199 protein-coding genes, 5 pseudogenes and 1 riboswitch (2 of these 205 cut by a window edge) are annotated in these 229415 nt (G+C 62.4%); of the genes and pseudogenes, 96 read left to right on the top strand and 108 right to left on the bottom strand.

All coding sequences use genetic code 11. The annotated features are described in order from the left end of the window. Nucleotides 1–351, top strand: the final stretch of a protein-coding gene (locus ACOKS3_RS15470) for a metallophosphoesterase (RefSeq protein WP_422763695.1). The gene continues 375 nt to the left of window position 1, outside the view; only the last 351 of its 726 coding nucleotides appear in the window; its start codon lies beyond the left edge, outside the window; its stop codon occupies nucleotides 349–351. On the opposite strand, the pseudogene ACOKS3_RS15465 reads toward ACOKS3_RS15470, so the two are convergent. After that, nucleotides 299–912, bottom strand: a pseudogene (locus ACOKS3_RS15465) (LysE family translocator). The gene ACOKS3_RS15470 and the pseudogene ACOKS3_RS15465 overlap by 53 nt on opposite strands. Nucleotides 913–973: 61 nt before the next feature. Continuing rightward, nucleotides 974–1792 carry a helix-turn-helix domain-containing protein gene (locus tag ACOKS3_RS15460; protein ID WP_422763696.1) on the bottom strand — a complete coding sequence of 273 codons (819 nt, stop codon included), beginning with the start codon at nucleotides 1790–1792 and terminating at the stop codon, nucleotides 974–976. A gap of 131 nt (nucleotides 1793–1923) precedes the next feature. On the opposite strand from ACOKS3_RS15460, the gene ACOKS3_RS15455 reads away from it, so the two are divergent. Next, nucleotides 1924–2547 (top strand): LysE family translocator, encoded by a 624-nt coding sequence (locus ACOKS3_RS15455; RefSeq protein WP_103447468.1) that lies wholly within the window; start codon nucleotides 1924–1926, stop codon nucleotides 2545–2547. Here ACOKS3_RS15455 and ACOKS3_RS15450 read toward each other — a convergent pair. The 12 genes from ACOKS3_RS15450 to ACOKS3_RS15395 form a co-directional block, all read right to left on the bottom strand. After that, nucleotides 2544–4832: an autotransporter family protein gene (locus ACOKS3_RS15450; RefSeq protein ID WP_422763697.1), complete on the bottom strand. Its 2289-nt coding sequence runs from the start codon at nucleotides 4830–4832 to the stop codon at nucleotides 2544–2546. The genes ACOKS3_RS15455 and ACOKS3_RS15450 overlap by 4 nt on opposite strands. Before the next feature lie 133 nt (nucleotides 4833–4965). Beyond that, complete coding sequence (locus tag ACOKS3_RS15445; RefSeq protein ID WP_008095636.1) at nucleotides 4966–5241, bottom strand: peptidylprolyl isomerase; 276 nt, start codon at nucleotides 5239–5241, stop codon at nucleotides 4966–4968. Between the two features lie 36 nt (nucleotides 5242–5277). Next, complete coding sequence (locus tag ACOKS3_RS15440) at nucleotides 5278–7239, bottom strand: acetoacetate--CoA ligase (RefSeq protein ID WP_103447466.1); 1962 nt, start codon at nucleotides 7237–7239, stop codon at nucleotides 5278–5280. Nucleotides 7240–7296: 57 nt separating this feature from the next. After that, complete coding sequence (eco, locus tag ACOKS3_RS15435; protein WP_054884559.1) at nucleotides 7297–7776, bottom strand: serine protease inhibitor ecotin; 480 nt, start codon at nucleotides 7774–7776, stop codon at nucleotides 7297–7299. Nucleotides 7777–7831: 55 nt separating this feature from the next. After that, the gene (hbdH, locus tag ACOKS3_RS15430) at nucleotides 7832–8602 is read right to left on the bottom strand and encodes a 3-hydroxybutyrate dehydrogenase (protein ID WP_103447464.1); all 771 of its coding nucleotides are present in this window, start codon (nucleotides 8600–8602) and stop codon (nucleotides 7832–7834) included. A gap of 11 nt (nucleotides 8603–8613) precedes the next feature. Then, the gene (locus ACOKS3_RS15425; RefSeq protein ID WP_422763698.1) at nucleotides 8614–10005 is read right to left on the bottom strand and encodes a GntP family permease; all 1392 of its coding nucleotides are present in this window, start codon (nucleotides 10003–10005) and stop codon (nucleotides 8614–8616) included. 266 nt (nucleotides 10006–10271) lie between these two features. Further along, entirely contained in the window at nucleotides 10272–11654 is a 1383-nt protein-coding gene (locus tag ACOKS3_RS15420; RefSeq protein ID WP_422763699.1) for a sigma-54 interaction domain-containing protein, read from the bottom strand. Between the two features lie 17 nt (nucleotides 11655–11671). Beyond that, nucleotides 11672–12688 (bottom strand): ABC transporter permease, encoded by a 1017-nt coding sequence (locus ACOKS3_RS15415; protein WP_422763700.1) that lies wholly within the window; start codon nucleotides 12686–12688, stop codon nucleotides 11672–11674. After that, nucleotides 12688–13746, bottom strand: coding sequence for a microcin C ABC transporter permease YejB (locus tag ACOKS3_RS15410; RefSeq protein ID WP_103447460.1), 1059 nt, complete (start codon nucleotides 13744–13746; stop codon nucleotides 12688–12690). The genes ACOKS3_RS15415 and ACOKS3_RS15410 overlap by 1 nt, the downstream gene beginning before the upstream one ends. Beyond that, nucleotides 13743–15668, bottom strand: coding sequence for an extracellular solute-binding protein (locus ACOKS3_RS15405; protein WP_422763701.1), 1926 nt, complete (start codon nucleotides 15666–15668; stop codon nucleotides 13743–13745). Before ACOKS3_RS15405 ends, ACOKS3_RS15410 begins: the two co-directional genes overlap by 4 nt. A gap of 13 nt (nucleotides 15669–15681) precedes the next feature. After that, the gene (locus ACOKS3_RS15400; protein ID WP_054884552.1) at nucleotides 15682–15963 is read right to left on the bottom strand and encodes a peptidylprolyl isomerase; all 282 of its coding nucleotides are present in this window, start codon (nucleotides 15961–15963) and stop codon (nucleotides 15682–15684) included. Nucleotides 15964–16044: 81 nt separating this feature from the next. Then, entirely contained in the window at nucleotides 16045–17106 is a 1062-nt protein-coding gene (locus ACOKS3_RS15395) for a 3-deoxy-7-phosphoheptulonate synthase (protein WP_103447458.1), read from the bottom strand. 632 nt (nucleotides 17107–17738) lie between these two features. Between ACOKS3_RS15395 and benA the strand changes: the two genes are divergently transcribed. From benA to ACOKS3_RS15345, 10 genes are all read left to right on the top strand, one after another. Next, nucleotides 17739–19097: a benzoate 1,2-dioxygenase large subunit gene (gene benA / locus ACOKS3_RS15390; protein ID WP_103448261.1), complete on the top strand. Its 1359-nt coding sequence runs from the start codon at nucleotides 17739–17741 to the stop codon at nucleotides 19095–19097. Continuing rightward, nucleotides 19094–19579, top strand: coding sequence for a benzoate 1,2-dioxygenase small subunit (gene benB / locus ACOKS3_RS15385; protein WP_103447457.1), 486 nt, complete (start codon nucleotides 19094–19096; stop codon nucleotides 19577–19579). The genes benA and benB overlap by 4 nt, the downstream gene beginning before the upstream one ends. A gap of 70 nt (nucleotides 19580–19649) precedes the next feature. Beyond that, complete coding sequence (gene benC / locus ACOKS3_RS15380) at nucleotides 19650–20660, top strand: benzoate 1,2-dioxygenase electron transfer component BenC (protein ID WP_103447456.1); 1011 nt, start codon at nucleotides 19650–19652, stop codon at nucleotides 20658–20660. 77 nt (nucleotides 20661–20737) lie between these two features. After that, nucleotides 20738–21499, top strand: coding sequence for a 1,6-dihydroxycyclohexa-2,4-diene-1-carboxylate dehydrogenase (locus tag ACOKS3_RS15375; protein WP_103447455.1), 762 nt, complete (start codon nucleotides 20738–20740; stop codon nucleotides 21497–21499). A 66-nt stretch (nucleotides 21500–21565) separates the two neighbouring features. Further along, nucleotides 21566–22888, top strand: coding sequence for an MFS transporter (locus ACOKS3_RS15370; RefSeq protein ID WP_422763702.1), 1323 nt, complete (start codon nucleotides 21566–21568; stop codon nucleotides 22886–22888). A 29-nt stretch (nucleotides 22889–22917) separates the two neighbouring features. Then, nucleotides 22918–24039, top strand: a complete 1122-nt coding sequence (locus tag ACOKS3_RS15365; RefSeq protein WP_463581444.1) for a muconate cycloisomerase family protein — start codon at nucleotides 22918–22920, stop codon at nucleotides 24037–24039. Nucleotides 24040–24058: 19 nt separating this feature from the next. Then, a complete protein-coding gene (catC, locus tag ACOKS3_RS15360; protein WP_463581443.1) occupies nucleotides 24059–24349 on the top strand; it encodes a muconolactone Delta-isomerase in 291 nt (96 codons plus the stop codon). Between the two features lie 38 nt (nucleotides 24350–24387). Continuing rightward, nucleotides 24388–25302 carry a catechol 1,2-dioxygenase gene (catA, locus tag ACOKS3_RS15355; RefSeq protein WP_103447453.1) on the top strand — a complete coding sequence of 305 codons (915 nt, stop codon included), beginning with the start codon at nucleotides 24388–24390 and terminating at the stop codon, nucleotides 25300–25302. A 97-nt stretch (nucleotides 25303–25399) separates the two neighbouring features. Beyond that, nucleotides 25400–26599: a benzoate/H(+) symporter BenE family transporter gene (locus ACOKS3_RS15350; RefSeq protein ID WP_422764263.1), complete on the top strand. Its 1200-nt coding sequence runs from the start codon at nucleotides 25400–25402 to the stop codon at nucleotides 26597–26599. 53 nt (nucleotides 26600–26652) lie between these two features. Next, on the top strand, nucleotides 26653–27903 hold the full coding sequence (locus ACOKS3_RS15345; protein ID WP_103447451.1) for an OprD family porin: 1251 nt from the start codon (nucleotides 26653–26655) through the stop codon (nucleotides 27901–27903). A gap of 102 nt (nucleotides 27904–28005) precedes the next feature. On the opposite strand, the gene ACOKS3_RS15340 is transcribed toward ACOKS3_RS15345, so the two are convergent. The 4 genes from ACOKS3_RS15340 to ACOKS3_RS15325 all read right to left on the bottom strand — a co-directional run bounded on the left by ACOKS3_RS15340 (nucleotide 28006) and on the right by ACOKS3_RS15325 (nucleotide 35223). Then, nucleotides 28006–29016 (bottom strand): aldo/keto reductase, encoded by a 1011-nt coding sequence (locus tag ACOKS3_RS15340; RefSeq protein ID WP_103447450.1) that lies wholly within the window; start codon nucleotides 29014–29016, stop codon nucleotides 28006–28008. An 80-nt stretch (nucleotides 29017–29096) separates the two neighbouring features. After that, nucleotides 29097–30617: an FAD-dependent oxidoreductase gene (locus tag ACOKS3_RS15335; protein ID WP_103447449.1), complete on the bottom strand. Its 1521-nt coding sequence runs from the start codon at nucleotides 30615–30617 to the stop codon at nucleotides 29097–29099. A 113-nt stretch (nucleotides 30618–30730) separates the two neighbouring features. Then, nucleotides 30731–32059, bottom strand: a complete 1329-nt coding sequence (locus ACOKS3_RS15330) for an MFS transporter (RefSeq protein ID WP_422764264.1) — start codon at nucleotides 32057–32059, stop codon at nucleotides 30731–30733. A gap of 236 nt (nucleotides 32060–32295) precedes the next feature. Then, nucleotides 32296–35223 carry an RHS repeat-associated core domain-containing protein gene (locus ACOKS3_RS15325; protein ID WP_422764265.1) on the bottom strand — a complete coding sequence of 976 codons (2928 nt, stop codon included), beginning with the start codon at nucleotides 35221–35223 and terminating at the stop codon, nucleotides 32296–32298. A gap of 249 nt (nucleotides 35224–35472) precedes the next feature. Between ACOKS3_RS15325 and ACOKS3_RS15320 the strand changes: the two genes are divergently transcribed. From ACOKS3_RS15320 to ACOKS3_RS15310, 3 genes are all read left to right on the top strand, one after another. Then, on the top strand, nucleotides 35473–36570 hold the full coding sequence (locus tag ACOKS3_RS15320; RefSeq protein WP_103447446.1) for a sugar diacid recognition domain-containing protein: 1098 nt from the start codon (nucleotides 35473–35475) through the stop codon (nucleotides 36568–36570). A 112-nt stretch (nucleotides 36571–36682) separates the two neighbouring features. Then, nucleotides 36683–37819, top strand: a complete 1137-nt coding sequence (locus ACOKS3_RS15315) for a glycerate kinase (protein WP_422764266.1) — start codon at nucleotides 36683–36685, stop codon at nucleotides 37817–37819. Beyond that, complete coding sequence (locus tag ACOKS3_RS15310) at nucleotides 37804–37932, top strand: hypothetical protein (RefSeq protein ID WP_422764267.1); 129 nt, start codon at nucleotides 37804–37806, stop codon at nucleotides 37930–37932. The genes ACOKS3_RS15315 and ACOKS3_RS15310 overlap by 16 nt, the downstream gene beginning before the upstream one ends. Here the strand turns inward: ACOKS3_RS15310 and ACOKS3_RS15305 are convergent. From ACOKS3_RS15305 to ACOKS3_RS15285, 5 genes are all read right to left on the bottom strand, one after another. Continuing rightward, nucleotides 37922–38872, bottom strand: a complete 951-nt coding sequence (locus ACOKS3_RS15305) for a site-specific integrase (protein ID WP_422764268.1) — start codon at nucleotides 38870–38872, stop codon at nucleotides 37922–37924. The genes ACOKS3_RS15310 and ACOKS3_RS15305 overlap by 11 nt on opposite strands. A 154-nt stretch (nucleotides 38873–39026) precedes the next feature. Further along, nucleotides 39027–39899 carry a phosphate/phosphite/phosphonate ABC transporter substrate-binding protein gene (locus ACOKS3_RS15300; protein ID WP_422764269.1) on the bottom strand — a complete coding sequence of 291 codons (873 nt, stop codon included), beginning with the start codon at nucleotides 39897–39899 and terminating at the stop codon, nucleotides 39027–39029. After that, entirely contained in the window at nucleotides 39887–42214 is a 2328-nt protein-coding gene (locus tag ACOKS3_RS15295) for a putative bifunctional diguanylate cyclase/phosphodiesterase (RefSeq protein WP_422764270.1), read from the bottom strand. The genes ACOKS3_RS15300 and ACOKS3_RS15295 overlap by 13 nt, the downstream gene beginning before the upstream one ends. A gap of 80 nt (nucleotides 42215–42294) precedes the next feature. Then, a complete protein-coding gene (locus ACOKS3_RS15290) occupies nucleotides 42295–43281 on the bottom strand; it encodes an SCO family protein (RefSeq protein WP_103447441.1) in 987 nt (328 codons plus the stop codon). Nucleotides 43282–43347: 66 nt separating this feature from the next. Beyond that, nucleotides 43348–46743, bottom strand: coding sequence for an Ig-like domain-containing protein (locus ACOKS3_RS15285; RefSeq protein ID WP_103447440.1), 3396 nt, complete (start codon nucleotides 46741–46743; stop codon nucleotides 43348–43350). Nucleotides 46744–46995: 252 nt separating this feature from the next. Continuing rightward, nucleotides 46996–47110: riboswitch (TPP riboswitch) on the top strand. A gap of 31 nt (nucleotides 47111–47141) precedes the next feature. Between ACOKS3_RS15285 and ACOKS3_RS15280 the strand changes: the two genes are divergently transcribed. Then, the gene (locus ACOKS3_RS15280) at nucleotides 47142–47789 is read left to right on the top strand and encodes a TenA family protein (protein WP_103447439.1); all 648 of its coding nucleotides are present in this window, start codon (nucleotides 47142–47144) and stop codon (nucleotides 47787–47789) included. A 2-nt stretch (nucleotides 47790–47791) separates the two neighbouring features. Continuing rightward, a complete protein-coding gene (tenA, locus tag ACOKS3_RS15275) occupies nucleotides 47792–48451 on the top strand; it encodes a thiaminase II (RefSeq protein ID WP_422764271.1) in 660 nt (219 codons plus the stop codon). Between the two features lie 13 nt (nucleotides 48452–48464). Here the strand turns inward: tenA and ACOKS3_RS15270 are convergent, their stop codons facing one another. Both ACOKS3_RS15270 and ACOKS3_RS15265 read right to left on the bottom strand, forming a co-directional pair. Next, on the bottom strand, nucleotides 48465–48659 hold the full coding sequence (locus tag ACOKS3_RS15270; RefSeq protein ID WP_116583648.1) for a hypothetical protein: 195 nt from the start codon (nucleotides 48657–48659) through the stop codon (nucleotides 48465–48467). A gap of 419 nt (nucleotides 48660–49078) precedes the next feature. Further along, nucleotides 49079–49939: pseudogene (locus ACOKS3_RS15265) on the bottom strand (MFS transporter); the annotation flags it as partial. Between the two features lie 329 nt (nucleotides 49940–50268). On the opposite strand from ACOKS3_RS15265, the gene ACOKS3_RS15260 reads away from it, so the two are divergent. After that, entirely contained in the window at nucleotides 50269–51252 is a 984-nt protein-coding gene (locus tag ACOKS3_RS15260) for a DNA-binding protein (protein WP_103447435.1), read from the top strand. A 56-nt stretch (nucleotides 51253–51308) separates the two neighbouring features. Beyond that, nucleotides 51309–51479, top strand: coding sequence for a DUF6021 family protein (locus ACOKS3_RS15255; protein ID WP_181004496.1), 171 nt, complete (start codon nucleotides 51309–51311; stop codon nucleotides 51477–51479). 47 nt (nucleotides 51480–51526) lie between these two features. On the opposite strand, the gene ACOKS3_RS15250 is transcribed toward ACOKS3_RS15255, so the two are convergent. Both ACOKS3_RS15250 and ACOKS3_RS15245 read right to left on the bottom strand, forming a co-directional pair. Then, complete coding sequence (locus ACOKS3_RS15250) at nucleotides 51527–51778, bottom strand: hypothetical protein (protein WP_103447434.1); 252 nt, start codon at nucleotides 51776–51778, stop codon at nucleotides 51527–51529. 24 nt (nucleotides 51779–51802) lie between these two features. After that, the gene (locus ACOKS3_RS15245) at nucleotides 51803–52303 is read right to left on the bottom strand and encodes a DUF4142 domain-containing protein (RefSeq protein WP_103447433.1); all 501 of its coding nucleotides are present in this window, start codon (nucleotides 52301–52303) and stop codon (nucleotides 51803–51805) included. Between the two features lie 162 nt (nucleotides 52304–52465). On the opposite strand from ACOKS3_RS15245, the gene ACOKS3_RS15240 reads away from it, so the two are divergent. Then, a complete protein-coding gene (locus ACOKS3_RS15240) occupies nucleotides 52466–54031 on the top strand; it encodes a sensor domain-containing diguanylate cyclase (RefSeq protein WP_103447432.1) in 1566 nt (521 codons plus the stop codon). A gap of 4 nt (nucleotides 54032–54035) precedes the next feature. On the opposite strand, the gene ACOKS3_RS15235 is transcribed toward ACOKS3_RS15240, so the two are convergent. Continuing rightward, nucleotides 54036–54542 (bottom strand): GNAT family N-acetyltransferase, encoded by a 507-nt coding sequence (locus tag ACOKS3_RS15235; protein WP_422764272.1) that lies wholly within the window; start codon nucleotides 54540–54542, stop codon nucleotides 54036–54038. Nucleotides 54543–54652: 110 nt separating this feature from the next. Between ACOKS3_RS15235 and dksA the strand changes: the two genes are divergently transcribed. Continuing rightward, nucleotides 54653–55060 carry an RNA polymerase-binding protein DksA gene (gene dksA / locus ACOKS3_RS15230; protein ID WP_103447430.1) on the top strand — a complete coding sequence of 136 codons (408 nt, stop codon included), beginning with the start codon at nucleotides 54653–54655 and terminating at the stop codon, nucleotides 55058–55060. Here the strand turns inward: dksA and ACOKS3_RS15225 are convergent. Then, nucleotides 55057–55770 (bottom strand): MgtC/SapB family protein, encoded by a 714-nt coding sequence (locus tag ACOKS3_RS15225; protein WP_422764273.1) that lies wholly within the window; start codon nucleotides 55768–55770, stop codon nucleotides 55057–55059. The two genes, dksA and ACOKS3_RS15225, sit on opposite strands and share 4 nt — an antisense overlap. Before the next feature lie 382 nt (nucleotides 55771–56152). Between ACOKS3_RS15225 and ACOKS3_RS15220 the strand changes: the two genes are divergently transcribed. Continuing rightward, nucleotides 56153–56626, top strand: coding sequence for a sterol desaturase family protein (locus tag ACOKS3_RS15220; protein ID WP_103447428.1), 474 nt, complete (start codon nucleotides 56153–56155; stop codon nucleotides 56624–56626). Here the strand turns inward: ACOKS3_RS15220 and ACOKS3_RS15215 are convergent. Continuing rightward, on the bottom strand, nucleotides 56583–57470 hold the full coding sequence (locus tag ACOKS3_RS15215; RefSeq protein WP_103447427.1) for a bile acid:sodium symporter family protein: 888 nt from the start codon (nucleotides 57468–57470) through the stop codon (nucleotides 56583–56585). The two genes, ACOKS3_RS15220 and ACOKS3_RS15215, sit on opposite strands and share 44 nt — an antisense overlap. Nucleotides 57471–57662: 192 nt before the next feature. Between ACOKS3_RS15215 and ACOKS3_RS15210 the strand changes: the two genes are divergently transcribed. From ACOKS3_RS15210 to ku, 9 genes and pseudogenes are all read left to right on the top strand, one after another. After that, nucleotides 57663–58544 (top strand): Dyp-type peroxidase, encoded by an 882-nt coding sequence (locus ACOKS3_RS15210; RefSeq protein WP_422764274.1) that lies wholly within the window; start codon nucleotides 57663–57665, stop codon nucleotides 58542–58544. Between the two features lie 90 nt (nucleotides 58545–58634). Then, nucleotides 58635–59543: an aldo/keto reductase gene (locus ACOKS3_RS15205; protein WP_103447425.1), complete on the top strand. Its 909-nt coding sequence runs from the start codon at nucleotides 58635–58637 to the stop codon at nucleotides 59541–59543. Between the two features lie 4 nt (nucleotides 59544–59547). Next, nucleotides 59548–60837, top strand: coding sequence for an NTP/NDP exchange transporter (locus ACOKS3_RS15200; protein WP_103447424.1), 1290 nt, complete (start codon nucleotides 59548–59550; stop codon nucleotides 60835–60837). 158 nt (nucleotides 60838–60995) lie between these two features. Further along, nucleotides 60996–61118: pseudogene (locus ACOKS3_RS15195) on the top strand (con-10 family general stress protein); the annotation flags it as partial. 60 nt (nucleotides 61119–61178) lie between these two features. Then, complete coding sequence (locus ACOKS3_RS15190; RefSeq protein ID WP_422764275.1) at nucleotides 61179–62507, top strand: iron-containing redox enzyme family protein; 1329 nt, start codon at nucleotides 61179–61181, stop codon at nucleotides 62505–62507. Beyond that, nucleotides 62507–63460 (top strand): methyltransferase, encoded by a 954-nt coding sequence (locus ACOKS3_RS15185; protein WP_103447421.1) that lies wholly within the window; start codon nucleotides 62507–62509, stop codon nucleotides 63458–63460. Before ACOKS3_RS15190 ends, ACOKS3_RS15185 begins: the two co-directional genes overlap by 1 nt. Nucleotides 63461–63466: 6 nt before the next feature. Beyond that, on the top strand, nucleotides 63467–64624 hold the full coding sequence (locus ACOKS3_RS15180) for a carboxylate-amine ligase (RefSeq protein WP_422764276.1): 1158 nt from the start codon (nucleotides 63467–63469) through the stop codon (nucleotides 64622–64624). Nucleotides 64625–64671: 47 nt separating this feature from the next. Continuing rightward, nucleotides 64672–65262, top strand: a complete 591-nt coding sequence (locus tag ACOKS3_RS15175) for a 5'-methylthioadenosine/S-adenosylhomocysteine nucleosidase family protein (RefSeq protein ID WP_422764277.1) — start codon at nucleotides 64672–64674, stop codon at nucleotides 65260–65262. Nucleotides 65263–65353: 91 nt separating this feature from the next. Further along, a complete protein-coding gene (gene ku / locus ACOKS3_RS15170) occupies nucleotides 65354–66193 on the top strand; it encodes a non-homologous end joining protein Ku (RefSeq protein WP_422764278.1) in 840 nt (279 codons plus the stop codon). A gap of 97 nt (nucleotides 66194–66290) precedes the next feature. Here ku and ACOKS3_RS15165 read toward each other — a convergent pair whose 3' ends face one another. The 5 genes from ACOKS3_RS15165 to ligD are packed head-to-tail and all read right to left on the bottom strand — an operon-like array spanning nucleotide 66291 to nucleotide 71836. Beyond that, nucleotides 66291–66938 carry a glycosyltransferase family 2 protein gene (locus ACOKS3_RS15165; RefSeq protein WP_103447418.1) on the bottom strand — a complete coding sequence of 216 codons (648 nt, stop codon included), beginning with the start codon at nucleotides 66936–66938 and terminating at the stop codon, nucleotides 66291–66293. Next, entirely contained in the window at nucleotides 66935–67534 is a 600-nt protein-coding gene (locus ACOKS3_RS15160) for a class I SAM-dependent methyltransferase (protein WP_103447417.1), read from the bottom strand. Before ACOKS3_RS15160 ends, ACOKS3_RS15165 begins: the two co-directional genes overlap by 4 nt. Before the next feature lie 11 nt (nucleotides 67535–67545). Further along, the gene (locus ACOKS3_RS15155) at nucleotides 67546–68301 is read right to left on the bottom strand and encodes a PIG-L deacetylase family protein (protein WP_103447416.1); all 756 of its coding nucleotides are present in this window, start codon (nucleotides 68299–68301) and stop codon (nucleotides 67546–67548) included. Next, the gene (locus tag ACOKS3_RS15150) at nucleotides 68298–69341 is read right to left on the bottom strand and encodes an acyl-CoA dehydrogenase family protein (RefSeq protein ID WP_103447415.1); all 1044 of its coding nucleotides are present in this window, start codon (nucleotides 69339–69341) and stop codon (nucleotides 68298–68300) included. The genes ACOKS3_RS15155 and ACOKS3_RS15150 overlap by 4 nt, the downstream gene beginning before the upstream one ends. Further along, on the bottom strand, nucleotides 69338–71836 hold the full coding sequence (gene ligD, locus ACOKS3_RS15145; protein WP_422764279.1) for a DNA ligase D: 2499 nt from the start codon (nucleotides 71834–71836) through the stop codon (nucleotides 69338–69340). The genes ACOKS3_RS15150 and ligD overlap by 4 nt, the downstream gene beginning before the upstream one ends. A gap of 130 nt (nucleotides 71837–71966) precedes the next feature. Between ligD and ACOKS3_RS15140 the strand changes: the two genes are divergently transcribed. Continuing rightward, nucleotides 71967–72431, top strand: coding sequence for a phosphotransferase system, HPr-related protein (locus ACOKS3_RS15140; RefSeq protein WP_422764280.1), 465 nt, complete (start codon nucleotides 71967–71969; stop codon nucleotides 72429–72431). Beyond that, the gene (locus tag ACOKS3_RS15135; protein WP_103447412.1) at nucleotides 72428–72658 is read left to right on the top strand and encodes a metallothionein; all 231 of its coding nucleotides are present in this window, start codon (nucleotides 72428–72430) and stop codon (nucleotides 72656–72658) included. The genes ACOKS3_RS15140 and ACOKS3_RS15135 overlap by 4 nt, the downstream gene beginning before the upstream one ends. 15 nt (nucleotides 72659–72673) lie before the next feature. Here the strand turns inward: ACOKS3_RS15135 and ACOKS3_RS15130 are convergent, their stop codons facing one another. Genes ACOKS3_RS15130 through ACOKS3_RS15110 form a run of 5 tightly spaced genes read right to left on the bottom strand, consistent with a single transcriptional unit; the run spans nucleotide 72674 to nucleotide 76961 of the window. Next, nucleotides 72674–73099 carry a hypothetical protein gene (locus ACOKS3_RS15130; protein WP_103447411.1) on the bottom strand — a complete coding sequence of 142 codons (426 nt, stop codon included), beginning with the start codon at nucleotides 73097–73099 and terminating at the stop codon, nucleotides 72674–72676. Between the two features lie 16 nt (nucleotides 73100–73115). Then, nucleotides 73116–74063, bottom strand: a complete 948-nt coding sequence (locus ACOKS3_RS15125; protein WP_422764281.1) for a lysylphosphatidylglycerol synthase domain-containing protein — start codon at nucleotides 74061–74063, stop codon at nucleotides 73116–73118. Then, a complete protein-coding gene (gene clsB / locus ACOKS3_RS15120; RefSeq protein ID WP_422764282.1) occupies nucleotides 74063–75265 on the bottom strand; it encodes a cardiolipin synthase ClsB in 1203 nt (400 codons plus the stop codon). Before clsB ends, ACOKS3_RS15125 begins: the two co-directional genes overlap by 1 nt. Beyond that, a complete protein-coding gene (locus tag ACOKS3_RS15115; RefSeq protein ID WP_103447408.1) occupies nucleotides 75262–76047 on the bottom strand; it encodes an endonuclease/exonuclease/phosphatase family protein in 786 nt (261 codons plus the stop codon). Before ACOKS3_RS15115 ends, clsB begins: the two co-directional genes overlap by 4 nt. Next, complete coding sequence (locus tag ACOKS3_RS15110) at nucleotides 76044–76961, bottom strand: DUF72 domain-containing protein (RefSeq protein ID WP_103447407.1); 918 nt, start codon at nucleotides 76959–76961, stop codon at nucleotides 76044–76046. The genes ACOKS3_RS15115 and ACOKS3_RS15110 overlap by 4 nt, the downstream gene beginning before the upstream one ends. A 172-nt stretch (nucleotides 76962–77133) precedes the next feature. Here ACOKS3_RS15110 and ACOKS3_RS15105 point away from each other — a divergent pair, with 172 nt between their 5' ends. Both ACOKS3_RS15105 and ACOKS3_RS15100 read left to right on the top strand, forming a co-directional pair. Further along, a complete protein-coding gene (locus tag ACOKS3_RS15105) occupies nucleotides 77134–77508 on the top strand; it encodes a low affinity iron permease family protein (protein ID WP_103447406.1) in 375 nt (124 codons plus the stop codon). Between the two features lie 23 nt (nucleotides 77509–77531). Next, nucleotides 77532–78083 carry an ATP-dependent Clp protease proteolytic subunit gene (locus tag ACOKS3_RS15100; protein WP_422764283.1) on the top strand — a complete coding sequence of 184 codons (552 nt, stop codon included), beginning with the start codon at nucleotides 77532–77534 and terminating at the stop codon, nucleotides 78081–78083. A gap of 36 nt (nucleotides 78084–78119) precedes the next feature. Here the strand turns inward: ACOKS3_RS15100 and ACOKS3_RS15095 are convergent, their stop codons facing one another. Continuing rightward, nucleotides 78120–81893, bottom strand: a complete 3774-nt coding sequence (locus ACOKS3_RS15095) for a CheR family methyltransferase (protein ID WP_422764284.1) — start codon at nucleotides 81891–81893, stop codon at nucleotides 78120–78122. Nucleotides 81894–82204: 311 nt separating this feature from the next. Between ACOKS3_RS15095 and ACOKS3_RS15090 the strand changes: the two genes are divergently transcribed. After that, entirely contained in the window at nucleotides 82205–82420 is a 216-nt protein-coding gene (locus ACOKS3_RS15090; RefSeq protein ID WP_103447403.1) for a con-10 family general stress protein, read from the top strand. 196 nt (nucleotides 82421–82616) lie between these two features. Then, nucleotides 82617–82886: a DUF6555 family protein gene (locus ACOKS3_RS15085; RefSeq protein ID WP_103447402.1), complete on the top strand. Its 270-nt coding sequence runs from the start codon at nucleotides 82617–82619 to the stop codon at nucleotides 82884–82886. Between the two features lie 4 nt (nucleotides 82887–82890). On the opposite strand, the gene ACOKS3_RS15080 is transcribed toward ACOKS3_RS15085, so the two are convergent. Together ACOKS3_RS15080 and ACOKS3_RS15075 are read right to left on the bottom strand one after the other, a co-directional pair. Next, complete coding sequence (locus ACOKS3_RS15080; RefSeq protein WP_181004523.1) at nucleotides 82891–83061, bottom strand: hypothetical protein; 171 nt, start codon at nucleotides 83059–83061, stop codon at nucleotides 82891–82893. Nucleotides 83062–83210: 149 nt separating this feature from the next. Beyond that, nucleotides 83211–83825, bottom strand: coding sequence for a LuxR C-terminal-related transcriptional regulator (locus tag ACOKS3_RS15075; protein WP_422764285.1), 615 nt, complete (start codon nucleotides 83823–83825; stop codon nucleotides 83211–83213). A gap of 116 nt (nucleotides 83826–83941) precedes the next feature. Between ACOKS3_RS15075 and ACOKS3_RS15070 the strand changes: the two genes are divergently transcribed. Next, nucleotides 83942–85603 carry an ATP-binding response regulator gene (locus tag ACOKS3_RS15070; protein WP_422764286.1) on the top strand — a complete coding sequence of 554 codons (1662 nt, stop codon included), beginning with the start codon at nucleotides 83942–83944 and terminating at the stop codon, nucleotides 85601–85603. Here ACOKS3_RS15070 and ACOKS3_RS15065 read toward each other — a convergent pair. The 16 genes and pseudogenes from ACOKS3_RS15065 to paaF form a co-directional block, all read right to left on the bottom strand. Further along, entirely contained in the window at nucleotides 85590–85889 is a 300-nt protein-coding gene (locus ACOKS3_RS15065) for a hypothetical protein (RefSeq protein ID WP_103447399.1), read from the bottom strand. The two genes, ACOKS3_RS15070 and ACOKS3_RS15065, sit on opposite strands and share 14 nt — an antisense overlap. A 214-nt stretch (nucleotides 85890–86103) precedes the next feature. Then, complete coding sequence (paaZ, locus tag ACOKS3_RS15060) at nucleotides 86104–88155, bottom strand: phenylacetic acid degradation bifunctional protein PaaZ (protein WP_103447398.1); 2052 nt, start codon at nucleotides 88153–88155, stop codon at nucleotides 86104–86106. A gap of 24 nt (nucleotides 88156–88179) precedes the next feature. Then, a complete protein-coding gene (locus ACOKS3_RS15055) occupies nucleotides 88180–89412 on the bottom strand; it encodes an OprD family porin (protein WP_422764287.1) in 1233 nt (410 codons plus the stop codon). 27 nt (nucleotides 89413–89439) lie between these two features. Further along, nucleotides 89440–91008: pseudogene (locus ACOKS3_RS15050) on the bottom strand (cation acetate symporter); the annotation flags it as partial. Further along, entirely contained in the window at nucleotides 90999–91307 is a 309-nt protein-coding gene (locus tag ACOKS3_RS15045) for a DUF485 domain-containing protein (protein ID WP_422764288.1), read from the bottom strand. The gene ACOKS3_RS15045 and the pseudogene ACOKS3_RS15050, both read right to left, overlap by 10 nt. A gap of 144 nt (nucleotides 91308–91451) precedes the next feature. After that, nucleotides 91452–92528, bottom strand: coding sequence for a 1,2-phenylacetyl-CoA epoxidase subunit PaaE (gene paaE, locus ACOKS3_RS15040; protein WP_422764289.1), 1077 nt, complete (start codon nucleotides 92526–92528; stop codon nucleotides 91452–91454). Between the two features lie 15 nt (nucleotides 92529–92543). Next, nucleotides 92544–93077, bottom strand: coding sequence for a 1,2-phenylacetyl-CoA epoxidase subunit PaaD (gene paaD / locus ACOKS3_RS15035; protein ID WP_103447393.1), 534 nt, complete (start codon nucleotides 93075–93077; stop codon nucleotides 92544–92546). Then, nucleotides 93064–93822, bottom strand: a complete 759-nt coding sequence (paaC, locus tag ACOKS3_RS15030) for a 1,2-phenylacetyl-CoA epoxidase subunit PaaC (RefSeq protein ID WP_422764290.1) — start codon at nucleotides 93820–93822, stop codon at nucleotides 93064–93066. The genes paaD and paaC overlap by 14 nt, the downstream gene beginning before the upstream one ends. 8 nt (nucleotides 93823–93830) lie before the next feature. Continuing rightward, on the bottom strand, nucleotides 93831–94112 hold the full coding sequence (paaB, locus tag ACOKS3_RS15025) for a 1,2-phenylacetyl-CoA epoxidase subunit PaaB (protein ID WP_004374528.1): 282 nt from the start codon (nucleotides 94110–94112) through the stop codon (nucleotides 93831–93833). A gap of 25 nt (nucleotides 94113–94137) precedes the next feature. Then, on the bottom strand, nucleotides 94138–95127 hold the full coding sequence (gene paaA / locus ACOKS3_RS15020; RefSeq protein ID WP_103447391.1) for a 1,2-phenylacetyl-CoA epoxidase subunit PaaA: 990 nt from the start codon (nucleotides 95125–95127) through the stop codon (nucleotides 94138–94140). Between the two features lie 432 nt (nucleotides 95128–95559). After that, complete coding sequence (paaK, locus tag ACOKS3_RS15015) at nucleotides 95560–96879, bottom strand: phenylacetate--CoA ligase PaaK (protein WP_103447390.1); 1320 nt, start codon at nucleotides 96877–96879, stop codon at nucleotides 95560–95562. 114 nt (nucleotides 96880–96993) lie between these two features. Beyond that, nucleotides 96994–98214: a 3-oxoadipyl-CoA thiolase gene (gene pcaF, locus ACOKS3_RS15010; RefSeq protein WP_422764291.1), complete on the bottom strand. Its 1221-nt coding sequence runs from the start codon at nucleotides 98212–98214 to the stop codon at nucleotides 96994–96996. Then, entirely contained in the window at nucleotides 98207–98662 is a 456-nt protein-coding gene (paaI, locus tag ACOKS3_RS15005; protein ID WP_103447388.1) for a hydroxyphenylacetyl-CoA thioesterase PaaI, read from the bottom strand. The genes pcaF and paaI overlap by 8 nt, the downstream gene beginning before the upstream one ends. Beyond that, on the bottom strand, nucleotides 98655–100172 hold the full coding sequence (gene paaH / locus ACOKS3_RS15000; RefSeq protein WP_422764292.1) for a 3-hydroxyacyl-CoA dehydrogenase PaaH: 1518 nt from the start codon (nucleotides 100170–100172) through the stop codon (nucleotides 98655–98657). The genes paaI and paaH overlap by 8 nt, the downstream gene beginning before the upstream one ends. 2 nt (nucleotides 100173–100174) lie before the next feature. Beyond that, nucleotides 100175–100966 carry a 2-(1,2-epoxy-1,2-dihydrophenyl)acetyl-CoA isomerase PaaG gene (gene paaG / locus ACOKS3_RS14995; RefSeq protein WP_103447386.1) on the bottom strand — a complete coding sequence of 264 codons (792 nt, stop codon included), beginning with the start codon at nucleotides 100964–100966 and terminating at the stop codon, nucleotides 100175–100177. 38 nt (nucleotides 100967–101004) lie between these two features. Then, nucleotides 101005–101778, bottom strand: a complete 774-nt coding sequence (gene paaF / locus ACOKS3_RS14990) for a 2,3-dehydroadipyl-CoA hydratase PaaF (protein WP_103447385.1) — start codon at nucleotides 101776–101778, stop codon at nucleotides 101005–101007. Nucleotides 101779–102057: 279 nt separating this feature from the next. Here paaF and paaY point away from each other — a divergent pair, with 279 nt between their 5' ends. After that, nucleotides 102058–102657 (top strand): phenylacetic acid degradation protein PaaY, encoded by a 600-nt coding sequence (paaY, locus tag ACOKS3_RS14985; RefSeq protein WP_103447384.1) that lies wholly within the window; start codon nucleotides 102058–102060, stop codon nucleotides 102655–102657. Between the two features lie 77 nt (nucleotides 102658–102734). Beyond that, a complete protein-coding gene (paaX, locus tag ACOKS3_RS14980) occupies nucleotides 102735–103658 on the top strand; it encodes a phenylacetic acid degradation operon negative regulatory protein PaaX (RefSeq protein ID WP_181004495.1) in 924 nt (307 codons plus the stop codon). A 57-nt stretch (nucleotides 103659–103715) separates the two neighbouring features. On the opposite strand, the gene ACOKS3_RS14975 is transcribed toward paaX, so the two are convergent. Further along, nucleotides 103716–104849 carry an RHS repeat-associated core domain-containing protein gene (locus tag ACOKS3_RS14975; RefSeq protein WP_374755315.1) on the bottom strand — a complete coding sequence of 378 codons (1134 nt, stop codon included), beginning with the start codon at nucleotides 104847–104849 and terminating at the stop codon, nucleotides 103716–103718. Nucleotides 104850–106742: 1893 nt separating this feature from the next. On the opposite strand from ACOKS3_RS14975, the gene ACOKS3_RS14970 reads away from it, so the two are divergent. Then, a complete protein-coding gene (locus ACOKS3_RS14970) occupies nucleotides 106743–109628 on the top strand; it encodes an RHS repeat-associated core domain-containing protein (protein ID WP_422764293.1) in 2886 nt (961 codons plus the stop codon). Between the two features lie 82 nt (nucleotides 109629–109710). On the opposite strand, the gene ACOKS3_RS14965 is transcribed toward ACOKS3_RS14970, so the two are convergent. Together ACOKS3_RS14965 and ACOKS3_RS14960 are read right to left on the bottom strand one after the other, a co-directional pair. Beyond that, nucleotides 109711–110505 carry an ABC transporter permease gene (locus ACOKS3_RS14965; RefSeq protein ID WP_103447380.1) on the bottom strand — a complete coding sequence of 265 codons (795 nt, stop codon included), beginning with the start codon at nucleotides 110503–110505 and terminating at the stop codon, nucleotides 109711–109713. Further along, nucleotides 110502–111197, bottom strand: coding sequence for an ABC transporter ATP-binding protein (locus tag ACOKS3_RS14960; protein ID WP_103447379.1), 696 nt, complete (start codon nucleotides 111195–111197; stop codon nucleotides 110502–110504). Before ACOKS3_RS14960 ends, ACOKS3_RS14965 begins: the two co-directional genes overlap by 4 nt. A gap of 182 nt (nucleotides 111198–111379) precedes the next feature. Here ACOKS3_RS14960 and ACOKS3_RS14955 point away from each other — a divergent pair, with 182 nt between their 5' ends. Further along, the gene (locus ACOKS3_RS14955) at nucleotides 111380–111655 is read left to right on the top strand and encodes a hypothetical protein (protein ID WP_103447378.1); all 276 of its coding nucleotides are present in this window, start codon (nucleotides 111380–111382) and stop codon (nucleotides 111653–111655) included. Nucleotides 111656–111672: 17 nt separating this feature from the next. Here ACOKS3_RS14955 and ACOKS3_RS14950 read toward each other — a convergent pair whose 3' ends face one another. From ACOKS3_RS14950 to ACOKS3_RS14900, 11 genes are all read right to left on the bottom strand, one after another. Next, the gene (locus tag ACOKS3_RS14950; protein ID WP_103447377.1) at nucleotides 111673–113268 is read right to left on the bottom strand and encodes an ArnT family glycosyltransferase; all 1596 of its coding nucleotides are present in this window, start codon (nucleotides 113266–113268) and stop codon (nucleotides 111673–111675) included. Next, nucleotides 113265–114638, bottom strand: a complete 1374-nt coding sequence (locus ACOKS3_RS14945; protein WP_103447376.1) for a UDP-glucose dehydrogenase family protein — start codon at nucleotides 114636–114638, stop codon at nucleotides 113265–113267. Before ACOKS3_RS14945 ends, ACOKS3_RS14950 begins: the two co-directional genes overlap by 4 nt. Next, nucleotides 114635–115048 (bottom strand): 4-amino-4-deoxy-L-arabinose-phosphoundecaprenol flippase subunit ArnF, encoded by a 414-nt coding sequence (gene arnF, locus ACOKS3_RS14940; protein ID WP_103447375.1) that lies wholly within the window; start codon nucleotides 115046–115048, stop codon nucleotides 114635–114637. The genes ACOKS3_RS14945 and arnF overlap by 4 nt, the downstream gene beginning before the upstream one ends. Next, nucleotides 115045–115389 (bottom strand): 4-amino-4-deoxy-L-arabinose-phosphoundecaprenol flippase subunit ArnE, encoded by a 345-nt coding sequence (gene arnE / locus ACOKS3_RS14935; protein ID WP_422764294.1) that lies wholly within the window; start codon nucleotides 115387–115389, stop codon nucleotides 115045–115047. The genes arnF and arnE overlap by 4 nt, the downstream gene beginning before the upstream one ends. After that, the gene (gene arnT, locus ACOKS3_RS14930) at nucleotides 115386–117035 is read right to left on the bottom strand and encodes a lipid IV(A) 4-amino-4-deoxy-L-arabinosyltransferase (RefSeq protein ID WP_422764295.1); all 1650 of its coding nucleotides are present in this window, start codon (nucleotides 117033–117035) and stop codon (nucleotides 115386–115388) included. The genes arnE and arnT overlap by 4 nt, the downstream gene beginning before the upstream one ends. After that, complete coding sequence (gene arnD / locus ACOKS3_RS14925) at nucleotides 117032–117916, bottom strand: 4-deoxy-4-formamido-L-arabinose-phosphoundecaprenol deformylase (protein WP_422764296.1); 885 nt, start codon at nucleotides 117914–117916, stop codon at nucleotides 117032–117034. The genes arnT and arnD overlap by 4 nt, the downstream gene beginning before the upstream one ends. Then, nucleotides 117916–119922, bottom strand: a complete 2007-nt coding sequence (gene arnA / locus ACOKS3_RS14920; RefSeq protein ID WP_103447371.1) for a bifunctional UDP-4-amino-4-deoxy-L-arabinose formyltransferase/UDP-glucuronic acid oxidase ArnA — start codon at nucleotides 119920–119922, stop codon at nucleotides 117916–117918. Before arnA ends, arnD begins: the two co-directional genes overlap by 1 nt. After that, nucleotides 119919–120941 carry an undecaprenyl-phosphate 4-deoxy-4-formamido-L-arabinose transferase gene (arnC, locus tag ACOKS3_RS14915; protein ID WP_422764297.1) on the bottom strand — a complete coding sequence of 341 codons (1023 nt, stop codon included), beginning with the start codon at nucleotides 120939–120941 and terminating at the stop codon, nucleotides 119919–119921. The genes arnA and arnC overlap by 4 nt, the downstream gene beginning before the upstream one ends. Next, nucleotides 120938–122089 carry a UDP-4-amino-4-deoxy-L-arabinose aminotransferase gene (gene arnB, locus ACOKS3_RS14910; RefSeq protein ID WP_103447369.1) on the bottom strand — a complete coding sequence of 384 codons (1152 nt, stop codon included), beginning with the start codon at nucleotides 122087–122089 and terminating at the stop codon, nucleotides 120938–120940. The genes arnC and arnB overlap by 4 nt, the downstream gene beginning before the upstream one ends. Before the next feature lie 403 nt (nucleotides 122090–122492). After that, the gene (locus tag ACOKS3_RS14905) at nucleotides 122493–124007 is read right to left on the bottom strand and encodes an ArnT family glycosyltransferase (protein ID WP_103447368.1); all 1515 of its coding nucleotides are present in this window, start codon (nucleotides 124005–124007) and stop codon (nucleotides 122493–122495) included. A gap of 241 nt (nucleotides 124008–124248) precedes the next feature. Beyond that, entirely contained in the window at nucleotides 124249–124494 is a 246-nt protein-coding gene (locus ACOKS3_RS14900) for a hypothetical protein (RefSeq protein WP_103447367.1), read from the bottom strand. Nucleotides 124495–124667: 173 nt separating this feature from the next. Between ACOKS3_RS14900 and ACOKS3_RS14895 the strand changes: the two genes are divergently transcribed. Beyond that, on the top strand, nucleotides 124668–124856 hold the full coding sequence (locus tag ACOKS3_RS14895) for a hypothetical protein (RefSeq protein WP_181004492.1): 189 nt from the start codon (nucleotides 124668–124670) through the stop codon (nucleotides 124854–124856). 127 nt (nucleotides 124857–124983) lie between these two features. Here ACOKS3_RS14895 and ACOKS3_RS14890 read toward each other — a convergent pair whose 3' ends face one another. Beyond that, nucleotides 124984–125448, bottom strand: a complete 465-nt coding sequence (locus tag ACOKS3_RS14890; protein ID WP_103447366.1) for a hemerythrin domain-containing protein — start codon at nucleotides 125446–125448, stop codon at nucleotides 124984–124986. A 419-nt stretch (nucleotides 125449–125867) separates the two neighbouring features. On the opposite strand from ACOKS3_RS14890, the gene ACOKS3_RS14885 reads away from it, so the two are divergent. Both ACOKS3_RS14885 and ACOKS3_RS14880 read left to right on the top strand, forming a co-directional pair. Beyond that, a complete protein-coding gene (locus ACOKS3_RS14885; RefSeq protein WP_103447364.1) occupies nucleotides 125868–127007 on the top strand; it encodes a glutathione-independent formaldehyde dehydrogenase in 1140 nt (379 codons plus the stop codon). 293 nt (nucleotides 127008–127300) lie between these two features. After that, nucleotides 127301–127441 (top strand): hypothetical protein, encoded by a 141-nt coding sequence (locus tag ACOKS3_RS14880; RefSeq protein WP_181004491.1) that lies wholly within the window; start codon nucleotides 127301–127303, stop codon nucleotides 127439–127441. Here ACOKS3_RS14880 and ACOKS3_RS14875 read toward each other — a convergent pair. The 4 genes from ACOKS3_RS14875 to ACOKS3_RS14860 all read right to left on the bottom strand — a co-directional run bounded on the left by ACOKS3_RS14875 (nucleotide 127420) and on the right by ACOKS3_RS14860 (nucleotide 129996). Next, nucleotides 127420–127881, bottom strand: a complete 462-nt coding sequence (locus ACOKS3_RS14875; RefSeq protein WP_422764298.1) for a DUF421 domain-containing protein — start codon at nucleotides 127879–127881, stop codon at nucleotides 127420–127422. The genes ACOKS3_RS14880 and ACOKS3_RS14875 overlap by 22 nt on opposite strands. Nucleotides 127882–127890: 9 nt before the next feature. Beyond that, nucleotides 127891–128397 carry a hypothetical protein gene (locus ACOKS3_RS14870; RefSeq protein ID WP_422764299.1) on the bottom strand — a complete coding sequence of 169 codons (507 nt, stop codon included), beginning with the start codon at nucleotides 128395–128397 and terminating at the stop codon, nucleotides 127891–127893. A gap of 12 nt (nucleotides 128398–128409) precedes the next feature. Beyond that, on the bottom strand, nucleotides 128410–128913 hold the full coding sequence (locus ACOKS3_RS14865; protein WP_103447361.1) for a CinA family protein: 504 nt from the start codon (nucleotides 128911–128913) through the stop codon (nucleotides 128410–128412). A gap of 225 nt (nucleotides 128914–129138) precedes the next feature. Continuing rightward, the gene (locus tag ACOKS3_RS14860) at nucleotides 129139–129996 is read right to left on the bottom strand and encodes an SDR family oxidoreductase (RefSeq protein WP_103447360.1); all 858 of its coding nucleotides are present in this window, start codon (nucleotides 129994–129996) and stop codon (nucleotides 129139–129141) included. Between the two features lie 196 nt (nucleotides 129997–130192). Between ACOKS3_RS14860 and ACOKS3_RS14855 the strand changes: the two genes are divergently transcribed. The 3 genes from ACOKS3_RS14855 to ACOKS3_RS14845 all read left to right on the top strand — a co-directional run bounded on the left by ACOKS3_RS14855 (nucleotide 130193) and on the right by ACOKS3_RS14845 (nucleotide 131522). Beyond that, nucleotides 130193–130717, top strand: a complete 525-nt coding sequence (locus ACOKS3_RS14855; protein ID WP_103447359.1) for a hypothetical protein — start codon at nucleotides 130193–130195, stop codon at nucleotides 130715–130717. 315 nt (nucleotides 130718–131032) lie between these two features. Further along, on the top strand, nucleotides 131033–131326 hold the full coding sequence (locus ACOKS3_RS14850; protein ID WP_103447358.1) for a DUF6555 family protein: 294 nt from the start codon (nucleotides 131033–131035) through the stop codon (nucleotides 131324–131326). Nucleotides 131327–131363: 37 nt separating this feature from the next. Next, entirely contained in the window at nucleotides 131364–131522 is a 159-nt protein-coding gene (locus ACOKS3_RS14845) for a hypothetical protein (RefSeq protein ID WP_181004489.1), read from the top strand. Between the two features lie 244 nt (nucleotides 131523–131766). Here ACOKS3_RS14845 and ACOKS3_RS14840 read toward each other — a convergent pair whose 3' ends face one another. Beyond that, entirely contained in the window at nucleotides 131767–132183 is a 417-nt protein-coding gene (locus ACOKS3_RS14840; protein WP_103447357.1) for a low affinity iron permease family protein, read from the bottom strand. Nucleotides 132184–132350: 167 nt separating this feature from the next. Here ACOKS3_RS14840 and ACOKS3_RS14835 point away from each other — a divergent pair, with 167 nt between their 5' ends. Beyond that, on the top strand, nucleotides 132351–133694 hold the full coding sequence (locus ACOKS3_RS14835) for a cation:proton antiporter (protein WP_422764300.1): 1344 nt from the start codon (nucleotides 132351–132353) through the stop codon (nucleotides 133692–133694). Nucleotides 133695–133831: 137 nt separating this feature from the next. Here ACOKS3_RS14835 and ACOKS3_RS14830 read toward each other — a convergent pair whose 3' ends face one another. The 3 genes from ACOKS3_RS14830 to ACOKS3_RS14820 form a co-directional block, all read right to left on the bottom strand. Then, entirely contained in the window at nucleotides 133832–135619 is a 1788-nt protein-coding gene (locus ACOKS3_RS14830; protein WP_103447355.1) for a thiamine pyrophosphate-requiring protein, read from the bottom strand. A 120-nt stretch (nucleotides 135620–135739) separates the two neighbouring features. Continuing rightward, on the bottom strand, nucleotides 135740–136030 hold the full coding sequence (locus ACOKS3_RS14825; RefSeq protein ID WP_463581442.1) for a hypothetical protein: 291 nt from the start codon (nucleotides 136028–136030) through the stop codon (nucleotides 135740–135742). 169 nt (nucleotides 136031–136199) lie between these two features. Then, complete coding sequence (locus ACOKS3_RS14820; RefSeq protein WP_103447353.1) at nucleotides 136200–137324, bottom strand: mechanosensitive ion channel family protein; 1125 nt, start codon at nucleotides 137322–137324, stop codon at nucleotides 136200–136202. 195 nt (nucleotides 137325–137519) lie between these two features. On the opposite strand from ACOKS3_RS14820, the gene ACOKS3_RS14815 reads away from it, so the two are divergent. Further along, on the top strand, nucleotides 137520–138233 hold the full coding sequence (locus ACOKS3_RS14815) for a DUF72 domain-containing protein (RefSeq protein WP_422764304.1): 714 nt from the start codon (nucleotides 137520–137522) through the stop codon (nucleotides 138231–138233). Between the two features lie 236 nt (nucleotides 138234–138469). Beyond that, the gene (locus ACOKS3_RS14810) at nucleotides 138470–138640 is read left to right on the top strand and encodes a hypothetical protein (protein ID WP_463581441.1); all 171 of its coding nucleotides are present in this window, start codon (nucleotides 138470–138472) and stop codon (nucleotides 138638–138640) included. Nucleotides 138641–138724: 84 nt separating this feature from the next. Here ACOKS3_RS14810 and rfaD read toward each other — a convergent pair whose 3' ends face one another. Then, on the bottom strand, nucleotides 138725–139747 hold the full coding sequence (gene rfaD, locus ACOKS3_RS14805) for an ADP-glyceromanno-heptose 6-epimerase (RefSeq protein ID WP_422764305.1): 1023 nt from the start codon (nucleotides 139745–139747) through the stop codon (nucleotides 138725–138727). Nucleotides 139748–139830: 83 nt separating this feature from the next. Here rfaD and ACOKS3_RS14800 point away from each other — a divergent pair, with 83 nt between their 5' ends. The 5 genes from ACOKS3_RS14800 to ACOKS3_RS14780 all read left to right on the top strand — a co-directional run bounded on the left by ACOKS3_RS14800 (nucleotide 139831) and on the right by ACOKS3_RS14780 (nucleotide 146157). Further along, on the top strand, nucleotides 139831–140811 hold the full coding sequence (locus ACOKS3_RS14800; protein WP_014003920.1) for an IS5-like element ISPa41 family transposase: 981 nt from the start codon (nucleotides 139831–139833) through the stop codon (nucleotides 140809–140811). A 736-nt stretch (nucleotides 140812–141547) separates the two neighbouring features. Next, the gene (locus ACOKS3_RS14795) at nucleotides 141548–143317 is read left to right on the top strand and encodes a Mu transposase C-terminal domain-containing protein (protein WP_463581440.1); all 1770 of its coding nucleotides are present in this window, start codon (nucleotides 141548–141550) and stop codon (nucleotides 143315–143317) included. Beyond that, complete coding sequence (locus ACOKS3_RS14790; protein WP_014003920.1) at nucleotides 143289–144269, top strand: IS5-like element ISPa41 family transposase; 981 nt, start codon at nucleotides 143289–143291, stop codon at nucleotides 144267–144269. The genes ACOKS3_RS14795 and ACOKS3_RS14790 overlap by 29 nt, the downstream gene beginning before the upstream one ends. 272 nt (nucleotides 144270–144541) lie before the next feature. Next, nucleotides 144542–145420 (top strand): TniB family NTP-binding protein, encoded by an 879-nt coding sequence (locus ACOKS3_RS14785; RefSeq protein WP_181097959.1) that lies wholly within the window; start codon nucleotides 144542–144544, stop codon nucleotides 145418–145420. A gap of 113 nt (nucleotides 145421–145533) precedes the next feature. After that, on the top strand, nucleotides 145534–146157 hold the full coding sequence (locus tag ACOKS3_RS14780) for a hypothetical protein (protein WP_181097960.1): 624 nt from the start codon (nucleotides 145534–145536) through the stop codon (nucleotides 146155–146157). Between the two features lie 1060 nt (nucleotides 146158–147217). Here ACOKS3_RS14780 and ACOKS3_RS14775 read toward each other — a convergent pair. Beyond that, nucleotides 147218–147709 (bottom strand): helix-turn-helix domain-containing protein, encoded by a 492-nt coding sequence (locus ACOKS3_RS14775; protein WP_181097961.1) that lies wholly within the window; start codon nucleotides 147707–147709, stop codon nucleotides 147218–147220. 230 nt (nucleotides 147710–147939) lie between these two features. Between ACOKS3_RS14775 and ACOKS3_RS14770 the strand changes: the two genes are divergently transcribed. Continuing rightward, nucleotides 147940–148344 (top strand): hypothetical protein, encoded by a 405-nt coding sequence (locus ACOKS3_RS14770; RefSeq protein WP_232106902.1) that lies wholly within the window; start codon nucleotides 147940–147942, stop codon nucleotides 148342–148344. 166 nt (nucleotides 148345–148510) lie between these two features. On the opposite strand, the gene istB is transcribed toward ACOKS3_RS14770, so the two are convergent. From istB to ACOKS3_RS14750, 4 genes are all read right to left on the bottom strand, one after another. Then, a complete protein-coding gene (gene istB / locus ACOKS3_RS14765) occupies nucleotides 148511–149311 on the bottom strand; it encodes an IS21-like element helper ATPase IstB (RefSeq protein WP_013970780.1) in 801 nt (266 codons plus the stop codon). Beyond that, nucleotides 149304–150803 carry an IS21 family transposase gene (gene istA, locus ACOKS3_RS14760; RefSeq protein ID WP_169725187.1) on the bottom strand — a complete coding sequence of 500 codons (1500 nt, stop codon included), beginning with the start codon at nucleotides 150801–150803 and terminating at the stop codon, nucleotides 149304–149306. Before istA ends, istB begins: the two co-directional genes overlap by 8 nt. Nucleotides 150804–150992: 189 nt before the next feature. Beyond that, on the bottom strand, nucleotides 150993–152243 hold the full coding sequence (locus tag ACOKS3_RS14755) for a hypothetical protein (RefSeq protein WP_181098025.1): 1251 nt from the start codon (nucleotides 152241–152243) through the stop codon (nucleotides 150993–150995). After that, entirely contained in the window at nucleotides 152236–153483 is a 1248-nt protein-coding gene (locus tag ACOKS3_RS14750) for a tyrosine-type recombinase/integrase (RefSeq protein ID WP_181098026.1), read from the bottom strand. Before ACOKS3_RS14750 ends, ACOKS3_RS14755 begins: the two co-directional genes overlap by 8 nt. 551 nt (nucleotides 153484–154034) lie before the next feature. Between ACOKS3_RS14750 and ACOKS3_RS14745 the strand changes: the two genes are divergently transcribed. After that, a protein-coding gene (locus ACOKS3_RS14745) for an IS3 family transposase (protein ID WP_087535084.1) occupies nucleotides 154035–155185 on the top strand; the annotation gives its coding sequence in 2 pieces (ribosomal slippage) (nucleotides 154035–154269 and nucleotides 154269–155185; 1152 coding nt in all). Between the two features lie 1166 nt (nucleotides 155186–156351). Here the strand turns inward: ACOKS3_RS14745 and ACOKS3_RS14740 are convergent. Next, a complete protein-coding gene (locus ACOKS3_RS14740) occupies nucleotides 156352–157410 on the bottom strand; it encodes a sigma-54 interaction domain-containing protein (protein ID WP_422764060.1) in 1059 nt (352 codons plus the stop codon). Nucleotides 157411–157704: 294 nt separating this feature from the next. Between ACOKS3_RS14740 and ACOKS3_RS14735 the strand changes: the two genes are divergently transcribed. The 6 genes from ACOKS3_RS14735 (at nucleotide 157705) to ACOKS3_RS14710 (ending at nucleotide 166572) form a co-directional block, all read left to right on the top strand. Beyond that, nucleotides 157705–158778, top strand: a complete 1074-nt coding sequence (locus tag ACOKS3_RS14735; RefSeq protein ID WP_422764059.1) for an ABC transporter substrate-binding protein — start codon at nucleotides 157705–157707, stop codon at nucleotides 158776–158778. Between the two features lie 11 nt (nucleotides 158779–158789). Continuing rightward, complete coding sequence (locus ACOKS3_RS14730) at nucleotides 158790–160013, top strand: lipase family protein (RefSeq protein ID WP_422764058.1); 1224 nt, start codon at nucleotides 158790–158792, stop codon at nucleotides 160011–160013. Between the two features lie 12 nt (nucleotides 160014–160025). Then, nucleotides 160026–161225, top strand: coding sequence for an LLM class flavin-dependent oxidoreductase (locus ACOKS3_RS14725; protein WP_422764056.1), 1200 nt, complete (start codon nucleotides 160026–160028; stop codon nucleotides 161223–161225). A gap of 4 nt (nucleotides 161226–161229) precedes the next feature. After that, on the top strand, nucleotides 161230–162783 hold the full coding sequence (locus ACOKS3_RS14720; protein WP_422764055.1) for an ABC transporter substrate-binding protein: 1554 nt from the start codon (nucleotides 161230–161232) through the stop codon (nucleotides 162781–162783). 96 nt (nucleotides 162784–162879) lie between these two features. Further along, nucleotides 162880–165456, top strand: a complete 2577-nt coding sequence (locus ACOKS3_RS14715; protein ID WP_422764054.1) for a TonB-dependent receptor — start codon at nucleotides 162880–162882, stop codon at nucleotides 165454–165456. 27 nt (nucleotides 165457–165483) lie between these two features. Continuing rightward, nucleotides 165484–166572, top strand: coding sequence for an LLM class flavin-dependent oxidoreductase (locus ACOKS3_RS14710; RefSeq protein ID WP_422764053.1), 1089 nt, complete (start codon nucleotides 165484–165486; stop codon nucleotides 166570–166572). Between the two features lie 54 nt (nucleotides 166573–166626). On the opposite strand, the gene ACOKS3_RS14705 is transcribed toward ACOKS3_RS14710, so the two are convergent. The 7 genes from ACOKS3_RS14705 to ACOKS3_RS14675 all read right to left on the bottom strand — a co-directional run bounded on the left by ACOKS3_RS14705 (nucleotide 166627) and on the right by ACOKS3_RS14675 (nucleotide 174963). Then, a complete protein-coding gene (locus ACOKS3_RS14705; protein WP_422764052.1) occupies nucleotides 166627–168417 on the bottom strand; it encodes a dipeptide ABC transporter ATP-binding protein in 1791 nt (596 codons plus the stop codon). Next, complete coding sequence (locus tag ACOKS3_RS14700) at nucleotides 168414–169241, bottom strand: ABC transporter permease (protein WP_422764051.1); 828 nt, start codon at nucleotides 169239–169241, stop codon at nucleotides 168414–168416. Before ACOKS3_RS14700 ends, ACOKS3_RS14705 begins: the two co-directional genes overlap by 4 nt. Continuing rightward, nucleotides 169234–170310: an ABC transporter permease gene (locus ACOKS3_RS14695; RefSeq protein WP_422764050.1), complete on the bottom strand. Its 1077-nt coding sequence runs from the start codon at nucleotides 170308–170310 to the stop codon at nucleotides 169234–169236. Before ACOKS3_RS14695 ends, ACOKS3_RS14700 begins: the two co-directional genes overlap by 8 nt. Then, nucleotides 170303–171877, bottom strand: coding sequence for an ABC transporter substrate-binding protein (locus tag ACOKS3_RS14690; protein ID WP_422764049.1), 1575 nt, complete (start codon nucleotides 171875–171877; stop codon nucleotides 170303–170305). Before ACOKS3_RS14690 ends, ACOKS3_RS14695 begins: the two co-directional genes overlap by 8 nt. Before the next feature lie 10 nt (nucleotides 171878–171887). Then, a complete protein-coding gene (locus ACOKS3_RS14685; protein ID WP_422764048.1) occupies nucleotides 171888–173075 on the bottom strand; it encodes an LLM class flavin-dependent oxidoreductase in 1188 nt (395 codons plus the stop codon). A 76-nt stretch (nucleotides 173076–173151) separates the two neighbouring features. After that, entirely contained in the window at nucleotides 173152–173883 is a 732-nt protein-coding gene (locus ACOKS3_RS14680; protein ID WP_167274631.1) for a class II aldolase/adducin family protein, read from the bottom strand. A gap of 18 nt (nucleotides 173884–173901) precedes the next feature. Beyond that, the gene (locus ACOKS3_RS14675; RefSeq protein ID WP_422764047.1) at nucleotides 173902–174963 is read right to left on the bottom strand and encodes an ABC transporter substrate-binding protein; all 1062 of its coding nucleotides are present in this window, start codon (nucleotides 174961–174963) and stop codon (nucleotides 173902–173904) included. 377 nt (nucleotides 174964–175340) lie between these two features. On the opposite strand from ACOKS3_RS14675, the gene ACOKS3_RS14670 reads away from it, so the two are divergent. The 11 genes from ACOKS3_RS14670 (at nucleotide 175341) to ACOKS3_RS14620 (ending at nucleotide 191318) form a co-directional block, all read left to right on the top strand. Continuing rightward, the gene (locus ACOKS3_RS14670; RefSeq protein ID WP_422764046.1) at nucleotides 175341–176573 is read left to right on the top strand and encodes an acyl-CoA dehydrogenase family protein; all 1233 of its coding nucleotides are present in this window, start codon (nucleotides 175341–175343) and stop codon (nucleotides 176571–176573) included. A gap of 91 nt (nucleotides 176574–176664) precedes the next feature. Next, nucleotides 176665–178440, top strand: a complete 1776-nt coding sequence (locus ACOKS3_RS14665; protein ID WP_422764045.1) for an ABC transporter ATP-binding protein — start codon at nucleotides 176665–176667, stop codon at nucleotides 178438–178440. After that, nucleotides 178433–180283 (top strand): ABC transporter ATP-binding protein, encoded by a 1851-nt coding sequence (locus ACOKS3_RS14660; RefSeq protein WP_422764044.1) that lies wholly within the window; start codon nucleotides 178433–178435, stop codon nucleotides 180281–180283. The genes ACOKS3_RS14665 and ACOKS3_RS14660 overlap by 8 nt, the downstream gene beginning before the upstream one ends. Before the next feature lie 262 nt (nucleotides 180284–180545). Beyond that, nucleotides 180546–181697 carry an LLM class flavin-dependent oxidoreductase gene (locus tag ACOKS3_RS14655; protein WP_422764043.1) on the top strand — a complete coding sequence of 384 codons (1152 nt, stop codon included), beginning with the start codon at nucleotides 180546–180548 and terminating at the stop codon, nucleotides 181695–181697. Nucleotides 181698–181715: 18 nt separating this feature from the next. Next, nucleotides 181716–182780 carry an ABC transporter substrate-binding protein gene (locus ACOKS3_RS14650; RefSeq protein ID WP_422764042.1) on the top strand — a complete coding sequence of 355 codons (1065 nt, stop codon included), beginning with the start codon at nucleotides 181716–181718 and terminating at the stop codon, nucleotides 182778–182780. Continuing rightward, nucleotides 182777–183835 carry an ABC transporter substrate-binding protein gene (locus tag ACOKS3_RS14645; protein ID WP_422764041.1) on the top strand — a complete coding sequence of 353 codons (1059 nt, stop codon included), beginning with the start codon at nucleotides 182777–182779 and terminating at the stop codon, nucleotides 183833–183835. Before ACOKS3_RS14650 ends, ACOKS3_RS14645 begins: the two co-directional genes overlap by 4 nt. 205 nt (nucleotides 183836–184040) lie before the next feature. Beyond that, the gene (locus ACOKS3_RS14640) at nucleotides 184041–186284 is read left to right on the top strand and encodes a TonB-dependent receptor (RefSeq protein WP_422764040.1); all 2244 of its coding nucleotides are present in this window, start codon (nucleotides 184041–184043) and stop codon (nucleotides 186282–186284) included. A 60-nt stretch (nucleotides 186285–186344) separates the two neighbouring features. After that, entirely contained in the window at nucleotides 186345–188792 is a 2448-nt protein-coding gene (locus tag ACOKS3_RS14635; protein WP_422764039.1) for a TonB-dependent receptor plug domain-containing protein, read from the top strand. A gap of 207 nt (nucleotides 188793–188999) precedes the next feature. Further along, on the top strand, nucleotides 189000–189752 hold the full coding sequence (locus ACOKS3_RS14630; RefSeq protein WP_422764038.1) for an ABC transporter permease: 753 nt from the start codon (nucleotides 189000–189002) through the stop codon (nucleotides 189750–189752). A 10-nt stretch (nucleotides 189753–189762) separates the two neighbouring features. Beyond that, nucleotides 189763–190518, top strand: coding sequence for an ABC transporter permease (locus ACOKS3_RS14625; RefSeq protein ID WP_422764037.1), 756 nt, complete (start codon nucleotides 189763–189765; stop codon nucleotides 190516–190518). 11 nt (nucleotides 190519–190529) lie between these two features. Beyond that, entirely contained in the window at nucleotides 190530–191318 is a 789-nt protein-coding gene (locus tag ACOKS3_RS14620; protein ID WP_422764036.1) for an ABC transporter ATP-binding protein, read from the top strand. A gap of 87 nt (nucleotides 191319–191405) precedes the next feature. On the opposite strand, the gene metC is transcribed toward ACOKS3_RS14620, so the two are convergent. The 6 genes from metC to ACOKS3_RS14590 form a co-directional block, all read right to left on the bottom strand. Then, nucleotides 191406–194114 (bottom strand): cystathionine beta-lyase, encoded by a 2709-nt coding sequence (metC, locus tag ACOKS3_RS14615; RefSeq protein ID WP_422764035.1) that lies wholly within the window; start codon nucleotides 194112–194114, stop codon nucleotides 191406–191408. A gap of 89 nt (nucleotides 194115–194203) precedes the next feature. Beyond that, nucleotides 194204–194794 carry a cysteine dioxygenase family protein gene (locus ACOKS3_RS14610; protein WP_182366076.1) on the bottom strand — a complete coding sequence of 197 codons (591 nt, stop codon included), beginning with the start codon at nucleotides 194792–194794 and terminating at the stop codon, nucleotides 194204–194206. A 29-nt stretch (nucleotides 194795–194823) separates the two neighbouring features. Continuing rightward, nucleotides 194824–195642 (bottom strand): amino acid ABC transporter ATP-binding protein, encoded by an 819-nt coding sequence (locus ACOKS3_RS14605; RefSeq protein ID WP_422764034.1) that lies wholly within the window; start codon nucleotides 195640–195642, stop codon nucleotides 194824–194826. Next, nucleotides 195632–196312: an amino acid ABC transporter permease gene (locus ACOKS3_RS14600; RefSeq protein WP_422764033.1), complete on the bottom strand. Its 681-nt coding sequence runs from the start codon at nucleotides 196310–196312 to the stop codon at nucleotides 195632–195634. The genes ACOKS3_RS14605 and ACOKS3_RS14600 overlap by 11 nt, the downstream gene beginning before the upstream one ends. After that, entirely contained in the window at nucleotides 196302–197036 is a 735-nt protein-coding gene (locus ACOKS3_RS14595) for an amino acid ABC transporter permease (RefSeq protein WP_422764032.1), read from the bottom strand. The genes ACOKS3_RS14600 and ACOKS3_RS14595 overlap by 11 nt, the downstream gene beginning before the upstream one ends. Beyond that, on the bottom strand, nucleotides 197036–197875 hold the full coding sequence (locus tag ACOKS3_RS14590; RefSeq protein ID WP_422764031.1) for a transporter substrate-binding domain-containing protein: 840 nt from the start codon (nucleotides 197873–197875) through the stop codon (nucleotides 197036–197038). The genes ACOKS3_RS14595 and ACOKS3_RS14590 overlap by 1 nt, the downstream gene beginning before the upstream one ends. Before the next feature lie 247 nt (nucleotides 197876–198122). Between ACOKS3_RS14590 and ACOKS3_RS14585 the strand changes: the two genes are divergently transcribed. The 3 genes from ACOKS3_RS14585 to ACOKS3_RS14575 all read left to right on the top strand — a co-directional run bounded on the left by ACOKS3_RS14585 (nucleotide 198123) and on the right by ACOKS3_RS14575 (nucleotide 199906). Further along, nucleotides 198123–198980 carry a LysR substrate-binding domain-containing protein gene (locus tag ACOKS3_RS14585; protein WP_422764030.1) on the top strand — a complete coding sequence of 286 codons (858 nt, stop codon included), beginning with the start codon at nucleotides 198123–198125 and terminating at the stop codon, nucleotides 198978–198980. 123 nt (nucleotides 198981–199103) lie between these two features. Then, the gene (locus ACOKS3_RS14580; protein WP_422764029.1) at nucleotides 199104–199268 is read left to right on the top strand and encodes a hypothetical protein; all 165 of its coding nucleotides are present in this window, start codon (nucleotides 199104–199106) and stop codon (nucleotides 199266–199268) included. Nucleotides 199269–199273: 5 nt separating this feature from the next. After that, complete coding sequence (locus ACOKS3_RS14575; RefSeq protein ID WP_422764028.1) at nucleotides 199274–199906, top strand: helix-turn-helix domain-containing protein; 633 nt, start codon at nucleotides 199274–199276, stop codon at nucleotides 199904–199906. A gap of 10 nt (nucleotides 199907–199916) precedes the next feature. Here the strand turns inward: ACOKS3_RS14575 and ACOKS3_RS14570 are convergent, their stop codons facing one another. Further along, entirely contained in the window at nucleotides 199917–200408 is a 492-nt protein-coding gene (locus ACOKS3_RS14570) for a hypothetical protein (RefSeq protein ID WP_422764026.1), read from the bottom strand. A gap of 724 nt (nucleotides 200409–201132) precedes the next feature. On the opposite strand from ACOKS3_RS14570, the gene ACOKS3_RS14565 reads away from it, so the two are divergent. The 3 genes from ACOKS3_RS14565 to ACOKS3_RS14555 all read left to right on the top strand — a co-directional run bounded on the left by ACOKS3_RS14565 (nucleotide 201133) and on the right by ACOKS3_RS14555 (nucleotide 205366). Further along, nucleotides 201133–203610 carry a TonB-dependent receptor plug domain-containing protein gene (locus ACOKS3_RS14565; protein WP_422764025.1) on the top strand — a complete coding sequence of 826 codons (2478 nt, stop codon included), beginning with the start codon at nucleotides 201133–201135 and terminating at the stop codon, nucleotides 203608–203610. 83 nt (nucleotides 203611–203693) lie between these two features. Next, nucleotides 203694–204770, top strand: coding sequence for an alpha-hydroxy-acid oxidizing protein (locus ACOKS3_RS14560; RefSeq protein ID WP_422764024.1), 1077 nt, complete (start codon nucleotides 203694–203696; stop codon nucleotides 204768–204770). A 116-nt stretch (nucleotides 204771–204886) separates the two neighbouring features. Next, complete coding sequence (locus tag ACOKS3_RS14555) at nucleotides 204887–205366, top strand: flavin reductase family protein (protein WP_422764023.1); 480 nt, start codon at nucleotides 204887–204889, stop codon at nucleotides 205364–205366. Nucleotides 205367–205418: 52 nt separating this feature from the next. Here ACOKS3_RS14555 and ACOKS3_RS14550 read toward each other — a convergent pair whose 3' ends face one another. Together ACOKS3_RS14550 and ACOKS3_RS14545 are read right to left on the bottom strand one after the other, a co-directional pair. Continuing rightward, on the bottom strand, nucleotides 205419–206375 hold the full coding sequence (locus tag ACOKS3_RS14550; protein ID WP_422764022.1) for an aliphatic sulfonate ABC transporter substrate-binding protein: 957 nt from the start codon (nucleotides 206373–206375) through the stop codon (nucleotides 205419–205421). Between the two features lie 15 nt (nucleotides 206376–206390). Further along, nucleotides 206391–207356, bottom strand: a complete 966-nt coding sequence (locus ACOKS3_RS14545) for an ABC transporter substrate-binding protein (RefSeq protein ID WP_422764021.1) — start codon at nucleotides 207354–207356, stop codon at nucleotides 206391–206393. A 199-nt stretch (nucleotides 207357–207555) separates the two neighbouring features. Between ACOKS3_RS14545 and ACOKS3_RS14540 the strand changes: the two genes are divergently transcribed. The 13 genes and pseudogenes from ACOKS3_RS14540 (at nucleotide 207556) to ACOKS3_RS14480 (ending at nucleotide 224473) form a co-directional block, all read left to right on the top strand. Further along, complete coding sequence (locus ACOKS3_RS14540; RefSeq protein WP_422764020.1) at nucleotides 207556–208446, top strand: LysR family transcriptional regulator; 891 nt, start codon at nucleotides 207556–207558, stop codon at nucleotides 208444–208446. A 170-nt stretch (nucleotides 208447–208616) separates the two neighbouring features. Next, the gene (locus tag ACOKS3_RS14535; RefSeq protein WP_422764019.1) at nucleotides 208617–209750 is read left to right on the top strand and encodes an acyl-CoA dehydrogenase family protein; all 1134 of its coding nucleotides are present in this window, start codon (nucleotides 208617–208619) and stop codon (nucleotides 209748–209750) included. Continuing rightward, on the top strand, nucleotides 209747–210691 hold the full coding sequence (locus tag ACOKS3_RS14530; RefSeq protein WP_422764018.1) for a D-isomer specific 2-hydroxyacid dehydrogenase family protein: 945 nt from the start codon (nucleotides 209747–209749) through the stop codon (nucleotides 210689–210691). The genes ACOKS3_RS14535 and ACOKS3_RS14530 overlap by 4 nt, the downstream gene beginning before the upstream one ends. Before the next feature lie 17 nt (nucleotides 210692–210708). After that, nucleotides 210709–211503, top strand: a complete 795-nt coding sequence (locus tag ACOKS3_RS14525; protein WP_422764017.1) for a class II aldolase/adducin family protein — start codon at nucleotides 210709–210711, stop codon at nucleotides 211501–211503. A gap of 68 nt (nucleotides 211504–211571) precedes the next feature. Then, a complete protein-coding gene (locus ACOKS3_RS14520; protein ID WP_422764016.1) occupies nucleotides 211572–213191 on the top strand; it encodes an ABC transporter substrate-binding protein in 1620 nt (539 codons plus the stop codon). Then, the gene (locus tag ACOKS3_RS14515) at nucleotides 213188–214138 is read left to right on the top strand and encodes an ABC transporter permease (protein WP_422764015.1); all 951 of its coding nucleotides are present in this window, start codon (nucleotides 213188–213190) and stop codon (nucleotides 214136–214138) included. The genes ACOKS3_RS14520 and ACOKS3_RS14515 overlap by 4 nt, the downstream gene beginning before the upstream one ends. 1 nt (nucleotide 214139) lies before the next feature. Next, a complete protein-coding gene (locus tag ACOKS3_RS14510) occupies nucleotides 214140–215054 on the top strand; it encodes an ABC transporter permease (RefSeq protein WP_422764014.1) in 915 nt (304 codons plus the stop codon). Continuing rightward, nucleotides 215051–216670, top strand: coding sequence for a dipeptide ABC transporter ATP-binding protein (locus tag ACOKS3_RS14505; protein ID WP_422764013.1), 1620 nt, complete (start codon nucleotides 215051–215053; stop codon nucleotides 216668–216670). The genes ACOKS3_RS14510 and ACOKS3_RS14505 overlap by 4 nt, the downstream gene beginning before the upstream one ends. A gap of 72 nt (nucleotides 216671–216742) precedes the next feature. Further along, nucleotides 216743–218077 (top strand): LLM class flavin-dependent oxidoreductase, encoded by a 1335-nt coding sequence (locus ACOKS3_RS14500; RefSeq protein WP_422764012.1) that lies wholly within the window; start codon nucleotides 216743–216745, stop codon nucleotides 218075–218077. A gap of 31 nt (nucleotides 218078–218108) precedes the next feature. After that, nucleotides 218109–219209, top strand: a complete 1101-nt coding sequence (locus ACOKS3_RS14495; RefSeq protein WP_422764011.1) for an LLM class flavin-dependent oxidoreductase — start codon at nucleotides 218109–218111, stop codon at nucleotides 219207–219209. Nucleotides 219210–219947: 738 nt separating this feature from the next. Continuing rightward, nucleotides 219948–221510 (top strand): annotated as a pseudogene (locus tag ACOKS3_RS14490) (flavin monoamine oxidase family protein). 20 nt (nucleotides 221511–221530) lie between these two features. Further along, the gene (locus tag ACOKS3_RS14485; protein WP_422764010.1) at nucleotides 221531–222025 is read left to right on the top strand and encodes a RidA family protein; all 495 of its coding nucleotides are present in this window, start codon (nucleotides 221531–221533) and stop codon (nucleotides 222023–222025) included. A 72-nt stretch (nucleotides 222026–222097) separates the two neighbouring features. Further along, on the top strand, nucleotides 222098–224473 hold the full coding sequence (locus ACOKS3_RS14480; RefSeq protein ID WP_422764063.1) for a TonB-dependent receptor plug domain-containing protein: 2376 nt from the start codon (nucleotides 222098–222100) through the stop codon (nucleotides 224471–224473). A 34-nt stretch (nucleotides 224474–224507) separates the two neighbouring features. On the opposite strand, the gene ACOKS3_RS14475 is transcribed toward ACOKS3_RS14480, so the two are convergent. After that, the gene (locus tag ACOKS3_RS14475; protein ID WP_422764009.1) at nucleotides 224508–225827 is read right to left on the bottom strand and encodes an LLM class flavin-dependent oxidoreductase; all 1320 of its coding nucleotides are present in this window, start codon (nucleotides 225825–225827) and stop codon (nucleotides 224508–224510) included. 11 nt (nucleotides 225828–225838) lie between these two features. Beyond that, nucleotides 225839–226792, bottom strand: a complete 954-nt coding sequence (locus ACOKS3_RS14470) for an ABC transporter substrate-binding protein (RefSeq protein WP_422764008.1) — start codon at nucleotides 226790–226792, stop codon at nucleotides 225839–225841. A 295-nt stretch (nucleotides 226793–227087) separates the two neighbouring features. Between ACOKS3_RS14470 and ACOKS3_RS14465 the strand changes: the two genes are divergently transcribed. Both ACOKS3_RS14465 and ACOKS3_RS14460 read left to right on the top strand, forming a co-directional pair. After that, entirely contained in the window at nucleotides 227088–227696 is a 609-nt protein-coding gene (locus tag ACOKS3_RS14465) for a cysteine dioxygenase family protein (RefSeq protein ID WP_422764007.1), read from the top strand. Continuing rightward, nucleotides 227693–229276, top strand: coding sequence for a rhodanese-related sulfurtransferase (locus tag ACOKS3_RS14460; RefSeq protein ID WP_422764006.1), 1584 nt, complete (start codon nucleotides 227693–227695; stop codon nucleotides 229274–229276). Before ACOKS3_RS14465 ends, ACOKS3_RS14460 begins: the two co-directional genes overlap by 4 nt. A 95-nt stretch (nucleotides 229277–229371) precedes the next feature. Here ACOKS3_RS14460 and ACOKS3_RS14455 read toward each other — a convergent pair whose 3' ends face one another. Next, nucleotides 229372–229415: the end of an anti-sigma factor gene (locus ACOKS3_RS14455; RefSeq protein WP_422764005.1), read on the bottom strand. 655 nt of this gene lie beyond the right edge of the window; the window shows 44 of its 699 coding nt (coding positions 656–699); its start codon lies off the right edge, out of view — the gene reads right to left on this strand; it ends in the stop codon at nucleotides 229372–229374.

Below are 229415 nucleotides of genomic sequence, written 5' to 3'. Positions count from 1 at the left end.
GTGCAAACGGATGTCGGCCTGATAGGCTTGCTGCATGCAGACAGCCCGTTCAACGACTGGAATGCCTTGCGCGATAGCTTGCTGTTCGATGACGACTCAGGCGTTCGTGAGGTTTGCCAGTGGTCGCGTCAACGACTGAAGGACGGCAACACCGAGCATGTGGCAGGCCTGCGCGCCTTGTTGGTGGGGCATACGCCGGTGGTGCGGGCCAAGCAGCTGGGCAACGTCTGGCATCTGGATACCGGTGGCTGGGCCAGTGGCCATTTCAGCCTGATGGACCTCGCCAGCCTGCGCCTGGTCATCCCGCCAGCAGATGAATCAACAGCGCCACCGCCAGCACCATCAGCATGACCCCGGATGCCCGTTCCAGCCACGGCAGGGTACGGCGAAACGCCGCAGCAGGCGTTGATTGCCGATGGCCGCGGCCACCAGCAGGTCCCACAGCAGCACGATGCTGAACATCCAGGCGCTGTACAGCCACTTCCAGCCGGCGCTGCTGCTGGCCACCATGCCGGCAAGGCTGGCGTAGAACAGCGCGTTCTTCGGGTTCAGTGCCCCAGATACAAAACCCATGCCCAGGCCGCGCCACCAACCCTTGATCGCGGCTTGCCCGGCAACGGCTGTCAGCTCGCTTTTACCGGCATGACGCACGAACAGCAAGCCGATGTACAACAGGTAACCGGCACCGGCCAGTTGCAGGGTAAGGAACATCGCACTGCCTTCGCGCAGGATGGCCAGGCCGGCAAAGGCCATGGCAATGAACAGGCCATTGGCCAGGGCGATGCCCAGGCAGGCGCCGCTGGCCACACGCCAACCCGCCGATATAGACGTGCGGGCGACCAGGAAAAAGTCCGGCCCCGGTGACAGCAGGGCGAGGAAGTGGGCGAGGGCGACGATCAGGAACTGCTCCATGGTGGGCTTTCTCGGTAGCAAAGCCGCAGTCTGGAGGCTGCCCTGGAGCAGGTATTGAAGATTATTGCGCGTGCCGGTACTGCCCCGGCGTGACCCCGACATGGGCCTTGAACACCCGCTGGAAGTGGCTCTGGTCGGCAAACCCCAGCTGGTACGCAACCTCGGCCAACGCCAGCCCGTCACGCAGCAGTACCCGGCCACGGTTGACCCGCGCGTTAAGCAGATAGGCATGGGGTGTCAGCCCGGTGGCGGCGCGAAACGCCCGGATCAACTGATAGCGGCCAAGGCCCGCCTGCACGGCCAGGCGCTCAAGGCTCAGTTGCGCCAGGTCTTGCGCTTCGATGTGTTCGATCAACTCACGTAAGGTCGGCATCCCCAGCACAGGTGCGGGCGCTGCCAGCGAAACCGGTTGCGCGGAAAAATCGTGATCGCCGAGCAATGCCACGAGCGCCGCTTCCTTCTCACCGATGCTGGCTGTAGAGAAGAGCAGGTCGTTCAAGTTGCAGAATTCTTGGTACAGCGTCGGTTCCCGGCTGATCCGTGCAGGGGCACCGGGCCTTGCCGCTTCGAGCCCTGACTCCAGGCGCAATTGCGCTAGCCAGCTGGCATCCACATGCAGCATCTGATAGCTCCAAGCCTGGCCAGGCTCGGGGTTGCAGGCATGCACTCGCTGCGCCGGCACCAACACCAGGGTGCCCGGTGTCAGGCGCTCCTGCCCGTCGCCGGCTCCGCTGAAGCAGCTGCTACCAGCATCCACTGCGCCGATGGAGAAGGTCGGGTGACTGTGCGCCTTGTAGCAGGCGCGGCTATGGCAGGCGCGGCGGCTTTCCACCCAGGGCAGTGCCGGGTCGCGCCAGAGCTGGGAGCGGGCAGTGGGCATGACAGGGTCCTCGGTCAGCTGGGCAGCTTAGCAGCGCCGGGCGAGCGACCGTACAGTTTTTGCCGTTGGCTGTACCTTGACCCGGCCCCTGCACGGCATCGACAGTAGCGGCTGATTGCCTGGAGAACAAAATGGACCTGTCGAGCCTGTTGCTATTCATCCCCGCCTGCTTCGCCCTGAACATGGCACCGGGGCCGAACAACCTGTTGTCGCTGCACAATGCCAGCCGCTACGGCCTGCGCACTGCCTGCGTGGCCGGCGGCGGGCGAATTCTCGCCTTCAGCGGCATGATCGCCCTCGCCGCCATGGGCCTGGCGGTGGTGCTGCACACCAGCGAGTACCTGTTCCTGGCGATCAAGGTGGTGGGCGCGGCGTACCTGTTCTACATCGCCTGGCAGCTGTGGCGCGCCCCGGTCGGCGAAGCCGTGGTGGCCAGTGATCACCCGCGCGGCACGTGGCGCCTGGCACGCCAGGAATTCTGGGTGGCGGCGGGCAACCCGAAAGCCATCCTGATCTTCACCGCCTTCCTGCCGCAGTTTGTTTCGGTTGGCAGCGCCACGCCGGTGAGCGAGCAGTTCCTATGGCTTGGCGTGCTGTTCTTGCTGCTGGAGTGGGCGGCGATCGCCATCTATTCAGGCCTGGGTGCCTACATGCAACGCTGGTTCAGCCAGCCCGGGCCACGCCGGCTGTTCAACCGGGTCAGCGCCTCGCTGCTTGGTTGCGCCGGCCTCGGCCTGCTGGCGGCGCGGCGCTAGAACTGCCAGCGCACGCCCAGGTTCACGCTGCTGGCTTCCTGCTGGCGGCTGTCGAGGTTGCGTGAGTACTGCACGCCGCCGTGCAGGCTCAGCGCCTCGCTAACCTGGGCGACCAGGCCGGTTTCGAGCTGTAGCGAGGTGTAGCGGTAGTCGGTCTTGATCTTGTCCACGCCATCGAAGGTCAGGGTGTCCCGGCCGCCGTCGCCGTGCCACAGGTTCAGTTGCGCATAGGGTTGCAGCAGGCGCCCGCTGCTTGCTTTGTAGGCGCCTTCGAGGCGCACGCCGAGCCGACCGGTCAGCTCGACCTGGGCGTCATGGCTGACGTGCGAGACGCTGTCGTTGGCGCTGTCCAGCGAGACTTTCTGGGCGATCAGCTGGGCTTGTGGCTCCAGGATCCAGCGCTCGGAGAGGCTGATCGGGTAGCCGGACTCCAGCGACGCAGTCCAGGCGTGGCCGTCGATGTTCAGCTTGTCGCCCCGGTCGGAGCGGGCTCGGCCATCGAGTTTGGTGTACTGCAGCACGCTGTCGAGGTACCAGCCTTGTGGACCCACCAGCGTCCAGTAGCCGCCGACACTGTCGCCATCGAGCTTGAGGTCACCCACGCTGCGATCCTCCACGGCCAGGGCAAAGCCTTTGACGTCGGCGTCCAACCGGCTATGGCTGACGTACAGGCCCAGATGCTGGCGATAGCCGTCATCGCTGACCATGGCGTACAGGTCCTGACCCACCTTGAAACCAAACAGGTCGCCGTCCAGGCTCGGGCTGACGGTGCCGCTCCATTGCTGGCGCAGCGCGCCGCCATAGGCCTGGCCCCAGCTGGCGGGGAGGGCGCCCCCGCCCTGCAGCAATTGCTGGTCACCTTGGCGCTGATGGAACGTGCCCAAAGCCTGGCGGGCTATGATGGCGGCGCCTCTAGGGGCAGCAGCATAGACCGGCACTTCCGGGCGATACAGCGGCAGGCTTTCACCTTGCACGGGCGCTGGCAGGTCGGGCTGACCGGGTGCTGGCGCCGCGACAGGCGGGGTGACGGCCGGAGCGGGCAGCGCGACCAGCGTCGAGCGCAGGTACCAGCTGTTTTCGCTGCCCGCAGTCATCCCACCTTTAAACAGTCGGTAGTCGTAAGCGCCGACCGATAGCGTCTGAGTCTGGACAAAAGCTGTGGCGGTGCTGGTGGCGCCATTGCGCGCTTCGACGACCTGGATACCATTCTGGTTGGTGGCGGCACCCGCGCCACCTAAATTGTTCACCTCCAGGCGCGTGCTGCCGCTGATGCTGCCCTGGCTGACCACCAGCCGGTCGGATGCTGCGTCATCGCCCGCGAGTATGCTGTTTACGCGCAGCAGTCCGTTCTCCCCAACGTAGTTGCCGTTCACCGTCAATCTGCCCTGTGCATCATTGCCGCTGCTGAGGTCAATGGTGCCAGCATTGTTTAGCGTCGCATCTTGCCCTTGGCTGATGGGCATGATGATCCCGTGGCGGGAAACCAGTGTGCTGCTGTCGTCAATGAGCAGGGCGCCTGTGCCGCTACCAGGTTGCTCAACGGTGCCGTCGCCAAGGGTCAACGTGTCGTCGAGCGTGAGGCGGCTGTTTTCGAACAGGCCGATTGCTTCCCAGTTCACATACCGGGCCCCGCCATTGATCTGGCTGTTCTCGAATACCAGGCTGTCGTTGCCGCGGCCGCCGTCCAGTTCAGTGACCAGCGTGCTGGGGTCGAGGCCAACGATGCTTGCATGGTCATCACCTTGGCCCATATCGACCTTGCCGCCTATGCGGCCACCCGTCCAGGTGAAGAGGTCGTCACCTGCGCTGGCCAGTACATTGCCCTTCAACAGACCGCCGCTGATGGTGATGTCGTCGGTACCGCCGCTGGTGCTGATGTTACCGCCGATGGTGCCGCCACGAAGGATGATGGTGTCGTTGCCGAAACCGCTGACCAGGTTGCCATCGATCAAGGTTTCGACACCAAGGTCCTGGGACATGGCGAAGTAGTTGTCGGCCAGCTTGAGGTCGACACGGCCAATTCGTCCGCCAGCGAAGATTGCACGGTCGCCGTCCTCGAATGCGCCGACGATTCGCCCGCCGGACATGTAGAACGTGTCGTAGCCTTGCCCTTGGTTGAGTGACCGAATCGTTCCGCCGGTCATTCTGAAATCATCAATGGCCGGGGTCTGTACGACGGCGCCAAGGTTGTCGCCAGGCGAAACCAGCAAGGTTTGCGCGTTAACGATCAGCGGCAGGGTGAGGAGGGGAAAGGCAGCAGGCAGCAGCAGGCGAGGGCAAGGCATCGGCAGGTCTCCGTGTCCATTGAGGGACCACTACCTTGAGCGGCATTTCATATGCCGCTTCGGCCCTGCCGGAGTTGTATGTCAATGCATTGACACGGGCCAACTGGCAAAAATGCCAGGTGGCCCGTGGCTATCAATCGCGATAGAAGGTTTGCACCAGGTGGTAGCCGAACTTGCTCTTGATCGGCCCGTGCACCACGCGCAGGGGCTTCTTGAAGATCACTTGATCGATCGCGCCCACCAGCTGGCCCGGGCGTACTTCGCCCAGGTCACCGCCGCGCTTGCCCGACGGGCAGGTGGAGAACTTCTTCGCCAGCACGTCGAAGGCCTCGCCGTTGGCGATGCGCTGCTTGAGCTTTTCGGCTTCGTCAGCAGTCTTGACCAGGATATGGCGGGCTTGAGCTTTCATGGGTACACCTGTGCTTCGGGGCAAAAAAGGGCGCCATTATGCCTGATCGCGCAGCTCCGTGCGGTCACGAAACTGCTCCAGTGCCTGCGGGTTCGCCAGGGCGTCGGTATTTTTCACCGGTAGCCCATGCACCACGTTGCGGATGGCCAGTTCCACCAGTTTGCCGCTGATGGTGCGTGGGATGTCGGTTACCTGGGCAATGACCGCTGGCACATGGCGCGGCGTGGTGTACTGTCGGATCACCTGGCGAATGCGCTGGCGCAGGGCGTCGTCGAGTTGCAGGCCATCGCGCAGGCGCACGAACAGCACCACGCGCACATCGCCGTGCCAGTCCTGGCCGATCGCCACGCTTTCCAGCACCTCTTCGACCTTTTCCACCTGGCGATAGATCTCTGCCGTGCCGATGCGCACGCCGCCGGGGTTGAGTACGGCGTCGGAGCGGCCATGGATCAGCAGGCCGCCGCTGCTGCTGCGCTGTTCGGCGTAGTCGCCCTGCGCCCAGACCCCGGGGAACCGGCTGAAATACGCGTCATGGTAGCGGCTGCCGTCGCTGTCGCTCCAGAAGCCCATCGGCATCGACGGGAAGTTGCGGGTGCAGACCAACTCGCCTTTTTCGTCGAGCACTGGCTGGCCCTGTTCGTTCCACACTTCCACGGCCATGCCCAGGCCCTTACAGGCCATTTCGCCGCGGCGCACCGGTAGCGTCGGGTTGCCGAGCACGAAACACGAAACGATATCGGTACCGCCGGACATCGACGCCAGGCACAGGTCAGCCTTGATCTTGCCGTACACGTAGTCGTAGCTGTGCGGCGACAATGGTGAACCGGTGGAGAGGATCAACCGCAGGCTGTCGAGGCGATGGCTGCGGGCCGGTTCCAGACCTTCCTGCTCCAGCGCGGCCAGGTACTTGGCACTGGTGCCGAAGGCCTGGATGCGTTCGGCGTCGATCAGGTCAAGCAGGCGCTCGGGGCCAGGGTGGAAGGGGGAGCCGTCATACAACACCAGGGTGGCGCCGACGGCCAGGCCGCTGACCAGCCAGTTCCACATCATCCAGCCACAGGTGGTGTAGTAGAACAGCACATCGTCGGCCTTCAGGTCGTTGTGCAGGCCATGTTCCTTGAGGTGCTGCAGCAGCAGGCCGCCGGCACGGTGGACGATACACTTGGGCACACCCGTGGTGCCGCTGGAATAGAGAATGTACAGCGGGTGGTCGAACGGCAGCGAGGCAAACTCAGGTTCGCCGCCGGGCTGGTAGAAGTCATCCCACAGGCTGACCTTGGCGGCGGTGAATTCACACGCTTGGGTGTGGGGGCGGGTATAGGGCACCACGATCAACTGCTGCAGCCTCGGCAACTGGGCGCAGACCTGGTTGATCTTGTCGACCTGGTCGATCGACTTGCCGGCGTACTTATAACCGGCGCAGACTAGCAGCAGTTTCGGTTCGATCTGGCCGAACCGATCGATGATGCCGTGCAGCCCGAACTCCGGCGAAGACGTCGACCAGACCGCACCCAGACTGCTGCAGGCGAGCATTGCCACCAAGGTTTGCCAGGTATTGGGCATGACTGCCGCGATGCGGTCACCGGGCACGATGCCAGCTGCCTTGAACGCTTTCTGCAGGCCCGCAACTTCAGCGGCCAGTTGGGCATGGGTGAAGACCGTGCGCTGGCCATCTTCGCGCACGGAAACCATCGCAGGCCGGTCGTCACGACGGCGCAGCAGGTGTTCGGCGAAATTCAGGGTTGCCCCACTGAACCAGCGGGCGTCAGGCATCTGCGCGCCTTCGCTGAGGATCTGGTTGGCAGGGGTATGCCAGGCCACATGAAAATAGTCGGCAAGGGTTTGCCAGAAGACCGGACGCTGCTCGATGCTCCAGCGGTGCAAGGCCGCGTAGTCATTGAGCTGCAAGTTGTAGCGCAAGTTCACCCGGCGGCGGAAGGCATCCATCCGGCTGGCTTCGATCTGCGCCGTGGAGGGGCGCCAGAGCACATCGTTCATGCCGAACCTCCAGAGACTGCTTGGGGTTGAGGGCCCGTGAAGGGCCCTCGGGGTGACTTATTCCACTTTAGCCTTTTGCACCTCTTCCGATGCCGACCACACGCGATAACGCACTTCGACACCCTTGGGCACATACACCACGACAGGCAGTTTGCTGTTGTAGCGCAGCATGAAGCCTTCACCGACCACCGGCACGAAGGCCTGGGTCTTCTTGCCATCCGGGCAGGCCATCAGGGTGCTGGCTGGCCCACCGACCTTGTCCAGGCGGTAGTAGCTGTAGCCCCAGCCTTCGAGGGTGTGTTCTTCCAGGCTGCCGGCCAGGCGCTGGCGGTTGCAGTCCACTTCCAGCGTCTTGCCGGCCAGGATTTCCAGCTTGTGGGCCGATTCATCGGTTTGCGCCGGCAGGTGGATGACCTGCCGGGTGAAGCCTTTTTCCGCCTCGGGATAGGGCGCGACGTCCTTGAGGCTGGCGGCCATCGCCGGAGCGGCGGCGGCCAGAGTCAGGGCAAAGATCGCGGTCATTGGGGTTGGGCGCATAGGGCCTCCTTGCAGGTAAACGAGTGCAAAACCGTTGCCAGGCCCAGGCCGCCCGTCACTGGGCCAACCAGCCACCATCGACGTTCCAGGCGGCACCGCGAACCTGGCTACCGGCCTCGCTGCACAGGAATAGTACCAGCTCACCGAGGTGTTCGGGGGTGACGAAGGCCAGCGAAGGTTGCTTCTCGGCCAGCAGATCGTGCTGCGCTTGCTGCGGATCGACGCCGTTGGCAGCACGATCGTCGATTTGCTTCTGAACCAGCGGGGTCAGCACCCACCCTGGGCAGATGGCGTTGCAGGTGACGTTGCTGGTGGCGGTTTCCAGCCCCACCACCTTGGTCAACCCGACCACGCCATGCTTGGCCGCCACATAGGCCGCCTTGCCGGTGGAGCCGACCAGACCGTGCACCGAAGCGATATTGATGATCCGCCCCCAGTTGCGCGCGCGCATGCCGGGCAGGGCCAGGCGGGTCCCGTGGAACACGGCCGAGAGGTTGAGGGCGATGATCTTGTCCCAGCTTTCCAGCGGGAACTGCTCCACCGGCGCCACGTGCTGGATGCCGGCGTTGCTGACCAGGATGTCGACGCCGCCGAACTCGCGCTCAGCCATCGCGAACAGCGCTTCGATCTGCGCCACATCGGACAGGTCCGCCGGGTGGTGGGCAACCTTGACGCCTTGGCCGGCGACCGCTGCCAATGCCGGCGACGGGTCGCCGAAACCGTTGAGCACAATGTTCGCGCCAGCCCGGGCCAGTACCTGGGCGATGCCCAGACCGATGCCGCTAGTGGAGCCAGTGACGAGTGCCGTCTTGCCTTTCAAAGTCATGTAAATACTCCTTAGACGATGCCGGTGGCGTAGAACGTGGCAATGACCACGAATACCGCCAGGGTCTTGATCAGGGTAATACCGAAAATGTCCTTGTAGGCTTCGCGGTGGGTCAGCCCGGTCACGGCCAACAAGGTGATCACCGCGCCGTTGTGTGGCAGGGTGTCCATGCCGCCACTGGCCATCGCGGCCACCCGGTGCAGCACTTCGAGGGGAATGTTGGCGGCATGGGCCGCAGCAATGAAGCTGTCGCTCATGGCCGCCAGGGCGATGCTCATGCCACCCGAGGCGGAGCCGGTGATGCCGGCCAGCAAGGTCACGGTGATCGCTTCGTTGACCAGCGGGTTAGGAATCCCGCGCAGCGCATCGGCCAGCACCAGAAAGCCCGGCAGCGAAGCGATGACGGCACCAAAGCCATACTCGGAGGCGGTGTTCATGGCCGCCAGCAAGGCGCCACCGACTGCACTCTTGGTGCCCTCGGCCAGGCGCTCGCGAATCACCCCGAAGGCACATACCAGCACCATCAGGATGCCCACCAGCAGGGCAGCCTGCACCGCCCAGATTGCCGTGAGCTTGGCCACGTCGCTGTTGACCGGTGCGCTCATGCCCGGCAACTGCAGGGTGTGGCTGGGGCCGTACCACTGCGGGATCCAGTGGGTGAACAGCAGGTTCATCACCCCCACCAGTACCAGCGGCGACAGCGCCAGCCAGGGGTTGGGCAGGGCAAGGTCGGTGGCGGTTTCAGGTTCGTTGCGCAGGTTGCTGCCGTAGCCTTCACCCGCGCACTGGGCCTTGTTGCGCTGGCGCTGCAGGTAGAGCATGCCGCTGCAAAACACGAACAGCGTGCCGATCAGCCCCAGCCATGGCGCAGCCCAGGCGGTGGTGTTGAAGAAGGTGCTGGGGATGATGTTCTGGATCTGCGGGGTGCCGGGCAGGGCATCCATGGTGAACGAGAACGCGCCCAGGGCGATGGTCGCCGGGATCAGGCGCTTGGGGATGTCGCTCTGGCGGAACATTTCGGCGGCGAACGGATACACCGCGAACACCACCACGAACAGCGATACGCCGCCATAGGTGAGCAGGGCACAGACCAGCACGATCACCAGCATCGCCTGGCGAGTGCCAAGCAGGCGGATAGCGGCGGCGACGATCGAGCGCGAGAAGCCGGACAGCTCGATGAGCTTGCCGAACACGGCGCCGAGCAGGAACACCGGGAAGTACAGCTTGATGAAACCGACCATCTTCTCCATGAACACCCCGGTGAACGCGGGGGCTACGGCGGCCGGGTCGGTAAGCAGGACGGCGCCGAGGGCGGCGATGGGGGCGAAGAGAATCACGCTGTAACCGCGATAGGCGGCCAGCATCAGCAGGGCCAGAGCGGCGAGGGCGATGAGCACGGTCATCGGGATGGATCTCCTGGGTGAGTCTTGTTGTTATGGGTGGCCGGGAGATAGCGGGAATCGTGCCAATTTCTTAACTATATGAACTTAAAGGAATTTTTTGTTTTGTTTAATGGCTGTGTCTCCATTTTGAGATTGCAGGGGCCGCTGTGCGACCATCGCGGATGGATGCGCTCCTACCGGAGACCGCGTACCCCTGTAAGAGCGCGTTTATCCGCGTTCGAGAGCAGCCCTCGCGGCAATCTCAAAAATGAAACAAAAGTCTCCATTCAGAGACCGAGCGCTACCATCTTCTTGTACAAAGTCGAGCGCCCCAACCCCAGCGCCTTGGCAGCCTCGGGCACATTTCCCGCATGCTCGGCCAACGCCCCGGCAAGTAGCCTGCGCTCAAACTGTTCACACGCCTCACGATAGCTCATCCGTTGTTCCTGATCCGCGACCGGGCTCAGCGGCCCCAGTGCCGCCGTAAGGTCGGCGACACCAAGGCGCGGTTGGTCGGCCAGCAACGTCGCCCGCTCCAACACGTTGCGCAGCTCACGAATATTCCCCGGCCACCCATGCCGCGCCAGCAATGCCTGGGCGTCCTGCTCCAGCTCGTACTGGCTGCCCAGCTCGGCCAGGATTGCTTCGCACAGCGCCGGCAAGTCTTCGACGCGCTCGCGCAGCGGCGGCACTTCAATCGGCAGCACATTCAACCGGTAGTAAAGGTCGGCACGAAATGCCCCACGGGCCATGGCCGCCTGCAGATCGATGGAGGTGGCGGCAATGATGCGCACATCGCTGCGCAGCATCTGGTTCGAGCCAACCGGTTCGTACTCCTTTTCCTGCAGTACGCGTAGCAGCTTGCTCTGTAGAGCCAGCGGCATGTCACCAATCTCGTCGAGGAACAGCGTGCCACCCTCGGCCAGTTGCAGCTTGCCGCTGCGGCCCTTGCGGTCGGCGCCGGTAAAGGCACCGGGTGCGGTGCCGAAAAACTCGGCTTCCAGCAGGGTTTCGGGGATTGCCGCACTGTTGATGCTGACAAAGGCCTTGTGCGCCCGCGCCGAAGCCGCATGAATGGCATGGGCCAACAACTCTTTGCCAGTGCCGGTCTCTCCCAGCAGCAGCACCGGCGAATCGCTGCCCGCACCGCGCCTTGCGCGCCGCTTGGCTTCGAGGCTGGCCGGGCTGCTGCCGACGAACTGGGCGAAGCTGTACTTGGCCTGGCGTGCGCGCAATTGCGAGCGGGTGCTGGCCAGTTCCTGTTGCATGCTCGCATAGCGCTTGAGCAAGGGCGACAGGCTGCGCAGCTCTTCGAACAGGGCGAAGCCGATGGCCCCGATCAGGGCGCCCTGGGCATCGTGAATCGGCAGGCGCATCACCACCAGCGGCTCGTTGGGGGTATCGAGCATGTCCAGCAGGATCGGCCGGCCATCGCTCACTACCTGGCGCATCAGGCTGCCCGGAATGACCGCCTCGCACGGCTGGCCGATCGCGCTGGCTGCGTCGGCCAGGCCGAAGCGCCGGGCGTAGCGCTCGTTCATCCAGACGATGCGTGCATCACGGCCGACGATCACCGTGCCTTCGCTGGATTGCTCGATGATCTCGAACAGCGAGCGGATCGCCAGTTGCCGTACCTGGGGGTAGTCCTTGAGGCTGTCTCTGTCATGCATGGTTAAAATCCTGAAACCTATCGTCTGGGGTCGAACGCCTCACGCAAGGCATCGCCGATAAACACCAGCAGCGACAAGATCACCGCCAGGGCAAAGAACGCGGTAAAACCCAACCACGGCGCTTCCAGGTGCTGCTTGCCCTGAGTCACCAGCTCACCCAGTGAAGCGCTGCCGGCGGGCATGCCGAAGCCGAGGAAATCCAGCGCCGTCAGCGTGGTGATGGCCCCGGTGAGCATGAAGGGTACATAGGTAAAGGTCGCGTTCATCGCATTAGGCAGCACATGGCGCAGCATCACCAGGGTGTCTGACAACCCCAAGGCACGCGCCGCCTTCACGTATTCGAGGTTGCGCCCACGCAGAAATTCGGCGCGCACCACATCGACCAGGGCCAGCCACGAAAACAGCGCCATGATGCCCAGCAACCACCAGAAATCCGGCTCGACAAAGCCACTGAGGATGATCAGCAGGTACAGCACCGGCAGCCCCGACCATACCTCCAGCAAGCGCTGCCCGAACAGGTCCACCCAGCCGCCGTAATAGCCTTGCAGCGCGCCGGCGCCGACGCCGATGAGCACGCTGATCACCGTCAGGGCAAAGGCGAACAACAGCGAGGTGCGCGTGCCATAAAGCACCCGCGCCAGCACGTCGCGGCCTTGGTCGTCGGTTCCCAGCCAGTTGCTCGCGCTCGGCGGGCTGGGGGTGGGCACCAGCAGGTCGTAGTTGGGTGTGTCGGCGCTGAACGGGATGGGGGCGAACAGCATCCAGCCGCCCTGGCCCTCGATCAGCTGGCGCACATAGGCACTGCGGTAGTCCGGCTGGAACGGCAGCTGGCCGCCAAACTGCTGCTCGCTGTAGCGCTTGAGCGCCGGCATGTACAAATCGCCTTTGTAGCTCAGCAGCAGCGGCTTGTCGTTGGCCATTAGCTCGGCGCACAGGCTCAGCGCCAGCAGGCCGGCGAACAGCCACAGCGACACCCAGCCGAGGCGGTTGCGACGAAAACGCTGCAGGCGACGACGCGAAACCGGCGACAGCATCAGTGCGCCCTCGTGTCGAAGTCGATGCGCGGGTCGAGCACGGTGAAGGCCAGGTCGCCAATCAGGCGGAACAGCAGGCCGGCCAGGGTGAAGATGAACAGCGTGCCGAACACCACCGGATAGTCGCGTGACACCGCTGCTTCGTAGCTCATGCGACCAAGGCCGTCGAGAGAGAAGATCACCTCGATCAGCAACGAGCCGGCGAAGAACACTGTGATCAGCGCCTGGGGCAGGCCGGCCAGCACCAGCAGCATGGCGTTGCGCAACACATGCCCATAAAGCACGCGGCGTTCGCTCAGGCCTTTGGCGCGGGCAGTGACCACGTATTGGCGGGAGATTTCATCGAGAAAGGCGTTTTTGGTCAGCAGAGTAAGGGTGGCGAAGCCACCGATCACCAGTGCGCCGACTGGCAACACCAGATGCCAGAAGTAATCGGTGACCTTGCCCAGCAGGCTGAGCTGGTCGAAGTCATCCGATACCAGGCCACGAACCGGGAACCAGTTCAGCGAGGTGCCGCCCGCGAACAGCACGATCAGCAGCAGCGCGAACAGGAACGAGGGCAGGGCATAGCCGACCACGATCAGCGCGCTGCTCCAGGTATCGAAGCGGCTGCCATGGCGTACTGCCTTGCGGATACCCAGCGGGATCGACACCAGGTAGGTGATCAGCGTGGCCCAGAAGCCCAGTGACAGGGTCACCGGCAGCTTGTCGAGGATCAGGTCGGTGACCTTGGCGCCGCGGAAGAAGCTCTGGCCGAAGTCCAGCCGGGCGTACTGGCCGAGCATCAGCCACAGGCGTTCCGAGGCGGTCTTGTCGAAACCGTACTGGCGCTTGATCTCCTCGATCAGCTTTGGGTCCAGGCCGCGGGTGGCTCGGGACTCGCCGTGTACCACTTCGGCCCGGGAGCCGGGCGCACCGCCGCCCAGGCCCTGCAGCCGCGCTACCGCCTGCTCGACCGGGCCACCGGGGGCGGCCTGGACGATGGCGAAGTTGACCAGCAGGATCGCCAGCAAGGTCGGGATGATCAGCAGCAGGCGCCGCAAGATGTAGCTGGTCATGGCTGGGCCTTCTGCCGTTCGGCCATCTGCGCGTTGGTCAGTGCGGTCGGGCTGATTTCCCACCAGCTGTCCAGGCCTTCGTCATAGGCGGGCTGGATTTTCGGCAGGCCGAAGCGGTTCCACCACACTGTCGAGCTGCCGGGCGGGTAATAGTTGGGGATCCAGTAGTAGTTCCATTGCAGCACCCGGTCCAGGGCATGGGCGTGGTGCAGCATGTCGGCCTGGGTATCGGCGCGCACCAGGCCGTCGATCAGCTGGTCCACCACCGGGTCCTTGAGCACCATCAGGTTGTTCGAGCCCGGGTCGTTGGCGGCGGCCGAGCCGAAGTAGTTGTACAGCTCGGCGCCTGGCGAGAGGGTCACCGAATAGCCGGTGACGATCATGTCGTAGTCGCGGGCCATCAACCGGTTCACGTACTGCGCCGAATCGACGTTGCGAATGTTCAGGCTGATACCTATCTGTGCCAGGTTGCGCTTCCACGGCAGCAGCAGGCGTTCCATGCCGGACTGGCCGTTGAGGAAGGTGAATTCCAGCGGCTCGCCCTGGGCGTTGACCAGGCGATCACCGTCGGGGTGCCAGCCGGCCTGTTGTAACAAGGCCAGCGCCTGCAGTTGTTGCGGGCGAATGATCCCCGAGCCGTCGGTGACCGGCGCCGTGAACACCTGGTTGAAGACTTCGTCCGGCACCCGGCCGCGCAGCGGTTCGAGCAGTTTGAGCTCGCCCGCATCCGGCAGTTCGCGGGCCGCCAGCGGGGTATTGGAGAACACGCTCTGCTGGCGGATGTACATGTTGCGCATCATCTGCCGGTTGCTCCACTCGAAGTCCCAGAGCATGGCCAGTGCCTGGCGCACACGGCGGTCCTTGAATTGGGGCTTGTCGAGGTTGAACACGAAGCCCTGGGCCGCCTGAGGCTTGGCCGGCCCCAGATGGGCCCGTTGCAGGCGGCCATCGTCCAGCTGCGCGCCGTTGTAGCCCAGGGTGTAGGCGGTGGCGGAAAACTCGCGGTTGTAGTCGTAGCCACCGCCCTTGAGCACCTGGCGTGCCACTTCGGTATCGCCGAAATACTCGATGCGGATGTGTTCGAAATTGTAGCGCCCGCGATTGACCGGCAAGTCCTTGGCCCACCAGTTCGGGTCGCGTTCGAAGGTGATGCTGCGGCCGTTGTCGATGCGCCCGATTCTGTAAGGGCCGCTGCCGACCGGCTTGTCGAAACCGGCGCCGTTGGCAAAATCGCGGTTGGCCCAATCGTGCTCGGGCAGCACCGGCAGGCTGGCCAGGTCCAGGGCCAGGGTGCGGCCGTGGGGCTGCTTGAAGTCGAAGCGCACCTGCAGCGGGCCTTCGACCGTGACCCCGGCGACTTCGGCGAACTGGGTGCGGTACTTGAGGCTGCCTTCGGTCATGAGTTTATTGAAGCTGAAGCGCACATCTTCGGCGCGCACCGGCTTGCCATCGGCGAACGTCGCCTTGGGCTCAATCTCGAAGCGCAGCCAGGCGTCGTCCGGGCCACGTTCCATGCGCCGGGCGATCAGGCCGTAAACGGTATAGGGTTCGTCGAACGAGCGTTGCGCCAGGGGCGCATACAGCCAGCCATCGACCTCGCTGACGCCGATGCCTTTGTCGATGTAGGGCAGGATATGGTCGAACTGGCCGATCTCGATGGCTGAGCGGCGCATCAGGCCACGCTTGGGAGCGTCGGGGTTGGCGTATTCGAAGTGGCGGAAGGTTTCGCTGTAGCGGGGGGCTTCGCCGTAGACGGTCAAAGCGTGGGTGGGCGCAGCTTGGGCCATCCAGCCCATACACAAAAGCACGACCCCAAAAATGGCTTGTGGGAACGGCTTTACCCGCGAAGAGGCGCGAGCCGGCAATGTAGTTGCCTGGGCTGGCCTATTCGCGGGTAAACCCGCTCCCACAGGGATAGTCATCGGATTCGATGACTTAGTCCTGGCGGCTGGTCACTTCCAGCAGGTGATAGCCGAACTGGGTCTTGACCGGGCCCTGTACGGTGTTGACCGGGGCGCTGAACACCACGGTGTCGAATTCCTTGACCATCTGGCCTGGGCCGAACGAACCCAGGTCACCGCCCTGGCGGCTGGACGGACAGGTGGAATTGGCCTTGGCGATTTCAGCGAAGTCGGCACCGGCTTCGATCTGGGCTTTCAGTTCGTTGCACTTGTCTTCAGTGGCGACGAGGATGTGACGTGCGGTGGCGCGTGCCATGGGTACTGCTCCTTGGGGGTGAAAACGGCAAGCCTAGCGCACTTGATCGGGTGATGTCTCGCCAGGCTTGCTGTAGGCACTTCACAGACGGGCCGCGGCCTCGCGCAGCAGGGTTTCGGTCGCGCTCCAGCCCAGGCAGCCATCGGTGATCGACACGCCGTATTTCAGCGCGCCCTTGCCCAGGGCCTGGCAGCCATCGAACAGGTGGCCTTCGAGCATTACGCCGACCAGCGAGCGGTCACCGGCCAGGCGCTGGGCCAGCACGTCCTCGAACACGGCGGGCTGGCGGGCTGGGTCCTTGCCGCTGTTGGCATGGCTGCAGTCGACCACGATGCGTGCCTGCAAACCGGCTTTGGCCAGGCCTTGGCGGGCCAGGGCGATGCTGGCGGCATCGTAGTTCGGGCCCTTGTGGCCGCCGCGCAGTACCAGATGGGTATCCGGGTTGCCCAGGGTTTCGATGATCGCCGGGTAGCCCTGCGCATCCATGCCGAAGTGGCGGTGCGGGGCCGCCGCGCTGCGCATGGCGTCACTGGCGATGCCGACGCCGCCGTCGGTGCCGTTCTTGAAACCGACCGGCAGCTCCAGGCCGCTGACCATTTCCCGGTGAATCTGCGATTCGGTGGTGCGTGCGCCAATCGCCGCCCAGCCCAACAGGTCATCGAAGTAGCCGGCGGCCATCGGTTGCAGCAACTCGGTGGCGATCGGCAGGCCGCGTTCGATCATGCTCAGCATCAAGCCGCGGGACAGGGCGATGCCGGCATGCATGTCGTCGCTGCCATCGAGGTGCGGGTCGTAGGCCAGGCCTTTCCAGCCCACCGTGGTGCGGGGTTTTTCCACGTAGGCGCGCATCACCAGCAGCAGCTTGTCATCGACTTCGCGGCTCAGCGCCGCCAGGCGGTCGGCGTATTCCAGGGCCGAACGGGGGTCGTGGATCGAGCACGGACCGACGATCACCAGCAGGCGCTCATCGCGGCCTTCGAGAATGGCGCGGATGGCCTGGCGGTGGCTGTGAACTTGCTGGGCGAGTTCGCTGGACAGCGGCATCTGCTGCTTGAGCAGGTGCGGGCTGGGCAGGCGCTGGCTAACGGAGGTGTTGGCAGCGTGCGGTTGGGTCAGGGGTAGAGCGAGGTTCGAGGCTTGCATGGCGTATGTTCCCTGGGCGGACGGCGGGTTCTGGCCCGCGCGGTCGGCCCTATTGAGGTGTTCGACTATTCGTTGATTGATGATCTGCAGCATTGCCACCCGTGATGGACCGATCGGAGGCGGCAGGCTGGCCCGAACGGGATTGGCTAAATCGCCAGGCATAGGTGCTTGCGTAGTAATAAGTGGCGTAGTTCATGAATCTGTCCTCAGTTCGAATCGGTAAAAGTGCAATGGCCTGAAAAGCAAAACCCCCGGGCGGGGAGCCGACCGGGGGTTTGAGTATTCTCATGTTCGGCGGCCCCTCGAAGGTGGGCGCCGGGTGGGTATCGGCGCCTAGTGGCTAAACCAATACCCAAAGTAATAGCTGGCAGCAGCCTGGCAGCCGGCAACGGCCAGCACTGGGCGCAGGGTGCGACCGGTGTGGTTGGCGTGATTGCGGGTGTGTTTCGGCATGTTGCTCTCCAGTGAATGAGCCCGAGCTTACTTCAGGCGATGCGCACTGTTCAATGGATAAATGCTATCGCGCCAATAATTGCACAAAACGGATAGCACTCTGCACACGATGGATATTGCCACCCCAGGGCAAGCTCTAACCTGACCCGGTCTGAACAATAACAATGGAGACCCTGGCCATGTCCCTGGGATTCGACTACCTCAATGCCATGCTTGAGGACGACCGTGAAACCGGCGTCTATCGCTGCAAACGCGAGATGTTCACCGACCCGCGCCTGTTCGACCTGGAGATGAAGCACATCTTCGAGGGCAACTGGATCTACCTGGCCCATGAAAGCCAGATCCCCGAGAAAAACGACTTCCTCACCCTGACCATGGGGCGCCAGCCGGTCTTCATCGCGCGCAACAAGGACGGCGAACTCAACGCCTTCCTCAACGCCTGCAGCCACCGCGGCGCCATGCTCTGCCGACACAAGCGCGGAAACCGCGCAAGCTACACCTGCCCGTTCCACGGCTGGACCTTCAACAACAGCGGCAAGCTACTCAAGGTCAAAGACCCGAGCAATGCCGGCTACCCCGACAGCTTCAATTGCGACGGCTCTCATGACCTGACCAAGGTCGCCCGCTTCGAGTCGTACCGTGGCTTCCTGTTCGGCAGCCTGAATGCAGACGTCAAGCCGCTGGTCGAGCACCTCGGCGAGTCTGCCAAGATCATCGACATGATCGTCGACCAGTCCCCGGAAGGCCTGGAAGTGCTGCGCGGTGCCAGCTCGTACATCTACGAGGGCAACTGGAAGCTCACCGCCGAGAACGGCGCCGACGGTTACCACGTCAGCTCCGTGCACTGGAATTACGCCGCCACCCAGAACCAACGCAAGCAGCGCGAAGCGGGTGACGAGATCAAGACCATGAGTGCCGGCGCCTGGGCCAAGCAGGGCGGTGGTTTCTATTCCTTCGACCACGGCCACCTGCTGCTGTGGACCCGCTGGGCCAACCCCGAAGACCGCCCGGCCTTCGAGCGCCGCGATCAGCTGGCCGCCGATTTCGGCCAGGCCCGCGCCGACTGGATGATCGAGAACTCGCGCAACCTGTGCCTGTACCCGAACGTCTACCTGATGGACCAGTTCAGTTCGCAGATCCGCATCGCCCGGCCGATTTCGGTGAACAAGACCGAAATCACCATCTACTGCATCGCGCCGAAAGGCGAGAGCGCCGATGCCCGGGCCAAGCGCATCCGCCAGTACGAAGACTTCTTCAACGTCAGTGGCATGGCCACCCCGGACGACCTGGAAGAGTTCCGCTCCTGCCAGACCGGCTACGGCGGCGGCACCGGCTGGAACGATATGTCCCGTGGTGCACAGCACTGGGTCGAAGGTGCCGATGAGGCGGCGAAGGAAATCGAACTCAAGCCGCTGCTGTCGGGCGTGCGCACCGAGGACGAAGGCCTGTTCGTGCTGCAGCACAAGTACTGGCAGGACACCATGATCAAAGCCCTCGAACAGGAAACCCAGCTGATCCCCGTGGAGGCCGTGCAATGAGCCTGCATGACACCGTGCGCGACTTCCTCTACCGCGAGGCGCGCTACCTGGACGATGCCCAGTGGGACCAGTGGCTTGAGCTGTACGCCAGCGACGCAACCTTCTGGATGCCGTCCTGGGACGATGACGACACCCTCACCGAAGACCCTCAGAGCGAAATCTCGCTTATCTGGTACGGGAACCGTGGCGGCCTCGAAGACCGCGTGTTCCGCATCAAGACCGAGCGCTCCAGTGCGACCGTGCCGGACACCCGTACCTCGCACAACATCAGCAACATCGAGATCGTCGAGCAAAGCGAAGGCAGCTGCCAGGTCCGCTTCAACTGGCACACCCTGAGCTTTCGCTACAAGACCACCGACAGCTACTTCGGCACCAGTTTCTACACCCTTGACCTGCGCGGCGAGCAGCCGCTGATCAAGGCCAAGAAGGTGGTGCTGAAGAACGACTACGTGCGTCAGGTCATCGACATCTACCACATCTGATCCGAGGTAACGCGAGCCGCTCGGTGTGCCCTTGGGTGCGCCGCGGCCAGGCTCGCCCGTGAGGTGCAACATGAGCTTCCAGATCGCGCTTAATTTCGAAGACGGGGTCACCCGCTTCATCGAGGCCAGCGGCCATGAAACCGTGGCCGATGCCGCCTACCGCCAGGGCATCAACATCCCGCTGGACTGCCGCGACGGCGCCTGCGGTACGTGCAAGTGCAAGGCCGAATCCGGGCGTTACGACCTGGGCGACAACTTTATCGAAGACGCCCTGAGCGAGGATGAAATCGCCGAAGGCTACGTGCTGACCTGCCAGATGCGCGCCGAAAGCGACTGCGTGGTGCGCATTCCGGCCTCGTCACAACTGTGCAAGACCGAACAAGCCAGCTTCGAGGCGGCCATCAGCCAGGTGCGCCAGCTGTCGGCCAGCACCATCGCCTTGTCGATCAAGGGCGAGGCACTGAGCCGCCTGGCGTTCCTGCCGGGGCAGTACGTCAACCTCAAGGTGCCTGGCAGTGACCAGAGCCGCGCCTATTCCTTCAGCTCGCTGCAGAAGGACGGCGAGGTCAGCTTCCTGATCCGCAACGTGCCAGGCGGCCTGATGAGCAGCTTCCTCACCAGCCTGGCCAAGGCCGGCGACAGCATGAGCCTGGCTGGCCCATTGGGCAGCTTCTACCTGCGGCCGATCCAGCGCCCGCTGTTGCTGCTGGCCGGTGGTACGGGCCTGGCGCCGTTCACGGCGATGCTGGAGAAGATTGCCGAACAGGGCAGCGAGCACCCGCTGCACCTGATCTATGGGGTGACCAACGATTTCGACCTGGTCGAACTGGACCGCCTGCAGGACCTGGCGGCGTGCATCCCCAACTTCACCTTCAGCGCTTGCGTGGCCAACCCTGACAGCCAATACCCGCAGAAGGGTTACGTGACCCAACACATTGCGCCGCAGCACCTCAATGACGGCGACGTCGATGTGTATCTGTGCGGGCCTCCGCCGATGGTCGAGGCGGTGAGCCAGTACATCCGCGAGCAGGGCATCACCCCGGCGAACTTCTACTACGAGAAGTTTGCAGCGGCGGCCTGAGTTTACTTGGGGCCACCGGCATCGTGCGGGTGACGGTGGCCTCCTTTTATTGACTGCGGGATTGAAAGGAGATCGACGTGAACAACCGATTCCACAACAAGGTCGCTTTGGTCACCGGCGCCGCCCAGGGCATCGGCCGCGGCGTGTGCTGGCGGCTCAAGGCCGAAGGCGCGCAGGTGGTGGCGGTGGACCGTTCCGAGCTGGTCCACGAACTGGCCGGGGAGGGCATGTTGACCCTCACCGCCGACCTTGAACTGCATGCCGATTGCGCCCGGGTCATGGCCACGGCGGTGGAAACCTTCGGCCGCCTCGACATCCTGGTCAACAACGTCGGCGGCACCATCTGGGCCAAGCCTTTCGAGCATTACCAGGTCGACCAGATCGAGGCCGAAGTACGCCGCTCGCTGTTCCCGACCCTGTGGTGCTGCCACGCGGCGCTGCCGTACATGCTCGAACGCGGCAGTGGCGCCATCGTCAACGTCTCGTCGATCGCCACCCGTGGGGTCAACCGCGTGCCGTACGGCGCGGCCAAGGGCGGCGTCAACGCGCTCACCGCGTGCCTGGCCTTCGAAACCGCCGGCCGCGGCATTCGTGTCAACGCCACCGCGCCAGGCGGCACGGAAGCGCCCCCGCGCCGGGTGCCGCGCAACACCAGCGAGCAGAGCGAGCAGGAAAAGGCCTGGTACCAGCAGATCGTCGACCAGACCCTCGACAGCAGCCTGATGCACCGCTACGGCAGCATCGACGAACAGGTCGGCGCGATCCTCTTCCTGGCCTCCGACGAGGCCTCCTACATCACCGGCGTAACCTTGCCGGTGGGGGGCGGTGACCTCGGCTGAACCCTCCCCATGCAAAGCCCCCCGGCAAAGCGTTCCTCCAAAACAACAACAAGAGAGACAGATGCCATGCGAACCCTTGACGTACACCCGATCATCGATAACGCCCGCTTTACACCGTTCCACTGGCTGATCATGGCTCTGTGCGGCCTGCTGCTGATCTTTGACGGCTACGACCTGTTCATCTACGGCGTCGTGCTGCCGGTGATCATGAAGGAGTGGGGCCTGACCCCGTTGCAGGCCGGTGCGCTGGGCAGCTACGCGCTGTTCGGCATGATGTTCGGCGCCCTGTCATTCGGCAGCCTGGCTGACCGCATCGGGCGCAAGAAAGGGATCGCCATCTGTTTCGCCTTGTTCTCCGGGGCGACCATCCTCAACGGCTTTGCCAGCAGCCCCGGCGAGTTCGGCATCTACCGCTTCATCGCCGGCCTCGGCTGCGGCGGCCTGATGCCCAATGCCGTGGCGCTGATGAACGAATACGCGCCCAAGCGCGTGCGCAGCACGCTGGTGGCGATCATGTTCAGCGGTTACTCGCTGGGCGGCATGCTTTCGGCAGGTGTCGGCATCTTCATGCTGCCGCGTTTTGGCTGGGAGTCGATGTTCTTTGCCGCTGCGGTGCCGCTGCTGCTGTTGCCGGTGATTCTCTATTACCTGCCGGAGTCCATAGGCTTTCTGGTGCGGCAGGGGCGTACCGATGAAGCGCGCCAGCTGCTCAAACGCCTGGACCCGGATTGCGATGTGCAGGCGGATGACGCGCTGCAGGCGACGGACCGCAAAGGTGGCGGCAGCACGGTGCTGGAACTGTTCCGCAATGGCCTGGCCGTCCGCACTTTGGCCCTGTGGCTGGCCTTCTTCTGCTGCCTGCTGATGGTCTACGCGCTGAGCTCGTGGCTGCCCAAGCTGATGGCCAACGCCGGCTACAGCCTGGGGTCGAGCCTGTCGTTCCTGCTGGCCCTGAACTTCGGCGGCATGGCCGGGGCGATTCTCGGTGGCTGGCTGGGCGACCGCTACAACCTGGTCAAGGTCAAGGTGGCCTTCTTCATCGCGGCGGCGCTGTCGATCGGCCTGCTTGGCGTCAACAGCCCGATGCCGGTGCTGTACCTGCTGATCTTCATCGCCGGCGCCACCACCATTGGCACGCAGATCCTGCTGTATGCCGGTGCTGCCCAACTCTACGGCCTGTCGGTGCGTTCCACCGGCCTTGGCTGGGCGTCGGGCATCGGCCGCAACGGTGCCATCGTCGGCCCGTTGCTCGGCGGTGCGCTGATGGGCATCAACCTGCCGCTGCAACTCAATTTCATCGCCTTCGCCATCCCCGGTGCGATTGCCGCGCTGGCCATGGCCGTGCACCTGGCCAGCGGCCGGCGCCAGGCCCATCTGGCGACGGCCTGATTATTCACTGACTGAACTGGAGCTTTTGCATGACAAGCCCGACCATCGAGCGCATCGACGCGATCATCGTCGACCTGCCGACCATCCGCCCGCACAAGCTGGCGATGCACACGATGCAGCAGCAGACCCTGGTGGTGCTACGCCTGCGCTGTAGCGACGGCGTCGAAGGCATCGGCGAGGCCACCACCATCGGCGGCCTGGCCTACGGCTACGAGAGCCCCGAGGGCATCAAGGCCAACATCGACGCGCACCTTGCCCCCGCGCTGGTCGGCTTGCCTGCGGACAACATCAATGCCGCCATGCTCAAGCTCGACAAGCTGGCCAAGGGCAACACCTTTGCCAAGTCCGGCATCGAAAGCGCCTTGCTCGACGCCCAGGGCAAGCGCCTCGGCCTGGCGGTCAGCGAACTGCTCGGTGGCCGCGTGCGTGACAGCCTGGAAGTGGCCTGGACCCTGGCCAGCGGCGACACCGCCCGCGACATCGCCGAAGCCGAGCACATGCTGGAGATCCGCCGGCACCGCGTGTTCAAGCTGAAGATCGGCGCCAACCCGCTGGAGCAGGATTTGAAGCACGTGGTGGCGATCAAGCGCGAGCTGGGCGAACGTGCCAGCGTGCGCGTCGACGTCAACCAGTACTGGGACGAATCCCAAGCCATTCGCGCCTGCCAGGTGCTCGGCGACAACGGCATCGACCTGATCGAGCAGCCGATCTCGCGCATCAACCGCGGTGGCCAGGTGCGCCTGAACCAGCGCAGTCCGGCACCGATCATGGCCGACGAATCCATCGAGAGCGTCGAGGACGCCTTCAGCCTGGCCGCCAATGGCGCGGCCAGCATCTTCGCCCTGAAGATCGCCAAGAACGGCGGCCCACGCGCCGTGCTGCGCACCGCGCAGATCGCCGAAGCGGCTGGTATCGCCCTGTACGGCGGGACCATGCTCGAAGGCTCGATCGGCACCCTGGCCTCGGCCCATGCCTTCCTCACCCTGCGCCAGCTGACCTGGGGCACCGAGCTGTTCGGGCCGCTGCTGCTGACCGAAGAGATCGTCAACGAGCCGCCGCAGTACCACGACTTCCAGCTGCACGTGCCGCGCACCCCGGGCTTGGGCCTGACCCTCGACGAACAACGCCTGGCGCGCTTTGCCCGCCGCTGAATCAACAGGAGAACTGAACATGCTGTTCCACGTGAAGATGACCGTGAAACTGCCGGTCGACATGGACCCGGCCAAGGCCGCGCAACTGAAGGCCGACGAGAAGGAACTGGCCCAGCGCCTGCAGCGCGAGGGCAGTTGGCGCCACCTGTGGCGCATCGCCGGGCACTACGCCAACTACAGCGTGTTCGACGTGCCCAGCGTCGAGGCATTGCACGACACGCTGATGCAGCTGCCGCTGTTCCCGTACATGGAAATCGAGGTCGACGGCCTGTGCCGCCACCCGTCGTCGATCCACAGTGACGACCGCTGATTCAACCCTTTGCACAAGAACACGATGAGGTAACCATCATGACCGTGAAGATTTCCCACACTGCCGATATCCAGAAGTTCTTCGAAGAAGCCGCCGGCTTTGGCAACGACCAAGGCAGCCCGCGCCTGAAGCGCATCGTCCAGCGTGTGCTGCAGGACACCGCGCGGCTGATCGAAGACCTGGAAATCACCGAGGACGAGTTCTGGCACGCCGTCGACTATCTCAACCGCCTCGGCGGGCGCGGTGAGGCCGGGTTGCTGGTGGCAGGCCTAGGCATCGAGCACTTCCTCGACCTGCTGCAGGATGCCAAGGACGCCGAAGTCGGTTTGACCGGCGGCACCCCGCGCACCATCGAAGGCCCGCTGTATGTGGCCGGTGCGCCGCTCGCTGAAGGTGAAGTGCGCATGGACGACGGCAGCGAGGAGGGCGTGGCTACCGTCATGTTCCTCGAGGGCCAGGTGTTCGACCCTCAGGGCCAGCCGCTGGCCGGCGCCATTGTCGACTTGTGGCATGCCAATACCCGTGGCACCTACTCGTTCTTCGATCAGCGCCAGTCCGAATACAACCTGCGCCGACGCATCATCACCGATGCCGAAGGCCGTTATCGTGCGCGCTCCATCGTGCCGTCCGGTTATGGCTGCGACCCGCAGGGCCCGACCCAGGAATGCCTGGACCTGCTCGGTCGCCATGGCCAGCGCCCGGCCCACGTGCACTTCTTCATTTCGGCGCCGGGGCATCGCCACCTGACCACGCAGATCAACCTGGCCGGGGACAAGTACCTGTGGGACGACTTCGCCTACGCCACCCGTGACGGGCTGGTGGGTGAGGTGGTGTTCCATGAAGGGGCAGAGGGGCGCCATGCCGAGTTGAAGTTCGACTTCCAGCTGCAGAAGGCCCAGGCCAATGCGGATGAACAGCGCAGTGGTCGGCCACGGGCCTTGCAGGAGGCCTGATACATCGCCTTGGCTTCTTCGCAGGCCTGCCCGCGAAGAAGCCAACACAGAACAAGAGCCAGCCACCAAGGCCGGCCGATGCCTTGCGAGAAGTCTCATGAAAACCCTGCTCAAGGACTGCTCTCTGTCAGCCCTGGTCGCCGGCTGCATCGCGACCCTGATTTCCTACGCCGGCCCACTGGTGATCATCTTCCATGCCGCCGAAGCCGCCGGCCTGTCCCACGGCATGCTGTCGTCCTGGGTCTGGGCCGTGTCCATGGGCAGCGCCGTACTTGGTGCGCTGCTCAGCCTGCATTATCGGGTACCGGTGGTGATCGCCTGGTCGATCCCGGGTTCGGCGCTGCTGGTCACCGCCTTGCCCCAACTCGGCCTGGAACAGGCTGTAGGTGCCTACCTGGTGGCCAACCTGGTCCTGCTGCTGATCGGCATCAGCGGGGCCTTTGATCGAATCATCGCGCACCTGCCTGGCTCCATCGCGGCGGGCATGCAGGCCGGCATCCTGTTCAGCTTCGGCACCGAAGTGTTCCGGGCATTGCCGGTGCAGCCGCTGCTGGTGCTGGCGATGTTCGCGACCTACGTGCTGATGCGCAGGCTGCAATCGCGCTATGCCGTGGCAGCAGTACTGGGTGTCGGCGCCAAGGTGACGGTGGCCAGCGGTGCCTTTCGCAGCGAGGCGCTGGTGCTGGAGCTGGCCTCGCCACAGTGGATCACCCCGCAGTTCAGCCTGGCGGCGACCTTCAGCCTGGCACTGCCCATGGTGCTGGTCGCACTCACCGGGCAGTTCATGCCGGGCATGGCGGTGTTGCGCAACGCGGGCTATGCCACGCCGGCCAGCCCGCTGATCAGTGCCAGCGCACTGGCCGGCGCGCTGCTCGCACCGTTCGGTTGCCATGGCCTGAACCTCGCGGCCGTCACCGCCAGCCTGTGCACCGGTCATGAAGCCCATGAGAACCCGCGTCGGCGTTACATCGCGGCGGTCGCCGGCAGCGCGCTGTACCTGCTGCTGGGGATTGCCGGGGCGACGCTGATGTCGCTGTTCGCCGCGTTCCCTGCCGCGTTGATCGCCGCGCTGGCCGGGCTTGCCCTGTACGGCGCCATCAGCGAGGCACTGGCGCGCAGCCTGGCCGAGCCCAGCGAACGCGATGCCGGGTTGTTCACCTTCCTGGTCACCGCCTCGGGGGTGTCCTTCCTGGGCCTGTCGGCGGCGTTCTGGGGGCTGCTGTTCGGCCTGCTGGCCCATGGGCTGCTGCGCCTGCGCCGCCCGCAACCCCGCGAGGTGCTGCGCCGCAATTCCTGAAAACCCGTGTTCCCGCGCTTTATCCATAACAACAAGATCAAGAGAGCTTCGGAATGAACCACACCCCCTGCGTCGCCATCGGGCTGACTTTGCTCAGCCCCTCCTTGCTCGCGGCCGAAAGCGGCTTCTTCGAGGATGCCAAGGCCAGCCTCAGCGCCCGCAATTACTACTTCAGCCGTGATTTTTCCGACATCGTTGGGGCCAACCAGCAGTCCAAGGCCGAGGAGTGGGCCCAGGGCTTCATCCTCGATTTCAAGTCCGGCTACACGCCGGGCCCGGTTGGCTTTGGCGTCGACGCCCTGGGCCTGCTCGGCATCAAGCTCGACAGCAGCCCGGACCGGGTCAACACCGGTCTGCTGCCGGTGCACGGTGATGGCCGCGCGGCTGACGAGTACAGCCGCCTGGGCCTCGCTTTCAAGGCTCGGCTGTCGAAGACCGAGCTGCGCGTGGGCGAGTTGCAGCCCAACCTGCCGGTGCTGACCTTCAGTGATATCCGCCTGCTGCCGCCGACCTACCAGGGCACCAGCATCAGCTCGGCGGAAATCGACGGGCTGACCGTGCAGGCCGGGCACCTGACCAGCACCCACCTGCGCAACGAGGGCGGCGATGGCAAGATGAACGCCATGCTCGGCCATGTGCCCCAGCGCCAGGCCGAAAGCGATGCCTTCAACTATGTGGGCGGTGACTATGCGTTCAACGCCAACCAGAGCAGCGTCAGCCTGTGGTACGGGCAGCTTGAAGATATCTACCACCAGGGTTTCCTGGGCCTGAAGCACAGCAAGCCGGTGGGGGACTGGGTGCTGAGTGCCAATCTTGGCTATTTCACCGCCCAGGAGGATGGCGATGCGTTGCTGGGCAAGATCGACAACCAGGCGTTTTTCTCGATGTTCACTGCCCGGCTGGGTGGCCACAGTTTCCACGCCGGCTACCAGGGCATCTATGGCGACAGCCCGTTCCCACGGGTGTTCGCCAACATTTCGCCGTTGGGCAACGAAGTGCCGACCTATGAGTTTGCCTATACCGACGAGCGTTCGTATCAGCTGCGTTACGACTACAACTTCGCGGCCATGGGTGTTCCAGGTCTGACGGCGACGGTGCGCTATATCACCGGGAACAACGTCGACACAGGCAAGGGGTACGAAGGCAAGGATCGCGAACGCGATCTGGATATAGGCTATGCCGTGCAGAGTGGGGTGCTGAAAGGGCTGGGCATCAGGGTTCGCAATGCCATGGCGCGCTCCAACTACCGCAGTGATATCGACGAGAACCGGCTGACCCTGGTTTACACCTGGCAGCTGTTTTGAGGCATCGCCAGCCATTGTTGTCACACAAGGCTCAAGTCATGCGCCAGGGCTGGCAACCAAATCCGCGCCTACAGTTGCGAAGAGGCTGGGGCAGGAGAATGATCAGCGACGCGCCAACCGCCCACTGACAAAGTGCGCCACATCATTGAACCCCGGCGTCGACGCATGCCCCGGCGTCACCAGCGAATCGATGAATGCCTCGTCTTCGGCTGTGATCTTCACTTCCAGTGCGCCGCCATAGGTATCCCACTGCGCCTCGGTGCGTGGCCCGACGATGGCCGAGCTGACCAGCTGGCTGTTGAGCACCCAGGCAATCGCGAACTCGACCAGGCCCACGCCCTTGGCCTGAGCGTAGTCCTGCAGCTGCCGGGCAATGGCCAGCGACTCCTGGCGCCATTCCACCTCCATGATGCGCTTGTCCTGGCGTGCAGCGCGGCTGCCCGCTTCGGGCTCGGCCCCTGGCGCATACTTGCCGCTGAGCACACCACGGGCCAGCGGGCTGAACGGCACTACGCCCAGGCCGTGATACGTGGCAGCGGTCATCTGCTCAGGCTCCGCCTGGCGGTTGACGATGTTGTACAGCGGCTGGCTTACCACCGGCTTGGCCACACCCAGGCGCTCGGCGAGGTTGCAGAGCTCGGCGATGCGCCAGCCACGGTAATTGGACACCCCCCAGTAACGGATCTTGCCCTGCTGCAACAGGTCGCCGATGGCGCGCACGGTTTCTTCCAGCGGCACCTTGTGGTCTTCGCGATGCAGGTAATAGATGTCCAGGTAGTCCAGGTGCATGCGCGTCAGCGTGGCATCGATGCCATTGAAGATGTGCTTGCGCGACAACCCGCTGCGGTTGGGCAGGCCATCAGTAGGCCCCATGCCGACCTTGGAGGCAACGATCCAGTCCTGGCGGTGGCGCGCTACCGCTTCACCGACGATCTCCTCGGAGCGTCCGGCGTTGTACACGTCGGCGGTGTCGATGAAGTTGATGCCCTGGTCCCAGGCCTTGTCGATGATCCGCAACGCATCCTCGGTGCCGGTCTGCTCGCCGAACATCATGCTGCCCAGGGTCAGGGCGGAGACTTGCAGGCCGGATTGGCCCAGGGGACGGTAGATCATGCCGAGTATCCTTTGCGGGGAATGATCCGGTTGTTTTACACAGAACCGACGGGGTTTAAAAGGGCACAGGGGAGGTGAAATCAGCCAATCAGCGCGAGGGCTTCATTCAGGCTCAAGGGCCGCTTCATCCGTTGTGACAGCGTCGCCATGGCATCCGAATAGCCCTTGGCTACCACCGCCTGGACTTGGTCTCCGACACACTGCAGGGCAACGAAATCGCCTTTTTCCGGCTCACCGACGAACTCGATGCGGTCCCAATTCCGGGCATGTCCCAGCACCTCGTAGGTGCGCCCGTGCTGGTAGGTCCAGAAGAACGGCACATCGTTGTAGCGCCGTTGCTCACCCAGCATGTTGGCCGCCGCAATCACGCCGTGCTGCTGGGCCAGCCGCCAGTGCTCGATGCGCACCGGCTGCCCTGCGTGGGGGAAGGTGGCGATATCGCCAGCGGCCCAGAGCCCATCGGCAGCATGCAGTTCTGCATTGACCGACACTGACTGGTCTTTGGCCAATTGCACACCTTGCACGAACGCCGTGGCCGGCTTCACTCCCGTTCCGAGTAGCACCAGGGAGGTGCTCAGCCGCTCGCCATTGGTCAATTGCACGGCTTCGACCTTGTCTTCGCCCAAAAAGCGCTCGACTTCGGTCGGGCCGTGGAACACCACGCCCTTGCGCTCATGCAGCTCGCGAATGCAGCGCCCGATACGCTCGCCCAGCTGTTTGGCCAACGGTACTTCGTGACGTGTGACCACATGCACCTGCGCGCCATACTTTCGAAGTGCCGAGGCGGCTTCGAGGCCAATGAAGCCGTCACCGACGATCACCACCGGCTGCCCAGGTTCGGCGGCATCGAGCAGGCGCGCGGCATCCTCGCGCGAGCGCAAGGTCATGATGCCGGGTAGGTCGACACCCGGCAGCTGCGGGCGCAGCGGCTTGCCGCCGGTGGCCAGCAGGGCAGCGTCGTATTCGATGTGCTGGCTGTCGGCGAGGGTGATCTGGCGCTTTTTTGCATCCAGCGCACGGACCTTGCCGAAGCGCCGGTCAAGCTGGCCCTTGCGCAGCTGATCGGGCTCCAGCAAGGCAGACACCTCGTCGGGCGCCATCTCCCCAGCGATGACGAATTTGCTCAAGGCGGTGCGATCGTAAGCGGGCTGCCGTTCCTGGTCGAGCCAGATCAGGTGCCCGCCGAAGCCGTGGTCGAGCAGCGTGGCCACCGCCGCCGAGCCGGCGGCACCGGCACCGATCACCACGAAGGTGCGGGCATCGCTGTGGCGCGGTGACTCGCTCTGTGGCAAGGGTTGGTCATCGACCCATACCTCGCCATCCTTGACCCATGCCCGATACCTGCGCAGGCCCGTCAACGCCGGCGGTTCGCACACCGCGCCTTCATCGACGGCAAACGCGGCCTTGTGCCAGGGGCAGACCAGCAGGCCGCCGCAGATGACGCCTTCCTCCAGCGGCGCGCCTTCGTGCGGGCAGTTGCCCTGGTAGGCATGGACCTGATCGCCCTGACGGACGAGGATCATCTCTTCGTTGCCGGCCTGGACGCGCAAGGGGCGCCTGGGATCGAGCTGTTCGAGGCGGGCCACGGCGTGCTGGGTCATGGGGCTTCTCCAAAGGGGGCTTTGGAACCATTTGACGCCTGGGGTGGGAGTGGGATGCGTTGAGCTGACGATCGGTGTTCTTGTGTTCGCCGCGGGGTTTGCACCCCGGTGCCTCAACTCACCCGAGCAGTACTCAACGCCCCAGCCCGGGTAACCCGCAAGGCCACCAGGCTACCCAGCACGATCAGCGCGGCCAGCGAATACAGCGCAACATCGGTAGACCCAGTCTGGTCCTTGATGAAGCCGACCAGGTACGGGCTGAGGAAGCCAGCCATCTGGCCCACCGAGTTGATGATCGCCAGGCCCGCCACTGCGGCACTGGCGCTGAGCAGCGCGGTCGGCATCGGCCAGAACATCGGCAGGCCGGTGAGGGCGCCCATGGTGGCGATCGACAGGCCGAGGATGGCGATGGTCGGGTTGGCGGCGAAGTTGACTGCGATCAGCAGGCCGACGGCGCCCATCAACATCGGGACTACGAGGTGCCAGCGGCGTTCGTTGCGCAGGTCTGCCGAGCGGCCGCAGAGGATCATGAACACGCCAGCAAGCAGGTACGGAATGGCGCTCAGCCAGCCGATCAGCAGCGGGTTGTCAAAGCCCATGTTCTTGATGATCGACGGCAGCCAGAAGTTGATCGCGTACACGCCGCTCTGGATGCAGAAGTAGATGAAGCCGAAGGTCCAGATCAGCGGGTTGGCCAACACGGCCATCACGCTGTCGCCGGTGGCGTTCGGTTTGCTGGCGGCGTCGGCCTCGAGGTCGGCGGCGATCAGCTGGCGTTCGGCCGGGCTCAGCCAGGCGGCTTTCTGGTAACCATCGCTGAGCAGTTTGATGGCCAGTACACCGAGAGCGACGGTCGGCAGGCCCTGGATCAGAAACATCCACTGCCAGCCGGCCAGGCCATGCTGGCCAGCGGCGAAGTGCTGGAGGATCCAGCCGGAGAACGGCCCGCCGAGCAGGCCCGACACCGGGATCGCCGACATGAACAGGGCCATGATGCGGCCGCGACGGTCAGCCGGGAACCAGCGCGAGAGGTACAGCACCACCCCGGGGAAGAAGCCTGCCTCGGCCGCACCGGTCAGCAGGCGCAGGGTGTAGAACTCGGTGGGGGTGGTGACGAACAGCAGGCAAGTCGACAGGCTGCCCCAGGCGATCATCATCGCTGCAATCCAGCGCCGCGGGCCGAAGCGGTTGAGCGCCAGGTTGCTCGGCAGGCCGCAGAGCACGTAGCCGATGAAGAAGATGCCGGCGCCGAGGCCGTACACGGTTTCGCTGAACTTCAGTGCATCGAGCATCTGCAGCTTGGCGAAACCGACGTTGACACGGTCCAGGTAGTTGAACAGGTAGCAGATGAAAATGAACGGGATCAACCGCAGGGTAATGCGCCGGTACAGCGCGTTGCGGGTGATATCCGTGCCTTGGTCAGGGGCGGGGCTGTGTGCCATGATTGTGGTCTCTGTTGTTATGGTTGTCGCCGCGTCGCCTGTGCCGGCGCTCGCCCTGACGAGTCTCGGGGACGGCGGTGCGCCTGTCTTTGTGCTTTTGCACAGCGTATCGTGCATGGTGCTGTGCCTTCCAACAAAGGCAGAGGGTGTATGCGCTCCAGTAGTCATCAACCCAACCGTCGGATTACAGTCAGGTACGAGATCGGCCCGATAGCTATGGCTGCGATTTATTGAGGTTAATGTCGAACATGGCTAACTATTCGTTGGGCCGGATTGGAGCGGTTCTTAATGACCAGCGCAGGATTCACTAGGCTGTGCTCGAAGGCAGCCAGTGCAAAATTCAGAGCTTCCGCAGGCGACGGTGACGTTGGGTAATTCTTACGCTCAAGCGCGGAAGTTATAATGTCGCTCACTCTTTCCGCAATGCTGCTCTGCCCTCGTTTATTCTCTACGGGGGAAAACTCCCTATAATCAACCCCCTTGAACAGCCTCATCATCCCGACAGTCGGATGATCAGCCATGGTGTCCTCCACCTCTATGCCTGTGCCAGCCAGGTTCTTTTCGTACCTTGACCTCAGGTATGTCATTACTAGCTTGGCTGACTGTTGGTCTTGCGTGTGAAGGTACAGTACCGCACTTTCAGATACGTGGCCGATCTTGTCGTGAGCAGCGATTTTGCTTTGTCTTACGTATTGGGGTAGTGCTGTTGTGGTATCTGCCACTGCTGCGCTGAGCTCATTTATATATGCTTTCTTTACTGAGATATTGAGGCGGGATTTTGTGCTGTTTGGCCGGTCTTCTGCATTGTTAGGTATCATTCGAAAATATAATACGCGCTGCGTCGGTAGCTGCTGGAGCTGATGGCTTTGTGCGTTCAGCTGTCTAAGTTTTACATGGCGTTTCGCCTGAGGGTAAATGTCAAGGTATGACTCGAACTGTTTCGCCAGTTTCGCCATGTAATTGACTTGTATAATTGATTCTTCGCGGGTCATTTTCGGTGTTGTTTCTTGGCTGGAGCTTAACTCGTGATAGTGCGCTATAATTGCTCGTGCGTCCAGTGATGGCTGTTCCCAGGCCCATTGGGTGAGCGTCAGAAGCGATTCATAAGCCGAATCCTCCCCTTGTAATCCTTCGTTGTCAGTCAGCGTAGAAGGATTATTGCGACAGAATCTAAATAGATTGAGTCCATCAATGCTAGCGGCAGGATCAGCACTCAACCATCTTCCCGCCCAAGGCTGGTAATACCTAAAGCCGTAATAATAGAGCCCCGTGGCATCTCGCTCTTTGCCTGAGTATTTAAACACCTTGTAGTCTGCTTCAACCTGGCTTCGCGCCATGAACATGGCAGTGCCGCCATAGGGATAGTATTCTTCGAGGCTGATCACTTTACCTGCGCCATCGAGTTCCAGGTCACTGCTGCCATTGAGTAGAGGGTAGCTGTATCGCAGTTGATCATTATCAATGTTTTCCGGCCTACCGCTCATCCAGTGCAGTACCCGCACATGCGCAGCGCCGGCAGCGGTCATGCCTATGACTTGCAGCGCTTCCTCGAGGTTGCCATCGTTGAGCCTGTGCCGCAGTTCGAGTCCTTGTAAATAGATGACCTGCCGCGTCTGTCGGGTGTCTTTCAACTGCTGGCGAGTGATCTTCAGGCTGCGCTGGCCTTGCGCATCATACCGGTAATACTCACCGTCGTTGATTGCGTCAGCGCGTGTGAGAGGCTCGACGCTCGATAATTCACCACGTAGTGTCCAGTTCAGTTGCTGGCCAGGTTGCAAGGTTCTCTGTTGCCCGGCTGCGGTGAACAACAGGTCTACTTCAGCGGGGTCTTCCGTCAGTGTACTCAGCACACCCCGGTTGCTTCGGTCGCTCAAAGTGATATTAGTGGTGTACCGATTGCCCGTTGCGCCTGCACTGTGCCTCATGCGCAATAGGTTGCCAGCGCCGTCATAGTCGTAAGTGCGGGTATAGTTTGTATAGGTACTGCTGTCGAAGCCAGAGGCTGGAACGGGTGAATGACGTTCATGCCAACGTGCATTTGCCATTTCCCGTCCGGTAGCCTTGACCAGTTGGTAAAGACTGTCATAGCTGTATGTGTTCCCTGCGACCACTTTCTGGTTGCGCCAGAAATGGACCTTTTGCGCATCATTGCGCACCTTGGTTACGTTACCGACAGGGTCGTAGGTGTAAGACAAATCTTGCAGGACGCAGGCGCCAGCAGCATGCCCAACAGGGCGCTCCGTTCTGTTGCCAGCCAGGCGTTGCGTATGCGCTTGGTAATGAAAGGTAGTCACTACACCATTGCCGTGCACCTCGCGCAGCTTTGCACCGATGGCCGAATGGGTTACGGCCTGGACGATAACTTGCTCCGTAGTGCCATGGAGTGTCAGTGAGCTACCGCAGGGTAGGCCCGCCAAGTCATATGTCATGCGTTGGCGATTGCCTGCGGCATCGACACTAATCAGCGTAGCTCCGACAACATCTGTGGTGGTCAGCGAGGTATACGTAGCTGAACTCAGTGCGTTATTCCAAAAAACCATGCGATCAGGGTTCTGGGCATCTTCAAGCAAGCGGCGGGTCACTGAACTAGGGACACCCGTCAGGGAGATACTGTCCGTCTGTACAAATCCTGCTGGGTCAAAATGGCCAACTTTCTGCCCGCACAGGTTCAAGGCCTGTTCGATTGGAGTGCTCCCGCCATAGATCAAACGTTCTGTGTCTCTGGCAGTTTCACCGCTGGCCTGTTCGCAGATGCATAACAGGCGTCCGGGCAGACCTCTATCTTCGTAATACCAAGTGTGGGTCACGGCCTGCAGATCGCCTGCCAAACCCTCGTCAGAGATACCGATATTATTGACTGCTAAAAGCGGCTGTCCGCCGACATTGCTGAGTGACAGGAGGGTCCCGTTATCCACACCCTGTGCGCGAACGACATTGCCGAGCAGCTCAGTTTCGTAGTTGAAGTTCGTCAGCCCGGTAGCATGCAGACGCGGGTCCGCGCTCCAGGTCAAAAAACCGTGAGGGCTGTAGAAGTGGTGGCTGATTTGCTCAGACCTTGTAGCCGGTGCGTCCGGATGGCAGTGGTAGGCGACGTTGCGTACAGCAAAGCCACGGTTGTCGGTGACTGTAATGGTGGGCGTGCTGCTCAGTATCGGTTCAGCCATCGTTACGCTCCATGAGTATGGCGGGACGCCAATGAATCCACTTCATCCTTATCGAGTGTAGTTCTTCAGGAAGCTTCCAGTTGGCCCGTTTCAGATGAGCGAGTCGGCTTCACAGGGTGCACTTGCCCAATGCCTGTCTTTGTCCGCCTTGGTCTAGAGCAACGCCGTATGCCATCATCTGAGTCATAGTTATATGGCTAACGTTCCTCATGGGCGATGGCTCCAAAATCCTTCTGCAAGGACTCTTGAATGTTCGAACTGGACCATGACCTGGCGCAGGATATCGTCGATCGGGCGATGGCCATTCTGCCGTGCAACGTCAACGTCATGGACAGCCAGGGGCTGATTCTCGGCAGTGGCGAGTCGGAGCGCATCAACACCCGCCACGAGGGTGCGCAGCTGGTGTTGGCCAATGGCCGGGTAGTCGAACTGGACGTGGACGCGGCCAAGTGCCTGAAGGGCGTACAGCCTGGGGTCAACCTGCCGTTGATGCTCGACGGGCGCCTGATCGGCGTGCTCGGCCTGACCGGCGACCCCCAGCAACTGCGCACCTACGGCGAGCTGGTGCGCATGACCGCCGAGATGCTCCTGGCGCAGCGCCATCTGCAGGTCGAGCAGCAGTGGCGGCGCCAGCGTTGCGACGACCTGCTGGCGCTGCTGCTCGGCGGCAGCGGTGATTCGCCACGGTTGCTGGACGAGGCCCAGCAGTTGGGCCTGAAGCCCCAGTTGCCACGGGTGCCATGCCTGTTTGAACTGCAATCCGGGCCGCCTGCCGAGACGCTGTCGGCCTGGTTGATGAGCCGTTACCCAGAAAGCTGGTGCGTGAGCCCTTCGCGCGAGTCGCTGCTGTGGTGCCGGCCGGCGGGGCTGGTGCTGGATGAAGCACGCCTGATCGAGCGCCTGCGGCGCCACGGCTGGGAGGTGGAACGCCTGGCCCTGGGCAGCGCGGCGCAGAGCCTGGAACAGCTGCGCCGGGGCTACCGGCGGGTGCGTGACTTGCTGGCCTATGGCCGCGAGGTGTTGCCGAAGGAGCAGCTGCTGAGCCTAAGCCGCTACCGCTTGCCGGCCTTGCTCTGGCGCCATCGCAATGAAGACGCGCTGGATGAGTTGCTCGAGCCGTTGCTACGCCTTCGCGCCCGCGATGCCAGCGGCCAGTTGCTGACCACGCTGCGCGCCTGGTGCGCGCACGATGGCCAGAGCCAGGCCTGTGCCGATGCCTTGGGGATCCACCGCAACAGCCTGCGCTACCGCCTCGAGCGCATCGCCGAACTGGGCGAAGTGGACCCGTTGCGCCTGGAAGGCATGCTCAGCCTGTACCTGGGGCTGCAACTGCTACCGGCCGATTGAGCGCTGCCAAAGGCATTTGCCCAAACAACGTCGCCGGCCTTTTGTGCATCCGACTGAGGCCGCCGCGCCAGACAGCTGTCAGCATGCCTGTTATCAGGACAGGAGAATCCCCATGAAAATCGTCATCGCCCCCGACTCGTTCAAGGACAGCCTTGACGCTGCCGGTGTCGCCCGTGCCATTGCCCTGGGCCTGGGCGAGGCGTTGCCTGCTGCCGAGCTGGTCGAATGCCCGATGGCCGATGGTGGCGAAGGCACCATGGAGGCGATTGTCGCTGCCAGCCATGGCGAGTTGCGCAGGCTGACTGTGCGCGGGCCGCTGGGGGAGCGCGTGGAAGCCGGTTGGGGCTGGCTGGCAGAAAGCCGCACCGCAGTCATCGAGATGGCCCAGGCCAGCGGCATCCAGCTGGTACCCAGCGGGCAGCGCGATGCCTGCCGCAGCAGCACCTGGGGCACCGGCGAGCTGATCGCCGCCGCCCTGGCGGCCGGGGCGCAACGGATCGTCCTGGCCATTGGCGGCAGCGCCACCAACGATGGCGGCAGCGGCATGCTGCGGGCGCTGGGCCTGCGCCTGCTGGATGCCGGCGGGCAGGCGCTGGAGGAGGGTGGCCTTGCCCTGGCCCGGCTGGCCCATATCGACGCCAGTGACCTGGACCCACGGCTGGCCGAGGTGCAGGTCGACGTGGCGGCAGATGTCGACAACCCGCTATGTGGCGCCAATGGCGCTTCGGCGATCTTCGGCCCCCAGAAGGGCGCCAACCCCGAGCAGGTGCAGGCGCTGGACCAGGCTTTGGGCCACTTTGCCGACCACTGTGCGCAACTGCTGGGTAAGGACGTGCGCGACTTCCCGGGTTGCGGTGCGGCCGGGGGCATGGGCTTTGCCGCCAAAGCCTTCATGGGCGCGCGCTTCCGCCCCGGCGTGGAAGTGGTCGCGGAGCTGGCTGGCCTGGACGCGCTGGTGCAAGGCGCCGACCTGGTAATTACCGGTGAAGGGCGCTTCGACGCCCAGACCCTGCGCGGCAAGACCCCGATGGGTGTCGCCCGGGTCGCCAAACGTCATGGGGTGCCGGTGGTGGTGCTGGCGGGCACCTTGGGTGAAGGCTACCAACAGCTGTATGCCCACGGTATCGACGCTGCCTTTGCCTTGGCCAATGGGCCGATGACCCTGGAGCAGGCGTGCGCGAATGCCGCGCAGCTATTGCAGGACCGTGCCGGTGATATCGCCCGTGTCTGGCAATGCGCCATTGCGTAACCACACGGGTCGGCATGGTACCGGCGCAGCTGCGGCATTACCCCGATGCGGGCGACATTTACGCGATTCGCCCGGAGCTGGGTGGCATCGCCCGGTATGCCTTCAAGGAATGAGCGCCTGCCCCTGACTGGCCGGTAGCACGGCCAGCTCGCCGAAGCGTTGCGCGGCGTCGATATAGCGCAATGCCGACTTGGCGTCCTTCCAGCCAACGTAGCTCATCAGGGCCTTAAGCTCCCAGCCATTGGCCGTTGCCCAGGTGGCAAAGCCGCGGCGCAGGGAATGGCCGGTGTACAGCGCGGCGGGTACCTCGGCACGTGCCAGCATGCGCCGTAGCAGGCCGACCAGGCTGTTGCTGTTGAGTGGTGGGTCGCTGAGGTTGCCCCAGCGGTCGAGCTTGCGGAATACCGGCCCGTGGGCGATGCCCGCCACCTCGATCCATTGCAGGTAGGCATTGACCGGGCACAGCGTCTTCAGCGCCGGGGTGCGGTGCTGCACGCCCAGTGCTTCACGGTCGCCCTTGCTGCGCGGCAGGAACAGGGTGATGCCGACGCCAGCTTCGGCCTGGATGTGCTCCACGCGCAGGCGCGCCAGTTCATCGCCGCGAAAGCCGCGCCAGAAGCCCAGCAACAGCAAGGCGGTATCACGGCGAGCGCGGCGCAGGGCTGGGAGGTCGTGGCATGTGCGGGCCTGGGTGGCTTCTGCCTCGAAGCGCTCGACGGCTGCCTGCAGGTGTTGCAGCAACAGCGGGGCTGCTTGCCTGGGGGGTGTCGGGTGCAGGGTGCGGATGCCGCGCAGCACCTGGCGCACCAGCGGCGCCTTTGTCGGGTCGGGGAAGCCCTGGCTGATGTGCCACTGGCTGAGTGCTGCCAGGCGTTGGCGCAGGGTGCTGACTGCGTGCTGTTCGGCGTGGTCGGCCAGGTAGCGGGCGATGCTGTCGGCAGTGGCCGGCAGGAACCCGCCCCAATGGGCCTCGAAATGTTCGATGGCGGCTTGGTAGCTGCGCCGGGTGTTGTCGCGGGTGGCGGCGCGGACGTAGCGCTCGATGTCGGTCATGGCAGGTAGGTTGGTGGGAGACCTTGACACGATAGAGCTAATTGCTCCGCCTGTCCCGGCCTATTCGCGGGGCAAGCCCGCTCCTGCAAGGATTGCATAACTCCTGTAGGAGCGGGCTTGCCCCGCGAAGAGGCCGGTGAGGATGAAGAAAGTCTCAGCGAGGCAACGAAGCATCCATCAACTGCCGCAGCGGCGCATATTCGGCCTGGCTTACCGGCACCAGCCCGCTGGCATCCTGGGAGGCGACAAAGGCGGCCATGGCCTTGGGGTCGTCCAGCATCGCCGCGCGAATGCGTTGCTTCAGCGCCGGGCACAGGCTGGCACTGAACACATAAGGGTCGTAGTAGATCGGCTGTGAGCGCCATTGCACCTTGAGTGCAGCCGGGCTCAGCGCATGCCCGGCGAGGTAGGCATCGGCCCGCTCGCTGGCGACGAACGCGGCATCGACCCGGCCATCGAGCAACGCCTCCAGCGCCTTGTCGTGGGTCCCGGCATACACCAGCGCGCCGAAGAATTGCGGCAACGGCGAGCCGACTTCGATCGGGAACTCGACACTTGGCACCAGGCTGCCCGAGGTGCTGGCCGGGTCGCTCAGGGCCACGCGCTTGCCGCGCAGTTGCTCGATGTTTTCGACGCTGTTGGCACGGGTCAGCAGCAGCGCCTGATAATGGCTGCCGGCCGGGGTGTAAGGGCCAGCACTCAAGGTGAAGGTCGCGAACGGTTCGATGCCGGGGTCGCGACGGTTGGCCAATACATAAGATGCTGGGCCAAGCCGGGCGATATCCGCACCGCCGGAGACGATGGCGTCCACCACGCTTTCATAGGAGGCGGCAATCACCAGCTCCACCGGCACACCCGCTGCCTGGCTCAAGCGCTGCAGCAGCGGCTGGTGTTCGCGGACCATGTCCTCGCTGCTCTTGATCGGGATGACCGCCAGGCGCAGGCTGCGTGGCGTGCAATCGGCCACGGCGGCAGAGGCCAGCAGATTGGCCAGCAACAGCGCGGCCAGGGTCTTCACAACACGCATGGCTTTTCCTCGACACCGTTGAAGGGTGGGTACTCACGCAACTGCGCAGGCGACAACGGCCGGCTGAAGTGGTAGCCCTGGGCGATATCGCAGCCGGCGAGCTTCAGGCACACCACCTGCTCGCGGGTCTCGACGCCTTCGGCCACCACTTCCAGGCCCAGGCGCTTGGCCAGGATAATGGTCGAGGACACGATCGGGCTGTCGTCATAGCTGTTGGACAGCGGTGCGATCAGCGAGCGGTCGATCTTCAGCTTGCTCAGCGGCAGCGACTGCAGGTGCGCGAAGCCGGCGTAGCCGCGGCCGAAGTCGTCCAGGCTGATGCCCAGGCCAGCGGCCCGCAGGCGATGCAGGTGATCGACGGCGGTGCCTTCCGGGTCGAGGATGGTCGTTTCGGTGATCTCCAGCTCCAGGCGCTGCGGGTTGATGCCGTAAAGCTGCAACTTAGCCAGCAGGCGGGTGCTGAAGTCGGCCTGGCGCAACTGCATAGCCGAGACATTCACCGCCAGCCGTGCCTCACGGCCTTGCGCATCCCAATGGGCCAGTTCCACGCAGGCCAGGCGCAACACCTCCCAACCCAACTCGATGATGAAACCGCTGCGTTCGGCCAGGCTGATGAAGCGGTCTGGGTAAAGCAGCCCGAATTCGGGGTGATCCCAGCGCACCAAGGCTTCATAGCCCAGTACACGGTGGCTATCCAGGCGGATCTGCGGCTGGTAGTGCAGCACGAACTGGCGCTCGGTCAGGGCCGTGCCGAAGGCCTGCTCAAGGGTGAAGGCCTGGATATCGGAAAGGTTGAGTGAGGGGTCGAAGAAGCGGTACTGGGCGCGCCCGGCCTGCTTCGCCGAGTACATGGCGGCATCGGCGCTGCGGATCAGGCTGTCGATGTCCTGGCCATCACGCGGGCAGATGCTGACCCCGACACTGGGGCTGGTGTTGACCTCCTGGCCGTCGAGGGCGTAGGTGGCCGAGAGCTTCTGCACCAGCGTGCGCACCCAGCTGTTGATCTGCGCCTCACTGCGCTCGCCTGCCAGCAGCACGACGAACTCGTCACCGCCGAAGCGCGAAGCCTCGTCGCCGGGTTCGAGCAGGCGCTGGATACGCCCGGCCACCGCCTGCAGCAACAGGTCGCCAATCTTGTGCCCGAGCGAGTCGTTGATCGACTTGAAACGGTCCATGTCGATGAACAGGATGGCCATCAGGCGGCGCTTGCCGCGTTGTCGGGTCAGTGCTTGTCCTGCGACTTCGACGAACTGGCGGCGGTTGTGCAGGCCGCTGAGGTGGTCGGTGGCGGCGGCGTGGCTGCTGCGCCGGTGTTCGTCTTCCAGGCGGTCGATCAATTGCTGGTTGACCTGCTGCGCTTGCTCCAAAGCGCTGAACGCCTCCTGGCGCTTGCGCAGCAGGCGCAAGGTCCAGGCCAGGCTGGCGAGGATCATCAGGGTCATGCTCAGGTTCAGCCAGAACTGCCGTGAATAGGCCAGCGTGGAAGGGGCGAGAATCTCGTCATAACGCTGGCTGACCACCACGCTGAAGCCACGCTCTGGCACCCGCCGGTACAGGCTCTGGTACGGGACCCCGGACGCGTACTGGGTCAGTTGCCCGGCCGCCGCGTCGGCATCTGCCATATCCGGTTCGAAGCTGTCGCCTGCCACCACCACGCCGCTGGTATCGATGCGCAGACGCTCCTGGCCATCGTCCTGGATCAGGCGCATCAAGCCGCTGTCGCCAAGATCGATGTGCTGGAACAGCACCGCCAGGTAGCCAATGTCGAGCTGCACCACGAGGATGTTGTCGATCTCCCGGCCCGGCAGGTCGGTCAATGGCAACAGGAAGGGCAGGCGCCAGTTGGGCATGGTTGGGGGCGAGGTATCGAAGGCGGTACGTGGCAGGAAAGGTTTGAAACCGTAGTGGGCGACATGCACCTTCAATTGATCCAGCCATTGCGCTGGCAGCTGCGCGGCCTCGTCACTGTGGCTTGCGGAAAGCAGCCGGCCTTGGCGGTCGTACAGGCTCATGCGCTTGAACACCGGGTCCTCTGCCAGCAGCCTGGCCAGGCTGAGGCTGCCCTGGCGCAGGGTTTTCATGTCGTCCTGGGTTACCCGGCCCACGGCCTGGGCGCGGTCGACCAGCTGGCGCAGGCTTTCGGCAACGATACTGGCCAGGTTCAGATGCTCCGCCGCCTTGGCCGTCAGTGCATCCTGGCGCGAGGCGGCCTTCTGGGTGACGTGCAGCCCCCAGAGGAAGGTCAGGGTGGCTGCACAGAGCATCAGGATCAGCAAGCGCAGGAGGCTTGCGGAGGAGAGAGAGCGACGGATCACTGCTGTTGTTCCCGACCCTGGGTGATGGTCGAAAAATACGACAGGCAGATGACAGCCTCATGACTGGTGGCTAATTGCCTTTAAGGTTTTCCCCGATCCGCCAGGGGCGCCTGTATGCGCGTGGTCTCCTCCTGCAGGTAAGTGATCAACGCGCTGATCTCGGTATCGCCCAGGCGCATGTTGGGCATGGCCAGGCGGTTGTACTGCTCGAAGAGCAGGGTGGCCAGCGGCTCCTGCTCGGCGAGCATCTGGTCCGGCTCCTTCAGCCAGCGTACCAGCCAGCTGGGGTCGCGTTGCTGGGTCACACCAAGCAGGTCGGGGCCGATGCCGGGCTGGCCGGGCTCGGTGTTGCCCACGGTGTGGCAGGAGGAGCAGCGGGTGCGGAAGATCTGTTCGCCGCTGCTGGGCGGGCGGATTTCCGGTGCGCTGGCGTAGTCGTTGGCCATGGCACTGGCCTGTTTCCAGTTGTGCAGGCTGTTGCCTAGGCGATCGGCGAGAATGTAGGGGCTTTCGAAGGGCGAGGCCTTCATCCAGCGGCCGGTGGCCTGGTTGCCGATGATCAGGCTCAGGTTGTGGTCCTTGGAACGGCCGTTCTCCAGGCCTTCGATGTACAGGCCCAGGCGCCGGCGCAGCTGTTCGATGTCTTCAGGTTCGCCGGTGAGCAGGGTCCAGCCGGGGCCGATGCCGAACTTTTCGGCATAGCGCTTGAGTGTGGCGGGGGTGTCGTTGTAGGGGTCGATGCTGATGGAGTAGAGGAAGATGTCCTTGCCCACCCGGTCACCGAGGATCTTCTGCACCTGGCGCAGGCGGGCGGTTTCCACCGGGCAGGAGTCGGAGCAGCCGGTGAAGATGAAGTTGATCGCCACCACTTTGTCCTTGATCAGGTCGTCGAAGAACCGCACCGGCTTGCCGTCCTGGGTAACCAGCGGGGTGTTGGGGAAGTAGTCGGCGCCCCATGGGGTGGCGGCTTCGGCCGTTTGCATCGATTGTGCCGATTTGATCGGCCAGTAGTGGGTACCGGCGGCGAACAGGGTGAGTGCGAGCAGAACACGCCATGACAGGGCCATGATGTATGTCCTCTGATTTGCGGTGAGCCGCGAAAGGGCCGCAGAGCGGCCCCCGTGCAACGCGTATTACTTGACGCTGACTGGCACCGTGACGCTCTGCCCCAGGGCCGACTTCACGGTGATCGTCGCCGGTGTCGCCAGGCTGCCACCGGTGGTGGTCACCGACAACCGCCAGCGCGCCCCGCTGGATGCCGCCGTCAGCGTTGCCGTGCCCAGGTTCAGCGGGCCACTGGTGGTGGCTGCGGCCACGCTGATGCTGTTGCCGGTGGCAACCGAGGTGGTGCCGGAGATGTCCCAGGTGTAGCGGTTGTTGCTGCGCACCTGCACCACGGCGCTGCTGACCTGGACCTCGTCGGCATTCACCGCCGGGCTCACTGCCACGCTGACCGTGGCCGGTGTCAGCGACTCGGCGCCCTTGGCGTCACGCGCCGTGTAGTTGAAGCTGGCGGTGAACGGGGTGTCGACCGTAGCCGGCGGGGTGTAGGTTACGGTGGTGCCGTCGGTGCTGACCGAGCCCTTGCCGGAATCAGGCTGGCTGAGGTCCTTGACGGTCAATGGCAGGTTGCCTTCCGGGTCGGTGTCGTTGGCCAGCACGTTGATCACGATCGGCTTGCCTGCCTTGGTCGCAGCGCTGTCATTGACGGCCACGGGTGGCTTGTTGGCCGGATTTTCTCCGTTGTTGCTGCTGGCGGTACGGAAGGTCGGCAGGCCTACCGAGGCCATATACTGCACGCCATCCCAGCCTGGCAGCGGCGTCGGCATGACCTGGAACTGCCCAGGGTGCTCGATGTCCCAGCGCAGCAGCATCGACGAGTCTTCATGCTGGGTGTTGTGGCAGTGCTCCATGTAGGTGCCGGCGAATTCGCGGAAGCGAATGGCCATTTCCACTTCACCCGAGGAGTCGGCGTCCGGGCCGATGCGGTAGACGTCCTTGCGTGCCCATTTTTCCCACTCTGGCGGTGCCTTGCCGTCACGGCTGAGGATCACGCCTTCCTCGAAGTGCACATGCACTGGGTGGCTCCAGCCGTTGCCACCGTTCTTGATCTTCCACACTTCCAGGGTGCCGTCGCCGCTGAAACCGCCCTGGGTCGCTTCGCTGGCCAGCTGTGGCGCGGCGGAGATGCGCCGTGGGTCCATGCTGTAGCCAAATCCGCCGTCGGTCTTGATGGTCCAGGGGCTGGTATCGGTGCCGTCGGAGCGGCCGAAGATGAACTCGCGGTGGCGGGCAGCCTTGATTTTGGCCTGGTCGGCCACGGCGGTGCGGTCGATGGTCAGCGGGATCATCTTCAGGCCTTCGGCCTTGCCCGGCTTGGCCGGTTCATAGGCGCTCGGGTCCATGCTGAGGTCCTGGCCGCTGTAGGGCTGCACGATCAGTTGCATGACCTTGCCGACTACCGGGTCGCCCTTGTCCCACTCAGGCCCGCTGCTGGTCTGCTGGATCACCGCCTTGTACTTCTCGGACAGCACATCGGCCAGCGAGATAGGCTGTTTCGGGCCCTTGCCGGTTTCGTGCTCCATGATGTTGACGATATACAGCTTGTCGCCGACCTTGATCCCGTTCTTGGCGAAGTTGATGATGATGTCGTAGCGCTCGGCGATGCCTTGCAGCGGCAGGATGGCGTTGTTGTCGTCGGTCTTGCCGTCGCCGTTGAGGTCCATGGTGCCGTCGAACGGCACGGCGTGTTCCATGATGTTACCGTCGTTGCCAATCATGTGGAACGGCACGCGGGCATACGACACGTTGGAACCGGACGGCCCCTTGAACTCGCCACCGTTGCCGGCGATTTCACGCACCACGGCAAACTTGAAGTAGCGCGACACCGAGCCGTTGAGGATACGGAAGCGATAGGCGCGGGCGCGGACCTTGAGCTTGGGCTGGTACTGCCAGTTGACCAGCACCTGGTCGCCGAGGAAGCCGTCGGTGTTGAAGGGGTTGAACCACAGCTGACCGTTCTGATCCCAGGCTTTGTCGGCGATCACCAGGTTGACGTCGTAGTCGCGGTTACCCCAAGGCATCGCCGAGCCGCTGGGGAAGCGCAGGTTGACACCGTCCTGCAGCGCTTCGTTGCCGCGGTCGATGGCGCTGTAGTAGTTCATCATCACGGCGTTGCCCTTGTAGACGTTCTGCGCCGTGAAATCCATCATGTGGTCGTGGAACCAATGGGTACTCATGGTTTCGTGCCAGTCGCCACGAATCTTGATGCTGCCGTTCTCGCAGGTCTTCAGCCCCGGGTTGGCGTCGTTGACGTAGAGCGTTTCACCCGGCGAGCAGGGGAATGCGGCGCGCGGGTCTTCGGCACGGGTGTTGATGGTGTCGTAGCCAGCCAGCTGGATCGGCCAGCGGTAGTCATAGTACTGGCCAGGGAAGAAGTAGGCGTTGGCGAAGCCATCGCTCTCGGCCGGTGAGTGACCGTTATGCTCATGGGTGGAAATGGTGTGCAAGCCGAAGCCGGCGTTGGCTGCCGGGTCGATCGGCAGCGCGTTGTAGTGGCGCATCAGCACCGGTTGGCCATAGCGAACCATCAGCAGTTTCGGCGGAAAGGTGCCGTCGAAGGTCCACAGTGACTTGTGGTTCTGCAGCGGGAAGTTCGGGTGGAAGCGGGTGTCGATGCCCTTGGTGGTGCCGAGGGTGTTCGGGATGTCCGAGGTCTGGTAGTACAGCCCGCCTGGCGCGAACTCACCGACGGCATAGTTGTGCAGTTGCTTGCGGTCACGCAGCCCCTGGTTGATGCGCGCACCTGCCTGCGCAGTCTTGAACACTGCCTGGGGGTAGAACTCGTTCCAGCGCTGGTGCGACCAGCCTTTTCCTGGTGGCCGGCCTTCCGCTGGCGAGCCGACCGAGTTGCGGTTCAGGAACAGCTCGATCTGCGCCTTCCACGGGTTGCGGTCGAGGGTGTTGGCGTACTGGGACGGGTACGGGTACAGCCCCGGCTGCTTGAGGAAGGCCTCCAGGGCATTGCCATTGGGGCTGCTGCGGGCGACCACGTTGGGGTCTTGAGCAGGTTCCGGGCCCAGAGTGGGGACCGGGAAGGTCAGCGAAGGGGGCGGCAGATTGGGGTCGAGTTTTTCCGGGCCGAATTCCTCGAACAGCAGCAATTGCTGGGTGAACGGCTGCGCTCCAAACAACGGGCTCGGCTTGCCGTTGGTAGGGTAATTGCGTGATGTCTGCAGGGCGGGCGGCAGCACGTTGTCGACGCGGTTGGTCTGCCGAGTACCGTACAACCCGTTTTGCAGCTCCAGCGAACCTTCGTTGGCTTCAGGCAGGTTGAACAGGTTGAGCAGCGACGGGGCGGGGTCTGCCGGCTGGTCATCGTAATGCGAGGGGTCTGTCGGCGGCGGCTGGCTGACATCATCCAGCGAAGAGGCCATGGCTGAGATCAGCCCGAAGCTGAGCATCAGCGCGGTCACGGCAGACAGTTTGAAGGCGTGGCTGTTGGGGTGGATCACGGCAGGTGTTTTCATTGCCTGGTGCCTCGCTCACGGCTAAATGGCTATGGGCCATCAATGGCGTATTGCCGGGTTTTGATGGCCTGAGCAACGGCTGTGCCAACAGATGTTTCGGTAATACTTTGTCAAACAACTCCTTGCGGCGCCTGAGGCGCGCTAAATAACGGGGTGTCAAGGACCGGGTCTAGGCCCCCGAAACTGGGCAGGGTTGGGGCCCAACTCTGGTGATGGAGTGGGTGACAATTGGTGATGGGGGCTGTATACATGTTGCCCACCAAGGGGAGCCCGGCAACGGGCTGAGAAACCGCTGACAGCTGCAGCGCGGTGACCCTTCGAACCTGATCCGGATAATGCCGGCGAAGGGATGGGACAGCCGAACCTGCCTTTTGCCGGCCTCACTGCGAGGCCACACCATGACCGAACGCTTCAGCGAAACCCTGCAACGCCAGAACCAGCCGACTTGGTCGGCCGCCGTCGGCCACCGTTTCGTCACCGAACTCTGTGCAGGCAGCGTCGCCGACCCGATCATGGTCCGCTACCTGGTTCAGGACCACCGCTTTCTCGACAGCTTCCTGACCCTGCTCGGCGCCGCCATCGCCACCGCCGACACCTATGAAGCCCGCCTGCGTTTCGGCCGCTTCGCGGGGATGATCTCCAGCGACGAGAACACCTATTTCCTGCGTGCGTTCGAAGCCTTGGACGTCAGCCCGGCGCAGCGCACCGAGCCTGCAGACACTGCACCTACCGCCGGTTTCAAGGCCATCATGCGCGAGGCCGCGGCCACCCGTTCCTATGCTGCCGCGCTGGCCGTGCTGAACGTTGCCGAAGGCCTTTACCTGGACTGGGCTCTCAAGGCACCCAAGCCGTTGCCGGCCAACTTCGTCCATGCCGAATGGATTACGTTGCACGACAACCCGGCATTCTGTGATTTCGTGGCGTTCCTGAAGTCCGAACTGGACCGTGTCGGCCCCCAGGAGGCCGCATTGGCCAGTGATTTCTACGCAAGGACCGTTGAACTGGAGCTTGCCTTCTTCGACGCCATTTACACCGAGGAGGCTTGAGCATGGATATTTTCGAGCGCTTGAAGGCTGCTACTGCCGGCCAGTGGAACAGCTACGTCGATCACGACTTCGTGCGGCAGATGGGCGAGGGCACCTTGTCGGAACAAGCCTTTCGCACCTACCTCATCCAGGACTACCTGTTTCTCATCCAGTTCGCCCGCGCCTGGGCCCTGGCCGCCTACAAGAGCCGACTGCCGGCGGATATCCGCGCCGCCCAGGCCGGCCTGGCGGCGATTCTCGACGAAACCGAACTGCACCTGCGCCTGTGTGCACGTTGGGGGTTGTCGCAAGCCGATATCCAGGCAGCCCCCGAGCACCAGGCGACCGTGGCGTACACCCGTTACGTGCTCGACTGCGGCGCGGCCGGTGACCTGCTCGAACTGCATGTGGCGTTGGCACCGTGCGTGATCGGCTATGCCGAGATCGGCCGCACGCTGGCGGAGCGCATTGGTGATCTGAGCGACCACCCGTACCGGGAATGGATAGGCGAGTATGCCGGCGAGGGCTACCAGGGCGTGGCCGCGGCGGCGCGCAAGCACCTGGATGAACTGGCGGCACGGAGCATGACCGAGCAGCGGTTTGGGGAGCTGGCACAGATCTTTGGCCAGGCTTCGCGGCTGGAGGCTGATTTCTGGCAGATGGGGCTGGATGGCGTTGACTGAGTGCCGGTTGGCTTCAGTCGGGCTGTTTCATTGAGGTTTTGTGAATTGCCGTGCACATGTACCGCACGGCGATTCGATCGCGTTCGGGCAGGGTGCGGTAGTGGTCGATGAGGTTGACCTCTTCCTTGTTCAGGCGACGCAGGAACAGGCGCTGGTTGAATGACGTGAAAGCACGGAGGATGCGGATCAGAACGGAATCGATTGCCATGGAATCGCCTTGCATGGTTGTGGGCTCTCTTCCGTGAGATTTTCCCTGCTTTGTCAGGGTAAAGGCGAAGTCTAGCGATCTGGGTCAATGTTTCAAGTGATGGGGCTGCTGCAGGCAGCCCAAGCTTTTCTCAGCCGGTGCTCATTTGCGTTTTCGCTTTCTGGGTTGAATGGGGGCTTCCTCGAACGCCTCTGGCGGTGGCGGCGCTGCGCGAACGTTGAATACGCGGCAGATGACGTACCAGCAGATGGCTACTGACAGGTTGTAGGGAAAGAGCACTGCCCAGAACGGTAGTTGCCAGTTCTTTTTGCCTTGCATTTCTCCGGGCTCGCCGGTGCGCCAGGGGGCGTAATGGTTCCAGGCTTCTGCTGGTGTGAGGCATATGGCGTGTAACGGTCTGTGCCACCAGTTGGGTTCGCCTGGAGGAGGGAGTTTGTCGGGGCCGTGGTCCATGAGATCACCAGCAGGCCCATGAAATAGGTCGCCCACAAGGCCAAAGTGCCGAAGCGGTAGCGCTCGCTGAACAGCTGGCGAGCCGGGGCCTTGTGCTGCACGGACGGTTCGCTGACGGTAAAGCGGGTGCCTTCGGCGAATCGCCCGCCGAGTTTGGCCAGGGCTGCGGCAATCTGTTGTGCCGGCGCCTGGCGGGCCGCCAGGAAGCGGGCGGACTCCGGCAGCAGCCACAGCAACAGGGGCAGCAGCGCAAGCGGCAGCACGCCGCCGGCCAGCAGCACCGACTGCCAACCGTGCTGGGGAATCAGCCAGGCTGCGAGAAACCCGCCCAATCCCGAGCCCATGTTGAAGCCGGTAAACATGACGGTGATCAGCAGCGAGCGGCTGCGCTCAGGCAGGTATTCGGACAGCAGGGTGGTGCTGTTGGGCATGGCCGCGCCCAGTGCGATGCCGGTCAGCAGACGCAGCACCGCCAGCTCATAAGGGGTGCGGGCGAAGGCGCAGGCCAGGCTGAGCAGGCTGAAACCGGTGACGGCAATCAGCAGCACCTTCTTGCGCCCCAGGCGGTCGGCGTAGGGGCCGGCCGTGAGAGCGCCGAGGGCCAGCCCGACCATGCCAGCGCTCATCACCGGGCCGAACGCTGCACGCGACAGCCCCCAGTCCTGCATCAACGATGGGGCGATGAAGCCCATGACGGCCACGTCGAAGCCATCGAACAGCACGATCAGAAAGCACAGCGACAGGATCAGCCACTGATAGGGCGAGACAGGGCGGCTGTCGATCCAGTCTTTGACGTCGACGCTGGCGTCGACAGAGGGCTTGAGCATGGGGGATCACCTTTTGTTCTTGTAGTGGTGAGTAGTCCGGATGGAGAACCACCGCGCCGGATTTCGGCGGCAGGTGACTGTAAGGCGCGCCTGGCCGCGAGCGCCTCTGGGAAATGCTTAATGGGATATCGAATCTGCTTATCGGCGACGTTTCGCCGCCGGCGTACCGGCTGCATCGATCAGCTACGGGGAGCGCTGTTTTTCTAATTAACATGCGATAAGCCGTGATTATTAAGCCTTAGATTTAACTTGAAATATTGCCAGGCAAGGAACAAAATTCTTACGTAATTACATGGTACGTATCATGTTACGAAATCGTAGGAGCAATCATGGCCCGGGGCGGTATCAACAAGGCGGTAGTGCAGCAGGCGCGGCAGGTGCTGATCGCCCGGGGCGAGTACCCCAGCATCGATGCGGTACGTATCGAGTTGGGCAATACAGGCTCGAAGACCACCATCCATCGCTACTTGAAGGAGCTTGAGGGGCAGAAGCCTGTGGCCCTGCAGGGGCAGGCTGCCCTCAGCGATGCGCTGACCAAACTGGTATCACAATTGGCTGCGCAGGTGCAGGAGGAAGGCGACGCCCGTATCGAGCAGGCCGAATGCGCGTTCAACGAGGAACGCGAAAAGCTTGAGGCGCGGTTGCAGCTGGCGCAGCAGGCACTGGCGGCCGCCCACCAGCAACAGCAGATCCAGGCTGCTGCACTGGCTGCCGAGTCGGAGCGCCTGGTGACTGCACAGAACTCGCTGCAGGCCGAGCAGTTGCGCAGCGCCAGCCTCAATCAGTCGCTGGGCGAACTGCAGGTGCGCCTGACCGACAAGGACGAGCAGGTCCGCTCACTGGAAGACAAGCATCGCCACGCCCGCGAAGCGCTGGAGCATTACCGCAGCGCCAGCCGCGAACAGCGTGAGCAGGAGCAGCGTCGCCACGAAGCGCAGACCCAGCAGTTGCAAGTGGAGCTGCGTCAATTGCAGCAAGGCATGATCGTCAAGCAGGACGAACTCACCCGCCTGCACCGCGATAACGAGCGGATGCTCGGTGAGCATCGCCAGGTCAACAGTGAGTGCAAGGTCAAGGATGAACTGCTCGAGCAGCGCGACTCGCAGATCCAGGGCTTGCGTACAATCCTCGCGCAGGCTCAAGGTGCCAGCGATGAAATGCGCCGGCAATTGCAGGTGCAATCGCAAAGCCTGGAAGACAAACGCGCGCAGTGTGCCGAGCAGGGCAGGCAATTGCAGCACTTGCACGATGAACTGGTTGACCGTGATGAGGCGCTCAAGGCCTGCCGCGCACAGCTGAAAGCGGTCAATTGAATCAAACTTCCTCAGCTGCCTGTGTTCTTCCGTAGACATCACCGGGAGAGCGCAACATGAACAAGCCAGAGCAGCATCGACAGGGGCCGCATTCCTCAGAGCAGGCGAGTAAAAAGCATGATCTGGGCTTCGACCCGGATTCGCCCGACCTTGAAGATCCGCAAGTCGACCCACAAGGGCCGGCCAAACCGCCCAGGGATGACGAGAAAGCCAACACCAAGCCCTGATGCAACACGCCCCATCGCCAGCAACTGGACGATGGGGCGGCTGTCATTCAGCTCTCAACTTGCTTGGCCGCTTCGACCCCTGATGAAGACAGCTTGATCGGATAGCTCATGCTGATTTGGTGATCATCACCCACCGCCACGCTACCGTCCTGGATCAATCCATGCTCCTGGAGCGTCTTGAGCATGCCGGCCACGGCTTTCTCGCCGCGGTAGTTGTCCAGTAGTTCCTTGCCCAGGCCGTGCGGGTGGGCGTGCAGCAGGCGAGTGAGGATTTCGCTACGCAGTGCATCATTACTCATGTGTGGCCTCGTGTGCTGGGACGGTCACTTGCCGTGGGTAGCCTGGAGTGCCTTGGCCTGTTCCAGGTGGTGCTCCAGGGTCGGCAGTGTTTCGCTGGCAAAGGCCTTCAGTTCAGGCTTGTCGGAGGACGCCGCTTCCTTCTTGAACAGTTCCACGGCCTTTTCGTGGGCGTCGACCTGGTTGTTTACGTACGACTTGTCGAACGACTCGTCACGCCATTCGAGGATCATCTTCTTCACCTTGTCGGTCAGCGTGGCTTCGTCGGGAACGCTGATATCCAGTTTGCGGGCAATGTCGCCAAGTTTCTGGTTGGCCTTGGTGTGGTCGGTGACCATCTGCTGGGCGAATGTCTTGATCTCGGCGTTCTGACTTTTTTCCATGGCCAGGTTGCCAGTGACCGTTTCGGCGATCCCGGCCTCAGTGGCGGCCTCGACAAAATCATCGGATGTCGCGGCCAGTGCCTGCAGCGACGCCATGCCCAGCACCAGCGACAACCCAGCGCGTTTGATAAACAAATTGCTCATGCCTGACTCCTTGATACCGGTGGCGCGACCTCAGTGTCGCGTACGGTTGAGCCGGGCTTGTTGGCAAAGGTTTAGTTTTTCTTGGCACCGGGCGACCACCGTGAGGCACCTGAGTGCTGAACTATAGTCAGAGGTGGCATACGCTTGAGGGCAAGGACTTCCATGAGTGCAGCCAGAAAACAGGATGACGACGGGCTGTTCGCGGCCAGTGGCGAAGGGCGTGCCTTGGTATTGTTCCGCCTCGTCCTGGCATTCATGGCCATGATGATGCTGGCATTCGTGCTGGTCGAAGGCTGGCGAACCTGGCGTGATTACCGGCTCGCTTTCAGCACTGCCGAGAACATGGTCAGCAACCTGGCCAGGGCCACCAGCCAGCATGCCGAAGACGCCATACGCCAAGTGGACGCGATCACCGCAGCGCTTGCCGAGCGTCTGGAGGGTGATGGCTTCGATCATCTTGACCGCCCACGCCTGCATGCATTGCTGGCCCAGCAGATGGCGATCATGCCGCAACTGCATGGCCTGTTTATCTACGCACCGGACGGCAGCTGGATCGTGACTTATCACGACGCGATACCGCCCAATGCCAACAATGCCGACCGCGACTACTTCATCTATCACCGTAGCCATACCGACCGCAGCGTGCACATCGGCTCGGTGGTGCGCAGTCGCACCACTGGCGACCTGATCATCCCCATCTCGCGCCGGCTCAATAATCGCGATGGCAGCTTTGCCGGGGTATTGCTCGGCACCATCAAGGTGGACTGGTTCGTGCGCTATTACGGTGATTTCAAAATCGATGAAAGGGGCGCGCTGGTGCTGGCCAAGCGCGATGGCACCATCCTGGTTCGCAGGCCGTTCGTGGAGCAAGTAGTGGGACGCAGCCTGGCCAACAGCGAGGTGTTTCGCAACCACCTGCCCTATGCCAACGAAGGCCTGGCCGAGGCGGTGGCGGTGATTGACGGGACCCCGCGGCTGTATGCGTACAGGGCATTGTCGAGTTATCCGCTGGTGGTGGAGGCGGGCCTGTCGCGGGAATCGATCATCGCGCCCTGGCGGCAGGATGTGATCAAGTCGGTCTCGGTACTGTCGCTGTTGTTGGCCGGCCTGGCTGCGTTCGGCTGGGTGGTGCTGCGCCAGCTGCGCGAGCGTATCGCCATCGAGCGGGCGCTGCACCAGGCGCACCAGACCCTCAAGTCACTGGCCCTGACCGATAGCTTGACCGGGCTCGGCAATCGCCGGAGGCTGGATGCAGTGTTCGAGGCCGAACTCAAGCGGGCTCGGCGCCAGGGGCGTCCGGTGGCGCTGGTCATGCTCGATCTGGATTACTTCAAGCTCTATAACGACCGCTATGGCCACCCAGCCGGCGATCAATGCCTGCGGCGCTTTGCCGAGCTCTTACAGCAAGCGTTGAAGCGGCCTGCGGACCTGGCAGTGCGCTATGGCGGTGAAGAATTCACCGTGTTGCTGCCTGACACCGATGTAGCAGGCGCCGAACTGGTTGTCGAAGAGATCATGCAGTTGCTGCGCCGCCACGCGATCACCCACGCCGGTAGCCCGTTGGGAGTGGTATCGGCCAGTGCCGGGATCGCCGTTGGCTATCCGACACTGGATGCCAGCACGCCAGAGAGCCTCATGGCGGCGGCTGACGCTGCGTTGTACCAGGCCAAACGGCAGGGGCGTGATGGTTATACGGTGGCAGCCGCGTTGGCAGAAAGTACCGAATGACTGCTCAAGCCAGAGCCAGGCGCATTGCACACCGCCCACTCAAACCATGCGCACGCTCTGTTGCCAGAATGCCCTGCAGTCTTGCGTCAAGCTGCTGATCATCGAGCACTTCGAACCCGTATCGGGCATAGAAGGGGCCATTCCAGGCTACTTGCGCAAAGGTAGTCAAAGTCAGCGTCAGGACACCCCGATCTCGCGCCACGGCACATGCCTGGTCGAGCAACTGCCTGCCGATACCTTGCCCCTGCAGCTGCAACCGTACCGAAAGCTCGTGAACATGCAGCGCTTGGCGTTCCAGGCTCATGCACACAAAGCCCAGGACCTGCCCATGGTCATCCTCGGCCAACCAGCTGCCATGATCGTCAATGAAGGCCTTGTGCGCCATTTCGTCCAGCCCCTCGGCATTGGCCAGCCAGGCCAGTTCAGGCAGCCGCAAGAATGCGTGTGCGGCGGATTGCTCGACTGCAATCAACTGGGCGATGTCAGCGGGCAGGGCGGGGCGTATGTGCATTGGATGTTCCTCCGTGGACGGGCAACAGTCTGCGGTGAGCTGGGCGGGACTTGCAATGAATGGGTTATAACGTAACATTTGCAGTTTCCCAGCCACGTGAGACTGCCTTGATGACTGAAGAGGAACTGCTGCGCCAGGCTCCTGCAGCCTACATGAACGAAGTCCAACAGCAATTTTTCCGCAAGTTGCTGCTTGGCCAGCGCTTCGACCTGCAAGCGCGTATCGACGAGGAGTTCCAGGCCCTGCGCGAGCAGGAAGTGCACAGCGACCCGGCTGACATCGGCAGTGCCGAAGAGGAACGGCGGTGGCGGCTGCGCTCGCTGGAGCGGGAAAAGAAACTGCTGGACAAGATCGACCAGGCGTTGGAGCGCCTGGCCCGGGGTGAATATGGCTGGTGCGAGGAAACCGGCGAGCCGATCGGCCTGCACCGCCTGCTGCTGCGCCCTACGGCAACGCTGTGCATCGAAGCCAAGGAGCGCCAGGAGCAGAAGGAGCGGCACCTGCGCGAAGTGCGTTAGTCCGCTGCCAGCGCCTGGGCCTGCAACTGCCAGCGCACCGAGCTGATGCCTTTCTCCAGGCTCACCCGACCCACCAGCCGCTCCAGTTGCGCCGGCGCCTGCGGGTTGCCGAGCAGTTCTGCGCGCACTTCCAGGCGCGCCGGGTTGGCCAGGTCTTCACTGTGCAGCGATTGCAGGCGCAGCTGTGGGTCGCCCAGGCTGTGCAGCATCAGGCTGCGCACCTGGATCTCATCTTCGGCGCGGCAGACGATGCGCACCTCGAACCGTTGTTCGACCTCGCTGGCGGGCAGCACCTCCTGGCGGTCGAGACGCTGGGCGATATCGCGCAGCAGGATGTTGGCACACAGCACCATCAGGCTGCCCAGCGTTGCCTCTAGCAACAGCCCGAGGCTGCACAACACACCGACCGCCGCGGTGCACCAGAGCGTGGCGGCGGTGTTCAGGCCACGCACATTGAAGCCATCGCGCATGATGACCCCGCCACCGAGAAACCCGATACCCGACACCACGTAAGCGGCCACCCGCGAGGCATCGTTGGGTGCCATGCCAGGCACTGCCTGGGTCATCAGCACGAACAGGCAGGCACCGGTGCTGACCAGCGCGTTGGTGCGCAGCCCGGTCAGGCGCTGACGCAGTTGGCGCTCGGCACCGATCAGAGCGCCGAGCAGCAGGGCAATGCCGACGCGCAGCAGAAAGACTTTCCAATCCATAGCAAACCTCTTCCACGGGCACACGCCCGCACGGTTGAATAACCAGAAAATGCGCAGGACCACGAAAGGGAAGAGGGGAAAGCCTTCAAAGGCTGAAGAATTCCACCGCCTGGCCAATGGCGAGACAGTGGCAGGAAGCTGCCGGACTAGCTCGCCGTGTGGGCCTGTCGCAAGCGACTGGGGCTACTGTCCAAAGCAGGACTCCTGTTCAGGGATGCGAAATTGCGTCGCGGACCTTACGCCGCCGTCCACGCCGGGTCAAGGGCAGAAACATGACAAGGGATTCATCAGGAAATGCCCTACAGCAGGTCACGCCTGCATAGAAATAAACCTGGGTAATCGGTACCCTTGCGCCATTCTCCGCCATACCCCGGACCGTTACATGCTGTTCAATCTCGCCGTGCTGCTCGGCACCCTGGTGGCCATGGAAGGTGTCGGCACGCTGGCTCACAAGTACATCATGCATGGCTGGGGCTGGTGGCTGCACCGTTCGCACCACGAGCCGCAGCTGGGCATGCTGGAAACCAACGACCTGTACCTGGTGGCCCTGGGGCTGATCGCCACGGCGTTGATCGCCCTGGGCAAGGCCGGCCATGCGCCCTTGCAGTGGGTGGGCGCTGGCGTGGCCGGGTATGGCGTGCTGTACGTGCTGGCCCACGACGGCTTCTTTCACCGGCACTGGCCGCGCAAGCCGCGGCCGGTCAACCGCTACCTCAAGCGCCTGCACCGCGCCCATCAGTTGCACCACGCCGTGAAGGGGCGTACGGGCAGCGTGTCGTTCGGCTTTTTCTATGCGCCGCCGCTGAAAGTGCTCAAGCGCCAGCTGCAGGCGCGGGTGCCACGCGACCGCGGCTGACCCACCAGCCAAACCCTGCGGCGGTGAAGAACATGATCAGGCTGTACAGCGCGGCTGGCACGGCCATGGTGGCGTTGTTCAGCAGCGAGGGGCTCAGCGCCAGGGCGATGGCCAAGGTACCGTTATGGATGCCGATCTCCATGCCGATGGCGATGGCCTGGCGCTTGGGAATGCTCAGCAGGCGCGGCACCCAGTAGCCGAGAGTGAGACTGATCAGGTTGAACACTAAGGCTGCCAGGCCCACCACCGGGGCATATTCGACAACGGTCTGCCAGTCCTTGGCCAGCGCCAGCACGATGGTGAATGCCAGGAACAGCGCTGCCACCAGCTTCATCGGTTTTTCCATGCGTGCAGCAAATCGCGGTGCCCAATGGCGGATCATCATGCCCAGGGCCACCGGCAGCAGGACGATGGCGAACACCTGCATGACCTTGGCGAATTGCAGCGGAATTGCCTGATCCGATGTCATGAACCAGGCCAGCGACAGGTTTACCAGCAGCGGCATGGTCAGGATCGCAATCAACGAATTGACCGCCGTCAGGGTGATATTCAGCGCCACATCACCATGGGCCAGGTGGCTGAACAAGTTGGCCGTGGTGCCGCCCGGGGACGCGGCCAGCAGCATCAGGCCGACCGCCAGCGCCGATTCCAGGCCAAAGCCATTGGCGATCAGGAAACATACCAGTGGCAGCAGCAGGAGCTGGCAGCACAGGCCAACCACCACCGGTTTCGGGTATTTCACCACGCGGGCGAAGTCGGCCAGTGTCAGGGACAAGCCGAGACCGAGCATGATGATGCCCAGTGCCAGGGGGAGGAACGCAGTCAACAAGGGTGAGGCGGTCATGGGCAGGCACTCGGGCAAGGGATGCAGGCAGTCTAGGCCGGCCTTGCGGGCCGGCTGATCGCAATGCGCCAGTACTTGGTAACCGTTTATTACCGGATTACTGGCAGACCTTGACGCACAGCGTCTCCCTGCCGCGTTGCGATAGGCGCCCCAGCGCAGTAGCATTCCGCTTTTGCCGAGGATTAGTCTGTCATGCCGTTCCAGCAAGGTCTGCTTGCCACCCCCGTGCCGGCCCACGCCCGTCACCTGTTCTTCGCCCTGCAGTCGCCCGAGGCGCTGCCTGCCGTACTGGATGTATTGCTGCCGCAGGTGGATGGCCAGAACCTGATCCTCGGTATCGGTGCGCCGTTGGTAAAAGCCCTTGGCCGCGACATCCCTGGCCTGCGCGCCTTCCCGCAGCTTGATGCCGCGGTGGAAAACCCGAGCACTCAGCACGCCCTGTGGTTGTGGCTGCGCGGCAACGAACGTGGCGACCTGCTGCTTCAGGCCCAGGCACTGGAACAGGTGCTGGCCCCGGCATTGCACCTGGCTGACAGCGTCGATGGCTTCCTGCACCGCGGTGGCCACGACCTGACCGGTTACGAAGACGGCACCGAGAACCCGGTGGACCAGGATGCGGTGGATGCCGCCCTTCTAGCCGGCGGGCAGCCAGGCCTGGCCGGTTCCAGCTTCGCCGCTTTCCAGTTGTGGAAGCATGATCTGGAGTACTTCAAGTCGCTGCCTCAGGCTGACCAGGACAACATCATCGGCCGCCGCCTGAGCGATAACGAAGAACTCGATGACGCGCCCGCGTCAGCTCACGTCAAGCGCACCGCCCAGGAAAGCTTCGAGCCGGAAGCGTTCATGGTGCGCCGTTCGGTCGCCTGGGCCGACAGCCGTGGCGCAGGCCTGGCGTTCGTCGCACTGGGCCACAGCTTCGATGCCTTCGAAGTGCAGCTGCGGCGCATGAGCGGCCTGGAAGATGGCATCATCGACGGCCTGTACCGCTTCAGCCGGCCGCTGACCGGTGGCTACTACTGGTGCCCACCGATGACCGAGGCGGGTCTGGACCTGAGCGCATTGCTGCAGGCCTGATCACAAAATATCCAGATACACAATCACCTGCCAGCGCAGGGGAGAGCGGCTAGCCTTGAAAGTTTCCGACTTATTGGCGGGAGCCTTGCCATGTTCAAGCGTCGCGATGTCCTACGCGCTGGTGCGGCGTTGGGGTTGGTAGCCGCCAGCCCTTGGCTGCATGCCGCCAGCTCCGCTGGGTTGCTGACGCGCAAGGTCCCCTCCACGGGCGAGGCCTTGCCGGTGATTGGTGCTGGCACTTCCGGCAGTTTCGAGGTCGAGGCCGGCTCCACCGAGTTCCAGCAGCTCAAGGTGGTGCTCAAGGCATTCTTCGACGGTGGCGGCAAGGTGATCGACACTTCGCCCAACTATGGCGGCGCCGACAGCGTTCTCGGGCAGTTGCTGGAGGAGGGCGGCTGGCACCGGCAGTGCTTCATTGCCACCAAGATCGCTGCCGACAGCCGGGCCGATGCCGAAGCGCAATGGGCCGGCACGCTCCGGAGCCTGCGCACTGACAAGGTCGACCTGCTGCAGATCCACAACCTGCGCGACTGGCAGACGCAACTGCCCTATGCCCGCGAACTCAAGCAGCAGGGCAAGGCCCGTTACGTCGGTATCACCCATTACCTGAACAGCGGCCACGAAGACGTGGCGCGCATCGTGCGCAGCGAGCCGCTGGACTTCATCCAGATCAACTATTCGGTGAATGCCCCACAAGCGGCACGCGAACTGCTGCCGTTGTGCCAGGACAAGGGCGTCGCCGTGCTGATCAACCGCGCTTTCGACGACGGCCGGTTGTTTGCCAGGGTGAAGGACCAGGCCCTGCCGGCGTGGGCCGCCGAGGCCGGTGTCGGCAGCTGGGCACAGCTGTTTCTCAAGTTCGCCATCAGCCACCCGGCAGTGACCACGGTGATACCGGCGACCGGGCGACCGGAGCGTCAGGTTGACCAGCTCAAGGCAGGGCATGAGCCGCTGCTCACCCAGGCGCAACAACAAGCGCTGATCAAGCAGTTCGCCTGAGCCCATGAACAGCTGGGGCAGGCGCCTCGTCCAGCCCGGGGAGGGGCCTGCGGTGATCGCCGGGCTATCGCTGTTCTACCTGCTGTTCACCGGCTACTTCATGCTGCGGCCGGTGCGCGAAACCATGGGCGTGGCGGGCGGTGTAGATAACCTGCAATGGCTATTCACCGGCACCTTCATCGCCACCGTGGCCAGCCTGCCGCTGTTTGGCTGGCTGGCCTCGAAAGTACCTCGCCGGCACATCCTGCCCTGGACCTATGGTTTCTTCGCCAGCAACCTGGTGCTCTTCGCTGTGCTGTTTGCGGTTGATCCAGACGACCTGTGGAACGCCCGGGCTTTCTACATCTGGCTGTCTGTGTTCAACCTGCTGAGCATTTCGCTGGCCTGGAGTGTGCTCACCGACCTGTTCTCCACCGAGCAGGGCAAGCGCCTGTTCGGCCTGCTGGCTGCCGGGGCCAGCTTGGGTGGCCTGAGCGGGCCGATCCTGGGTACGCTGCTGGTGGCGCCATTGGGGCACGCCGGGCTGGTGCTGCTGGCCGGGTTGTTGCTGGTGGGCAGCGTGGTCGCCTGCGCCTGGCTGCAACACTGGCGCGATCGCAACCCATTGCCTGATACGAATGAACAGCCCACATCGCGCGCCCTGGGCGGAAATCCCTTCGCCGGCGCGACCGCCGTGTTGCGCTCACCTTATCTGCTGGCGATTGCCTTGTTCGTGGTGCTACTCGCCAGTGTCAGTACCTTCCTGTATTTCGAGCAGGCCCGCATCGTCAGCGAAACCTTCATTGATCGTACGCGCCAGACCCAGGTTTTCGGCCTGATCGACACCGTGGTGCAGGCGCTGGCCATCCTCACGCAAGTGTTCCTCACCGGCCGCCTGGCCAGGCGCATGGGCGTAGGCGTGCTGCTGGTGGCGGTTCCGCTGGTGATGGCAGCGGGTTTCCTCTGGCTGGCGCTTGCACCGGTATTTGCCCTCTTCGTGGTAGTCATGGTGGTGCGCCGGGCGGGTGAATATGCGCTGGTACGGCCAGGCCGCGAGATGTTGTTCACGGTCTTGCCGGCCGAGGACAAGTACAAGGCAAAAAACTTCATCGACACTGTGGTGTACCGCGGTGGCGACGCCCTGAGCGGCTGGCTCAAGCGCGGGTTGGACCTGCTGGCCGATCACCCCCAGCTGGCGATGCTGATCGGCGCTGGGCTTTCCATAGGCTGGGCGTTGACGGGTGGTTGGTTGGGCAGACGTCAGCGCCAGGCAGAATCGGCTGTCGCGCCAAATAAACCACCGCCTCATATTTAACGCCACCGGTCCGAACCCTTCGCAATAAAACGAATCCCCCCGATATTTCCGAACTCCGACCTTATGTACGGCGCAGCGCCGTGCACTTCGAAAGCCACAAGAGGTTAGAGACCATGGCCAACAAAGAAAACAGCCGCAGCGGCAGCCAGGGCGGCAACAAGAACCCAGGCAACTTCGCCAATGATCGCGAGAAGGCCTCCGAGGCCGGTCGCAAAGGCGGCCAGCAATCCGGCAGCGGCCGGACCAGCAGCGAGTCGGGCCGCAAGGGCGGCCGTTCGTAAGTGAGGCAACGCAGTGCCGGGGCAACCTGGCGCTGCGGTCTGCCGGATCAGGAGCAAGGCATGACGGTCATAACTCTCAACAGCCCTGTAGCTCCAGGGACCTTGGCCACTGGCAGCAGCCTTGCCAGCCGTTACCATGCGCTGTTGTCGGGCGAAGACCACGACAGTTGCCAATGGCTGGCGGCCAGGCTGGCCGAGGCCAGCGCCTTGGCCGATGACCTGCCGGATACGCCTGGGCAGCTCGATGCCTGGAGCACACGTCATGCCGCGCAGGTCGCCCATGAGCATGCCCACTACTTGGAGCAACGTCGTCACGGCGCCCCCCGGCGCTATTTTGTCAATCGCGCCCAGGCTCTCTGGTTCCTGCAACAAGTGGCACCGACCAAGGCCGTCGACGGTGCCTGGCTGCACGCCACCCTGCGGCATTGGCACGACCCGCGGTACCACGGTCTGATCCGCACCTATCTTGAAGAATTGGGTGATGGCGACCCGCGCAGCAATCACGTGCTGATCTACCAGCGCCTGTTGAGTCGACTAGGTTGCCTCCAGCCACTTGCGCTAGACGATGAGCGCTATCTGCAAGGGGCCTTGCAGCTCGCCTTGGGCCGGTACGGGGACAGCTTCCTGCCGGAGGTGATCGGCTACAACCTGGGCTACGAACAGCCGCCCCTGCACTTGCTGATCACCACCCACGAACTGGCTGAACTGGGTATAGACGGTTATTACTTTCAGCTGCATGTGACCATCGATAATGCCGCCAGCGGCCATGCGTGCAAATCCATCCGTGCGGTGCAGCAGCTGTGCCCCGAGCAGGATACCGAGACGTTCTACCGCCGGGTTCGCCACGGCTACCGGCTCAATGATCTGGGCACCCCGGCACCGACCTTGATCAGCCGTTTCGACCTTGAGGCCGAACTGCTGGCAGCCCTCGAGCGCAAACGCGCTTTTGGCCAGTTCATGCATGCCGACCGTTGTCGCTTGCAGCAGCGTACGGTGAATCAGTGGCTAGCCGAAGCTGGCACGCTGCCGGCATTTCTGCAGGCATTGCAGACTCAAGGCTGGATCAAGCGCGGGCAGAACCCGGCAGACAGCCGCTGGTGGTCGCTGATCGAAGGCCCGCGCGCGCCCATGTTCGGGGTGTTCAACGCCTACGATAAGCAGCTGTGGCACGACTGGATCGCCGCCGACTGGCAGCCGCCCCTGTGCCGCGTTGCGCCCGGCAGCTGGTTGCCAGACGTGCCAGCGGCGACCGAAAACACCTCCCACGCACAAGACATCGACAGCCTCATCGCCGACATGGCCGGCAATCGTCATGCCCTGCCCCGGGGCCTGTGCGCCACCCGTGCCTACCTTCGCATTACCGGCCTGGCCCAGGAGGGCCCGCACTGATGATGCTCAATCCACAACAGGCCCGGGCCGACGAGGCGCTGCTCCAGCTTGGCCGGCGCCTGCGTGCAGATGGTTACCGCTTCACCTGCGTGACACCGGCTACCCAGGCACGCCACAACGCCCGGCCGGGCGCCGAGCATGCCAGCAACCTGCGCGATGTGTTTGGCTGGAGCCGACCGTTCTCGCCTTCACTGATCGCCAGCGACGAACTGCAACAGCTGCGCGCCGCCGATGTGGTGGCCGAAGAGGGCGAGTGGTTGCGCAGCCGAGTACGCTGGTCGAGCCTGGACGACCTGCTACTGGTGCATTCGGCCTACCCGACCGAGGCCAGTGATGCGGTGTTCTTTGGCCCCGATAGCTACCGCTTTGCCCAGGTCATCCACGACCACCTGCAGCGCAGCCCGATCCCTGTCCAGCACGCCGTCGATATCGGTTGCGGCAGTGGTGTCGGTGCACTGGTGATCGCCCGTGCGGCCCACCATGCTCAGGTCAGCGCCGTCGATATCAACCCGCTGGCCCTGCGTTACACGGCCATCAATGCGGCATTGGCCGGTGTCAGCAATGTGTCGGTCGAACCGAGTGACCTGCTGGACGACATCAGCGGCAATTTCGACCTGATCGTGGCCAACCCGCCGTACATGCTCGATGCCGGGCAACGCACCTACCGCCATGGTGGCGGGGCGCTGGGCGCGGAACTGTCGCTGCGTATCGTCGAGCAGGCCCGGGAGCGCCTGAGCCCGGGTGGCTCGTTGCTGCTGTACACCGGGGTCGCCATCGTCGAAGGCCGTGACGCATTGCTCGAAGCCATTCGCCTGCGCCTGGCCGGGCCAGAATGGGCATGGGTGTACCGCGAAATCGACCCCGATGTATTCGGCGAGCAACTGCTGGAGCCAGGCTACGAGCGGGTCGATCGCATTGCGGCGGTGGCACTGACCGTCAACCGCTGCGCCTGATGCCGCATGTACCGCCCCTGTACGTTTGGCATCGAAGAAGAGTACCTGCTGGCGGTTCTGGCCAGTGGTCGGCTGTTGACCTCACCTTCGCCCGCAGTGGCCCGACGCTGCCGTGATGCAGCGGGCCAGTATTTTGTCGAAGAGATGTTTCGCAGCCAGATCGAAATTGCCTCGCCGATATTCGGTAACCTGCACGAGGCTTGCGAATTCTTTCAAGAATACCGCCATCGCCTCAATGCGAGTCTGGCCGAGGAGGGCGTTGGCCTCTACTGTGCGTCCAGTCACCCCAATGCGCCGTGGCTGCGCCAGAAGGCCAGGCCTTCGCCGCACTATCGCCAGGTCTTCGACGACTACCAGCTGGTTGCCAGGCGCAGCCTGCTCAATGGCCTGCACGTCCACGTCGGCGTGCCGCCTGGCTGTGATCGCATGCAACTGATCAACCGCCTGTTGTACTGGTTACCCCTGCTGTTGGTACTGAGCACTTCGTCGCCCTTCTGGGGCGGGGAGGATACCGGCTACATGAGCTACCGGCGGGTGATCTGTGGTGAGTGGCCGCATATGGGGCTGCCGGAGGCATTGCCGGACTGGGCTGCCTACGAGCGTTACCGGGCGTTGCTGCAACCTACCGGGGCGCTGGCAAAGGACGGCGATTTCTGGTGGGCAATCAGGCCGTCGCGGCGCTTCCCCACCGTGGAATTGCGCATCTGCGACGCCTGCCCTGATCTGGAAGATGCACTGTGCGTGGCCGGTTTGTTCCGCCATTTGGTGGAACACAACCTGCAGCCCCGATACGACCCCATGCCGCTTGGCCGTGAACTGCGCTGGATTACCCAGGAAAACTACTGGCGAGCCATGCGCCATGGTCGTTTTGCCGAGTTCATCGGGCTGCCTGACCAGCAACCGGTCACCGCACAGGGCTGGCTGAGCCAGCTGCAGGCGCGTCATGCCGTCGACACGGTGGACGCTGAACGGGCCTGCCAGCAGGCGCAGCTCATCCTGCAAGCTGGCACCAGTGCCGACCACCAGCGCCAGGTGCGGGCACGGGCACTTGCCGATGGCGCAACCGCTGCCCTCGCGTTGCAGGCGGTGGCTGCGCAGGTGCTGGCCCAAGGCCGTGGCGAGCCCGTAACGGCGCAGTCGTCGGCAGGGCTTGCAATCAGGTAGCGATGGCCGACAATGGCGGCGCCCAAGCCATTCGGACCCCCTGCGCCATGATGCTGATCAAGCAATTCCCCGACATTTCCCTCGCCGATACCTTGTTCGTCTTCGCCCTGGAGGCAGAAGCCGGCGAGGTCTTCAGCGAGGTGAGGACCGTGTTCACGGGTATCGGCAAGGTCAACGCCGCCATCGCCCTGACCCGGGCCATACAGCAGCAGCGCCCCAAGCTGATCGTCAACCTCGGCTCGGCCGGCAGCCAGCGCCACGGCAAGGGCGAGGTGGTGTGCTGCACGCGCTTCGTGCAGCGCGACATGGACGTGACCCCGCTGGGCTTCGCCCGCTATGAAACGCCGCTGTCGAACATTCCGGTCCTGCTGGAGCATGGCCAGGCGATCCCCGGCTTGCCTGTGGAAACCTGCGGCAGCGGTGACAGCTTCGAGGTCAACCATGGCGATGCCCCTTACGATGTGGTCGACATGGAGGCCTACGTGTTTGCGCTGATTGCCCGCGAAGAGGGCATTCCGTTCGTGTGCCTGAAGTACATCTCCGATGATGCTGGCAGCGATGCGGCGGGGGACTGGGCAGTGCAGGTGCACCTGGCGGCCGAGGCGTTCAAGCGGGTGCTGTTCACCCAGGTGGGCTGACCCACCCGCAGGGCGAATCGAGTAAACCTTCGCGGCGCCACGCAGTCACTTCTGGTAGGAGGCCCATCGTCGGGCCTGGGAGGTGCAGGCAATGGCCAGGGCTATCTGGAAAGGCGCGATCAGTTTCGGTCTGGTCCATATCCCGGTGTCGCTCAATACCGCGGTGCGCACCGAGCGGGTCGATTTCGACTGGCTCGACAAGCGCAGCATGGAGCCGGTGGGCTACAAGCGGGTGAACAAGGTTACCGGCAAGGACATCGACAAGGACAACATCGTCAAGGGTGTGGAGTACGAGAAGGGCCGCTACGTGGTGATCAGCGAGGAGGAGATCCGCAAGGCCCGCCCCGAAGCCACCCAGACCATCGATATCTTCTCGTTCGTCGAAGCGCAGGACATCCCCCTGCAGCAGTTCGATACCCCCTATTATCTGAGCCCCGACAAGCGCGGTGGCAAGGTTTATGCCTTGCTGCGCGAAACCCTGGAGGCGACCGGCAAGGTGGCGCTGGCCACCGTGGTACTGCATACCCGCCAGCATCTGGCGCTGCTGCGCCCGCTGGAATCAGCGCTGGTGATGATCACCCTGCGCTGGCCGGAAGAAGTGCGGGGCCTGGAAACGCTGGAGCTGGACAACAGCGTGACCGACAGCAAGCCCGACAAGCGCGAGCTGGAGATGGCCAAGCGGCTGGTCGAAGACATGAGCGGGCCGTGGGCGCCGGATGAGTACCACGACGCGTTCCGCCAGACCATCATGGACCTGGTTGAGGAAAAGGCCAGCAAAGGCAAGATCAGCGTGGTGGACAAGGGCGAGGCAGCTGGCAGCGAGAAGAGCGCCGATATTATCGACCTTACCGAACTGCTCAAGCGCAGCCTCGGTGGCAAGAAGCCCGCCGCCGCGAAAAAACCGGCCAAGCGTAGCCGCAAGGCCTCCTGAACCCTGGTCCGGTCTCTTCGCGGGTGAACCCGCTCGCACAGGTATATCATCGCCCTTGAGGCATGTGTGGTACCCGCGAAGAGGCCGGAACAGGTCACTACAGACTCGCCAGATAATCCCCAAACCCTTCCCGAGCCCGGCTGTCGATGCGGCTGCTGGTCGCCACACTGTGCCTGGCCGTCCACACGATCTGCGCACCATCGGCCTCAAGGTCACGCACCAGTTGCACATCTTCATGGGCCGCCAGCGGCTGAAACCCGCCCACCCGCTCATAGGCCCGGGCACACACGCCAAGGTTGGCCCCATGGACATGCCGATGGCCCTCCCGCGCTTCATAGCGGCTGAGGTAGAGCTTGCGCAGCGCTGCCCGTTGCCAAGGCTGCCAATGGGCAATATGCACCGTGCCGCACACCACCTCGGCCGTGCAGGCCAGCTGCGATAGCAACCAGTGCGCAGGCACCTGGCTATCGGCATCGGTGCAGGCCAGCCAGCTGGCGCCGCGCTGAAGCATCCATTCGGCTCCCAGGCGGCGTGCCATGCCGACGTTGCCGGCCTCGACCGCAAGTACATCGACAGCATGCCGGGCGGCTACCTGGGCGCTGCCATCGACACAGCGATCAAGTACCACCAGCACGCGCACTCGATGGCCTGCCCGTTCAGCACTGGCCACGGCGGCAGCCATGGCCTTCAGGCAGCGCCCCAGGCGCCTGGCTTCGTTGTGTGCAGGAATCACCACGCCAATCATGGGCAAGTCTCGTCCAGGTCGACCAGGCTGGGCTGGCACGACCAGTACTCCAGCAGGAAGTCGGCTTCCTCGTGCCGGTAGACGGCGAACAGCGGCAGGTGCCTGGCCAGCAACTGGTGTACCTCACGGCCATCCTGCGGGCAGCCCGCGATCGGATGTTTCCAGTGGCAGGCAAGCAGGCCTCCGTCGTACGTCAGGCTGGCGACCGACTGCTCGATGACCTGCAGCCAATCGGTTGGGTCGAGGTAGTAACCGATCTCACTGAGGACGATCAGGTCGAAGTGCCCCCCAGGCCAGTCACCGGGCAGCCTGGCCTGCTCGATCGAAGCATTCGGCACATCGACCAGGCGTTCACGGGCCAGGCCCACCGCCGTTGGGTCGAGGTCCTGGCAGAGCAGGTCGGCGCAGCGCTCGGCCAGCAGCACGCTCAGTTCACCATTGGCACAGGCCGGCTCGAAGATCCGCTGGTAGCACTGGCGCGGCAGGCTGGCCGCGACCAGCTCGCGTTTGCGTTTTTCATACCAGCGGGTGCGGAACGCCCACGGGTCTTCGTTGCGGGCATACAGGTCGGCGAAATATTGCGCATCGAGGCTCATGACCACTCCGTTTAAAGAAACACCAGTTCGAACGGTTGCAACAGACAATCCAGCAGCCGGGCCGGCAGCACGGGTGGGCGCGGGCCGTCCGGCTCCAGCTGGCTGACATGGGCGGCCAGGGCCTTGCGTTTGCGCGCCAGGGCGGTGTCGTCCAGCTCAATGCGGTGGGCCCGTGGCCAGGGCAGGCGCGGGTCGTCCGGCTGTGCCCAGTACCAGGCCCACACCGGCACTTCGATCAATTGCGCCTTGCGCGCTTGCGCAGCCTGCGCCGCGGCTCTGCCGACCGCCTCGTGATCGCCATGCCCATCGTGGCGCCAGGTCGCCATCAGCACGTCATCGGGCCGCAGCACCTGGGTCAGGTGGTTGACCAGAAAGGCCTCTTCGCGAGGCAAGGCGCCGTCCTTGAGGTTCAGTCGGCGCCAGTCCAGGCGGTTGAGGTCCAGATCGAGCTGCTGCAAGGCCTGCCGGCTCTCAAGCGGGCGCTGCCTGCGCAGGCGATGCTCGGTCCAGTGTTCAGAGCCACAGTGGCTAGCCTCACCGTCGGTGGCGGAAATCAGCAGCAGTTCGTTTTCGCGACCGTGAAAATGCGTCAGCAAGCCGCCGGCCATCAGCACTTCGTCGTCCGGGTGCGGTGCAATCAGCACCAGGCGGCGCCCGGGCGGGCACAATTGCTGTGGCGTTATCCAGGTGGCACGCGCCAGGTGGGCGGCCTGCTGCCACTCGGCCCAGGGTGTACCGTCGCTGGACTGGATCAGGTTGGTGTTCATAGCTTCCACGCTCCGGCTGGTACTTGTGTCACTTGCGCACCCAATGCCGCCAGGTCGCGTTCAGCATGGCTCTGGCGAATGAACACCGGCAGGTCGGCGCTGAGACGGGCAAAGTGGCTGTTACAGCAGAACGGCGTCGCCCCCAGTGCACGGCCGACGTGGCCAATGACCTGCTCGACGGCGTGCTCGACCTGGGCGCGGGTGCGGCGCACTTCGTAGCTGGCGTCGGTATCGGGGTGGCGGTCGATCCACGCTGCGCATTCCCTTAGCGCTGCGCGGGCGCCGAACAAGGCGGCATCGACGGCGCCCAGGTGGGCATCGGCATGGGCGTCGCGGTGGGGGTTGTGGCAATGCGCCCGCAGATAATCTGCCAAGGCTTCGGCGGCGCCGTACCAGCAGGCGGCAATGCCGGCACCGCCGTGCCAGAAGCCCGGGCGCGACAGATACTGCCCGGGCCGGCCGATGGCGGTGCCGGGGGTGTTGTCGAACGTCACCTCGACGCTCGCCGTGTTGGCCATGCCCACGGCCTGCCAGCGATCGATGCTCAAGCCCTGGCTTGGGTGCGCCAGTTCGATCGCCACCAGCTGTGGCTGGTCGTCTTCGGCCCAGGCGGTAATCAGCGCCCGGTCGATTTGCAGTGCGCCGGAGCACCAGGCCTTGCGCCCGGCCAGGCGCACCTGGTCGCCGTCACGGGCGACGATGCGTGCGCGGGCATCTGGCGGCTCGGCGGCCCAGACGCCCCAGATGCCTTCATCGACGTGGTGCGCTGCGCCACATTCCGCGAGGATGGCCAAGGCATCGGTATGGCCCTCGTAAAGCTTGGCCAATGCCAGGTCGCAACCGGCCACTCGCGCCAGGGTCTGCCAGCGCCGCAAGGTGTTGCCTTGCCCGGGCAGGGGCAGCAGGTCCAGGTGGTCGGCCTGCAGGGCCTGGATCAGTTGCGGCAGCTGGGTGTCGAGGTTCAGCGGCTGCGGCCGTTCGCCAAAGTTGCGCAACAGCCGGTCGAGGTTGGTGAGGTCGAAATCCTGGACAATGCTCATGCCACCCCCATTTGCTTGCGCATGCGCGCGGTGATCGATTGGCGGGTCTTGGCCATGTCGGCCCACGGGTCGTCGATTTCGGCGAGGCGCTCGCGCAGGTTGCCGATATGCCACTGGTTGGCGCCCTTGAGCTGGGCCAGTTCCTCGCGCCAGATCGGCACCGATACCGGCAGGCCTTCTCGGGCTCGCAGGGAATACGCGCACACCGTGGTGGCGCCCTTGCCGTTGCGCAGATAGTCGATGAAGATCTTGCCCACTCGGTTCTTCGGCCCTGAAACAGCGCTCAGCCGATCTGGAAAAAGCTTGGCGAGGTAGTCGACGATGGCGTGGCTGAAATCCTTCACCTCGTCCCAACCGGCACGGCGGGTGAGCGGGACCACAAGGTGCATGCCCTTGCCGCCGCTGGTCTTGAGGAACACCTTCAGGCCCAGTTCGTCGAGCAGGGTTAGGGCCAGTTGCGTGGCCTCGAGCATGGCTTTCCACGGCAGCGCCGGGTCCGGGTCGAGGTCAAGCACGAAGCGGTCGGGCTTGTCGAAATCCTTGTCGGTGGCGTTCCAGGTGTGCAGTTCGAGCATGTTCATCTGCACCGCGCCCAGCAGGGTATCGGCGCGGTTGATGACCATGGCCGCCTGACCGGCTTCGGCCTTGTCGTAGGTGAGCACATGGGGGATGTGCAACTGGCCGGCGTTCTTCTGGAAGAACAGCTCCCCAGCCAGGCCGTCCGGGGCCCGCACCAGCGCCACGGGGCGATCCTTGAGTTGTGGCAATAGCCACTGGCTGACTTCGGCGTAGTACTCGGCAATCTGCCGCTTGGTCGCACCAATGGTAGCGTCGATCACCCGGTCGGGATGGGTCAGGCGCAGCTCGCCGAGGTCGTCCGAAAGGTCGGCTTGCTGGCGTTTGGGCAGGGTCTTGCCGGGCATGGCGCGCTCCAGGTCGATGGCGCTGGCAGGCTTGTCATCGCGCAGCCCATGGAACACCGCGTGGCGCACCACGCCGTCGCGGGTCATCTGGGCATAGGCAACCTCGGCCAGCAGCTGCGGTTTGAGCCAGTGCACGCCACGTGCTTCAACGCCGGTCGGCGGCCTGGGCAGAGCGGGCCTGGCGATTTCCAGTGGTTTGAGGCGAGCATGGATGCTGTCCAGCGTGGTGGCGCTGAAGCCGGTGCCAACCTTGCCGGCGTAACGCAGTTCGCCGCTGTCGTTGTCGTGCAGGGCCACCAGCAGGGCCCCAAAGCCGCTGCGGCTGCCTCTGGGGTCGGTGAAGCCGACGATCACGAACTCCTGGCGTTGCTTGCACTTGAGCTTGACCCAGTCTGCGCTGCGCCGGCCGACATAGGGGCTGTCTGCGCGCTTGCCAATCAGGCCTTCGAGCTCAAGGCGGCAGGCGCTGTCCAGCAGCGAGTCGACAGGCTGGTCGAAGTCTTCGGAATACCTGAGCCTGTCCGACTGGTTGTGTTCGAGCAGCTGACGCAAGGCTTCGCGACGTTGCTGCAGCGGCAGTTGGCGCAGGTCGCGGCCGCCCAGGTATGGCAGGTCAAAGAGGTAGTAGCTGATCTGTTCGTCGTGATCGGTGTCGAAGGCATTCTGCAGGGCCTGGAAGTCGGCCTTGCCGTGCTCGTCGTTGACTACCATCTCGCCATCGAGCCACGCCGAATCGACGCCAAGCGCCCGCAGCGCGGCAACCTGGCCTGGCATCCTGGTGCTCCAGTCATGGCCATTACGGGTGAACAGGCGGATGTCGTCGCCGTCAATTCGGGCGAGCATGCGATAGCCGTCAAATTTCACCTCGTAACGCCAGTCGCCGTCGGGCGGCGAATCGACCAAGGTGGCGAGCTGCGGTTGCAAGTGCCCGGGCAGTGCAGCCTTGACCGCGCTGCCGGTTCGCTTACGGTTGGTCCGGGTTGCCGAGGACTTGGTTTTGGCCGTACGCCGGGGCAGCAGGGTGCGGTCACTGAGCACACTGTGCGGCTGGGCCTCGACGATGCTGTATTCGTCTTCGCTACGCGCTTGTTCGTCGTGCGACTTTACCAGCATCCATTGCTCTTTCTTGCCGGCCAGGTGGGTGCGGAACAGGTTCCACACACCGTTGAGCTTTTCGCCCTGCAAACGAAAGCGCAGCTTGCCCTTGGCATAGGCTTGGCGGGCATCGCCTTCGGGCTCCCAGATACCCCGGTCCCAGACGATCACGTCGCCGGCCCCGTAATGGCCCTCGGGGATATGCCCTTCGAAATCTGCGTAGTCCAACGGGTGGTCTTCGACATGCACCGCCAGGCGCCGCACTTTCGGGTCCAGTGATGGGCCTTTGGGAATGGCCCAGCTCTTCAGCGTGCCGTCTAGTTCCAGTCGAAAGTCGTAGTGCAGGTGGCTGGCGTCGTGCTTCTGGATGCAAAACTGCAGGGCGTGAGCGTGCTTGCCCCGGCCACGTTTGCCGCTGGGCTCGGGCGTGGCGGTGAAATCGCGCTTGCGTTCGTACTCTGCAAGGGGCTTGGCCATGGCGGGCTCCGGGGGTGATTCCCTGTCTGTAGATTGGGAGGTGGCCACCTGCGTGCTAGTTCAAAAAAACTCTGAATCATCCACAGCTTGGCGGAGTCCACCGTGTGTACCGCACTGATGGAGAACCCCGATGAACCGATCCGATGACCCGAAGCCGTACACACCCACCGAAATCGATGACACCGAAGACCGCATGGGCAGCATCCGTGAACTGGACTTCAGCGAACGGAATGATGAGCACGAAGGCCGGGCCGGTGATGAGCGGCCAGCCGCCGAGGTGGCCCAGGAGTTCCCGGCGCGGCGCGTTGCCGAAAGCGGCATGACCGGCGGCGAAGCCCTGAGCGACAGCCTGCATGAAGACAATGTGACCTACGACGACCTCAGCCCCGATACGCTGCTGGATGAAACCGGCGCCCGCGACCCGTATGAACCTGGTGGCGGAGGGCCGGCAGACCAGGCCCTGCGCCACGTGGATGCCGACGAGATCGGCGGCGGCCTCGGCCTGGACGAAGCCGAGCTTGCGCGCTCTGCACCACTGGACGGCGAGCCGTGGACAGATGATGTGATCGAAGACGACGAGGGGAACACACCATGAACGAGCAACGTTGTGCCTGTAACCACTGCAGCTGTACCGTCGATGCCAACGCCGTGCAGCAGGGTGGCCAGGCCTACTGCTGCGAGGCCTGCGCCAGCGGGCACCGCAATGGCGAACCTTGCCGCATGGCCGACTGCAAGTGTGGCGAAACCGTGCAGCCCAAGGAAAGCAGCGTGGACAATGCGCTGGAAGAGACCTTCCCGGCCAGTGACCCTATCTCGCCCTGATGCGCATCTTCTGGATCAATGGGTCTGCCAGATGCCCTCGTTGCGCTCGCAGTCTGCGCGAGCCTGGCCGAGGCTAGGCGTGTCGTAGTAGTAAGTGATGACCCTGGCATCCTTGGGCAGGGCCGGCTTCGTCGAAGGCTGGTCCCGCCCGCCGGCCTTGGGATTGGCCAGGGTTTCCTGGGTCAGCGGTGCGATGCAGCTGCCCACACTGCCATCGGCGCAGCGCGCCACCTTGTGTTTTTCGGTGCTGAGCATGTCCTTGCTCTCGTTGCTGCAAGACCAGCTGATCGCTTCAGCGGGCATGTTGCTGAAGCTGTAGCAGGTATGACCCTCGACCGGCTTTACCGCTTCGCTGGAGGAACGCGTCTGCACATCGCAGGCTTCGGCCAGCACTTCGCCGCTGGCCAGGCTGGCGAGCAATATCATCAGGTGAATGCGCATGTTACCTCGCGGGCCATCAGGCCGGTGTGTCGCGCTGGCGCATGGCCTTGGCGCGCTTTTCCAGGATCAGGTAGGTGAATAGGGCGACCAGCAGCGGAATCAGGTAATACAACGTCCGGTAACCTAGCAGTGCCGCCACCAGGGGGCCTTGGCCGATCTGCCCGTGGAGCAGGGAGAGGAATACCGTCTCGAGCACGCCAAGGCCGGCAGGTATATGGGCGACCACCCCCGCGACACAGCTGATCAGCAGGATGCCGAGGATCGAGGGGTAGAACGCTTCGCCAGGCAACAGCCAGAAGATCAGCAAGGCCATCATGGCCCAGTTGCAGGCACCCAGCGCCACCTGGCACAGCGCCAGGCGCAGCGAGGGCAGGGTAACTTCGTGTTCACGCCAGCGCCAGGTCCGCTTTTTCGCCAAGCCGCAAGCCAGCAGGTAGCCGATGGCGATGACCAGCAAAAGCACACCGATCAAGCGCAGTCCACCAGCGCCGACCGCCCAGTTCGCCGGCAACTCGACCAGCCCCAGGGCAAACACGCTGCCGGCCAGCAGCATGTAACCCATCCAGTTGGTCAGCAGGCCAAGGGTAAGGATGCGGGTAATGGTCGGTGTGTCCAGGCCCAAACGACTGTACAGGCGATAGCGCAAGGCAACGCCACCCACCCAGGTGGTGAAGTTGAGGTTGAAGGCGTAGCACACGAACGCCACCGGCAGCACCTGCCGGGCCGGCAGGCGGTGCCCGGTATAAGCGCGGGCCAGCAGGTCGTAGCCGGCGAAGATCAGGTAGCTGCACAGCGCCAGCACCAGGCCGATGGCCAACGTGCCCGGCTTGTAGGCCAGCAGCGACTGGCGCACTTCGTTCCAGTCCAGGTTGCGGGCCAGTACATAAAGCAATGCCGGGATGAGAATCAGAAACGCCACGGTGAACAACCGCTTGCCCCAGATTTGCCAAACTTTCTGTGCCATCAGGTATTGCCCTCATGCAGATCACCTTGGGCCTCGACCTCCGGCTGCACCGAACGCAGGCGCTGGCGGTGGGCGGGAAACCAGCCGGCGATCCGTGGGAAATGCCGGATGACGTGGAAGCAGACGAAAATCAGCGGTGCTCGCCACCAGTAGCCGCGAACCATCCGTTCCAGCGTCACCGGTTTGCACTGTTCGACGGCCAGTTGCTGGAGGTGCTCGAACAGGTGCTGATTGAAGGCCGGGTCACGTATGAACAGGTTGGCTTCCAGGTTGAACGACAGGCTCAGGGGGTCGAGGTTGCTGGAACCGACCGTGGCCCACTGGTCATCAACCAGCGCCACCTTGCCGTGCAACGGCCGCTGACAGTACTCGAGGATGCGTACGCCGTCGCGCAGCAGGTAGTTGTAGAGCAGGCGCGACAGGGCGCGCACCCAGCGCATGTCAGGCTGGCCCTGGAGAATCAGCGTGACCTCGACGCCGCGTCGCGCCGCATTGCGCAGCTCGCGCAGCAGGCGGTAACCGGGGAAGAAGTAGGCATTGGCTACCACTATCCGCCGCCGCGCCGCACGCAAGGCCTGCAGGTAGTGGGCTTCGATGTCAGTGCTGCGCAGCCGATTGTCGCGTTCGACCAGCACCGCCGTGCTGTGGCCGGTCGGCTGTGTCACCGGGCGCACCTCACTGGGCGGCTCCAGCACCGGGGCCATGAGCCTGCGGCTGGCGGCATGCACCTGCGCGACCACCGGGCCGGTCACCTCCACGGCATAGTCCTGCTTGGCCATCGGACCGAAATCGCCCAGGTGGTCGGCACTGTAGTTGATTCCGCCGATGAAAGCCTGCTCACCATCGATCACCACGATCTTGCGGTGCAGGCGGCGGAACAGGTTGGTGCGCATACCGGCCAGCCGGGGTTGCGGGTCGAAGGCATGAAAGCTGACTCCGGCATCGGTCAGCGCTGCAACGAAGCTGTCGGGCAGGTCGGCGGTGCCGTAGCCGTCCACCGCGACTTCCACCCGCACCCCGCGCCCAGCGGCATCGATCAGCACCTGCTGCAACTGCTGGCCGACCTTGTCGTCGTAGATGATGAAGGTTTCCAGCAAAATCTCTTCCCGCGCCCGGGCCATCGCCTCGAATACCCGTGGGTAATAGGCCTCGCCATTGATCAGCAGCTGGACACTGTTGCCCTCTACCCAAGGTCTGTTCACAGGTTGATCTCCGCAGCCAGTGGCGCATGGTCAGACAGGTGCGACCAGGGATACATCGAAAGCACCTGGGCCTTGGTCGGCATGGCATTGCGCAAATAGATGCGGTCCAGGCGCAGCAGTGGCAGGCGTGCCGGGAAGCTGCGTGCCGGGCTGCCAAAATGCTCGCCGAAGGCTTCGACCAGGCGCCGGGAGAGCACCGCATCGGCCTTGAGGCGCCAGTCATTGAAGTCGCCAGCAATAATCACCGGAGCCTGCGTCGGCAGGCTGTCGAGTAGCTTCAGCAGCAGTTGTACCTGGCTTTGCCGGTGCGCCTCGCGCAGCCCCAGGTGCACACAGACGGCATGCACCTGCGCATGGCCTGGCACCTCCAGGCGGCAATGCAACAGGCCGCGCTGTTCGTTGCCCTGGATCGACACGTCGAGATTCTCGTACTGCACGATCGGGAATTTCGACAGCAGGGCATTACCGTGGTCACCGTTGGGATACACCGCGTTGCGGCCATAGGCAAACTGCGGCCACATGCTGTCGGCAAGGAACTCGTACTGTGGCGTCTCAGGCCACGCAGGGTGGCGCACGGCATGCTGCTGGTGGCTGCCGTGCACTTCCTGCAGAAACACCAGGTCGGCATTGGTGGCGCGCACCGCGTCGCGCAGTTCGGGCAGAATGAAGCGCCGGTTGAACAGGGTGAAGCCCTTGTGCACGTTGATCGTCAGCACATTCAGGCGGTGCACCGCCGTCACTTTGTCGATGATGCAGTGGGGGGCGGGCAAGGTCTTGTTCATAGCTGCACCTGCGGTGTCACGCCCGGTTCGGTGAGCAGGTGGTAATCCAGCTTGAGCTTTTCCAGCAGGCGCCTCGCATCATAGGGGGCATGCACCTTCTGATCGTTGTCGAAGTAGCAGTAGATATCCCGTGACGCCCGTCGCGGCGGCGCCCCGGTCACGATCAGCTGCGCGTCATCGGCCTGGCCTCCTTCGGCCCAGGCTTGAATACGCTGCTTCCAGCGGCGCAAGGCACGTGACGTGTAGCCGCTGCTATAGAGCTCGACGTCACCGTGCAGGCGTATGTAGACAAAATCGGCGGTGACATCCTCGACATAGGGCCACTTGCCCGCGCTGTCTGTCACGACCAGGGCCACACCGTACTTGCGCAGCAGTTTGACGAAGGCTTGGCAGAGAAAACTCTCGTTGCGGATCTCTACGGCGTGGCGCAGCCGCACATTGCCTTTGATGGCGCTGCCGCCGTTATCCTTGAGTGCCTGCGCGCAACGCTGGGCGCAGGCGCGTGCGGCCTTGCGGTCCTTGGGCAGCAACTGGAAAAAGTGGCTGAATCGCGCTTCGTCGAACTTCATGTTCGGCGGAAACTGCCACAGGAACGGCCCAAGCTTGTCGCCGAGCAGCAGTGGCCCGGAGGCGAAGAAGTTGGCGATTGGCTCTTCGATTTCCTTCAGCCGGCGCACATGGGTGATGTAACGCGGGCCCTTGACCGCGAAAATGAAGTCGTCCGGGGTTTCGTCGCGCCATTTCACATAGCGTTCGGGCGTCTGCAGGCTATAGAACGAGCCATTGATCTCGATGCTGTTCACCGCTCGCGAGGCAAACGCCAGCTCGCTGTCCTGGCGCAGCCCCTTTGGGTAGAAGTCCTTGCGCCAGGGGCCGTAGCGCCATCCGGAAATGCCGATGCGGATATCGCTCATGCTGCTGTCCTCATAGCCTGCTCCGTAGAACGTCACTGTGAAGTTGCGACCGGGGCAAAGCGGTGAGGGTTCAGCGCAGTTGATCGAAGGCCATGCTGCAAGCCGGAGTTGAACTTTGCCGGCGCCAGCGATTCCACCGCATAGCGGATATGCAACGCAGGAGATCGTCGGAATGAAATTCGATCGCTTCTGTCAGTGGCTGGCGAACTGGAGCGGACGGCCGATGGCGTTCGGCGTCGCCTTCCTGTTGATTGTGGTATGGGGCATCACCGGGCCGTTGTTCGATTTCAACGACACCTGGCAACTGGTGATCAACACCTCGACCACCATCATCACCTTCCTGATGGTGTTTCTGATCCAGAACACCCAGAACCGCGATAACGATGAACTGCATATCAAGATTGACGAGTTGCTGCGCACCACTCAAAAGGCGCATAAGGCACTGCTAGACCTGGAGGACATGGACCCGGCCGAGCTGCATGCCTTGCGCAAGCAGTACCAGCAGATGGCCGAGCGCGGCGACGACAGGCAGAAACCGAAGGAATGACCTGCCAGAGACAGGAGGCAAGCATGGCCAGACATATCATCCACTTCACCGGGCCGATCAATTCATCCACCTGCGGCAACCTCATCAACACCTGCTCGCGCGCCATGCAGCAAGGCGCCGACGTGCTGCAGCTGAACATCGCCACCATGGGCGGCGACTGCAGCTATGGTTTCACCTTGTACAACTTCCTGAGGGCGCTGCCGATCAGCGTGCACACCCATAACCTCGGCACCGTCGAGTCCATGGGCAATATCCTGTTTCTGGCGGGCGAGCACCGCACGGCATGCAGCTACAGCAAGTTCCTGTTCCATCCGTTCCACTGGACGCTGCACGGTTCGGTGGACCATGCGCGCATGGCGGAATATGCCATGAGCCTGGACTACGACTTGCGCCTGTATGCGCAAATTGTTGCCGAACGTACTGAAGGCAGCCGCGAAGTGCTGGATGTTCCGCGTTACCTGATGGCTTACCCGCGGATCCTCGGCCCCAGCGAGGCGCTGGAAAGCGGGATGATACATGCCATCGATGAGCTGCCGATCGAAGCCGAAAGCACCCAGTGGAGTGTGCACGCCTGAATTGCCAGCGATGGGCCGCAAGGCGGCCCCAGCCTTTCAGTAAGGCACTGAACCGCTCAGGACCTCGATCGCCTCGACCAGTTCGTCATATCCTACTGGCTTGCTCAGGTGTCGATCGAAGCCGTACTGGCGCGACTTGTACTGGTCGGCGCTAGCACCGTAACCGGTCAGGGCGATCGCCGGGATGTTGCGCAGATGAGCATGGCCACGCAGGGCCCTGATCAGCGCGTGACCGTCCATGCCCGGCATGCCGATGTCTGAGATGATCACGTCATAGTGGCCGTCGGCAGCGGCCGCCAGGGCCTTCAGCGGGTCGCTGTAGGCCATGACTTCGGCGCTCTCCATCTCAAGCAGTTCCTGCATGACCTCGAGGACTTCGGGTGAGTCGTCGACCAGCAAGATGGTGGTGCCTTGCAGCCGTCCCTCGCTGAACGGTTCGGGGCCACCGCCACGCGGTTGCAAACCGGTGTCGCACAGCGGCAGGCGCACGGTGAAGGTGCAGCCCTTGCCCAGCCCTGCCGAGCGGGCCTCGACACTGCCGCCATGGGCTTCGGTGAGCTGGCGCACCAGTGACAGGCCGATGCCCAGACCTTCCCGGCCATGGTTGGCCAACTGAGGCGCCGCCTGGCTGAACAGGTCGAAGATGTGCTCCAGGCTGTCGGGGTTCAGCCCCACGCCCTGGTCGATCACCTGCAGCCGCGCCTGCACCTCGTCGTGGCTCAGCACCAGGCGAATCTCGCTGCCAGGCGGGCTGAACTTCAGCGCATTGTTCAGCAGGTTCCAGATGATCTGCTCCAGGCGCGTGACATCGCCCTCGATCATCAATGGCAGGTCGTCGGCAGGCAACTCCAGGCGCACCTGGCAAGGGTGCTGCTCGCTCAGTACCACGGCATGGATGCCCTGGACAATACTGCCGAGGTCGACCGGCTCGGTCTTGAGCTTGAGCTTGCCGGTGCGAATGCGGGCCACATCCAGCAGGTCATCGATGATCCGCGCCTGGCTGGACACCGCTTCGCGAATGGTCGTCACGGCCTTGCTGGCGGCGCCGATGCCCTTGATCGTAGGCAACCGGCGGAGGATCTCGGCATTGAGCTGAATCAGGTTGAGCGGGTGCTTCAGCTCATGGGACATCACCGCGAAGAACTCGTCCTTCATGTGACTGGAGCTCTGCGATTCTGCCAGCTGCTTGCTCAGCCGCTCTTCACCCAGGCGCACGCGCTCTTCGGCGGCGTGGTTCTTGCTGATGTCGATGAAAGTCAGCACCGTGCCGTCGATCTTCTGCTCGCTGGAGCGGTAGGGCAACAGGCGTGCCAGGTACCAGTGATCGCCGTGGCCGCCTATCTCGCGTTCGATGATGGTTTCGCCCTTGGCCACGGCACGGGCGTCATCGGCCAGGGCCGGGTAGTCGAGGTGGTGGGTGATGTCCAGCAGCGATCGGCCGGTGTCCAGCGGCAGCATATTGAACAGGTCGGTGGCGCGCGGGGTGAACCAGCGAATGTGCAGGTTGCGGTCGACGAACACCGTGGCGATGTCGGTCGAGGCGATCAGGTTGCTCAGGTAGTCGTTGACCTTGTCGGTCTCCTCGACCTTGTTCTTGAGCTCGTAGTTGACGGTGAGCAGCTCCTCGTTGATCGACTGCAGTTCTTCCTTGCTGGTTTCCAGCTCTTCGCTGGCCGAACGCAGTTCTTCGTTGATCGCCTGCATTTCTTCGTTGGAGGCGGTCAGTTCTTCGCTGGAAATTTCCGATTGCTCGATGGTTTCCTGCAGTTGCACGCGCGTTCGCTGCAGTTCGCGTTCCAGGTTGTGCAGCACCATGCTGTCGGTCTGGCGGATGACACCGGGCAGAGGCAACGACGGGTCGGGCGCGCGCTCTTCGAACACCACCAGCAGGCATTCGTTGTCGCTGAGCTCGTCCTTATAGGGTTGCACGGTGATTTCCACTTGCTGCCTGTGCTCACCTTCGCCAAGGTCGACCGGGCGCGAGGTCACGGCCTCGATGCCCTGACGGGCCTGGAACAGCGTACTGCGCAAGGTCAGGCGCAAGGTTGGCAGCACCAGATTGAGCAGGTTGCGGCTCGGCTCGCCGCCGGCCAGTTGCAGGTAACGCCCGAAACCTTCGCTCATGTGCAGGATGTTGCCTTCGCTGTCGACGATCAGGCTGGGCGGCGTACGCCGGGCCAGGGCGCGGTGGTGCACTTCGGCATAGGACGGCTTGCGACCTGGTTTGGCCTTGGCCTGGGTGCCCTGGGCGAGGTTGGCCATGCCAGCGGCTGGCAGCTGCGGGCCTGAACTGCGGCCAGCGGGGCTGACGTCGCGGGCGCGGAAAATCCGGTTGCGCTTGTCCACGGGCGTGAACAGCTCATTGGCCACGTCGGCTGATTCCGAGGTGCCAAGGAACAGGTAGCCGCCGCTTCGCAGGGCGAAATGGAACATCCGCAGGATATCCTCCTGCACCTCGCGGTCCAGGTAGATCAGCAGGTTGCGGCAAACAATCAGGTCGATCTGCGAAAACGGCGGGTCGGACAGCAGGTTGTGACGGGCGAACAGAACCTTTTCCCGAACTTCCTTGCGCACCCGGTAATGCTGATCCTCCTTCATGAAGAACTGGCGCAGGCGGGTGGGCGGCACGTCGGTGACGATTGCTTCTGGATAAGAACCCGTGCGGGCAATGCCGATGGCGCGCTCGTCCAGGTCGGTGGCGAACACCTGCACCTTGCTGGCACGTTGTTCCAGCGCCAATTGCTCGCTGACCAGCATGGCCAGGCTGTAGGCCTCTTCGCCCGTGGAACAGCCGGCCGACCAGACGCGGATCTCGCGATTGTCCTCGCCTTCGCTGACCAGTTGCGGCAGTACATGACGCTCCAGCGATTCGAACGCCTCACGGTCGCGGAAGAAGTTGGTGACGCCGATCAGCATGTCGCCCAGCAAGGCCGTGGCTTCGCTGCTGTGCTGCTCCAGGTGGCGCAGGTAACCGCCCAGGTCGGTCTGCCCGGTCACGTGCAGGCGCCGCTCGATCCGCCGAAGTACGGTGGCGCGCTTGTAATGCTGGAAGTCGTGGCCGGTGGCGCTGCGCAGTTGCAGCAAGATCTCTTCGAGCAAAGGCTCTGCGGCCTGGGCATCGCCGGCCCGGGTGCCCAGCGGCGGTGGCAGGGTATCGTCCTCGATTTCCGGCAGCTTCACCTGGCGTGCGGTACGCCACAGCTCCATGAGCTTTTGCGGCATTTCTGCAGCCGGCAGCACCAGGTCGACCATGCCGGTTTCGATTGCGGCGCGTGGCATGCTGTCGTACTGCGCGTCGTCCGGGGTCTGCACCAGAGTCACGCCACCTTGTTCCTTGATCCGCGACAGGCCCACCGCGCCATCGGCGCCAGTACCCGAGAGCACCACGCAGAAGGCGTGGTCCTTGTGCACGTCGGCGAGGTCGCGGAAGAACAGGTCGATGGCCACGTGGTCGCCACGCCGGCGATTGGCCGGGGTGACCCTCAAGTAGCCGTCATTGGTGGAGAGGCGGTTGGCCGGGGAGATCACGTAGACGTGGTTGCGTTCGATCGGTACAGGCTCGGTGACCTGGCGCACCGGCATCGAGGTGGCCTCCTGGATGATCCGGTCGGCCACGCTCTGGTGATCGGGCGACAGGTGCAGCACCACCACGAAGGCCATGCCGCAATCACCAGGCATCTGCTGGAAGAAGGTGCGGATGGCCTCCAGCCCGCCGGCCGAGGCGCCGATGCCGACCACCGGGAAATCCAGATGGCTCGGGCTCAGCGCTGGGTTTTGCGGCGATGCGGGTTGCTCAGGGGACGACGTCATGGAGTTGCCTTGTGCAGACCTGAATGTTGGCCCTTCGACGCATCGCCGGGCAGCTGAACGAGCATTATAGGCCGCTCGTCGGCTCTGCTGCGAGTCATTGCAGGGACGGGGCCGCTTGAAGTTGTGACCGCTGCACTGCAAAAAAATTGCCTTGCCAATACATGCCGCACAAGCATTTGCAGCAAGAACCTTTCGCGCCACCGGTCAGCCGCATACATTCCGATTGAGCAGACCCGCCCATCGCCGGTTCGGAACTAAGGCATGGCACCGTTTCATGCGCCCAACCTATCCGTATCGCAAGGAGAAACGACATGGCTGGTGATCAACAACGGACCGGACAACGTGGCGGCACCAAGGAAACCAACCCAGGCAATTTCGCCAACGATCGTGAACGCGCCTCCCGTGCCGGCCACAAAGGCGGCCAGGCATCTGGCGGCAACTTCGCCAATGATCGGCAACGGGCATCGGAGGCTGGCCGCAAGGGCGGGCAGAACAGCCACGGCGGGGGGCGCCCGCATCAGCAATAGCGGCGTTCGCTGAGGCCCGCCAGCGCGCCTGGCGGGCTACCTACCACAGTCGGACTGGGGGGACGATGACGATATCCTCTTGAGAGTGATCGCCACCGCCATCTGCTCTGCTGAAGGGTTCGACAATCTTTTTGAATCTTTCCCGGGCGGCATCACTCAATGAAGAAGTCATCCATGGAGAAAGGAGGGCGGCGTGATGCCGAGTCCGCAGCTTTACATTATCGATTACCTGCTGCACGGCGAGCCGCGCAGCTTCATCATCCGGCTCGAGAAGATCGATAACGCCGAGGCGTGGCACTGGGCAAGTTGTGATGCAGGGATCGGTATCATCCCCAAATTCGGGCGAGAGAAGATCAGGAAGGTGAGCCGACCGATGGCTGAGCGCTACGGGATAACCGCGGTGAGTTGGCGCGAATCAGGTGGCAAGCCCAGCCGGGCAGTCAGCGACTCCAGTGTGACCAGCTAGTGCCTCATGCACCGGACTCGGGGTCGCTGGCAGGCACCCCTGGGCGGTTCTGATCGTCATCGGTCAGGTTCGGGTCGGTATCCGGGTCATCTGCCCGGTCATCACGTTGGTCAGGGGCCAGCTCTGGCCAGTCGTCCTGGGCGCTGCCTCCGCCCATGTGCAGTCGTATGTTCATTTTGGCGCCCTCGTTCATGGAAAAGGGCCCACCGGGGGGGGGCCTGGCACAGGAGTGAGAGGCAAAGCCATTGGCCACCCCTCATTGATTGAGAGTGGCGGCCACACTGGCCTGATCAGTCCAGACGCAGGCGACACTGACCAACGGTATCAGGTACCGCTGTACTTGACCGCCGCTGCGGTGCGGGTGGTGACATTGAGCGCCTTGAGCAACGACGACACGTGAATGCGCACGGTAAACGGCGAGATGTCCAAGGCGCGGGCGATTTCCTTGTTGGTCTTGCCCTGGGCGATCAGGCGCAGCACCTCGTGTTGGCGGTGGGTAAGCTGTTCCACCTCGCTGGCGCTGCCAAGGCTCGGCAACAACCCTGAAGGGCTGTACCTGACCAGTAGTTCGCCGTCACGGATGGCCAGGATCGCCGCGCCGAGCTCGTCAGGGGCGACGCTCTTGCCAATGAAGCCATCGACCCCACTGGCCATGACATGCTCGATCAGCGCCGGGTCGTCGACCATCGACACGATGATCAGGGTGGTACGACGCAACAGCTGGCGCAGTTCGGCCAGCCGCTCGATGCAGTCGAGCCCCGGGAAGCGCAGGTCGAGAATCAGTGTGTCCGGTGCTTCGCCCTGGCGGGCCAGCGCCAACACCTGTTGCAGGTCGCCAGCCTCTTCGAGCTGCGCCTGCGGCAAAACCCTTTGCACGGTGCGGACCATCGCTTCCCTGAACAATGGATGGTCGTCCGCTACGATGATGCGGCACGTCACGTCCTGACACTCCCTGTGAACGGCGGTTCTTCCGACCATGCTAAGTTAGCACTCGACAACGGCAAGCGCTGCGCCAAGCGGGCGTTTATGCGACCCCGTGCACAAGGACGTCGACCATGGACTACAACAAGAACAACGAACTCGACCAGGCCAACCTGCGCGTCATCGTCGCCAGTTGCGCGCTGGTCTACATCACCGTGCTGGGTTTCCTGCCGGGTGAATCGATCGACAGCTACCTGCCGGTGATCTACTACATCATCAGCTTCATCGTGCTGTCGATCGGCCTGCGCCAAGCCATCGCCCGCTGGCCGGGGCATTACCCGTGGCGGCGGGTGCTGGGCATCGTGCACGACTACACCGGCACCTGCTTCGGCCTGGTGCTTGGCGGCGAAGCGGCGCTGCCGCTGTATGCGGTGATGGTCTGGGTCAACCTGGGCAACGGCATGCGCTTCGGTACCCGCTACCTGGCCATCGCCACGGTGCTGGCGCTGACCGCGCTGGTGGCGGTGTACCAGCTCAACCCTTACTGGCAGGCCAACCCGTTCATGGTGCTGATGCTGCTCACCACCAGTACGGTCATCCCGCTCTACGCCCATATGCTGCTGGAGCGCACGCGCAAGGCCTCGGAGCTGGCGATGGCCGCCACCCGGGAGAAATCGCGCTTCCTGGCCCAGGCCAGCCACGACCTGCGCCAACCGATCCACTCCATCGGCCTGTTCACCGCCTGCCTGCGCGAAGCGCCGCTGGCCGAGCAGGAACGGCGCCTGGTGGACAGCATCGACCGCTCGCTGCTCAACGTGTCGCAGCTGTTCCGCTCGATCCTCGACCTGTACACGCTGGACAATGGCCGGGTGCAACCGAAGTGCGAGGCCTTTGCGTTGCATGAGTTTCTTGCCGAACTGCTGCGCCAGAACGCCGAGGCGGCGCGCTGGGCGGGCGTCGAGATGCGCTTGCGCCCTTGTGCGCACTGGACCCACGCCGACCGCGGCATGCTTGCCACCATGGTGCAGAACGTGCTGTCCAACAGCTTCAAGTACGCCGCCCAGCGGCCGCTGCTGATCGGCGTGCGGCGTCAGGGTGAAGCGCTGGCCATCGTGGTCTATGACCAGGGGCGCGGAATCGAGGAGGTGCATCAGGGCTTGGTCTTCGAAGAGTTTTACCGGGTGCGCCAGGTGCGTGACAAGGACGTCGAAGGGGTTGGCCTGGGCCTGTCGATCGTCAAGCGCCTGGGGCATTTGATGGGTTTGCAGGTGCAACTGCGTTCTCGCGTAGGCCATGGTACGGCCGTTAGCCTGCAGGGCTTGCCGCGGCTGGCCGCACAGCCAGTGCCCCAACGTAGCGAACAGCGCGTGTTGCAGGATGCCATGCTCGGCGGCCTGAAGGTGTGCCTGGTGGAGGATGATCACAACGTATTGCGTGCGACCTCGGCACTGCTGCAGCGTTGGGGCTGCGAAGTTGAAGCGCATGGTTCACCCATGGGATTGGTCAGCCATTGTGACGTGATCGTCGCCGACTACGATCTTGGCCAGGAGGCCACCGGGGTCGATTGCATCGACAGCTTGCGGGCGCAGCGGGGCTGGGAACTGCCGGCCTTGATCATGACCGGGCATGACCTGGAGAAGATCCAGGCAATTGTGCAGGGGCGCAATATCGCAATCCTGTCCAAGCCGGTGCGCCCGGCGGAATTGCGCGCGGCCCTGCGGGCCTTGCGCGAGGTGCCGGCGGCTCCGGAGCTGGAGCGCGGCGCCGGGGGCGGCGGCAGCATCACTGCAAGATGATCGCCTGGCCTTCCTTCAGGCAGGACGGGGTGGGCTCATACAGGCCCATGCTACCGACCGCAACGATGGCTCCGCTGGGCATCTGGCAGTTGTATTCGCCCTTGGCGGTGGTAACGGTGTAGTAGGTGAGGGTGCTGTCGTTGCGCACGTTGGCGACCTTGGTAACCGGGGTGTTGAGCGCGAACTCGGCGCGCTCCTTGAGGGTTTGGTCGGAGGGTTTGATGGTCTGACAGCCGGCGACGGTGAACAGGACGGCAGCGCTCAGCAGGAGCTTGGCGGATTTCATGGTGGAGGCTTCCTTGGCGTGGGGTGTGGCGGATGGCCGGACTATAGCGCCGAGGAGCGGGCAGGGCATTAGGGCGGATGTACGAGGTGGCTATGTGCCTTTATGTGGCGCCTGTGCGGGCCTCTTCGCGGGACAAGCCCGCTCCTACAGGAGATCACAATCGTTGTAGGAGCGGGCTTGTCCCGCGAAGAGGCCCGCACAGGCAACCCATCTATCAGGCCTTCTTCAGCACCAGCGTCAGGATGTCGTAACTGGCTACTAGCTCACCCAGCTGGTTGGTCACCTCCACATCCCACGCGACAACGCCTTGCGGCTGCCCCAGCGGGCTGGTCTTGCCCTGGTCGATCTTGCGCTTGCAGGTCAGCCTCGCCTGGATGGTGTCGCCAATCCCGACCGGGTTGATGAAGCGCAGGGTGTCCAGCCCGTAGTTGGCCAGTACCGGCCCGGCGCCTGGCGAGACGAACAGCCCGGCCGCAGCGGAGAGCACGAAGTAGCCATGGGCGATGCGCTTGCCAAACTGCGATTCCTTGGCCGCGATCTCGTCGAAGTGCATGTAGAAATGGTCGCCGGACAGGCAACCGAAGTTGACCAGGTCGGCTTCGGTCACGGTGCGACGGTGGGTCAGCAGCGATTCACCGATACGCAGGTCGTCGAAGTAGCGGCGGAACGGATGCACTTCGGTTTCGATCACTTCGGCGCCGCGCACGTACTCGCCGGTAACGGCGGTCAGCATGCTGGGCGAACCCTGCACTGCGGCGCGTTGCAGGTAGTGCTTGACCGCCCGCAGGCCGCCGAGCTCCTCGCCACCCCCGGCGCGGCCCGGGCCGCCGTGCTTGAGCTGCGGCAGCGGCGAGCCGTGGCCGGTGGATTCCTTGGCTGCTTCACTGTCGAGCACCAGCAGGCGCCCGTGCCAGGCGGCGGCTACCGGGATGGCCTTGGCGGCGACGGCGCGGTCGGCGGTGACCAGGGTCGCCACCAGGCTGCCTTTGCCGCGTGCAGCCAGGGCCAACGCTTCATCCAGGTCGTCATAGGCCATCAACGTGCTGACCGGGCCGAACGCCTCGATGTCATGGGCGCCGCCCTCGGCATGCGGGTCGCGGGCCTGGAGCAGGGTCGGGGCGAAGAACGCGCCTTCGCCAACGCCCTCACCTCGCGGGGCAAAGCCATCGCTGGCACCGAACAGCTGGTCACAGCTCTGCAGCAGGCTGCGCACACGCTCGCCGACGTCGCGTTGCTGGTCATGGGAGGCCAAAGCCCCCATGCGCACGCCTTCCACCGATGGGTCACCGACCACGACCTTGCTCAGGCGCTCGCGCAGGCGGCTAGCCACCGCATCGACGTGCTTGGCCGGGACGATGGCGCGGCGGATGGCGGTGCACTTCTGACCGGCCTTAGTGGTCATTTCCCGCACCACTTCCTTGATGTACAGCTCGAACTCTTGGCTGTCCGGGCTGACATCCGGGCCGAGGATGGCGCAGTTGAGCGAATCGGCCTCGGCGGTGAACGGTACCGAGTTGCGGATCAGATTGGGCGTGACGCGCAGTTTCGCGGCAGTGTCGGCGGAGCCGGTGAAGGTCACCACATCCTGGCCCTGCAGACGGTCGAGCAGGTCGCCGGTGCTGCCGATCACCAGCTGCAGGCTACCTGCTGGCAGCAGCCCGGAGTCGTTCATCAGGCGCACCACGGCCTCGGTCAGGTAGCTGGTCGAGGTGGCCGGCTTGACGATGCACGGCATGCCGGCCAGGAAGGTCGGCGCGAATTTCTCCAGCATGCCCCAGATCGGGAAGTTGAAGGCGTTGATGTGCACAGCCACGCCGGCGCGCGGCACCAGGATATGGCTACCGGCGAAGTGTCCCTGCTTGCCCAGCGGGATCGCCGGCCCTTCATGCACCAGATTGCCCGACGGCAGTTCGCGGCTGCCGATGCCGGCGTAGCTGAACAGCGTGGCATTGCCGCCCTCGATGTCGATCCAGCTGTCGGCGCGGGTTGCACCGCTGTGGTGGGACAAGGCGTAGAGCTGTTCTTTGCGCTCGGCCAGGTACAGAGCCAGGGCCTTGAGGCGCTGGGCGCGTTGCTGGAAGTCCATGGCCATCAGCTCGGCCAGGCCACGCGCGCGGGCAAAGTTCACGGCTTCGGCGAAATCCGGGCGTTCTTCGTGGCTGTAGGCCAGGACGTGGCCGTCCAGGGCGCTGCGCAGGGCCTGGGCGCCGTGCTGGCCGATCCAGCGGCCAGCAATGAAGCTCTGCAGGGTTGGGGCGTCAGACATGCTGTTTTCCTCTTGTGGGCGCTGTTACCACAGCGCCAGGGTGTAGCCGATGATCAGGCGGTTTTCGTCCACGGCATTGGTCAGGCCATTGCCGGAACGGAAGGTGACGTTGCGCCAGCGTAGGCTGACGTCCTTGAACGGGCCGCTCTGGATGACGTAGGTGAGGTCGGTGTCGCGTTCGCGCTCACGGCCGTTGCTGACCGTGGCGGTTTCGGCATGGTGGCCGTCGGTGTAGCGAGTCATGAAGCTCAGGCCGGGGATGCCCATGGCGACGAAGTCGTAGTCGTAGCGCAGCTGCCACGAGTCCAGCCCGGCGCGGGTGAAGGTGTTGTAGGTCACCAGGTTGACGGTGAACGGGTCGCCGCCGTTGACGAACGGGAACGCACTGTCGCCGGACATCTGCTGCCAGGTGGCGGTGAACTTGTGGGCCCGCACGCCGAGGGTGAACATGGCGTTGAAGTTGCGGTTGTCGATGTTGCCGGCGCGCTCGGCGCCGTCGTTGCGGCTGTCGAAGTAGCGCAGGTCGCTGCGCAGGCTCAGGCCTTCGCCCAGCGGGCGCGTGTCGACCAGGCCGACGAACTGCTGGCGGTAGATGTCTTCAAGCTTGGCGTAGTAATAGCTGATGCTGGTCTGCGGGGTCAGCGCGTAGCTGCCACCAGCGAAGTCGAGGTGGTCGCTGGTCGCGGCGCCATAGCCCATGTCGTCGCGGCCAGACGAATCGCGCAGGTTGACCTTGCTCAGGCGCCCGGCGTTGACGGTCAGGCGGTCGATGTCCTGGCTGGTTAGCTGGCCGCCCTGGAAGGTCGAGGCCAGCAGGCGGGTGTCGTTGTACACCACCACCGGCAGGATCGGCTGTAGCGTGCCGAGGCGCAGGGTGCTCTTGGACACGCGCACTTTGCCGGTCAGGCCCAGCTCGCTGTAGTCATCGACCGGCTCATGGCTTTTCGGGCCGAACGGCAGCAGGCCGGTGTTGCGCCGGTCAGGGCTGGAGTCGAGCTTGACGCCCAGCTGGCCCATGGCATCGAGGCCGAAGCCGACCATGCCCTCGGTGAAGCCCGATTCCATTTTCGCGGTAAAGCCCTGGGCCCATTCCTCGGCCTTGGCCTGGGGTGTGTTGCTCTGGCGGAAATCGCGGTTGATGTAGTGGTTACGCAGTTCCAGCCGTGCGTGGCTGTCGTCGATGAAGTCAGCCAGGGCCGGGAGCGGCAGGGCGAAAGTGGCCAACCAGGCGGCCGATTTGAGGCGCGTGCGGTTCATTGTTGTTATACCCGACAGAGTCAAAGATCAGTGCTTGCTGGCGCCGGCGGCGCCGATACCGGTCATGGAGCGGATGAACTGCGCCAGGTAGCGGCCGCGTTCTTCCTTGGCCCGCTCCGAGCTGTCAGTGACCGAGAACGCCCACGCGCTGAGGAATGCCAGGCTCATCGAAAACAGCGCAGGGTTGCTGTAGGGGAACAATGCCGTTTGGTTGTGCAGCACGTTGACCCACACCGCAGGGCCGAGCACCACCAGCAGCACGGCCGACACCAGCCCGGCCATGCTGCCGCACACCGCGCCACGGGTGGTCAGGCCCTTCCAGAACATCGAAAGCAGCAGCACCGGGAAGTTGACCGAGGCCGCCACGGCCAGCACCAGGCCAGACAGGAAGGCGATGTTCTGCGACTCGAACACCAGGCCCAGCACCACCGCGAGCAGGCCGATCACCAAGGTGGCGATCCGCGACACGCGCATTTCTTCCTGCTCGGTGGCCTGACCCTTGCGTACCACGCAGGCATACAGGTCATGGGACACCGCAGAAGCACCGGACAGCGCCAGGCCTGCGACCACAGCCAGGATGGTGGCGAAGGCCACGGCGGAGATGAAGCCGAGGAACAGGTTGCCGCCCACGGCCTGGGCCAGGTGCACGGCGACCATGTTGCCGCCACCGATGATCGCACCCGCCGCGTCGCGATACGCAGGCTCGGTACCGACCATGACGATGGCGCCGAAGCCGATGACGATCAGCAGCAGGTAGAAGTAGCCGATGAAGCCGGTGGCGTAGAACACGCTCTTGCGCGCTTCCTTGGCGTCGCTGACGGTGAAGAAGCGCATCAGGATATGGGGCAGGCCGGCGGTACCGAACATCATGCCCAGGCCCAGCGATATTGCATCCACCGGATTCGACAGCAGGCCGCCCGGGGCCATGATCGCCTGGCCCTTGGCATGCACCGCCACGGCGCTGGCGAACATCGCTTCGGTGCTGAAGCCAAAGTGCTTGAGCACCATGAAGGCCATGAAACTGGTGCCGGACAGCAGCATCACCGCCTTGATGATCTGCACCCAGGTGGTGGCGAGCATGCCGCCGAAGGTGACATAGGCGACCATCAGCACGCCGACCAGCATCACCGCATACAGGTAGCTGATGCCGAACAGCAGCTCGATCAGCTTGCCGGCGCCGACCATTTGCGCCACCAGGTACATCAGTGCCACCACCAGGGTGCCGAAGGCCGAACTGAGGCGCACCGGGGTCTGTGCCAGGCGGTACGAAACCACGTCGGCGAAGGTGTACTTGCCCAGGTTGCGCAGGCGCTCGGCGATCAGGAACAGGATGATCGGCCAGCCGGCCAGTACGCCCAAGGCATACAGCAGGCCGTCGTAGCCGTTCATGAACATCATCGCGGAAATGCCGAGGAACGACGCCGCGCTGATCATGTCCCCGGCAATCGCCAGGCCGTTCTGCATGCCGGTCAGGCCGCCGCCAGCGGTGTAGAAGTCACTGGCCGAACGGGTGCGCAGGGCTGCCCAGCGGGTCACCAGCAAGGTGAAGCAGACGAACACCATGAACATCGAAATGGCAGTCCAGTTCATTGCGCGCACTCCTGCTTGAGCCTGTCGTTGAGCGGGTCAAGCACGTTGTTGGCACGGTGCACGTAGATGCCGGTGAGGGCGAAGGACAGCAGCACCATCAGCACGCCGACCAGCATGCCGATGGTGGTCACGCCGCCGCTCAGGGACTGGCCGAGGGTGCTGGGGGAGAACGCTACCAGCAAGACGAAGCCGTAGTAGATCACCAGCATGGCAAGGGTCAGACTGCCGTTGAGGCGGCGTTTGCGCCGGACCAGGTGCTGGAAATCGGGGTGGTTGCTGATGCTTTCGATGTGTTCCGGGGTCATGGCAAGCGATCTCTTTTGTTTTGTAATTGTTGTAATCAGGTCACTTTGGAGTGTTGCTGATGGCCTCTCGCGGATAAATCTGCTCCTACAGGGCGCAGCTGTGCCTGTATGAGCGGATTGATCCGCGATGAAGGCGACGCGGTGTCAGAGCTGGTCGAAGTCGAGCACCACCTTGTCGCTCACCGGGTAGGTCTGGCACGACAGCACATAGCCGGCCGCCACTTCGTAGTCCTCCAGGGCATGGTTGCTGTCCATCTCCACTTCGCCCTCGATCACCCGGCACTTGCAGGTCGAGCACACGCCGGCCTTGCACGAGTAGGGCAGTTCGGCGCCGATGGCGTTGCCGGCATCCAGCACGTTCTGGGTATTGCGCGGCAGGTCGAAGCTCAGTGCCCGGCCATCGCTGATCACGGTGATATGGCTGAGCGCCGAGTCCACCTGGCGGGCGGTCACGCGGGCTTCACGGCGGGTTTCGTTGCCGGCAGCGGCGAACAGCTCGAAGTGGATACGCTCCTTGGCCAGGCCGTTGGCCTGCAGGCTGTCGCGCACGGTCTCGGTCATCGCCTGCGGGCCGCAGATGAACGCGGCATCGAGGCTGGGCACGTCCATCCAGCGCGAGAACAGCTGGCCGCATTTGTCGGCGTCGATGCGGCCGTTGTACAGGTCGACATCCTGCTGCTCACGGCTGAACACGAAAATCAGGTTTAGGCGTTCGAGGTAACGGTTTTTCAGGTCTTCGAGCTGGTCGCGAAACAGCGCCCCGGAACTGGAGCGGTTGCCGTACAGCAGGGTGAAGCTGCTGTGTGGCTCGCTGGCCAGGGTGGTGGCGATGATCGACAAAATCGGTGTGATGCCACTGCCAGCGGCAACGCCTAGGTAGTTGCCCTGGCGCGCCGGGTCCAGCGGCACGAAGAAGCTGCCAGAGGGCGGCATCACTTCCAGCTGCTGGCCGGCCTTGAGCACTTCGTTGGCAAAGGCCGAGAAGCGCCCGCCGGGCACGCGCTTGACGGCTACCCGCAGCTCGCCGTCCTGCACGGCGCTGCAGATGGAATAGGAGCGGCGGACTTCTTCGTTGTCCAGCTGGGTGCGCATCACCAGGTACTGGCCCTGGGTGAAGCGGAAGGCCGCTTGCAGGTGCGCCGGTACGTCGAAGGCGATCGACACCGCATCACGGGTTTCGTTGCGCACTTGCTTGATGGTCAGGCTGTGAAACTGGCTCATGGTGGTCTCCACGGCTCAAATGCATTTGAAATAGTCGAACGGCTCCAGGCACTCACGGCAGCGGTACAGCGCCTTGCAGGCCGTGGAGCCGAACTGGCTGAGCAATTCGGTGTGGTGGCTGCCGCATTGCGGGCAACACACCTCGGGGGCCACGCCGAGCAGGCTGCGCTTGCTGGCGCTGCCGTGCGGCGGGGCGATGCCATAGGCACGCAGGCGTTCACGGCCCAGTTCGCTGATCCAGTCGGTGCTCCAGGCCGGGGTCAGCCTGCGCTCCAGGTCTGGCGCGGCGAACCCGGCCTGTTCCAGCGCCTGGCGAATATCACTTTCGATCACCTCGGTGGCCGGGCAGCCGGAGTAGGTCGGCGTGACCACAAGGTGCAAGTGCCCGGCACGCCAGTCGAGGTCGCGCACAATCCCCAGGTCGACCACACTGACCACGGGCACTTCCGGGTCCATCACCTGGCCCAGTACCTCCCAGGCCCGCGCCAGGTCGTCGCCGCGCGGCGCACGGGCGCCACGGTCGCCGGCAATCAGCTCACCAGGTTGCATCGGGGTAGGCCCTTGGCAGGAACTGCATCTCGGCCAAAAGCAGGCCCAGGTGTTCGGTGTGCAGGCCCTGGCGACCGTTCAGGTAGAAGTGGCTGGCAGCCTTGGGCAGTGGCAGCTCGACCGATTCGAAAGTCGCGCTCACCTGTTTCAGCCAGGCCGCACCAACCGCTGCGGGGGCGGCGGCAATGCCGGCCTGTGCCAGTTGCACCTCGTTGTCGCTGCCGGCGCTGAGCTCGACGGTGAAGCGCCACACGGCGGAGATCGCTTCCAGCATGCGGCGGCGGCTTTCATCGGTGCCGCCACCCAGGCGCTGCACCCATTCGGCGGAGCGGCGCAGGTGGTAGGTGACTTCTTTCAAGGCCTTGGCGGCAATGCCGGCGATACGTTCGTCGCTCGACTCGACCAGACCCTGCAGCACGGCATGGTGCCAGGCGTCGTAAAGGAACTGCTTGGTCATGGTCACGGCGAAGTCGCCATTGGGTTGCTCGACCAGCAGCAGGTTGCGGAATGCGCGCTCGTCGCGGCGGAACGCCAGGGCATCGGCGTCGCGGCCGTCATCCAGCAGCTCGGCGGCGTACTCCAGCCAGTTGCGCGCCTGGCCCACCAGGTCAAGGCCGACGTTCATCAGCGCCAGTTCTTCTTCCAGTGCCGGCGCATGGCCGCACCATTCGCATAGGCGCTGGCCCTGGATCAGGGCACTGTCGCCAAGCAGCAGCAAATACGGGATCAGATCGTGCTTGTGCATGGCCAACCTCACATGTGCCCGACTTCGTCGGGCAGTTCGTAGAAGCTGGCATGGCGATAGACCTTGTCGTCCGAAGGGGCGAACAGCGGGTCTTTCTCGTCGGGCGAGGAGGCGGTGATCAGTGCCGACGGCACCACCCACAGGCTCACGCCTTCGCTGCGGCGGGTGTACAGCTCGCGGGCGTTCTCGATGGCCATGGCGGCGTCGGCGGCATGCACGCTGCCGACATGCTTGTGGTTAAGGCCGTGCTTGCTGCGCACGAACACTTCGTAGAGGGTCCAGACAGACATTTTCGATCTCCGCATCAATCGCCGCTCAGGCGGCGTTCTTGTTCTGTTGCTTGCGTGCATAGGCCACGGCCGCTTCGCGTACCCAGGCGCCATCCTCGATGGCCTTGCGCCGGGTGGCGACGCGTTCCTGATTGCACGGGCCGTTGCCCTTGATGACTTCGTAGAACTCATCCCACTGGATTTCGCCGAAGTCGTAGTGGCCGCGCTCGGCGTTCCACTTCAGGTCCGGGTCGGGAGCGGTGCAGCCGAGCAGCTCGAGCTGGGGCACGGTCTGGTCGATGAAACGCTGGCGCAGCTCGTCGTTGGTCTGGCGCTTGATCTTCCAGGCCATCGACTGGGCGCTGTTGGGGGAGTGCTCGTCGCTCGGGCCGAACATCATCAGCGCCGGCCACCAGAGGCGGTTGATGGCGTCCTGGACCATGTCCTTCTGCGCCTGGGTACCCTCGCGCATCATGGTCAGCAGCAGTTCGTAGCCCTGGCGCTGGTGAAAGCTCTCTTCCTTGCAGATGCGGATCATGGCGCGGGAGTAGGGGCCGTAGGAGGTGCGCTGCAGCACCACCTGGTTGACGATGGCAGCGCCATCGACCAGCCAGCCCACGGCGCCCATGTCGGCCCAGCTCAGGGTCGGGTAGTTGAAGATGCTCGAATACTTGGCCTTGCCGCTGTGCAGCTTGGCGACTTCCTCGTCGCGGTCGGCGCCGAGGGTTTCCATGGCGCTGTACAGGTACAGGCCGTGGCCGGCTTCGTCCTGGATCTTGGCCATCAGTTGCAGCTTGCGCTTGAGGCTGGGGGCACGGGTGACCCAGTTGCCTTCAGGCAGCATGCCGACGATTTCCGAGTGGGCGTGCTGGGAGATCTGCCGGATCAGGGTCTGGCGGTAGGCCTCGGGCATCCAGTTCTTGGCTTCGATCTTGATTTCGGCGTCGATCTTTTCCTGGAAGTTGCGCTCTTCGGGCGACATCTCATCCAGCGACTTGACGCGCTTGACTCCGGTTTCCACTAGCTGTGCGTACATGTTCCGACTCCTGCTAAGGCATGAGTCATTTGTAAGCGATACAAAACATAACGTCAAACAGTTTTATGTGTATCAAATAAGATTTGTGTATCGCTTTGAGGGTTCGACGGGGGATTTTCAGCGCCTGGGAGATCGAGCGCCGCCCGCGCGGCGCTTCGCGGGGCAAGCCCGCTCCTACATTTGTTTCGGGCCAGTAAAGCCTGTGCCATTGGCGCGCGTACCCCTTGGTGCATGGCTCGATATCGCGTCGTACGAACAAGGGGCCGCGTGCCAATGGATGCAGGAGATATTGGCCCGAAACAAATGTAGGAGCGGGCTTGCCCCGCGAAGCGCCGCGCGGGCGGCGCTCGATCTCATAGGCGCCACAAAACTCAAGGCGTACAGGCAAAAAAAACCCCGGACAATGCCGGGGCCGAAAAGGCAGCCGATGACTCAGCTGGCCAACCGTTTGTCGAACACATGGCAAGCCTTGCCTTCGGAACGCTTGAGCGTGCCGCAAGGCTGCAGCAGTACTTGGGTACTGATGCCGATGTAGGTCTTGATCTGCTTGCTCAACTCCCCGACCACCAGCTTGCGCTGCGACTCATCGAGGTGCTTGCATTCCGCACGCAACTCCACATGCACCTCGACGCTGTCCAGGTTGCCGTTGCGATACAGATGAATCTCATAAAGCTCTGAAAGCTGTTTTATTTTCAGCACCTGTTCCTCGATCTGCGTCGGGAACACGTTCACCCCGCGAATGATCAGCATGTCGTCACTGCGCCCGGTGATCTTGCCAATGCGCCGCATCGGTCGCGCCGTGCCTGGCAGCAGACGGGTGAGGTCGCGGGTGCGGTAGCGCACCATCGGCAGCGCCTCCTTGCTCAGCGAGGTGAACACCAGCTCACCCAGTTGACCGTCCGGCAGCACCGCGCCGGTCACCGGGTCGATGATCTCGGGGTAGAAGTGGTCTTCCCAGATGGTCGGGCCATCCTTGGTCTCGATGCACTCCATGGCCACGCCCGGGCCCATGATTTCCGACAGGCCATAAATGTCCAGGGCATCGATACCCAGGCGCTGTTCGATGGAGCGCCGCAGCTCGTCGGTCCACGGCTCGGCGCCAAAGATGCCCAGGCGCAGCTTCAGGTCATGGGGGGCGATGCCCTGGCGCTCGATCTCGTCGGCGAGGTTGAGCATGTAGGACGGCGTGACCATTATGATGTCGGGCTGGAAGTCGCGGATCAGCTGCACCTGCTTCTCGGTCTGGCCGCCGGACATGGGGATCACCGTGCAGCCCAGGCGCTCGGCGCCGTAGTGGGCACCCAGGCCGCCGGTGAACAGCCCATAGCCGTAGGACACATGCACCTTGTCGCCCTTGCGCCCGCCTGCGGCGCGGATTGAGCGGGCAACCACGTTGGCCCAGGTGTCGATGTCGTTCTGGGTGTAACCGACCACGGTCGGCTTGCCGGTGGTGCCGCTGGAGGCGTGCAGGCGCACTACCTCTTCCTGGGGCACGGCAAACATGCCGTAGGGGTAGTTGTCGCGCAGGTCGTTCTTGCCGGTGAAGGGGAACTTCGCCAGGTCGTCGAGGGATTTCAGGTCATCCGGGTGGGCGCCGGACTCGTCGAAGCGCTTGCGGTACAGCGGCACCTTGTCATAGGCGTGCTTCAGGCTCCAGCGCAGCCGTTCCAGCTGGTGCTGGCGCAGGGCGTCGATGCTGGCGGTTTCCATCGGGTCCAGCAGGGCACGATCGGCATCATGGTACATGTTCATGGCTTCACTCGAATTGTTCTTGTACGTCGGCCGCTTGCCAGGGCAAGCGGCTTATCGTGAGTGTCATGGACGCAGCATATATGGGCGGCGTCGCGTTCGGTAACAAGCCTTTGGTCAGAGACGCTCGATGACCATGGCAATGCCTTGGCCAACGCCGATGCACATGGTGCACAGGGCATAGCGGCCGCTGGTATGTTCAAGCTGGTGCAAGGCCGTGGTGACCAGCCGCGCACCGCTCATGCCCAGCGGGTGGCCCAGGGCGATGGCGCCGCCATTGGGGTTGACCCGCGGGTCGTCGTCGGCCAGGCCCAGTTCACGCAGCACGGCGAGGCCTTGGGCGGCGAAGGCTTCGTTGAGCTCGATGACGTCCATGTCGGCCAGCGCCAGGCCGGTCAGCTCCAGCACCTTGCAGGTTGCCGGTACTGGGCCGATGCCCATGATGCGTGGCTCGACGCCGGCAACGGCCATGCCGACGATACGCCCTCGGGCCTTGAGGCCGTGGCGGTGGGCAGCCGCGCTGCTGGCCAGCAGCAGGGCGCAGGCGCCGTCATTGACGCCGGAAGCGTTGCCGGCCGTGACGCTGCCGCCCTGGCGAAACGGCGTGCCCAGCTTCGCCAGCTGTTCCAGGGTAGTATCGGCACGCGGGTGCTCGTCCTGCTCGACACGGATGGCCGGGGCTTTGCGCTGGGCGATCTCGACCGGCACGATCTCCTGAACCAGGCGGCCATTGGCCTGGGCGGCTGCCGCCTTGTGCTGGCTGCGCAAGGCAAAGGCGTCTTGGTCGGCACGGGAGATGCCAAACTGCTCAGCGACGTTCTCTGCGGTTTCAGGCATCGAGTCGATGCCGTACTCGGCCTTCATCAGTTTATTGACGAAACGCCAGCCGATGGTGGTGTCGAACAGCTCGGCGCTGCGGCCGAACGCTTGCTCCGACTTACCCATGACGAACGGCGCGCGCGACATCGACTCGACGCCACCGGCCAGCATCAACCCGGCCTCGCCACAGCGCAGGGCGCGGGCGGCATTGCCGATGGCGTCCAGGCCCGAGCCGCACAGACGGTTGATGGTGGTGCCCGGCACGCTGATCGGCAGCCCAGCCAGCAGGCCGGCCATGCGCGCAACGTTGCGGTTGTCTTCACCGGCCTGGTTGGCGCAGCCGAGGATCACATCGTCGATGGCCTGCCAGTCCAGCTCCGGGTGGCGTGCGATCAGGGCCTTGATCGGCACAGCAGCCAGGTCGTCGGCACGGACGCTGCTCAATGCGCCGCCGTAACGGCCGATGGGGGTGCGCACGGCATCGATGATCAGGGCATCGAGGGGCTTGGCTTCAATCATCTGGGGTCTCCTGCGCGAGCACGGTGCCGCGCACTTGGTAGGATTTGCCGCGGAACAGGGCGATCAGCTCGCCGCGCTGGTTTTCGATGCGCACGTCATACACGCCGGTACGGCCTTTACGGCTGAGTTCGATGGCCGAAGCGACGAGCAGGTCGCCCGGCAGCGCTGCGGCGATGTAGTCGATACTGCAGCCCTGGGCGACCGTGGCCTTGTCCTGGCTGTTGCAGGCAAAGGCGAAGGCCGAGTCGGCCAGGGCGAACAGGAAGCCGCCATGGCAGGTGCCATGGCCCTGCAGCATGTCGGCGCGCACAGTCATGCTCAGGCGCGCCCGGCCGGGGCCTATGTCGAGCAAGGTGATGCCCAGGCCTTGTGTGGCCTGATCGCGGGAATACAGGGCGTCGGCACAGGCTTGGGCCAGCTCAGTGGGATTACGCTGCAGGTCAGTCATGCAGGTTCGCTCCTTGTTCGGCGCTGCGGCGCAGCAGCAGGGAAGGCCGGTAGCGGCTTTCGCCGTAGCTGGCCTGCAGGTTTTCCAGCACGCGCAAGGTGTAACCGACGCCAAGCTGCTCGGCCCAGGCCAACGGGCCACGGGGGTAATTGACCCCGGCACACATGGCCAGGTCGATGTCTGCGGCGCTGCCGACGCCCTGCAGCACCGCATCGGCTGCTTCGTTGGCGAGCATGACAACCGTGCGCAGCACCACCAGGCCAGGCAGGTCGGCGATGCCGGTCACTTGCAGGCCGGCGTGTTGTAACAGCGCCACTGCCTGCTCGCGCGCCTCGGCCGTGGTGTCGGCCGACCAGCTGATGGCAATGCGTGTGGCGGCCTGGTAATCCAGCGCAAGGTCGACCAGCACCAGGTTGCGCAGGCCCTCTTCACGGGCACGCTGACTGGCCAGGCGGCCGTCGGACAGGGCCAGGGTGGCATCACCGACACGCAGCAGGCCGTTGCCGGCCCGCTCGGTGATGGCCAGGCCGCTGTCACGCAAGCGCGCAACCAGCGGCTGCAGGGCGCCCAGGTTGCCCTCGACCACGCAGCATTCGGCGCTGGCCTGGCTGCGCAGTTGCGCAGCCGGCGGGCGTTCGGCGCCCTCGGCATAGCTGTAGAAACCTTGGCCGCTCTTGCGCCCCAGGCGCCCGGCATCCACCAACTCTTTCTGCACCAGCGAGGGCTGGAAGCGGAAGTCGCCATAAAAGGCATCGAATACCGAGCAGGTAACAGCGTAGTTGACGTCGTGGCCGATCAGGTCGGTCAGTTCGAACGCACCCATGCGAAAGCCGCCGGCATCACGTAGCAGAGCATCCAGCGTCGCGCAGTCGGCAGCGCCTTCCTGCAGCAGGCGCAGGCTTTCGGCATAGAACGGCCGGGCCACGCGGTTGACGATGAAACCGGGGGTGGAACGCGTGTGCACGGGCTTCTTGCCCCAGGCTTTGGCGGTGTCATAGAGCGTGCTGGCGATAGCAGGCGCGGTTGCCAGGCCGGACACGATCTCCACCAGCGCCATCAACGGCGCCGGATTGAAGAAGTGCATGCCGACCACCTGTTGCGGCCGCTGCAGGCCGGCCGCGAGGCTGGTGATCGACAGCGACGAGGTATTGCTGGCGAGGATGCAGTCCTCGGCGCACAGGCCTTCCAGTTGCTGCAGCAACTGCTGTTTTACCTGCAGGTTCTCGATGATGGCCTCGATCACCAGGCGGGCGTCGGTCAGGGTTTCGATCGCCTCGACCGGCTGCAGGCGTGCGCTGATGGTTTCACGTGCTTCTGGCTGCAGTTTGCCTTTTTCCACCAGGCGCCCGAGCTGGCGGTCGATACCGGCGACTGCCTGGGCCGCGGCGCCAGGACGGTTGTCATAGAGCTTTACCGGGTGGCCGGCCTGGGCCGCGACCTGGGCAATACCAGCCCCCATGGCGCCTGCGCCGATAACCGCCACCAGGGCGTTGCTGTTCAGTGCGCTCATGGTCAGCGGCCCTTGAATGCAGGCGTGCGCTTGCTCATGAAGGCGCTCACGCCTTCGCGGTAATCCTCGCTGCGCCCTGCCAGCCGTTGCAGGTCGCGCTCAAGCTCCAGCTGCTGGTCGAAACCATTGTCGAAGCTGGCGTTGAGGCTGCGTTTGATCAGGGCCAGGCCGTAAGTCGGCTGGCTGGCCAGGTGGCGAGCGAGGGCAAGGGCTTCGTCACGCAGCTCGGCATCGTCTACGACACGGTGGATCAAGCCCCAGCGCTCGGCCTGCTCTGCGCTCAGGCGCTCACCAAGCATGGCCAGCGCCTTGGCCCGCGCCATGCCAACCAGCCGTGGCAACAGCCAGGTACCGCCAGAGTCCGGCACCAGGCCGATCTTGCAGAACGCCTGGATGAAGCTGGCTGAGCGGGCGGCCAGCACCAGGTCGCAGGCCAGCGGAATGTTGGCGCCGGCACCGGCGGCCACGCCATTGACGGCGCAGATGACCGGCAGCGGCAGGTCGCGCAGGGTGCGCACCAGCGGGTTGTAGAATTTGTCGATGGACTCGCCCAGGTCCGGCATTTGCGCGCCGGGCGCCACGTTGCGATCGGACAGGTCCTGGCCGGCGCAGAAGCCTCGGCCTTCACCGGTCAGCAGCAATACCCGGGCCTCGCTGCTCTGGCGGACCTGCTTGAGGGCTTCGCGCACTTCCAGGTGCATCTGCGTGTTGAAGCTGTTCAGCTGCTCGGGGCGGTTCAGCGCGAGGAAGGCCACGCCGTCCTCGATGGAAAACACAATGTGCTCGAAAGTCATGACGGACTCGCTCGATCAGTCGATGGGAAGTGGGCGGCTCAGCAGCCTTTGAACTGCGCCGGGCGTTTTTCCTGGAAGGCGAGGATGCCTTCGTCACGGTCGGTGGTGCCGGCCAGCACGGTGAAGGCATGGCGCTCGAAGCGCAGGCCGCTGGCCAGGTCGGTGTCGCCAGCCTTGAGCAGTGCTTCCTTGGCCAGGCGTACGGCCAGCGGTGCCTTGGCGGCGATGCTGCGGGCAACCTGCAGCGCACGCTCGACGGCCAGTTCGGGTTGGGTGATTTCGCTGATCAGGCCGGCCTGCAAGGCATGGCGGGCAGTGATGGCCTCACCGGTCAGGACCATCTGCATGGCCAGTGGCTTGCCCACGGCCCGCAACAGGCGTTGGGTGCCACCCGCGCCCGGCATGATGCCGAGGTTGATCTCGGGCTGACCGAAACGGGCGTCTTCGCCGGCAATCACGATGTCGGCGCACATCACAAGCTCGCAGCCACCGCCGAGGGCGTAGCCGTTTACCGCGGCGATCAAGGGTTTGGAAAACGCCGCGATGCGTTGCCAGTGGGCGACACGGGGATCATTGAGGATGCCGACCAGGTCGCGCTCGGCCATCTCGCGGATGTCGGCGCCAGCGGCAAAGGCCTTGCGGCTGCCGGTGATGACCACGGCACGGGCAGCGGGGTCGGCCTCTGCGTCGGCGAGGGCGCTGGCCAGCTCCTCCAGCAATTCGGTGCACAGGGCGTTGAGCGCTTCCGGGCGCTGCAGGGTGAGCAGGCGAACGCCCTGTTCAGGGGCCTGCACATCGATGAAACGAGGCATGTCGGGGTCCTCAGGCTGCTCGCACGGCACTTCGGGAGGCCGGCATTTATTGGAATTGTTTGCAGGGGTGGCACGGGAGCCTGCCCAGGTGCAATCAGTATAAGCACCATGCGATACATCAACGCAATAGTAATTGTATTTTTGTGTATCTCGTCTTATGTTGACTGCTATGACGCCATGGCTGGGAAGCAGCTTGCATGCGGCTTATGCTTGGTTCTGCAGTGCATCATGTTGTGATACATAAAACTGTATCAATAGCTAAATTAATGGAGCAAAGACATGCCTTGCTATCGCCTCGATGGCCTTACTCCGGTGGTCGACCCCACTGCTTATGTGCACCCGAGTGCCGTGCTGATTGGTGACGTCATCGTCGGCCCGCGCTGCTACGTTGGCCCGCTGGCATCCCTGCGCGGCGACTTCGGGCGGATCGTGCTGGAAGAGGGCGCCAACCTGCAGGACACCTGCGTCATGCATGGCTTCCCGGGCGGTGACACGGTGATCGAGCGCAATGGCCATGTCGGCCACGGCGCGGTGCTGCATGGCTGCCGCGTGGGTGAAGACGCCCTGGTCGGCATGAATGCCGTGGTCATGGACGGAGCGCACATAGCGCCACGCTGCATCGTCGGCGCCACTGCGTTTGTCAAAGCGGGCTTCGAATGCCCCGAACAGAGCCTGGTGATGGGGGCGCCAGCCCAGGTCAAGCGCCCGCTGACCGAGCAGGAACTGAGCTGGAAGCAGCGCGGCACTGCCGAGTACCAGCACTTGAGCCAGCGCTGTATGGCAACGATGGTGGAATGCCCACCGCTGACCGCCCCCGAAGCACAGCGCCCGCGCATGGATGACGGCGGCTTCAGGCCCAAAGGCGAGGCGGGCGCATGAGCATCGCTGCGTCGCGCCATGGTCAGGCGACCTGTCGCACAGGTATAGTCGGTGCTTTCAATGTGCGCAGTTCGTCCATGAGCAACCTCGTTCCGCTGAACAACCTGATCACCCGCTTTCAGGAGCAGACTCCGATCCGCGCCAGCTCGCTGATCATCACCCTCTACGGTGATGCCATCGAGCCCCACGGCGGCACGGTCTGGCTGGGCAGCCTGATCAACTTGCTGGAGCCGATCGGCATCAACGAACGGCTGATTCGTACCTCGATCTTCCGCCTGACCAAGGAAGACTGGCTGACCGCCGAGAAGGTGGGGCGGCGCAGTTACTACAGCCTGACCGGCACCGGGCGGCGGCGTTTCGAAAAGGCCTTCAAGCGCGTGTACAGCCCAAGCCAACCGGCCTGGGACGGTGCCTGGACGCTGGTGCTGTTATCTCAGCTCGACGCCGGCAAGCGCAAGGCCGTGCGCGAAGAGCTGGAGTGGCAGGGCTTTGGTGCCATGGCGCCGAACCTGCTGGGCTGCCCGCGGGCCGATCGCAGTGACCTGGCCGCCACCTTGCGCGAGCTGGCGGCCAGCGACGACAGTATTGTTTTCGAAACCCATACCCAGGAAGTGCTGGCCTCCAAGGCCATGCGCGCCCAGGTGCGTGAAAGTTGGCGTATCGACGAGCTTGGCCAGCAGTACAGCGAGTTCATCCAGCTGTTCCGGCCGTTGTGGCAGAGCCTGAAAGAGCAGGACGAGCTCGATGCCCAGGATTGCTTCCTGGCGCGCACCTTGTTGATCCACGAATACCGCCGCTTGCTGCTGCGCGACCCGCAACTGCCGGACGAGCTGCTGCCCGGCGACTGGGAGGGCCGTGCCGCCCGTCAGCTGTGCCGCAACCTGTATCGGCTGGTCTGCGCCAAGGCGGAAAGCTGGCTTAACAGCGCTCTGGAAACCGCCGATGGGCCGCTGCCCGATGTGAACGATAACTTCTACAAGCGCTTTGGTGGTTTGACTTGAGGAGGTTGATAGTGCAGCTGCTTACCGCAGCCTTCTCCAGGCAGTAAACTACCGAAATCAAATGAAATGAGTCTTTACATTAAACCTTTTAGTGAACGCGTCAACAGCACGATTGCTACCGTTGAGCCAAGTCCATAAGCTTACTTCACTTTCAGCGATTGCAAGGTGCTCAATGTCCTTCCCAAACAGCAGGCGACCGTGAGACTGCCACTCAATGTAAGCCTCTAGTGGGCCATGCGGAATCTGCTCATTGATAATAACCTGCTCATAAAAATTCAGCTGTTCCGGCGTCGCATAGCGAATTAACGGATACATGTTACCCGCTGCGGCCATGTGGTTTTGAAAGCGCTTGGCCTCGCCATGGGTCGTTAGATCCTCAAATAGACGGAAAGAATCTTGCGGCGTATAACTCAGGTATCTCATTGCCTCAGTGTCGTCAGCTAAAAAGAACGCAGAAGGCCCGTAAATCGGCGCCCCGCCTTGGGAGAGCTCCAATGAGTGCATCTGTATTGCCCCATAGGTTGGATGCGCAGGAGCAAGCTCACTACTCACAACCTTAAAATCATCAGAAAAATACAGCTCTTTAAGCGCTGGAATAGCGCCCTCAATATTGACCAGCGCGCTATCCGTATCAAAGCGCATATCGATGTAGTGGCTGCTATTTGACCGTGCCTCGGTGGCAAACATGTTTTTCACATAACCATCCGAGTAGCCACCTACTTTCTCATAGCCTGTGTTTATTGAGCGAGGTGCTTTATGAAAATACTCCATGATCTTCACGGTGCTTTCGCCTAACGCCTGTCCTGTCAGCTTTAAATGACTTTCGAGGATGCCGAGTGCGGCGTCATAATCTAAATCCTTCCGACTGAGAATCATGGGGCGCACGTTGACCAGGAAATTCTCTTGTAGAGTTTCATGAGGATCTCTTCCATCCGGATCATTCAGGGTGACAGGATTATTACGGCAGAACCGGAACAAGTTGGCTCCATCAATCAATCCACCTGGATCGGCGCTTAACCATCGACCCAGCTCAGCTTGATAATAACGCCAGCCGTAATAATACAACCCCGTTGCATCCCGCTCCTTAGCAGCGTAGCGCACTGTGCGATCAGTAATTTCTGTCGACTCTTCATCCGAGCCAGCGCTGTCGCCATAAGCTGAGAACTCTTCACGCGAAGTTATACGTCCCACCTCATCTGCCTCCCCCCCACAACTCCCCAGGCGGTCCGTGAAGGCATAGCGCAGATGAAGTTCGCCAGTGAGTTTGTTCTCGATAAAGCGCACTTCTCCGGCAGTGGTAATAGAAATGTCTTTCTGGAGCGCATTCGCCAGTCGGCGTTGACGGCGCTCACATCCAGCTGCGTAAGTGGTTATCGAGGACTGTAAACCACAAGCAACCTGGACTATTTGGATTTTGCGGGAACGGGTGCCGCCATCTGCGTACAGGTAACGCTCGGTGTCATTCGGTTCTCCGTCGCTTCGTGTCACCAGCGCGACCTGATACAACTGATTATCGGCATACCAGCTTAACGCCTGGCCATTGGACAGTTGCTTTTGCAGCCCACCGGCCCAGAAGCCATTCGTAGCTGCCTGACCAAGCTTATCGACTAACGCTCGATTGCTGTCCTCGGCAACGGCGAGCTTGCGCGTGTAATCGCCAGCGCCTGCGAGGTGACGAATCAGGGCGAGGTTATCCCCATGATCGTAGGAAAAGATTTCGGTATAGGGAACCCAGACCCTGCTTTCTGAGGAGCCAACGCCATAATGTGCAACGGGAACACGCTCCCGCCCGGTAGCAGCGGCCAGTCGATAGAGGGTGTCGTACGCGTAGCTTCGTAAACCAGTAGCCTGCTGGTTGCGGTGCCATTGCGGGTCGGCTCCCTTATCATCAAGTGTCAGGATATTGCCCACTGGGTCGTATACATAATGCAGGTCGCTGATAACCAGTGGGCCATGCCGGTGATGCGAGGGGCGCATGATGGTATGCCGAGTCAGGTAATGTGTGCGCGGGTCGTACGCCAATAACTCCGTCAGCCCATTTCCCATTGACTGCGTAATCACCGCACCGTTCGGCTGACGCACGATGTCCCTCAAGGTAATGAGGTCGACCGGAGCGGTTTGCCGCTTGTATTTGAGCCGGGCAGTGTGCAGTACGCCAGTGATATCGTATGCGGTGGCTGCAGTGACATCTTCCGAGTTGGTACTGGTCAGCACAGCTCCTGTGGCATCGTAAGTTGCCATTTGCGTGAGCGCCGCTTCGGTCTCTGGCGGCTCGATGGCCGCCCAGTCAGGCAACGCTTCCTGCAGTTTCAGCAGACACTGTGCTGAAACGATCGATCGCTTGGTAAGTGCTATCGAGCAGGTCTCCGTATACCCGGCATTGTCGTAACGACGCGTTACTGCTCCTGCCAGGTTGCGCGCCTTGCGGCCAGCCTGGTTGCTTTCCCCGTAAATCAGTTTTTCCCGAGTGCGGGCTTTTTGCCTTCCTGCCGCTGTTTCGGTAACCGACAGCAATCGCCCAGTGGTATCAGCACCTTCATAGATAAAAACATTTACCGTTCCCTGAGCGTTGCGGGCCCATATGGGCTGCCCACCGATACCGCCCAGAGAATATGACTCATCCCCGTCTGCGGTATGAGTCATGAGTGCCTGCCGATTAAGTGCAGCATGGCTAATGGCATCAGGGATCACCAGGCCGTCGGTATTCTGAAGTTGCCGTGCGCCATACAGCCTGACGGTGCGCAACATAGGTTCGTTGACGCTGCGCGAGATCAGGATGGATGCAGGTTCGCTGGTGCTCGCCCGATCTGGGTGACGCAGAAAACGCAACTCGCGTGCCTGAGCGCCTGTACTTTCTTTAACGCTCACCGTCGGCGTGCTCATATGCAGGGCAGGGGAGGAACTGATCATCATTCACCTGGCGGGGAAATGCATAAATCATGGGGGACCGTATCATCGAGCGAGTGGCCAGGCACCTATCAGTTCTGTCAGTTGCCAAGCCATTTCCTGATCAGCCATCGTTGTCTGCAATCGTTGCAATCCCGAACTCCTGCTGCCCTGAACCGAAAGTAAATGGAGATTCGTATGCCGGTCAACACCGTGCCGTCCCTGCACCTCGGTACACCGAATGTCGCTGCTGGTTTCAGGGTTCTGCGTTTCCTGCGGACACATAAGGACGCATCCGCTCGGCTACTGACCACCCGAACGAGGGTGGATCCACTGACACGCACCAGCCGGGCCTACGGCGCACGCCAGTTGGACAATCCTGCTACCGACCATGCCGATGCGCTGACCGTCATTGCGCTTAGCGCTGCCACGCTAAAACTCCATACCGCTGATGGAGACGTGTCACTTTCACTTGGCGATATTGGTGGCCGGCCGTTGTGGTCGCAAAATGCCCAAGGCACTGTCAGTGCAGTGATCTACGAGCCTGCAACCGCTGCTGGGCGCCCGCTCGCCGCGACAGAGCAACCGGCGGCTGGCCTCGCCCGCACTCGGGAGCGGTTTGCGTATGCATTGGCCAGCGATACCCGCTGGCGGGCCAGGAACCTGGCCGGCGCCATGACGGAACTGAGCAACAATGCCGGCATCAGTCGCACCTTGCGCGTCTCCCTCACTGGCCAGGCCTTGTTGACTGAACAGCGACTGCTAAAGCCTGAAGTGGGGCTGCCTGACTGGGAAGTGACCACAGAAAATGACACTGAAGAGGCCTTGGTTGTCTGCGCAACCTATGACGCTACCGGCACGGCGCTGTCCATGACCAATGCAGCAAATGTTTCCACTATCACCGCGTATGACATTAGCGCCAGCGTCATGGAAACCCGACTGCGCTATGCAGGGCAGGGCGCAGCCCCGTTGACAGAGGTAGTCACCCTGCGTGACGTGGTGCGCAGGGCCGACGGCGCGGTACTCTCGCAGACCGCAGGTAGCGGTGTAGTCGAGACGTACGCGTACGATCAACGTACCCAGTACCTGACCCGGCATAGCGTAGCCCGCCCGGCTGGCCATCCATCTGGCGCTTTGCTGATCAGTGACTTGCACTACACCTATGACCCGGTCGGCAATATTCTTACGCTCGAAGACAAAGGCGCCGACCCGCAATGGCACGACAATCAGCAGGCCACTGGCCTACGCCTGTATACCTACGACACCTGCTACCGGCTGACCTCGGCAACCGGGCGTGAGCGAGCTCCGGTCGCACGCCACTCCAGTGATCCCTCAGGGGGCAAAGTCTGGAAGCCCTACAGCGAAGCTTATAGCTACGATGATGGCGACAACCTCACCCTGATCAGTCATATGGGTGGAGCTGCCGACCGGCGCCGCGAGCTCAGCGTTGCTACCGGTAGCAATCGCGCCACGCTCAAAGAGGGCGGTTTGTCACCTGAGACGGGCTTCCTGGCGGGTGGGCTGCAGAAGCAGCTGAGCGATGGTCGGGCGCTGGCCTGGTATGCCGATAACCAGCTGCGCCAGGTGAGCCAAGTGTTGCGTGAGGAGGGGGAAGGGGACGACACCGAGGCCTATCACTACGCCGACGGTGGTACTCGCACGCGTAAAATCCACACGGTAACCGTTTCAGGTGGCATGCAGGCTACCTTCACCACCTACGCCGGTGGCTGTGAAGTACGGCAACGGTTGCTGACTGATCAGGCAGTGACTCAGAAGCACGTTGTTGTCAGCGAGGGGGGCGGCGTTCGCCTGGTTGAAACACCCATGTCAGGCAAGTCACATTTACGCTACAGCTTCAGAGATCACCTGGGCAGCATTGGCGGGGAAATGGACGATTCTGGCAAAGTCACTGCGCGTGAGGAGCACGCCCCTTACGGCGGTACTGTCGGTAGGGATGAAGAGGCCGAGGAGGTTAGTAGCCTGATGCAGCGTACTTATCGCTATTCAGGGCATGAAATCGACGCGACAGGGCTGATTTACTATGGCTGTCGTTATTACCAGCCTGAACTGAGCAGATGGCTCAGTGCAGACCCAGATGGGCTTAACGATGGACTTAATCTTTTTAGGTTCTGCTGGAATAATCCGATTCTTATGACTGATCCAGATGGCAAACATCCCGAGGCGTCACTAAAGAGTTCATTAGAGCATGCGATGGAAAACTTCCGCCACAACCGTCAGCCAGGTGAGAAGCAACAGGACCTCGATATACTGACGATGCGAACCATTGTCGAATCCGAGAATGCGCGCAAGGGGAAAAATGATAGCTCTTCTCCTGGTGCAATTGAGTATTACAGCGACGTAGCGAGATTCGTCTCAAAATTGCTGAAAGATCAAAAAACATCAGGCGCCCTGCACTATCAAGCGATTGTGCAGATGGCGCCTAGGTCCCCCATCACTGGTCACTTTACAGCTTTCGATATTTATAAGCCAGAGGGGGCGACCCGAGCGACACTCATAAACGTGGAGTCAGTGGAAGGAATGACAACCTCGCCTGATGGACGCTATGTTCCGAACTCCGGCGGGATTGGTCTAGGGTTGAGAGACTTGTATAACGAAGTGAAACGTCGTATCCCAAATGTCAATAAGCGACCCCTTGTACTTATCTATGAAACGCGCGCTCAAAAGTCGGCCGTTGACTGTGCGATGTTCAGCATTGTTAACGCGCGAGCCATGAGCCAATTTCCCGGTGAATTCATAGATACACACAATCAATTCTCTGACTTCATATCTGCCGGCGGGACGCGTCACTTTGTTTCTCCAGGCGACCTGAGCGACCTCACAGATATTTCCTTAAAATTTTTTAAATATAGCCATTCGAATACGGTGCTACAGAAACTATCGACCACGGGAGATCAGAAGAAAATTATTGATAGCTATTTGAGAAGGAACAATGATCGCAAGCTTAGGGTTGGTCGCGGTGCAACTTCCATGAATGTCGGTATCGAAGTGAAGAGAATTAACATCGTGAAAGCAGCACTTGACAAGCAGAAAGGAAGTCGGGGTTTTGGACGATTCTTTAGCTGAAAGTAACTGCTGAATTTATTGAAGGCGGCACTGATTACCTTATCACGGAGGTTCGCGTCCTGAAGAAGTATTTCCAGCTTCCTCAACCCCGCCTGACCAGCCTCTGCGCCATAAACTGATGCGCAGGCGAAAACAGCCGGTTGAACGTCATCAGCACGGCACACACCGTGCCCAGCGCCGACGCGGCGGCGATCAGGAACATGATGACGATCTGGTAACGCACGGCGTCCCCTGGTGCCTGTCCTGCCAGTATCTGCCCGGTCATCATGCCCGGCAGGCTGACGATACCCACTACCGACATCTGGTTCAGGGTCGGCATCATGCCGGCCTTTAGCGCTTGGCTGGCTGCGGCGCGTGCCGCCTCCCAACGCGTGCCACCCAGCGACAGAATCATGTCCACGGTTGGCCGTTGGGCGCTCAGCTCGCGGGTCATGCGGTCGATCCCCAAGGCGACGGCGGTCAGGGTATTGCCGAGGATCATGCCAAGAATGGGAATGGCGTATTGCGGCTCGTACCAGGGGCGCACGCGCAGCACCACGAACAGGCCAATGGCCGTGACCAACCAGGCACTCAACCCGACCGACAACACGCTGTCGGCCAACTGCCCCCGATGGCGATGCTGGCCTCTGCCAGCTGCAGAAAACCCGGCAATCAGCGTCATGCTCAGCATCAGCGGCAGCACGATGTACCACTGGGCATGCTGGAACACCCAGCCGAGGATATAGCCGATGGCCAACAGCTGGGTGATGGTGCGCAGCGATGCCCAAAGCAGCTGGCGCTCCAGTTGCAGTTTCAGCAGCAGTGACAGCAGGCCGTTGACCAGGATCAGCGCGGCGGCGATCGCCACGTCGGTGTAGGCAAGGTTGTGGTAGTTCATTTTTGCAAGACGCCGTGGTGCATCGTCAATGTGCGCGTACTGATGCGCTCGGCTTGAGCATGGTCGTGGGTGATCCAGAGGAAAGCTCGGCTGCTGGGGGATTCGTCGAGCCAGTTCATGACCAGCGCTTCTACGGCGGCCACCGATTGTGGGTCGAGCGCGGAGGTCGGTTCGTCGAGCAACAGCACCTGTGGCGCCAGCAACAGGGCCCGCACGAGCGCCACCAGCTGTGCCTCGCCACCGGACAGGTCGGTGCCGGTCTTGTCGAGAAAGCCGCTCGGCTTGCCGGCCAGCGCCAACAGGCGCGTCGCCGTATCTGCATCAAACCGGTACTGGCGGTTGTGCTTGAGCGTGAAGGGCAGCCGCACGTTGTCCATGACACTGCCTTCTACCAGCGCGGCACGTTGCGTCAGGTAGCAGGCGCGCGAGCGAAAATGCGGTATCCGTGGTGCTGTTATCGGTTCGCCAAGCCAAAGGACTTCACCCGAGCTGGGTGCATCCAGCAGCGCCAGGGCGCGCAACAAGACACTTTTGCCCGAACCCGACGCACCGATGAGTGCCAGGCGTTCGCCTGCGTGCAATGAAAAGTCGGTGGGTGCCAGCAAGGCGGCCTGGGTCTGCAGATCGACACGACCCAGTTGCCTGGCCTCGATCAAGACCACGTCGGCGTGAGAGTTCTGCGGGCCTTTCAATGGTGGGGTTCCTTCACGCCGAATCGGAAAACGACATTTTAAGCAGTCCAGTCACGAGGACAGGTTTTTTTGACGGAACTTTCACTTCGAATGCCTTAAACCAGCGCTAACGCCACACGCATACTTGAGCAGGGCTGCCCATCATGCACACTTCGATATTTAGCCATCACTTGATGTTTCTGATGTTGTTCATCGCATCCGTGGTCAGCTGGCTTTACCTGTGGTTGGTGGGTTTTCTGCATTCCTCAGTGGCGAGCAGCGACTGCCCGGTGCTCAAACCGGACGCCTTGACGGTCCTGGGGCTGCTGCTGACCCTGGGCTGCGCCGTACTGGAGTTCTTCAGCCCGTTCGAAGGGGTCACGCTGTTGATCGTGCTGCTGGTGATCGGCCTGATCATGCCCTGGGGAGGGGCATTGGGCGGCCGCTATCACGAGCGCTTGCGCGCTCGCAAGTTGTAGGCAACCCCAGCTGTTCTTCAATGCCCGAGGTACACCAGCACATAGTCGTTGTTGTCGAAGCGTCCACTGATTTGCGGCTGCAGCGTTTGCATCGACGTGCCTTGCAGTGCCTGGAAGTCGTGTCGGTCCATCATCAGCCACGCCGGTCCCTGCACGGCCTGCAGTTGTTTAGGGGTCTCGGTGAACAGCGGTCGCAGATCCTGGTCGAGGTTGACCATGAACTTGATGGCCTTGGCATCCTGGCCCAGTCGATGCAGCACCAGCGGGGCAGGTTGCTGCGAAACCTGTGCGAGCACTGCCAGGGTGAAGCTGCGGGTGTCATACAGCCGACGCTCCACTGGCTCGACCACCGCGACATACACCAGCCACAACGCCATGACCGCACAGCCAGCGGCAACTTCGGCACGCCAATGTGGCTGCACCAGGCGCGACAGCGCCCACAACTGCAACGCCGCCAGCACCACCATCAGCACGGTGACGGAACCGGTTTCTTCGGGGTAACGACGCTGAGCCACCAGCAAGGCAATCATCATCAGCCCCGGCATCAGCAGCCATAGCCCCTGGATGGCACTGCGTAGCCAGGCGAATAACCGCCCCTGGGCCACCTGGAACGGGTAGGCGGCGATGATCGCCACCATCGGCAGCATCGGCAGCAGGTAGCGGGCCTTCTTGGCCTGGGGGATCGACAGCCCGACCATGACCAGCAGCGCGGCAGCCGCGCAGTAACCGACCAGGCGCAACGCCGGCCCCTGCAGCTGCGCACGGCCCAGCCAGGCGGCGACCAGTGCCAGCAGTGCCAATGGATAGGCCAGCGCATAGTTGCCCAGCGCGCTGGAGAAGTAGTACAGCGGGCTGCTGGCGCCCTCGCTGCCATCCATGCGCCCCATGAACTGCATGCGAATCACATCATCCAGAAACGCCTGGCCGCCGCTGGCCTTGGCCAGCCACAGCAGCAGGCCGACACTGGCGAGCAGCAGCAGGCTGGCCAGCACCCCAAACAGCAGCATCCGCCGCCATTGGCCAGTCAGCAGGTAGTAACTGCACAGCATGCCGGTCGGCACTACCAGGCCGATCGGCCCGCGAATGCCAAACCCCAACAGCAACAAGGCGAACACCAGCGGCCAGCGCCGCCCGGCAGCATGCTGGTCGTGGGCGTACCCCAGGTAGAAGACGCTGAAGGCGACGGCGGCCAGCATGAGGTCCTGTGACACCGCCCGGACTTCACTGACGAAGGTGACGGTCAGCAACAGCAGGGAAATGCTGCTCCATGCCCAGCGCAGCGAGAACGGCGCCAGCAGCCGGTACATCAGGGTCACGATCACCGCGCCGGCGATGGCACTGGGCAGCCATGCGCTCAGGCCATTGACCTCCCCGAACGGTAATGACAACAGCCAGATGAACAGTGTCGAGAGCGACGTATAGTCGGCATAGGGCTGCCCGTAAGTGGTCGGGAACACCGTCGGCCCATGGCGCAGCATCTCCTGGGCAAACAGCACGAAGCGTGAGTCGAAGCCGATTGGCGCCTGCCCATACACCCCGGCGCAGAACAGCAGCAGCGCCAGCAATCCTGCAAGCAGGGACTGCCGGTGAATGGTGAGAGGCAGTGTCTTCACGCTGCTTTCGTACCCTGGCGTGGCAATTGCGGGGAAACCGGCAACTGGCAGGAGTCGCCACGGCCGATCGGGAAGTACTTGAAACCTTTGCGCGACAGGCGCTCGGCGTCATAGAGGTTGCGCCCGTCGAAGATCACCGGTGCCTTCAGGCGTTGCTGGATCAGCTCGAAATCCGGCGCCTTGAACTGTTGCCATTCGGTGCAGATGATCAACGCGTCGGCGCCGGACAGTACCGATTCCGGGGTACCCATCAGCATCAGTTTTTCTTCATCCGGATACAGGTGCTGGGTTTCCTGCATGGCCTCGGGGTCGAAGGCGCGCACGCTGGCACCGGCCGCCCATAGCGATTCAAGCAGCACACGGCTGGGGGCGTCGCGCATGTCGTCGGTGTTGGGCTTGAACGCCAGGCCCCACACGGCAAAGGTCTTGCCGGCAAGGTCACCGTTGTAGAAGGCGTGGATGCGCTCGAACAGCTTGTGCTTCTGGCGCTCGTTGATCGCCTCGACCGCCTGCAGCAAGTCGCTGGAGCAATGCACCTGCTCGGCACTGTGGATCAGCGCACGCATGTCCTTGGGGAAGCACGAGCCGCCATAGCCGCAGCCTGGGTAGATGAAATGGTAGCCGATGCGGGTGTCGGCACCGATGCCCTGGCGCACCGATTCGATATCGGCACCCAGATGCTCGGCCAGCTCGGCGATCTGGTTGATGAAGCTGATCTTGGTGGCGAGCATACAGTTGGCGGCGTACTTGGTCAGCTCGGCGCTGCGCAGGTCCATGAACATGATGCGGTCATGGTTGCGGTTGAACGGTGAGTAGAGGTCGCGCATGACATCGCGCACGTCTTCACCTTCGCAACCGATGACGATACGGTCCGGCCGGCGGCAATCGGCGACGGCCGAGCCTTCCTTGAGGAACTCCGGGTTGGACACGATATCGATGCGCAGCTCGCGGCCCTTGAGCGCAGTAGTGATGTGCGCACGCAGGGTGTCACCGGTGCCTACCGGCACGGTAGATTTTTCAACCAGGATCAACGGTTGCTGGCGGTGGCGGGCAACCGCGTCGCCGACCGACAGCACATACTTGAGGTCCGCCGAGCCATCCGCGCAGGAGGGGGTGCCGACGGCAATGAAGGCGACGCGGCCATGCTCGACGGCGAGCTTTTCATCGGTGGTGAATTGCAGGCGGCCGCCATCCAGGCCTTCGCGCACCAGGCTCGAAAGGCCCGGCTCAAAGATGCTGACATGGCCTTGGCGCAACAACTCGACTTTCTTCTCATCGACATCCATGCACACGACATCATGGCCGACTTCGGCCAGTACCGCGGCTTGCACCAGGCCGACGTACCCGCTACCAAACACTGTAATTTTCATGGAGCACTCCTTAATGCGGGCGAACGGACCGGACGCGTATTGATAGTAATGACCCCGAGCATGACCAGTGCCACGCCCAGTGATTTGCTCAAACTGAATGTTTCGTCGAACAGCGGCAGGCCGGCCGCCAACAGGTAAACCAAGGCGTAGCTCAGGCTCAGCAGCGAGTAGGCCCGGCCCAACGGCAGATCGCGCAGGGCCAGCAGCCAGCACAACATCGACAGGCCATAGGCAGCGATCGCCGCCAGCACTACGGCCACGGCGAGGGCATCGATGCCCTGACCGGCCAGCACCGATTGCCACTGCCCTGGTTGCGGCAGGCGGGTCATGCTCCAGCGCATGGCCAACTGGGCGCCGCTGACCAGCAGCACGCTACCCAGAGCAAACGCGATGCCAAGGCGCTGATTCATGATTGCTGCCCCAGCAGTGCGACACCGGCGATGACCATGGCTACCCCCAGCCAGTGTCGGCGATCGACCGGTTCATGGAAGCCAAAGCGGGCGATCAGGGTGATCACCACGAAGTTCAGGCTGAGCATCGGATAGGCGATACCCACCTCCATGCGCTGCAGTACCAGCAGCCAGACCAGCAGACCGCTGCCGAGGGCGAGGAGCGCCAGCCACAGCCAGGACGAACGCAACTTGTCCGTCCACGGCCCCGCTTGCCCACGCCAGCCTTCCACGGCGAACTTCTGTGCCACCTGGCCCAGGCAAGTCAGCAGGCAGGCCGTCAACAGAAGCAACCAGCTCATGGCGATACTCTGGGCAGAATGAGGATCACCATCTTGCCTTGCTGGTAGCGGGTGCCATCCTCAGGCAGCAGAGCAAGCTCACGTTGCTCATCCTCACCCTTGACCCGCATCACCACGGCGACCGTGCCAGTGCGGCGGGCGTCGTCGACCCACTGGCGAACGTTCTTGTCGTTCAACCGGCGACCGTCGCCTTCTGGAGTCGCCAGGCCGTACTTCAGTTCGCCGACGGTGTTGTAGAACGCCACGTTCGGCTGTTTCAGGCGCCAGGCCAGTGCCGATGCCGCGCCGAGGTCGTTGCTCATCAGGTGAGTGGCGCCTGCCAGTTCGTCGAGGTGCTGCAGGATGAACTGGTCGGGCATCTTGTTGCCCTCCACCGACTTGGGCATTGCCGCCGGCAGCAGGGCCATCAGCAACAGGCTGCCGGCCACCGGAGCTGCCCAGCAGCGCAGCGGCGACAGGGCCTGGGCCAGGCTTGCGACGGTCCAACCCGCCATCGCCGCGCACATCAGCAGCAAACCGGTTGGTTCGTGGACGTACACCGGTTTCTTCAATTGCAGCCAGGCCAGTGCGATCAGGGCGATCACGCCCATCACCACGTTGAGCCAGCCGTTGATGCCCAGCACGCGGCCTTGATGCAGGCGCAGCCGTTCTTCCACGGCATGGCCGATCAGCAGGGCCAATGGCAGCAGGCACGGGAAGATGTAGGTTGGCAGCTTGCCCTTGCTCAGGCTAAAGAACAGCAACGGCATCAGCAGCCACAGCAGCAGGAACACGACCTTGGCCTGGATACGGCTCTGCCAGGCCTGTTTCAGGGCCGGCGGCAGCATGGCGATCCAGGGCAGGCTGTAGGCCACCAGCAGCGGCAAGTAGTACCAGAAGGGCGCGCTGTGCTGGGCATCGTCACCGGCAAAGCGGCGAATGTGCTCATGCCAGAAGAAGAACCGCCAGTAGTCCGGTTCCTGGAGATGGACCGCCAGCACCCAGGGCAGGCTGACGACGATCGCCACCAGCACGGCCACCGGGCCGAACACCAACAGTTCACGCCAGCGCTTCTGCCAGAGCATCCACGGCAGGGCGATCAACACCGGCAGCAGCCAGGCGAGAAAACCCTTGGTCATGAAGCCCATGGCACAGCCCAGCCCCAGTACCGCCCAGGCGGCAAGGCGCTGGCCGTTGCTGTGGCTGTCTACGGCGAACCACAAGGCTACCAGGCTGAGGTTGACCCACAGGGTGAACTGCGGATCGAGGTTGGCATAGACAGCCTGGCCGACCATGACGCAGAAGCTCATGTAGATCAGGGTGCAGACCAGGCTCTTGCGCGGGTCGTTCCAGAGCCTGCGTGCCACCAGATAGCACAGGATCAGGCTCAGCCCAACGCTCAGCGCCGAGGCAAAACGCACGCCGAACAGGTTCTGGCCGAACAGCCCCTGGCTGAGGGCGATCATCCAGTAGCCGGCTGCAGGTTTTTCGAAGTAGCGCAGCCCCATGAAGTGGGGCGAGACCCAGTTGCCGGTCAGCAGCATCTCCTGGCTGACCTGGGCGTAGCGGGTTTCGTCGGGGATCCACAAGCCATGGCCGCCCAGTGGCAGCAGGAAGGCCAGTACGAACAGGCCGAGCAGCAGCGCAAGCGTCCAGCGTCTGCTCATGAGCCCTGCACTCCCAGCCAGCCCTCACGGCCTTGCAGGACGCCGCGCTGCACGCTGGCAACGGGCAAGGTGTCGAGCGAGGCGGGGAGCAGCTCGCCCAAGGGTTTGAACGTGATTTCGCGCTGGCGTGCATCGGCCAGCAATTGGCGGAAGTCCTGGGCCATCAGAATCCCTTCTACCTCTGCATGGATGGTGTAGACGTTGAGTGCCTGTGGGCGCAAGCGCCCAAGGATGAATGCGTTGAACTGCGCGGCAGTCACCTGCGGGCCGACGACCTCGTCGAAGGTCGGCAGGTCCACCGGAATCTGCGGCGCCCCTGGCGAGCCGTCGGCCAGGCGAGGGCGGAACAGGCTAGTGCCCCGGCAATCGCTGTTGTAGCGAAAACCGAAGGCCTGCTTGGCCTCGATGATCCGCTCGTCCGCGCGCCAACCGGCGACGGCCGAACAGTCCACCGGTGCGCCGAGAATGTCAGTGAGGGTGTCGACGCCCTGACGGATCTGCTCGGTCAGTTGCGCCATGCTCCAGTGCCCGGCATTCGCCTGCCAGCCGTGGTGGTCCCAGGCGTGCAGGCCGACCTCATGGCCGGCGTCCCGGGCCTGACGCATCAGGTGCCCGAGGTCGCGGCCAATCGGCTTGCCGGGCCAGGCGGTGCCGGCCAGGAGAATGTCCCAGCCGTACAGCCCGGCGGCATTGGAGCGCAGCATCTTCCGCAAGAACTGCGGGCGGATCAGGCGCCACAAGTGGCGCCCCATGTTGTCCGGACCGACACTGAAGAAGAACGTCGCCTTGACCTGCGCCTCGTCGAGCAGCTCCAACAGGCGCGGCACACCTTCACGGGTGCCGCGGTAGGTATCGACGTCGATGCGCAACCCTGCCTGCATCAGCGTGCTTCTTCTGCCGGACGGGTCTCGTTCTCGCGCATGGCTTCACGCAGGAAGAAGTCCAGGGTGTTGCCGATGGTCTCCCGCATCTCCACGGTCGGCTCCCAGTTCAGCAGGCGCTTGGCGTTGGCGATGCTCGGCTTGCGGTGGGACACGTCCTGGTAGCCGCCGCCGTAGAACGCCTTGCTCTCGACGTCGCGGAAACCGGCGAACGGCGGGAAGTGGCTGCGCAGCGGGTGGGCTTCGAACTGGCGCAGCAGCTCTTCGCCCAGCTGGCGGATGCTGGCTTCGTTGTCCGGGTTGCCGATGTTGATGATCTGGCCGTTGCAGGCATCGTTGTCGTTGTCGATGATCCGCGCCAGGGCCTCGACGCCGTCGGCGATGTCGGTGAAGCAACGCTTCTGTGCGCCGCCGTCGAACAGACGGATCGGCGTACCTTCCACCAGGTTCAGGATCAGCTGGGTGATGGCCCGGGAACTGCCAATACGTGCAGAGTCCAGGCGGTCCAGGCGTGGGCCCATCCAGTTGAACGGGCGGAACAGGGTGAAGTTCAGGCCTTTCTGGCCATAGGCCCAGATGACCCGGTCGAGCAACTGCTTGGACACCGAGTAGATCCAGCGCTGCTTGTTGATCGGCCCGACCACCAGGTTGGAGCTGTCTTCGTCGAAGTTTGGGTCCTGGCACATGCCGTAGACTTCAGAGGTCGACGGGAAGATCACGCGTTTGTTGTACTTGACGCAGTAACGCACCAGGCGCAGGTTCTCTTCGAAGTCCAGCTCGAACACGCGCAGCGGGTTGCGGGTGTATTCGATCGGCGTGGCAATGGCCACCAGAGGCAGCACCACGTCGCACTTCTTGATGTGGTACTCGATCCACTCGGAGTGGATGCTGATGTCGCCTTCGACGAAGTGGAAGCGTGGGTGGTTGCGCAGGCGCTCGATGGCGTCGGAGCCGATGTCCAGGCCGTAGACTTCGTAGCGCTCGTCGCTGAGCAGGCGCTCGGACAGGTGGTTGCCGATGAAACCGTTGACCCCGAGGATCAATACCCGGGTGCGGCGAACGTTGCGGCGGGCGTCGGTGCCACGCAGCAGCGAGCCTTCGACCAGGCCCAGCTCGTTGGCCAGTTGCGGGCCGCTCAGGTACAGGCCGGTGTCGTTGCGCTGGCCGGCACTGATCACCAGCGAGTCCTCGCCACAGGCGATGCGCAGCGGGTCGGTGCTGATGACCCGGCCTGGGGCCAGGCCGTCATTGCCCTTGACCACGTCGGCGCTCCAGACGATCAGCTTGTGCTCGCCAACCTGGCAGAAGGCGCCAGGGTAGGGCTGGGTCACCGCGCGCACCAGGTTGAACAGGGTTTCGGCAGGCGCTTGCCAGTCCAGGCGGCCATCGGCCGCAGTACGACGGCCGAACACGGTCGCCTTCGATTCATCCTGTGGAGTTTCGCTGACCTTGCCCTGGCGCAGGTTCGGCAAGGTGTCGCGCAGCAGGTCGGCGGCAGCGGCACGCAGCTTGCCATGCAGGCTCAGCGCGGTGTCGCTACGTTCGATAGCCACCCGCAGCTGGGCGACGATGGCACCGGCATCGGCACGTTTGACCATGCGGTGCAGGGTCACGCCGGTTTCGGTTTCGCCGTTGACCAGCACCCAGTTGGCCGGTGCACGGCCGCGGTAGCGCGGCAGCAGCGAGCCATGCAGGTTGAACGCACCTTTGCGGCCGGTGGCCAGCAGCGGTTCGCTCAGCAGGTTGCGGTAGTAGAACGAGAACAGGTAGTCGGGGTCGAGCTGGCTGATGCGCTCGACCCACAGCGGGTGGTTGACATCCTCCGGTGCATGCACCGGGATGCCTTTGCGGGCGCACAGCTGTGCCACCGAGGCGTAGAAGGCGTTTTCCTTGGGATCGTCGGCATGAGTGAACACCGCTGCGATGTCATAGCCGCTGTCGAGCAGGGCTTCAATGCCGGCGCAGCCGATATCGTGGTACGCGAAGACAACCGTTTTTGCACTCATGAGTGAACCTGACCAGAAGTAGAGGAAGTGAAACCATCAACGGTGACGCTTTGCGCCGGCACAGGCGGAGAACCGCTGCGCAGCACTTTTTCGATGAAGAACCGTGGCCGGGCGCGCACGTCGCTATACATGCGCCCCAGGTACTCGCCGAGCAGGCCCATGCCGATGAACTGGCCACCGGTGAACACGAACAGCACGGCGAACAGCACGAACAGGCCGTTACCGGCCCAGCCCGGGCCAAATGCCAGGCGCAGCACGATCAACGCGAAGGCGAACAGCACGCCAAGCGCAGCCATGCTGAAACCGACGATGCTCAGCAGGCGCAATGGCGTGGTGGTCATGCAGGTGATCAGGTCGAACATCAGGCTGATCAGGCGCATCGGGCTGTATTTCGAATCGCCGTGTTCACGCTCGGCGTGGGTCACCAGGATCTCGGTGGTATGGCGGGCGAAGCTGTTGGCCAGGATCGGGATGAAGGTGCTGCGCTCGCGGCAGGCGAGCATGGCGTCGATCACAGTGCGCCGGTAGGCGCGCAGCATGCAGCCGTAGTCGCTCATGGCAACGCCGGTGGAGCGTTTGACCGCGTAGTTGATCACCTTCGACGGCCAGCGGCGCAGGGCCGAGTCCTGGCGGTTGCTGCGCACCGTGCCGACCACGTCGAAGCCGCGTTCGGCTTCGGCGACCAGGCGCGGGATTTCTTCCGGCGGGTTTTGCAGGTCAGCGTCGAGGGTGATCACCACGTCGCCTTTGCACTGTTCGAAACCGGCCATGATCGCCGCGTGCTGGCCGTAGTTGCGGTTGAGGATGACCGCCACGAACGGGCTGTTCTCGGCCTGGGCGGCGTCTTCGAGGATTTGCGCCGAGTCGTCGCGGCTGCCGTCGTCGACCAGCACGATTTCATAAGGGTGGCGCAGCTGCTGGCAAGCTGCGCCGGTGCGGCGCAGCAGTTCGGGCAGGCTTTCCTGCTCGTTGTAGACCGGAATGACGATGGACACGCAGTTGATTGGGTACGGTCTCACGGGCGTTTCCCCACAACCTGCTCAATGGCGGTAACGACCCGGTCGAGGTCCTGGTCGGTCATGTCGGGGAACAACGGAATGGAGCACAACCGTGCAGAGTTCCATTCGGTGTTCGGCAGCGACAGCTGCGGATCACGCTGGCGGTACCAGGTGTGCAGGTGGGTGGCGATGAAGTGGATGCCGGTGCCGATGCCGCGCTCTTGCAGGCCTTTCATGAAGGCTTCGCGGTCCAGGCCACAGCGTTCGCTGTCGATGCGCAGGATGTACAGGTGCCAGGCGTGCTGCTGCGCATAGGCAGTCGGCACGGTCAGGGGCTGCACTGGCAGGCCTTCGAAGCGTTGCTGGTAGCGGGCGGCCAGTTCGGTTCGGCGGGCGTTGATCGCGTCCAGGCGCTTGAGTTGCACCAGGGCGATGGCGGCGTTGATGTCGGCAAGGTTGTACTTGAAGCCTGGCTCCATGACCTGGGCCTGGGGCTTGCGGCCATGGGTCATGCGATCGTAGGCATCAACACCCAGACCGTGGAACTTGAGCATCCGCACGCGGCTGGCCAGAGCTTCGTCGTCGCTGACGAACATCGCGCCTTCGGCGCAGGTCATGTTCTTGATCGCGTGGAACGAGAAGATCGCTGTACCTTTGGCGCCGACATGGCGGCCTTTGTAGCGAGTGCCAGCGGCATGGGCGGCGTCTTCGATGACGGCGATACCATGCTTGTCGGCCAGTGCGTACAGCGGGTCAAGGTCGAAGGCAGCGCCGGCGTAATGCACTGGGATGATGGCTTTCGTCCGCGAGGTGATGGCGGCCTCGATACGCGACGCATCGGTCATCAGGGTGTCGCGATCGACATCGACGAACACCGGCGTGGCACCGAGCAGCGAAATCATGTTGGCCGTGGACACCCAGGTCTGCGACGGGGTAATGACTTCGTCCCCCGGGCCGATACCCAGTGCCAGCAAGGCGATGTGCATACCGCCGGTGGCCGATGACAGGGCCACCGCATGGCGGCAACCGACGTACTGCGCGAACTGCTCTTCAAGTGCCTGGTTCTGTGGCCCGGTCGTGATCCAGCCCGAACGCAGGACTTTTTCGACAGCCGCAATTTCTTCTTCGCCCATACTAGGACGAGAGAAGGGGAGAAACGCCTCACTCATGAGCACCTCGGTGATACAGGAAAATGACAGAACCCATTGATTTCATTGGTCCAATTGCCAGCGTAGACGCAAAGAAGTTTTTTGCATCCCATGCACAGGCTAAAAGTTGCTGTGTTGCGCTAAGTCAGGTTTTTCTGCGGGGCTCAGTCATCCGTGCCGTCGTGGTTGTCAGGGGCTTATCCGGCCAAGGTTATGCTCGATTTTGTGAAAGAAGTATAAAAAAATGGTCGCCTTCTCATTACATCGCAAATGCAGACAGCTGAGGTTCAGCTTTCTGACAAAGTATGAAGCTACCAATAAATTTCATGTGCATAAACATCCATTCGGATGGTTGTAAAACAATGCTTGTAGTTGGCCGAATAGTCGCTGTTAGTTACAGGCTTGAAGACGGGCAGGGCACGGCCTAGGTTTTGGGAATATAGGCCACGCTTTGATCATCGCGGGCGTGTAGCCACTGCTCGCCACGGCTGGGCTGGGTGGTGATGACCTGATGATCGCTCTCCAGGTAGCCAAAGGGCGGCGCCTCGCCGTGGAGGTAATGCGCGACGATGATCGTGCGCTGCGGGTCCCAGTGCTTGCCGCTGGTACGCTTCAGCCAGGCCATCAAGCTGGCGGTGTCGCCGCTGCGGGGGTAATCCTCGGTCTGCGCCACATAGTAGAAGGGGGCACCACCCGTTTGGAGGTACATCGGCACCTTGTTGTCCACCTCGACCATTACCAGTTGCCATTGTGCAAGGGGTGCCTGACGGCTCGCCTGTTCAAGCACGGCCTCGCCGAAGCTGATCACGCCACCGCCGCCATTGCTCCAGGGCACCAGAATGCCCAGTACTGCCATCAGCAACACTGCGGTGACCGCGAAGCCGGCCTGCAGGCGCCGCCCGGCGGCCTCGCGCAGGGCCATGCGCCGGGTGATCCACCAGGCACCGAGCAGTTGTGCGAACGGCACCAGCGGCAGCACATAGTAGCTGCGCCTGCTGCCGCTGGCGGTGAAGAACAGCATCAGCAGGCCAAGGCCCTGAATCAGCCAGCGGGTATCAGGCTCGATCTGCCGCCAGTGGCGTACGGCAACCCACACGGCAATGATCCAGCAGGGTGCCCAGGGCAGGGTGTAGACCGGCAGGTATACCAGGTAGGTATAGATCGGCCCCAGGTTGTCGAATGGCCGGAAGAACCGCACCACGTTCTCCCGCAGTACCAGCCCAAGGCCGCTTTCGCCGTAGTTGGGTGCGCCGTACAGGTGCGAGAGTAGAAACGGCAGCATGTACAGCGCTCCGGCCAGCAGCAGTGCAGCCAGCAGACGCAGGTTCAGGTGGCGGCGCCAACGGCCTTCGCTCAGCAGGTGCGGCAGCAACACCAGGCCTGGCAGGATGAAGCCGATCAGGCCCTTGAACAGCGAGGTCAGCGCCAATAACCCGAAGAAGCCGACATAGCGCCAGAAACGCGTATCCTCAGGCCCGCGCCAATACCACCAGACTGCGGCCAGCACGCCGCACACCGTAAGGATGTCAGCGGTGGCAACCCGTGCCCAGAACACGAAGTAGAAAGTCGTGGCCAGCATCCAGCCAGCCACTAGTCCGGTGCCTTTGCGGAACAGGCGCTCGCCGAGCAGGTAGATCAGCCAAACGCTGAACCACGCCGCAATGACGGATGAAAGGCGCAGCGACCAAGGGCCCAGGCCCCCGGTCAGCCAGGCGCTGGTAGTAATCAGCCAATAGGACAGCAGGGGTTTGTCGTAATAGGCGCCACCCTTGAGGTACGGGTCAAAGTAGTCGCCGCTTTGCAGCATCTGCAGGGCGATGTTTGCCCAGCGGGTTTCTGCACCCCAAAGTTCGCGGCTCCCCAGGCCTAACATCAATAAAACGGCCGTAGTGGCAAGCAGTAACAGCAACGCGCGTTGATCGGTTCTTCTCTGATGCATGGCTGACTCTGCGGACAGGCAAATTGTCGGCGAATCCTAGGCAGCAAAAAGTGCGAGGGCAGTGAAGAATTGGTGAAAAAGTTGCAAAGCAGTGGCTGGACTACTTATTTCTCATAACAACAATAAATGGGATGTTCACCATTTCTTTGTCCTGCCCGCGCGGCGACCTGTGCGATGGCGCTGAAGGGTGGAGCGAACGGCCTAGGCGCCACACTTTGCGGCGCACATAAGCATGACCCATTCAGCTTGGTTCCATCGCCGTGTTTTTCTTCCAGCCCCGCAGGTTCATGATGCACAGGCAGACCTGCAGAAGGATCAGCGCCCAGGCTTGTGCCTGCCATCCCCACATCCCCCACAGCACGTTGCTGGCGATGAAGCAGCAGAAGCCCAGTTTGCGTCTGCCCGGGCGCCTTGAACCGATGCACCAGGCGGCAAGCACGGTAAGGAGCATGGCGGGCCATTCGAGAAAGTCGATCCAGTCATTCATCACGGGATACCCAAACTGATTGCGTTTCGATGTGGGACTGGCGAGCGCCTACCCGGGTTCACAATGCTTTGCCAACACTCACGGTAGCCAGACTTATGGAGCCTCACGGCCGTACGACCTGCCCACTCTGGTAACTGACATGATCAATCATCGTCACCACAAGGAAGGGCTTCATGCCCAATGCAGCAGCCAAGATCCGCTATGGCGTAGTGGCCGGCGGCTCGATTTCCCAAGCTGCCTTCGTGCCTGGTATCGGCCAGGCTGACAATTCGGTCATGACCGCGCTGGTCACGGGCGACCCGCAGAAGGCGACGGTATGGGTCGATCGGTGCGGGCTCAAAGCCTATGCTTACGAAGATTAAGCGGCGCTGCTCGGCTCGGGCGAGGTGGATGTGGTGTATGTCGCCACGCCAAACTTCATCGAAGCCTGGCAATGCTTTTACCGAGTAAGTCCGGGGTAGCGCGCCCGGATGGGCGCGCTGGCGGTAATCAGGCTGCGCGCTGTTCACCCTTAAGCAGTTTTTTCTGAGCTTCCATGGCCTGGCCCATGTCTTCAAGTGCCTGCTTGCCCAGCAGCTTGCGAGCGGTGGGGAACAGCTCGCTTTCTTCCTCCTCGATATGATGCTCTAGCAGCTCTTTCATCACCTTGACCCGGCCGGCAAACTCCACGGTCCCGGTCTCGGTGTGTAGCAGGTCGGGAATGACCAATGAGTCGACCGTGCGGTGTTCCTCCTTGGCCTCGTAGTACATTTTCGCTTCTTCCTTGCCGCCCGCCTGCTTAATCGCGGGGTACAGGATCTCTTCTTCCAGAGCGGTATGGATGCTCACCTCCTGCTTGATACGTTCGAGCAGTTCGGCGCGTTTCTTCACGGCGCGCTCGGTGGTAGACGACAGCTCCTCGAGCAGTTTCTTCACCAGTTGATGGTCCTGGATCAGCAGTTCGATTGCGTTCATGGGACACCTCTGCAGGGGCTGGGGAAAATCACGGTTGCTCTGGGTGGAGTAGGGTTTTAGCGCAAGGGTTCAATACAGTTGATGTGTGTTCTGCCGCGACAGGGTGGATGCTGCGAAGATGATGTGGGTGTTGAGGCTGCGAGGCTGTCCTACCGCTAACCTTTTGCAAGTGAACCTAGCCGCGAATGGCGAGGCCTGCGACGGCTCGCCGACCGCGGCTTTCTCAAAGCCATAGCCGGCGCGGACCACCACCATGTTCAAGGCCTTTGCGCTGATCTGGAACTTCGCACTGCCCGTAGCAATGAATATTAGCGCCACTGATCCGGCTCATGGCCCAGCAGATTGAACACTCGATGCTCACTGAACACCTGAACAGGGTAGGGCACTTTTCTGTCGCCCCTGACATTAGGGAGTTCAGCATGAAAGCCATTGTGTATAACGGCCCACGCGACGTCGCGGTCAAGGATGTACCGGACGCAAGAATCGAGAAACCCACCGACGTACTGGTGCGGATCACCACGACTAACATCTGCGGCTCCGACCTGCACATGTATGAAGGTCGCACCTCTTTCGAAGCGGGACGCGTGTTCGGGCATGAAAACCTGGGAGAAGTGATCGAGGTGGGCGCCGGGGTCGACCGGGTCAAAGTGGGTGATCGGGTCTGCCTGCCATTCAATATCGGCTGCGGGTTCTGCGAAAACTGCGAAAAAGGGCTAACAGGCTTCTGCCTCACGGCCAACCCAGGAGCTGCCGGTGCCGCATACGGCTTCGCCGAGATGGGGCCCTATCAAGGTGGCCAGGCGGAGTTGCTACGCGTTCCCTATGCGGATTTCAATTGTCTGGTACTGCCGGAGGATGCACAGGAGCGGGAAGATGACTACGTGATGCTTTCAGACATTTTCCCTACCGGTTGGCATGCAACCGAGCTTGCGGGTCTGCAGCCGGGGGAGAGCATTGCCATCTATGGCGCAGGCCCGGTCGGGCTGATGGCGGCGCACTCGGCAATCATCAAAGGGGCTTCCCAGGTGTTTGTCATCGACAACCAGCCAGATCGCCTGCAGTTGGCCGCGCAACTGGGGGCAACGCCCATCAATGCTGTCGAGCAGAAGGCTGTGGAAGAGATCATGAACCTTACCCATGGCAAAGGCACCGACCGCGGATGCGAATGTGTTGGCTACCAATGCTGCGACAAACATGGTCATGAAGCGAACTACCTGACAATGAACAACCTGGTCGCTTCAACCAAGGCGACCGGTGGCATAGGCGTGGTGGGTGTGTTCGTGCCTGAGGATCCGGGTGCGAAAAACGATTTGGCGAAAAAGGGCAAGATGGCCTTCGATTTCGGCGCGTTCTGGTTCAAGGGCCAACAGATTCGCACAGGCCAGGCAAACGTGAAGGCCTACAATCGCCGTCTTGCAGAGCTTATTCATCATGGGCGTGCCAAGCCCTCCCAGATCATCTCTCATCGCCTTAAGCTGGCGGAAGGCCCGGATGCCTACAAGCACTTCGATGCACGGGATGATGGTTGGACCAAGGTGGTACTCAAGCCAGCCGCTTGATCCCTTCATATAGGCTTCCAGGGACGGAAGCACGGGCAACCCTAACGAAGGTTCATCATCGATGTTCGTCTGGGGTAGGGGGGCAGAGAAAATGAAGGGAATTTAGGATTGGCATGGGAATCTCATACAAAGCGAGAGACATGGGATCCACCAGATCCTTTTGACCACCCTCGACTGAACAAGAACAACAGGGGGCTTGTATGAGTTGTTTGATCTGCGCCGGACACGCTGAGTCCGTCGAGTGTACCAGCGGATGGGAAGAGCGAAGCTGCTCTCTATGCGGTTGCTACCGGATGTCCAAGTCGCTCATTCTGCTCATGATGGAAGAGGGTCAGATTTTTGATACCGAGCGGATGCGGGAATGGCTTGTGTCCCGGCGCGATGTGATGCCCGTTCCCAGCATTGATCATGGTCAGGCGATATTGATGCTCTGATCGGCGGGAATGATCGAGACCTTGCCATTGCGCTCGACGATGGCAAATTTGACCTGCTGGATGTTTTCAATACCTTGGCTGTTCCTTGCCGACTCGAGAATGTCGTCTTCCGTGAGGCGCGCTCGGCGCATTCGGTGATGCAGAAATTGCCCGTTCTCCACGACCAAGGTAGCGTGCCCATCCAGAAGCCGCGCCAAGGGCTTGGAGTTGAGCTTTGCCAACGACAGCCCTACGTCGAGGACGATCAGTGTAGCAATCACCAGCATGGCGTTGGTGAACGAAAAATCTTCACCCAGCAGTGCTTGCTGAGTCGCCTCCCCAATGATCAGCAACAAGACAAAGTCGAAGGTGGTCAGGTCAGCCAGTGAGCGGCGTCCGGCTACGCGGAACAGCAGCATGAGGGCCGCGTACATCCCGGCTGCGCGGAGTATCGATTCCATGACGTGTTCCTATGGGTAGAGGAATGTGGAAAAGTGAACTGCGCTTTGAGGGCCTGTCCTGACGACACCCTCCAAGGTACCCACGTGATCACTTCGAAGCGTCAGGTACAAGGTGGCCACGCCGTCTTTGCTGGTACCCAGTTGCAGCAACAAGGCAGGGCCATGCGACATCGAAAGTTGCGGTTCCGGCTGCATCGTCTCGATACTGGCTGCGCGCAGTAGAGAGCCCTCAAGCTCTACCTTGACCGGCTGACCGGGCTCTCCTTGAACCGTTATGTAGAGGTTGTCGGTCGTGCCACTGCGACTGAGGCGCTGATACTCGACTTTGACACGACCATCCTGGCTTAGCACTTCAGCATCACTGAGCGGGCCGTTGCCAAACAGCCCTGCCAAGGCGAGCAGGACGACAATGACCAGCAGATACCAGCCAACGCGCTCGAAGCGCCAGACGCGTTGCTGCATAGACATGTCTTCTTGAACAGGATTGCGCCTGGACGCCCATTCGTCTTCCAGCATGATCACTTGCCCTCAGGCGCGCTCGCCACGAAGCCAGCGTTGGTGGTAGTGGGCAAGCCGAGTTAGCCCGAACAACGCCCCTTGGCGCATGACATCAGCCCGCTCACCGAAGAACCGTTGGGTACGGGTAAAGACGGCTACTGGCTCTCCGGCAAAAGCCCAGGCAAAGCACATTGTGCCTGGCGGTACACCAGACTCGGGGGCGGGCCCAGCTACGCCAGTGGTAGCGATCACGACATTGGCATTACTGTCTCTCAACGCTCCCAGGGCCATTTCCCACGCTACTGCCTCGCTGGTCAGGCCGTAACGTTCGATGGTATCGGCGCTGACTCCAAGCAAGCGCTTCTTGGCGCTGGGAGAGTAGACCACATAGCCACTTTCCAGCACCTCTCCGGTACCGGGCACCGTTGCCAAGAGAGCCACCATGCAACCTGCCGTGCATGACTCCGCAGTCGCCAGGATCAACTGGTTGTCTTTGAGATAACTGAGGGCGGCCATTACCGGTTCGCTTGCCATTAGAGCATCGACTCGCTTGTTCTTGTGCGGTGGACGCAATCGAGCGGTGATTGGTTCAGCGCATTTTGTCCATCCGTCCCATGTAGTAAACCTAGCCTGAACTTTGCTCATCACTTTGGCTTCCCTTGTGTACAGGGCCAGGAGTGATCCCGTGGCATCAAGCGCGGCAACGGGCCGATCGAGAGTGAGGGCTGAGGCCCGCCTTATGGGCGAGCCTCTTTTTTGTCAAAGGATCGGTTTACCGCCGGTGACAGCGTACCGTGAACCACTGATGTAACTGGCCTCATCGGAGCCCAGCAACACATAGATTGGAGCGACTTCCACCGGCTGCCCTGGACGTCCCATGGGGTAGCTGGAGCCGAAGTTTTTAACCGCGTCGTCGGGCATGGTGGCCGGGATCAAAGGCGTCCAAATGGGGCCGGGCGCAACGCTATTGACCCTGATTCCCTTCTTTCCTAGTAACTGAGCCAAACCCGCTGTGAAATTGGCAATGGCACCCTTGGTCGCTGCATATGCCAGTAGGCTTGGAGAGGGATCGTCGGAGTTCACCGAGCTCGTATTGATGATCGAGCTGCCCTTTGGCATGGAAGGCAGGGCCGCCTTGCAGATCCTGAAGATGGCCGTAATGTTGGTGTCGAAGGTTTTCACCCATTCATCATCGTCAATTTCTTCCAGAGTCTCATGGGCCATCTGGAAGGCTGCGTTGTTGACCAGGATGTCGATGCGCCCAAACTGTTTTACGGTCTTTTCGACGATGTCGTGGCAGTGTTGTTTCTGCGCCAGGTCACCGGGCAGCAGGAGGCATTGTCGGCCTGCAGCTTCGACCCAGCGCGCGGTTTCCTGCGCGTCTTCATGCTCATTCAGGTACGCGATGGCAACGTCAGCACCCTCGCGGGCATAGGCGATGGCGACGGCTCGCCCGATGCCACTGTCAGCACCGGTGATCAGCGCAATCTTGCCCTGAAGGCGATTGTGGCCGGTATACGACTGCTCACCACAGTCTGGGTAGGGTTCCATCTTGCGTTGTGAACCGGGAACGCTTTGCGGCTGGGACGGAAAGGGCGGAGTAGGGAAATCTCGCATGGTAGAAGCTCCTGCAGTTGAGAACGCTCTTACCGTTTCGAAGCATCGGATGCCTGTGCGTTGGATTGAATATGCACCCGGCACGACGAGCGGTGCCCTACTCGAATGCGAATTGAATTTCAGGTTGCATCGTTTGTTCTACCGAACTGATCTCCTCGCGCCTTTCTCGCTGGGAGCCGTATTGCAGGAGGAACAAGTGCCTCGAATCATTACCCCCGCGACTCCGGAGCATGAAATCAGCGAACACAATGCCAGGATGTTCGGTTCTCCCAAGGAACGCCTGGATTTCTACCGGCGTGAAATTCAGTACGAAACCAGCATTCTGGCCAATCGCACCGACGCCTACCTGGCTGCCCAGTCCTTTCTGGTCATCGCGTTCGTGTCTTCCATGGGCAATCTCAACCAAGGATGGGGAGAAATGTTTACGCTGATCGTGCCAGCTTTCCTCGCCTTGCTGGGTGTGCTGAGCTCGCTCAATGCTTGGCCTGGGATCCGGGCGGCGTACAACATCATTGACCACTGGCAACTAAAGCAACGTCACTTGCTGCAGAGCGAGCCCATGATGGGTTTGGCTTACGACGAATCGCCGCTGTTCTGCGAGGCTGAGACTTCCCGAGCTGGGCATCGAAAGTCGCTGCTGTTTTCGCTGCGCACACCGTGGATCTTTCTGGTGTTTTGGCTGCTGCTGGGGAGCTATTCGGTGTACATCCAATTGGCGTGATGACGCCTTACCCGTCGATAGTACGGCCCCCTGGAAAGGGGGGCCGATGTGCAGAGAAAAGGGTCAGCCAGCCAGCGCCTTGATCAACTGCTCATTCGTAGAGATCCAGGTGGGCACTGTCGAACGTCGCATCACGTATAGCGAGGGAGGTTGGATAAATCAGGCCTGTTCCGAAGGGCTGACCAGTGGGCAGTTTGCCAAACACTCGCAAGCGTGCTTGCTGATTTCACGTCGTATTTTGCCGCTTGGCTTTTCAATTGAATTTTTCCCGTCCATGTCCCCTCACAGACGCATGAGTAAAAGGGAGAGACTCACGTGGCTGGACAGCAACTGTACGTAATCGATTACACGCTCCATGGGGAGCGCCGAACATTCATCATTCGTATGGAAAAAATGGACAATTCCGTTGCCTGGCATTGGGCAAGCTGCGACGCAGGGGTCGGGATCATTCCCAGATTCTGTCAGCAGAACATCAAGATGGTCAGCCGGCCCATGGCCGAGCGCTACGGAATCGCGAACGTGAAGTGGCGATTGGCAGGCGATGGCCCGGAGTTCATTGCGCCGCCTATCGCTGTCGAAAAATTTTCCGGGACGGGTGTGGGCGATTAGCAACCTACAACTGACCCAATTGACTGGAGGCTTTGCTATGCAACCAAAAACCGAGGGTCTTGAAGAGCACGGTCCAAGTGGTGTGCCCTTCATCAACGATCCGGAAAAACCTACCTCACCGCCTTTGAATGACGCTGATGCCGCGGATGCTGTAGAGGCTGAGGAAGATTTTGAAGACGATGGCCAATCTCTCTGAGCAGAAGGAGCAAGTGATGGACAACTATCACCTGAGCCCGACTAGATCAGCAAGGCTTGGACACTCCAGGAAAAACTCGGAATCCACTATGGACTGGAGAAGCTCATGAAGCTCGACGTCGTGGGCGTGTCACTGTCAGGATGGTAGTCGTGGTTGTCGAAGAGCTCGCAGAGGCTATCGGTAAGGCCCTTCAGCCCTCGACGCCCTTGAGAGCTTCGCTAGATCAATCTGGCCCTAAGCTGATCTAGCGCTGCTGATTGTCACGGGCCGCATCCTCTCCCAGCTGCTCGACGGGCGTTTCAGGATGGGCTTCGCACTGGTTGCCCATGGCTCGGTATTCCTTGCGTAGCTTATGAATTTGCTGATTATCAAGCGCTTCGAGATCGAGCACCGACTGGTGTGCCGATTTGGTAGCCCTGATCAGCTCGTCCAGCTTCACATGGATGATGTCGTTATCACGATTTTGGGTGTTCTGGATGAGGAACACCATGAGGAACGTGATGATGGTGGTGGACGTGTTGACGATGAGCTGCCAAGTATCGTTGTAGTGGAACCAAGGCCCGGAGGCTGCCCACATGGCGATCAACACCACGGCGATCAGGAAAGTGCTTGGCTTGCCCGCGTGATTGGATAGCCATTGGCAAAATTGTGCGAATTTCATTTTTTGCATCTCCACCGCTGTCTAGAAACTCTGACCACAGCGAAGCGCTGAAATCATTTTTTACATATCTTCAGCGTGACCGGCGGACGGGATAAGCGCAGCGGAACGACGTGAAGTGACGAAACGTCGAATTTCAGTCGATACCTATTTTGCAGGCCCCTACGCACATGACCTTTATCGTCTGGTTCGCCATGCTGGGCGCAGTCTTGTTGCTACTCGCGCTCTCATCTTCCTATTTGCGTTGGATACCTGTTACGTCCTCGGTGGTATGCCTTGGTCTAGGCATCGCGCTGGGCTCGCCCGGGCTGAGCTTCCTCCAGCTTGATGTCGCCCAGTCGAGCGGCTGGATGGAGCATCTGACCGAAGTCGCCGTGTTGTTTTCGCTGTTCTTCAGCGGCCTGAAGTTGCGGCTGCCCTTGGGTAACCGCAGATGGTGGGGGGCCTTCTACTTGGCTGGGCCGGTCATGGTGATCTGCATCGCTGGCGTAGCACTGGTGGCGCACTACGGCCTGAATTTGGGGTGGGGTATCTCGGTAATGATCGGGGCTATTCTCGCGCCTACTGACCCAGTCCTGGCGACCCTGGTACAGGTGGTCGATGCCCAGGATGACGATGCTGTTCGTTTCAGCTTGTCTGGCGAGGCCGGGCTGAACGATGGGGTGGCTTTTCCATTCGTCATGCTCGGGTTGTTCCTCCAGCAGAACACAGGGGCGCCGTGGCTGGGCGATTGGCTACTCAAAGACATGTTATGGGCCGTGGCTGCTGGCCTGCTTTGCGGCTACTGGATGGGGCGCGGTCTGGGCAAGCTCACGCTGTTCCTGCGCCTGCGTAACGACGACAGTACGGTGTCACCCAACGACTACCTGGCCCTGGCACTGATCGCGCTCGCTTACGTGATCGCCGAGTCGATCCAGGCCTATGGGTTCCTGGCGGTGTTCGCTGCCGGCCTGGGCCTGCGCCAGGCTGAAGTGCAGACCTCTACCAATCCGGATGCCCCGGCTGCGGAGCATTTGGTGCAGCCTGTGGTGGGGCACCAGCACGTGGCGCCAGAGTTGGCCGTAAAAGGGGATGTGGAAGGGCTTGAGGATTCACAGGTGGCTGCCGGGATCATGCTGGGAGACATGCTCGCATTTGGCAGCCTGGTTGAACGGGCGCTGGAGGTCTTTCTGGTCACCTTGCTCGGCGTTGTGCTGGTCGCCCATTGGGATTGGCGGGCTCTGATCATTGCCGGGGCGCTGTTCCTGGTGATTCGGCCTCTGAGCGTCATGCTGATGCCGTTCCGAGGAATGCTGGATGCGAGGCAGCGTGGGTTGCTGGGGTGGTTCGGCATTCGAGGCATTGGAAGCTTCTACTACCTGTTTTATGCCATCAATCACGGCCTGTTGCCGGGCTCTGCAGTGGAAGTCAGCAATCTGGTGCTGTCAGTTGTGGCGTTGAGCATTTTGCTGCACGGGCTCAGCGTGCAGCCGCTGCTTGCGCGTTATGAGGCGTGGAAACGGAGCGCTCGGTGACCTCCAGTTGCCTCGGTGGAGTGCTTGTGAGTAACGCACGCTCATAAAAATGCCAGGGCGATCCTTCGCCCTGGCACATTCATCGTAGGCCAGCGGCCTTAGTGTAACCCGAGCCTGCGCGCGGGCTTCAGCCAACGCTATTTTTTGCCGGGCAGCACTGAGCTGAGGACCTGCTTGGCGGTCTGCACGATGACTCCGGCTTGATTCGGATCGCCCTTGAGCAAGGTGCTGGCGAATTTCTTCGCCTGTTCCAGCTTGATGTGCGGGGGAAGGGGGGGCACGTCCGGGTCGGTCTTGAATTCGATCAACACCGGTCTGTCGGCCGCCAGCGCGCGTTCCCAGGCGCCGGCAATGTCTTCTTCCCGCTCCACATAGATGCCCTGCAAACCGATGGAAATGGCGAACAAGTGATAGGGCACGTCGGGGATCGACTGTGAAGCCTCGAACTTAGGGTCGCCTTCCATCACGCGTTGTTCCCAGGTTACCTGGTTGAGGTCTTCGTTGTTGAAGACCGCACAGATCCACTGCGGGTTGTCCCACTGGCGCCAGTACTTGGCCACGGTGATCAGCTCGGCCAGGTTGTTCATCTGCATCGCGCCGTCGCCCACCAGTGCCACCACGCTGCGCTGCGGGTGAGCGAATTTGGCGGCGATGGCATAGGGCACCGCCGCGCCCATGCTCGCCAGTCCGCCGGACAGCGAGCATTGCATGCCTTGGCGGATCTGCAAATCGCGGGCAAACCAGTTGGCGCACGAACCCGAGTCGCTGGTGACGATGGCCTGGTCGGGCAGGCGAGGGGAGAGCTCATGCACCACGCGCTGCGGGTTGATCGGGTCGGCTTTGACCAGCGCGCGTTTCTCCAGGGTCTTGTCCCAGTGCGCGCGCCAGCTTTCGACCTTGTCGCGCCAGCGGCGCTCGCTTTTGTGCTCAAGCAGCGGCAGCAGGGCGCGCAGGGTTTCGCTGGCATCGCCGACCAGGTTGACTTCCATTGGATAGCGCAGGCTGAGCATGTCCGGTTGCAGGTCGATCTGCACCCCACGGGCCTGGCCTTCCTTGGGCAGGAACTCGGCATAGGGGAAGCCGGAGCCGATCATCAGCAAGGTGTCGCACTCGTTCATCAATTGGTAACTCGGTTCCGTACCGAGCAGGCCGATGGTGCCGGTGACCCAGGGCAAATCGTCAGGCAGCACGGCCTTGCCCAGCAGCGCCTTGGCCACGCCGGCACCGAGTTTTTCGGCCACGGCGATGACCTGCTCGGTCGCCTGCAAGGCGCCGGCACCGACCAGAATCGCCACTTTTTTCCCGGCATTGAGCACCTCGGCCGCCCATTGCAGATCAGCGTCGAACGGCACGACCTTTGGCTTGCTGTAGCCAATGCCCGAATGCACCGTGCCGTGTGCCCTTGCCGGCTCCTGATAGGGCAGGTCCTGTAAGTCATTGGGCAGGATGATGGCGGTAACCCGGCGCTCACCGACGGCAGTACGCACTGCGCGGTCGAGCAGGTGCCGCGCCTGTTCCGGCGTCGAGGCCTGTTGTACGAAGGCACCGGCCACATCCTTGAACATCGACAACAAGTCCAGTTCTTGCTGGTAATGCCCGCCCAGCGCCGCACGCGCTTGCTGGCCGACGATGGCCAGTACCGGTTGGTGATCCATGCGTGCATCGTAGAGGCCGGTCAGCAGGTGGGAAGCGCCGGGGCCGGAAGTGGCGATGCACACGCCAAGCTCGCCGGTGAACTTGGCGTGAGCGCTGGCCATGAACGCGGCCATCTCTTCATGGCGGGCCTGGATGAATTCAATCTTGCCGTTGGCTCGGCCCAATGCACCAAATACGCCATTGATGCCATCCCCCGGGTAACCGAAGATGCGTCGAACGCCCCACTGGTACAAACGCTCGATCAGGAAGTCGCCTACTGTGGTTGTCATCGTCTTTTCCCTGTCTGTGATCGATAGGGTCTGGACTGGGCCGCGAAGGGGAAAGTTTCAACAGGTTGTACGTGGTCAGCCCGCAGGGACCTCACTTCCTCTAACGCGGGTCAGCCGACATCATCCCCCAGATCCACCGCCTCCAGTGCCACCACCGCCCGAACCTCCAGTTCCGCTACCGGAACCCGAACCGCTGCCCGTCCGCGTGCCGCTACTTCCCGAGCCGCCCATCCCGTGGCCACTGCCCGAGCCATTGTTGGTGCCATCCCCACCGGTGTTGTCGGTGCCATTGCTACCGGTGCCGCCCGATCCGGTACCCATGCCATCACCCGGTGTACCAGACCCGCTGGCGCCGCCGTTCATCTGGCCATCGTCTTGCGTGGGTGTGCCAGGGGCCTGCTGATCGTTCATGTTGGTGGCCGCCAGCACGATGGGCGCGCTTGCACCCAGGCACAGCGCAAGTAGCCATGTATGAGGCTTCACTGTCTTCATGATGAATCTCCTTTTTTCGGTGTTTGCCTAGTGTTCGGCCAGAGGGAGGAGCGGTCCGTGCAATACGGGCGACGGACGGGCCGACCGTTCAGGCGCCCCTGATGCCCAGGCCTTCTCGACCTGGTGTCGAGAGCTTGGCCTCTTGCGGCAACGCGGTGACCTTGATCGCCCGCACCGGAACGGCGAACTTGGCGCCCACCTTGGAAAAGCGCTCGAGCAGGTGGAAGTTGATGGCCTGCTGAATATCCATGTACAGGTTGTAGCCAGGGTCCTTGACGATGTACACGCACTCGAACTCCAGCGCCTCCTTGCCAAAACCGCGCAAATGGGCACGGTCGAAACGCACCTGCTGCTGCGCCTTGATAGCCTCTTCAACGATGGCCGGGGCTTTTTTCACCGCCTCGGTTGGCGTGTCGTAGGACAGACCGAATTCAAACACGATGCGTCGTTCCTGCAGGCGTTTGTAGTTCTGGATGGTGCTGCTGATCATGCTGGCATTGGCCATGACAATCTGTTCGCCACCCAGGCTGCGAATGCGCGTGGTTTTCAAACCCACATGTTCGACGCTGCCTGCCAGTGGGCCGATGACGATGAAGTCGCCCACCTCGAACGGTTTATCCACGGCGATCGACAGCGAGGCGAACAGGTCGCCAAGGATGTTCTGCACGGCCAGCGCCACGGCGATACCGCCGACACCCAGACTGGCGACGAAAGCGGTGATATTGACGCCCAGGTTGGACAGCATTGCCAGCACCACCACCGACCACAGCAGTACCCGCGCTCCCCACGCCGCCAGGGTGGCCAGCGCGCTGCCCTGGTTCAGGCCGTCGGTGCGGTGGCGGGCAAAGTAGCGGTTCAGGCCCAGGCCGATGGCGCGGTTGGCCCACAGCCCGATTTGCAGGGCGGCGACCACGAACCACAGGCTACTGACCCGCGTCAGCCAACGCTCCGGCAGGTCGAGCATGCTCAGGCCTACCAGCAAGGAGGCGAGCAATAGCAGGAGATTGCTGGTGCCAGCCAGCACCTTGGCCAGCACGTGGCTGAGCACACCGTCGTGTTCAGACCAGCGACGGACGCGGTGCAGCAGGAAGCTGATGGCGGCGCGAGAGACCAGGAAGGTTCCGATGGCCACAGCCAGGGCTAGCAGCAGATTGAGGATGGAAATGCCCAACAGGGTGGTGTCGGTGAACAGGGTTATGATGCGGTCATTCATGAGCAGCGCGCCTCCCGGGTGCCTGGATTGTTTGAAGGTCCTTTTCATGGGATCTCCCATGGGCGCCATAGGTCGATCCGATTTCACAAACCGAGCATGTTGTAGTGCACGTAGTACATGATCCATAGCGACAAATGGAACGACGACCGGCTCTGGCGACTCCATTGCAGCAACGGCGTGCTATGGAGTGCCATGATGATCCACCTGGGGTGCGCGGGCTGGAGCTTGTCCCGCCAGTACGCCGATGAGTTCGTGCAGGCGGGCAGCCAATTGCAGCGCTATGCCGCGCGGCTTGGTGCCGTGGAGATCAACACCTCGTTCTACCGGCCGCATCTGCCTACCACCTATGCCCGCTGGGCTTGCTCGGTACCGGAGTATTTCCGTTTCGCCGTCAAGCTGCCCAAGATAATCACCCATGAACTGCGCCTGGAAGGCTGTGAGGTTGCGCTAGATATGTTTCTTGGCCAATGCCAGCAATTGGGTGACCGCCTGGGCTGCCTGCTCGTACAGCTGCCGCCATTGCTAGCCCATGATGCCAGCCGCGACCGGCGTTTTTTTGAACTCCTGCGCCAACGCCATGCCGGGCCGGTGGCGGTCGAGCCCAGGCACGCCAGTTGGCTAGGGGCGCAGTCGATGCTCATCGACTTGCGTATTGCCCAGGTAGCGGCAAGCCCTTCACGCTTCGCTGCCGATGCACAACCCGCTGGCTGGCCTGGATTGGTCTACTGGCGCCTGCACGGCGAGCCGCGGATCTACCATAGCGATTATTCGCAAGAGTACCTGCAACAGTTGGCTGAGCGGCTGCAGCGCAGCCACGCCGCAGGTGCGGCAACCTGGTGCATCTTCGACAACACCGCCTCCGGTGCAGCACCGGGTAATGCGCTTGCACTCGAGCGATACCTGCGCTGATCTGCCGGCTGCTGCATCGACGTGGAGGACAGAGCATTTCGGGAGAGGGCAGGGTAGACTCGATTCAGTGGCGTGCCGCCCAGGTATACATCGCGTGCGAAGCTGCCGACCTTGTTCGCATAAATGTGGAAGATACGTTGATCAGGCTATCGCTCATTCATTGCAAATTGGGGCGCGAGGAGCGGCTCAGATCCGCAGAGCGTCCTACGCGGTTCTTTCAGGGAAGGTCGGCTAGGTTGAACGAGATCCTCAGAGAAAGCCGATTCAAGTTTATCGAGGCTGAAGTGCTAATCGTGCAACCGGGCATTTCCGCTTCCAGCCGCAGTGAGGATCAAGACAGGGTTATTGCCGCTGCCATGGTTTACCTGAAGGAAACAATTGGGTGCCATCTTCAGGTGACGCAGTAGCTAAATTGTCAGCCCCAGCACTCAGAGGAATGTAACTCAACTAAATAGTCATTTAGTGTAGTTATATGCAAACAGGAGCAGGCATCAAGCGGCTGCTGATGGTTTGGCAAGAGCAAGGGGCGGGCGCACGCCACTCTGCAACCAGTCGCAATAATGCGAAACGCCTTGCTCGACAGTCAGTGTTTTCGCTGTGTAGCCAGCAGATCGCAAGTGCCCCAGGTCCGCACAAGTGTAACACTGGTACTTTCCCCGTAAATGATCAGGGAAATTGCCATATTCCAGACAACCTTCAAGCAAGGCCATTTCCAGTGATAGGGATGGCTGACCTTGCTGCTCGCGCAGCCGATTGATCACTGTCAGTGCGACATCGTTGAACGTCTGGGCACGGCCACTGCCGACATTGAACAGGCCGCTCAGATGCGGGTGATCGAGGAAGAAAAGATTGACCTTGACCACATCGTCCACCGAGACGAAATCACGCAGGTGACCACCGCTGGGGTAATCGCCATAGCTGCCAAACAGGCTGACTTTGCCGAGGGCCTGATACTGGTTGAAGCAGTGCAAAGCCACTGACGCCATGGCACCTTTGTGCTGTTCGTGGGGCCCGTAGACATTGAAATAACGCAAACCGACGATCTGGCTGCGTGCGACCGGTAGTTGCCGGCGAACCTGTTGATCGAAAAGGAATTTGGAGTAGCCATAAACGTTCAGCGGGCGCTCGCACGTGCGCTGTTCACGAAAGTCCTGGCCCGCACCGTAGACTGCAGCCGACGAGGCATATAGCAGCGGGATCCGTTGTAGCTGCGCAGACTCCAGCAATTGCCGACTGAACCGGTAGTTGTTGTCCATCATGAATCTACCGTCGGTTTCGATGGTACTTGAGCATGCGCCTTGGTGCAGGACTGCACGGACCTTGCCGAACTGGCCACGACTGAAACGCTCGAGGAAGTCGTCCTTGTCCAAGTAGTCGGCGATGTCGCTGTCGGCCAGGTTGCGGAATTTGTCGCCATCGGTGAGTTCGTCGACAGCGATGATCTCGGATTCGTTGCGTTGGTTGAGCGCCTGGATGAGGTTGCTACCGATGAATCCTGCGGCTGTGACGCTCAGTTAAAAATGAAACTTCCCTCGGGAATCTCCGAACAAGCCTTCAGTTATGCGAGAATCCCCGCAACACCTGATCCGAGCCGCCCATGAGCCAGATGAGCTTTTCCGACTTTGAGTACGCCGGCAAGCGCAAGCAAACCCGCCGAGAGCGCTTCCTCGCCGAAATGGATCAGGTGGTGCCCTGGGCAGGCCTGCTGGAGCTGATCGAACCGTTCTACCCCAAGGCCGGCGGCGGTAGAAAACCCTATCCTCTGGAAACCATGCTGCGCATCCATCTGTTGCAGAACTGGTTCTCCCTGAGCGACCCGGCCATGGAAGAAGCGCTCTACGAAATCACGCCCATGCGCCAGTTCGCACGCCTGACGCTGAGCGCGCCAATCCCCGAAGACACCACGATCATGAACTTCCGGCACTTGCTGGAGAAGCATCAGCTCGCACCGGCAATCCTTGCGGTCATCAATGGTTATCTGCAGGAAAAAGGCCTGTCGCTGCGCCAAGGCACCATCGTCGATGCCACCATTATTCATGCCCCCAGCTCGACCAAAAATAAAGAAGGCAAGCGTGATCCCGAGATGCACCAGACCAAGAAAGGCGGTCAGTATTTCTTCGGGATGAAGGCGCACATCGGTGCCGATGTCGAGTCCGGCCTGGTGCATCACGTCCATGGCACCGCTGCCAATGTGGCCGATGTCACGCAGGTGGCTGAACTGCTGCATGGCGAAGAAAACGCCGTGTATGCAGATGCCGGTTACACCGGTGTCGAAAGGCGCGAAGAGCATGAAAATCGGGGGGTGATCTGGCAGATTGCAGCGCGTCGCAGCACCTATTCCAAGCTGAACCAGCGCAGCGTACTGTACAAAGCCAAGCGCAAGATCGAGTTCTGCAAGGCTCAGACACGGGCCAAGGTCGAGCATCCGTTTCGCGTGATCAAGCGGCAGTTTGGTTACGTGAAAGTACGTTTTCGTGGGCTGATGAAAAACACGGCTCAGTTGACCACGCTGTTCGCCCTGGCAAACCTGTGGAGGGTTCGAAAACAGCTCATGGGTATGGGTGAGGTTCGCGTTTAACACGGAGAACCGGTCGAAAAAGCTCTCCGTACATGATTTTTCGGTCACTTTTCGTCCAATGACGCTGTAGGTGCCTGGAAAATTGCAACTTGCCGCGGCTGCACGACAAGTTGATCGGAGCATCCCTCGGCACCCTCTAGCTTAGGGCTTTCAGCGAGGTCATCAACTAAAAATGATTGTTTCTCTGCGTCAAATGCCGCATTTGATCATTTCTCAAACTTAAGCGCTCCAGCCCAGTAATCATAAGGCATCCACTGATGCTAGCCGATCACTTATAAATGATCATTTTATAACCTATTGATAGAGCTAAAATTTTTATCTGAATTTTTAGATGCTCCATTCGCGAATGATCATTTTTAGTTGGTCTCCAATCCCCAGCCAGGATCTACTCTATGGCAAAATCCCACATTCGTTACAGCTTCAGGTAGCTGAAAGCTCTGTTTTCGCATAGTTTGCTTGATTTTTTTTCATGCATGCCACTGCTTTGCATTAGCGACGCTCTCGTTAATGAATCAAATGCCCTATTTTCATATAATAGATATAAATTGACAAGTTTGAAATTTTCTTTTGAAAACCACTACTTATCTGGTGGCCTAAAACTTGCTTAAGGCTAAGTGGCTTTTTTAGGCGTCAATACTCATTATTTGTTTAGAGCTGCATTGGAGTGATGCTCTTTTTTGACGTGTGCTCGCAAATCGGTTTAACTTCGACAAAATTTCAAGTGCTGAGAATTTGAATGAAAAGATTTGTGAACAAGGGAAGTCTCGTCAAACATTCAGAGAACGCATACCGTGTCATAGAAGTATCCAAGGATGGCTCTGTCACTCTGGAGAATCTGGATGCGGGGAATACTTTCAGTGTTCCATTTACAGAAGTTTCCCTGCTTGAGACAGAAGGTGCACGTGAGGAATACATCACCGAACGCCGACTTGCTTGGCTTGAACAATCAAAAAGCAATCCAGTGGAAATGCAAGTAGCAATAACTCGTGCAGAGTGCATCGATCGATTGCTCTCAGGTAAAATCTCCCGTGCGAATTTGTTATTAGAGCTTGAAATATCCGTACCTACTTTGACACGCCTTCTTAGACGATATGATCCTGAGTTGGGTGCAGTCTCTTTGATGCGAAACGTTCGCGGTAGAAAAGCTGCAACTCGCATGCTGAGTCCTCTTCATGAACAAATCATTGAGGATGGGATAAAGCGATATCTCAATAAGACCAAAAAACTTTGCACTTTTACTGAGATGTATGAATATGTAGAATCAAAATGCGTTGTGAATGGCCTAAAGCCTCCAAGTCCGAATACAATAAAAAATCGGTTGGAGTCTTTTGGTGATCGCGCAATTTATTCTATAAGGCGTGGCCGTGAGGCGATGCTGCAGAAGTTTGAAATGAAACCAGGGTCTATAGATGTCGAAACTATTCTATCTATGGTGCAAGTCGATCATACAAAAGTCGACGTAATCATCAGGGACTCGAACGGCTTGCCGCTAATGCGGCCTTGGCTGACTGTAGTCATAGATCTTAAAAGCCGGATTGTTTTGGGCTATTACTTAGCGCTGCATCCTCCAAGCGCATTGAGTGTCGCCATGGCGTTGTTGTCTGCCTGTTACCCAAAAAGCGAGCAGCCGATGATGATGGGGGGAGGGATAGGAACATTGCATCGTTTTTGGGGTACTCCAGTCGCAGTGGGTACTGATAACGCTGCAGAGTTTACTTCGGACGAGTTTGCAGCCGCTTTAGGACTCTACGATATAGAGTTGCTACTGAGGCCGATTGGTAAAAAGCATTACGGTGGACATGTCGAACGGCTCATTGGTACATTGATGGGTAAAGTGCATATGCTGCCAGGGACTACCTATTCAAATGTCTTAACTAAAGCAGATTATGACTCTGCTAAAGAGTCGGCGCTGACATATCAGCAACTTTGCAAGTGGTTTGCGGATCAGGTAGCTATATATCATGGGCGTGCTCACGAAGGTTTGGGGCGTCGATCTCCTAGTGAAGTGTGGGATGAAGAGATGGCGAAACTAGGGCCACAGTATATTCAGCCTATACCAGGTGATTTTCGAACTTTTGCTTTAGATTTTTTTCCGTCTTTTACGAGGACTGTGCAGACGAAAGGGGTTGAGTTTAAAGGGGACTTCTACGTTTCATCTGTAATCCGAAGGTTAGTAGGGCAGCGCCTAACCTTCAAATACAACCCTCTAAATCTCGGGAAGATCTGGCTTCGCTTAGAGGGCAGGTATTATGAGATACCGTATTCAGATATAACCAAGCAGCCTATATCTTTGAGCGAGTATTATGCTAGTAACAGATCAGGCAAACGTCGCCGTGGAGAGCTTATCGACCCAACGCTTCACGAACTTAGGCTTCAGGCTCACGATGATATTGATAATGCTGTGGCAGAAGCTAAGGAATCTCCGAACAAGCCTTCAGTTATGCGAGAATCCCCGCAACACCTGATCCGAGCCGCCCATGAGCCAGATGAGCTTTTCCGACTTTGAGTACGCCGGCAAGCGCAAGCAAACCCGCCGAGAGCGCTTCCTCGCCGAAATGGATCAGGTGGTGCCCTGGGCAGGCCTGCTGGAGCTGATCGAACCGTTCTACCCCAAGGCCGGCGGCGGTAGAAAACCCTATCCTCTGGAAACCATGCTGCGCATCCATCTGTTGCAGAACTGGTTCTCCCTGAGCGACCCGGCCATGGAAGAAGCGCTCTACGAAATCACGCCCATGCGCCAGTTCGCACGCCTGACGCTGAGCGCGCCAATCCCCGAAGACACCACGATCATGAACTTCCGGCACTTGCTGGAGAAGCATCAGCTCGCACCGGCAATCCTTGCGGTCATCAATGGTTATCTGCAGGAAAAAGGCCTGTCGCTGCGCCAAGGCACCATCGTCGATGCCACCATTATTCATGCCCCCAGCTCGACCAAAAATAAAGAAGGCAAGCGTGATCCCGAGATGCACCAGACCAAGAAAGGCGGTCAGTATTTCTTCGGGATGAAGGCGCACATCGGTGCCGATGTCGAGTCCGGCCTGGTGCATCACGTCCATGGCACCGCTGCCAATGTGGCCGATGTCACGCAGGTGGCTGAACTGCTGCATGGCGAAGAAAACGCCGTGTATGCAGATGCCGGTTACACCGGTGTCGAAAGGCGCGAAGAGCATGAAAATCGGGGGGTGATCTGGCAGATTGCAGCGCGTCGCAGCACCTATTCCAAGCTGAACCAGCGCAGCGTACTGTACAAAGCCAAGCGCAAGATCGAGTTCTGCAAGGCTCAGACACGGGCCAAGGTCGAGCATCCGTTTCGCGTGATCAAGCGGCAGTTTGGTTACGTGAAAGTACGTTTTCGTGGGCTGATGAAAAACACGGCTCAGTTGACCACGCTGTTCGCCCTGGCAAACCTGTGGAGGGTTCGAAAACAGCTCATGGGTATGGGTGAGGTTCGCGTTTAACACGGAGAACCGGTCGAAAAAGCTCTCCGTACATGATTTTTCGGTCACTTTTCGTCCAATGACGCTGTAGGTGCCTGGAAAATTGCAACTTGCCGCGGCTGCACGACAAGTTGATCGGAGCATCCCTAAGCGCGTCAGACAGCACATTGCAAAAAAAGCTCACGGCGTGGGAATAACGGCTCTACTAGAAAATAAGTCGTTTGATGATTCCGGGCTCAAACCACTTGCTGCTGATCAGGCCCGTAAAAAACTTGACTGGAAGGGGTAAATTTATGCCGTTCGAACATATACATGAAAGCCGCCGTTTCGCAATGGAATTGTCTGATCAGGAACGTATGGACTTCATACGGAAAGACGTACTAATTTCCACGGAGCACCTGAGGAACGTCAAGCTGATTGCCTACAACATGATTCATATCCCAAGAGGGTGCATGGAGGCACCTTGCCTTGTAGTAACGGCTGGCAGCAATTACGGAAAGTCTACCATTTGTAACGAAATCAGAGGTTTGAACGAGGATTGGTGTCGTAAGATTCGTTATGTGAATTTTGTACGGGACACAAGAAATGTTCGAGTCCGACCGCGGCCCGGCGAGAAGCTGATGATTGCATTGGGTTTGGATCCTGGTAAGACGGGATTAGACATTGGAATGGTAATGGAATACTGCCTCGCAAATGATGTCAGGGCAATTTTTATGGATGAGTTCCAAGACTCTATTCTGCAACTTTCCAATCAGGAGCAGTTGGCCTTCTTGTCAATGCTGCGAGGTATGTGTGGCCCGCCCACATATATGAGCTTTTTTGTATTTGGTGTGGGTGAGGCTCTAAATGCCTTGCAGTTCGACCCACAGTACGTCCGTCGGTTTGAGAAGTATGAAGTGACACCATGGCAGCAGGTAGATTCAGAATACCTCAATTTCCTCGATACTTGGGAGAGCATTATGCCCTTAGCAATGCCCTCTCGATTGTCCTCTGCGGAACTCAGCAGCGCGATTTACAAAAAAACGGAAGGAGTCGTCGGTCGCATTTGCGACCTACTCAAAGCAGCAGGAGCTTATGCTATTTCGTCTGGAATTGAGAAGATTACAATTGAGGTTTTGGAAAGGGCGGGCAAATCGAAATGGCTCCAAGAAATTCCAGCTAACCAAAAATGAGAGTTTTCCGGTGCCCGTTACAGAGACAAGCTAGACTTTCGGTAACAAGAGCTCTCCTAGATAAGGATCTGATTTTATTGCGAGGGGCGCCACTGTCTGGGAAGAGCATAGTCTTGTCTGTGTTGTTTTCGTCGATGAACGATCCGAAGTGCCTATGGCCGATAGTGATTCGGTCACCGCATGTGCATGTAGGTAAATCGTTAAGGCTTGCATTTGCTCATGCATTAGGCTTGCCAAGCTCTGTTGTGTGCTCTTCACCTAGAGCGCTAAATAGTGTACTACACGAACTCAACAGTAAAGACGCTGCGGTAGTGCTCGCTATTGACGATATTGATATATTTTTTTTAGGGGCCGCAAAAGTATACCAAGATGCTTGTGATTTTATATTTTATCTCTCCAAAAGACTCTCCCGCTTAAAAATTGTGGGGACTTTTTCTCGGTTCGAAAAAATCAGAAGCATCGCTAAAGACCTGAGGATGGAGAATCATTGCGTGCTTGAGTTGCAGTGCTGGCCGGCTACCACTGAATTTTGTGATTTTGTAAAATATGTGGGAAAAAATTTTGGACTCAGTGAGCATCAGGTTTCCGACAAGGCTTTTTTGCAAGCCCTGTTTGAGTCAACGCGCGGAGCGACTGGTGCCATTTTGACAACCATCAAGATATTAGTCATGAGTGGAGTGTTTGAAGGCGGGGAAGTTGCAAGCCCCGTTCACCTTGGGCAGCTTTGGAGGTTCTGATTCTTGGATATTGTTGATAACCATAAAATAGTTATAGGCGAGACCATTCTCTCTTGGGTGTATAGAGGCCTATCGTTGGGCTGCCTCAGAAATCCACACTTATTCCGTGCTGCCATTCAAAAGGCAGTCAAATCTGAGTATTGCGAATCAGGCGAGGTTTCAAAGTGGCCAATGCATTTAGATTCAGACATAGAATTTGATGCATCAAGCGAGTTGGCGTGCCTTTATTCTGAAATCTACAATGTATCCATCGATGTCATTCGAATCTATTTTGGGGGTGACAAACTACCCTTGACAAACTTACTCTATAGGAGTAATTCATGTGAAGACTGTCTATCTCACAGCTTTATGGCAGTTAGGTTTCCAGTGTGGAAGATAAATTGGTGTTACCTCACTTCTGCATATTGTCCAATTCACCTTAAAGCCCTCCGGTCACCATTCACTCAACCACCTGTCGAAAGTCGTATGTGGAATTGCTATCTACATACTTTGCAATTGGGACTTAACCCGGTAAATTATGAAGAAAAACGATTGGCCCTCTTGGTGGTGAAGGCTCAGTCATGGGTGCAAAGACGTATTGTAAACCACCCCGGAGAATCTGACGTGTTACATACTCTTTATGGGCTATTTTTGAGTAGACGTACGTTATACGCAGTTGAGGGGGTCGCCGCATCAGGTTTTGCTCATCCCCCCAGATCACCCTGCCGCACGCATCTAGATGTCCTCGACCGGATAGATTATGGGATGCACTCTGCCAATGGCACTCAGCGGGGTGGAGCGCTTCTTATGATGGGGTGGCTTTTAGAGCTGTTCCCAACGACTGACATTAACGGTGCAATTCGAAGTAATCGCATGGTAAGGCGTGCATTACCTAGAAGCCCTCGCATGCTCGGCTTTTTAGCTGCGCGCATATTTATTTCACGAGAAGAGGGCGAGTTAGTCGCAAAAAAACTGCAACCGCTAAAAAACTATAATATTAGGAGCATCTGTGATTTTTTAGATTCACTTAACGCCGGCGTGAAGTCTCTGAGATGACCGCTTATGGACGGCGGTGGTTAGGTCACTCAATCTTACTGTTTCGCCAAATTCGACCAACAGTTGTCTGGTGGATGCCTAGTTTTCTCGCAACCTCACTCTGACTTAAACCCTGATCACGATAGATCAATGCTTCTTGGGTGATTTTATCAGGAAGGCTCCTTCCTGCCTTTTCTCCGACAAGCTCACCCTCCGAGAAATGTTTTGGCATGCCGGCAACGATGCCCAGCGCATCAAGCTGCTGAATCTCCTTTTTCAGTGCCGCACGACGCTCCCCAATGGACAACTGTTCGTCGTAGCTTGATGCCACCATCAACAAAGCTATCGGATCGAAGGATAGGGCTTCAGCAATGCTGCCTAGCATCTCCAATGTAACGCCGGTTTTGGCGTTTTCCAGTCGCTGAAGGTGGCGAGGCTCAATCTTGGTCTTGATCTTTGCATACAGCTGATCACGAGACATCCCGCGGCTGGCGCGCGCGAGACGCAGCACTGCTGCGAGGGCTTCCCTCGATACCATGTCAAATCCCCAAAAGTGAGGATAAGGCCATATTGATCCTATGCACGCCATGACATATAGTTCATGGCGCGCATAGGATGGCCACCTTGGGTCTCGCAACCCGCGTGGAGTCTAAGGCTAGCGCTAGCGGCCTCCAGCCAACGAATGGCAAAAAATGACGATCATGGTCGGAAGTATGGCCTTCAGTGACCGTTGCGTGTGGACTATCCCGTCGTAGGGAGTTCCCCCTCATGCGACCAGCAATGCTAGGAAGAAATGTGTTTTTGACGAAGAGCGATGAGCTCCAAGGGAGATTCAGGATTGAGGACTCAGAAGTCCTGTTCTGGAAATCCATCAACCTGAGCCGCTGCACGTATGTGTTTCTGGTCGAAGGGGTAGGCTTCGATGCAGGTGCCCTTGGCCCTACATCACAGCTTGTGTGTGACGTATCAACGATCAAGTCACTCTGGGAAAACGGATCAGCGGAGCTCCTGAACGTGCACAGGGTGTACGTGATTCCTCCACTGGCCCTACGCAAGACCGGTTGCTACATGGAGCCGCTTTCTGAGATCCGAATCAGCGGTGGTAGCGAGAGGTCTCCTGTCTATGAGTTCGTCACAGACACAGGTCATGTTTTCAGCAGCGACGAGGTCTGACGATGGCTGTAATGTCGGCGCTGATTGAAAACTGACCCACCCTGCCGATTGAAAAATGACCCAGGGCTGCTTGCCGATTTAGACCCCGGCAATTGTGGATAAGCCTAGCAGTCGACAGCGTCGTGAAAGTGCTGACCCTGCACTCAGCAAGGCCAGCCCAAAGAGGTCAAAACGGGTCGTCCTCCGATTCCTCGACATCCTGCCGTCTGCGCTCCCTCGCCTGGATCTTGGTCTTGGCCACCAAGGTGCTGTTTTGCAGGCGGTATGATTCATTCCCCGTCTCGACGATGTGGCAGTGGTGTGTCAATCGGTCGAGCAAGGCCGTGGTCATCTTGGCGTCGCCAAATACGCTCGACCACTCGGCGAAGCTGAGGTTGGTGGTGATGATCACGCTGGTGTGCTCGTAAAGCTTCGAAAGCAGGTGGAACAGCAGGGCTCCGCCGCTCTGACTGAAAGGTAGGTAGCCAAGCTCATCAAGGATTACCAGATCTGCACGCAGTAGTCCTCGGGCGATACGCCCTGTCTTGCCCTCATGTTTTTCACGCTCCAGCAGGTTGACCAGATCGACTGTGGAGTGAAAACGCACACGCTTGTTATGTTGGGTGATGCCGGCCACTGCCAAGGCAGTAGCGAGGTGCGTTTTACCGGTGCCAGGGCCACCGATGAACACCACATTTTGCGCTGTGTCGGTGAAGGCCAGAGTGGACAGTTCCCTGATCAATCGGACATCGGCGCTGGATACACCGAAGTCGAAGCCAGCCAGGTCACGGTGCATGGGCAGTTTCGCCATGCTCATCTGATGATGCACCGAGCGTACTGCTCGGTCGGCGTGCTCTTGATCAAGGAGATGCTCGATCAGCCATTTCGATGACGCAGTGGAAGATTCGCCTTGTGCGGCCAGCTCTGCCCAGGCATCGGCCATGCCGTGCAGGCGTAAGTCTTTGAGTTCCTCTGTGAGATCACGCATTGCGCACCTCCTCATCCGTGCTGCGCAACCGGTCATAGCGTGCGGTATTGGCAACAGGGGTAACGTTCAGTTGCAGGTTGGTTTCGACCGAGGGTGGTGCTTCACGAGCGGTCAGACGGGCCACGATGTTGAGGATGTGGTCAGCGCTCAGGCTGCCAGACTCCAAAACCAGCTCAACCGCTACGAGAACAGCATCCAGGCCAGCGATGGGCACGGCGGCCAAGACCTGGGTCATAACCCGGTCACCCTGTAGATTCCGCAGCAGCCCGCGCCTGAGCAGGCGTAGTGGCTTAGGCAGATCGGCAAACGGGGCACCATTGCGTAGGGCCCCCGGTTTGCGTTCAATGAGGGGGATGTAGTGTTGCCAGTCGTAGCTGACCTGATCGCGATCAAACAGGCGCTCATGGCTAGCAATCACACCCTCATCGGCAATCACGACGATTCGCGAGGGATAGAGCCGACTGCTGACCCACTGGCCAACACGCTCACAGGGTACTGAATAGCGGTTGCGAGCCACGTTGATCAGACAGGTGCTGGAAACGCGAACCGTGCGTTCTACATATCCGTCGAAAGGCGTCGGCATCGGCATCATTTCGACGCGCTCCAATTCCAAGACTTCTGCGACGGTAAGGCCGTTGTACTGCGGATGAATCAGCTCATGCCAGAGAGCCCGGCAGCGCTGGGCAAGCCAGGCATTCAACTCTTCGAAGCTATGGAAAGTATTGTCGCGGGCGGACAGCCAGATGCGGCGCCGACTGTCTTGGACATTCTTTTCGACGATACCTTTTTCCCAGCCGGACGCTACGTTGCAGAAGTCCGGGTCGAACAGGTAGTGCGAGCACATCACCATGAAGCGAGCATTGACCGTGCGGCCTTTACCCTTGGAGACCTTGTCGACCGCAGTTTTCATGTTGTCGTAGATGCCGCGACGCGGCACGCCACCTAAGGCGGCGAATGAGCGGGTATGGGCATCGAACAGCATTTCATGCCCTTGGCTGGGATAGGCCACTAGCCAGAAAGCTCGGCTGGCACATAGCTTCATGTGCGCGACCTGGACGCGCCTGAAAACACCGCCAACCAGCAGGCCTTCCTCGCTCCAATCGAACTGGAAGGCCTCGCCCAAGGCGAATGCCAACGGCACAAATGCCCGTACCGCCTTGCCTTGCTCTCCGCGCCAATGACGAACGAAGGCAGTGAGCTGGCTGTAGCCGCCGTCATAGCCTTCAGCGCGGATCATGGCCAGCAGCGCCTTGGCACTGCGACGATGTTGCTTGGCCCTTAAGGCATCAGCCCGCAGCGCTTGCTCCAACATCTCGTGAAAGGGACTGAGCTTGTTGAACACGGCTCGACGCTGATAAACCGGCTGTTTGGACTCCGGCGCTCTGACCCATTTTCGGATGGTGTTGCGCGACAGTCCGGTGCGCTTGGCTATCTCATGCAACGACAGCTTGTCGCGGAAATACATCCGCCGAATTTTGCCCATCATTTCCATGCTGATCACCCTGTGTTCTCCTGCTCAAAAATTGAGCAGGTGCAGTGGAACACCTGGGTCAGTTTTCAGTCAGCACAACGGGCGAAACTGGGTCAGTTTTCGGTCAGCGGCAACAGCCAACTACCGATCGTAGGTGCTGATCCTGTAGATGGTTCCCTAGCAAGGTAGACGCACTTAGCTTCTCGATCCTTAATCAGAATCAGACTGAAATTGCCAAGCGTAAAAACGCGCGTGCGCAGTGTCATAAGTAGTATCACGAATTGAGGGATACAGCTCAACCAACGACATTGATTGTGCAGCTTGCACCAAACCTGTTTCCCTAATCCATGAAAGAGTTGCACGACAAAAGGATGAGTCATCAGACACTACTTCGCCACCCAGCTTAATTTTCACCATGACCTCGGAGCACACCTGCTTAAAAAGCAAGTTGGCATGGCGACTACTTACCCCAGGCCTACCGCTCTGGGTGGAAATTAGAGGGGTAGGGTCGCGATCCAGAGGTATCAAATCAGTTCCAACATGGGCCCTGTATCGGGCAACCCATCGGGTAACATAGTCCCTTGAAATGCAGACCCGCTCCAATTCGGGGTATCCTTCAACCCTTAAGCCATAAGTTCCGTCTTTACGTTCAAACAATGAATTTATAGCCAAATTCGCACCAAATCGGTCAATGTCAGCGGGGCGCAAGAAAAGATGATAAATACTCATCAACAAAAATAGCTTGCGCTCAAATTCATCATCGTTAATCGCCAGACTTTCAGCTGCCTCGACAAATAGATTCCAATCGCTGATAGAAAAGCTCTTGGCACCATTATGAATGGCCTCACGACCGGAGTAGTGCTTCGAACGATGCAATGAGCCAGCGGGATTTATATCAATTAAATCCTCCGCATAAAGAAATAGGTAAAATGAATTGATAACAGCCAGCTCAACGGCTAAAGAAGCATAGCCTGATATCCTTGCCCCACTAACTTCCTCGCGAACCGGGCCTGTTCTGAATGGCCTCCAGAATGCATTAACCACAAATACTTTTGAAGTACGTTTGTTTGAGGCACGCCTCAAACGCTTTTCCGGCTGCTTGGCTACCCAGTCATCAGGTGGGCACAAGCAAAAATCCATAAACGCTCTAATATCTTGCTCGTCGAGCTGTATGATTGGCTTTTCTACGACTAACAAACACCACAGCAAAAGCTTTTCAATTGCAGAGCGGTAGATGCCGAATCGACTACCCAGTGCATGCTCAAGCAAAAACGCTTTGACTAGCGAGTAACTAGACAAGGCGGCGCAACGGATATCAATCCCATCTAATTTCTGCCTGACCTCAGAGTTTTCCTTATCTAGGTCGTGAGTGTTCAAGCCTTGAAAATCTTTCAAGCCAAAAAAGCAAGGAAACGGCGGCACATCCATTTTCCAATCTCCAAGCAACATGAGTTCAGCCACGATCCTTCATTGAGAGTTTCTGAATCGAATAGGCTCTCTGATTATCATGACTGCTATAATAAATGTTCTGAGTAGTGGCAAGACTGCTATGACGAAGATCTGCTTGCAAATCTTTCGGATCTCGGAATGGTGCATCGAAGGTCGCTGCTGTATGCCGCAACCAGTGGGTGGTGGCAACGCCTAAATTTTGGATTTCTTCCTCATGGCGGCCTTCACTAACCATCCGGTCGATTGCAAAATCGAAAACCTCTCGCATGATAAATCGCACCATACGTGTTGAAAGCCCAGCTTTGCCATTAAATGTCATCAGAAGTGGCGTAGATTCGTTATGCAAGGGCAGGGGGCTTAACCCTAAGTGCAGGCGATATCGTTTGAGGTAAAGCTCCACGTAGTCTGCTCTGACAGCGATTTTCCCCGCTTTGTTTCCCTTGCCAATCACATGGAACCACCAGTTACCCTCATGATCCGGACGAAAATCCCCCATTGAAGGCTGCCAATTGTCGCGACCGCAAAGATCTGAAACCCTGAGATACATCGAGAACATTGTCGCAGCTATATATAGTGAGCGTTCATGCCGTTCCGGCTCAGAATTCGCCATCGACTCTGCTGCTTCGAGCACGTACTCCCATTGAAGAGGTGTAAGAGACCTGGTCGTTAACTCTTGTACTGAGCGATTTTTAAATTTCGATTTTTGTTTTATGGCCCGAAATGGATTCACTACTGTGCAAACCCCTTCGTCAATGGCGTATTCATAAAGGCTACTGCACACCGAAAAAATCTGCGCGATGCTTCCGGCAGTCAGTTTGTAGCAGTTGGCCTCGCGTGATGTTGCAAAGGGCCTCCAATCGGGATTGGGAGCTATGCTGTAATTTTTGCTCAGATAGCGATTTCTTACAATTTTCCCGATCCAACCCGGAGGCGGACTCATACAAAAATTAAGAAACTCTTCTGCATCAGAACGACGCAGATCAAGCAAAGGTCGCTCACGAATCAGCAGCGACCAGAGTAGTAATCGTTCGGCATGGGTGCGGTAAGAATTGAACGTTGCCTCATTACTAGCATAGGACTCCAGGAAGCCGCGTACTGCCTCATACCCATCGAGGGCGCTCAGCCGGGAGTCGAAGCCAGCCAGGTATTTCTGAACCGCAACTACAGTTGAATCATCCACATCATCTGATACTGAAACAAACCAGCGATAGGTACCAAACAAAGGGACAGGCGTACATGCGTTATTTTTCATAAGTCCCAATCACTTCCGGTTCTGACACTTATCGGAAATAGGGGAGGCATCGCCCCCAAAGCATAGGGCACACACACTGAGATGCTTCATCAAAATCACCTTGAATCGAATGCACGATATGAAGCTTCTACGAAGCTTCACTCCAGGAACACTGTATTGTCAAGCCTCTACATAGCCTGCCCCGCACGGCTAATCACTAACCTAAAGACCGAGTTGATCACTTTTAAAGTAAAAATGATCACTCCTCTCTTGCCCATTAACGATATAGCTAGGCTCAGCATCTGTCGGCAATGTCACTTGAAAATGATCAGCACGTCAGAAGGGCTAGCCTTCCATCTCTAGAGCAAACCACCCCTATAACTCGACTAAATGACTATTTAGTCGAGTTAAGTAAAGACTGCACCCAGCAACCACAGGGTGGGGCATGGATGCGCCATTAAATCGTCAAGCGCTAAGCGCGCTGTGATCAATACGCAAAGACGATCGCATGAATCGCCCCTGGTTTCGTAGACACCTCCAAGCCTCATAATGAGGCCCAAATAGGAGGTGCCATGAGTCGTCAGCGTTACCCCGAAGAATTCAAGATCGAAGCGGTCAAGCAAGTGACCGAGAAAGGCAAACCTGTCGCCGATGTCGCCCAGCGCCTGGGCATGTCCGTGCACAGTCTTTACGCCTGGATCAAGGTCTACAGCAAGCCCCAAGAGCAGCGTCAGCAAGACGACGATCAGCAGGCCGAACTGCGCAAGCTACGCGCTGAACTCAAGCGCGTGACGGAAGAGCGAGACATCTTAAAAAAGGCCGCCGCGTACTTTGCCAAGGAGTGCGGCTGAAGTACGCCTTCATCAAGAAGCACTCGACTGATTACCCGGTGCGGCGCCTTTGCCAAACCCTCAAGGTGCACCCCAGCGGCTATTACGCCTGGCTGGCCGAGCCTCAATCTGCCCGAGCAAAAGAAGATCAACGTCTGCTTGGCTTGATCAAACACGCTTGGCTGGAAAGCGGAGGTGTATACGGCTACCGCAAAATTCACGATGACCTGCGTGAGCTGGGAGAGGAATGCGGCCGAAATCGAGTCAGGCGCTTGATGCAGGCGGAGGGACTGCGTTCTCAAACGGGCTATCGGCGGCGTCCAGGGTTCTATGGTGGAAAACCAACAGTGGCCTCGCCCAACCACCTCGCGCGGCAGTTCAAGGTAAGTGAGCCGAACAAGGTCTGGGTGACAGATATCACTTACATCCGCACCTATGAAGGGTGGCTCTACCTCGCGGTAGTGCTGGATCTGTTCTCACGCCAAGTAATTGGTTGGTCAATGAAGCCAAGGATGTGCAGCGACCTGGCTATCGACGCGATGTTGATGGCTGTTTGGCGACGCAAGCCTCAGCAGCAAGTTATGATTCACTCAGATCAAGGCAGTCAGTTCAGTAGCTCGGATTGGAAAAGCTTTTTGAAGGCCAACAATGTAATCAGCAGCATGAGCCGGCGGGGAAACTGCCACGACAATGCCGTAGCCGAGAGCTTTTTCCAGCTTTTGAAGCGAGAGCGAATCCGACGAAAGATCTACACAACCCGTGAAGAAGCCCGAAGTGATATTTTCGATTACATCGAGATGTTCTATAACCCTAAACGCCGACACAGCAGTGCTATGCAGCTGTCTCCAGTAGAGTATGAGAAACGCTATTTCCTGAGCTTGGAGAGTGTCTAGAAAACCAGGGGCGATTCAACTCCCGACACTGAGCCTATTAATGATCATTTCTGACTGTGCACGAATTCACCAATCGAATTTGGTGATCCACCTGCAAATCTATCCAATTTTCAGCTTCCCATGAGCACAATGATCAAAATTGCTCCTGCAATGATGATCAGTGCTGTCATGCACGCCAGTGGCTAACTCCTTGAACATTAAGAGAAATCCGCAGGCTTGAGCCGAATCGGATGGTTTTTGTGCATGGTCAGGATTTCGTGAGCGTCACAGCGGCGCCGGTTACGATGATGGTCATGTCAGAATCCCCGTGAGGGTACGGAGCTTGTATTTTCGCTCAGGTCATCGGGAGTTTTCTTAACCTGGGTCAAAGGGTGGACGAGGCCTTGGACTGTCTTTGAATCTGCCTGACCTAGTACCAGATGGCAAATGCGAATGTGCGCATAATGCATATTATGTTAAATGACGTATTAGTTAGGTACACCCGCTCGACTCGCAGATCCTGTGACTGGTCTAAAAAAATGAGAAGCGTCGACGCAAAAAAAGATACTCAGTTATCAAGCACGTAGGCGTTTCGCTCGAAATTCGCCGGGACCGTGCGTAACCGATTAGTGAGATTTTGCACCCATACACGTACCACAGCGCTGACACAATAATAAATAACAGTTTTAAGTGCTCAATAAAAATCGTTGAGTGGCAAGGCATTACAAGCCTGCCCTGACAAAGTAAATGATAGGTTTCTATGGACAAATAAAATGATAAATCTCGATGACATGGTTAATGAGGGTCGAACCAAGGCGCTTAACTCGTGACTTGATAATTTCTCTGATCGCAGGTTAAATTTCCGACTAGTGCGATCGAGTCGAGACGTAGCCGATGCGGCCTATACCTATTTTTGCGAGCGCAAGCGAAATCGCCTTGGATGCTCATACATATTTTTATCGTCATCCAGACGTTAAAACCTACCTAGAAAGTTTTGAGGTACGCTTGCTCGCTCCGCGCTTCGCTGAATTGGCGCGAGAATTTGTTGCTAGCTACTTTGGTTGGCTGAAAGAGAACCGTCGGATCGTGACACGCTTCGACTAGCTCGCGAAAGCTACGCAGCCATAGTCTCACTGGCTTGTTCCATGCGGTGTTTGTGACATCACTTTTCGACAGAGCCTACCGATTCAGGCTTTAGACAACTCACCAATCTTTTCCAGCCGCGCACGCACGATGTTGCGGCTAATGTTCAACAACCGTCCCGTCTGCAACTGGTTGCCGTGGCAATATCGATACGCCGCCCTGAACACCGTCTCCTCGATATGCTCATACAAATTCGGCACATTCTTCTCGAACAACGCCAGCAACGCGCTTTCCAGATCAGGCGCTGCCGCGCTCGCTGCAGGCAAGTTCCCAGGGACTACGGGCGCCGACACGTGCGGCCGCATATCGACCAGGTGTAGGTCCGCTGGCGCCACCACTTGATACCGGCACACCAGCAACGCATGGTGAATGGCATTTTCAAGCTCGCGGATATTACCCGGCCAACTGTGTGCCAGCAGCTTTCGCTCGGCATCCGGGCTCAGCGATGCCCGTTCGTAGCCTAGCCGGCGGCAATGCTCTTCAATGAAAAACTCCGCCAGAGGCAGGATGTCTCCTGGCCGCTCGCGCAATGGCGGCAGTCGTATTGTCGCGACATGCAGCCGGTAGAACAGGTCTTCTCGAAAATGCCCCGCCACTACAGCATCGGCCAGGTTGACGTTGGTCGCCGCCACCAGCCGCACGTTGATCGGGATCGGTGTACGTGAACCCAGGCGCACCACTTCACGCTCCTGCAGCACCCGTAGCAATTTCACCTGCATGTTCAGCGGCAGGTCGCCAATTTCATCGAGGAACAGCGTGCCGCCATTGGCCGCTTCGAACCAGCCAGCCTTGACGCTGGTAGCGCCGGTAAACGCTCCTTTTTCGTGGCCGAACAGCTCGCTTTCCACCAAGGTTTCGGCAAAGGCACCACAGTTTACCGCCACAAATGGCTCTCGACCGCGGCGGCTGAGATGGTGGATATGACGGGCAACCAGTTCCTTGCCGGTGCCGGTTTCGCCGATGATCAGGGTATTGGCTTCGCTAGGCGCCAAGCGCTCGATGCGGCTGAGCAGTTCCTGGGAGCGCGGGTCCTTGAACACGAGCACGGTGGCACGTACCGACTTGGTCAGCTCGCGGGCATTGGGGTGGGTGATCAGCGACATAGGGGCATTCCTGGCAGTTGACGCGCAGGGCAATAGTGCATGAAACAAATTAGATCAAAAAATTATTAATTAATATTTATATATATCAATTAGGAATATTTAAATTTCCAGCAATTGACTGCTGCTACAGCAGCAACCGGTCAGCACTCCTCTGCCCGCCGATCAGCAGGCATTACCTCCCTCACCCACTAGTTTTTGCCCGAACACTGCGAAACTAAAGGGCTGTAGCCACTTCATGGCATGCTGGCATGTATTTCGCTCCTGGCCTGCAGTAACTATTGCCTGGAGCTGCACATGAATAATCCCTGGCGTCACATCCTCGCCCTGCTGGGCGGCCTGATCTTCAGCCTGGCTGCGCTGGCCGCCGAGCCACCGGCTGCGGTGCGCATCGCCATCGTCGCCTTCACCCAGGCCGGTACGCCGGTGTTCGGCGGCATCCCCGGGCGGGTGATTGAAGAAGGCTGGCTGGAGCAGCAACTGGCTGCACGCGGCGTGAAACTGCAATGGACTGCCCTGCCCCACGCAGGCGCCGGGCCGCAGATCAACGAAGGCTTCAGCAACGACAGCCTGGACTTTGCCGTACGCGGCGACTTGCCCTCGGTTATCGCCGGGGCTGGCCAGGTGCCCGGCAAGCTGGTGGTACCGGGCGGTAGCGGCAACAACATCTATCTGGTGGTGCCGAACGACTCGCCGGCGCGCAGCATTCAGGACCTGAAGGGCAAACGCCTGGCCTTGCATCGCGGCCGTCCATGGGAGTTCGCCTTCAGCAACTTCCTGCAGAGCCAGGGCCTGGCACTCAGCGATTTCAAGATCGCCAACCTCAACCCCCAGGTAGGTGCCGCTGCTGTGTCCGCCGGCAAGGTCGATGCGGCCGTACTGCTCAACGAAGCCTATGCCCTGGAAGACAAAGGCGTGGCACGCATCCTCTGGTCGACCAAGCAAGGCGCCAACGACTGGCGGCTAGTCTCCGACCTCTGGGGCACTGACCGCTTCGTCGAGCAACATGCCGACCTCACCCAACTGGTGGCCACCGCCTGGGTGCGCGCAGCCTGGTGGATCTCGCAGGAGCAGAACCGCAACGGCTACTACGCGCTGTCGTCTCGTGCCGGTGTCAGCGAAAGCGTGCTGCGCCGTGACGACCAGGACGATCCGGTCGAATGGAAGGCGCGCTGGGCGCCGAAGACCGACGCCCAGCTCAAGGCCCACTACGACGCACTGGGCCAGTACGCCCTGGCCAACCGGTTGATCCGCACGCCCTACGACATTACCCGCGACCTGGCCACGGGCTTTACCCGCCAGGCACTCATCGACCTGCAACTGACCCACTACTGGCCGTCGCTCGACGCCCAGATCAGCCAACAACCTTGAGAGCCTTACCCATGAAACTGTCTGCTTCGCTCATCTTCGGCCTCAGCACCCTGGCCCTGTCTATCGGGGTCATGGCCGCCGAGACCTACGCCCCCAAACCCGACCCGCAACAGGGCGATGGCCGTGTGTCGGCCTTCTATACCTGGAGCAAGGCCATCCCCGCCACCCCCGGCAAGCTGCTGCGCAGCGAACCGCTGGAGCAGGCACTCAGCCTGCCCAATGCGGCCAGCGCACAACGCATTCTCTACACCTCCCTGGACGGTATCGACGGCAAGACGCCGATCGTGGTTTCCGGCGCACTTTTCATTCCCAAAGGCAAGGCACCGGCAGGCGGCTGGCCGGTTGCCAGTTGGGGCCACGGCACCGTCGGTGTGGCGGATATCTGCGCGCCATCCTGGGCTGGCCGCAGCTACCGTGACGTACAATACCTGAACCGCTGGCTCGAAGAAGGCTACGCCATCGTCGCGACCGACTACCAGGGCCTTGGGGTACCGGGTGGCCACCCGCTGCTGAACAACCGCATGGCCGCCTACGGCATTCTCGACGCGGCCAAAGCGGTGGTCGCTGGCGTGCCGGGGCTGGCCGACAAGGTGTTGATCATTGGCCAGTCGCAAGGCGGCGCCGGGGCCTTTGCCGCCGGGGCCTATGCGGCAACCTATGCGCCCAAGCTGGGCGTCAAGGGCAGTATCGGCACAGGGGTGATCTACACCGTGGGCTCGAAGAATGTCGGTGAACAGGACCAAGACAAAGTCGACCCGGCCCTGGCCTATGGTTTCTATACCCTGCTGGCTGCGCAGCAGTATGACCCGAGCATCGACCCACGCGACTTCTACACCGACAAAGCCCTGCCGCTGTTCGAGCAGGCACGCACCAGCTGCCTGTCAGCACTGGTCAGCGATGTGGTCGGCACAGGCCTGACTCCAGCCAACGCCAAGAAAGACTACAAAGGCGACAAGCTCAAACCCTGGCTGGCGCAGGTGTCTTACCCCACCCTGAAACTGGCCCAGCCGATCTTCATTGGCACCGGCGCCGAGGACAAGACCCCCGCCGCCGCCACGCAGGTGGCGCTGATGGAGGACGCCTGCAAGGCCGGCTCGGTGGTGCAGGGCCACCTGTACAAAGGCCTGGGGCACAGTGAAACGGTGAATGCCTCGCTGAAGGACTCGATCCCCTTCGCCCGTCAGGTCATCACTGACCAACCCGTCACCCCCAATTGCAGCCCAAGCGTGCAGTAAGGAGGCCAACCCATGAGCATCGAGTTCTTCACCCGCTTGCCACTGCATGGCGAAACCCAGTTCCTCCCCGGCGACCCGCGCAACCGCGGTGACTGGCATGCAGGAGGGCCCAGCACCGGTGCGGTGTCGGGATTTGCCATAGGTGATCACTTCACCTATATCGACTACCTGGGGCAAATCGCCCGCGCCGCTGAGATCAACGGCTTTGGCGGCGCGCTGATGGTCAACGCCCCCACCGGCGAAGAACCCTGGACGGTATGCTCGCTGCTGGCCCGGGAAACCCGCACACTGAAGTTCGTCACCGCTTTCCAGCCCTATCACTACACCCCATGGGTCGCCGTGCAACAGGCCGCGACCTACCAGCGCGCCACCGGTAACCGCTTGGTGTGGAACATCATCAACGGCGGCTCGGATGCCATCCAGCGCCAGGTGGGCGACTTTGAAGACCATGACCAACGGTATGCCCGTGCCACCGAATTCATGGATGTGGTGCGCGGCTACTGGCACAACGAGCAGTTCCACTACGAAGGTACTTACTACCGCGCCGAAGGCGGTGGCTTGCGCGGCCCACTGAAAAAGGCCGAGCTGCCACTGATCTGTACTGCGGGTTCATCGGAAGCAGCGCGCGAGTTCGCCGCAAAGCACGCCGATTTCTACTTGATGCGCGCCGAACACCCGGACGAGATCGCCGCACTGATCGCCGACATCCGCACCCGGGCGCTGAAGTGGAGCCGTACCGACATCCGCTTTGGTCTATCCATCGACGTCATTGCCCGTGATACCGAAGAATCCGCGCTGGCCGAGGCCAAGCGCTTCTTCGACGAAGGCGTGGCCAAGGGCACGGTCAAGGCCCGCGCGGCTCACGCAGGCCTGCGCACCGCGCGCAAGCTGAGCTATGAACACGGTTACAACGACCAGGACGATCAACAGACGTTCGACAACTTCTTCATCCACCCCAACGTGTGGACCGGTTTCGGCTACATCGGCGTCCCGCCGGGCTGCGCACTGGTCGGCAGCTACGCCAATGTGGTGGCACGTATTCGCGAGTACCACGGCATTGGCGTCGACCTGTTTTTCCTGGCCGGCTACCCACACCTGGAAGAAGCCTACCGGATTGGCGAGCACATCCTGCCGCACTTTCGCGAGCAGCGTGCCCCCCTGGCCCGCCAGTCGGCCAACGCCGTGCTACTGCACGCCAGCAACGGAGCCTGAAGCCATGGCTTGGGACGGATACCCACTGAGCCGGCGCACCTTCCTGGGCCACGCCGGCGTCTTGGCCGGCGGTGTACTGGTCGGCTGCGGCCCGGCCGACAGCCCGAACCATGGCACAGCCGATCAGCCGCGCCATGGTGGCCGCCTGCGCTTAGGCATCATCGACGGCAACCAGAGCGGCAACCTCGACGCTCACAAGCCTGTTGGCAGCGGCATCGTGCGTGGGTTTGCCCTGTACAGCAAACTGTGGGAGTGGGACGAGCAGATGCAGCCGCGCCTGGCCCTGGCTGAGTTCGCCGAGCCCAACGCCGATGCCAGTGACTGGACCTTACGGCTGAAACCGGGGCTGGAATTCCACCACGGCAAGACCATCGATGCCGACGACCTGATTTTCTCCATCCGCCGACTCACTGACCCGCAACTGGCCTCGCCCTATGCGGCGCTGCTGCACTGGGTGGACCGTGACAATCTGGTCAAGCTGGACGACCGCACCGTGCGTCTGGGCTTTCGCGATGGGCGCAGCTACCTGCCACTGCCGGAAACCTGGGTCAACTTCGGCGGCATCGTGCCGGTTGACTACCACCCTGTCACCAACCCGGTAGGTGCCGGGCCGTACAAACTCAAAAGCTTCACCCCGGGCCAGCGCTCACTGTTCACTCGCTTCGACAACTACTACAAACCCGGCAAGCCCTATGCCGATGAGCTGGAGATTATCGACTTCAAGGACCAGACCGGCCGCCTGGCGGCGTTGCGTGCCGGGCAGATCGACATGGCCAACGTCATGTCCACCGAGCATTTGCAGGTGCTGCAGGCCGACCCACGGCTGCAACTGCTGAAATCGGTGAGCGGCAACTGGCTGTCGTTCGACATGAATACTGCCAAGGCGCCGTTCAACGACCCGCGTGTGCGTGAGGCGTTCCGCCTGCTGGCCGATCGCGAGGAACTGGTGCGCCGTGCGCTGAACGGCCAGGGCCGGGTGGCTAACGACCTGTATGCACCGTTCGACCCTACCTTCGACCACAGCATTGGCCCGCGGCCGTACGACCCGCAGCGGGCAGCGCAGTTGCTGCATGAAGCTGGGCATGCACAGTTGCAGGTGGAGCTGGTGACCACGCCTGGGCCGGGGCTGGCTTCGGCATTGGTGCTGGCCGAACAGGCACGGCGTATCGGCGTGACCCTCAACGTGCGCCAGGTCGACCTGGCCACTTTCCAGGGCCCGCAGCGCGACGACTGGACGCTGAGTACCGGTGGCAGCATCGGTGCGCCGTTCCTGGCCAGCGCCATCCATACCGACGCACCGTTCGCGGTGGCCAACAAGACCCACTTCCACGACCCGGAATTCAGCGAGGCATTCCTTGCCGCCATGGCCCAACCGGACCTGGAGCAACGCAAGGCGCTGGTGCACCGCGCACAACGTATCCAATACGAACGCGGCGGCATGCTGATCTGGGGCTTTGCCGACCTGCTCGACAGCGTCAGCACCCGCGTGGGTGGCGCGCAGGCCGAACAATCGCTGTTCAGCACCTGGCGGTTCGAGAGCCTGTGGCTGAAAAGCTGATTCAGCTTTAGGCATTCAGAGCCGCGGTACACCCTCAGAAACTTCAACCGCAGGCGCGGCTGCGCCCTCAACCCCCTATCGAACGAGGCCCAGCCAATGCCCCGCGTTAACTTGCTGCACCCGAAATTCCAACCCAGCACCCTGGCGCTAGCCATACTCGCCGCCACCATGCCGATGGCGCATGCCGAAGATACCCAACTGCAAACCGTCACCGTGCAGGCCGAGCAGTCCGACGACGACGCCCTGCCCACCCGTCCGCCAGCCTCGATCTATGGCGGCCTGGAAGCCAAGGTGCTGGATACCCCGCGCTCGGTCACCCAGATCAATGCCGAACAACTGGCCAACGACCCGATCCGCAGCTCCGATGACCTTGTCAAGTACGCCCCCGGCATCACCCGCGGCGGTGGCCAGAACGCCGGCATTGCCCCGCAGATGCGCGGGCAGAACACCGAGGTGTTCCAGGACGGCCAGCGCGCCTACGGCGTGCGCCACCCGGCCAACTTCAACGCCTACGAAGGCGCCGACATCGTCGCCGGGCCGTCTTCAGTGGCCTACGGTTCGGTCAGTGGCAGCGGCGGCTACGTCAACTACTTGAGCAAGAAGCCCGATTTCAAACGTTTTCGCACCAAGCTCAGTGGTGAGATCGGCAGCTGGATCCCCGATGGCGAATCACGCGATGCGACCAAGTTCAGCATCGACAACACCGGCCCGCTGACGGACAACCTGGCCTACCGGGTGAGCATCACCCGCCAGCGCCAGGAAGACTTCTACGACAACGTCGAGAACAACTTCGACGCGTTCTACGGCGCGCTGGCCTGGCGCAACGACAACCTGCGGGTTGACTGGAACGCAGCTTACGACGACTACTACGACTACAACATCACCCACGGCTGGAACCGCGCCACCCAGGACCTGGTCGATCACGGCAAGTACTACGCCGGGCGTGCCACGCCGATCATCCAGAACGGCAATACCTTGTGGTCACCGGTGCTGTCATCCGGTGCAGCCGACGTCCAGGTGCTGGGCTGGGTACAGCGTGAGCGCAATGCCCAGGGCCAGTACCAGGTCGTCGACGGCAGCTTCCAGGGCGCATCGCCCAATACCCAGGCCAGCCCCGGCAGCCTGCGTGGCTGGGTTTACGACCCGTCGTTGGCGGGAAACGGCCTGACCTCGTTGTCGTCCCAGACCGGCCAGCGCGCGCAGGATGAAAACCGTTCGCGGCGCTTTACCACGCAACTGCGCGTCGAAGGTGACCTGACCCCATCGATCACCCTGGCCAACAGCACCTTCTATCAACACTCCACCGACACCACCGATGCCGTCGGCGCGTTCCAGGTGCAGGGCAAGGACGACATTTTCGACAACCGCTTCGAATTTCGCGCACGTGGCCAGTGGCAACTGGGCGACCTGACCCTGGTCGACGACAGCAACAGCGGGCTGATCTACCGCCGCGAGCGCAACGAGTCGATCGCCGCCAACAACAGCTTCGGCAGCACCATCAACGCCTATGACCTGACCCTCGACCCGACCTTGAAGAACCCCGGCGACCTGCTCGGCCTGAGCGGCCGCAACCCCGCCGGTGGCAACGCGGCCTGGATCGGCCAATCGGGCGTGGCGCAGTTATCCAGCTACTACGGCTGGCTCACCCTGCCCGCCATGTACCCAGCCGGGCACGGCCTGTACGCCGAATCGGTGGCGCCCTACACCGCCGACAGCACCTGGACCACCAAGACCCTGTTCAGCCAACACAACCTGCGCCTGGGCGACCGCGTGGGCCTGAACCTGGGCGCCAGCCGCAGCTGGATCGACGCCCATATCGAAAACCCCTTCGTGCTGCCCGGGGGCAACCCGCGCAAAGACGCGGACAACTATCGGCTGTTCTCGGTGCAGGTCAGCCCCTATTTCAAACCCACCGAAAACAGCACGCTGTACTACACGTTCGACCGTTCCCTCGCAGTGAATACCGGCTTCTTCACCAACGGCTTGGGCTGGGGCAGCGGCACGGGGGCCAACCAGCTCAACCCGCTGGCCTTCGAGAGCCTGAGCGTGTTGCATGAGGTTGGGTTGAAAGTGGAAGCAGTGCCCGACCAGCTGTTCCTGACCCTGGCCGCCTACAAGCAGGCCCGCGACCAGTCGCCGGACAGCAACAACAACATCGCCCGGCTGATCGTCAAAGGCTGGGAGGCTACCCTGCGTTACCAGGACCAGCACCTGCGCGGCGGCCTCAACCTCAGCCGCATCAGCGCCTACAACGAGTTCACCAGCCAGGCCGGGTTCGCCTCGGCGGGGTTCATTGCCGATAACGGCACGGTATTCGGCGACAACAACAGCCTCAACCAGCGCCCGTCGGGCAAGTTCGATGCGGTGCAGATTCCCGAATACAACGCCGGCGGGTATGTCAACTACCGCTTCGACTCAGGGTTTGGCGTCGAGCTTTCCGGCTGGTGGACCAGCAGCTGGTACCTGAATCTGAGCAAGACGGTGAAAGTGCCAGATGAATACAACCTCGACCTTGCCGTGTACTACCGCCAGCCGCAGTGGGGCGTGACCGTGCGCATGCTCAACGTCACCGACGAGCTGAATTTCGTCAGCGGCCTGGCCGGCTCCACCAATACCTTCCTGCAACCGATGCCGGGCCGCACGCTGCTGGCCCAGGTCGATTACCAGTTCTGATCACCCTCAACCTGAAAGGCCTTAGCCATGTCCATTGAATTCGTCGGCATGATCTTCCCCCGCCAGTGGTCCGAGACCCGTGGCGTACGCACGCCCGACTTCGACCTGCCGTTCATCCGGCACCACGCCCGCGCCCATGAGCATGCCGGGTTCGACCGGGTGCTGATCGCCAGCGGCCCGGGCAGCGCCGACAGCCTGCAGCTAGCCGCCTATGCTGCCGCGCATACCGAACGCCTGGGTTTCATGATCGCCCACCGCCCGGCCTTGACCGCGCCGACACTGGCCGCACGGGCATTTGCCACCCTCGACCACACCACCGGCGGCGGGCGCATCCGCCTGCATGCGATCACCGGTATCACCGCTGAGCCACAGGAAGGAGACACCCTGCTGGACAAGACCGAGCGCTACCGGCGTACCGACGAGTACCTGGAGATTGTCCGTCGTACCTGGACGGCCGAGGAGCCGTTCGACTTCGAGGGCCGCTACTTCAGCATCAAAGGTGCCTTCTCACCGGTGAAGCCGCTGCAGCAGCCGTATATCCCGATTTCCTTCGGAGGCTCGTCCGACATCGCCTACAAGATCGCCGTCAAGCATGCGGATCTGTATGCCCTGTGGGGGGAACCGCTGAGCGGCGTCGCCGAGCAGATCGGCAAGCTCAAGGCTGCCGCGAATGCCGCGGGTGTGGCAGCACCAAGGGTCAGCCTGTCGGTGCGGCTGATATTGGGCGCCACCGAAGAGCAGGCCTGGCAGCGTGCTGAACAGATCCTCGCGCAGATCAAGGCCAACCCACAGTTTGCGGCCGACAGCCCCTGGCAGAAACGCATCAAGGGCACCGGTTCTGAACGCCTGCTGGCCGCCGCCGCCCGTGCCGACCGTCATGATCGGGCGTTGTGGATGCCGACGGCGACTGCGGTGGGCGCCTATGGCGATACTACCGCGCTGGTGGGTACGCCGGAGACGGTGGCCCAGGCGTTGCTCGATTACGTCGACCTTGGGGTGACCACCTTTCTCAACCGGGGCTATGACCCGCTGTATGACACGGTGGATTACGGGCGCTGGGTGATTCCTGCAGTGCGCGAGGAAGTACAGCGGCGCCAGGCCCGGTTTGTGGGGTAGATACCAGTCAGTCAAGTGCTGGGGGGCCGCTTTGCGACCCCAATGGCCATCGCGCTACACTGTAACACAGCCTGCTGAAAGACTAGGCGAATGCTCTACAAGCGTCCGGGTATAAGCATCAACCGGGCGCCCTAGCACTTGCTCGGCGGCCCCCTGCTCCACCACCCGGCCCTGGCGTAACACCAGCACCCGGTCGGCAATTGCGCGCACTACCCCAAGGTCATGGGTAACGAACAACAAGGTCAGCCCTTCTCTCTGCAGGCGCTGCAACAGCGACAGAATCGATGCCTGCACCGATACATCCAGCGCCGAGGTGATCTCGTCGCATACCAGCAACTTCGGCTCGCAGATCAATGCACGAGCAATCGCCACCCGCTGGCGTTCACCACCGGACAAGCTATGCGGGTACAAACCGGCCACGCGCGCCGGCAGCGACACCTGCTCCAGCACGGCCTCGACCCGCTGGCGGGCTTCCCCTCCACGTACCCCGAAAAAGTGCGCCAATGGCGCGCTGAGCGTTTGCCCGATCGTCTGCCTTGGGTTCAAGGCCCGATAGGGGTTCTGGAACACATACTGGATCTGGTGTCGCAACCGGGCATCACGTTCGCGCGCGGCAAACGCCAAAGGTTTGCCGGCGTAACTCATCTGCCCCTGAACGTTTTCACCCAGCCCGGCGATCGCCCTGGCCAAGCTGGTCTTGCCCGAACCCGACTCCCCCACCAGCGCCAGGCACGCCCCTTGCCCCACCCGCAGGGAAACATCGAACAGCACTTGGCGATCGTAGGCGACATCCAGCCCCTGGACCTCCAGCAACACAGCTTCGCTCGGTGCAGCAGCCTCGAAAGCCGCCTCGCCCAATGGCAACGGCTCTTGGTATGGCATCAGGCAGGCCACCTGATGCCCACTGTCGTGCGCCACCAACGACGGTTCGATCACTGAACACTCTGCACGACGCCTGCTGCAGCGCGGCGCAAACGCACAGCCATCCGGGCGTTGCCCCGGTGCCGGTGCGTGCCCGGCAATCGCCTGCAACGGCTTGCGCCGGACAATGTCGGGAATCGCCGCAAGCAAGGCGCGGGTGTAGGGATGCGACGGCGCGCGGAATAACGCCTCGCGCCCGGCCACTTCCACCAGCCGCCCGGCGTACATCACCATCACGCGGTCGACCAGGTCACGTACGACCGCCAGGTCATGGGTGACGTAAAGGGCCGCCACGCCTTGGTCACGGCACAGCCGCTTGAGGGTCTGCAGCACATGGGCCTGAGTGGTCACGTCCAGTGCGGTGGTGGGTTCGTCCAGTACGATCAGTCGGGGCTGCAAGACGAACGCCAGCGCCAGCATCACCCGCTGCTGCTGCCCACCAGACAGTTGATGCGGGAACCGCCGCAGGAAGGCGTCCTCATCGGGCAGCCCCACATCCAGCAGGGTTTGGCCGATGCGCTGGCGCACCGCTTCACGCGGCAACGCGGGCTGGTGCGCCAGCAGGGTTTCACGCAGCAAGGCCCCCAGGCGCAGCGCAGGGTTCAGCGCCGTGGCCGGGTCTTGGGCTACGTAGCCGACCAGCCCGCCACGGGCCAGGCGCAAGGCCTCGCCTTCGAGTTCGAGCAGCGATTGCCCGGCCACCACCACGTGCCCGCCAACAATGCGCGCGCCCTGCCGCGCATAGCGCAACAACGCCGTGGCCAAGGTGGTCTTGCCCGAGCCGGACTCGCCCACCAGGCCAACGATCTCCCCTGCGGCAAGGCTGAACGACACCTCGGCCAGCACATCGACCTGCCCGGCCAGTTCTACCCGCAGGTCGCTGACCTGCAACACTTCAGTGGCTACATTCAACAGCGCGCTCATGGCTGCTTCTCCCCAATCCGTGCACTGGCCCGGCCGATGCCTTCGGCCAGGATATTGGTGCCATAGGCAAACACCCCGATCAGCAATGCAGGGGCCAGTACAGCCGAGGGTTGCACCAGCAGGCCGGCCTGGTTCTCATTGATCATCAAGCCCCAGTCCGCCGCCGGCGGTGCCACCCCGTAACCCAGAAAACTCAGGCCGGACAGCATGCCCACCGCCCAGGTCAGCATGTTGCCGAAGTGCACGAGCAGCGGCGTGAGGATGTTCGGCAGGATTTCATGAAAGAGGATGCGCCAGCGCGGGTAACCCATCATCTGCGCCGCCTCGACGTATTCCTGCCCGGCCACCGCCACGGCACTGCCACGGGCCAGGCGGACAACCCCTGGGGTAAAGGCGATGGCCACGGTCAGCACGATCAGCCAAGGTGCTCGGCCGAGCATGGACACGATCAGCAGCACCAGGATCAGGTCCGGGAACGCCAGCGAGACGTCGGCCGCCCAGCTGATCGCCTGGTCCAGGCGCCTGCGCGAGAACCCGGCCAACAGGCCCAGGCTGCCGCCCACCAGCAATGCCAGGCTGGCCGCCGCCACCGACATCCACAGCACCGACAAACCGCCGCTGAGCAACCGCGACAGTAAGTCATGGCCCAGAAAATCGTGCCCCAACGGTGCCCCGGCCGCCGGGGGGCCGTACACCGGCCCGACCATCGCCGTGGGCACATGAGGTGCCAGCCAGGGGCCGAAAGCGGCCAGCAACGCCACCAGCAGGGTAATCACGGCGCCACGTCGCACCTGTGGGTCGGCCAGCCAACGGGAATCAGTCATGGGTAGCCTCCTGGGCCGGGGTGCTGCGCGCGCGCCGCCACCATGGGCGAATGCCGCGGCGGATACGGCGGATCATCCGCACCCGGCGTGCGGTGCGCAGCTTGGGGGTGAGCAATACCGTCAGTAGGTCGGCCAGCAAGTTGATCAGTACCACCGCCAAGGTAATGACCAGCACCACGCCCTGGATCATCGGCAGGTCGCGCATCTGGATCGCCGCGTTCAGCGCGGTGCCGATACCTGGGTAGCTGAAAATCACCTCGGCGAGCAGTGCGCCCCCCACCAGCGTGCGCAGGGTAAGTGCCACGCCCTGGATTGCCGGGGTCAGGGCATTGGGCAAGGTATGCCGCCAGACGATGCGATGCTCGGGGATACCACGCAGGCGCGCGGCAATCACATACTCGGACTCCAGCGCCTCGATCATTGAAGCCCGCACCATGCGCGTGAGGTACGGCAGGGCCGTCAGGCTCAGGGCCAACACCGGAAGCACCAGCGACGGCCACTGCTGCCACAACGGCAACTGCGGGTCGAGGATCGCTACCGCCGGCAGCCAGCCCATGCCCGGCATGGAAAACAGCAATACCAAGCCGATGGCCAGCAGAAAACCCGGCGTGGCCTTGAGCAGGATCAACGCCGAAAGCCCCCAGCGGTCGAGCCGGCTGTCACGGCGCAGGGCCAGGCCGACTCCCAGCAGCAACGCCAGCGGCACCACCAGCGCCAACACCCCGGCCAGCAAGGCCAGGGTGTGGCCGAGGCGGCCGAACAACAGCTGCGCCACCGGAACCTGGGAGTCCAGCGAGATGCCCAGGTCCCCGCGTAGGGTGGCGGCGAGCCAACGCAGGTACTGCAGCAGGATCGGCTGGTCGAGGCCCAGTTGGCGCTGCAAGGTGAGGATGCTTTCCAGTGGCGCATCCGGGCCGAGAATCACCCGCGCCGGGTCCGAGGGCAGCGCCTGGGTTGCAATGAACACCACCAGGCTGATCACCCAGGCGGTCAGCAGCCCGTAACCGAGGCGGCCGATAAACCAGGCCAGCCAGGCCGGCGTGCGGGGCGTGTGGTGAGCGTCAGGCATTGGGGTTCAACCAAAGTTCATCGAAGCGCCAGGAGGCGAAGGTGGTCTGTTCCGGAGCAAGCCCGCCAACCTTGGCCGATGCTGCATCGAGCACGTTGGAGAAGCCCCAGATCAGCAACCCGCCACGTTCGTGCTGGATGGCCTGGGCTTCATGCACCAAGGCCGTGCGCCGGCCCAGGTCGGGCTGGGCCAGGGCCTGTTGGAACAGTTCGGTAAAGCGCGGATCGTGGAAGTTGCTGCGGTTATAGATGGCCTGCGGCGCATCGTTGTGCAGCGCCGAGGCGAGAAAACCGCGCGCCGGCGTCGAACCCGGCGACAGCTGCCATTGCTCGCGTTGCGGGCCGTTGAAGACGGACCCATCAACCTGATTGACCTTCACCTGCACCCCTGCTTTCAGGGCCTGCTGGGCGAATACCAACGCCGCGTTGACGCCTGGCCCCGGCGTGGTGGTCAGCTCGACGCGCAGGTCACTTTGCCCGGCCTGGCGCAACAGCGAGCGGGCCTGGTCCAGGTCGTAGGGGCGCTGGACAATGGCGTGGTTGTAGGTTGGGTCGTGAGGCGAATACAAGTCGTTCGCCATCCGGCCAAAGCCATTGAGCCCTCGTGCCACCAGTTCCTGCCGGTCGGCCAGCAGGCGGAAAGCCTGGCGCACGCGTACATCCTGGAACGGCGCTTTGGCCAGGTTCAGGTTGAAGCCGGTGAACGAGGTGGTTGGCGAGGCATACAGGCGAAGCCGTGGGTCGGCCTTGAGCAGCGCGCTGTGCTCGGCCTGCACACCACTGGCTACGTCGATCTGCCCGGCACGTAAAGCAGCAGCCCGCGATACCTGGTCCTTGAATTCGATGATTTCCAGCTCGTCCGCATAAGGGCGGTTGGGCTTGTAGTAATTTTCAAAACGGGTGTAGAGCGAGCGCTGGCCAGGGATGAAGCTTTTCAGGCGATACGGCCCGGCGCCCACCGGGTTGGTCACCGGATGGTAGTCGGTGGGCACGATGCCGCCGAAGCTGATCAGCGTTTCATCCAGCGGGTAGAAGCTTTGCCCCTGCTTGAAGCGTATCTCGAGGGTGCGTTCGTCCAGCTTGCGCAACGCCTGGCGGTCGATGGCGCCGACCAGCCCGGCAAATGGCGAGGCCAGTTGCGGGTCGGTCAGGCGCAGGATCGAGAACAGCATGTCGTCGGCGGTGATGCTTTTGCCGTGGTGGAACTCCAGCCCAGGTTTGAGGCGAATGGTCCAGGCGCTGGCATCGGCATTCGGCTCGGCGAACTCGGCCAGGGCCAGGCGCGTGCTGACATCGGCGTTCCATTCCCAGAACTTGGCGTACAGCGCCCAGCCACGGATGATGCCGCCACCCACCGGCTTGTGCGCATCGAGGTTGCCGGCCTGGTCGCCATCGATAATGCCCACCCGCAAGCGCCCACCACGTACCGGCGCGCCCGGCAGCGCCGCAGTGGTCGCTGCCGGCGCGCCACCGTCGCAGCCGCTGAGCAGCCCGCCGCCGAGCAGCAGGCTGCCACCAACGGCCAGGCTGTTGCCGAGAAACACCCGGCGCGAAAACAGCTCGCTCATTGCCCTCTCCTTAGGCTGGTTGCGCCACGTGCGGCTTACTCGCCACGCCCAGCCGCGGCACCTCGAAACCGTGGTCCAGGTCCAGCAGCGGGAACAGCAGGTCGGCCACCCGGTGTGCCTCATCTATCAGCGGGAAGCCCGACAGGATGAATGCCGATGTGCCTTGGACTTCGTACTCGCGGATGCGCTCGGCAACCTGCTCGGCACTGCCGACCAGGTAGGTGCCGGCGGCCGGGCCGAGGATGTTGAAGCCGAACAGGCTGGGGCCCAACCAGACATTGGGGTAGATCTCCAGCTCGCGGGCCGTGGGCAGGCGCCCGCCGCGGATGCTGTCGAGGTTGCGTTGGATACGCGGATCGGCGCTGACGTAGCTGTCGAAGGTTTGCCCAGGTGGCAACTGACGCTCGATGGCCGCGCGCGCGGTGGCCAGCGAGGTCCTCTGCAACAGGCGTTCTGCGTGGGCCCAGGCTTCTTCCTCGGTCTCGCGCACGATCACTTGCAGGCGAGTACCGTAGGTCAGTTCACGGCCGATCTTCGCCGCCTCTGCTGCCACCCGGCGGAACTTGTCGCCAAGCTTTTGCGGGGTGTCGGCGAAGCTCAGGTAGACATCGAGCAGTTGCACCGAGTGGGCCACACCCGGTGCCGAAGTGCCCGCCCCCCAAAGCGGGATGCCGGGCTTTTGCTTCGGTGGGTGCCAACCGCCCAGCGGGTGATGGGCAGCGCTTGGCGAACGGGGTGAAAGCTTGACGTAGCGACCGTCGTAACCGGCGGTTTCGCCGGCATAGAAGCTTTGGAAGGCACGCCAGTATTCCAGGCTGAAGTCGTAGCGTTCATCGTGTGGGTAATGTACGCCCAAAGTGGCCAGGCCGGCGTCATTGCCGTTGACCACGTTGAACAGCAAGCGGCCGTTGGAGAACTGGTCGAAGGTCAGCGCCCATTTCGCCAGCACCGCTGGCGACAGCTCCCCCGGGTGCTGGGCGACCAGAAAGCGCAGGCGTTTGGTGGCGTCGATCAACGCCGCCGACACAGCCAGGCTTTCGTTGGGGCTGGAGCCGAGCAGCGAGCCGTAGAAGCCCAGCCGGTCGGCGGCGATGGCCAGCTGCTTGAGGTGCTCGAAGTCAGTGTGCCAGCGCCCTTCAGGCTCCCAGGGGTGAGGGCCATCGGGGGTGGTGAGGTACCAGAGGATTTTTACAGCCATGGGGAAATGTCCATTTCATCAGAGAGGTGCGGGGTTCATGGGCCTTGGGGCTGCCTTGCAGCCCCCGGCGATCTGCTCAGCTACGCCGATCGATGCCTGGAACGAGCCCCAGCTCGCTGGCCCGTTCATACAGCCCGCTCATCTTCCACTGCTGGGTCAGCACCCCCGGCCCATAAGGCCGCGACCCGCCGAGGGCATCAGCCAGCAACTGGATCTGCGCGCCCTCCTCCAGCAACAGGATGAACTCCGCCGTGGCCCGCAGGCCCTGTTTGCCCCACACCGTGGAGCCACCGTTGGCCTCAAGAATGGCCAAGTTGAAGGGGTTCTCGGCGATCTTGTCGAGGATGAAGTCCACCTCGGCCTGGCGCCGGTCGATGTACACTGGCAGCTCACGCGCCAGCTGGTAGCGCTGCACCGGCACGTAGTGAAACGGCAGGGTGCGATGGGTCTGGGCCCAGGCGCCGAGGTACGGGCTGTGCACGTGTGACACAGTGGTGACATCGGCGTGGGTCTGGAACAGCTTGGTGTATCGGCCCAGGCCGCCTTTACCCTTGCCGACGATGACGTTGCCGGCAAAGTCGGTGACAGTGGCCTGCAGTGGCTTGCGGTGGTTCCACGGCCCGCCGTAGTTCACCGACACCAGCAATTCTTCACCGGGTACCCGCTCGATGAACCCGACGGTGCCATTGGCGGTAATGGTGTTGGTTTCGCGAAATACGCTGAAGGCCGCTTCTGCTTCGGCCACTACCTGGTCGATGAAAGCTTGCAGCTCGGCAGTGACGGGGCGTTCGTTGATCAGTACGGTCATGTTCAATCTCCAGTCAGGTCAGGCGCGGCGCTGGGCCAGCAGTTGATGGGCCGCTTGCAGGGGCCGTGGGTCGACCCAGTCGGCGATGGCGAAGTCGGCTTCAAGGAATCCGTGCAGGTAGAGGAAGTCCTTTTGCGTGGCGAGGAAGGCCAGGCGTTGCTCGGAAAGGTCCGGCGCCAGGGTGGTGTGGAAGTCGCCGCGATAGGCTTCGGCTACGCCCTGGCTGCCGGCGCGGGTTTCTTCTTCGAGGATGCGATTCAGCGCCTCACGGTTGTTGGCCGCCCAGTCAGCGGCGCGCAAGGTCTGGGCAAGAAAACGCACCACTAGGTCGAAGTGGCTGTCGAGCAGGCTCTGGTGCACGGTAATCGGCCGCGGCGTGCCGTTGTTGATGCGGTGGCGCGGGTCGGCCAGCAGGTCGAGGTCAACGCCGACCACCAGGCCCAACCGACGCGCGGCATCGGCCGCCGCTGCGCCTTTCACGTACACGGCATCGACTTCGCCACGGGCCAGGTAATCCAGCCCCGACCACAGCCGTTGCAGGCCGAGCTCCGGAGTGGCGGCGCTAGCCTGGTCGAGCAGGGCCACTTCCACCAGTTGCACGTCATCCAGGTGCAGCCCGGCCGAGGCCAGCGCGCCTTTGTAGCCATGCAGGCTCATGGCGCGGGCAATGCTGCCAGGGCGGCTGTCGCCCCAGGCCGGCAAGGCCAGGCGCTTGCCACGCAGGTCGGCGGCGCTGCGAATGCCCGAGTCCGGGCGGACCAGGATGGTTTGCCACTCCTCGATCCAGGTCAGGCCGATCAGCCGGCTGGGCGAGCCTGCCGCCCGCGCGGCCAGCGCCGGTACATTGCCGCCTTCGCGAAACAGCCCGGGCAGTTGGTGATCGTAGTGGTGGTGGCCCAGCTGGCGGGCCTCCTGCAAGGTCGAAACCGGCAGGCCGTCGGCGGCGAACTCCTGCTCCAGCCAGCCGAGCTTGTAGGCCAGACCTGAGGCGGTGGGCACCGGGCAGCGCGTGAACCAGATACGTTCCAGGGCGTGCGGGTCGTCGGCCTGGGGTTGCAGGGTAGAGGTTACGAGGGTCATCGGGGGGCTCCTTAGGCGTCGTGCAACCAGCATTGCAGTGTGCGTGCCAACCGCTGGAGGCCCTGATTTACGCGGGATTGGTAGTTACAGCAAGGAGCTGGGTGCTGGGCTGGGAGCAGGATTGCGGTTGCAGTGCTGCCAGATCAGCAGGGTTGGCTGCTGCTGGGGCAGCACAAGAGGGTGGAGGCCGCGCAGAATGCGGCCTGAAGCGCTGTGGCAGAGATATTGCTCAAGGGTTTGCGACCGCGGTGTGCCCATCCGCGGGTAACCCGCTCCTACAGGGGGCCGCGCACAGCCCAGACGCTGCGCTCCCCTGTAGGAGCGGGTTTACCCGCGAAGCAGGCGCACTGGCCCTTGAGACAAACCGAGACCCCCACATGAGTGCCATACAACCCTCCCCCGCCCGCCGCCTGACCAGCGAAGCCGAAGCCATCGAAACCGCCCGCCAGGTCGCCGCGCAAATCGCCGAACTGGCCGCTGACCCGCGCAACAATGGCCAACTGCCGCGCCGCCAGGCCGAGCTGCTTTCCAGCAGTGGCCTGACCGCCATCGCCGTACCCGCCCGGTTCGGCGGCCTCGGCGCCTCGGTACAGACTGTGGTCGAAACCGTGCGCCTGATCTCCACCGCCGACGGTGGCGTCGGCCAGTTGCTACAGATCCACAACGTGATGCTGCGTGGCATCTTCACCGGCTACCCGGATGACGTTCGCGACCGGCTGATTGCCGACGTGCTGGCGGGCAAGCGCTTCGGCAATGCCCTGGCCGAGGTTGGCGGCAAGAACAAGTTCGCCCTCAAGACCCGCGTCGAACGCGGCGCCGATGGCCAATGGCGGCTCGACGGCAGCAAGTTCTACTCCACCGGCTCCTACCTGGCCGAGTGGATTTCCCTGACCGCCGCCAGCGACGACGGCGGCGTCGGCGTGCTGCTGCACCGCGACACTCCAGGGCTGACTTTGGTCGATGACTGGCAGGCATTCGGCCAGCAGAACTCGGTGAGTGGCACGGTCAACTTCGACAACATCGTGCTCGACGAGCGCTACCTGACCCGCCGCAGCGGGCCGATGAAACGCACCGGCCTGACCTTTCCACAAATCCTCCACGCCGCCATCGATACCGGCATCGCCGCCGGTGCCTTGCAGGCCGCCGTCGAGTACCTGCGCGAGCACGCTCGCGCCTGGGTGGAGAGCGGCGTCGAGCGCGCCAGTGACGAGCCGCATGTGATTCGCCAGGTGGGTGAATACGCTGTGGCGCTGCGCGGTGCCGAGTCGGTCCTGCGCGAAGCGGCGCGGGTATTCGACGAACACGAGCGCGACCCGGAGAACAAGGCTTTGCAGGATGAGCTGATTCTCTCGGTGGCCACCGCGCGTGCGCATTCCGATGCGGCGTCGCTGAAAATTTCCAGCGACCTGTTCTCGTTACTCGGAGCCAGCGCGTCGCTGAGCAAATGGAACCTCGACCGTTTCTGGCGCAATGCGCGGGTGCACACCACCCACGACCCGATCCGCTGGCGGCTGCACAACGTCGGCAACTACTACCTGAACGGCGCAGACCCTGGCGAGTACACGGCGGTGCTCAATGCCAAGGAAAACCAGGGCGCTACCCGCCGTTGAATCAATCCGCAGCCGGGGGGCGCGTCGCGCCCCATTCGCGTTACTAGGCCGCTCCCACAGGGGTGGTGTCGCATTCTGATCGAGCATCTACATGAACCACCCGCTTCTTCGGGCTTTGGCCATTTATCGCGAAATGCCCTGGCGCTTCGCCCTGGTCACGGCCTTGTACATCGCCGGTAATCTCGGCCTCGCCTGGCAACAGTGGCTGATCGGCCACGCCGTCGATGATGTCAGCACCGGCCGCGCCGTGCAGCGCCTGGCCGACGGCAGCCTGGACGCCAGCGTGGCCTGGCACTGGCTGTGGCTGCTGCTGGCCATCGCCCTTGGCCGCGGCCTGCTGCAATACGCTGCCGCCGTGCTTTCGCTGGTCCTCAGCCAGGCCCTGCTCACGCGCCTGCGTGAACGCATCCTCGTCCAGGTGCAGCGCCTGCACCTGGGTTACCACTGGCGCCACGGCATGGGCGAACTGGTCACCCGCACCACGCGCGATGCCGACAAGGTGCGCGACGCGCTGATCACCTTCTGGCGGCAGATCATCGAAACCCCGCTGGTGGTCATCGCCGCCGTTGGCCTGCTGAGCTGGTACGACCCGCTGCTGGGCCTGGTACCGCTGCTGCTGACCGGTGCCGGGCTGTGGCTGTTCGTGCTGCAAACCGATCGCCTGGTCAGCCTGGACCGCGCCGTGGGTGCGGCCTACGACCAGGTCAGCCAGGACCTGGCCGAAGGCATCGGCGGGGTTCGGGTGATCAAGGCCTTTGGCCTTGAAAACCAGCGCATCGCCCGCTTCGCCAGCCAGGTCGAGGTGTTCACCGGCCACGCCCGCGCCGCCCTGGCCTACGCCAGTTCGCGCATTCCGTTGCCGCAGGCCGTGGTCGCGCTGGGGCATGCATGGATCCTGGTCTACGGTGCCCACCGGGTGGCCGCCGGCGCGCTGGGTATCGGTGAACTGGTCACGTCGCTGCTGGTAGCCACCACATTGGTGTTCCGTATCGAAGGCATTGGCCGGGTAATGCAGACCTTTGCCGATGCCCGCGCCAGCGCCGAGCGCATCTGGCAACTGCTGGACGAACGCCCGGCCATCGTCACTGGCAAGGCCAGCCTGCCCGCCGGGCCACTTGGGCTGAAATTGAAGCAGGTACAGGTCAGCGCAACTGAAGCCGGCCGGCATATCCTGCAGGATTGCTCACTGACCCTGCAGCCTGGCGAAGTGGTGGCACTGGTTGGCGCCACCGGCACCGGCAAAAGCCTGCTGGCCAGCCTGTTGCCGCGCCTGGCCGATGTGCAGCGGGGCTGCGTGCAGGTCGGTAGCGATGCCAATGGCTGGCACGATGTACGTGACCTGGACCTGGCTGACTTGCGCCGACGGGTACAGGTTCTGCCGCAAGAGAGCTTCCTGTTCTCCGACAGCCTGGCGGCCAACCTGCGCCTGGCCGCACCGCAGGCCAGTGACGCCCAATTGCGTGAAGTGCTGCGCCTGGCCGCCGCCGAGGATGTGCTGGAACGCCTGGCCCACGGCCTGGATACGCCACTGGGCGACCGCGGCGTGACCCTGTCTGGCGGCCAGCGTCAGCGCCTGTGCCTGGCCCGGGCGCTGTTGGGCGCGCCCGACATCCTCTGCCTGGACGACGCCACCAGCGCCCTCGATGCACTTGGCGAGCGCCAGGTGCTGCACAACATCCGTCGTCTGCACAGCACGGGTGGCCATGGCCCGACCTTGCTGCTGATCACCAGCCGGTTGTCCACACTGCTGCTGGCCGACCGCGTGCTGCTGCTGGAAAACGGCCGCATCAGTGCCAGCGGTAGCCATGCCCAACTGAGCGCCAACAACCCCCATTACCGCGACCTGCTGGGGATCGACCATGACTGATGTGCAACACCCCCCTTCCAGCGATATCGACATCGAGCAACGCCTGGCCCGCCAGGCACTGGACCGCGGCATGTTGCAGCGCCTGCTGCCACTGTTGCGGCCGATCCGCAGGCAGATCATGGCAGTTATCGGCATCGAGCTGCTGCTGGTATTTACCGTGTTCCTGCGGCCATGGTTTGTCCGCGAGTTGCTGGACAAGGGCCTGGTTGCCAGTGCCGATCACTGGCTGCTCGACGAGCGCCTGGTGCTTTGGCTGGGCCTGGGGCTGGCAGCGAGCTGGCTGGGGCGCTTCCTGCTGGCCGGGGTATCGCAGTTCATTGGCGGGCGCGCGGCGATCCGGGTGCTGAATGACTTGCGGGTAAAGGTGTTCGCACATGTGCAGGCGCTGTCGGTGAGCTACTTCGACCAGACCCGGGCCGGGCGCATCATCTCGCGCGCCGACCGCGACGTCGATGCGCTGGAGCCGCTGTTGGTACAAGGCCCGCCGGAACTACTCGGCGCCATGCTGCGCTGCGGTCTGGCGGCTGTAATGCTGTGGCGCATCGAGCCCAGCTTCTTCTACAGCCTGGCGGCCACCGTACCGCTGCTGGCCGTGGCTACCTGGCGCTTCAAGCGGGTATCGCAGCGCAACTGGGCAAAGGTGGCCGAGCAACGCAGCCGCTTCACCGCCCACCTGGTGGAAAGCGTCAGCGGCGTGCGGCTGATCCAGCAGTGCGGGCAGCAGCAGCGCAACCAGGCGCGCTACCGGCGCCTGCTGGAGGACTTCAACCAGGCGCTGATCCGCGGAAGCCTGCGTGCCGGCTGGTTTGCCCCGTTCACCGCCTTGTTGAGTACCACCGGCATGGCCGTGCTGTTGCTGGTGGGGGCCCATGGCCTGGCGGAAGGCAAGGTCAGCGTAGGCCAGGTGGCCGAAAGCCTGTTCTATGTGTTTCTGTTCCTTGGCCCACTGCAGGAGCTGTCCGACTTGTTCGAACGCTACGCCACCGGCAGTGCCTCGGCGCAGCGCATCTTCCTGCTGCTCGACACCCGCCCGCAGGTGCTCGACCCTCCCGAGCCGCATGCGCTAGCCAGGGCGCGTGGCCAGGTCGACTTCGAGGCCGTCGGCTTCGCCTATAGCGCAAACAGCCCGCGGCCAGTAATCGATGGCCTCGACCTGCACATCCGCGCTGGCGATGTGTTGGCGATTGTCGGCCCTTCGGGGCATGGCAAAAGCACGCTGGTGCAGCTGCTGACGCGGTTCTATGAGGTCCAACGGGGCGCCGTGAAGCTGGACGGCATCGACCTGCGCGCGCTGGCCCAGCACGACCTGCGGCGCAACGTGGGCGTGGTGCTGCAGGACAACGTGCTGTTCAGTGGCAGCATCCTCGACAACCTGCGCCTTGCTGCGCCTGCTGCCAGTGATGCACAGCTAGTCGCCGCTGCCCGAGAGCTTGGTGCCGACGAGGTACTGGAACGCCTGCCACTGCAGTACCACAGCGAAGTCGGTCCATTGGGCGCACACCTGAGCCATGGCCAGCGCCAACTGGTGTGCCTGGTGCGCGCCTACCTGGCCGACCCGGCGGTGCTGGTGCTGGACGAGGCCACCTCGGCGGTGGACGTGCACACCGAGCGACGTATCCAGCGCGCTCTGCGCCGGCTGTGCCAGGGGCGCACGGCGATCATCATTGCCCATCGCCTGGCGACCATTCGCGATGCAGACAGGATTGCGGTGGTGAAACATGGACAGGTGGTGGAATTAGGAGCGCATGCCGAGCTGATTGGCCGGGGCGGGGCCTATTCGGCGCTGTATGACGCTTACCAGCGCAGTGCCGGGGAGGTTGCAACCCCGCCTATTGACGTCTGACGTGCCAGCCTCTTCGCGGGTGAACCCGCTCCTACAGGTAAGGCGCGGGACCTGTGGCAGGGGTTCACCCGCGAAAGGGCCGGATCAGGGGTACGCCTCGCTTGCTGCTGTTTCAGCATCCACTGCTGCCCCACTGCTGCCACAGCAGCAATCCAACCGCTACTGGCCCGGCAAATCCACGCCCCGCAGGCCCTGCGCCACCATGGCACAGCCGTTGCACCACCCTCCCCACTTGTACACCCTTCTCCTTCAGGAGCCCACCATGACCACCGAATTCTTCTGGCGCCTGCCCTTGGGCACCGACGGCCCGCAGCTGTCCACCGACCGCCACAACCGCGGCAACCCCGTGCACCGCCCCGGCAACATCGCCCCCGGCCGCCTGCCCGACGGCCAGGCCGATGGTTTCAGCTACATCGACTACATCGCCCAGGTGGCCAAGGCCGCCGAACTGGCCGGCTTCGAGGGTGCGCTGCTACCCACCGGCCCGGAGCCGTGGATCGCCGCCGCCGCGCTGGCCCGCGAAACCCGGCGCATCCGCTTCCTGATCGCCTTCCAGGCCACCTGGACCCTGCCCGCCTACGCCGCCCAGCAGGCGGCCATCCTGCAGAACCTCAGCGGTGGCCGGCTGGACTGGAACATCATCACTGGCGGCAACCCGGCCAGCCAGCGGGCCAATGGCGATTTCCTGGAGCATGACCTGCGCTACAAGCGCACCGGCGAATTCCTCGACGTGATCGAGGGCCTCTGGACGCAGGACAAGTTTTCCTACGAAGGCGATATCTATCGCCTGGAAAGCGGCAGCCTGCCGCCGGGCCTGCAACACGAACGCAAGCCTGGGGTGTACTTCTCCGGCTTTTCCGATGCGGCACTGGACGTAGCCGCGCGCCATGCCGACGTGTACCTGAACTGGGCCGAGCCGATCGACAAGCTCAAGCCGCATATCGAGCGCGTGCGCGAACTGGCCGACAAACAGGGCCGAACGGTGCGTTTCGGCCTGCGTGTCGACCTGTTCGCCCGCGAGACCGAGGAGCAAGCCTGGCGCGAGCTGCGCCAGCAGTTCGAGCGCCTGGAAGGCAAGGCCAGCAGCACGGCGAAAAACTTCATCAGCGGTTCCGACTCGGTCGGCGGCGCGCGCCAGGCGGCGTACCACCAGCACCTGCAAGGCTTCGACGAACTGGTCCTGGCGCGCAACCTGTGGGCCGGTTTCGCCAAGGCCAAGCCCGGCCCCACCGTGGGTTTGGTGGGCAGCCATCAGAACATTGCCGAACGCCTGGCTGAATACCGCGATGCCGGTTTCAGCACCTTCATCCTGGCCGCCAACCCGCACCTGGAAGAAGCCCTGCGCATCGGCCAGGAAGTAGTACCGCTGGTGCAACAGGCCGCCACCACCACACCGTTGCAGGCCAGTGCCTGAAGCCAACCGGAGCTGAACATGAGCCAACCCCTCGATACCTTGTGGTACACCCGTTGTCCGGTGCCTACCGGCCTGGGCATTGCCGTGCAGCAAGGCTGGCTGCAGGAAGACCTGGCCGGCCTCGGCACCCGGGTGCAGTCCCTGCGCGAGGCTGACCAGCAGGCCGTGCGCGAATCGCACTTCGACCACAGCCTGCTCAATTCGGTACGCCACGGCGGCAGCATCCCGGCCATCTGGGCCCGCGCCCAAGGCCGCGACACCCGGGTGATCGGCCTGTCGTGGGCGGATGAGGCACAGTTGATACTGACCCGCCCAGACAGCGGCATCCACACCGTGCAAGACCTCAAGGGCCGCCGCTTCGGCTTGCCCGACTGGGCCGCGGCACAGATCGACTTCACCCGCGCACAGGCCCTGCGCGCGCTGGAAAACGCCCTTAAACTTGCAGGGTTGCAAGTGGGGGACGTGGAACTGGTCAACTATCGCTACGACGGCACCTTCAGTGACCGCCCGGTGCGCAACGTGGCCGGCACGCCGGTGTCAAGCACCCAAAGTGAGGGCCGCAACCTGGAGCTGGCCGGCCTGCTGCGCGGCGAAGTGGACGCCATCTTCCTCAAGGGTGCCAGCGCCGTGCAACTGGCCCACGCCTTTGCCCTGCACACGGTGATCGACACCGGCAGCCATCCCGACCCACTGATCCGCAGCAACAATGGCACGCCACGCACCCTGGCCGTGGACAGCCACTTGCTGGCCCAGCACCCGCAGGTGGTGCGCACCCTGCTCGGCTCGGTGCTGCGCGCCGAACGCTGGGCCCACCAACATGCCGATGAAACCCGTCGCTACCTGGCCCGGGAAACCAACAGCAGCGAGTATTGGGTACAAGTGGCGTACGGCAGTGACGCCCACCTGCGCCTGAGCACCCGCCTGGAAGAACAGGCCATCGACGCGTTGCAGGACTTTGTCGAGTTCCTCAAGCGCTGGCGCTTCATCCCGGCCCGCTTCGAGGTGCGCGACTGGATAGCCCGTCAACCCCTGGAGCAGTTGCTGGCCCCCACTCCCATGGATAGGAAGACCACAGCCCCATGACCAAGCCCCTGGAAACCCTCTGGTACACCCACAGCCCGGTGCCCACCGGCCTCGGCATTGCCGTGCAGTCAGGGCGCCTGGCCGAGGCCTTTGCGCCGTACGGCACCAATATCCAATCCCTGCGCGAGTCCAGCGAACGCGAAGTGCGCGAGGCCCACTACGATCATCACCTGCAGAACTCGGTGCGCCACGGTGGCAACATCCCGGCGATCTGGGCCTATGCCAGCGGCGTCGAAACCCGTGTGCTGGGGCTGTCTTGGAGCGATGAGGTGCAGTTGATCCTCACCACCGAAGAAAGCGGCGTGCGCAGCATTCGCGACCTGAAGAACCGCCGCTTCGGCCTGCCCAAGTGGGCCAACGTGCAGATCGACTTCACCCGTGCCCAGGCCCTGCGCGGGCTGGAAAATGCCCTGAAGCTCGAAGGCCTGGCGATAGCCGATGTTGAGCTGGTCGACTACCCCTATGGCGGCACCTACAGCGACGATGCCAAGCAGCACCTGTATGGCGCCGAAGTCAGCCTGGACACCAGCCGCTTCAGCCGCCGCAACAACGAGTTGATCGGCCTGCTGCGCGGCGACATCGACGCCATCTTCCTCAAGGGCGCTCACGCCGTGCACCTGGCCCATGAATTCGGCCTGCGCGTAGTGGTCGACATCGGCAGCCACCCCGACCCACTGATCCGCAGCAACAACGGCACGCCACGCACCTTCACGGTGGACCGCCACCTGCTGGAGCAGCACTTCGAAGCCAGCCGCACGCTGGTCGATACCGTGTTGCGCACCGAGCAATGGGCCTGGGCCAACCCCGAAGAGACCCGGCGTTTCCTGGCGCGTGAACTGAATACCAGCGAGTACTGGGTGGCAGCGGCCTATGGTGACGATGCGCATCGGCGCTTGCGCACCACCCTGGACAGCCGCTCGATCGAGGCGTTGCAGGACTTTACCGAGTTCCTGTTCCGCTGGGGCTTCATACCGCGGCGTTTCGATGTGCGTGAGTGGATTGATTTTCGCGTGCTGGAGAGCGTGATCGGCTCGACTTCGCGTCTGGCGATTTGAGATTTCGGGGCCGCAAAGCGGCCCCAGCAGTTTTCAGCCATCCCACTGCTGCCCCAGCAGCACCCTCCCAGCACCCCACTGCTGCCCAATCTGCAATACGCCCCCAAAAATCTTATTAAATCGTTATATATCAGCATCTTACAAACATGGCACAGTCCCTGCTCTAACCCTCCCCAACAACGCTTTACGTACGGGGAGATTCACCATGCACCAGCTCAATCCACTCGCCCGGCAGGTCAGCCTCGCGCTGATGCTCGCCGGCAGCGGCAGCCAGGCCATCGCCGCCAACGAAGACACTAAAAACGAACCGGCCCTGGAAACCGTCACCGTCACCGCCCAACACCGCGAACAAACCTTGCAGGAAGTACCGGTAGCCGTATCGGCCATCAAGGGCACCAGCATTACCGCCGATGGTGTGCGCTCGATGGGCGACATCACCACCTTCGTGCCCAACGCCTCGGCCAAGAACCCCGACGGCGACGGCCGCCCGCGCTGGTACATTCGCGGCCTGGGCACCGGCGATACCGGCGCGGCCACGGTGTACCCGGTGGGCATTTACGCCGACGACGTTTACCTCAACGCCCCCATCGCCGGTGGCGGGCCGCTTTTCGACCTGGAGCGCATCGAGATCCTGCGCGGGCCGCAAGGCACCCTGTATGGCAAGAACACCACAGCCGGCGCGGTAAACGTGATCTCCAGGAAGCCCACCTTCGACACCGACGGCTACGGCACCGTCGGCTTCGGCAGCAAGAACGAGCGCATCGTCACCGGTGCCGTCGGTGGCGCGCTGGTGGACGAAAAACTGGCTGGGCGGGTGGCGCTGTATTCCGAAGAGCGTGACGGTTTCCAGAACAACGACTTCGACGGCCACACCTACGGCGACGTGAACAAGAAGGCCATCCGCCTGCAGTTCCTGGCCCAGCTCAACCCCAACCTGGACGCCCTGCTCAAGCTGCACAGCCGCCAGTTCAAGGGTGATGGCAGCAACGGCTCGCTGCCGGTGGGGCGCTACTACAACGTCGGCTACCAGCGGCCGAATGGCCGCGACATTTCGCTGAACGTCAACGAAGACTACCGCCTGTACCACGACGGAGCCGCGCTGACCCTCAATGGGTACCTGGGCGACTACACACTGACCTCGATCAGCGCCTATGACTACATCCGCAACCGCTCCACCACCGACGCCGACTACACCCCCTACGAGGTCAATGGCGCGGCCATCACCGACAACAGCTACCGCCAGTGGTCACAGGAGCTGCGCCTGGCCTCGCCGGAAGACCGCCCGCTGCACTGGCTGCTGGGGGCGCATTACTTCCACGAAGACCTCGACAGTTCGGCGCAGCGCATCGTGACTCCCGGGCCAACTCCCAACGGCACCGGCTCCAACCAGGTCGGCACCACGGCGTTGCGCGACCTGGACTATGACCACCGCACCGACAGCTACGCGTTATTCGGCAACCTGACCTACGACTTCACCGATGACTTCAGCGTCACTGGCGGCCTGCGCTGGACCCAGGAGAAAAAGGACATCGACCTCGACCTGGTGCAGCTGACCCGCGCCACGGCCAACGGCCCGCTGATCCCGCTGGGTGGCGTTGGCACAAACGGCAATCGCCAGGAAGACAAGACCTGGGAAGCCTGGACGTACGACCTGACCCCCGAGTACCGCATCAACGACAACCTGCGGGTGTTCTTCCGTTATGCCCACGGCTTCCGCTCGGGCGGCTTCAACACCGGGCTGTCGACCAGCCTGGCGCAGTTGACCACGGTCGACCCGGAAAAACTCGATGCCTACGAAATCGGGCTGAAGTCCGAGTGGTTCGATCGCCGCCTGACCGTCAATGCCAACGTGTTCTACTACGACTACTCCGATATCCAGGTGAACCTGCTGACGGTGAACAACGGCGTGCTCACCACCGCGCTGACCAACGGCGCCAAGGGCAAGGTCAAGGGGGCGGAGCTGGAGATCGAAGGCCAGCCGACCGAACGCCTGCACCTTCAAGCGGCGGTGTCATTCCTTGACACCGAATATACCGATTTCAAGAACACCAACCCCACCACCGGTGCGGTGACCGGCGACTACAGCGGCAACAGCTTCGTGCGCTCGCCGCGCAATGTGGTGTCGCTGGGTGCCGATTACACCATCCCGCTTGAAGTGGGCGGCAAGCTGGTGGCCGGCGGCGACGTGAGTTTCCGCGACAAGGAGTACTTCCTCGCCGACCGCCAGAGCAGCGCCGACGCGCCCCTCAGCCAGGCCCACTACACCCTGGCCAACGCTCGCCTGAGCTGGTTCAGCCACGACGACAAACTGAGCGTGACCGGCTTCGTCAACAACCTCACCGACCGCCGCTACCAGGTGCACGGCCGGCCCAACGGCACTGCCGGGCAGTACGTGATCACCTACGGCGACCCACGCACCGTCGGGCTCAGTGTTACCAGCCGGTTCTGATTGAAAACCATCGGGCCGCGGCGCGGCCCACAGCATCACGCTGTCTAGAAGGATTACTCCATGTCCCACCACACGCCCTTGGCCAGCGCCATCGCCCTGGCCATCGCCGGCTTCGCCGTGCCCGCTTTTGCCGCCGAACCCAATGATCGCCTCGACACCGTGGTCGTGGTCGGTACCCACCGCAGCGACGTCACCGCCCTGCAAAGTGCCGCGCCCGTCGATGTGCTGAGTGGCGAGAAACTGCAGGAAACCGGCGCCAGCGACCTGTCCGCTGCGCTCACCGCCCTGTCACCCTCATTCAGCTTTCCGCAATCGCCTCAAGGAGCCTTTGCCGGCTCCATTGCCCAGGGTGCCTCTCTACGCGGCCTGGCCTCCGATCAGGTGCTGGTGCTGGTCAACGGCAAGCGCCGCCACACCAGTGCCAACGTCACCCGCCAAGGCCTGGTAAACGCCCGCGGTGCAGCAGCGGTGGACCTCAGCCTGATCCCGCTGTCGGCCATCGAGCGGGTAGAAATCCTGCGTGACGGTGCCGCAGCCCAGTATGGCTCGGACGCTATCGCCGGGGTGATCAACATCGTACTCAAGGAGCGCGACGAAGGCGGCAACGCCGGCTACCGTTTCGGCGGCTACAAGAAAGGCGATGGCCTGCAACGCAAGCTCAGCGGCTGGAAAGGCTTTGCCCTGCCCAACGACGGTTTCCTGACCCTGGCCTTCGACGCCGGCAGCCAGGACCCGGCCAGCGACACCCGCGACGACAACCGTCTGTTCTACCCAGGCTCGACCAGCATCAACAGCACACGCGAGCAAAACAACCGTTACCGCAACTGGCGCTGGGGCTCGGGCAATGTCTCGGACCAGTACAACTTTACCGCCAACGCCGAAATGGGCTTGGGCGAAGGCCTGAGCGCTTATGGATTTGCCACGTACGCGCACAAGAATACCGATGCCGAGAACTTCTTCGACCCACCGACTACCCTGCGCAGCAACTACGGCAGCGTGGCCCTGGCACGCTATCCGGACGGCCGCCTGCCCGTTACCCGCTATGGCCTGGAAGACTTTGCCGTTACCGGTGGCCTGCGCTTCGAAGACCAGGCCCTGGGCAAATTCGACCTGGCCCTGAACTACGGCGATAACCGCGTCGACTCCACCGACCGTAACGCCATCAACCCCAGCTGGGGTGCGGCCAGCCCATCGACCATCTACACCGGTCGGCGCGAAGCCGACCAGACCAACCTGACCCTCGACTGGACACGCGACTTCGCCAACGACTGGCTGTTCAAGCCGTTGACCGTGTCTGCCGGGCTGGCCTGGCGCCAGGAAAACTACGACCTCAGCGAAGGCGATGCTGCCGGCTGGTCCAACGGGCCGCTGTTCAACACCCGCGACCCCATCACCGGCAGGCGCATACCGGGTTATTACTCGGGTATCACCCAAGTCGATGCCGTGTCGCTGGACAGACGGGTGATTGGCGCCTATTTCGATGTCGAAGCCCAGCTCACCGAGAAATTCCAGGCTGGCGTGGCGGTACGCAGCGAACATTACTCGGACTTTGGCGACACCACCAACGGCAAGCTGTCCGTGCGCTACGACTTCACGCCCGAGATTGCCGCGCGGGCCAGTGCCAGCACCGGCTACCGCGCGCCGTCGCTGGTGCAGAGCGGGCTGTCGTCGTTCAGTGTGCAAGTGGTGGAGCAACCGCCGGGCAGCGGCAACTGGGTCGAGGTGCAGCAACGTACCCTTCGCGCCGACAGCCCGGAGGCCGCGTTGCTGGGGGGCAAGGCACTGAAGCCTGAGGAGTCGACCAACTTCTCGGTGGGCCTGGTCTGGCGTCCACTGCCCAATGCCTCGGTCACCCTCGACGCCTACCGCATCGACATCGACAACCGTATCACCCTGTCCGACCAGTTGCCGGCTGCGGTGGTCGGGCCGATTTTCGCCGGCACCCCGTACGCCAATATCCAGAGCGCAGCGTTCTACACCAACATCGCCGATACCCGTACCGACGGTTTCGAACTGGCCGGCCACTACCAGCTGGACCTGGCCGCCTGGGGGCGGCTGGACATCAACGGCGGTTATGCACGCAACAACACCCGCATCACCGGGCTGGACGACGTGGGCAGCATACCCGGCAACCAGATCATCGGCCGCAACACCCAAGGGCTGATCGAAGACGGTACACCCAAGGACAAGCTGACCCTCAGCGCCAACTGGCTGTATGACGGCTGGAGCGTCACCGTGGCCCAGCGCCGCTATGGCGAGTGGAAAAACAGAAACGCTGCCAACCCAGCGCTGGACCAGACCTTCAGCCCGCAGTGGGTGACCGACCTGGATGTGTCGTACCGCTTCGACCTGGGCCTGACCGTGTCGGCGGGAGCGATCAACCTGTTCGACAGCCATCCGGACAAGCTTGAGGGGGCGCAGCTGTATGGCGTGCCGAAGTATTCCATTACCAGCCCCGAGGGCGCGCAGGGGGCTTTCTACTACACCAGTGTGAGTTACGACTTCTGATCTGATGATCTGAAACCGCGTTGGCTTATTCGTGGGCTTGCCCGCGAAAAAAGCCAACTCCGATTTTGCTGACTGACTGCTGCTCCAGCAACACCCCGCTGCTGCCCCAGCACCACCTCTACCCTTCCCGCCCTGCCATGCCGGGCCTGCGCCGCTTGGCGCAGCTCTTGCAATACCTCTGAACCCACTGCTTTCCCAAGGCCAGCCATGCGCGTGCTATCCCCTCTTTCCTGGTTCATCTCCCCCCTGGCACTGCTCATCTTCTGGGCCGTGGTAGCCAATGCCGGGCTGTTCCCGACCAACCTGCTGATCCCACCGCAGGAGGTGTGGCGCAGCTTGACTGACTTGCTCGCCACCGGCGAATTGCAGGAGCACCTTACCGGCAGTCTTTCGCGGCTGGCCCTGGGCTTTACCGGCGGCGCACTGGCCGGCCTAGGCTTTGGCGCGGCGCTGGCCCTGTCGAAGACCGTGGACGCCTACTGCGCCCCCCTGTTCCATACCCTGCGCCAGGTGCCGAGCATCGCCCTGATCCCGATGTTCGTGCTGCTGTTCGGCGTGGACGAAACCTTCAAGGTAGTGATCGTCGCCAAAACCGCATTCTTCCCGGTGGCGCTGGCTACCTGCGAAGGCATACGCGCCATCCCGCGGAGCCATTTCGAAGTGGCGGCGGTGTACCGCCTGCGCTGGCCTACGCTGGTCGGCCGCATTGCTCTGCCCGCTGCAGTGCCGGCGATCGTCACCGGTATACGCGTGGCCCTGACCCGCGCCTGGGTGGTGCTGGTGGCCTGCGAGCTGCTGGCAGCCGACAGCGGCCTGGGGCAGATGATCGAGATGGGCCGGCAGATGCTGCGCATCGACGTGGTGATGGTCGGCGTGGTGCTCACCGGGCTGATCGGCTTTACCCTGGATTTCACCCTGCGCCACGTGGAACGGCGCCTGTCGGCCTGGCAAAGCCGCTAAGGAGGCTGTGATGAAACTGCAGAACTTGCGTGGCCTGGTGCTGCCGCTGTTGCTGCTCGGCGCCTGGGAATACGCTTCGCGCCAGAGCGCGGCCGGCGCCTATGCCTTCGTGCCGCTGGCGCAGGTGGGCACGGCACTGGCCGAGCTGATGACCAGCGGGGAACTGCTGGTCAACCTGTGGGCGAGCCTGTTGCGCACCTGCAGCGGCCTGGCCATCGGCATTGTCGGCGGCATTGGCCTGGGGGCGCTGATGGCCCTGTTCGCACCGGCCAACCGCCTGATCGCGCCACTGTTCCATGCCCTGCGCCAAGTGCCGATGCTGGGCTGGATCCCGCTGATAGCCTTGTGGCTGGGTAACGGCGAAAGCGCCAAGCTGCTGATCGTCAGCCTGGCGGCGTTGTATCCGATGGTGCTGAACACCTTCGAGAGCCTGCGCCAGGTCGCAGGCCAGCACCGTGAGGCCGCGCAAGTGCTCATGCTCAGCCGTTGGCAGCAACTGTGGCTGATCCTGCTGCCCGCCGCCCTGCCTGGCATTGCCGCCGGGGTGCTGCAGGCCCTGGCTTTCGCCTGGGTCACCTCGGTGGGCAGCGAGCTGTTCCTGTCCGCCGGGGCCGGCCTTGGCAGCCTGATGATGAACGCCGAGGCCGCCGCACGTATGGAGATCATCGTGGTCTGTGTGCTGTGCATCGGCCTGTGTGGCTACCTGATGTCCTGGTTGTGCTCCCTGCTTACCCGCCGCCTGCTGCGCTGGCGCCCTACCCGTTGAAAGGCCCGACCATGAACGCCATCGCCCATGCTCTACCTACCAGCGCCAGCACTGGCGCCGTGACCATTCGCGGCCTGAGCAAGGCCTACCCACTCAAGGGCAAACCAGTGCCGGTGCTCGAGGGCATCGACCTGGACATCCGCGCTGGCGAATTCGTCAGCATTCTCGGTGCCAGCGGTTGCGGGAAGTCGACGCTGCTACGGTTGATTGTCGGCCTCGACCAGGACTACCAGGGGCAGATCTTGCTGGACCACCAACCTGTGCGCGGGCCGGGTCTGGAGCGCGGCATCGTGTTTCAGGACCATCGTCTGTTCCCGTGGATGACCCTGCAGCAGAACATTGCGCTGGCGTTGAAAAACCATGCTCTGGCTGCCGCCGAAAAGCACCGTCTGGTGGCCGAGCACATCGAACTGGTGGGTCTGAGCGGCTACGAGCAGGCCTATCCACACCAGCTGTCCGGCGGCATGGCCCAGCGTGCGGCGATCGCCCGGGCGCTGGTCAACAAGCCCAAGGTACTGTTGCTGGACGAGCCGCTGGGGGCACTGGATGCCCTGACGCGGGTACGCTTGCAGCAGGAGTTGCAGCGTATCTGGGTTCAGGAGCGTTGCACGGTGATCATGGTGACTCACGATATCGAGGAAGCGTTGTACCTGGGCGACCGGGTGATTGTGCTGGATGCCCATCCTGGCCGGGTGCGTGAAGACTTACGCATCGAACTGCCTCACCCTCGTGAGCGTCACAACGCCTTGCTGCATGAGTACAAACAACGCCTGCTGGATCAATTGGTCGGGCATTCTTGATCCATAAGGCGTGATAGGCCCCGACCCAGTCGGGGCATTACCTCTGAGCAATCTCGCTACACGCTCACGGGTGTGAACGTCATCGCATCAACGCAGCAGGAGGGTCTTTTGCAAAGCCTGCTCCAGGTCCCGCTGAAGCGATACGGTACTCTCCAGCCCCACATGCAACCGCACAACCACTGCTCGATCAGCTTTTGCGAAATGCCTGTCTCCCAGCTCAGCCAGCATCACCAGACTTTCGTACCCTCCCCACGAAGCGCCGATACCGAACAGACGCAAGGCATCGGCAAAGGCCTCTGCCTGACCCGCAGCGGTATCTGCCAATTCGAAACTGAGCAGGCCATTGCTGCCCTTGAAGTCTCGCCGCCATAGGGCATGCCCTGGGTGCTGCGGCAACGCCGGGTGGTACACCCGTGCCACTGCCTCGTGCTGTTGCAGCCAAGTGGCGATCTCCAGCGCCTGGCGCTCATGCACCGCCATGCGGCTGGCCAGGCTGCGGGCACCCCGCAACACCAGCCAAGCGTCATCCGGGCTGACGGTGCAACCACAGGTATCGCTGCTGCGTGAAAGCGCCGCAAAGGCCTCCCGAGTGGTGCACACACTGCCCATCATCACGTCGCTGTGCCCGCCCAGGTACTTGGTCAGGGCCATCACCGAAATATCCGCCCCCAAGGCCAACGGCTGGTACAGATAACCTGAGCCCCAGGTGTTGTCCACTGCCAGCAGGATGCCTCGCGGCCGACACAGCGCCGCCATGGCAGGCAGGTCGTTGAGTTCGTACAGCAAGGAACTTGGGCTTTCGCTGTAGACCATGCGGGTATTGGCGCGCAAGGCAGCCTCAAGCCCCTGGCCGTCGGCGGCAAAGTACTCCACCTGGATGCCGAATGGCTGCAGCAACTCCTTGGCCAGGCGCCGTACCGGGCCGTAGACACCATCACTGACCAGCAGGTGATCACCTGGGCGCAGGTAGGCGAGGAAGGTTTGCGTAATGGCCTGCAAACCGGTTGCAAACAGCTTGGTCCGATAGCCACCCTCCAGCTCGCTAACCAGATCCTCAAGCGCAAAGGCGGTGGGGTTGCCACGGGCACCGTAGCTCAGCACGCGCTCCTGGTCACGCTTGCCTCGGGCCAAGCGCAGGTCGGCGACGCTGTCGAACAGTACGGTGCTCATGCGTGTGACAGGCGGATTGACGGCCTGGGCACCCTGCCCCGGCTCCCCGCGAGCGGCGTGCACCAGCCGGGTGGCGACAGGGTCGGACGGGGGCAGCGGGGTGAAGCTTGCTGTTTCATCAGTGTTCATCTGGCCAATCAAGCCGGTCTCCCACGCCAGGTACTGACGCGCGGCCGCCTTGTTACCAGTGTGGCGGTCGTGGACAAAAAACAGAAAGTCGATGCAGTCGGCATCGGCCAGTGAAGCGTCGGCCTCGACCTGCGGCCACTCATCCAGCAGTGCCGGGGGGAACAGCCTCGCTGCCTGGCGCTGTACTTCTGACAGTTCGCTGGCGGCAAGCTCGGCGATCTGGGCATCGTCGGCTATCAACACCAGGCGCCGAGTTTCGCCTTTCACTTGCTCGGCCAGGCGCGGGCGTATCGTCCACTGCGCCCCACGCAAGTGGCGCTTGCGGTAGGCGCTGCTGGTCCGCAAGTCGAGCAATAAGGCACCTTCCAGCTCGGAAACGGCGGCCTCGTCCAGCGTTTGCGCCAGCGCTGGCCGCACAGGCAGGGTCAGGCCACTGCCCAGGCCGCCTTCGAGCACATACACTTCATGCCCCATCTGCCGCAGCCAGCTGGCAGTCACCGGCGCGCGCACGCCATCGTCATCGAACAGCACCACCCGGGCCTTGCGAACACCGATGTACAAGTCGGTGCCCTGGACCAACTGGCCGCCCGGGCAATGCTGGGCGCCAGGCAAACTGCCTGTCGCGAACTCTTCGGGTGTACGCACATCGCACAGAAACAGCGAGCGTTGTGCGCACTGGTGCCAGGCCTGTACCTCTGCGGCAGATACCCACTGCACCCCAGCCTTGCGCGCCAGCGCCGAGGCCCTTGCCTGTTGGCGTTGCAAGGCTTTGCCGCTGTGCGCCGGGTAGCCGCGCTGGCCGCCATGCTCGAGCGGCAAGTCGACCAGGTACCAGCCCTGAGTGCCGTTTTCCAGCGCATAGACCGGATTGTCGATGCCCAGGTTGATCAAGGTCTGGGCACCGATGATGCTACGGGTTCGCCCGGCGCAGTTGATCACCACTGGGGTGTGGGTATCGCTGAGCAGATCTTCCAGGCGGTAGCCCAGTTCGCCATTAGGGCAGCAGGTGGCGCCGGGGATGTTCATCTTGGCAAACTCATCCAGCGGTCGACCGTCAAGCAGCACCAGCGGCCTACCCTGACGCTGCCACTCGGCCAGTTCCAGCGCGGTGATGCTCGGCGTGTGGCAAGCGTGCTCGACCAGTTCGCCAAACGCCTTGGATGGCAGGTGTACCCCGGCGAACAGCTCGAAGCCTTCAGCCTGCCAGCCCCGGCTGCCGCCCTGCAACCAGTGCACGGCGCTGTAACCCAGCGCCTGCAAGCGCCGGGCGCCGCGTTGAGCCAGCTCGCCGCCGGTTTCGTCGTATACCACTACCCGTACAGCCGGGTTCGGTGCCAGGCGCGGTGCTTCGATTTCCAGGCGGCTGTAAGGCAGGTTGACAGCGTAGAACAAGTGAGCCTCGCCGTATTGACCGTGCTCGCGCAGGTCGAACAAGGCAATTTCCTGGCCGTCGAACAGACAGGCGTGCAGTGCTGCGGGGGTGATGCTGGGAGTCATGGAACGCAGTCCGTGGTCGTTGTCTGGAATGTCAAAATGCGTTGCCTGCACTGGCTTGCCTGCGAAAGGGCCAGCACAGGCAGTGAGGGTCAGAGGCCGTAGGCCGCGATCGAGGGTGCCATCTGCGACTTGTTGTAGTTCACCACGCTGCCGTCTTCCTTGACTCCGTAGCGGTTTTCCAGCGACTCCAGCGGGCGACCATACAGGTGGAAATGCAACGTCGGGCTGTCGCCGTCCACGCGAATGCCGTGCAGGTCTTCGCCGAGAAACGCCACCGAAGTGCCCGGTTGCACCACCACCTCGCGCTCCAGCGCCAGGCTGGCGCGGGCCGGGTTGCTGCGGTCGTCCTCGCGGCGATAGACGCGGTTGAGCTCCTGGCCTTCGACGGCAACGATGATCGCCCAGGTTTCATGGTTGTGCGGCAGGGTCGCCTTGCCTGGCAACAATGAGTTGACGTAGAGCGTCGGCGACTCGCCGTCGTCATTCAGCCGGTAGCGGAACTGGGTTTCGCCAGTGGCGGCATCGGGTGCCGGGAAGCGCTCGAAGTTGAACAGCTCGCGGCGCCCGGCCAGGCCTTCGAGCAGCACCACGATCTGCTGCAGCGCGGCGCGGTCGACGCCGCGCTGGTGGATGGCGCGCACTTGCGCGAGGAACGGCTGGATCACGGAGTCATGGGACATGGTCAGTCTCTCTTCTGGTTCAAAGGGCATTACACGCTGAGGCTGTAGCGCCCCAGGTTGCTCAATACATCGGGAGCCGGGCGGCCGGGGCGCTGGCCGCCCTCGCCCAGCGCGTGCTGGAGGAACACACGGGTACGTTCGTGGGCAGCTGCACGGAACACCTGCTCGGCGCTGCCGTGCTCGACAATGCGGCCATGCTCGGTGAAATACACCTGGTCGCTGATCTCCTCGGCAAAGCGCATTTCGTGGGTAACCAGCACACAAGTCATGCCCTCCTCGGTCAGCTCGCGGATCACCGCCAGCACCTCGCCGACCATCTCCGGGTCCAGCGCCGAGGTCACCTCGTCGAACAGGATCAGTTGCGGGCGCATGGCCAGCGCGCGAGCGATCGCCACGCGCTGTTGCTGGCCGCCCGACAGTTCGCCGGGGAAGGCTGCGGCTTTGTGCCCCAGGCGTACCTTGTCGAGCAGCACCATGGCCTGCTCGCGGGCCTCGGCCCGCGGGCGGCCGAGCACCTGCGTCGGGGCGATCAGCAGGTTGTCGAGCACGTTCAGGTGCGGGAACAGGTTGTACTGCTGGAACACGAAGCCGACCTGCTTGCGCAGAGCGATCAGCCCGGCCTCGCCGCGCAGTTGCTCGACCTGGGTGTCGCCGATGCGGATGCTGCCACGCTGGGGCCGCAGCAGGCCGGTCATGCAGCGCAGAATGGTCGACTTGCCCGAGCCGGACGGGCCGATGATCGATACAGCCTGGCCGGCCCGCACGCTGAGATCGATACCGCGCAGCACCGGGTTGTCGGCAAAGGCCAGGTGCACGTCACGCAGCTGGATCAGGGGTTCAGAAGGCATAACGGCGCTCCAGGCGGTGGGTCAGGCGGGCGATCGGGTAGCAATAGGCGAAGAACAGCGCCAGCACGCTGAAGTACACCAGCACGGTGAAGCCGCTGCGGTTGACGGTATTGGCGGCTACTTGGGCGCTGTCGATGAGATCGTGCACGCCCACCAGCGAAGCCAGGGCGGTGCCCATCGTCACCACCGCGTACAGGTTCATCCACGGCGGCAACATGCGCCGCAAGCACTGCGGCAGGATGATCGAACGGAAGATCTGCCTGCGGCTAAAGGCCAGCGAACGCGCTGCCTCCCATTGGGTGGCAGGGATCGACGCCACCGCGCCGCGGAAGATCTCCGCCACGTTGGCGCTGGCCGGCAGGGCCAGCCCCACGGTGACCTTTAGCCAGTCGGGGAACGCCATCCAGGTGCCCCCCACCTGCACATCGAAGGGGAACACGTAGGAAGTGAAGTAGATCAGTACCAGCCACGGTGCATTGCGAAACACCTGCACCCACAGTCGCGCGAGCACACGCAGCGGTGCCAGTGGCGACAGCAGCAGCGTGCCCACCAGCAGGCCGAGCAGCGTGCCCAGGCCGATGGCGCCTACGCTCATCTGAATGTTCTGCAACAGGCCCACCCCCAGCGTCGGCGACCAGTGCCACAGGGTGGCGAGGTTCTCAATGGCCATAGCCTGGCATCCTCAGGCGCGCTTCAAGGAAGCGGCCGGCACAGTTGACTGCAAAGCTCAGCAGCCCGAAAAAGGCCAGGATCAGGATCATCAGTTCGACCACATTGTTGCCCTGGGTCCAGATCATGATCGAGGCGTAGGTGATGTCATTGACGGCGATGGCCGAGGCCACGGCCGTCATCTTCACCAGATCGATAAGGTTGTTGACCAGCGCAGGCAAGGCGAAACGCACAGCCAGCGGCAGTTGCACCTGCAGCAGTTGCTGCCGGCGGCTGAACGCCAGCGAGCTGGCCGCTTCCAAGGTCACCGCGGGTACCGCTTCGATGCCGGCACGTAAAGCTTCTGCGTGGAATGCGCCCTTGTGCAGCGAGATCACCAGCACCACCCAGGCGAACGGGGTCATGGGGTTGGCGCTGCCCAGACTCTGATTGATGAGCATGTTCAACACCAGGAAGGCGCAATACAGCTGCACCAGAGTCGGGGTGTTGCGGGTCACTTCGATGAAGGCCCTGGCCGGCCAGGCCAGCCAGCGCCGTTTGGAGGCCACCGCTGCGGCCAGCAGCACGCCCACCAGCAGGCTGCCGACGATGCCACACAGGCACAGCCACACCGTGGTCAGCGCGCCGTCCAGCAGCTTGCCACTGGCGTAGACGTCGAACAGAAAACCGTAGTCCAGGCCAAGCCGGGCAAGTTGCCCGACCAGCCAGTGCAGAGCGTCGCTCATCAGGCGCCTTCGCCCTGCAGCTTGGCGCGCAGCTCCACCAGCGCCGGCGAGGCCGGGGTGATGTGGTTGGCCTGCTCACGCTCGATCAGCCAGCCGCTTTTGTGCCACTGTTTGACGAACGGGTCGAGGCGCTGCTGGGTATCGGTTTGGCCCAGGCGAGTCCAGATAACCGACGGTGCCGGATTGAGCTCGGGTGTCAGGGCACGGTAGCCACTCCACTCGCCGCCCTTGGCCAGCAGCGGGTTGATCAACGTGGCGTCGTGCACGGCAGCCACGCAATTATTGCCGCGCAGGGCCAGCAACGATTCGGCGGAGGTCTTGAAGGCTTTGATATCGGCGCCCAGATCAACCAGCGCCTGGGTGTAGCTGCTGCCTTGGCTGGTGCACACCGGCTGGCCCTTAAGGTCTGCCCACGCTTTGATCGGGCTGGCGTCGGCGAGTGCCGCAGCGCCGCCGACCCGGTAGAACGGAGTGGGCACGTGCCCCAAAAGCTTGTCGCGCTCGGCGGTCCACTCCATGTTGGCGATCAGCAGGTCGACCTTGCCCTGCTGCAGAAACTGTACGCGGTTGGCCGGCTGGACCGCCACCAGGTCCACTTCCACACCCAATTGGCGCGCCAGATCGCGGGCCAGGTCGACGCTGAAACCGACGGGTTGGCGGGTGGCCGGGTCGATGGCGCCGAACGGGCCACCCGACAGCACCACCCCTACCGCCAGCTTGTGGCGTTGCTGAATCTTGTCCAAGGTGGCGTCGGCCTGGGCCAGGCCGCTGGCGGCCAGGGTAGTGGTGGCCAACAGTGATGCGAACAGCCCGCGGCGGGCGATGGTGGACAGCGACATGTAGGGTTCCTCATCCCGGCAGCCGGAACTCCCGGCCAATGAGGGCGCATGCTAGGAACTTGCCGAGGTGAGGGGAAATTCAAATATCAACTATCCTTATAACTTCAGCAGCAAAGCAGAGCTTCAATAACGGCATAAGCCAGTAAATTCTGGGCAAAGTGAGCATGCGATCTAATAAATGCCGCACAACGCATAACGATTCATTATATTTAACCTTCTGCCCTTGATGAAAAACCGGCCCTGAACCATGACTACGCCCGCCCTTGACCTCGACTTGCTGCGCACTTTCGTCGCCCTCGCCGACCACACAAGCTTCGCCGAGGCCGGGCGCCACCTGGGCCGGACCCAGGCCTCGGTGACCCAGCACATGCAGCGCCTGGAGCAGCAGGTGGGTGTGGCACTGTTGCGCAAGCAGGGCCGGCACAAATCCCTCACCGACGCCGGCCGCCAGCTATTGCGACACGCCCGGCAGATGCTCGCGCTAAACGACGAGGCATTGGCCGGCCTGCGCAACGATGGTCTGAGCGGCGTGCTGCGCATCGGCTCGCCACATGACATCGCCGACACAATCCTGCCCCCATTGCTCGGCCACATTGCGCGCTCGGCACCCAGCCTGCGTTTGGAGATCGACGTAGGTCGAAGCCCGTTCCTGATGGAGGACCTGCAACGCGGCAAGGTGGACATGATCATTTCCACCCGCACCGGCCCAGGCCTGGAAGGCTTTGCACTGCGCGCCTCGCCAGTGTGGTGGATATGCGCGGCTCACTATCAGCACCTACCTGGGGAGCCTTTGCCACTGGTGCTGGTGGACGAACCCAGTCTGTATCGCAAGTTGGCACTGGATGCGCTGGAACAGGCGGGCATAGCGTGGCGGCAGGCATACCTCGCCTCCAATCTGATCGGTGTCAAAGCAGCGGTTCGCGCTGGCTTGGGTATCACTGCGCGCAGCCAGGAAATGGTCGGCCCCGACATGCGCGTACTGGGTCAAAGCGATGGCCTTCCTGCCCTGTCTGACGTTACCTACCACCTGTGGGTGCGGGCCAACACCACCAATCCGCTGGTCCGTCAGGCCTATACGATGGTACGAGCCAGTGTCGGGATGTGACCGGGAAGCCCCCTCGACTCATATTTCACGTGGGAATAACTAAATCGATAATTATTATTATGAGTTATATGAAAGGGACGTAGAATCGATTCCGGCCCCTCCGTTTCAGATAAGGACTCCCGCATGAGCCACGCCGCCACGGTCATCGACCTCACCCTGTATCGCAAACGCAAGTTGGCCCAGCAAAAGGGCCGACTGCTCTGGGCATTTTATATGCAACAGGCTGGCGTTGCCGCGCAGGCAGCACGCACTGGAACAGCGGCGCCTAACGCACCGCGCCAGGCGTAGCCAGCATGCACACCTCCAACCGCTTTCTGGTTACATCAGGCGAAGCGCCGCTGAACTTGCCTGAAGCCACTGTCCAGGACGACGAAGGCATCGGCCAGCGCGTCGCCAACAACCTGCAACGTCTGCGCACCAAGCGTCAGTTATCCCTCGACGGGCTGGCCCGGGCGAGCGGGGTCAGCCGGGCGATGCTGGCGCAGATCGAATCGGGGCGCAGCGTGCCGTCGATCCGGGTGCTGTGCAAGATTGCACGCGCACTGAAGGTCTCGGTAGCCGCCTTTCTGGATGATGATGCGTGCGCCGGCGTGACGGTCCTGCCTGCCCGCGACAGCAAACGCCTGGTCAGTGGCAACGGCAGCTTCATCAGCCGCGCGCTGTATCCGGTCGATGCACCGCAGCGAGCAGAGTTCTATGAGTTACGGCTCAGGCCACTGGGAGAAGAGCACTCTGCAGGGCATGGCCCTGGAGTGCGAGAGAACCTGGTAGTGGCCCAGGGCGCGCTGGAGATCAGCGTCAACCAAGAGAAGTTCTTGCTAGCAACCGGCGATTCGATCCTGTTTTACGCCGACCAGCCTCACTGCTACCGAAACCCGGCGGACAGCGAGGTGGTGGCCTATCTGGTGGTTACCCACCCGGAGTAATCGCCCTCGATCAGCAGGTGCAGCACATCATCGGCATGCCGTTACAGCTCATCATCATTGGCATGCTGCAGTCGTTCATCATTTTCATCATCAGCATGCAGCAGTTGTTCATCATCTCCATGCTCATGCCTGCCATCGGCATCATCTTGCAAGTCATGCCGTCGCTCATCAGGGTGCATTCCATCATGCACTTGACCATCGGCATCAGCATGCCGTTCATGGGCATCGCCATCATCGGCATGCTCATGGCGTTCATGCCCATCATCATGAGGTTGCCGCACTGCATCATCATCGGCATGCCGCAGTTCATCATCATCTGCATCATCTGCGCGCTGTTGCGGAACATCGCCATGTCCATATCGGCGGCTGGCTTCATGGTGCAGAGCATGCCGTCATCAACCATCTGGCAGGTCATGGTTGCCATCATCATCGGCATGCCGGTCATTGCCATCATCGGCATCGCGGCGTTCATGTTCATCGGCATCTGCATTGCGTTCATCATGGTGAAATCCTTGTTCAAAGTGACGAGGGGGATGTGTTCGATGAGGCGATTCTAGAGCCGGTCAGGATGGCGGCAAGATGACGAAACAACAGCGGATGAAGCTGTCATGACGCCGCTTGGATGCAGATCTCAACCTTGATGGATGCAACAGCTTGAAAAATGACGCCATCACGATCATTCGAGACGCCATGACGCCGAAAACAGCAATATGGATATCACTAGAAGATGTAAGCTCATAACCAGGATGCATAATCGATCTAAGCACGCTACAGATAATTGCCGAGCAGACAACTCTTCTCCCCGCCTTCGATCGTGCGCAAGGTACAGGCATAAACCCGGAGAACCTGGTGTAAATCACCAGCTTGGCCGATAGCGCGCCGCCCAATGTAAAAATACGCTTACTGCATACTTCAATCACTTTTAAATCAGCAAAAATCATAATTAGCTTAGAACCAAAAAGCCTTTTACATTAAAAAAATATAAGAATACGGTCTTACCCGGCCACCTCATCACGCTGGGGCGCCAAGGCAATCGGCACCGATCGCCTCCCCATACGCCAGTGATGAGAGACCGACGCTCCATGCCAACGCCGTTCCCACCCACCCGTGCGCTTCACCCCGCTCCCGACGGCGGGGAAAGGATCCTGTACCCGAACCAAGGGCCAGTGCTGGCTTAACAAGACGCGGCTGCTGATTGCCGCTTGCCAACACAAGGAAAGTTGACCATGAACCAACGCCCGCCCTTACCATTGCGATCAGGGCTGACAGCACTCGTCGCCTGCCTGGCGCTGCCGCAACTCTCAGCGCTGGCAGCCGATCAGGAAGAGACTCGACTCGACACCGTCTCCGTAATTTCCACCGGCCTGCGTGGGCAGCAACGTACTGTCGCCGACAGCCCGACACCCATTGACATCATCAACAGCGAACAACTGCTCAAAACCGGCCGGGCTGAACTGTCGGAGGCCATATCCAAACTGCTGCCATCGTTCAACTTCGGCACCAACATCGCCGGGGTCAACTCACAAGTGCGGCCGCTCAGCAATCGCGGCCTTGGGCCGGCCTACACGCTGGTACTGGTCAACGGCAAACGCCGTCATAACGGCGCTGCCCCCGCCAATGGCAGTACCGACACCAGTGGTGCCAACGCTGTCGACATCGACATGATCCCGGTCAGTGCCGTGGACCATATCGAGGTGCTCAAGGACAGCGCCGCTGCCCAATACGGCTCGGACGCAGTAGCGGGGGTAATCAACATCATCCTCAAGAGCAATGCTTCGGGCGGTCATGCCGAGGCCAGTTACGGTCAATTGTTCTCGGGCCAGGGCGAAACCATCAAGAGCGCTGCTGACCATGGCTTCGCGCTGGGCGACGGGGGCTTCCTGCATCTTTCTGCGGATGCCCGCAAACGCGGTACCGCCACCTGGGTCGGGAAGTCGCCGGACAGCGTCCGTGCTTTTTTCGAGGATGATCGCCAGGCCGCCTGGGATCACGTGAGCACCAAGAACGGCGACCCTGATCTGAAGGCTTTCAACCTGGCCTACAATGCCGAGTTGCCGATATCCGACGACCTCAAGCTTTACTCCTATGCCACCTATGGCGAGCGCAAGACCGAAGCGAACAATCAGCTGCGAGCGGCCAACGGCGCTGCGTCGATCCCGGCCCTGTTTCCGGATGGCTACTATCCCTTGAACAACCTCAAGGATACCGACTATCAGTTTCTGTTCGGCGGTAAAGGCAGCGCGGCCAGTTGGGACTGGGATCTGTCCACCACCTATGGCCGCGACAAGATCGAGCATGCCAGCGACCTGACGGCCAACCCGACCTATGGCCCAGAGTCACCCACCAAGTGGGATGACCTGGCCACATTGCAGTTCGAGCAGTGGGTCAACAACCTGGATATCACACGCCACTTCGATGGGCTTTTCGGTGTCTCCGTTCCCACCCAGGTGTCCGTCGGCCTGGAACACCGCTGGGAGCGTTTCCGCACATTTGCCGGCAATGACCCACGTGCCTACAGTGTCGGGCCGTACACCTTCCCGGTCGGTAGCCCGCTGTATGTCGCTAACGGCGCGCAACCGTCGACAGGCGCTCAAGGCGTACTTGCAATCCGCCCTGAAGACGAAGCGGATCTGAAGCGCAACAACTATGCGGCCTATCTGGACCTGGGTTTTGACCTCACGCCGAAATGGTATGTCGGCATCGCCGGGCGTGCCGAACACTATGACGACATCAAGGAAAACACCTACAGCTTCAAGCTCAATTCCCGCTACGAACTCACAGACCAGGTGGCCGTCCGGGGCACCTTGGGCTCGGGCTTCCGGGCCCCTTCCCTGACCCAGCTCGGCTATACCGTCACCGACAACCGCACGGCAGCGGATGCCAATGGCAACGCGGTGCCCGCACTGCGCTATACCGCAACGCCCGACAGCCCCGTGGCCCAGGCGCTGGGCGCAACGGACCTGAAACCGGAGAAGTCACGCAACGCGGGCCTGGGTATCACCTGGCAGCCAGCGCCGCGGACCAGCTTCACTGCCGATGCCTATATCATCGACATCGACGACCGCATCCTGCTCAGCGAAAACCTGTATGACCGCAGCAATGGCAACGGCGCCATTGGCGACATCCTCGAATCCGTCGGCGTGGCACGCAATACCTGGGTCAGCTACTACACCAACGCCTTCGATACCCGTACTCGCGGCATCGACCTGGTGGCCGATCACAGCAGCCAATTCGGCGCCTGGGGCGATGTACGCTGGAGTGCGGCCTTCAACTACAACAAGACCACCGTCGAAGGTAGCCGCAGCACGCCAGCCGCGCTGCAGAATGCGGGCGTCAGCGTCGTGGGTCACGCTGCAGAGGGCTTGCTGGTAGCGGCCTCCCCGCGCAGCAAATGGATACTGGGCGCGAACTGGATGCATGGCAACTTCGCCGCCAACTTGCAGACCACCCGCTACGGCAAGGTCGAGACCTGGCAGCAGAACCCTGCGCAAGACCGCAGCTTCGGTGCCAAGTGGATCACCGACCTCGACCTGTCCTACCTGCTGTTCGACAGCCTCACCCTCAGCATCGGCGGCACCAACATCTTCAACGTGCGCCCCGACAACAATGGCATCACCCAAGCGGCCTACAAGTACAACTATGGATCCCCGCCTTTCCATCCGGGCGGCGGATTCTGGTACAGCAAGATCGCCTACGACTTCTGACCTCATGCCCAGGTTGCCAAAAGCATCGTGCGCGCCTGGCTTGCAAGCCTTGCGCGACAACCACGCTCTTCACCGGAGGCCAGATGCAACAGCCCTCTGCGAAATTCTTCAACCTGATGGAATTGGAAGACCTTGTCGCGGGCCTCATAGCGCGCCCAGCATTCGACTACATCGCCCGAGGTGCGGGTGATGAGCAGACCTTGCGAGAAAACCGCATCGCGTTCTCCAGGGTCTTCGTCGACCAGCGCATCCTCAGTGGCAAAACGGTGCAGAGCCTTCAGACCCAGGTCTTCGGCAGCCAATTGAGGGCACCGATCTTGGTTGGCGCGATGGCGGCCCACGGTTTGGTTCACCCTGCGGCAGAGTCTGAAACAGCACGCGGAGCCGCAGCTTATGGAACCTTGTTGGGCGTCAGCACAGTTGCCACGCAAAACCTGGAGCAGATCGCCTCTGCCAGCCAGGGTGACAAGTGGTTCCAGTGTTACCTGACGCGGGATAGCGGCTTCAACCGCGAGCTGCTGCAACGCGCCAAAGCTGCCGGGTACAAAGCTATCGTGCTGACAGCAGACGTTACCGTTGGTGGTAACCGGGAGCATGATCGGCGCAACGCCCTGCGCTTGCCGACGCCGGGAAACTTTCTCGCAAGCGACGGCCGCTGCCGGCCAATGGACTTGCTTTTCGATAGTGAAATTGGCCTCGACAGCCTGGAATTCGTCCGCACGCACAGTGCCGGCTTGCCTTTGATAGTCAAAGGCGTGACCACCACGGCTGATGCTCGCGCAGTACTCCAGCACGGCGTCGATGCCATACACGTCTCCAATCATGGCGGCCGCCAACTCGATGGCTCGCCAGCAGCGTTCGACTCGTTGCAACGGGTCGCGGATGAAGTCCGGGGCCAGGTGCCGCTCCTTTTCGACAGTGGCATCCGACGTGGCCTGGACGTGTTCAAAGCCATTGCGGCTGGCGCCGACCTGGTTGCCATAGGGCGCCCGGTCCTCTACGACCTGGCACTCAACGGCTGGCAAGGCGTGCAAGCGGTACTCGAACAACTCGAACAGAAACTGCGCATCGTCATGCAGCTCTGCGGCGCTGCCACGCTCGGGGATATTCGCAACACCCCGTTACTGCACAGCACGTCAGGCTCACAGCCACCCAGCTGACGGCAAGCCAGACGCTCGAAAATTGGGCGCCATCTTACAAGTGGAGCGCCCGCCCCTGAAACCCCAATCAAAAACATGAGGCCCTTATGACAGTGCTTGTACTGGAACCCCCTCCCGTGAATATCGCCCAAGCCAATGCCTTCAAACAGGCCATGCGCAATACTGCGGCATCCGTCAACATCATTACCTGTGCAGGCAGCGACGGTGACTACGGCCTGACTGCCACGGCCTTCAGCTCGGTGACACTCGACCCACCCACCGTACTCGTCGCAGTGAATTCGGGCGCGAGCATTTATCCACACCTGATCGAGCACAAGCGCTTGTGCGTCAACGTTCTGAAAGAAAATGCCGAGTCCGTGGCCAATGACTTCGCCGGGGGGCTGCCTGCACAACAACGCTTCGCCCGACATGCCTGGCGGCGACTGCCCAGCGGCAACCCAGCACTTCTGGCCAGCGTGGCCGGCTTCGATTGCCGTGTCAGTGAACTCCACCACATCGGTACTCACCTGGTGGTCATCGCTGAGGTGCTTGAATGCTGGCACAGCGACGAACTGCCACTGCTGTACACCTCAGGCCGCTACGGTCGTTTCTCCTGAGCAGCCCTGTTGCCGGGCAGCCTGCTGTCAGCAGGCTGCCCGTTTGCGACGGCTAGTTCTGCGCCGGCTCATAAAGGCTTACCGACTTGGCATCCACTGCCTTTGGCAGCAGCCCCTCGCGATAGAACGCATCGGCGATGCGCTGCTGTTCGGCCAGGTTCTCCAGCTTCACCGGCTGCACGTCATAACTGCGCCGGGCGTTGGCCTGCTGCACCGTGGCGCTGTCCAGGTTGCCCCACAACGGGCCGAGGATACGCGCGGCCTCCGCCGGGTTTGCCTTGGTCCAGGCCCCGGCCTCGCGCAAGGCAAGGTACACCTGCTGCAGCACCTCGGGATGGGCCTTGGCATAGTCGCTACCGGCCAGGTAGTAGCGCTGGTAGCTGGCCAGTTTGCTGCCATCGGCCAGGATGCGCGCGTTCTGCTGGCGCTGGGCGCTGGCCACGTAAGGGTCCCAGGTCACCCAGGCATCCACCTTGTGGTTCTCGAAGGCGGCTCTGCCGTCGGCGGGAATCAGGTAGGCCGGGGTGATGTCCTTGAAAGTAAGCCCGGCCTTGGCCAGGGCCTGGATCAGCAGGTAATGGCTGCCGGCCGCTTTGGTTACTGCCACGCGCTTGCCTTTGAGGTCGGCCAGGGTCTTGAGCGGCGAGTCCGCCGGCACCAGAATTGCCTGGGCCGTTGGCGAGGGTGTTTCGCGGGCGAAGTAGGTCAGCTTCGCACCCGCTGCCTGGGTAAACACCGGCACGGTGTCGGCGACATCCGCCGACAGGTCGACATTGCCCAGGTTCAGTGCCTCCAGCAGCGGCAGCCCGCTGGGGAACTCATGCCAGCTGACGCGGATGCCTTCGGCCTGCAGGCGCTGTTCAAGGCTGCCACGAGCCTTGAGCAAGGTGAGCAGGGTCGATGACTTCTGGTAACCGATGCGCAGGGTCTGGTCGGCGCTGGCCAGGTTTGGCAGCAAGGCGCTGGCCAGCAGGGCCAGACCAAGCTGGCGTAAGGCTTTCAATTGCATGAATGTATCTCCAGATCAGGGTTGCGCCGCCAGTTTGGCGGTATCGGGAAGGGTGAAGCCGCTGGCGAAGGTCGGTGCCACATCGAGACGTTCGTTCATCAGGCCGTGGGCATGATAAAAATCGGCGGTGTCCTGCTGTGCCGCCACGGTCTGTGGGTCGATCACTTGCCAGCGCAGATGGCGTCGCTCGAACTGCAGACGGGCGGCGTCCTCTGGGAAGCCAATGATTGCGGCCAGGGTTTTCGAGTAAGTGTCCAGATGCTGGTTGGCCCACACCTGCGCCTCGGCAAGGCGGTTCAGGTAGTCTTGCAGTGCCGCACGCCGCGCTGGCTCGTCCAGTGCCTTGTCGGTGGCTGCAAGGAAGCTGTTACCACTGGACAGACCGCGACCGTTGACCAGCACACGGCCTTGCCCACTCAGTTCAGCCAACGCGGTGTAAGGCTCCCAAGTCGCCCAGGCGTCCACCGAGCCGTTGGCCAGGGCGATCTTGGCGTCTACCGGCCCCAGAAAACGGAACTCCACGTCCTTCTCGCCAACCCCGACCTGCTCCAGTGCCTTTAGCGCCAAATGATGCCCAATCGAACCTCGGCCGGTAGCAATGCGCTTGCCCTTGAGCTCTGCTGCACCTTGCAGCGGCGCATCAGGCCGAACCAGCAGCGCTGTCCCGTAAGGGTCTGACTTGTCCACGGCGACGGCTTTGACCGGCGCCCCCGAAGCCAGCACGAACAACAGCGGCGCATCACCAATGATGCCGGCATCGATCGCCCCGGCATTGAGCGCCTCGGCCAGCGGCGCGGCAGCCGGGAATTCGGCCCAATGGATGTCATAGGGCAAATCGCGCAAGGCGTCGGCAGCCTCCAGCTGAGCCCGCATGTTGCCCTTCTGGTCACCGATGCGCAGGGTCAGGCGTTCTGCGGCGCCTGCCTGGCCAATCAGCACCAGGGCCGCGGCAAGGGTCAGCAGTTTCGTTCGAATGGACATGGCGCTCCTCGCTGCCTGGGCGGGCAGCGTCATGCGGCCCGGTCAGGCGACTCTAGCGACAACCATCAAATAAACTAAATTCATTTTAGGAATAACCTAATATGCGCTTTAATCACATAAAGCCATGCGTATGGCATTACCCGCCATTGCGATTATGCTAATGCCTTATTTTTCCCGTTCGATCTTGTGAGCGCCGAATATGAAAATCGATGATATGGACGCCTTCGTCGCGGTCATCCGTTGCCAGTCGACCAACCTTGCCGCCGAGGCCTTGCAACTGACGCAACCGGCCATTACCCGCCGAGTGCAGAACTTCGAGGAAGACCTCGGCGCCACCCTTCTCGACCGCAACACCAAGCCCCTCAAGCCCACGCCCATGGGGCTGCGGGTATACGAGCAGTGCAAGGCGATCCTGCGCGAGATCGACTCACTGCGCGAACTGGTGGCCAACGATGGCGCCCCGTCGGGCACACTGCGCCTGGGCGTGCCTCAGACCTTGGGTGATGTGGTGCTGCTTGACGCCCTGGCGCAGATCCGCGAAGCCTACCCACAGCTGCGTACCCAGGTCAGCAGCGGTTGGGGCAGCAGCTTGATCGCGCGCATGGAGAACGGCGAACTGGACGCTGCTGCCGCATTGTTCCCGCCAGGCAAGATCTTCCCCGAGGGTATCGCCAGCCAGTCCATCGCGCGCATGCCGCTGAAGGTGGTGGCGGCCAAGGGCAGCGCGGGCAAGCGTAGCTACAAACTCAAGGACTGCTATACCCGTGGCTGGGTGCTCAACCCTGACGGCTGCGGTTTCCGCGCAGGACTGCAGCGTGCACTGAGCGAACAAGGGTTAAGCCTGTCAATCAACCTGGAGACCTTCGGCACCGAGTTGCAACTGGGGCTGGTCGCCAACGGCCAGGGCCTGGGGTTGGTTCCGGAACCCCTGCTGCTAGCCAGCCGGCATCGCGATGCGCTGGACGTGCTCAATGTCAGCGATTTCAAGCCGCAGGTGGATCTGTGGCTGTTCCATCCGCGCTACCTGGGCAATTTGCAGGAGCCCGTGGAACTCTTTGGTGAAGTAGCCGGGCACAGACTGCTGAGCTGAGATCGCCGGGGCCTGCGTTGGTCGGCGCCTCTAAATGCAATTTTCGCATAAATAGATAAACACTAAATTCTTAAAACAAATAATTAGCATAGAACAAAAAAGACTTTTACAGCGTTCATCCATACGAATACGGTCTTAAGCAACTCACCGTCATTCAGGGATGAAACCCCATGAGTCACCCCTCCGACAGCGCCCTCGCCGAGCTGACGCATGCGCTCGCAGCCAATGCCGAGCGCTATGATCGCAGCGGCCAGTTCCCCCGGGACAACTTCGACCTGCTGCAACGTCACGGCCTGCTAGCCTTCACCGTACCCCGCAGTCTCGGCGGCAGCGGCGCTGACCTTGCCAGCGCTCGCCGAGTGATCGGCGCGGTCGGTAAAGGCGACCCGGCCACCGCGTTGATCCTGGTGATGCAGTACTTGCAGCATTTCCGCCTGCAGGACGAAGCGCGCTGGCCCGAGCACCTGCGCCATCGCGTAGCCCGCGATGCCGTGCAACATGGCGCGCTGATCAACGCACTGCGCGTCGAACCCGAACTTGGCACCCCTGCCCGCGGCGGCTTGCCCGCCACCGTCGCCCGGCGCACCGCCGAAGGCTGGCGCCTGAACGGGCGCAAGATCTATTCCACCGGTAGCCACGGCCTGACCTGGTACCTGGTCTGGGGGCGCAGCGACGATACCGACCCGCTGGTGGGCGGGTTTTTGGTGCACCGCGACACGCCTGGGATCACCATCGTCGACGACTGGGACCACCTGGGCATGCGTGCCACCTGCAGCCATGAGGTGCAGTTCGATGACGTGCTGATCCCGCTCGACCACGCCGTCAGCGTCAGCCCCGCCAGTGCCCCGCAAGCGGAACTCGATGGCCAGGGCCTGCTGTGGATGGCCGTGCTGCTGCCGGCCGTGTATGACGGCGTGGCTCGCGCCGCCCGAGACTGGCTGGCGGGCTTCCTCAAGCATCGCACGCCCTCTAACCTGGGCGCCCCGCTGGCCAGCCTGCCGCGCTTCCAGGATGTGCTGGGTCGCATCGACACGCTGCTGTTCGCCAACCAGAGCCTGCTCGATGCCGCCGTCGCCGGGCAAACCGCTGCGCAGCATGCCGGCCAGCTCAAGCACCTGGTCAGTGCCAACGCCATCCAGGCGGTTGCACTGGCCGTCGAGGCCGCTGGCAACCCCGGGCTTTCGAGGCGCAACCCGCTGGAGCGGCACTACCGCGACGTTCTCTGCAGCCGCATTCACACCCCACAGGACGACGTGGTATTCGGCCAGGTCGGCCGCGCCGCACTGACGGAGGTTCGGTCATGAGCCATTCGATCATCGCCAGCCAGCTCGACGCCCAGGCCAACCAGCATCTGCGCGAACATCTGCCGGATCATGAAGTGATCGATATCGCCCCAGGCCAGTTGGCCCTCGAAGCGCCCGCCGATGTGTTCATCCTGCGCCCTGTAAATGTGCGTGGGCAGCGCGTCGACAACCCGCCGCCAGGTTGGCCCTGGGGTTTGAAATGGGTGCAGCTGGTATCGTCGGGCATCGACTTCTACCCCGACTGGGTCTTCAAGGGCGCGCCGGTGACCAGCGGCAAGGGCGCCAACGCCGAGCAAGTGGCCGAGTTCGCGCTGGCCTTGGTGTTCGCCGCTGCAAAGCAACTACCAACGCTTTGGGTCAAGGACGCCAACTGGCGCCTGACTCCCCTGGCGCCGCTGCGCGGCCGCACCCTGGGCATTCTTGGCTTCGGCAACATTGGCCAGAGCCTGGCGCGCAAGGCCGTGGCACTCGGCATGCGGGTGCTGGCGCTGAGTCGCCCGGGCCAGCCAATCGCCGAAGTGCCTGGCGTGGAACGTGCCGACGACCTGCGTCAACTGTTCGCTGGCAGCGACCACCTGGTGCTGGCCGCCCCGCTCACCCCCGCCACTCGCGGCCTGATCGACCGCCAGGTGCTGAGCGACGCCCGCCCTGGCTTGCATCTGATCAATATCGCCCGGGGTGGCCTGCTCGACCAGCAGGCCCTGCTGGAGGCCCTGGACAGCGGCTTGATCGGCCGTGCCAGCCTGGATGTCACCGACCCTGAGCCGCTGCCCCTCGGCCACCCGCTGTATCACCACCCACGGGTGTTCCTGTCGCCACATACCTCGGCCATTTCCGAGGAGGGTTACCCCGCCTTCCTCGAAGCTTTCATCGCCAACTTCCACCGCTACCGCGAGCAGACGCCCCTGACCAACCTGGTCGACACCGCACGCGGCTACTGATTACCGGAGAGCACACCATGAGTTCACTGTCTGCCATCACCCCCCGTTCCGATAATGTGCGCGACCGGGTCAGCGCCGAAGAGTGGGAGGTGCGCGTCAAGCTGGCTGCAGCCTACCGCCTGGCGGCCCTGTTCCGCTGGACCGACCATATCTACATGCACTTCTCCGCCCGCGTGCCGGGGCCGGACGAGCACTTCCTGATCAACGCCTTCGGCTTGCTGTTCGATGAAATCAGCGCTTCGAACCTGGTCAAGGTGGACGTCGACGGCACGATCATCGACGACCCACTGGGCCTGGGTATCAACCAGGCCGGCTATGTGATCCACAGCGCCATTCACCGCGCCAGGCCCGACCTCAAGGCCGTGCTGCACACCCACACCCGCGACGGTGCAGCGGTGTCGGCCCAGCGCGACGGCCTGCTGCCGATCTCCCAGCATGCCCTGGCCTACTACAGCCGGGTGGTCTATCACGACTACGAAGGCGTGGCCCTGGACCTGGACGAACAGCAGCGGCTGGTGGCCAACCTCGGCGACAGCAACATCCTCATCCTGCGCAACCACGGGCTGCTGGCCGGAGGGATCAGCGTCGAGCACGCGTTCCGCGAACTGCATGGGCTGGAGCGGGCCTGCAACATCCAGGTGGCGGCACAGGCCGGGGGTAATGACCAGCTGTTGCATGCGCCGCAAGCGGCGATTGCCAAGGTGCATGAGCAATCGAAGCGGTTTGCCGATGGCAAGGGGGAAGGCATCCAGCGGCATTGGGATGCCTTGATCCGGCAGTTGGACCGTGAGGGCCGTGATTACCAGGACTGACAGCTGTTCGTTGGCTGTGCCGGCCTCTTCGCGGGGCAGGATAACCCACTCTCATGAAGGACCACCCCATGCCCCCACTGCACCGCCTGTTCGCCATCGGCTCCCTGGCCCTGGCCCTCACCGCATGCTCGCCCGCCGACAACAGCAACACCAGCAAAACCCTCAGCGTTGCGTTCTGGGGCGACAACACCACCCTGGTCAGCGTCGACCCCTTCCAGGTCTACTGGCTGGAACACCGCGTGCTGCTGCGCAACGTCGCTGAATCCCTCACCGACCAGGACCCGGACAGCGGGCGCATCATTCCGTGGCTGGCGAAGAGCTGGGAGATCAGTGCCGACGCCCTGAACTACACCTTCCACCTGCGCCAGGACGTCACGTTCAGCAATGGCGAGCGCTTCGATGCGCACGCCGTGAAAGCTGCCTTTGACAGCAACAAAGCCTTCGCCACCCAGTTGCCCGCCACTTTTGGTGCCACCTACCTCGCTGGCTACGACCACGCCGAGGTCATCGACGACTTCACCGTGCGGCTGGTGCTGTCACGGCCCAATGCAGGCTTCCTGCAGGCTACTTCCACCACCAACCTGGCGATCCTCGCCCCGGCCTCGTACCAGTTGACCGCGCAAGAGCGTTCGCTGGGCAACATCATCGGTACCGGCCCGTTCATCCTCGACCACTACACCCCCGAGGTCGGCGCACGCCTGGTCAAGCGTTCTGACTACGCCTGGCCGTCGGCCAACATGCGCAACCAGGGCCCTGCACACGTGGAGGCCGTGGACATCAGCTACATCCCCGAAGAAAGCGTGCGCAATGGCCTGTTTCTGCAGGGCAAGGCCGACATCCTGTGGCCACGCAACCCGTTCTCGGAAGTCGACCTCAAGCTGTTCCAGTCCAAGGGCGCGACCATCCAGAGCCGCTCGCTGCCAGGCCCGGCGCTGAACCTCTACCCCAACACCCGCAACGACCGCCTGCTGTCCGACCGCCAGGTACGCCTTGCGCTGCAGAAAGCCATCGATCGCACCAGCTACGCGCACACGGTGTACAACGCAGCGTTCCCGGTGGTGAGCGGCGTGTATGACGTCACCACGCCGTATTTCAAACCCCAGGCCAGCAAGCTGGCCTATGACCCCAAAGGCGCCGAGCAACTGCTTGACGCCGCCGGCTGGCGCAAGGGCGAGGATGGTTACCGGCACAAGAACGGCCAGCGCCTGACCCTGCGCTACAACCTTACGCCGGCCGAAAGCGCCGGAGACGTGCTGGTCCAGGACCAACTGCGCAAGGTCGGTATCGATCTCAAGCTGAATGTGCTGACCCGTGCCGAATGGGTGGCGGGCAACGCAGCCGGCACTTATGACCTGACGTCCACCTACATGACCCGCGCCGACCCGATCATCCTGCAGACCATCCTCGACCCCCGCTCGGCCAACAGCGCCACGGTAGCCACCAACACCTACGAGCCACATACACTGGCCAAGGCTCAGGTACTGTTCGACAACGGCATCACCGCCACTGCCGATCCGCAACGGGCTCAAGCCTATGGCCAGCTGCAGGACCTGCTGATCGACGAAGCCTCAGCGTTCCCGCTGTACGAGCGCGTCTGGCAGGCCGCCACTGCGCCACGGGTCAAGGACTTCCGCTGGACCGCAGAAGGCATCGCCCTGTTCAGCGACATCCAGGTCGGCCAGCCATGAAGCGCTACCTGACCGGCCGCATCGGCCAGGCGCTGCTGGTCCTGTGGGGCGCCTACACGATCACCTATTTCATTCTCTACCTGCTACCCGGCGATACCCTGGCGATCATGCTCAGCGCCTCCGGCATGGAGGCCGACGGCCTGTCGCCCGAGGATCTGGCCAAGGCCCGCGCCTACTACGGGCTGGACAAAGGGCTGTTCGAGCAGTACTTCGACCTGCTGTGGCGCGCGTTGCACGGCGACCTGGGGCAGTCGCTGTCACTGGGACGGCCGGTCACCGCGCTGCTGGCCGAGCGCCTGCCGCAAACCTTGGCGCTGGCGGGCTCTGCCATCGTGCTGTCATTGCTGGCCGGGGTCGGTTTGGCCTACCTGACCGCCTACCTGCAATGGCGGCCGCTGAAGACGGCACTTGCCCGCCTGCCCTCGCTGGGCTTTTCGGTGCCGGTGTTCTGGATGGGCCTGCTGCTGATCCAGGTGTTCGCCTTCGCCTTGGGCTGGTTCCCGGCTACCGGGAGCCAGGGCCTTGCCAGCCTGGTGCTGCCGGCGATCACCTTGGCGATACCCAGCGCCGCCGTTTACGCCCAGGTGTTGCAACGCGGCTTCCAGGGAGTGTGGCAGGAACCGTACATCGCCACCGCCTTCGCCAAAGGCCTGAGCAGGGCCCAGGTACAGGCCCGTCACGGCCTGCGCAACGCCGCCCTGCCGCTGCTGACCCTGGTCGGCCTGCAGGTCGGCAACACGGTGTCCGGCGCTGTGCTGGTGGAGACCATCTTCTCGCGTAACGGTGTCGGCCGCCTGGCACAGGAGGCCGTGCTGCGCCAGGACATCCCGGTAGTGCTGGCGATCGTCGCGGTATCGGCCACTGGGTTCGTGGTGGTCAACCTGATCGTCGACTTGCTCTACCCCTACCTCGACCCGCGCATCACCCATACGGCCAAGGTGAACTGAGATGACCATCGATATCCCCCTGACCCCGAGCGACACCCCGACTGCCGGCGGCGAGGCACGCCCTGCGCTCACCTGGAAGCGTCGCACACGCTTGCAGCGCGCCCAGCAAACCTTGATCCCGTTGCTGCGCCGGCCCGGCTTCAGCCTGGCGCTGCTGATCGTGCTGTTTGCCTTGTTCGCCGCGCTTGCACCCCAACTGCTGACCAGCTTCGACCCGTATGCCACGTCGCCCGCCGACAAGCTTAGCGCCCCCAGCCTGGTGCACTGGTTCGGCACCGACGAGCTGGGCCGCGACCTTTATACCCGGGTGGTGTACGGCGCACGCCTGTCGGTGATGGCCGCACTGCTGGCGGTGGCCATCGCCCTGTTCGGTGGCCTTGGCCTTGGTGTACTGGCGGGATTTGCTGGTGGGCGCGTCGACGCTGCGCTGATGCGCCTGATCGACGTGTTGCTGGCCCTGCCCGGCCTGCTGCTGGCGCTGGCCATCGTCACTGCCATCGGCTTTGGCACGGTGCCTGTGGCCGTCGCCGTGGGCGTCGGGATCATCCCAGGCTTCGCCCGCACCACCCGTGCCGAAGTGCTGCGGATCAAGACCCTGCCCTACGTCGAAGCTGCACGCCTGGGAGGCGCCAGTTGGGCGCGCACACTGCTGCGCCACGTGCTGCCCAATGCCTGGGGCCCGGTAGCAGTACTCGCCACCCTGGACTTCGGCGCCGCCATCCTGGCCACCGCCGGGCTCAGCTTTCTAGGCTTCGGCGCGGCTCCGCCAGCAGCGGAATGGGGCACGTTGATCGCCAACGGCCGCCACTTCCTCATCACTGCGCCTTGGGTATCCCTGCTGCCGGGGCTGTTCGTGGTGGCCGTGGTGTTCAGCCTCAACCACCTGGCGCGCAGCGCCGAGGAGCATGCCCGATGAGCCAGTCGCCCTTGATCGAGGTACGCGACCTGAGTGTCAGCTACGCCTTCGCCGGGCAACGCACCCAGGCGGTAAGGAGGCTGTCGTTCAACCTGGCCCAAGGCGAAACCCTGGCCATCGTCGGCGAGTCCGGTTCCGGAAAGTCGACCCTGGCCAACGCCCTGCTCGGCCTGCTGCCGGGCAATGCCGACATCGACCAGGGCCAGCTGTGGGTCGACGGCGTCGATGTGGCCCAGGCCGACGAGCCCACCAGGCGCCAGTTGCGCGGGCGTACCGTCGGCCTGGTGCCGCAGGACCCGATGGTCAGCCTCAACCCCACCCTGCGCATTGGCCGCCAGATCGCCGAGGCCCTGGTGCTGGCCCGCGGCCGACGCTACCCCGAGGTGGACAGCGAAGTCCTCGCATTGCTGGCCCAGGTTGGCCTGGATGAGCCGGCGCTGCGGGCTCGCCAGTACCCCCACGAATTGTCTGGCGGCATGCGCCAGCGGGTGCTGATTGCCATCGCCCTGGCGGGCAAGCCGCGGCTGATCATTGCCGACGAGCCAACCAGCGCGCTGGATGTCACGGTGCAGCGGCGCATTCTCGATCACCTGCAACAACTGGTGGCCGAGCGTGGCATCTCGTTGCTGATCATCACCCATGACCTGGGCATGGCATGCGACCGCGCCGACCGCCTGCTGGTGATGAAGCAGGGCGAGCTGATCGAGCATGCATCCCCCAGGCAAATACTCTGGGGGGCGCAGCACCCCTATACACGTGATCTGCTCAATGCGGCGCCGGCTTTCGTGCCGCGGCGCAGGCCCGGCGAGGTGACGGGCCAGGTGCCGCTGCTGCGCCTGCGCAACGTCGGCAAACGCTTTGCGCTGCCAGGGCAGCATGCTCACTTCACTGCCCTGCATGACCTGAACCTTGAAGTGCACGCCGGTCAGACCCTGGCCATCGTAGGCGAGTCTGGCTCAGGCAAAAGCACAGCGCTGCGTATTGCCCTAGGGCTGGAAAAACCCAGCCAAGGGCACGTCGAGTTCGCTGGCGAAGATGTCAGCGCGTTCAGCTGGCGGCAGTTCCGGCCCCTGCGTCGGCGCATCCAGCTGGTGCAACAGAACCCGTTTGCCGCACTCGATCCGCGTTTCACCGTGTTCGACAGCATCGTCGAGCCGCTGGTGTCATTCGGCCTGCTCAAGGGCCGGGCACTGGAGAGCAAGGCCCGCGACCTGATCGCCAGGGTGCACTTGCCGGTGCACTTCCTCGACCGCCTGCCGCGGGAGCTGTCCGGAGGCCAGCGCCAACGGGTGGCCATTGCCCGGGCTCTGGCCCTGGAGCCAGACGTGTTGCTGCTCGACGAACCGGTCAGCGCACTGGACGTATCGGTGCAGGCACAGATCCTCGCCCTGCTGGATGAACTGCAGCGCGAATTGGGCATGGCGTACGTGCTGGTCTCCCACGACCTGGCGGTGGTGGCAAGCATGGCCGACCAGGTGCTGGTGCTTCGGCGCGGGCAGGTGGTCGAGCAAGGCCCGGCGATGCAGGTGTTCGGCCAACCGGCCAGCACCTACACCCGAGCGCTGATCGAGGCAATACCAGGGCATTCGCGCAGCGTGCTGCCCGTGGCGGTTTGACCGTTGTGCCACGCGGCACGGGCGTGCCGCGCGGATCAGACATTGAGGCCTATCTGGCCAGAGGTAATGAACGTGAGCAAACGACAGATCCATCTCGGTGCAATGATCCATGGTGTCGGCCACGGCTGGGGCGAATGGCGTCACCCCAAGGCACTGGCCGACGCCAGCGTCAATTTCGGCTACTACAAGCAACAGGCGCAACTGGCGGAGGCTGCGAAGTTCGACTTCGCCTTCATTGCCGACAGCCTGCACATCCACGCCCGCTCCAGCCCCCATTACCTCAATCGCTTCGAGCCGCTGACCATTCTTTCGGCGCTGGCAGCTGTCACATCCCACATTGGCCTGGTCGCCACGGTCACGGTCAGCTACACCGAGCCCTTCCAGGTCGCCCGCCAGTTCGCCTCGCTGGACCTGATCAGCGGCGGTCGCGCCGGCTGGAACGTGGTCACCTCGTGGCTCTCGGGTACCGCCGACAACTTTGGCAAGGAGGAACACCCACCCCATGCAGTGCGCTACCGCATCGCCCGTGAACATGTCCAGGTAGTCCAGGGCCTGTGGGACTCGTGGGAAGACGACGCCTTCACCCGCAACAAACTGACCGGCGAGTTCTTCGACCCGGCCAAGCTGCACACCCTGGGCCACCAGGGCGAGTTCTTCAAGGTCAAGGGCCCACTGAACATTCAGCGCTCCCCCCAAGGACAACCACTGATCTTCCAGGCTGGGGTGTCGGAGGACGGCCGCAATTTCGCCGCGCAGAATGCCGATGCAATCTTCGTCAACCCCGAGTCGTTCGGTGATGCCCGCGCTTACTACCAAGACCTGAAACAGCGCGCCGCCGGCCATGGCCGCGACCCGGAGCAACTGTTCATCCTGCCGGGCATCCGCCCGATCGTGGGCCGCGATGAAGCCGAGGTCGAGCGTCGCTACCAGCAGGCCGTAGACCTGGTCAGCATCGAAGACGCCCTGGTTGCCCTGGGCCGACCGTTCAACGACTACGACTTCAGCCAGCATGACCTGGATGCGCCCTTCCCCGATCTGGGCACACTCGGCGACAACAGCCATAAAGGCACTGCCGACCAGTTGAAACAACTGGCCCGCGACGAGGGCCTGAGCCTGCGCGAAACAGCCTTGCGCTTCTCGCGCCCGCGCCGGGACTTCACAGGTACCCCAGAGCAAGTTGCCGATGCCTTGCAGGCCTGGTTCGAGGGCGCCGCCGCCGATGGTTTCATCATCAACTCGTTGCTGCCCGATGGCCTGCAGTACTTCACCGAACTGGTAGTACCCCTGCTGCAGGCGCGCGGCCTGGTGCGCAGCGAATACACCGGCAGCACGTTGCGTGACAGCTTTGGCCTGAGCGTACCGACCAACCGCAATAGCCAACGTCGCAGCCAGACCGCCGTCGCCTGACGGCTGCCCCCTTGAAAAGGAGTTCCACTACATGACCCTCGAATTCATTGGCCTCATCGGCCCCCAGGAAAGCAGTGAATCCCAGGCGCCCCGGGGCCCGCTGGTTGACCTGGACTTCATCAAGGCCTTCGCCCAGGCCCAGGAATACGCCGGCTTCGACAAGGCCCTGCTGGCGGTCAACACCAGTGCGCCGGACTCGATGATCCTGGCCAGCTACGTCGCTGCGGTGACCGAGCGCATCGGCCTGCTGGTGGCGCACCGCCCCGGCTTCCAGGCCCCGACCTTCGCCGCTCGCCAGTTCGCCACGCTCGACCAGCTTAGCCGTGGCCGGGCCTCGATCAACGTGATCACCGGCGGCGACAGCGGCGACCTGCAGCGCGACGGCGACTTCCTCGACAAGGATGCCCGCTATGCCCGCACCGACGAATACCTGAAGGTGCTGCACAATACCTGGACGCAGACCACGCCGTTCGACCACCACGGGGCGCATTACCGGGTGGAAGACAACCTGACCCTGGTCAAACCCGTGGGCAAGCTGCCCGTCTACTTCTCTGGGGCATCGGACGCGGCAGTGGAAGTCGCGGCCAGACACGCCGACATATATATGATGTGGGGTGAGCCGCTGGAGCAAGTGCGCGAGCGCATTGCCCAAGTACGCAAGGCGGCTGCCCGATACGGGCGGGAGAATCATATCCGCTTCAGCCTCTCGTTACGGCCGATCCTCGGTGCAACGGAAGATGAAGCCTGGGCGCGGGCCGAGCGCATCCTGGCCGACGCCCAGCAACGCATCGGCATCCGCCAGGGCAACCGCCGCGAGAAGAACTTCGGCAAGAGCAACGCCGGTTCCGAGCGCCTGGTGCAGCTGGCCGGCCAGCGCAAGGTGCATGACACCCGGCTGTGGACCGAGATCGCGGCCTTGGGCGGCGGCGCCGGCAACTCCACCTCGCTGGTGGGCACCCCTGAGCAGGTGGCCGAGGCCGCGCTGGCCTACTACGAACTGGGCGTGAGCACTTTCCTATTTCGCGGGTTCGAGCAGTTGCGCGATGCCGTGGAGTACGGGCAGGAGCTGATTCCGCGGATTCGTACGCTGGTTGCCCGTCAAGAAGCCGGTCGCAGCACCCGCTCTGCCTAGCAGGCCAATCCCTCCTGACAGACCATGGTGGAGCGGCATCAGCGCCCACCGAAATATATCGCCATGCCAACAAGGCGGTCCCTGTTGGCTTCACAGGAGGGACTGGCCCGAAACAGATGTAGGAGCGGATTTATCCGCGATGCGCCGCGCGGGCGGCGCTCGATCTCATGGGCGCTGCAAAAACACCGGCGGACACTGGCAGCCTTCACCTTGTCTCTCGGCAGGCACCTATCGGCCATGACCGAATCCTGATCGGACAGGGTTGGCAGTGCGGCGCCCAAGCGCCTGTCATGGGATCGAGTCAGGGCCCCGAGGTGCATGACGACAGCGTTGCAGTGCTTTCAAGATCGAGCGCCGCCCGCGCTGCGCATCGCGGATAAATCCGCTCCTACATCTGTTTCGGGCCAGTCCCTCCTGTGAAGCCAACAGGGACCGCCTTGGTGCATGACTGGAGACAGGTGGAGTAGCATCAGTGCCCACCGGGATGCATCTCCATGCGGACAGTTGGACTGTAATAACATCAGTTTTTAGCATTTACCAAATGAACATTATCAGTAATAAACATAATTAACATAGAACGAAAAAGCCTTTCACAGTCTAGTGAAAGTCCATTAAGTTCTGTAAACCGACCCCAACATGGCGGAGGCAAATGGATTTGTGCCAGCCGCCGTCGGGTCCTTCCCTCGATCCGCCTGCCCGTTGCGCACATCCGAACCCAACCTTTTCGGAGCATGCGACATGGGTTTGTCCCGTAGAGACCTGATTACCCGCCTCGCCGCCATCGGCGGCTATTCGGCAGCCCTCGGCGCGCTGGGGCACAATGCGCTGGCCGCCACCTTCCAATCCCTGCAACTGGCCGCAAACGGCGGCAACGGCAAGCGCGTGGTGATTGTCGGCGCCGGAATTTCCGGCCTGGTATCCGCCTATGAGCTGCGCAAGGCCGGCTTTTCGGTCACCGTACTGGAAGCCCGCGAGCGCGTCGGCGGCCGGGTCTGGACCTTGCGCCAGGGCGACCGCATCGAGCACAACGACGGCAGTTCGCAAACCGTCGAGTTTGACCCGGGCCATTTCTTCAACGCCGGCGCCGCACGCCTGCCCAGCCATCACCTGACCATCCTTGGCTACTGCCGCGAGCTGGGCGTGGAGCTGCAGGTGCTGGTCAACAGCAGCCGCAACGCCCTGGCCCAGCCAGACCTGGCACGCCCACCGCTGCTGCTGCGCCAGGCGGTCAACGACACCCGCGGGCATTTCAGCGCACTGCTGGCGCGCAGCGTCAGCCGCAACAGCCTCGATGCCGAGCTCAGCAGCAGCCAGCGCAAGGCCTTGCTCGAATTCCTCAAGGTCTACGGCGACCTCGACAGCCAGCAGCAATACCGCGGCTCGGTGCGCGCCGGCTACACCCGCTTCGCCGGCGCCGGCGACCAGACCCCGGTGCAGCGCCAGCCGGTGCCCCTGGACCAGTTGCTCGACAGCAACCTGCTGCTGCCGCTGGTCTTCGACGAGATCCCCGAGTTCTCCTCGACCATGTTCCAGCCGGTTGGCGGCATGGACCAGATCCCCAAGGCGTTTTACCGCCAGGTCCAGGACAGCGTGCGCCTGGGCGCCGAAGTGCTGGCGGTGGAGACCGGTGACGCTGGCGCCAAGGTGAAGTGGCGCGACCGCAAGACAGGTCAGCAGCATGTCGAACACGCCGACTAAGCCATCGTCACCCTGCCCCTGCCGCTGCTGGCCAAGCTGCCGAACAACTTCGACAACGCCTTCAAGCAAGCCATCGCCAGTGCCGAAGGCGACAAGGCCAACAAGGTCGCCTGGCAATCACCGCGCTTCTGGGAGACCGACTTCCAGATCTACGGCGGGCTCAGCTACATCAACCACGAAGCCCGCACCCTGTGGTACCCCAGCGACCACCTCAACAGTGCCCAGGGCGTGCTGGTCGCCACCTACAACACGGGTGCGGTGGCCCAGCAGTTCGCCGGCAAGTCGCTGCAGGCGCAGATCGCCTCCTCGCGCCAGGCGGTGGAATCGCTGCACCCCGGCCACAGCGGCAAGCTGGGCCGGCCGGTGGTGGTGAACTGGTCGAAGATCCCGTTCAGCGAAGCGCCGTGGATCGTCCACGACGAAGTCGCCCAACCCGGCTACGACCTGCTCAACCAGCCCCAGGGCCGCACCTGGCTGGCCAGCGACGCCCTGGCCCATGGCGGCGTCGGCATCTGGCAGAACAGTGCCGCCGAATCCGCGCGCCGGGTGGTCGGCCTGATCGCCCGCCATGCCAGCCAGACCACCCGCGGCGTCGCCGCCTGACCCCCCAAGGAATCCTCGCCATGCCTCGTCTTCTTCTGCTTGCCGGAGCCCTCATGTCCCTGACCCTCAACGCCCACGCCGATGGCATCAAGCGCGTCGCCCCGCCCGGCTCCAACTTTCCCATCTCGCAACTGGTCACCGTGCCGGCCGGCAGTCAGCTGACCTTCGTCAGCGGCACCCTGCCGGACATCGCCGACCCCAAGGCGGCCAAGGGCAGCATCGCCGCATTAGGCAACACCGAAACCCAGACCCGCTCGGTGCTGAACAAACTGCGCACGGCGCTGCAAGGCCAGGGCCTGGACCTGGGTGACATCGTCCAGCTACGGGTGTTTCTGGTGGGCGACCCGGCCAATGGCGGCGCCCTCGACTTCGCCGGGCTGCAAGCGGCCTACACCGAGTTCTTCGCCACCGCCCAGCAACCCCGCAAGCCGACCCGCACGGCGATCCAGGTGGTGGCCCTGCCGCTGCCGGGCGCGCTGGTGGAAATCGACGCGATCGCCGCCAAGGCGCCGTAAGCGCGCACCACCAATGCCAGACAAGGAACTGCGTGCATGAAGCAAGCTTTCAAAACTGCCCCGTTTTTCAGCATGGCCCTGGCCGCCGGCCTGCACGCCGCCCCCGGCCTGGCCGAGGAACCCGCCGCCCAGGCCCTTGGCACGGTGATCGTCACCGGCAACCGTGGCAGCGAGAAACGCACCGTCACCAGCAGCCCGGTGCCCATCGACGTGATCAGTGCCAAACAATTGCAGGAAACCGGCAAGCCCGGCCTGATGGAGGCGCTCAGCGCCAGCGTACCGTCGCTGACCCTGCCGGAGAAAACCGGCTGGGACGCCAGCGGTATGGCCCGTGCACCGAGCCTGCGTGGCCTCAACGCCGCCCAGGTGCTGGTGCTGGTCAACGGCAAGCGCCGCCACACCAGCGCTACCCTGAACATCAGCGGCATCAACGCCGGCGCCGCGCCCAGCGACCTCGACCTGATCCCCATCAGTGCCATCGACCACGTCGAGGTGCTGCGTGACGGCGCCGCGGCCCAGTATGGCTCCGACGCCATCGCCGGGGTGATCAACGTGATCCTCAAGGCCGACACCAGCGGCACCGCCGTGAGCACCGCCGGCCAAGGCTACGACGGCAAGAAGCAGACCGTGCAGCAAAGCCTGAACAAGGGCTTCGAGATCGGCCACGACGGCATTCTCCAGCTGGCACTCGACGCCCGCAGCCAGAACGACGACAACAAGGCCAGCGCCAACGGCTACAGCCAGGCCGAAGCCCTCGACCGCGCCGGCAAGGTCACCTATGGCGGCTACGGCACGCCGAAGATCAACCTGCTGACCCTGGGCTACAACGCCGAGCTGCCGCTGCAGGACGACCTGACCCTGTACTCGTTCAGCACCTGGTCGTACCGCAAGGCCGAACAGGGCCAGAACTTCCGCCTGCCGACCATCGTCAACACCATCACCACTGGGCCGAACGGGCGCCCGTCCGGCTACACACCCACCTGGTACATAGAGGAATACGACTACCAGGCGGCCTTCGGCGCCAGGGGCCTTGTCGGCGAATGGGACTGGGACCTGTCCAGCACCTACGGGCGCAACCAGGCCGAGCAAGGCACCTGGAACAACCAGAACCCCTCGCTGGGCGAAGCCACGCCCGACCATTTCGAGTCCGGCACCTGGGTCAGCTCGCAACTGACCAGCAACCTCGACCTGCGCCGCAGCTTCGAGGTGGGCCTGGCCAAGCCGCTGGACTTTTCCTGGGGCCTGGAGCAGCGTCGCGACAGCTATCAGGTGCAAGCCGGCGATTGGGCCAGCTGGGCCGATGGCGGCTATTGCGCGGCGCCGGGCAACTGCGCAGCCTCCGGCGCCCAGGTCACCAACGGTATCTCCCCGGCCGAAGCCAGCAGCGCCAGCCGCAACAGCTACGCCGGCTACCTGGACGTGGGCTTCAACCCGCTGCCGCAGTGGTACTGGGGCGCGGCCCTGCGCTACGAGCACTACGACCGCGGTATCGGCGCTACCCGCAGCGGCAAGCTGACCACGCGCTACGAGCTGACACCGGAACTTGCGCTGCGGGCCACGGTGAGCAACGGCTTCCGCGCCCCGTCGCTGGCCAACAGCCTGTTCAGCGCCCGCTCCACCACCTACGGGGTGGTCGATGGGGTGTACCAGTCGATCAACTATGGCGTGCTGCCGGTGGACTCGGCCGCCGCCAAGGCCTTGGGCGCCGAAGCGCTGAAGCCGGAAAAGTCCACCAACTACAGCCTCGGGCTGGCTTGGCAGCCCAGCGAACGCCTGGCCTTCACCGCCGACGCCTACCTGATCAACGTGCGCGACCGCATCACCCTGACCGGCACCCTGCTCGGCCCGGAAGTGACCCAGACCCTGCTGGCCAACGGCATCGACTCGACCTCGGGCGGCCAGTACTTCACCAACGGCGCCGACACCCGCACCAAAGGCCTGGACCTGGTGGGCAGCTACGACCAGGACCTGGGCGGCGCCGGCAGCGTGAAGTGGACCGTGGCGTTCAACTGGAACGACACCGAGATCCTCGACTACAAGGAAAGCGTGAACATCCTCGGCACACCCTATGAGTTGATGAACCGCCAGGCACGCAACTTCCTCACCGATGTGCAGCCGCACACCAAGCTGATTCTCGGTGGTAACTGGCGCCTGGACCGCTACCGGGTCAACCTGGGGCTGACCCGCTACGGCTCCTGGCGCGAGGTGAACGCGGCCAATGACCGCTCGCTGGACCGCGAGTACAAGGCGCGCTGGATCACCGACCTGGACGTGGGCTACCAGCTGACCAAGGACCTGGAACTGGCGATTGGGGCGCGCAACCTGTTCGATGTGTACCCCGAGCGCCAAGCACCGAGCAGCAAGACCATGGTCAAAGGGTACGGGGCGTACTCGCCGTATGGGTTTACGGGGGGGTATTACTTTGGGCGGGTGACCTACAACTTCTGACAGAGTCGGGGGCCGCACGGCAGCCCCTGACGACTTAGCGGCTGAAGCGCGGAATCGGCAACCCCAGGCTCTCGCGCAAGGTGCTGCCCTCATACTCCGTGCGGTAAACCCCACGTTCCTGCAGCAACGGCACCACCTCTTTGGTAAACCGGCGGAACTGCCCGGGGTGGCCGATGTAGATATTGAAGCCGTCCAGCGCCCGCGCCTCGAACCACTCGGCCATCTTCGCCGCCACGGTCTGCGCCGAACCGACAAAGGCTCCCGGGCGTAACTGGCGGCCGAACTCGACGGCCTGGCGCAGGCTGAAACCCTTGTCCCGGGCCTGGTCGGCGATCCGCTTGGCGTTGGTGAAGAAACTGCTGCGGGCGAATTCCAGGCTCTCCTGGGGGAACGGCGCATCGAGATCATACTGGCTGAAATCATGCCAGCCAAAATTGCGCCCGAATTCCTTCAGTGCCAGTTCGAAGCTGTGATCGGCCCGGTGGTAGTGGCGTTCGATCTCCCGGGCATCCTCGTCGCTATCGCCCACATACATTTCCGCCCCCGGCAGCACCAGCAACTGCTCCGGGTCACGCCCCAGGCGCGCGGCCCGGGCCTTGATATCGCGGTAGAACGCCTGGCCCTGCTCGATGCTGGCGGCGTGGGTGAACACCACGTCGGCGGTGGCGGCCCCGAGGTCGCGGCCCTGTTCGGAATCGCCCGCCTGGAAGATCACCGGCTGGCCCTGGGGCGAACGCTGGATGTTCAGCGGCCCGACCACCGAGAAGTGCTCGCCCTTGTGGTCGAGGGCGTGCAGCTTGGCCGGGTCGAGGAAGCGGCCACTGGCGCGGTCGCGCAGGAAGGCATCGTCCTCGTACGAATTCCACAGGCCTTGCACCACCTGCACATGTTCCTGGGCCCGGGAATAGCGGGTGTCGTAGTCGTAGTGCTCGTCCAGCCCGTAGTTGCCGGCGGTGCCGGCATCGCCGCTGGTGACCACGTTCCAGCCGGCGCGGCCCTTGCTGATCAGGTCCAGCGAGGCCAGTCGGCGGGCAACGTTGAACGGTGCGTTGTAGGAGGTGGTCAGGGTACCGACCAGGCCGAGATGACGGGTGCTGACCGCCAGCGCCGAAAGCAGGGTCAGCGGCTCCAGGCGGTTGAGGTAGTGCGAGGGCGAGCCAGGAGTGATGAACTGGCTGTCGACGATGAACATCAGGTCGAACAGCGCCGCCTCGGCCTGGCGGGCGATGTCGATGTACCAGTCGATGTTGACGCTGGCGTCGGCCGGCAGCTCGGGGTCGAGCCACAGGTTGTGCCGACCGGGACCGCCGCAGCCCATGGTCAGGGCGCCGAGTTTGATCTGTCGTTTGCTCATGGGGAATCCTTTCAATGGCTGCTGGCAACGGGCGCCTGGAAGGCCGCGCCAAACGAGGTGTCGAACAGGTTCGCCGCCGGGTAGGCTTTAATCAGGCCAAGCCCCGCGAAGAAGTCCACGGTCTTCTGCGCATCGACAATCACCTGCGGGTTCAACGGCGCCAGGTCGGTGCGCGCACGGGCGAACCAGGCGCGGGCGATATCGCGGTCGGCACGGGTGCGCTGTGCCCAGGCATCGGCGTAGGCCTCGGTGTTGGCCGCATCGTTCAAGGTCCAGTCACGGGCCTTCTTCAGGCGCTGCAGGAAGTCGGCGATCTGCACGCGCTTCTCCTCCACGGCCTTGCTGTTGGCCACCACGAAGCTTTGCGCCGGGATCACCCCTTCGGCGGTGGCCAGCACACGGGCGCCCTGGCGCTCCTGCTGGGTGACGTAAGGCTCCCAGGTGGCGATCACGTCCACCGAGCCGCCATCCAGAGCGTGGGAGGCATCCAGGGCGCTGAGGTAGCGCAGTTCCAGGGTATCGCGAGGCACGCCAGCCTTGTCCAGGGCGCTGAACAGCAGTTGCTGGCTCCACGAGCCCTTCCAGATTGCCGCACGCTTGCCACGCAGGTCCTGCAGGCTGTTGATCGACGAATCCTTGCGCGCCAGGATGGCCACGCCCTCGAGGTTCTGCCGGCTGACCGCGATCACCTTGATCGGGGCCCCCAGGGCACCGAGGAACAGCGGTGGCGCATCACCGAGCAGGCCAATGTCGAGGCTGCCGACATTGAGCGCCTCGGCCACCGGCGAGCCGGCGGTGAACTGCTTCCATTCCAGAGTGTAAGGTAGGTCGTCGAGCACGCCAGCCGCTTCCATCACCGCGCGGGCGTTGTAGCTCTGGTCACCGACCACCAGGGTCTGGGCAGCGGCGGCAAGGCTGAAGGTGGTGGCCAGCAGCGTGGCGGCCAGGTGTTTGATGTAGCGCACGTTCGTCTCCAATTACCCGCCTGGGGTAGATGAGGCGATCCGCGCGTGCGGTCTCGTCCGGGTCGTTTATAGCCCTAAGGCATTAATTAGCTATTTTTTATAATCTAAATCTTGTTCGCCGGCCTGTGAAATGCACATTAGGCATAACCTCATGCCTTTGGCGTGCGCCATTTCAAAACAGAATGGCTCAGCTGTAAATGCATTATTTGCATATTAGCTTATTATCATTTTGCATTTTGAGAATAGAAGAGAGGTTTGCTAGGGTTAACTCAAACCCGAAAGCCGAGCCTGATCCATGACCCAGAACCTGCGCCCGGAGCGCTTGCGCCATTTCATCGACCGCCTCGCCGCGCTGCTCGACCAGCAGCCTGACGAAGCCACCCTGCTCGACCGCGGCCAGCAACTGCTGGCCGAGCTGGTCGCCCACGACGACTGGCTGCCTGACGACCTCGCCCAGCCCGACCCGCAGCGCTATCAGCAGTACCTGTTGCATTGCGACTCGCGCCAGCGCTTTTCCGTGGTGAGCTTTGTCTGGGGGCCGGGCCAGCAGACGCCGATCCATGACCACCGGGTCTGGGGCCTGATCGGCATGCTGCGCGGCGCCGAGCTTGCACAAGGCTTCCTGCGCGACGCCAAGGGTGCACTGTCGCCGCATGGCCCGTCGGTGCGCCTGGTGCCCGGCCAGGTGGAAGCGGTGTCGCCGCGTATCGGCGACATTCATCAAGTCAGCAATGCCTTCGCCGACCAGGTATCGATCAGCATCCACGTCTACGGCGGCAACATCGGCGCGGTCAAGCGCGCTGTATACGCCGTGGACGGCAGCGAGAAACCGTTCATTTCCGGCTATTCCAACACCCACCTGCCCAACATCTGGGACCTGTCCAAAGAGAACCCTGCCCGATGAGCACCGTCACCACCCGCCACTACCGCGACATCCGCCACGCCCTGCTGGCCCGGGAGGAACTGGCCCTGATCGACGTGCGCGAAGAAGACCCGTTCGCCCAGGACCACCCACTCTTCGCCGCCAACATTCCCCTGTCGAAACTGGAGCTGGAGGTGCTCGCCCGGGTGCCGCGGGCAGACACCGCCATCACCGTCTACGACAACGGCGAAGGCCTCGCCGCCGTGGCCGCCCAGCGTCTGCTGGCGCTGGGCTACAGCGACGTGGCCGTCCTCGACGGCGGCCTCGCCGGCTGGCGCGCTGCCGGTGGCGAGCTGTTCCGCGACGTCAACGTGCCAAGCAAGGCCTTCGGCGAACTGGTGGAGAGCGTGCGCCACACGCCGTCGCTGGCCGCCGAGCAGGTGCAGGCGCTGCTGGATGAAAAGGCCGACGTGGTGGTGCTGGATGCCCGCCGTTTCGACGAATACCAGACGATGAGCATCCCAGGCGGCATCAGCGTGCCCGGCGCCGAACTGGTGCTGCGCGTGGCCGAACTGGCGCCGGACCCAAGCACCCAGGTGATCGTCAATTGTGCCGGGCGTACTCGCAGCATCATCGGTACCCAGTCACTGGTCAACGCAGGCATCCCCAATCCGGTGGCGGCCCTGCGCAACGGCACTATCGGCTGGACCCTGGCCGGCCAGCAACTGGCCCACGGTCAGCAGCGACGCTTCACCGAAGTTGGCGCCGACACCCGCGCCAATGCCGGGCACCAGGCCCGAGCCGTGGCCGACCGTGTCGGGGTCCTGCGACTGGACCGCTCCGGGCTGGCGCAATGGCAGGCCGAAGCCAGCCGCACCACCTACCTGTTCGACGTGCGCACGCCTGAGGAATACAGCGCCGGGCACCTGCCGGGGAGCCGCTCGGTACCGGGTGGTCAGCTGGTGCAGGAAACCGACCATGTGGCAAGCGTGCGCGGGGCGCGCATCGTGCTGGTGGATGACGACGGTGTACGCGCCAACATGAGCGCCTCGTGGCTGGCACAGATGGGTTGGCAAGTAGCCGTGCTCGATGGTTTGTCCCTGGCGGACTTCAACAGTACGGGTGAATGGCAGCCGCCACTGCCCGAACTGCCCGCGGCTAACGAGATCAGTGTGGAGCAACTGTCCAGTTGGCTCCAGCAAGACGGCACGGTGCTTCTGGACTTCACCACCAGCGCCAACTACGTCAAGCGCCATATCCCCGGCGCCCACTGGGCAATCCGCGCACAACTGGCGCAGGCACTGGAACGTCTGCCCCAGGCCAGCCGCTTCGTGCTGACCTGCGGCAGCAGCCTGCTGGCGCGCTTCGCCGCCCGCGACCTGCAGGCCCTGACGCGCACCCCGGTGTACTTGCTCGAAGGCGGTACCGCACGCTGGATCGCTGCCGGGCAACCGCTGGAAACCGGCGAAACACAGCTTACCGTACCCCGCAGTGACCGCTACCGGCGCCCGTACGAGGGTACGGACAATCCTCGCGAGGCGATGCAGGGGTATCTGGACTGGGAATTTGGTCTGATCGCCCAACTCGAGCGCGATGGCACCCATGGGTTCAACGTGCTCTAAACCTGAACAAGTGACAGTCCGTTCTGGATCGATAGCAGCCCATTGTGAACGGCTGCTAACGACCCAAAGCGGTCAGTGGTTCTAGACCTTTTTGCTCAAATCACTTTTACCGCGCGGCCAATGAACTTAACCGGCCCCG

Source organism: Pseudomonas sp. HS6-2 (genome assembly GCF_049325675.2).
GTDB lineage: Bacteria > Pseudomonadota > Gammaproteobacteria > Pseudomonadales > Pseudomonadaceae > Aquipseudomonas > Aquipseudomonas putida_N.
The sequence above is the reverse complement of the archived record's forward strand: the minus strand, read 5'-3'. Positions and strand labels throughout refer to the sequence as shown.

Bases quoted from the DNA above. Each gene is read 5' to 3' on its own strand.
- ACOKS3_RS15460 (WP_422763696.1), bottom strand. From the start codon at position 1,792: ATGCCCACTGCCCGCTCCCAGCTCTGGCGCGACCCGGCACTGCCCTGG.
- ACOKS3_RS15285 (WP_103447440.1), bottom strand. From the start codon at position 46,743: ATGAAAACACCTGCCGTGATCCACCCCAACAGCCACGCCTTCAAACTG.
- ACOKS3_RS14775 (WP_181097961.1), bottom strand. From the start codon at position 147,709: ATGGTATCGAGGGAAGCCCTCGCAGCAGTGCTGCGTCTCGCGCGCGCC.
- ACOKS3_RS15210 (WP_422764274.1), top strand. From the start codon at position 57,663: ATGCCGTTCCAGCAAGGTCTGCTTGCCACCCCCGTGCCGGCCCACGCC.
- ACOKS3_RS15110 (WP_103447407.1), bottom strand. From the start codon at position 76,961: ATGAGCGATATCCGCATCGGCATTTCCGGATGGCGCTACGGCCCCTGG.
- ACOKS3_RS14845 (WP_181004489.1), top strand. From the start codon at position 131,364: ATGCAACCAAAAACCGAGGGTCTTGAAGAGCACGGTCCAAGTGGTGTG.
- ACOKS3_RS14800 (WP_014003920.1), top strand. From the start codon at position 139,831: ATGAGCCAGATGAGCTTTTCCGACTTTGAGTACGCCGGCAAGCGCAAG.
- ACOKS3_RS14515 (WP_422764015.1), top strand. From the start codon at position 213,188: ATGAAGCGCTACCTGACCGGCCGCATCGGCCAGGCGCTGCTGGTCCTG.
- arnT (WP_422764295.1), bottom strand. From the start codon at position 117,035: ATGAGCAGACGCTGGACGCTTGCGCTGCTGCTCGGCCTGTTCGTACTG.
- ACOKS3_RS14740 (WP_422764060.1), bottom strand. From the start codon at position 157,410: ATGTCGCTGATCACCCACCCCAATGCCCGCGAGCTGACCAAGTCGGTA.
- ACOKS3_RS14885 (WP_103447364.1), top strand. From the start codon at position 125,868: ATGAAAGCCATTGTGTATAACGGCCCACGCGACGTCGCGGTCAAGGAT.
- ACOKS3_RS14675 (WP_422764047.1), bottom strand. From the start codon at position 174,963: ATGACCCTCGTAACCTCTACCCTGCAACCCCAGGCCGACGACCCGCAC.
- dksA (WP_103447430.1), top strand. From the start codon at position 54,653: ATGACTGAAGAGGAACTGCTGCGCCAGGCTCCTGCAGCCTACATGAAC.
- ACOKS3_RS14620 (WP_422764036.1), top strand. From the start codon at position 190,530: ATGAACGCCATCGCCCATGCTCTACCTACCAGCGCCAGCACTGGCGCC.
- catC (WP_463581443.1), top strand. From the start codon at position 24,059: ATGCTGTTCCACGTGAAGATGACCGTGAAACTGCCGGTCGACATGGAC.
- arnD (WP_422764296.1), bottom strand. From the start codon at position 117,916: ATGCAGGCAGGGTTGCGCATCGACGTCGATACCTACCGCGGCACCCGT.
- paaX (WP_181004495.1), top strand. From the start codon at position 102,735: ATGAGCAACCTCGTTCCGCTGAACAACCTGATCACCCGCTTTCAGGAG.
- arnE (WP_422764294.1), bottom strand. From the start codon at position 115,389: ATGAGCTGGTTGCTTCTGTTGACGGCCTGCCTGCTGACTTGCCTGGGC.
- ACOKS3_RS14655 (WP_422764043.1), top strand. From the start codon at position 180,546: ATGACCACCGAATTCTTCTGGCGCCTGCCCTTGGGCACCGACGGCCCG.
- ACOKS3_RS14830 (WP_103447355.1), bottom strand. From the start codon at position 135,619: ATGACAACCACAGTAGGCGACTTCCTGATCGAGCGTTTGTACCAGTGG.
- ACOKS3_RS15225 (WP_422764273.1), bottom strand. From the start codon at position 55,770: ATGGATTGGAAAGTCTTTCTGCTGCGCGTCGGCATTGCCCTGCTGCTC.
- ACOKS3_RS14535 (WP_422764019.1), top strand. From the start codon at position 208,617: ATGAGTCACCCCTCCGACAGCGCCCTCGCCGAGCTGACGCATGCGCTC.
- paaE (WP_422764289.1), bottom strand. From the start codon at position 92,528: ATGAGCCAGTTTCACAGCCTGACCATCAAGCAAGTGCGCAACGAAACC.
- ACOKS3_RS15155 (WP_103447416.1), bottom strand. From the start codon at position 68,301: ATGAACACCAACCTGATCCAGTCCAGCGACGGTACACCCTGGGCCGAG.
- ACOKS3_RS14890 (WP_103447366.1), bottom strand. From the start codon at position 125,448: ATGAACGCAATCGAACTGCTGATCCAGGACCATCAACTGGTGAAGAAA.
- ACOKS3_RS14575 (WP_422764028.1), top strand. From the start codon at position 199,274: ATGCACACCTCCAACCGCTTTCTGGTTACATCAGGCGAAGCGCCGCTG.
- ACOKS3_RS14590 (WP_422764031.1), bottom strand. From the start codon at position 197,875: ATGTCGCTGTCCACCATCGCCCGCCGCGGGCTGTTCGCATCACTGTTG.
- ACOKS3_RS15200 (WP_103447424.1), top strand. From the start codon at position 59,548: ATGAACAGCTGGGGCAGGCGCCTCGTCCAGCCCGGGGAGGGGCCTGCG.
- ACOKS3_RS15185 (WP_103447421.1), top strand. From the start codon at position 62,507: ATGATGCTCAATCCACAACAGGCCCGGGCCGACGAGGCGCTGCTCCAG.
- ACOKS3_RS15080 (WP_181004523.1), bottom strand. From the start codon at position 83,061: ATGAACATACGACTGCACATGGGCGGAGGCAGCGCCCAGGACGACTGG.
- ACOKS3_RS15245 (WP_103447433.1), bottom strand. From the start codon at position 52,303: ATGAGCAATTTGTTTATCAAACGCGCTGGGTTGTCGCTGGTGCTGGGC.
- metC (WP_422764035.1), bottom strand. From the start codon at position 194,114: ATGACTCCCAGCATCACCCCCGCAGCACTGCACGCCTGTCTGTTCGAC.
- ACOKS3_RS14815 (WP_422764304.1), top strand. From the start codon at position 137,520: ATGATCCACCTGGGGTGCGCGGGCTGGAGCTTGTCCCGCCAGTACGCC.
- ACOKS3_RS14725 (WP_422764056.1), top strand. From the start codon at position 160,026: ATGAGCATCGAGTTCTTCACCCGCTTGCCACTGCATGGCGAAACCCAG.
- ACOKS3_RS14790 (WP_014003920.1), top strand. From the start codon at position 143,289: ATGAGCCAGATGAGCTTTTCCGACTTTGAGTACGCCGGCAAGCGCAAG.
- ACOKS3_RS15310 (WP_422764267.1), top strand. From the start codon at position 37,804: ATGCGCCATTGCGTAACCACACGGGTCGGCATGGTACCGGCGCAGCTG.
- ACOKS3_RS14695 (WP_422764050.1), bottom strand. From the start codon at position 170,310: ATGCCTGACGCTCACCACACGCCCCGCACGCCGGCCTGGCTGGCCTGG.
- ACOKS3_RS15065 (WP_103447399.1), bottom strand. From the start codon at position 85,889: ATGAAATCCGCCAAGCTCCTGCTGAGCGCTGCCGTCCTGTTCACCGTC.
- paaG (WP_103447386.1), bottom strand. From the start codon at position 100,966: ATGACTTTCGAGCACATTGTGTTTTCCATCGAGGACGGCGTGGCCTTC.
- ACOKS3_RS14825 (WP_463581442.1), bottom strand. From the start codon at position 136,030: ATGAACGATCAGCAGGCCCCTGGCACACCCACGCAAGACGATGGCCAG.
- ACOKS3_RS15320 (WP_103447446.1), top strand. From the start codon at position 35,473: ATGTTCGAACTGGACCATGACCTGGCGCAGGATATCGTCGATCGGGCG.
- arnF (WP_103447375.1), bottom strand. From the start codon at position 115,048: ATGAATCAGCGCCTTGGCATCGCGTTTGCTCTGGGTAGCGTGCTGCTG.
- ACOKS3_RS15175 (WP_422764277.1), top strand. From the start codon at position 64,672: ATGATGCTGATCAAGCAATTCCCCGACATTTCCCTCGCCGATACCTTG.
- ACOKS3_RS14545 (WP_422764021.1), bottom strand. From the start codon at position 207,356: ATGTCCATTCGAACGAAACTGCTGACCCTTGCCGCGGCCCTGGTGCTG.
- ACOKS3_RS14965 (WP_103447380.1), bottom strand. From the start codon at position 110,505: ATGAACTACCACAACCTTGCCTACACCGACGTGGCGATCGCCGCCGCG.
- ACOKS3_RS15365 (WP_463581444.1), top strand. From the start codon at position 22,918: ATGACAAGCCCGACCATCGAGCGCATCGACGCGATCATCGTCGACCTG.
- ACOKS3_RS14570 (WP_422764026.1), bottom strand. From the start codon at position 200,408: ATGATGAACGCAATGCAGATGCCGATGAACATGAACGCCGCGATGCCG.
- ACOKS3_RS14900 (WP_103447367.1), bottom strand. From the start codon at position 124,494: ATGAATGACTGGATCGACTTTCTCGAATGGCCCGCCATGCTCCTTACC.
- ACOKS3_RS14650 (WP_422764042.1), top strand. From the start codon at position 181,716: ATGAGCCAACCCCTCGATACCTTGTGGTACACCCGTTGTCCGGTGCCT.
- ACOKS3_RS14820 (WP_103447353.1), bottom strand. From the start codon at position 137,324: ATGAATGACCGCATCATAACCCTGTTCACCGACACCACCCTGTTGGGC.
- ACOKS3_RS14520 (WP_422764016.1), top strand. From the start codon at position 211,572: ATGCCCCCACTGCACCGCCTGTTCGCCATCGGCTCCCTGGCCCTGGCC.
- ACOKS3_RS15315 (WP_422764266.1), top strand. From the start codon at position 36,683: ATGAAAATCGTCATCGCCCCCGACTCGTTCAAGGACAGCCTTGACGCT.
- ACOKS3_RS15280 (WP_103447439.1), top strand. From the start codon at position 47,142: ATGACCGAACGCTTCAGCGAAACCCTGCAACGCCAGAACCAGCCGACT.
- ACOKS3_RS15325 (WP_422764265.1), bottom strand. From the start codon at position 35,223: ATGGCTGAACCGATACTGAGCAGCACGCCCACCATTACAGTCACCGAC.
- ACOKS3_RS14770 (WP_232106902.1), top strand. From the start codon at position 147,940: ATGCGACCAGCAATGCTAGGAAGAAATGTGTTTTTGACGAAGAGCGAT.
- ACOKS3_RS14665 (WP_422764045.1), top strand. From the start codon at position 176,665: ATGAACCACCCGCTTCTTCGGGCTTTGGCCATTTATCGCGAAATGCCC.
- ACOKS3_RS14645 (WP_422764041.1), top strand. From the start codon at position 182,777: ATGACCAAGCCCCTGGAAACCCTCTGGTACACCCACAGCCCGGTGCCC.
- ACOKS3_RS14485 (WP_422764010.1), top strand. From the start codon at position 221,531: ATGCCTCGTCTTCTTCTGCTTGCCGGAGCCCTCATGTCCCTGACCCTC.
- paaY (WP_103447384.1), top strand. From the start codon at position 102,058: ATGCCTTGCTATCGCCTCGATGGCCTTACTCCGGTGGTCGACCCCACT.
- ACOKS3_RS14640 (WP_422764040.1), top strand. From the start codon at position 184,041: ATGCACCAGCTCAATCCACTCGCCCGGCAGGTCAGCCTCGCGCTGATG.
- ACOKS3_RS14565 (WP_422764025.1), top strand. From the start codon at position 201,133: ATGAACCAACGCCCGCCCTTACCATTGCGATCAGGGCTGACAGCACTC.
- istA (WP_169725187.1), bottom strand. From the start codon at position 150,803: ATGGAAATGATGGGCAAAATTCGGCGGATGTATTTCCGCGACAAGCTG.
- ACOKS3_RS14680 (WP_167274631.1), bottom strand. From the start codon at position 173,883: ATGACCGTACTGATCAACGAACGCCCCGTCACTGCCGAGCTGCAAGCT.
- ACOKS3_RS14860 (WP_103447360.1), bottom strand. From the start codon at position 129,996: ATGCGAGATTTCCCTACTCCGCCCTTTCCGTCCCAGCCGCAAAGCGTT.
- paaB (WP_004374528.1), bottom strand. From the start codon at position 94,112: ATGTCTGTCTGGACCCTCTACGAAGTGTTCGTGCGCAGCAAGCACGGC.
- ACOKS3_RS15100 (WP_422764283.1), top strand. From the start codon at position 77,532: ATGGCCAGACATATCATCCACTTCACCGGGCCGATCAATTCATCCACC.
- ACOKS3_RS15260 (WP_103447435.1), top strand. From the start codon at position 50,269: ATGGCCCGGGGCGGTATCAACAAGGCGGTAGTGCAGCAGGCGCGGCAG.
- ACOKS3_RS14835 (WP_422764300.1), top strand. From the start codon at position 132,351: ATGACCTTTATCGTCTGGTTCGCCATGCTGGGCGCAGTCTTGTTGCTA.
- pcaF (WP_422764291.1), bottom strand. From the start codon at position 98,214: ATGATTGAAGCCAAGCCCCTCGATGCCCTGATCATCGATGCCGTGCGC.
- arnB (WP_103447369.1), bottom strand. From the start codon at position 122,089: ATGAGTGAGGCGTTTCTCCCCTTCTCTCGTCCTAGTATGGGCGAAGAA.
- ACOKS3_RS15180 (WP_422764276.1), top strand. From the start codon at position 63,467: ATGTACCGCCCCTGTACGTTTGGCATCGAAGAAGAGTACCTGCTGGCG.
- ligD (WP_422764279.1), bottom strand. From the start codon at position 71,836: ATGGCCAAGCCCCTTGCAGAGTACGAACGCAAGCGCGATTTCACCGCC.
- ACOKS3_RS14595 (WP_422764032.1), bottom strand. From the start codon at position 197,036: ATGAGCGACGCTCTGCACTGGCTGGTCGGGCAACTTGCCCGGCTTGGC.
- ACOKS3_RS14970 (WP_422764293.1), top strand. From the start codon at position 106,743: ATGCCGGTCAACACCGTGCCGTCCCTGCACCTCGGTACACCGAATGTC.
- ACOKS3_RS14895 (WP_181004492.1), top strand. From the start codon at position 124,668: ATGCCCAATGCAGCAGCCAAGATCCGCTATGGCGTAGTGGCCGGCGGC.
- ACOKS3_RS14660 (WP_422764044.1), top strand. From the start codon at position 178,433: ATGACTGATGTGCAACACCCCCCTTCCAGCGATATCGACATCGAGCAA.
- paaZ (WP_103447398.1), bottom strand. From the start codon at position 88,155: ATGTCTGACGCCCCAACCCTGCAGAGCTTCATTGCTGGCCGCTGGATC.
- ACOKS3_RS15395 (WP_103447458.1), bottom strand. From the start codon at position 17,106: ATGCAAGCCTCGAACCTCGCTCTACCCCTGACCCAACCGCACGCTGCC.
- ACOKS3_RS14710 (WP_422764053.1), top strand. From the start codon at position 165,484: ATGTCCATTGAATTCGTCGGCATGATCTTCCCCCGCCAGTGGTCCGAG.
- ACOKS3_RS14685 (WP_422764048.1), bottom strand. From the start codon at position 173,075: ATGGCTGTAAAAATCCTCTGGTACCTCACCACCCCCGATGGCCCTCAC.
- ACOKS3_RS15345 (WP_103447451.1), top strand. From the start codon at position 26,653: ATGAACCACACCCCCTGCGTCGCCATCGGGCTGACTTTGCTCAGCCCC.
- ACOKS3_RS14955 (WP_103447378.1), top strand. From the start codon at position 111,380: ATGTTGTTCATCGCATCCGTGGTCAGCTGGCTTTACCTGTGGTTGGTG.
- ACOKS3_RS15340 (WP_103447450.1), bottom strand. From the start codon at position 29,016: ATGATCTACCGTCCCCTGGGCCAATCCGGCCTGCAAGTCTCCGCCCTG.
- ACOKS3_RS14600 (WP_422764033.1), bottom strand. From the start codon at position 196,312: ATGGCCATTGAGAACCTCGCCACCCTGTGGCACTGGTCGCCGACGCTG.
- ACOKS3_RS14785 (WP_181097959.1), top strand. From the start codon at position 144,542: ATGCCGTTCGAACATATACATGAAAGCCGCCGTTTCGCAATGGAATTG.
- ACOKS3_RS14585 (WP_422764030.1), top strand. From the start codon at position 198,123: ATGACTACGCCCGCCCTTGACCTCGACTTGCTGCGCACTTTCGTCGCC.
- ACOKS3_RS15140 (WP_422764280.1), top strand. From the start codon at position 71,967: ATGAACCGATCCGATGACCCGAAGCCGTACACACCCACCGAAATCGAT.
- ACOKS3_RS15045 (WP_422764288.1), bottom strand. From the start codon at position 91,307: ATGACCCCGGAACACATCGAAAGCATCAGCAACCACCCCGATTTCCAG.
- ACOKS3_RS14580 (WP_422764029.1), top strand. From the start codon at position 199,104: ATGAGCCACGCCGCCACGGTCATCGACCTCACCCTGTATCGCAAACGC.
- istB (WP_013970780.1), bottom strand. From the start codon at position 149,311: ATGCGTGATCTCACAGAGGAACTCAAAGACTTACGCCTGCACGGCATG.
- ACOKS3_RS14870 (WP_422764299.1), bottom strand. From the start codon at position 128,397: ATGCTGGAAGACGAATGGGCGTCCAGGCGCAATCCTGTTCAAGAAGAC.
- benB (WP_103447457.1), top strand. From the start codon at position 19,094: ATGAGCCTGCATGACACCGTGCGCGACTTCCTCTACCGCGAGGCGCGC.
- ACOKS3_RS14560 (WP_422764024.1), top strand. From the start codon at position 203,694: ATGCAACAGCCCTCTGCGAAATTCTTCAACCTGATGGAATTGGAAGAC.
- ku (WP_422764278.1), top strand. From the start codon at position 65,354: ATGGCCAGGGCTATCTGGAAAGGCGCGATCAGTTTCGGTCTGGTCCAT.
- ACOKS3_RS14605 (WP_422764034.1), bottom strand. From the start codon at position 195,642: ATGCCTTCTGAACCCCTGATCCAGCTGCGTGACGTGCACCTGGCCTTT.
- ACOKS3_RS15445 (WP_008095636.1), bottom strand. From the start codon at position 5,241: ATGAAAGCTCAAGCCCGCCATATCCTGGTCAAGACTGCTGACGAAGCC.
- ACOKS3_RS14495 (WP_422764011.1), top strand. From the start codon at position 218,109: ATGACCCTCGAATTCATTGGCCTCATCGGCCCCCAGGAAAGCAGTGAA.
- ACOKS3_RS14475 (WP_422764009.1), bottom strand. From the start codon at position 225,827: ATGAGCAAACGACAGATCAAACTCGGCGCCCTGACCATGGGCTGCGGC.
- ACOKS3_RS14705 (WP_422764052.1), bottom strand. From the start codon at position 168,417: ATGAGCGCGCTGTTGAATGTAGCCACTGAAGTGTTGCAGGTCAGCGAC.
- ACOKS3_RS14540 (WP_422764020.1), top strand. From the start codon at position 207,556: ATGAAAATCGATGATATGGACGCCTTCGTCGCGGTCATCCGTTGCCAG.
- ACOKS3_RS14460 (WP_422764006.1), top strand. From the start codon at position 227,693: ATGAGCACCGTCACCACCCGCCACTACCGCGACATCCGCCACGCCCTG.
- ACOKS3_RS15255 (WP_181004496.1), top strand. From the start codon at position 51,309: ATGAACAAGCCAGAGCAGCATCGACAGGGGCCGCATTCCTCAGAGCAG.
- ACOKS3_RS14945 (WP_103447376.1), bottom strand. From the start codon at position 114,638: ATGAAAATTACAGTGTTTGGTAGCGGGTACGTCGGCCTGGTGCAAGCC.
- ACOKS3_RS14480 (WP_422764063.1), top strand. From the start codon at position 222,098: ATGGCCCTGGCCGCCGGCCTGCACGCCGCCCCCGGCCTGGCCGAGGAA.
- ACOKS3_RS15400 (WP_054884552.1), bottom strand. From the start codon at position 15,963: ATGGCACGCGCCACCGCACGTCACATCCTCGTCGCCACTGAAGACAAG.
- ACOKS3_RS15415 (WP_422763700.1), bottom strand. From the start codon at position 12,688: ATGCTGTCGCCGGTTTCGCGTCGTCGCCTGCAGCGTTTTCGTCGCAAC.
- ACOKS3_RS15085 (WP_103447402.1), top strand. From the start codon at position 82,617: ATGCCGAGTCCGCAGCTTTACATTATCGATTACCTGCTGCACGGCGAG.
- paaK (WP_103447390.1), bottom strand. From the start codon at position 96,879: ATGAACATGTACCATGATGCCGATCGTGCCCTGCTGGACCCGATGGAA.
- arnA (WP_103447371.1), bottom strand. From the start codon at position 119,922: ATGAGTGCAAAAACGGTTGTCTTCGCGTACCACGATATCGGCTGCGCC.
- ACOKS3_RS15105 (WP_103447406.1), top strand. From the start codon at position 77,134: ATGAAATTCGATCGCTTCTGTCAGTGGCTGGCGAACTGGAGCGGACGG.
- ACOKS3_RS15370 (WP_422763702.1), top strand. From the start codon at position 21,566: ATGCGAACCCTTGACGTACACCCGATCATCGATAACGCCCGCTTTACA.
- ACOKS3_RS15055 (WP_422764287.1), bottom strand. From the start codon at position 89,412: ATGAACCGCACGCGCCTCAAATCGGCCGCCTGGTTGGCCACTTTCGCC.
- ACOKS3_RS14505 (WP_422764013.1), top strand. From the start codon at position 215,051: ATGAGCCAGTCGCCCTTGATCGAGGTACGCGACCTGAGTGTCAGCTAC.
- ACOKS3_RS15190 (WP_422764275.1), top strand. From the start codon at position 61,179: ATGACGGTCATAACTCTCAACAGCCCTGTAGCTCCAGGGACCTTGGCC.
- ACOKS3_RS15410 (WP_103447460.1), bottom strand. From the start codon at position 13,746: ATGACCAGCTACATCTTGCGGCGCCTGCTGCTGATCATCCCGACCTTG.
- ACOKS3_RS15350 (WP_422764263.1), top strand. From the start codon at position 25,400: ATGAAAACCCTGCTCAAGGACTGCTCTCTGTCAGCCCTGGTCGCCGGC.
- ACOKS3_RS14880 (WP_181004491.1), top strand. From the start codon at position 127,301: ATGTCCAAGTCGCTCATTCTGCTCATGATGGAAGAGGGTCAGATTTTT.
- ACOKS3_RS14795 (WP_463581440.1), top strand. From the start codon at position 141,548: ATGAAAAGATTTGTGAACAAGGGAAGTCTCGTCAAACATTCAGAGAAC.
- benC (WP_103447456.1), top strand. From the start codon at position 19,650: ATGAGCTTCCAGATCGCGCTTAATTTCGAAGACGGGGTCACCCGCTTC.
- ACOKS3_RS14750 (WP_181098026.1), bottom strand. From the start codon at position 153,483: ATGAAAAATAACGCATGTACGCCTGTCCCTTTGTTTGGTACCTATCGC.
- paaI (WP_103447388.1), bottom strand. From the start codon at position 98,662: ATGACTGACCTGCAGCGTAATCCCACTGAGCTGGCCCAAGCCTGTGCC.
- ACOKS3_RS15290 (WP_103447441.1), bottom strand. From the start codon at position 43,281: ATGGCCCTGTCATGGCGTGTTCTGCTCGCACTCACCCTGTTCGCCGCC.
- ACOKS3_RS14530 (WP_422764018.1), top strand. From the start codon at position 209,747: ATGAGCCATTCGATCATCGCCAGCCAGCTCGACGCCCAGGCCAACCAG.
- ACOKS3_RS14700 (WP_422764051.1), bottom strand. From the start codon at position 169,241: ATGACTGATTCCCGTTGGCTGGCCGACCCACAGGTGCGACGTGGCGCC.
- ACOKS3_RS15165 (WP_103447418.1), bottom strand. From the start codon at position 66,938: ATGATTGGCGTGGTGATTCCTGCACACAACGAAGCCAGGCGCCTGGGG.
- paaC (WP_422764290.1), bottom strand. From the start codon at position 93,822: ATGCACAAGCACGATCTGATCCCGTATTTGCTGCTGCTTGGCGACAGT.
- ACOKS3_RS14630 (WP_422764038.1), top strand. From the start codon at position 189,000: ATGCGCGTGCTATCCCCTCTTTCCTGGTTCATCTCCCCCCTGGCACTG.
- ACOKS3_RS14525 (WP_422764017.1), top strand. From the start codon at position 210,709: ATGAGTTCACTGTCTGCCATCACCCCCCGTTCCGATAATGTGCGCGAC.
- ACOKS3_RS14735 (WP_422764059.1), top strand. From the start codon at position 157,705: ATGAATAATCCCTGGCGTCACATCCTCGCCCTGCTGGGCGGCCTGATC.
- ACOKS3_RS15070 (WP_422764286.1), top strand. From the start codon at position 83,942: ATGGACTACAACAAGAACAACGAACTCGACCAGGCCAACCTGCGCGTC.
- ACOKS3_RS15455 (WP_103447468.1), top strand. From the start codon at position 1,924: ATGGACCTGTCGAGCCTGTTGCTATTCATCCCCGCCTGCTTCGCCCTG.
- ACOKS3_RS14510 (WP_422764014.1), top strand. From the start codon at position 214,140: ATGACCATCGATATCCCCCTGACCCCGAGCGACACCCCGACTGCCGGC.
- ACOKS3_RS15330 (WP_422764264.1), bottom strand. From the start codon at position 32,059: ATGGCACACAGCCCCGCCCCTGACCAAGGCACGGATATCACCCGCAAC.
- ACOKS3_RS14550 (WP_422764022.1), bottom strand. From the start codon at position 206,375: ATGCAATTGAAAGCCTTACGCCAGCTTGGTCTGGCCCTGCTGGCCAGC.
- ACOKS3_RS15305 (WP_422764268.1), bottom strand. From the start codon at position 38,872: ATGACCGACATCGAGCGCTACGTCCGCGCCGCCACCCGCGACAACACC.
- ACOKS3_RS14670 (WP_422764046.1), top strand. From the start codon at position 175,341: ATGAGTGCCATACAACCCTCCCCCGCCCGCCGCCTGACCAGCGAAGCC.
- ACOKS3_RS14905 (WP_103447368.1), bottom strand. From the start codon at position 124,007: ATGCATCAGAGAAGAACCGATCAACGCGCGTTGCTGTTACTGCTTGCC.
- ACOKS3_RS15420 (WP_422763699.1), bottom strand. From the start codon at position 11,654: ATGCATGACAGAGACAGCCTCAAGGACTACCCCCAGGTACGGCAACTG.
- ACOKS3_RS15125 (WP_422764281.1), bottom strand. From the start codon at position 74,063: ATGGCACAGAAAGTTTGGCAAATCTGGGGCAAGCGGTTGTTCACCGTG.
- ACOKS3_RS15090 (WP_103447403.1), top strand. From the start codon at position 82,205: ATGGCTGGTGATCAACAACGGACCGGACAACGTGGCGGCACCAAGGAA.
- ACOKS3_RS15220 (WP_103447428.1), top strand. From the start codon at position 56,153: ATGCTGTTCAATCTCGCCGTGCTGCTCGGCACCCTGGTGGCCATGGAA.
- ACOKS3_RS15235 (WP_422764272.1), bottom strand. From the start codon at position 54,542: ATGCACATACGCCCCGCCCTGCCCGCTGACATCGCCCAGTTGATTGCA.
- ACOKS3_RS15130 (WP_103447411.1), bottom strand. From the start codon at position 73,099: ATGCGCATTCACCTGATGATATTGCTCGCCAGCCTGGCCAGCGGCGAA.
- ACOKS3_RS15135 (WP_103447412.1), top strand. From the start codon at position 72,428: ATGAACGAGCAACGTTGTGCCTGTAACCACTGCAGCTGTACCGTCGAT.
- ACOKS3_RS15115 (WP_103447408.1), bottom strand. From the start codon at position 76,047: ATGAACAAGACCTTGCCCGCCCCCCACTGCATCATCGACAAAGTGACG.
- ACOKS3_RS14690 (WP_422764049.1), bottom strand. From the start codon at position 171,877: ATGAGCGAGCTGTTTTCGCGCCGGGTGTTTCTCGGCAACAGCCTGGCC.
- ACOKS3_RS15300 (WP_422764269.1), bottom strand. From the start codon at position 39,899: ATGCGTGTTGTGAAGACCCTGGCCGCGCTGTTGCTGGCCAATCTGCTG.
- ACOKS3_RS14730 (WP_422764058.1), top strand. From the start codon at position 158,790: ATGAAACTGTCTGCTTCGCTCATCTTCGGCCTCAGCACCCTGGCCCTG.
- ACOKS3_RS14635 (WP_422764039.1), top strand. From the start codon at position 186,345: ATGTCCCACCACACGCCCTTGGCCAGCGCCATCGCCCTGGCCATCGCC.
- ACOKS3_RS15150 (WP_103447415.1), bottom strand. From the start codon at position 69,341: ATGAGCATTGTCCAGGATTTCGACCTCACCAACCTCGACCGGCTGTTG.
- ACOKS3_RS15270 (WP_116583648.1), bottom strand. From the start codon at position 48,659: ATGGCAATCGATTCCGTTCTGATCCGCATCCTCCGTGCTTTCACGTCA.
- ACOKS3_RS15240 (WP_103447432.1), top strand. From the start codon at position 52,466: ATGAGTGCAGCCAGAAAACAGGATGACGACGGGCTGTTCGCGGCCAGT.
- ACOKS3_RS14465 (WP_422764007.1), top strand. From the start codon at position 227,088: ATGACCCAGAACCTGCGCCCGGAGCGCTTGCGCCATTTCATCGACCGC.
- paaD (WP_103447393.1), bottom strand. From the start codon at position 93,077: ATGCAACCTGGTGAGCTGATTGCCGGCGACCGTGGCGCCCGTGCGCCG.
- hbdH (WP_103447464.1), bottom strand. From the start codon at position 8,602: ATGACTTTGAAAGGCAAGACGGCACTCGTCACTGGCTCCACTAGCGGC.
- ACOKS3_RS14865 (WP_103447361.1), bottom strand. From the start codon at position 128,913: ATGGCAAGCGAACCGGTAATGGCCGCCCTCAGTTATCTCAAAGACAAC.
- ACOKS3_RS15205 (WP_103447425.1), top strand. From the start codon at position 58,635: ATGTTCAAGCGTCGCGATGTCCTACGCGCTGGTGCGGCGTTGGGGTTG.
- ACOKS3_RS14610 (WP_182366076.1), bottom strand. From the start codon at position 194,794: ATGTCCCATGACTCCGTGATCCAGCCGTTCCTCGCGCAAGTGCGCGCC.
- ACOKS3_RS14625 (WP_422764037.1), top strand. From the start codon at position 189,763: ATGAAACTGCAGAACTTGCGTGGCCTGGTGCTGCCGCTGTTGCTGCTC.
- ACOKS3_RS15450 (WP_422763697.1), bottom strand. From the start codon at position 4,832: ATGCCTTGCCCTCGCCTGCTGCTGCCTGCTGCCTTTCCCCTCCTCACC.
- catA (WP_103447453.1), top strand. From the start codon at position 24,388: ATGACCGTGAAGATTTCCCACACTGCCGATATCCAGAAGTTCTTCGAA.
- paaH (WP_422764292.1), bottom strand. From the start codon at position 100,172: ATGAGCGCACTGAACAGCAACGCCCTGGTGGCGGTTATCGGCGCAGGC.
- ACOKS3_RS15215 (WP_103447427.1), bottom strand. From the start codon at position 57,470: ATGACCGCCTCACCCTTGTTGACTGCGTTCCTCCCCCTGGCACTGGGC.
- benA (WP_103448261.1), top strand. From the start codon at position 17,739: ATGTCCCTGGGATTCGACTACCTCAATGCCATGCTTGAGGACGACCGT.
- ACOKS3_RS14715 (WP_422764054.1), top strand. From the start codon at position 162,880: ATGCCCCGCGTTAACTTGCTGCACCCGAAATTCCAACCCAGCACCCTG.
- ACOKS3_RS15095 (WP_422764284.1), bottom strand. From the start codon at position 81,893: ATGACGTCGTCCCCTGAGCAACCCGCATCGCCGCAAAACCCAGCGCTG.
- ACOKS3_RS15440 (WP_103447466.1), bottom strand. From the start codon at position 7,239: ATGAACGATGTGCTCTGGCGCCCCTCCACGGCGCAGATCGAAGCCAGC.
- ACOKS3_RS14720 (WP_422764055.1), top strand. From the start codon at position 161,230: ATGGCTTGGGACGGATACCCACTGAGCCGGCGCACCTTCCTGGGCCAC.
- ACOKS3_RS15250 (WP_103447434.1), bottom strand. From the start codon at position 51,778: ATGAGTAATGATGCACTGCGTAGCGAAATCCTCACTCGCCTGCTGCAC.
- paaF (WP_103447385.1), bottom strand. From the start codon at position 101,778: ATGCCTCGTTTCATCGATGTGCAGGCCCCTGAACAGGGCGTTCGCCTG.
- paaA (WP_103447391.1), bottom strand. From the start codon at position 95,127: ATGTACGCACAGCTAGTGGAAACCGGAGTCAAGCGCGTCAAGTCGCTG.
- ACOKS3_RS15425 (WP_422763698.1), bottom strand. From the start codon at position 10,005: ATGACCGTGCTCATCGCCCTCGCCGCTCTGGCCCTGCTGATGCTGGCC.
- tenA (WP_422764271.1), top strand. From the start codon at position 47,792: ATGGATATTTTCGAGCGCTTGAAGGCTGCTACTGCCGGCCAGTGGAAC.
- ACOKS3_RS15405 (WP_422763701.1), bottom strand. From the start codon at position 15,668: ATGACTATCCCTGTGGGAGCGGGTTTACCCGCGAATAGGCCAGCCCAG.
- ACOKS3_RS14875 (WP_422764298.1), bottom strand. From the start codon at position 127,881: ATGGAATCGATACTCCGCGCAGCCGGGATGTACGCGGCCCTCATGCTG.
- ACOKS3_RS15160 (WP_103447417.1), bottom strand. From the start codon at position 67,534: ATGAGCCTCGATGCGCAATATTTCGCCGACCTGTATGCCCGCAACGAA.
- ACOKS3_RS15335 (WP_103447449.1), bottom strand. From the start codon at position 30,617: ATGACCCAGCACGCCGTGGCCCGCCTCGAACAGCTCGATCCCAGGCGC.
- ACOKS3_RS14840 (WP_103447357.1), bottom strand. From the start codon at position 132,183: ATGAAATTCGCACAATTTTGCCAATGGCTATCCAATCACGCGGGCAAG.
- eco (WP_054884559.1), bottom strand. From the start codon at position 7,776: ATGCGCCCAACCCCAATGACCGCGATCTTTGCCCTGACTCTGGCCGCC.